The sequence below is a fragment of the Nocardia mexicana NBRC 108244 genome, from assembly GCF_001613165.1.
GTDB lineage: Bacteria > Actinomycetota > Actinomycetes > Mycobacteriales > Mycobacteriaceae > Nocardia > Nocardia mexicana.
Genome location: NZ_BDBV01000019.1, coordinates 1 through 198652 on the forward strand (window position 1 = coordinate 1; position 198652 = coordinate 198652).

Here is a 198652-nt window from a genome sequence, read left to right on the forward strand (position 1 = left end):
GTCGTCGCGGTGGCCGCGGGTGCCGTCGTCGCCGCCGGACAGGCCAGCATGCAGTCCGGCGGGCAGGGCCAGACCTCGACCGCCGACTACCAGGCCGACGGGCAGGTGCACGAGATCGCCGCACAGTCGGTGAGTCTCGCCGACCCGACCGCGGCGGGATCGCAGACCTCCTCACAACTGGTCAGCGTCGCGCCGGTGACCGATATCAGCCAGTTCAGCGACATCCTGCAGCACGGCCAGCAGTTCGCCGAGGATTTGGCCGCGCAGGAAGCCGCCAAGCTGCGGCCGCTGTTCACCAAGTTCGCCTACGGCAACTACACCTCCGGATACGGATTCCGCTGGGGCGCACCGCACAACGGTGTGGACGTCGCGGCGCCGATCGGCACCCCCATCTACGCCGTCGAGGACGGCACGGTGATCGACGCGGGCCCGGCCTCCGGTTTCGGCATGTGGGTGCGCCTGCGCCACGACGACGGCACCGTCACCGTCTACGGCCACGTCGACACCACGACGGTCAACGTCGGCGAGCGCGTCATGGCGGGCGACCAGATCGCCACCGTCGGCAACCGCGGCTTCTCCACCGGCCCGCACTGCCACTTCGAGGTCCACCTCAACGGCACCCAGCCCATCGACCCCCTCCCCTGGCTCGCCTCACGCGGCATCTCCCTGGGCGCCCAGCGCGACTGAGGTCCCGGCGAAAAGCGTGCCGCGCGCCGGGGCATTCGGGCGTGCCGTCCGCCCGTCATTTCCGGCATGCTTTTGGCCGGAATCAAGTATCTCTACGCGCGCGGACCATCATCATCCGGTCCGCGCTGAGACCTTCTACAGCTTGACCAGGGTGCGGCTGTATTGGGGGATGAGGCGGATTTTGCCTGCGGTGCCGAAGTCGATGGTTACCGTGGCCAGGGCGCCGAAGCCCTCGGCGGCTACGACGCGGCCCAGGCCGTATTTGTCGTCGCTGACTCGGTCGCCTACGGCGAGTACCAGGTTCGTGTTGTTGCGTTTGCCGGAGCCGCCGGGGGCGGGGCGGCGGGGGCCGCGGTCGCGCAGGCCGGGGCGCTGGTCGGACCAGCCGTCGCCGCGCGTCCAGTCGCGTTCCAGGCCCTCGTCGTCGCCGCGGCGGCGGAAGCCCCGGGTCGTCGCGGTGGCCGCGGGCTCGAGCCGCTGCCAATCGACCAGGTGCGGCGGAATCTCCTGCAGGAAGCGCGATTCCGGGTTCGACACCGGCTGCCCCCAGCCGGAACGCACCACCGCGCGGGTGAGATACAGGCGGCGGCGCGCGCGGGTGAGGCCGACGTAGGCGAGGCGCCGCTCCTCCGCCAGTTCGGTCGGATCGCCCAGCGCCCGCATGTGCGGGAATTGGCCGTCCTCCCATCCGGTCACGAAGACCACCGGGAATTCCAGGCCCTTCGCGGTGTGCAGGGTCATCATCGTGACCACGCCGGTGCCCTCGTCGGGGATCTGGTCGGTGTCGGCGACCAGCGATACCCGCTCCAGGAATGCCGCCAGCGAGCCCGGCTCCGGCTCGCCCTCCGCGGCCTCGGGCACCAGGCCCTCCTCCCGGGCGGCCTCCACGTTGTTGCGGGCCTCGGAGCTGAATTCGCGGGCGACGCTGACCAATTCGTTGAGATTGTCCAGGCGGGCACCGTCCTGGGGGTCGTCGGAGGCCTCCAGTTCGGCGCGGTAGCCGGTGCGGTCCAGCACCGCCTCGACGACATTGCCGACATCCGGGAAGTCCAGGTCCTCGACGGTGCCGGCGGCGCGGATCTCGTCCAGCAGATCCATGAAGCCCGAGATGGCCCGCTGCGCACGGGTATTCAGCAGCGCCACCTTGCCCGCGGCGGCATCGCGCAGCGCCGCGGCGAAACCGATGCCGCGCTGTTCGGCGTGCACGGCCACGCAGGCCTCGGCCCGGTCCCCGATGCCGCGACGCGGGGTGTTGAGGATGCGGCGCATACTCACCGCATCGTCCGGATTCTCCAGTACGCGCAGGTAGGCGACGATGTCGCGCACCTCCTTGCGCTCGTAGAACCGGACGCCGCCGACCACCTTGTAGGGCAGCCCCATCCGGATGAAGATCTCCTCCAGCGCACGGGAGTTGTTGTTGGTGCGGTAGAACACCGCGACGTCGCCGTAGTTGTAATCGCCCTGGTCGACCAGGCGGTCGATCTCGCGGGCCACGAACGAGGCCTCGTCGTGCTCGTTGTCGGCGACGTAGCCGACGATCAGGTCGCCGTCGCCCGAGTCGGTCCACAGCTTCTTCTCGCGGCGGCCCTCGTTCTTGGAGATCAGTGAGTTGGCCGCGGACAGGATGTGCTGGGTGGAGCGGTAGTTCTGTTCCAGCAGAATGGTTTCCGCGTCGGGGAAATCGCGCTCGAACTCCTCGATATTGCGGATGGTGGCGCCGCGGAAGGCGTAGATGGACTGATCGGCGTCGCCGACCACGCACAGTTCGCTGGGCGGGACGGCGTCTTCGCGCCGCACCGGGGTGAACTCGGGATCGGCCGCCGTGGCCCCGGCGTCGGCGTCGTCCAGTTCGGCCGCGGAATGATGCCCCACCAGCTCGCGCACCAGCACGTACTGCGCGTGGTTGGTGTCCTGGTACTCGTCGACCAGCACGTGCCGGAAGCGGCGACGGTAGTACTCGGCGACCTGCGGGTGATGCTGCAGCAACGCCACCGTCTCGCCGATCAGGTCGTCGAAGTCCAGGGCGTTGGCCGCGCGCAGCCGCCGCTGGTACTGGGTGTAGACATCGGCCACGATGCCGGGCAGCTCGCTCTCGTCGGATTCCGCGTCGGCCGAGGCGGTTTCGGGATCGGTGAGCTCGTTCTTGAGGTTCGAGATGGCGGTGGCCAGCAGGCGCGGCGAATACTTCTTGGGGTCCAGATTCAGGTCGCGGCCGATCATGGCCAGCAGGCGGCGTGAGTCGTCGGCGTCGTAGATGGAGAAGTTGGAGTTCAGGCCCGGCACCAGGGCGGCCTGGGTGCGCAGGATGCGCACGCAGCTGGCGTGGAAGGTGGAGACCCACATGGTGGTGGCGCGCGGGCCGACCAGGCCGATCACGCGCTCCCGCATCTCGGCCGCGGCCTTGTTGGTGAAGGTGATGGCCAGGATCTGGCCGGGTGTCGCGCCGCGAGCGCCCAGCAGATAGGCGATGCGGCGGGTGAGCACGGCCGTCTTGCCCGAGCCCGCGCCGGCGACGATCAGCAGCGGGGAGCCGGTGTGCACGACCGCCGCCCGCTGCTGCGGATTCAGCCCCTCCAGTAGGCGTTCGGCCCGCTCCGCCGACTGCTTGTCCCCCTGGGTCCGCTCCGAACCGGCTGGTCCCGAATCCGAGCGCGTCTCTTCCGCCACCGTCGTCTCCATCGTCCATCCACGCTACCGGCGGGCACCGACATCCTGTAGTCCGGCGGCGTTCTGACCCCTCCTGGGAACAAGAACCGTTTGGCTCACCTTCGGGCCCGTGGCAGACTGGCCACATGACCTGCGCGCTCGCGACCTCTGCTGCTCGGCTGATCACTGGCTATTGTGGTCACCGACCTCGCATCTGAGCGCGAATACTCGACGGGGGACAATGAAAGACCCACCGGGTCTGTTTCATGGTGAAAGAACCGACGGTAACGGGGTGGGGCCGCCTGCCGATCCTGGTTCTGACACGAGGAGAGAAAGTATGAGCACCTCTACGACCGAGACCGGGTCCGACGCTGCGCTGCCCAGCAGCGAGGCGGAGATCGACAAGCTCCGCAAGGAGATCGATCGGCTCGACGCCGAAATTCTCGCCGCGATCAAGCGCCGCACCGAGGTCTCGAGAATCATCGGTCGCACCCGGATGGCGAACGGCGGCCCGCGCCTGGTTCACTCCCGCGAGATGAAGGTGCTGGAGCGGTTCAGCGAACTGGGCCAGGAGGGTCATACCCTCGCCATGCTGCTGCTGCGCCTCGGCCGCGGCCGCCTCGGTCACTGACCGGGCCTCAGACCACGCGGCGTTCGATGAGCACCGCGCCCCCAGGCCGCCCCGGGTGACGTCACCCCGGGGCGGCTTTTCCTGTTCTACGGCAGCGCGATGTACTTGGTGGACAGGTATTCGTCGATGCCCTCGAACCCGCCCTCGCGGCCGAAGCCGGAGGCCTTGACGCCGCCGAAGGGGGCGGCGGGGTCGGAGATGACGCCGCGATTGATGCCGACCATGCCGGATTCCAGCCCCTCCGCGATGCGCAGCGCACGGTCCAGATTCTGCGTGTAGGCGTAGGCGACCAGGCCGAATTCGGTGTCGTTGGCCGCGGCCAGGCCCTCCTCCTCGGTATCGAAGCCGATGATCGGGGCGACCGGGCCGAACACCTCCTCGCGCAGGATGCGGGCATCGGCGGGGACGTCGGACAGGATCGTCGCCGGGTAGTAGTAGCCCGGGCCGCCGGGCGCCTTGCCGCCGATGCGGACCTGGGCGCCCTTGGCGACCGCGTCGTCGACGAGTTCGGTGACGGTGTCGAGCTGGTCCTGGTTGATCAGCGGACCCAGCGTGGTCGCCGGATCGCTGCCGGGGCCGAGCCGCACCTCGGCCATGGCCGCGGCGAACTTGTCGGTGAATTCCGCGCGCACGGAGTTGTGCACGTGGAAGCGGTTGGCGGCGGTGCAGGCCTCGCCGCCGTTGCGCAGCTTGGCCAGCATGGCGCCGGTGACCGCGGCGTCGACATCGGCGTCGTCGAACACCACGAACGGGGCGTTGCCGCCCAGCTCCATCGAGGTGCGCAGCAGTCCGTGCGCGGACTTCTCGACCAGGGTCTTGCCGACCTCGGTGGAGCCGGTGAAGGTGAGCTTGCGCAGGCGCGGATCGTTGAGCAGGGGTTCGGTGACCGCGCCGGAGCGGCGGCTGGTGATCACCGACAGCACCCCGTCGGGCAGGCCCGCATCGGCGCACAGCCGGGCCAGCAGCAGCATGGTCAGCGGGGTCGCCGACGCGGGTTTCACGATCATGGTGCAGCCCGCCGCCAGTGCCGGGCCGATCTTGCGGGTGCCCATGGCGAGGGGGAAGTTCCACGGCGTGATCGCCAGGCACGGGCCGACCGGCTGCTTGTGCACCACGATCCGGCCGGTGCCGGTCGGCGCGGTCTGATAGCGGCCGTGGATGCGGGCGGCCTCCTCGGAGAACCAGCGGAAGAATTCGGCGCCGTAGCGGACCTCGTTGCGGCTCTCCTGCAGCGCCTTGCCCATTTCCAGGGTCATCAGCAGCGCCAGGTCCTCGGTGCGTTCGACGATGCGGTCGTAGACCGCGCGCAGGATCTCCGCCCGGTCGCGCGCGGTGGTCGCGGCCCACTCGTCCTGCACCGCGGCCGCGGCGTCCAGCGCCCGCATCGCGTCGTCGGGGGTGGCGTCGGCGACGTGCGCGACGGGCTCGCCGGTGGCCGGGTTCTCCACCGGGAACGTCGCGCCGCCGGTGGCATCCACCGGCCCGCCGATCCAGAGCTGTGTGGGTACGGACTCGAGGAGTTCACGTTCGGACACCATGTGCCCAGCCTATGCCTGGTGCGGCGGTACAGTCCGCCGTGCCGGTGGTGCACACGTCCCCCGTCATACCGGCACGCTTTCGGCCGGGATCTGCGGTGGCACCCGGCCAAAAGCACGCCGGGGTGACGGATGACGGCGTCGAGGCAGGGACGTCAGCGACAGTTACCTGCACGTCGAGGGCGGGGTGGGTAATCTCGGCCCACCGATGCAGCCAGCGACATCACGAACAGTTACCTGCGCGCCGAGGGCGGGGTGGGTAATCTCGGCGGCGTGAGCAGCGACATCACCGCGACGGCGGCCTGGCGGAAACTGCACGATCATCACGCGGCGGTCGCGGGGCGGCACCTGCGGGAGTTCTTCGCCGACGATCCCGAGCGCGGGCGCGACCTGACGATCCAGGTCGCGGATCTGCGGATCGACTACAGCAAGCACCGCGTGACGCGCGAAACCCTGGATCTGCTGGTCGAATTGGCCGAGGCCGCCGGGGTTGCGCAGCACCGCGACGCCATGTTCCGCGGCGACCACATCAACACCTCCGAGGACCGCGCCGTCGGGCACGTCGCGCTGCGGCTCCCGAAGGGCGATTCGATGACCATCGACGGCGCCGACGCCGGGGCCGAGGTGCACGAGGTGCTGCGCCGCATGGGTGAGTTCACCGACGCGGTGCGTTCCGGACAGTGGCGCGGCGCCACGGGCGAGCGCATCGAAACGGTGGTGAACATCGGCATCGGCGGCTCCGATCTCGGGCCCGTCATGGTGCACCTGGCACTGCGGCATTACGCCGATGCCGGGATCTCGGCGCGGTTCGTCTCCAACATCGACCCGGCGGATCTGACCGCGAAACTCGCCGGGCTGAACCCGGCGACCACGCTGTTCGTCGTTGCGTCCAAGACGTTTTCGACGCTGGAGACGCTGACCAACGCCACCGCGGCGCGGCGCTGGCTGGTCGCGGCGCTGGGCGAGGACGCGGTCGCCAAGCATTTCGTGGCGGTGTCCACCAACGCCGAGCGGGTGGCGGCGTTCGGCATCGACACCGCGAACATGTTCGGTTTCTGGGACTGGGTCGGCGGGCGCTACTCGGTCGACTCAGCGATCGGGCTGTCGGTGATGGCGACGGTCGGCAAGGAGCGCTTCGCCGAGTTCCTGGCCGGGATGCACAGCGTGGACGAGCATTTCCGGTCCGCTCCCCTGGCGCGGAACGCGCCGGTGCTGCTGGGGCTGCTCGGGGTGTGGTACTCGAACTTCTTCGGCGCGGAATCGCGTGCGGTGCTGCCGTATTCGAACGACCTGGCTCGCTTCCCGGCCTATCTGCAGCAGCTGACGATGGAGTCCAACGGCAAGTCGGTGCGCGCGGACGGCAGTCCGGTCGGCGCGTCCACCGGGGAGATCTTCTGGGGCGAGCCGGGCACCAACGGACAGCACGCGTTCTACCAGCTGTTACATCAGGGCACCCGGTTGATTCCCGCCGATTTCATCGGGTTCGCCCAGCCCACCGACGATCTGCCGACCCGCGACGGCACCGGCAGCATGCACGACATTCTGATGAGCAATCTGTTCGCGCAGACCAAGGTGCTCGCCTTCGGCAAGTCCGCCGAGGAGATCGCCGCCGAGGGCACCGACCCGAAACTGGTGCCGCACAAGGTGATGCCGGGCAATCGGCCCAGTACGGCTATCCTCGCGCCGCGACTGACGCCGTCGGTGGTGGGGCAGCTGATCGCGCTGTACGAGCACCAGGTGTTCGTCGAGGGTGCGATCTGGGGCATCGACAGCTTCGACCAGTGGGGCGTGGAGCTGGGCAAGCAGCAGGCTCTGGAGCTGGAGCCGCTGCTGACCTCGACGGAAGATCCTGCGCCGCAATCGGATTCGTCGACCGACGCGCTGATCCGCTGGTACCGCGAGCGCCGGTAGTCCCGGAATTGGGGGCATGCCCGGGCGGCCGTTGAGCGGTACAACGGTGTCTGGGGGAGGAATTCGCATCGGGAGGGATCATGTCCATACTCTTTCGCGCTGCCCGGCCGGAACCCACGTCGCTCGCCGACCTCGGGCCGCTGCAGAATCTGCCCGGCACCTGGATGGGGACCGGCTTCAGCCTGGCCGAACTACCGGATCACGAGGGTGGTACGCCGTTTACGGTGAAGCTCAACGCGACTCACGAGACGCTGACCTTCACCGCGATCGGCGCGCCGATCCTGAACCGCGGAAATGTACAGGACGACATCGTCTTTCGCGGTGTGCACTACCTGCAGCAGATATCCGACGCGCGCACCAGCGAGTCGTTGCACGTGGAAACCGGCATGTGGCTGTTCGTGCCGCCCACGTCGGTTCCACCGGCGGGACCGACCGTCGTGCGGATGGGCAATATCCCGCACGGCGATTCGTTCATGGCGCAGGGCGCACCGGTCGCGGATGTGCCCGGCGCACCGGAGATTCCGCCACTGGATTCCACCCCCGGCGGCGCCACCTTCGGTGACGGGTACTTCCCGCCGCCCGGAACCCAGCTGCCGCCGGGTCTTCCCGACGAGGCGCTGCGCAACCCGGCCGTCCTGCTCCGCGAGGTACTCAAGGAACAGAACGTCCTGCACACCACGACGCTGGACGTGCAGACCGGCACCGACGACATCCGCAACATCGGCTTCGTCACCGCCAATGCGAACGCCACCACGCTGCGCGCCACCCTGTGGATCGAAACGCTGGCCCGGCCCGACGGCACCGAAACCATGCAGCTGCAGTACAGCCAGCACTCGATCCTGCGCTTCCCCGCGGGCCCGCAACCGGACCCGGCCAAGCCGATCGACTGGCCACACATCCAAGTCGCGACCCTGGTCAAGCAGTAGCGGGTCGAAGTCCCGCCGTTCACGCACCCCGTGCGTATTCCCGCACCGCGTACAAACGCTTGCAGGGGGTGCGTGAACATGCGCGGGGTGCGCGAACGGCGGGCCGGGGTTACAGGGAGGCGCGGGCGAGGATGGCGGTGGTGTCGGCGCCGACGGGGAGGGTTCCGAAGGCTATGCCCCAGTCGCCGCCGAATCTGGTGGCGCAGAAGGCATCCGCGACGGCCGCGTGGCCGTGGCGGACCAGCTGGGCGCCCTGCAGCACCAGGGCCATCAGTTCGACCACGCGGCGGGCGCGGTACTCGATATCGGACAGGTCGGTGAGTTCCTTGCCGATGCGGTCGATGGCGTCGTCGAGGTGGTGGTTGGCGCCGCGGGCCAGCGACACCTCGTTGAAGTAGGCCTCGACCGTCTCGGGCTGGCGGCCCATGGCGCGCAACGCGTCCAGCGCCGCCACATTGCCCGAACCCTCCCAGATCGACATCAGCGGCGCCTCGCGATACAGCCGCGGCATGCCGGAGTCTTCGACATAGCCGTTGCCGCCCAGGCATTCCAGCGCCTCGGCCGCGTGTACCGGCGCACGCTTGCAGACCCAGTACTTCGTGACCGCCAGGGCGATCCGGCGCAGCGCCGCCTCCGCCGGATCCGACGACGCACGGTCGGTCGCTCCCGCGAGGCGCATCATCACGGTGGTCGCGGCATCGGATTCGATCACCAGGTCGGCGAGCACGTTACGCATCGACGGCTGGTCGATCAGCTTGGCGCCGAAGACTTCTCGATGCCGGGCGTGGTGCACCGCATGGAGGAGGCCGATGCGCATACCCGTTGCCGAGCCGATCACGCAGTCCAGCCGGGTCATGTTCACCATCTCGATGATGGTCTTCACCCCGGCGCCCTCCGCGCCGACCAGCCAGCCGACCGCATCCTCGTACTCGATCTCCGAGGAGGCGTTGGACTTGTTGCCCAGCTTGTCCTTGAGCCGTTGCAGCCGTAGCGAATTGCGGGATCCGTCGGGCAGCACGCGCGGCAGCAGGAAGCACGACAGCCCTCCGGGCGCCTGCGCGAGGGTCAGGAACATATCCGACATGGGCGCCGAGGTGAACCACTTGTGGCCGACGATGCGGTAGGTGCCGTCGGATTGCGGTGTGGCCCGGGTGGTGTTCGCGCGCACGTCCGAGCCGCCCTGCTTCTCCGTCATCGACATGCCGGCGATCAGACCGGCCTTCGCCGACGGCTCGCGCAGGCCGAAATCGTAGGTGCGCGAACCGAGTAGCGGCTCGTACCGCGCGGCCAGCTCCGGGTTGTGGCGGAGCGCGGGAACCACCGCGTAGGTCATCGAGATCGGGCACATGTGCCCGGCGTCCGCCATGCCCCAGGTGTAGAACTTCGCGGCCCGCGCGGTGTGGGCGCCGGGCCGGTCGTCGAGCCACGGGGTGCCGTGCAGACCGTGCGCCACAGCGACTTTCATCAGCTCGTGCCAGTACGGGTGGAACTCCACCTCGTCGACCCGATGCCCGTAGCGGTCGTGCGTATGCAGCACCGGCGGGTACTCGTTGGCGACGCGGCCCCACTCCTGGGCCTCGGCACCGCCCGCGAGCGCGCCCAGTTCGCGCACTTCGGCCTCGGCCCAGCCCGCGCCTTCCCGGTGCAGCCCCTCGAGCAGGGCGGGGTTGTCGGAGAAGTCGAACGGGACGATGGGCGGAACCTGGTTGAACACCTCGTGGGTGGGCATGCGGGGCACTCCTGTCTCTGTGACGCCGATGGTTACGGACGTCCCCCGGGTTCGTGTAAACCCAAGGCGCGCAACGAAAATTCGATGAGTTCGGGCACCACCGATTCGCTCTGCAGCGCCTCGGCCAGAGGTCCGACCAGGACCTCGCCGATGGCGCCGACCAGGGCGGTGGCGCTGGTACGCGGATTCTGCGGGGGCAGTTGCCCGTTCGCGACGCCCTCGGCGATCGCCGAGGCGAACGTCTCGGCGAAGGCGCGGCGGAACCGCAGCCGCTCGGTGTCCACGGCCGCGTCCACCGGCTCGGCCAGCAGCACGTAGGCCAGCTTCGGGTTCTTCAGGGCGCGACCGGCGAAGGTCTCCACCGCGGCGGTGACCCGCTGCACGGCACTGCCCTCGGCACCGGCCGCCGCGACCGCGGAGACCTCCCGGGTGACGACATCCCGGAACACCGCGGTGACCAGCTCGGACTTACCGCTGAAGCTCTTGTAGACGGTGCCGGTGGCGACGCCCGCCTCGGCGGCGACCACCGCGATCGACATTCCCGCGAACCCGCGCTCGGAGAGCACCCTGGTCGCGGCGTGCACGATCGCGCCCGCCTGTGCGTCGAGGCGGGCCTGCACGGCGGGAGTACGGCGGTAGGCCACGCAAGAAGTGAATCACGAATTCATTTCTTGACGCAAGGGGCCGCGACTGTTCGAATCGGACGACGACCGGCGACAGCGAGGAGCAGCCGTGAACGTACGAATCGAGCGCAAGGGTCCGGTGTTCACCGTGATCCTCGATCGCCCCCAGGCCCGCAATGCGGTCGACGGACCGACCGCGCGGGAGCTGGCCGACGCGTTCCGGGAGTTCGATGCCGATCCCGACGCCGCCGCGGCGGTGCTGTGGGGCGCGGGCGGCACGTTCTGCGCCGGCGCGGACCTGAAATCCCTGGGCACCGAGCATTCCAACGCCGCGAGCACCGAGGGGGACGGCCCGATGGGCCCGACCCGGATGCGGTTGTCCAAGCCGGTGATCGCCGCGGTCTCCGGGTACGCGGTCGCGGGCGGGCTGGAGCTGGCGCTGTGGGCCGATCTCCGAATCGCGGAGCAGGACAGCACATTCGGTGTGTTCTGCCGCCGCTGGGGAGTGCCGCTCATCGACGGGGGCACGGTGCGGCTGCCGCGCATCGTCGGCGACGGGCGCGCCATGGACATGATTCTCACCGGTCGCGCGGTGGGCGCCGCCGAGGCGCTGCAGATGGGATTGGTGAACCGGGTCGTGCCGCCGGGTGAATCCCGCAGTGCCGCAGAGCAACTCGCCGCGGAGCTGGCCGCCCTGCCGCAGACGTGCCTGCGCACCGACCGCATGTCGGCGCTCGAGCAGTGGGGCCTGGACGAGGACGCCGCGATCGCCAACGAGTTCCGCCACGGACTGACCGCCCTGTCCGATGCCGACGGCGCCCTCGCCGGAGCACAACGGTTCGCCTCGGGCGCCGGACGCCACGGAGCCTCGGCCTGAGGGTCGCGCCACGGCATCGGCCGCCGGAGTGACGACGGCCGCCACGTCGGACATGCCCACGGTCCACCGGAGCGCAGCGGCGGCGTCGGGCGACGCGGGAGCCTCGGCCTGAATCTCGCACCACGGCACCGGACGACGCCGTGGTGGCACCATGGCCTCATGCCGCCGCCACTTCCGAGCTTGCCCGATCGGCCCCGCACCGAGCGGACAGATTCGCGGGTGAATCCGGTATGTGCTGCACGATGGCGCTGCACACGATCGCCCGTGCGCGCTCGGACGGCGGTCGGCGAATACCGAACGAGCGACTGCGGCGCGTCGGTCCCACTCGGGCGGCATGCGCGATGAGCAGGCTCAGCGTGGTCGACGAGATCTTCCTGCGGACGCATCGAGGGATGGGGACTCCGATTGCCCTGCAGGGGTTGTGGCGGACCGCCGATCGGGTGGAGCCGAAGCTGCTGGAGCAGGTGCATGCCGCGCTACGTAGCGGGCCACTGGGGCGGCGGGTCGTGCGGCCGCGGTTCCCCGGGGCGCGGCCGCACTGGCGGGCGAACGACCGGGCGCATCCGCTGCGGGTCGCGGAACGCCCGATCCCGGAGGCCGACCTGCTCGATTGGGCGGATGCGCAGGGATTCGACCTCGATCCGGAGTTCGGGCCGGGCTGGCGGCTGGCGGCGGCGCGGGTGGAAGGCGGTGGCTCGATCGTGTCGCTGACGTGTTCGCACGCGCTCGCCGACGGGCGCGGCCTGGTGACCGCCGTCGACCTCGCGCTGACCGGAAGCGCCGCATCGGAAGCCGGTGCGGCGCAGTCGGATTGGTCTGACGCCCGACACCAATGGTCGACCGTGCTGGGTGGCACGCTGAGAGCGCTGCGGCACGGCGTTCCGAAGCGCCCGGAGACGCCCGCTGCCCGGTCGTCCGACCGGGCCGATCGTGCGACACACGGTGCCGTGCTGCAGATTCCGGCGGCCGACTGGGATCTGGTCGGCGCCGCGCGCGGCGGCACCGCGAATACCCTGTTCGTCCATCTCGTCGCGAATATGCTGTGGGACAGTGGCTTTCCAGGGACTTCGATCACCGCCAGCCTGCCCGTGGACACCCGCGACGAACCGCGCGTGGACAACGACATGGCGATGACAGAGGTCGCTGTGACGCGCACCGACAACCCCGCCACCCTGCGCGAGAAGTGCCGTGCCGCATACGAACACCGCATGTCCAGCCCGGGCGGCCTCCCCGAGGAGCTACTGCAGGTGCTTCCCGAACGCGTGGCCTACACGCTGTCGCGGGGCGCGGGCGAACGTGACATCCTGTGCTCCAATATCGGCCCGCTCCCGGCCTCGCTGACCCACCTCGGACCGCATCGCTGCACGGGCGTCGCGACCCGCGCCATCCACCCGGGCCTGCTCTCCACCGAACTCCCCCGCACCCGCCTGTCGGCCTACCTGTCCCGCTCCGGCCACACCTACACCCTGGCGCTGGTCAGCCTCGATCCCGACCGCATCGGATCCGCCACCGCACTCGCGGATCTCGCCACCACCGCCCTGGAGAAGCTGGACCTCCCCCACACCCGGTGGTGACGCGCGGGAGTGGTCGTGCGATTACAGTGCCGCCGTGACGCCCGGTACCCGGGCGAGAACATGATCGGGCGTTTCGATGCCGGGGGCGAGATCCGGGGAGGGCACGGGAGCGTCGAAGACCTGGCGGATGGGGAGGACGCCCGCCCAGGTGTCGCTGGAGAGGTCGTCCGCGTCGTCGCGCGGGCCGCCGGTGCGCATCTTCACCGACGCCTCGGTGAGGTCGAGGGCCAGCACGGCGGTCGCGGCCAGTTCCTTCTTGGACGGCGAACGGACGGCGTCCCAGGCGCCGGGCGCCGCGCGCTCGACGATGACCCGCAGCGCGTGCAGGCGCTCGTCGCGGTCGGTGACCTCCACGGGGCGGCCGTGGATGACCGCCGAGCGGTAGTTCATCGAGAAGTGCATCGCCGAGCGGGCGTAGACGATGCCGTCGACATGCGTCACCGTGACCGAGACATCGCCGGTCATCGCCGCGCGCAGGTTACCGGCGCCGGTGGATCCGTGCAGATAGAGGGTGTCGCCGTCGCGGCCGTAGATGGTCGGCAGCACGACCGGGGCGCCGTGCAGCAGGACGCCGAGGTGGCAAACCATGCCGTCGTCGAGGACCGCGTCCAGCGCGTCGCGGTCGACCGCGCCACGCTCCCGGCTGCGGGTGAGCGTGCTGCGCGGCGTCGGCGAGAGCGGGGGCCGGGCGGAAGGTGACTCGGTCATGCCACCAGCATCCCGGCGGAAATGGCATTATGAAATGGCCAATTCACCGAAGAAATGGAAGACCACTTTGACCGCGCTCGACGAACTGCCGCTGACCGTGGACCGGGATGCCGCCACCCCGCTGGCCGTCCAGGTCGCCGACGGCCTGCGGGAGGCCGCCACCGCCGGCCGGTTGCGCGGCGGTGACCGGCTGCCGTCCTCGCGGGCACTCGCGACCCGGCTGGGCGTCAGCCGCACCGTGGTCACCGCGGCCTACGACCAACTGCACGCCGAGGGCTGGCTCACCGGCAGGCACGGGTCGGGCACCTTTCTCACCGCCTCCCCCGCCCCGGCGCCGAGCCGCATCGCCACCCCCGACGAGTCCGAATTCGACACCCTCCGTTACGATCTCGTGCCGGGCACGCCGTGCGTGGAGGCGATCGACCGCGCCGCATGGCGCCGCGCCTGGCGATCGGCCTCGGACCGAATCCCACTGGCGCGCAAGGACAGGCGGGGCGAACCGGACTATCGCGCGACGGTCGCCGAACAGCTGCTCCGGCACCGCGGCCTCGCGGCCGGAAGCGACACCGTGGTCCTGGCCACGGCGGGAACCGGCTCCGCCGTGGGCGAGCTGGCGGCGGCACTGCTACGCCCCGGCGATGCCGTGGCGATGGAGGATCCGGGCTATCAGCGTGCCGTGGGCGCCTTCTGGGCGGCGGGCGTGCGGGTATTGCCGGTGCCGGTCGACGCCGACGGACTGCGGGTCGACAAGATTCCGACCGGCGTCCGGGCCGTGTATTGCACTCCCGCCCACCAGTTCCCGCTCGGTGCGCGAATGCCCGCGGCCCGGAGGATAGAGCTGATCGAATTCGCCCGCCGCACAGAAACCTTCGTCATCGAGGACGACTACGACGGCGAACTGCGGTATGACACCGCCCCTTTGCCGATGCTGGCCACCCTCGCGCCGGATATCGTCGTCCACCTGGGGACCACGTCCAAGATCCTCAGCCCGACACTCGGTGTCGGCTGGCTGGTCGCGGCCCCGTCGATCACGAAAGCCGTGCTGGCACACCGGGAATCCACCGGCACCGGCCCGGCTCCCGCGGGACAGCAGGTCCTGGTCGAACTCGCCAGGCACGGCGACCTGATGCGCCATCTGCGGCGGCTCCGACGCGAAATGCCACCGCGCCGGGCGATCGTCGTCGACGAGTTGCGCAGTGGCGGCCTCGAGGTGGTCGGCGACGACGCGGGATCCCACCTGGTGGTGCCGCTACCGTCGGCAGCCGCCGAGGAACGTGCGATCGAGGCCGCCCGCCGCCGCGGCGTCCTCCTCGACAGTCTGGGCCGCTATTGCATCGGTCCGCAGCGCAGTTTCGGTGTCCCGCTCGGGTATTCGACCCTGCCGCGTACCGATCTGCGGGCGGCGGTGCGGATCGCATGCGAGTGCCTGGCCGACCGCAGCTCATAGTCAGCGCGGATTCGACCGGACCCGCGCACCGGCAGCACGCACGGCGTGACTAATTCGAGCCTCGGCCGACGAGACGAAGTACGCTGTCGCCCACCGCTTTCTCGGCCGCGCGAACGCTCATCCGCCCCGTCTTGACCTGCTCCCCCGCGGCGTGCCCCAGGGCAATGACCGCCGCGGCCAGCCAGGCGGGCTGTAGCGCGCGGTCGAATTCCCCGGTGCGTTGTCCACGGCGGATGATGCGTTGCAGGTAGTCGTCGATGGGCACGTGCCGGGCGCGGTCGTCTCCCGGCACGACCTCCAGGCGATGCAGCACCGAGTACTCCTCGAACGCCCGCCAGCTGATCTCGAGCATTCGCAGCAGGGCATCGGTTGCGGAGCCACCGTCCAGGTCGACGGCGTCGATCGCCGCCACCGTCCGGTCGGTGATGTGGTCCACGACGGCCGACAGCAGTTCGTCGCGAGAGGCGAAGTGGGCGTAGACGGTCTGGCGCGTCACCCCTGCCTCGGCGGCTATCGCGGCGAGCCCCGCGGTCGGACGGTCCGCGAGCAATCGTGCCGCGGCGGCGATGATCGCGGCCCGGCTGCGTTCGGCATCGGCCCGGCGCCGAGGTTCTCCTTCACCCGTCAAAATCTTACACCCTTGTCAAAGTTATCCCGGACGCATAACGTTTACAGCGTTGTCAGAATTCTACGGCTGGAGTGCCATGAGATCCGCACCACCCCACACCCCGGAACGGTTCATCGCCGATTTCTTCACCGCCTTCACGGATGCGGTGATGCACGACGACGGCAGTGACCCGGGCGCGACCGTCGACCGCTTCCACACGCCGGACATCGTCCAGATCAGCAACGGCATCCGGCTGGATCGCGAGCGTCTGGCCGCACACCTGCGGTCGGTGCGAAAGAACCTGCGGGAGTATCGGTTCGAGGTACACGAGGCATTCGCCGACGGCGACCGCATCGCCGCCCGCCTGACCATTCACGCACGAATGCGCAAGGAGGAGACGATCATCACCGAGGTCTACCTGTTCGGGGAGTTCACGCCCGACGGCCGCATGCGGCGATCGCATCAGCTCTCCCGAACCGTCACGGCCGAATAGCGCGGAGGACACCATGTACGTACGCCTCGTTCAAACCGCCGCCCTGCTCGCCACCGGATTGCTCACGGGCGCTTTCGGATACGGGCTGGCCAACCTCGCGCCGACATTTCATCGCGTGCCGCTGCAGATGCGCCTGGAGTTCCACTCCGAACTGATGAAGAACAACAGCATCAGCATGCAGATCACCATGGCCCTCGCCGCAGTGAGCTGCTTCGGGCTGGCCGCGCTGCACCGCGACCGGATCCGGGCGCTCGCGGCCGCGGCCGGACTGCTGGTCGTCGCCTCGTTCGTGATCACCCGATTCGGGAACGTGCCGATCAATCGGCAGATCCGGGCCTGGATCACCGACGGCACGCCGGACGACTACGCCGATATCCTCACCCGCTGGGATCTGTTTCACGGATTGCGCACCGGCACATCACTTCTCGCGTTCCTGCTGGTGATCGTGATCGCCACCTGGATGACGCGGACGCACCGGGCGGCCCCGGAATCCCAGGCACCGGCCATGGCCTGAGGCGGACCGGTCAGAGTTGACGCAGGGTGCGAGCCAGGCCGTCGGGTGAGTCGCTGCGCTCCACGACGGCGGTGAGCACCTCGCGCAGTGCGGCGACCGGCTCGGCGCCGAGTTCGGCGGCGAGGCCGCTCTCGAAGTCCCGGTGGAATTCGTGTCCGGCGGCCAGCAGGTCGCGGGCGCGATCGGTGAGGACGAGCAGCTTGACCCGGGCGTCGCCGGGATCGGCGACGCGCTCCACATACCCGGCCGCCACCATCTCCTCCACGGTCTTGGCCGCACCCTGCGGGGTGACCTGGAGCCTCGCCGCCAGCGCGCTGGTCGTCATGCTCTCCGCGGCAAGGACTTTGAACGCGTAGCCGAAGGCGGGCTTGAGCCGGGTGAAGCCCAGGCCCTCGAGGTGTTCGTGCAGTTCGTGCACGAACTGGTTGTAGGCGAGGCCGAGCAGTATCCCGAAGTGCACCACATCTCCCGTCGACAGCACTCTTGACGAATGCCAACCACAGTTGTACAACTATGGTTGTAAACCTTGGTTGTGCAATGAGAGGCTACACCCCGATGCCCGTTGTCCACGGATCCACCGCCCCCGTCTTCGACCTGCCCAATGCCACCTTCACCGGCCTGGCCTCCCCCAGCCGGGGCGCGAAGGAAACCTGCGTGTGGCGCACCCACGTCAAACCGGGCGCCGAACCCGACGAGCACTCCTTCGACCGCGAGGAGGTGGTCCTGGCGATCTCCGGCCGGGCCGTCGCCCTGCTCGACGGGGTCCGTCACGAGATCGCCGCGGGGGACGCCGTGGTGATACCCGCCGGCACCTCGTTCGGACTCGGAAACCCGTACGACGAGCCGTTCGAGGCCGTCGCCGTGCTGCCGGTCGGCGCGACCGCGCGGATGGCCGACGGCACCACCCTCGTCCCGGCCCCGGCCCGATGACCGTGCTGCGCGGGGCGACGGCACCCGCTTTCGAAACCGACCACGTCACCGCGTACGGCCTGGCCGCCCCTAGCCGCGGCGCGCAGGAGACGTGTGCGTGGCGCTTCCGGATGAATCCCGGCGCGCCCGCGGCCCCGCACCGGGTCGACCGGGAGGAGATCTTCGTCCTGACCTCCGGCCGCGCGGTGGCCGAGCTCGAGGGCGAGCGACACGAACTGTCGGCGGGCGACGCGCTGATCGTGCCGCCGGAAACCACCTTCAGCGTGAGCAATCCGCACGCCGAGCCGCTGGAGATGGTCGCGGTGCTGCCGGTGGGCGGGCGGGCCGTGATGCCGGGGATGGACCCCTTCGTTCCGCCGTGGGCGCGGTGAGCGGCAGGGGTTCACGCTCGGCCGGAACCCTTGACGCGGCGTGCGGCCGGGGCCCGGGGCGCGCATGCCCGCCGATAGCCCCGGGCGCCTCCCGGACGGCCGTAGCATGGAGCCCATGACCGAACAGGACATTCTCGCGCGCATCAAGGAACTGGTGGATCGTGAGCATCAGCTGCGGTCCAAGGCGGGTGACGGCGCGCTCGATCCGGAGCAGGAGCGCGCTCAGCTGGCCGAGCTCGAGGTGATGCTGGACCAGTGCTGGGATCTGCTGCGGCAGCGGCGCGCCCGTGTCGACCGCGGTGAGAACCCGGATCAGGCGGAGGCCGGTTCCGCCAAGCAGGTCGAGGGTTACCTGCAGTAACGGCTACCATCCGTAGATGGTGGCAACGACAGATATCACGACCGCCGACGGAGTAGTTCGCGGTCATCGTGGCCGCCGCGTACTGCGCTGGCGGTCGATTCCCTACGCCGCTCCCCCGGTCGGGGATCTGCGGTTCCGTGCGCCGCAGCCGATGCCGCCCTGGTCCGGCGTGCGCGAGGCCACCTCGTTCGGATTCGCGGCCATGCAGCATCGAGACGGGGCGCGGCTCGGTCCGCGCCACTCCCAGCCGACCGGCGAGGACTGCCTGACGCTGAACGTCGTCGCCCCGGCCGCGCCGTCGTCGGCGCCGCGGCCGGTGATGGTGTTCATCCACGGCGGCGGGTACGTACTCGGAACGTCCGCGCTCCGGCTGTATTCGGGCGCTCGCCTGGCGCTGCGGGGCGATGTGATCGTGGTGTCGCTGAACTATCGGCTCGGCGCCTTCGGTTATGTCGACTTCAGCGAATTCTCGACCGCTACAAGACCTTTCGAGTCGAATCTGGGACTGCGGGATCAGGTGGCGGCGCTGCGGTGGGTGCGGCGCAATATCGCGGCATTCGGCGGAGATCCCGGCAATGTCACCATCTTCGGCGAATCGGCCGGTGCGCACGCGGTGGTGAGCCTGCTGGCCACGCCCGCGGCGGCGGGGCTGTTCCACCGTGGCATCGCCCAGAGCGCGCCCGCGGACTGGGCGATGTCGGCGAAGGAGTCGCGGGCCTTCGCGCGACAGTGCCTGGCAGAGCTCGGCATCGATGAGAAGGATGCCGCGACCGCGCTGACAACGTTGAGCGCCAACGAGATTCGCAAAGGTGTCGACCGGGCCATCGGCAAGGTGCTGTGGGAGCAGCCCGGCAGCTTCCCCGCGGCGCCCGTCGTGGACGGCGACTATCTGCCGCGCGCACCGATCGACGCGTTCGCCGACGGCAGCGCGCACGCCGTCCCGCTGATCATCGGCACCAATCGCGACGAGGGGACGCTGTTCCAGCGCTTCGACCGGACGCTGCCCACCACCCCCGAGCAGCTGCACGCCGCCCTGGCGCGCTGCGGTGACGCCGACCTCGAAAAGCGGGTCGTCGCTGCCTATCCCGGCTATCCCGCCCGGAAGGTGGCGGTGCGCATGGGCGGCGACTTCGTGTTCTGGCGGCCGACCATCGCCGTGCTGGAGGGGCACAGCAGGCATGCCCCGACCTACGGCTACCGATTCGACTTCGCCCCGCGCGCAGTGCAATTGGCCGGATTCTCGGCCACCCACGCCCTGGACCTGATCCCGGTGTTCGGCGGCGTGGACACTCCCGTCGGACGGGCGCTCACCGCGGCAGGCGGATATCGGGGATTCCGCGCGGTGCAGGACGAATTCCAGGACAACTGGCTGTCGTTCGCCCGCACCGGAAAACCCCTCGATTCCTGGCCGGAGTACACCGAGCAGCGGCGCAGTACGCGGATCATCGACCATCCGGCGCGGGTCGAGGTGGACCCGGAGAAGGCCAAACGTCTTGCCTGGGAAGGCGTTCGAGTTCCCGCGCTGCAGTGACGGTCTACTTGAGCAGCCGGGACATGCGGCGATCGGCGAGGATCTTGCCGCCGGTCTGGCAGGTGGGGCAGTACTGGAACGACTTGTCCGCGTAGGCGACCTCGCGGACGGTGTCGCCGCAGACCGGGCACGGGAGGCCCGTGCGGGCGTGCACCCGCATGCCGGAACGCTTCTCGCCCTTGAGGCGCGCCGCATCCTGGCCCACCGAACGGTTCACCGCATCGGTGACGACGGCACGCATGGCCTCGTAGAGCCGCGCCGCCTTCTCCGGGGTGAGGGAACTCGCGGTGGCGAACGGGGAAAGCTTGGCGGTGTGCAGGATCTCGTCGGAGTAGGCGTTGCCGATACCGGCGAGCAACGTCTGGTCCGTGAGCGCGGTCTTGAGCCGCTGCGAGGTGCCGCGCAGAATCTCCGCGAACTGCTCCTCGGTGATCTCCAGCGCGTCGGGGCCCAGCCGTGCGATGCCCGGCACGGCCTTCGGATCCTCGACGACCCAGACCGCGAGCCGCTTCTTGGTGCCCGCCTCGGTGAGATCGAAGGCCGGGGTGGCGCCCTCGGGGGTGAAGAAGTGCACGCGCAGTGCCAGCGGGCCCTTGCCCGGCTTGGGCGGATTGGGGCTCGGCTCGTCCAGCCAGCGCAGCCAGCCGCCCCGGGAGAGGTGCGTGATCAGCCACAGCCCGTCGCAGTTCAGGCCCAGATGCTTGCCCCAGTGGCCGGCGCCCGTGACGTCATGACCGGATAGCGCGGTGATCGGCGGGTCGAATGTCTTCAGCACGCTCAGCGCCGCGACATCCACCCGCCCGACGACCGCGCCCACCGCGTGCTCGGCCAAGAACCGCTCGAGCGCCACGATCTCCGGTAACTCGGGCACCCCTGCAGACTACCGGCACCGACCGACAAGTCAGTCGCCCTCGTGCACGGTGATGACGTAGCCCTCCGGATCGGCGAATGCGAAATGCTGCCCGAAGGGGCTGTCCGCCATTTCCGTCACGATCGGGGTACCGGCGGCGGCGAGCGCATCGCGCAGCGCCGGTGCGTCGTCGACCTTCAACCACAGGGCGACGCCGAGCCCGGGCCGGGGTGTGGTGTCCAGATCCACCCCGGGCAGGGGGCCACGCACCGCGAACGGGATCGGGCTGGTGTCGAAGACGACGGCGCCGGGCGGGGACACGGGCGCACGGCGCAGGCCGAGCCGGTCCTCGTAGAACGACGCGGCGGCCGCCACGTCGCGCACCTGCAGGCCGATGAAGTCGGGTCCGGAAACTTTCATGATTCCTCCTATGTCAGAACTTTGACATAGACGAGACTATGCGCAGCTCCGCTCCTATGTCAAACTTTTGACATGGATCGCACGGACCTCGACGGCCTGGTGGGCTACGAACTCAAGCGCGTGCAGGCGACGCTGCACGGGGCGATGGACGCGCGGCTGCGACGGCACAAACTGACCGTCCCGCAGTACGTCTGCCTCGAGCTGCTCGACGGTGACGTCGCGCGCTCCAACGCCGATCTGGCGCGGAGCGCATTCGTCACCCGGCAGTCGATGAACGTGGTGCTGCGCAACCTGGAATCGGCGGACCTGGTCACCCGGCCCGCGCAGGCCCCGCACGGGCGCGCACTGCCGGTCCGGCTCACCCCGGCGGGCCGCAGGCGCCTGCACGCGGCACGCGCCGACATCCTGGCCATCGAGCAGCGGATGACCGCGAACCTCGGCGCCGATCGGCTCGCGAGCATGCTCGCCGACCTGAAGACGATGGCGGCCGCGCTGGACGAACTGGGCGAGGCGCCATCCGGCGCACCTGCGTAATCCATTACGTCCCAGGGTGTTCCGGCATGCCGGACGGATACCTCGAGTCCTGCCGCAACGGGGCGGGGAGTCTTCGTCGACCGGAATCGAGGCGATCCGGACCGCTCAGCACGGCTCATGTCGTCGCGGCACGCTTCTCGGCCGGGATCCTCACCGAGGAGGCGGCGAATTCCGGCCAAGAGCGTGCCGGAATGACCGGTGTGGCGCAGCGGGACTCCGGAATGACCGGAGTGCCGTAGCAGTGCTCCGACGTGACCGGAGTGCCGCAGTGGTGCTCCGACATGACCCGAAGCAGCGCTAAATCGCCGGTTGGTCTGCCGGGGCGGGTGGTTGCTCGGTCAGCGGCGCGAAGTACCCGCCGACAGCCCCGGCGGCGGCGCCAATGGCTGCACCGGCGGCGGCCGCGGGCACGGTGATCACCGCCGCGCCGATCTGTGCGCCGATCACCGGGCCGATCAGCAACCCGATCGGCAGGAACGGCACCCCGGCCACCAGCCCGGCGACGCTCCCGACGACCGCGCTGGTCGCCGCGAGCGGGGCGGATGCCACCGCGCCCACCGCGGCACCGGTGGCGGCGCCGCCGAGGGTGTCGGCGGCGACCCGGTCGGAACGCTCGGGTTCGACACCGGCCGCGTCGAGGCTCTGCGCCAGCCCGGCCTCCGCGCCGGCGGCGGCGTCATTGATCTGCGTGGAGGTCTGCGGGTCGATGAAATCGGGGCGCGGGACCACGACCGAGCCGATGCGAATGGTGTTGTCGGGTGCCGGAATCGACACCACCTGGCTCGCCGGATCGGGCAGTTGCCGGATGGCGGCCTCGACGGCGGCGAGGGGGTTGCCCGGGGCCGGTTGCAGCGCCGCCACGTCGCCGCCCGCGAGGGGGCCGTACGGAATCCCTTGCCGCGTATTCGCCTCGTCGCTGCCCACGACGGCCGAGGGATCGGCGGCATCCGCTGCGGCCGGAGTCGCGGACAGCACGAGCGCCAGCGGCACCGCGCCGACGACCAGCACGGAGCCGGTGCGTCTCAGCCATCTCTCCGCAATAGGACGATTCTGTGCTGCCATGGGCGACCTCCTCATCGAACACCCCGCCTTCGAAAGAGATTCGTTTCAACGCAGCATCCGGATTCGTCCGGGCGGATTCCGGCCATGTACCGAGATAGCGGAGTCAGGTGCGGCGGAGGAGGTACGTGTCCATGATCCAGCCCTTCTGTTCTCGGAGTTCCTTGCGGCGCTGGAGGATTTGATCTTCCACGGCGCGCAGCGGGCCCTCGATCAGGGTTTCGTCGGGCATGCCCAGGTAGGCGCCCCACCAGATGTGCAGATCGTCGCCGGGGACGGTGGTGAAAGAGCCCTCGCCGTCGAGCATGACCAGGGTGGATTCGCCGGGGGCGACGCCCTCCTCGCGCAGGCGGCGGCCGGTGGTGATGTGCACCGGCTCGCCGATGTCGTGCAGCACGATGCGGTGCCGGGCGGCCAGCGCCTGCGCGCTGGTGACGCCCGGGACGACCTCGTAGTCGAACCGCACGCGGCCGCGGTCGAGCACCCGCCGCACCATGCGCAGGGTGCTGTCGTACAGCGACGGATCGCCCCACACCAGAATGCCGCCGACCCCGTCGGTGCCCGCGAATGCCTCCTCCAGCAGCGCGGCCCGGCGCTCGTGCCAGTCTTCGACCACCCCACGGTAGTCCGGATCGGTGACGCTGCGGTCCCGCGGCGGGTCCGCGATCTCCACGGTCCGGTGCGGGCGGTCCAGATGCGCGGTGAGGATCGCGGTGCGCACCTCGACGAGCTCCCGCTTCGCGTCGCCCTTGCCGATCACGAAGAAGACGTCGACGCGGCGCATGGCCTCGATGGCCTGCACCGTCACCTGGGCCGGGTCCCCCGCGCCGATTCCGATCACATAGAGCTGCTGCACGATGCCCAAGCTTGCCAGTCGGTCCCATGCGTTAACTTGGCAGTCATGGACGGCGCCCGCTCCCACCCCGCTCGCGATACCCAGTACGAGGATCTGCTGCGGCATGTGCTGGATTCCGGGACACCGAAGTCCGACCGCACGGGCACCGGGACCCGCAGCGTCTTCGGTTATCAGCTGCGCTACGACCTGTCGGCCGGGTTTCCGCTGATCACGACGAAGCGCGTGCACCTGAAGTCGATCGTCTACGAGCTGCTCTGGTTCCTGCGCGGCGAGTCGAATATCGAATGGCTGCGCGAGCACGGGGTCACGATCTGGGACGAATGGGCCGACCCGAGCGGCGAATTGGGCCCGGTGTACGGCGTGCAGTGGCGGTCCTGGCCGACGCCGGACGGCGCGCACATCGACCAGATCGCGCAGATCCTGCAGACCCTGCGCACCGATCCGGATTCCCGCCGCATGCTCGTCTCGGCCTGGAACGTGTCCGAGCTGGACAAGATGGCGCTGGCGCCGTGCCACGCGCTGTTCCAGTTCTACGTCGCGGGCGGCAAGCTGTCGTGCCAGCTGTATCAGCGCAGCGCGGACCTGTTCCTCGGGGTGCCGTTCAATATCGCCAGCTACGCGCTGCTCACCCACATGGTCGCGCAGCAAGCCGGGCTGGAACCGGGGGATTTCATCTGGACCGGCGGCGACTGCCACATCTACGACAACCACGTCGAGCAGGTCCGCGAGCAGCTCGGGCGGGAGCCGTACCCGTTCCCCGAGCTCGAGCTGCGGCAGGCGCCGACGCTGTTCGACTACGCCTACGAGGATGTGAAAGTCGTGGGCTACCAGCATCATCCGGCCATCAAGGCGCCGGTCGCGGTATGAGCCCGCAGCGCATCGGGCTGATCTGGGCCCAGACGCCCGAGGGTGTCATCGGCGCCGACAACGCGATCCCGTGGCGGGTGCCCGAGGATATGGCGCATTTCAAGGACGTCACTGTCGGCCATCCGGTGGTGATGGGGCGGCGCACCTGGGATTCCCTGCCCGAGCGTTTCCGCCCGCTGTCCGACCGGCGCAATATCGTCGTCACCCGGCAACCCGACTGGTCGGCCGCAGGCGCCGAGCGGGCGGGATCGGTGCAGGAGGCCCTGAAGCTCGCCGACGCCGATCTCATCTGGGTCATGGGCGGCGGCGAAATCTACCGCGCGGCAATGGAATACGCGACCGATCTCGAGGTCACCACGGTGGACACCCGGGTCGAGGGCGACGCCTACGCACCGCCGATCGGATCCGGCTGGCGAATCGACGCGGACAGCGGCTGGCACGAGTCGAAGTCGGGGCTGCGCTACCGCTGGCTGCGCTACGTGCGCTGAATCCGGGGCCGAATCGCAACTGCGAAACGCCCGAGACCGTGGCACCCGTCCGGCATACTCACGACTATTCAGCCCGCGACCACAGCCCGCTCTCGGCTGATCCGTGAAAGGTTGTCCATGGACAAGAAATCGCTGACCGCGGTGGCCCGCCAGCAACTCAAACTGGCCGCGACCGCCACGAGCGGACGCAGTTCCCAGACGCTCTGCGGCGGCCACACCCACAGCCTCCGCCAAACCGTGATCGCGCTGTCCGCGGGACAGAGCCTGGCCGAGCACGAGAACCCGGGAGAGGCCACACTGCAGGTCCTGACCGGCACGTTGACCCTGATCTCCGGCACCAACGAGTGGAAGGGCTCACCGGGAGACCTGCTGGTCATCCCCGACGCCCGGCACAGTGTGAAGGCCCTCGACGACGTGGCGTTTCTGCTGACCGTCGCGAAATAGCCGCCCCACCGGCAACCCGCTCGAGATCACAGCAGACATCGGGCAATCCTCGGCCGCCCTGTCGGCCGCACCCCGTACGCTGAAGATCATGGGTGAGCCGCAGCCGATCCTCGATCCGCTCACACGGGCCGCGATCTTCCTCGTCGCCACCATCGACGAAGGGGGCGAACCGGCGGTACGTGACCTGCTGGCCGACCTGTCCGGGTTGACCCGATCGGTCGGGTTCCGGGTCCCCAGCGCGGACCTCAGCTGCTGTACCGGGATCGGCTCCGCGGCCTGGGACCGGCTGTTCGCCGGGCCGAAACCCGCGGAGCTGCACGAGTTTCCGGGCTACTTCGGCGAGCGTCACCAGGCCCCCGCCACACCCGGAGACCTGCTGTTCCACATCCGCGCCGAGGCCCCCGACGCCTGTTTCGAACTGGCGATGACGATCGGCGACCGGCTGCGCGGCGCGGCCACCATCGTCGACGAGACGATCGGCTTCCGCTACTTCGAGGTGCGCGACCTGCTCGGGTTCGTCGACGGCACGGAGAATCCGGAGGGGCGGCAGGCCTCGTCCGCGGCGCTCGTCGGCGACGAGGATCCCGATTTCGCGGGCGGCAGCTATGTGGTCGTGCAGAAGTACACCCATGACTTGGACTCGTGGAACGCCCTGTCGGTGGAGGAGCAGGAGCGCGTCATCGGGCGCACCAAGCTGGGCGACTACGAACTCTCCGACGAGGACAAGCCGCTGAACTCGCATGTGGCGGTCAATACCCTGTACGACGCGGACGGCACCCAGCGCCAGATCGTGCGCGCCAATATGCCGTTCGGCAGCGTCCGCGCGGGCGAGTTCGGCACCTACTACATCGCCTACGCCGCGACGCCCAGCGTCACCGAGCGGATGCTGGAGCGGATGTTCCTGGGCAGCGACGAGGCCACCTACGACCGGATCCTCGACTTCTCCACCGCGGTCACCGGCACCCTGTTCTTCACCCCGACCACCGAATTCCTGGACGATCCGCCGGGCCCGCCCGCGCGGGTGGAGACGGCCGACGATCACCCGCCCGCCGCCACCCCCGCGGGCAACGGTTCCCTCGAAATCGGCACCCTGAAAAGGAGCCGGGTATGAATGGCCGCGCTGTGGCGGGCGCGCCGGGTATGCATGGCCGCGCTGTGGCGGGCACACCGAGCATGAACAGTCAGACCGTAACGGGCACACCGAGCATGAACAGTCAGACCGTAACGGGCGCCCCGGACATGCACAGCCAGACCGTAACGGGCACGTCGGACATGCACAGCCACGCCGTAACGGGCACGCCGGACATGAACAGCCACGCTGTAACGGGCACACCGGACATGCACAGCCGCGCTGTGGCGGGCGCGCCGGGTATGCATGGCCCGGGCCGTAGCGGGCAGTGCGCAATCACGATGGGCTCCGCTCACACCGGAAAGGACGCAGCATGAACAACCTGCACCGCGAGCTCGCGCCGATCACCGACGAGGCCTGGTCGGCGATCGAGGAGGAGGCGACGCGCACGTTCAAGCGGCACATCGCCGGTCGCCGCGTCGTCGACCTGTCCGGGCCGCACGGCACCGACTATTCGGCGGTCGGGCTGGGGCGCACCACCGCCATCAGCGCGCCCGACGAGGGCGTGCAGGTGCGGCAGCGCGTGGTGGCGCCGCTGGTGGAGCTGCGGGTGCCGTTCACGCTGTCGCGCGAGGAACTCGACAACGTCGAACGCGGCGCCAAGGACACCGATCTGGACCCGGTGAAGGACGCGGCGCGCCGGATCGCCTTCGCCGAGGACCGGGGCATCTTCGAGGGCTATCCGGCCGCCGACATCACGGGCATCCGGGCGGCCGCCTCCAACACCCCGATCACGCTCCCGTCGGATCCGCGGCTGGTGCCGGAGGCGGTGGCGCAGGCACTGAGCGAGCTGCGGCTGGCCGGCGTGGACGGGCCGTACTCGGTGCTGCTGAGCGCCGACCTGTACACCCAGGTCAGCGAGACCTCCGACCACGGCCACCCGATCCGCACCCACATCGAGCGCCTCATCCCCGAGGGCGAGATCATCTGGGCCCCCGCCATCGACGGCGCCTTCGTCCTCACCACCCGAGGCGGCGACTTCGACCTCCAACTCGGCCAAGACCTCTCGATCGGCTACCAGTCCCACAACGCCGACACGGTCCAGCTGTACTTCCAGCAAAGCCTGACATTCCTGGTCTACACGGCCGAGGCAGCAGTGGCCCTCCGCGCCTGAGGTCACCCACCGGAATCGTTGCCACCCACAGGATTCCCCCGTCGGCCACTACGATGGTCGACCGACGGACCGTTGCTCTGTCCGGAGCAGCGATCGATGGTAAGGGGGAAGCGTGGAGCCTGAGCTATTGGCACACAAGGGAATACCGAACGTTATCCGGGGCGGCGAACCCGAATCGACTCGGACGGTGGACCTCTCGGAGTTGCTCGGTATCGACCGGAATGTCACCGACGAGCAGTGGCGACTCGGGCACAACCCCGCCAGGCTGAGGGTTCCGATCGGGGTGGACGGGCGCGGTACGCCGGTCGAGGTCGACCTCGAACACGCGATCAACGACGGCATGGGCCCGCACACCCTCATCGTCGGTGGCACACCGGCGGAACGGACCACCCTGATCGAAACGCTTCTGATAGGGATGGCGATCCGATACCTGCCGCCGTATCACCTGAACTTCGTCTACATCGACGTCGACCGCAGCGGTACGTTCGCGGGTGCCGCGACGCTCCCGTTCGAAGGGGTGGTCGTCGCCGGTGCCGAGCAGTTCCTGTCGGATGCCGCGCCGGGCAGTTTTCGGAGATTCGTGGACGAGGTCGAGTTCCGGCATCGCCGAGCGGCCGAGTACTTCGCCGAGATCCCCGAGTACAACAAGTCGCGAGCCGCCGGTCGACCGCTGACATGGAAGACGCGGCTCGTATTGGTCGTCGACGATTTCGTTCGCATGCTGGACCAGGTGCCCGAATTCGGCGAGTTACTGGGCCGGATCGTGCGTGCCAACGGCAGGTCCGGAATTCATCTCGTGCTGAGTGCTCAGGAGTTCGGCGCGGTGCGAATCGGCGCGCTCGAAGGTTTCCTGTCGACGCGGCTCGTGCTCCGCACATCTACCGCCGAGGAATCGCGCCTGGCGATGGGGCTGCCGGATGCGCACACACTGCCTGGAACGCCCGGACACGGGATTCTGAGGGCCCAGTCGACCGGCGAGCTCGTGCCGTTCCAGGCCCCGGATCCCGATTCTGTTCGCGCGCTCCTTCGCGATCTACCGGCACACCTGCGTGAGCACCGCTACGAATTCTCGCCTGAACAGTGGTGGCGGAGGGCAGCGACATAGGACCCGGCGAGGTCCAGCCGGCCCCGCCGCACGCGGTGGTCCGGTACGGTGTCGCCGTACGTAGGAGGGCCGATGAACATGGTGCGCGCGGGCGTGGTTTCGGGGCGGCGGGCGCTGGTTTACGGGTGCCTGGGGGTGGTGGCCACCGTGGTGGTGTGTGGGGTGGTTGTGGGGGTGTTCGGGGTGAATCGGGTGTTCACCGGGTTGCTGGCGGGGGCGGTGGTGGCTGTTGCGGTGTTGGTGCGGTTGTTCGGGCGGGATGCGGTGGTGCTTACCGAGCAGGCGATCTATCGGCGGACGCCGTTGGCGGAGGACAGCATCGAGTGGGAGCGGGTGGTCGCGGGGCGGTTCGCGCTCGACGAGCGGGAGCGGTGGTCGCTGGCGCTGGATCTGGCCGGCGGGGACGAGTTGCACAGTGAGTTGATCCTGCTGAGCATTCCGCCGGTGGTGCGGCCGGTCTCCAACGCCTACGAGCATCGTAAGCGGGAGCAGGTGGCCGAGGTGCGGAAGATGTTGCGGCACAAGCGGGTTCCGGTGACCGTGCTGCCGGAGATCGCGGCGGCCCTGCACGAGCACTGGAAACTGGCGCCACCCACCCGCTGACGGAACCACACGATGGCCGGCGCCGGGCAGCTCACCGCGAGACACCCCGTGCGGCTGTGACGTTCCGAGGCGAGGCACCCCGCACAGCGGCGAGTGTTTCCGGGCGGTAGCGTCCGGCGAGGGCATTCGCGACCGGGCGATGTCCATCGGGTGGCGTAGAGGAGCGGAGTCATGATTCGTACCGCGGCCGTGGCACATGTCCGCGATCGGCGGCTGCTGCAGGCGCGGTCGGCGGGGAAAGATGTGTTCTATATGGCGGGCGGGAAGATCGATCCCGGCGAGACGCCCGTGGAAGCGTTGCATCGCGAGGTGCGGGAGGAACTCGGCGTCGGCGTTGCCGCCTATCGCGAGCTGGGCGTCTTCGAGTGCCAGGCGTTCGGCCACGCGCCGGGCACCCCCTTGCACATGACCTGCTTCACCGCCGACCTGACCGGCGACCCGCGGCCCACCAGCGAGGTCGCCGAGCTGCGCTACTTCACCGGCGGTGAATACGCCGCCATGGAGCACGTCGCCCCGGGCTCGATGCTGGTGTTCCGGCGGCTGCACGAACTCGGCCTGATCGACTGGTAGACCACGCATCGACCGGCCCGATCGTGGATCGGAATCCGAAGACCGCCCGGCCAGGAGATACGAGGAAGGCCCCGGATTGCGCAGACCGGCCTCGGCACAACGCTACTTGCGCTCGGAACCCTCTGTGCCGCTGGGCGCTTCGGCGTCACTGTCCGGAATGCCCGAGGCGCGCATAGGGATTCGGGTCGCCGCGAGGAAGCCGAGAAGCAGGAACACCGCGGCGCCGAGCATGGTGAAGCGGGTGGCGTCGGCGAAACCGCGGGACAGGGCGTCGACCACCTCCTGGGTGCCGTGGTGGTCGCGCAGGGCGGTGATGGCGCCGCCGGCGGATTCGCGGGTCGCCGCGGCGGCCTCGTCGGCGGCGCGGTCCGGCAGGCCGGGCACCTCCCCCAGCCGGTCCGGCAGAAGGCGGCCCAGCGATACCGACAGCACCCCACCGAGTACCGCCGCTCCCAGGGCGGAGCCGACCTGGCGCACCGTGGACTGGGTTGCCGAGCCCTGCCCGGACGCCTCGGGCGGAACACCGGCGAGCACGGTGCCGGTGAGCTGCGCCGAGGCCAGCCCGAGCCCGACGCCGTAGCAGGCGAGCAGGACCGCCAGCAGCCACGCCGACACGTCCGGCGAGATGAACAGCGCGGTCACCACCACGGCCACCACCTCGATCGCGAGGCCGATCCGCACGATCCGCACCGGGCCGAACGACCGCGCCAGCCCCTCGGTCGCGGCACCGGCCAGGAAGGCGCCCAGCGCCATGGCGGCGAGCACGAGACCGCTTCGGAGCGTGGACATTCCGAGCACGTTCACCATGAACAGCGGCAGCACGAACAGCAGGCCGAACTCTCCCAGCGCGACGGCGAACGCGGCCGTGTTGCCCCACCGGAACCCCCGGATGCGGAACAGCGAAAGGTCCAGCAGCGCAGAGCGATTCACCTCGGCGCGGTGCCGTTCCCAGAACACGAACAGCACCAGCAGCGCCACCCCCAGCAGCAACAGCAGCGGAATCGGCGAACTCGCCGCCCGCGTGGACCAGGTCAGCCCGAACAGGTGGAACTCGCGCAGCGGTTTCCACCAGCCGTAGGTCTGTCCCTCGATGAGCGCGAACACCACGAGCGCGAAACCGGCCGCGCTGAGCAGGAATCCGTCGACGTCCAGACCGTGCGCGCGGGCGCGCATTCTGGTCTCCGGCACGAACAGCACGATCCCCGCCAGCACCACCAGCCCGAGCGGCAGATTCACCAGGAAGATCCACGGCCAGGTGAAACTGGTGGTCAGCCAGCCGCCGAGCAGCGGCCCGACGGCGGCCATCCCGGACATGACCGAACCCCAGACCGCGAAGGCGATGATCCGGTCGCGGCCGCGGAAGATCGCGTTGACCGTCGACAGGGTGCCCGGCAGCACGCCCGCACCGCCGATGCCCTGCACGATGCGGCCCCAGATCAGCGTCGACGGATCGTCCGCGGCGGCCGCGAGCAGGCTGCCCGCGACGAACAGCACCACACCCGCGGCGAAGATCTTGCGGCGGCCCAGCCGGTCGCCGAGGCGGCCGGCGGTGATCAGCAGCGCGGCGAAGACCACCGCGTAGACGCTGTTCACCCACTGCGCCTGGGTGAAGCCGAGGCCCAGGTCGCGGATGATCACCGGCAGCGAGACGCCGACGATGGTGCCGTCGAGGACCACCATGGACAGGCCCAGCGCGAGCACCGCCAGCGCGTACCAGCGCCTGCGGCCCTGCTGCAGGGGCGAATCGAGCTCCACGTCCGTCATGCACAACTCCCACCGTCGACTGGGAATGCCGTCGAAGAACCTCGTGCGCCACCAGTCTACGAGTTGTTTGCCCGATATTCGCCAGATGTCGGGTAGGCGAGCGGGTCAGGAATCGGCCAGGTGCTGCAGCAAACTGTCGGCGGCGGTGCGGATCGCTTCCTGGTCGCCGGACCAGCCCAGCATGTGCAGCGCGGCGTCGGGGATCAGCCGATCGGCGTATTCCGGCGACGACCCTTCGTCGGAACGGATGTTGATGACGCTCTCCACGAGCCGGAAGGGCAGCACCTGCGCCCCGCTCACATGGGGCCCGTCGGCGGCGCCGATCACCTCACCGGCCAGTTGCTCGTAGTGCCCGCGTAGCTCCTCGCGGCGTAGCCGGAAGGCGGCGAACCGCTCCGAGCGCAGCTCCGGCAGCAGGTACAGCGCACCGAGATTCCAGCGGGCAGCGCACAATTGGCGGACGTCGAACCAGGCCAGCGCATACAGCCGCACCTGCGGAGACTCCGGCCGATCACGCAGCCTGCCCGCCAATTCCAGTGGGCCGGTGACGGTTTCGTCCAGCAGCGCGTCGAGGATGTCGTCCTTGGCCGAGAAGTGATGGTAGAGCGAGGCCTGCCGGATACCGACGGCATCGGCGATACCGCGGGTGGAGGTGCTCGCATAACCCTTGGTGGTGAACAATTCCGCGGCGGCATCGAGGATCTCGGCGCGCGGCGTCTGCCCCTGGCGACGCCGCGGCTCGAGGCGCGGGCGGCCGGGTCCGAGTTGCGTCACGGCTCCATTCTTGCCTATCGCCGATCCCGAATTTCGGCGCGTCCGCGGCCGTGAGATTTCTGTCATTCGACAGAAACTTCGGCAACACAGAAGTTACCCGGCGGCACGGGACCGATACATCACCGTCACCACCACGCAGTTCGCGATTGCAAAACTTTCACCCGATAGATATTGGCCACGACGCCGAAGGACACCCGCCCATGGCCACCACCCTCGCCCCACCCGCGCACAGCGGCAGTACCGACAGCGCCGACCTCGAACGATTCGGCTACGAACCCGTACTGCACCGCAAGCTCGGCCGCTACGCCTCGTTCGCGGCCGGGTTCTCCTTCGTCTCCATCCTCACCACGATCTTCCAGTTCTTCGGCTTCGGTTACGGATTCGGCGGCGCCGCCTTCTTCTGGACCTGGCCGATCGTATTCGCCGGGCAGTTCCTGGTGGCGTTGAACTTCGCCGAACTGGCCGCGCGCTACCCGATTTCGGGATCGATCTACCAGTGGTCGCGGCGGCTGGCGGGCGAGACAGTCGGCTGGTTCGCGGGCTGGATGATGATCATCGCGCAGATTCTGACGGCCGCCGCGGCGGCGATCGCGCTGCAGGTGGTGCTGCCGTCGATCTGGAGCGGATTCCAGATCGTCGGCGACGACCCGGCGCTGACCTCGCGGTCGGGGGCGATGAACGCGGTACTGCTCGGCAGCGTGCTGCTCACGATCACGACCGCGGTCAATGCGGTGGGCATCGAATGGATGTCGCGGCTGAACACCATCGGTGTCACCGTCGAGATCGTCGGCGTGCTCGCCACCGTCGCGGTGCTGTTCAGCCACGCCGATCGCGGGCCGTCGGTGGTGCTGGAAACCGGTCACGCGGGACCCGGGCCGTACTGGGCCGCGTTCCTGGTATCCGGCCTGATGGCCGCCTACGTCATGGTCGGATTCGGTTCCGCCGGTGAGCTTTCCGAGGAGACCAAGAACCCGCGCCGGGTCGCGCCGCGGGCGATCCTCAGCGCCTTGACGGTATCCGGGATCGGCGGGGTGCTGATGCTGCTCGGTGCGCTGATGGCCGCGCCCAGCCTCGACGACGGCCGACTCGCGAGCGAGGGGCTGGCCTATGTGATCTCGGCCAAGCTGTCGACGCCCGCGGGCACGGTGCTGCTGGGTTGCGTCGCGGTCGCGATTCTGGTGTGCACGCTGGCCATTCAGACGGCCGCCTCGCGACTGCTGTTCTCGATGGCCCGCGACGGGAAGCTGCCGTTCGCGCAGCGGCTGGCGGTGGTACACCCGCGCTTCGGCACCCCGATTCTGCCGGCGGTGGTGGTCGGTGCGGCCGGGATCGCGCTGCTACTGGTCAATCTCGGCAATGCGGCCATCTTCGCCACCCTCGCCAGCGTCGGGATCGTGACGTTCTATCTGGCATACCTGCTCGTCACCGCTCCCCTGCTGATGCGCCGGTTGACCGGCCGGGCGATCGCCGATCCCGCGGTGCCCGAGCGGCTGTTCACGCTGGGGCGCTTCGGGATTCCGCTCAATGCGCTCGCGGTGGTGTGGGGCGTCGTCATGTCGGTGAACCTCGCCTGGCCGCGACAGGAGGTGTACGCACCCGACGGCGGTGGGTGGTGGATGCTCTGGGCCGCACCGCTTTTCGTCGCTTTGGCCGTCGTGGTCGGGATGGTGGTGTATCGGATCGCCGTGATCCGTCCGGCGCGCAGGTCGGTTCCCGCGATCCAGCCCGCGTGACAGTGCGACGGAGCTTGCCCATGAGCCAGCGGAGCGGCGCCGACCACGGAACGCCGGAAGGACGCACCGCGCGTGCGGTCTCGGCGATGCGGAGGATCTTCCGACGCAGCACCCTCGGTTCGGCCGGTACGTCGGGCGCGAACGAGTCCTCTGCGCCGGAATCGCCGCGGCCCACCATATTCGGGCGCCCCGCGCTCGCCCTGTTGATCGCCGCCGCGGTCGAACGCCGGTTGGGTCGGGCGGGCAGCGGTGACGATCCGCCCGACCCCCGCGATACCGCAACTCCCGACCCAGCGACCGCGAGGCGCTCACACACTTCTCGAGAAGGGAAATTCCGATGACAGGTACGGCATCGACCACCGCCGCGCGCGCACATGCGCGTGCGCAGGCGGACGCGGCGGCGATCGCCGGGCCGGAACTGCCCGGCGGTGTCGACGCGTCGAAAGTCACCTTCGCACAACGGGTTCCCGCCGACGGATACGTCAACGTGGTGCTGGGCCGTGGCACCCGGGTGCGGTTGCGGGATCCGGACGGGGCGGCGTGTGCGCACGTGCTGCTGGTGCGGCCCGAATCGCCCTGGGAACGGCTGAATGTCGCCGATACGGTGAAGGTGCCGTGGCAGGCGTATCTCGGCGTGGGACATCCGCTGCTGTCGGATCAGGGGCGCGTGCTGGCCACGATCGTCGCGGATTCGTCGGGACGGCACGATGCGCTGTGCGGGCCGAGTGCGGCGGCGCGGCAGGCGCTGCGGCTGGCCGGTGCCAAACACGGTCTGGCGCCGCGGGATATCGGTCCCACGGTGTCGTTCTTCCGGGGTGCGCGGGTCGAGTCCGACGGTGCCGTCGTGGCGACGGGCGGTGCGGGCTCCGGCGCCGCGGTCGATCTCTTGACGCATCTTCCGGTGACGCTGCTGGTCGCCAATGCCGCACATCCGCTCGACCCGACTCCCCCGACCGATCTCGAAATCGTCGCCTGGCATGCACCGGAAGCGCTTGCGCGGCAGCATAATACGGATCCGGAGTATCTGCGCGCGGCCGAGAACACCGAACAAGCCTGGCACGCCGCACGCACCCGGGAGGCGCACTCATGACACACGCTCAGCATGCTCATCGGAACCGGCTCGCGGGGCACGCGGATACCGCCGCGCGGACCCTCGTCCTCGACGAGACCGTTCCCGCCCGTGCGCCGTGGTCGGCGGTGGTGGCTGCCGGAGATCGGCTGGAGATCATCGACCTGCACGGCAATCAAGCCGTGGACTGTCTGCTGTACTCGGCCGCCGACCACACCGATCGCTACAGCGCCCAGGCCACCGTGGCCGCACAGCGCAATATCTTCCTCACCACCGGCAGTGTGCTGCGCACGGATTCGGGGGCGGCGCTCATGACGGTGATCGCCGACGAGGTGGGCAACCACGACACCGTCGCGGGCGCGTGTTCGCAGGAGTCGAATACGTTGCGCTACGGCCATCACACCCGCCACCAGCACGCCTGCGTGGAGAACTTCCTCACCGAGGCCCTGAAGTGGGGCCTGGGCAAGCGGGATCTGGTGTCGAACATCAACTGGTTCATGAACGTCCCGGTGGAGGCCGACGGCACCCTCGGCATCGTGGACGGGCTGTCGGCGCCCGGCAAGAAGGTCACGCTCCGGGCCGAGCAGGACACGCTGGTGCTGGTGTCGAACTGCCCGCAGATCAACAATCCCTGCAACGGATTCGATCCCACGCCGGTGCGGATGGTCGTCACGCGCTGACGTGGCGCCTTGCACCACAAGCAATCTCGCGCCCGGCCGCCGGTTGTCGCTCGCGTCGTTCCGAGTGCAGGCCACCCGTCCGCCGACCTCAGAGAGGCCCAGTCATGAACCCAAGCAATACGACCGGCACCGTCCTGCCCGCCGCTACGGATGGGGCACACCCGGACAACACCGCTCGGACCACGGCTGCCGGGGCTGCGCCGGGCGGGTCAGGGGCCGTCGCCTCGCACGGCGGTGTGCACGGTGCCCTATCCGGCGCGCCAGGCTCCGATCCGGTTCGGCATCCGGCCGACGCCGGGCACCGACTCGAGGTCGTTCGGCCCGGCATGATGACGACCGTGCAGGACTGGCCGGGGCGGATCGGGTATTGGCATGTGGGCGTGCCGCCGTCGGGGCCGATGGACGACCTGTCGTTCCGGCTCGGGAATCGCGCGGTCGGAAATGCCGAGGGCGCACCGGGTCTGGAGTGCACGCTGGGTGGGCCCGCACTGCGGTTCGCCGCGCGCACCTGGGTGTGCGTGACCGGAGCCGCGGCGGCGGTCACCGTCGACGGTGTGCCCGTGCCACAGTGGCGTCCCGTCGAGGTCCCGGCCGGTGGGTTGCTGGATATCGGTGCTGTGACCGGACCGGGGATGCGGTGCTATGTCTTGCTGGCCGGGGGCATCGATGTACCCGAATATCTCGGCAGTGCAGCGACATTCACACTGGGCAAGTTCGGCGGAGATACCGGGAACGCGCTGCGCGCGGGCGATGTGCTCCCGGTGGGCCGCAGCCACCGAGGTGTCGCCACCGCCGTTCCGACGGAGGACCAACCGGTGTTCACCCGCCGATGGGAGCTGGCCGTCACCGAGGGCCCGCACGGGGCGCCGGAGTTCTTCACCCGCAGCGACTTCGACACGATTCTCGGCACCGACTACGAGGTGCACTTCAACTCCGACCGCACCGGCGTGCGGCTGATCGGGCCGAAGCCGCAGTGGGCGCGCACCGACGGTGGCGAGGCCGGGCTGCATCCCTCCAATATCCACGACAACGCGTATTCCGTTGGTGCGCTGGACTTCACCGGCGACACCCCGATCCTGCTGGGACCCGACGGCCCGAGCCTGGGCGGATTCGTCTGCCCGGTCACCGTCGTCGCCGCCGACCGGTGGAAGCTCGGGCAGCTGACTCCCGGGGATACGGTGCGATTCGTCGCGGTGCGGGCCGATCGCGCGGCCTCGCCGCATGCACTCGGGCCCGCCCGGCGTGCGGGCTGGCCGTTCGTCTTGTCGACCGACGGGGACGGCGACGACGGCGTCCTGGCCCGCGGCGAGGCCGACGATGCCACCGCCGTCACCTATCGCCGCGCGGGCGACGACGGCGTGCTCGTCGAATACGGCGATATGACACTGGATCTCGGCCTGCGGGCGCGGGTGCACGCGTTGCACGAGCACCTGCTGCGGCGATGCGAACCCGGTATCACGGAGCTCACGCCCGGGGTGCGGTCGCTGCAGGTGCGCGCCGATCCGGAGCGGCTGTCCACGGCGAAACTGCTCCGCCTGCTGGCGGAGGCCGAATCGGTCCTGCCGTCGTCCGATGAACTCGTGGTGCCCAGCCGGACCGTGCAGCTGCCGCTGTCCTGGGACGATCCGGCGACCCGCGAGGCCATCACCCGGTATATGCACGGCGTGCGGGCAGATGCGCCGTGGTGCCCGTGGAATATCGAGTTCATCCGGCGGATGAACGGATTGCCTTCCGTGCAGGAGGTTTTCGACACCGTATTCGCCGCGGAATACCTCGTGCTCGGGCTCGGCGACGTGTACCTGGGCGCCCCGGTCGCCACCCCGACCGATCCGCGCCATCGCCTGGTCACCACCAAGTACAACCCCGCCCGCACCTGGACGCCGGAGAACGCGGTCGGCATCGGCGGGGCCTACCTGTGCATCTACGGGATGGAGGGACCCGGTGGGTACCAGTTCGTCGGCAGGACCACTCAGGTGTGGAATCATCGGTCCTTCAACGAATCCCGTCGTTCCGGCGACGGATGGGACGAGGATCCCTGGCTGCTGCGGTACTTCGACCGCATCCGCTGGTATCCGGTCTCGAACGACGAACTGCTGGACCTGCGCGCCGATTTCGCCGCCGGGCGAGGCGAATTGCGTGCCGAAGACGGTGAGTTCCGGCTGGCCGACCACAAGCGATTTCTCGACAGCAACGCGGACTCCATCGCCGAGTTCCGCGGCAGCCAGGCCGAAGCATTCGCCGCCGAGCGCAATTCCTGGCGGGCCGCGGGTGAGCTGACGGAGTCGAGGCGGTGACGGTCGTCGTGTGCTCGGTTGATCGCGGCCGAACGTACCGGGGATGACGAGGTACATCGGGACAACCGCAGCCGCAGACGCCGCGCGTGGTACTTGCATGGGTAGCGACGAACAGCACGAGGAGCAAAGCATGAGCGTGTGGATTCACCGACGGCCGGACGAAGAGGTGGCGGCCGACATCGCGCAGGCCCGCGGCCCGCTCGCCGGATTGCGGTTGGCAGTGAAGGACAACGTCGATGTGGCCGGAATACCCACGACCGCAGCGTGTCCCGAGTATGCGTATGTTCCGAGTCACGATGCGCCCGCGGTCGCGGCGCTGCGCGCGGCCGGGGCGGTGGTGGTCGGGAAGACCAATCTCGATCAGTTCGCGACCGGACTGGTCGGAACCCGATCCCCCTACGGCACGGTTCCCAACGCGCTGCGGCCCGAATTCGTCTCCGGCGGTTCGAGTTCGGGCTCGGCGGTGGCGGTGGCGCTGAGCGAGGCGGATATCGCGATCGGGACCGACACCGCGGGATCGGGCCGCGTCCCAGCCGCTTTCCAGGGGATCGTCGGCATCAAACCGACCGTCGGGGTGATCAGCACCGAAGGGGTGGTGCCCGCGTGCCGCTCCTACGACTGCGTCACGATCTTCGCCGCGGATTTGCGCTCGGCGGACCGGGCGATGGGTGCGCTCGCGGCCGCCACCGACCGTCCCTGGCCGACGGACACCCGGCTGGCCGCGCCGCCGAAACCCACAGTCGCGGTGTTCGATTCCCTCGATGCTCTGGATCCGCTGTGGCAGAAGGCGTTCGAGCGCACCGTCGACGCGTTGCGGGAACGGGGCGTGCAGATTGTCACCGTCGATCCGGAACCGTTCCTGGCGGCCGCGCGGCTGCTGTACGACGGTGCGCTGGTTGCCGAAAGATATTCCGCGGTCGGCGAATTCGTCGACACGCATCCGGAGTCGATCGATCCCACCGTCGGAGCGATCATCCGGTCGGCCCGCGATATTCCCGCCCATCGGCTGGTGTCGGATCTTGCCGAGCTGGAGCGGCTGCGCGCGCGGGCGATGGCCGGCCTGCTCGGCGCCGACGCCCTGCTCACTCCCACTGCCCCGCTGCATCCGACCATCGCGGAGGTGGAGGCCGACCCGGTCGGAGTGAACTCCCGGGTCGGGACGTATACGAACTTCTGCAATCTGTTCGATCTGTGCGCGGTCGCCGTCCCGGCCGGTACCGCCGGTGATGCCCAGTTCGGTGTCACAGTATTCGGCCGCGCCTTCGACGATGCCGTCGCACTGGATATCGCTGCTCTGATTCCCAACGGCGACAAAGGCTTTGTCGAACCCATCGATTCGGCGTGGCCGTCGCGGGTGGCGCCGGTGCAGGAGCTGATCGTCTTCGGCGCGCATCTGCGGGGGCAGCCGCTGGAACACCAGCTCACCGAGCTCGGCGCCCGGTGGGCCGGACCCGTCCGCACCGCGCCGCGCTACCGGCTGGGCGCACTCGACACCACTCCGCCCAAACCGGCCGTGACCCGACGCCCCGACGGCGAGCCCGGAGTCTCCGTCGCCGGCGAACGCTGGCTGCTGTCCCCCGCCGCCCTCGGCCGCTTCCTGAGCGCGCTCCCCGCACCGATGCAGCTTGGCGCCGTCGAACTCGACGACGGCACCTGGACCACCGGCTTCGGCTGCGACCCAGCCGCGACCGCCTCCGCCAAGAACATCAGCGAGTACGGCGGCTGGAAAGCCGCCCTCGCCGCCGGAGCCCTGTAGAGGGCGCGTTCACGCACCCCTTGCCGATTCCCGCACCCCCTACAGGGCCATGCAGTGGGTGCGGGAACACGCAGGGGGTGCGGCGAGCGCTGGTGCGCGCCACGGGTGTGCGCTGGGTTAGGGGCGTCGGCCCGCCGCAGAGGTTCCCAACGCACCCCTGTGTGCGTTGGCGCACCCTGCATGGCATGAGTGAGCGCGGGATGGGTGGTGGGCCCGAACGGGCTAGGGCCGGATTCGTCCTAGGTGTGGGGCAGGATGGTGGGCATGATCGAAACGTCGGCTCGGCTGTTGCGGCTGCTGTCGCTGCTGCAGACTCCTCGCGACTGGACCGGTGCGGATCTGGCCGAACGCCTCGAGGTCGACGTGCGGACGGTGCGGCGCGATATCGGCAAGCTGCGCACCCTCGGCTACCCCGTCCACGCGGTGGCCGGTGCGGCGGGTTATCGGCTCGGCGCCGGTGCGAAACTGCCTCCGCTGCTGCTCGACGACGATGAGGCGGTGGCCGTCGCGGTCGGGCTGCGCACCGCGGCGGGCGGCACCATCACCGGCATCGAGGAGAGTTCGCTGCGGGCGCTGGCCAAGGTCGAGCAGGTGCTGCCGTCGCGGCTGCGGCATCGGATCACCGCGCTGCAGGCGGCGACGGTGACGGTGCCCGCCGGAACCGCGCCCGTCGATCCGGATACGCTCACCGCCATCGCCGCGGCGATCCGCGACCGCGAGCAACTGCGGTTCGACTACCGCACCCACGGGGGCAGCGATATCCGCCGCACCGCGGAACCGCACCGGCTCGTGCACACCGGGCGGCACTGGTACCTGGTCGGCTGGGATACCGACCGCGAGGATTGGCGCACCTACCGGGTCGATCGGCTGCAGCCGCGAATCCCCAACGGCCCCCGCTTCACCCCGCGCGAGGCCCCCGATCTCGATGTGGCCGACCTCGTCTCGCGGGGAGTCAGCACCGCCGCCTACCGCTATCAGGCACGCATCACCCTCGAGGTGCCGGTGGCGGAGGCCGCCGAGCGCATCCCGCCGACCATCGGAGTCGTCGAGGCCGTCGACGAACGCACCTGCCTGCTGCACACGGGCTCCAACTCCCTGGACGAATTGGCCGTCTACACCGGTCTTTTCGGCTTCGGCTTCCGAGTCCACGAGCCACCCGAACTCATCGATCACCTCCGCGCCCTGGCCGAACGAGTAACCGCCGCAATCAATCACGACAACACCTGACACTTCAGGACCGGCGCGGGCCCGCGGCGTCCGCCTGCTTCAGCCCGTTCGCCCAGATGTCCCCGGCGACGTCCAAGCCGAGGCGGACTCCGCCTATGTTCTGCGCCAGGTCCATGCGGCCCGCGGCGTCGACGGCGAAGGCGTCGAAAATCCAGTGCACGCCGAGGAATACGCGGCTGCGCCCGTTCTCCTCGATCATCTGCCACAGGCCGCCGGGGAAGGTGCGCGCGTGCCGAGGGCGCTGTACGCCGTGCCGGTCGAGGGTCGTGCCGTTGAGTTCGTCGGAGACGAACACCGATCCGTCCGCGAGATCGTCGGGACCGTCGGTACCGGCGCCGAAGAAGCGACGCGCTATCTGCAGGGCGGCCGCACCGAGCGCGGCGTGGCCGGAAGGGTAGGACGGGAACGGCGGCGTGAACGGCGCGGCGCCGGGCTCGTTGGTGCGCGCCGCACCGAGCGGCAGCCAGAAGGGATCGCACTGCGGGTCCAGACCCTGCGCCACAACACTTTTCGGCCCGACCGACGGATCGTGCTCGCGGATGCCCAGCACCGGGCGCCACAGGTTGTGCCGGTATTTGTCGTCCCAGGCGAGGATGCCCGCATCCGCCATGGCGGCGTTGACGAGCGCGAACAGCCGGGCGTTCCGCGCGAGCCGCTGCGGCCGGGCGGCGGCGACCGTCCGCACGATCTGGTTGTACAGCCGCGGCGGGGTGCCGATGCCCTCGGCCGCGTCGTACCCCCAGAACAGACCGATCAGGGTCTCCTCCGGACTGCGCGGGGACACACCCTGCGGCAGGGTGCCGATCCGTTCGGTCGCGATGCCCTTGCCGCGCACCTCGCGCAGCGCCTCCTCGTAGGCAGGGTCGGTGCGCTTGGGCGGGGCGTCGAGGGTGTGGCGGGTGGTCACGGCGAAGCAGCGCGAGCGGGCACCGTACCGGGGCGCGTAGTAGCCCTGGCCCGGATTCGCCGGATCCGCACGGTGTTTCCGGGCGCCGGGCTCGGGGTGGTAGTCGGCATCGCCGAGGTCCGGGTCGGTGCTGCGGGCCGACAGCATCGCGTGCGCGACGGCCAGGCCGTAGGTACTTCCGGTGCCGATGCCCGGGCCGTGCAACCCGGCCCGCTGCAGGGCGGCGTCCAGCTGCGCGGTCTGCGCGGGGTACAGCGCGGTGAGGGTGGTGTGGGCGGCGACCGCGATCGCCGCGTCCGGCGACGCGCCGGGCGGGGCTGCGGGCGGAGTGGTCAGATAGGTCCCGTGCGGAGCGGGCACCAGGCCGAAGTAGGCGTCGTGCATGGCGAGGTGGGTGATCGCCAGTGCGCGGGAACTCCCGGCCGGGCCTCGCACACCGCGCTCTCCAGGACGAATTACGGTGTGCGCCAACCTATCCGATTCCAGCGCCACACTGTTCCAATACAGGATCTGATCCACTTGTCTTCCTAGTCACGGGGTCTGGTCACGACACCGGCCCGCAGGAGCTTGGCGACTCGACGAACTGCCCTCGGTTTCCGAGCATGCACCCCGGAAACGCGAAATTCGGCAGTAGTGGACTACCCGACTCCGGCGATGACTCGAGTACGCCATTCGAGTACCGATGGGTAGTAACGCTTCCCGCCGGCGACGGGTGCGGCAGGGTGGGTCAGCGGGGTTTGACCTCGGCCAGCAGCTCGGGGCCGCGGGCTTCCAGGCGTCGCTCGGCGATGCGCGCGGCCAGGACCGCGGCAGCGAATCCCAGCGCCGCGCCGACCGGCAGCGCGCACCACTGGACGAACCAATTCTGCAGGTAGACACCGACTCCCAGGATCGCGATCACCGGGAGGTTCACCAGCAACTGCCCGAAACCGACCGCGAGCTGCACCAATGCCCGGGCACAGCCGGGATTTCCGCCGCCGCCCGCGAACGGGTTGCCGCGCTGCGGCGGCAGCGGATAGGCGGCGTACACCGACAGGAATATCGCCGTGGCGACCCCGACGCCGACGAAGACCGGCAGGGTCGACACCGCCCACGGATACATTCCGGGCCGACCGAGCGCGCCGGGCAGGATCAGCGTGACCAGCAGTGCGGGCGGGGCGACCAGCAGCACCCAGGCGATCATGCGGCCACGCACGTCGGCCCGGACGGCGCCGGGTATCACCAACGTGTGCCACAGCGCGGTGCCGTCGAAGGCGTACATGTTGGCGCTGGCCATGGCCGCCATCCACACCACGAACGTGCCCACGAACGGCACCGTTCCGCCCGCACCCTGAACCGACAGGATGATCGGCAGCACAACGCCGATCAGCATGAGCGGCAGCAGCGCCGCCCGCCTGCGGCTGTCGCGCCACCAGGTGCGCAGCTCCTTGACCACCACGGCGCCCACGGGATTCGCCGGGGCCGCCCGGTCCAGCAGGCCGCCGCCCGCCTGCGCGCGGACCGGGCCCGCGGGCGCGGCGGTCGTGGTGAGCCTGCGGCGCAGCAGCACCGCCCACGCCTGCCACAGCACGGCCGACAGCATGCCCAGGCCCAGCAGGCACAGCAGCGCGAGCCACCACTGACCCCGCGCGGCCGCCTCCACCGCATACGGCGCCCACCCGGACGGCGGAATCCGCAGGGCCAGCTCCACCGGCCGCGACGCATGCTCCAGCTTCGGGCCCACGGTGGTCACCAGCAGCTGCATCGGGTAGTAGGCGAGACCCGCCAGCGCCGCCAGCAATACGCCGAGGTCACGGCCGCGCCGCGAACGCATCGCCGCGCCGATCCAGGCCAGCAGCACCCGCGACAGCACCACCACGAACACGAGCTGCAGCACGGCGCCGACAATCGCGAAAACCGTTGCCGCGATACCCAATTGGGCGGCGAGCAACACCAGTCCACCGAAGGCGAGCAGATTGACCACCGCCGCCGGCCCGGTGAAGGCCGCAGCCAGCAGACCGATCGCCAGCTGCCGATAACTCAGCGGCAGCAGCCGGAAGTGTTCCGGCTGCAGCGTTTCGTCGCTGCTGCCCGCGAGGATCGGACCGCACAGCCAGCCCAGCGTCCAGACGGCGTAGAGCGCGGCGGCGGCGTTGATCGCGGCCCGGGTGTCCCAGCCGTGCCCGGCCAGCGCCATCAGCAGCGCCGTGCCCGCGGCGGCGATCACCCCGAGGACCAGGCCGATCCAGAATGCGGCGGCGGTCTTGCCGCTGCTGAGCGAGCGGGCGGTGAGCCGCCAGCGCATCCGGATCAGGACGCCAACCACGACAGTCCCTCCTCGCCGCCGACCCGGCCGCCGACCAGCCGCACGAACGCCTCCTCGAGGGTGCCGTCGCCGCGCACCTCGGCGACCGTGCCCGCGCTCACCACCTGACCGCGGTGGATCACCGCGAGCCGGTCGCACAGGTTCTCCACCAGCGCCATCACGTGGCTGGACAGCACCACCGAACCACCGGCGGTGACGAATCGCTGCAGGATGGTGCGGATGGTGCCGGCCGATACCGGGTCCACGGCCTCGAACGGTTCGTCGAGCACCAGCAGCTTCGGCGCGTGCAGCAGGGCCGTCGCCAGGCCGATCTTCTTGCGCATACCCGCGGAATAGTCGACGACCAGGGTGTTTTCGGCTCCGGTAAGTTCCAGGACAGTGAGCAGTTCCTGCGCCCGCTCGGCCACCGTCGCTGCGGGCATTCCACGCAGAAGTCCTGTGTAAGTGAGCAATTCGCGCCCCGTCAGCCGCTCCGGCAGCGCCAGCCCGTCCGGCAGCACCCCCACGATCGTCTTGGCGCGCACCGGATCCGCCCACACATCGAACCCGTAGATGTGCGACTCCCCCGCATCCGGCCGCAGCAGCCCCACCGCCATCGACAGCGTCGTGGTCTTCCCGGCCCCGTTCGGCCCCACCAGCCCGAAGAACGACCCGGGCGGCACGGTCAACCCCACCCCGTCGACCACCCAAGGCCCACCGAACCTCTTGTACAAACCACTCAGCTGCAGTGCCGACGTCTCCGGCCGCATATCCCCTCCTCCACTAGAAGCACCCCTCACCTTAGGGATCGCCCGCCTGAACTACAGCGCAACGACACCCGCCCAGGCTGAGCCCCCATTTCCCGCACCCCTGGTTGGTTCCCGCACCTCTTGCAAGCGGTGCGGGAAGCGCTCGAGGTGCGAGAAGTCGACCTAGCGGAGCAACGTTGCCGGGTCGATCGTGAACTCGAACGGCGAACGCAGCGTCGCCGGTTCACCTGCCGCGATGCGGTGGGTCAGTTCGTACTCGCCGTTCTCACCCAGCTCGTGCGCGAACAGGACCGGAATGCTCTCACCGGGCAAGCGTCCATTGAACGAGTTGGTCTCGACGCGCCAATAGTTCGGGATGCCCGCGTCGGCATAGACAGCGGGCTTCACCAGACGGTCCTGTAACTCGGTTGACGGGGCAACGATCTCTATGGCCAGCACGACTTGTTCCGTGGGAATTCCGTGACCATCCATCGGAATATCACCTGTCCCGACGATCAGATCCGGTATCGGTTCATCTTGACCGCACAAAACACCGACACCAGGCAGTATCCAGAAACCGTCCGGCACTGCATCTGCCAACGCAAACAAAGCCGCGGCCAGAACGCCCTGATGCCATGGTGCCGGGGCTGCGGTCACGACGAGCTGGCCGTTGATCACCTCGTATCGGAGCCCGTTCTCCGGAAAGCGGTCGAGGTCGGCCGCGGTCCAGCGGTCACCAGCGGTTGGCGATGCGAACAGTGAAGCGGATGCGAATATCGCCACGTAGCCCCTTCGCTGGCTTTGCTCATACCATCGGTGTCACGGAAGTTCACTGCGCACAAGGCATATCAGGTGTCGAGCCACTGTTCGACCTCGTCGAGCGTGTGCATGCTGACGATGGGTGCGCCGTCGGCGACATCGTGCAGAATCCACCGATACGGCGGCAAGGGCTCTGACGCCATGTAGTAGCCGCCTCGCCGAGCCCGGGAAACGAGCCGTTCGTATCGCGATCCGGCCAGCTCTCCTGTCGCCATATCTGCCGGTTCGTTGTTCATCGCACCCGCCTACCGAACGCGTCGGTAGCGCCATCGACCTGACGACCGAAGGTGTTCCAGAAGTGGTTGTGCACCTCATCCCACAAGAGAGCCAGATGAGGGAAATCCTCCCTCACCTCCACCAGATCGGGCGCGCTGGCGAGTGGGAGCGAAACCAAGGCTTCGGCACTGGATTGCTTGCGCACCAACAGTATTCGAATATAACCGCCATGCAGAAGCCATTCGGCCACCCATCCGTCCGCCTCCGTGGTCCTAGATCCGTTCATAACCTGATCACCTGTCCGTCCATGCAGATCGGGGGCTACGGAATCAGCCCGGCAGCAAGTTGATTCGAGCTTACCGCGATGGTTACGACAATCGAAGGCACGCAACCACCACGGAGCATCTACGCTGGTAGTACGGGGTAATTGACGCGAAGGGGCAGGTGTTCGCAGCTGTGGTCATCGTGACGAAGTGGACGGGTGTCGAGGTGCGGGCGCTGCGTCTCGAGGCGCTGCGGTGGACCCAGCCGCAGCTGGCAGAACGAACCGGCTTCAGTGAAGGCGTGGTGCGCAAATGGGAAGCACGAGGCGCATCCATCACGCTCAGAGGTGAATTCGCGGAGGGAATGGACACGCTTCTGCGCGGGCTGGATCGAGAGCAGCGCGCCCGGTTCGAGTCGGCACTTTCCGACATTGGTCGATGCGCGGTCGCGGACGTCGGTCCTGCCATTCGGTCGGGTCTGGCAGCCGATCGGCCCCGGGCCGACTTGTGTGACATAGACACCGAACGGCTGGCATATGTCACGGCGCATCCGAGGCGCACTGATCGGAGGGTTCTCGACGAGTTGTCGGTCATGCTGGCTGCTTGGCGGAAGCTTGATGATTCCGTCGGTTCGGAGTCCGTGCTTCCGGCGGTCAGTGAAACCATGAGTGTCGTAGAGCGTCTGGTCCGGGAAGCGCACGGCGCGATTCGTCCCGCGGTGCTGAATGTCGGGGCGCAATGGTTGCAGTTGACGGGCTGGCTGAATACGACCACCAAGCGACATGCGATTGCCCGGGTCGCGCACGACAGGATGCTGGAATGGTCGGTGGAGCTGGGTGACCCCGACCTGATCTCGACGACGCTCGGCGCCAAGGGACACCGCGCGTGGACCGAAGACGAATTCGGCCCGATGATCGGCCTTTCGGAAGCCGCCGGTCGGTACAAACAGGCGTCCCCCGCAGTACTCGCGGTAGCGGCTCAGCAGGAGGCACGCGGCCATGCGCTCGTCGGCGAAGCAGCGAAGGCCGAGCGAAAACTGGACGAAGCCGACGATTACGCGATACGCGCTGCCGAGGAGCCGAACCGGATTCCGCCGTGGTTGTACTTTCACAGCACGGATTTGCTTGTGCTGCAACGCGGGCTGGCGTACAAGTTCCTCACGGAATCCGGTCGACCACAGTATCGACGCAAGGCAATCGACGTATTGAGCGCCGGGCTGGCCGGTCTCGACCAGGAAACCGGCGAATCCGAGTGGATGCGCTGGTACGTCGACCAACTCGCCGAGTTGACTCGCGCTTCCTGAGCCCGAACCAGCTCATCCGTCGAGTGGGGCAGCGACTCGGTGGAGTCGACACTTCCGGCTGGTGCGGGATGCTGTTCCACATCCCGCACCGGCCGGATCGCGCTTACTCCGGGGCGATGATGCGGACCTCGTTGTCGGCGGGGTCGGTGGGTTCGCCCGGGGTGGTGAACCAGTGGGTGACCTCGCCGTCTTCCAGGTCGGTCGCGACGTCGTCGCCCGGGAGGACGGATAGGGCGCCCGCGGTGGTCCAGGACAGGAACTCCGAGACCGCGGCGGGGCCCGCGGAGGCGGTGGTGAACGTGGTCGACTCGTAGTCGATGTCATTCGCCTCGCGGAGGGCGTCGGCGCGGTCGAGGGCCTGGTCCTGGGTCAGGGTGAGCCAGGTGCCGTCGGCGTCCGGGAGCACGAAGGCCGGGTGGTCCTCGTGCAGCGGGCGCACCCGGTCGGCGTAGGAGACCGGGTGGGTCTGCGCCGCGGCCAGTTCCGCCTGCACCTTCGGATCCGAGGGCACCAGCCAGCGCACCGAACTCGCCGCCGGTTCCAGGGTGATACCGAAACCGGCTCCGGCGGAGACGATCTCACCGAAGGAGAGACCCTCGGCGAGCAGCGCCGCGGCACCGGCCTTCTGCACCGCCCACACCGCGACCACCGCGTCGACCGAGCGCGGCAGAGTGACCGCGACGACGTCGCCGGGGCCCACGCCGCGGGTGATCAGCACCCGGGCCAGCTGCGACGAGCGCGAATCCACCACGTGGTACGGGATTTCCGCGCCGTCGGACAGCAGCGCCGGAGCCTGCGGATCCTCCTCCACGACCGCGCCGAGCGTCTTGGCCACCGTGCGCGCCCCGACCCGGGCCGGTTGGGCCCCGGAATCCGCTGCGGTGACACCGGATTCGGCGAGGATGCGGGCCCGCTCGGCGGCATCGACGATATCGATGTCACCGACCGGTGTGGCCGGATCGCGCACGAACGCCTCCAGCACCCAGCTCAACCGCTTCGCCAGGCGCTCCACCTCGTCGGCGGAGAACCGGTTGGTCAGATACTCCAGGTTCAGCCCGATCGCGGAACCCTCGGTCACCATGAGCGTCAGCGGGTAGTGCGTGCCGCCCTCGAAATCGACGCCGGTCACCGACATGCCGTCGATGGAACTGGCGGCCGCGATCGCGTCCCGGTCCACCGGATAGGACTCGAAGACCAGCAGCGAGTCGAACATCACCGCCGGCCCGGCCGTCCGCACGATATCGGTCAGGCCGACGTAGTGGTGGTCGAGCAGCGCGGCCTGCTCGCGCTGCAGGCCGGTCAGCAGCTCGCCGACCGTGCGCCGTCCGTCCACACGCACCCGCACGGGAAGCGTGTTGATGAACAGGCCCACCATCGACTCGATACCGGGCAGCTCCGGCGGGCGACCCGACACCGTCGCACCGAACACCACGTCGTCGCGGCCGGTGAGGCGGCCGAGCAGCACCGCCCACGCCGCCTGGACCAGGGTGTTCACCGTGATCCCGAGATCGGCGCAGAACTTGGTCAGCTGCTGCGTGCGCTCGGAGTCGAGTTCGGTTGCCAGCTTGGCGATCTCGTAACTCTCCACCGACTTCGGTTGCGCCGCAATCTGCGTCGGCTCGTCGACGCCGGACAGCGCCTCCGCCCACGCCTGCAGCGACGCCTCCCGATCCCGGGTCGACAACCAGGCCAGGAAGTCCCGGTAGGACCCGGCGTCGGGCAGCATCGACCGGTCGCCGCGAGTCGCGTACAACACCAGCAGATCCCGCATGAGCAGCGGCATCGACCAGCCGTCGAACAGGATGTGGTGCGCCGTGATCGCCAGCCGCCACCGGTCGCCTGTGCTGCGGAACAGCGCGAACCGCAGCAGCGGCGCGGTGGCCATATCGAAGCGGGCCGCCCGCTCCTGCGACAGCTCCCGCCGCAGCGCGGCCTCGGAGTCCTCCGCCGCCACATCGGTGAGATCGACCTCGCGCCACGGCAATTCGATGTCGTCGACCACGATCTGCACCGGCTGCCCGGCCGTGTCGGTGGTGAAGGCCACCCGCAGGTTCGGGTACCGGTCGAGCATGGCCTGCCCCGCCGCCCGCAGCCGCTCGACGTCCAGGTCACCGGCGAAATCGATCACCGCCTGCTGGGAGTACACGTCCACGCTCGACTGCGTCATCAGGGCGTGGAACAGCAGACCGGACTGCAGCGGCGACAGCGGCCACACCTCGGTCATCCCCGGGTAGGTCCGCTCCCACGCCACGGCGTCGGCCGGATCGACCTGCACCAGCGGTCCGGTCGGCAGCTCCAACTCCTCGCCGGTGCCCAGCCGCGCCACGGCCGCCAGCCCGGCGATCGTGCGGTGCTCGAACACCTCCCGGGCGCCGAACAGCACGCCGCGCGTCTTCGCCCGCGACACCAGCTGGATCGACAGGATGCTGTTGCCGCCCACGGCGAAGAAGTCGTCGTCGACGCCGATCTCCTCGCGGCCCAGCACGTCGGCGAACACCTCGGCCAGCGTCTGCTCCGTCGGTGTCGACGGTGCCCGGTAGGCCGTGGTCTCGAACTCCGGTTCCGGCAGCGCCTTGCGATCCAGCTTGCCGTTCACGTTGAGCGGCAACGCCTCCAGCACCACGAACGCGGCGGGAACCATGTACGACGGGAGGGCCGCGGCGAGCGCGGTCCGCACCCGGTCCGTATCGATCGCCACCATGTTCCCGGCGGAATCCAGCTCACCGGTCGCCGCCTCGGATCCGGCCGGGACCAGATAGGCGACCAGGCGATCACCCAGGCGCTCATCGGATTTCGCCAGCACCGCGGTCTGCGCGATCTCCGGCAGCGCCAGCAGCGCGGCCTCGATCTCGCCCAGTTCGATCCGGAAGCCGCGGATCTTCACCTGGAAGTCGGTGCGGCCGCGGTAATCCAGTTCGCCGTTCGCGGTCCAAGCGACCAGGTCACCGGTGCGGTACATCCGGGCGCCGCGGACTCCGTCGCTGCCCCCGGCCCCGAAGGGGTTGGCCACGAACCGATCCGCGCTCAGATCCGGGCGGCCGAAGTAGCCGCGCGCCAGCTGCGCACCGGCCAGGTACAGCTCGCCCGGCACGCCGACGGGCACCGGCCGCAGCCGGGCGTCGAGCACGTAGACCTGGCTGTTCCATTCCGGCGCACCGATGGACACCGAGACCGCATCGGCGTCGGTGACCTCGTGGCTGGTGATCGACACCGCCGCCTCGGTCGGGCCGTAGAGGTTGAACAGGCCCGCCGCCGAGTTGGCGCGGCGGAACCGCTGCGCGGTCGCGCCCGGCAGCGCCTCACCGATGGCCAGCACCCGCCGCAGCGAATCCGACAGCGTCCCACCGGATTCGGTGAGCAGCGCGTCCAGCATCGACGGCACGACGTGCAGGGTCGTGACCGACTCCCGGCGCATCAGCTCGTTCAGGTACTCCGGATCCTGGTGCCCGTCGGCAGTGGCGATCACCAGGCGGCCGCCGCACACGGCGGCCGTCCAGAACTCCCACACCGACAGGTCGAAGGTGGCCGCCGTCTTCAGCAGCACGGCGTCGTCCGCGGTCAGGCCGAATTCGGCCGTCTCCCAGAGCAACTGGTTGACGATCGCGCCGTGCGGCACCGCCACACCCTTCGGGCGGCCCGTCGAACCCGAAGTGAAGATCACGTAGGCCGTGTTCGCAGAACGCAGCGGGGCAACGCGATCCGTGTCGGACAGCGCGACCGCCGACACCGCCGATAGGTCCAGCTGGTCGACCAGCACGAGCCGCTCCGTCATTCCGGCGAAGACCGGTCCCGTCGCGCCGGTGGGATCCGCGGCATTGTCCGAGACGTCCGCAGCGACGACGGAGGACGTCGTCAGGACGCAGACCGGGTCGGCCGTCTCCAGGATGTAGCCGACGCGCTCGGCGGCCTGGTCCGGATCGACCGGCACGTACGCACCGCCCGCGATCGAGACCGCGTACATCGCGACGACCAGGTCCACCGAGCGGCGGAAGGCGAGCGCCACCCGCGACTCCGGACCCACACCCAGCGAAACCAGATGCCGGGCAAGGCGGTTCACCCGTTCGCCGAGTTCGGCGTAGGTGACCGAGCTGCCGTCCGGCCCGACCAGCGCCACCGCGTCCGGCGTCGACGACACCGTCCGCTCCAGCAGCGACACCAGCGTCAGCGACCGATCGACCTCGTGCCCGGTCGCATTCCAGCCCATGACCAGGTTCGCGCGCTCACCATCGGCGAGCAGCTCCAGATCACCCACGGAGGTGGTCGGCGCCGCGACGATCTGCCGCAGCAGGCGCACGAAGCGGTCGGCGAAGTGCTCGACCGTGGCGGCGTCGAACAGATCGGTGGCGTAGGTGAGGACGCCGCCGATACCGGCCGGAGCGCCGGACTCGTCGTAGCTGTCGGAGACGATCAGGTGCAGATCGAACTGCGACAGCTGGGTGTCGTAGTCCACGCCCGACAGGCTCAGGCCCGGCAGCTCCAGGCTGGTCCGGCCCAGGTTCTGGAACGACAGACCGACCTGGAACAGCGGGTGGTGCGCCGTCGAGCGCACCGGGTTCAGCACCTCGACCAGCCGCTCGAACGGCACGTCCGCGTGCGCGAAGGCCTGCAGGTCCGACTCGCGCTGCCGCGCCAGCAGCTGCTCGAACGACGCGCCCGCGTCCACCTGCGTGCGGAACACCAGGGTGTTGACGAACATGCCGATCAGATCGTCCAGCTCGCGCTCGCCGCGGCCCGCCATCGGCGTGCCGATCGCGATGTCCTCGGTCCCCGACAACCGCGACAGCAGCACCGCGAACGCCGTGTGCACGACCATGAACAGCGTCGCGCTCTCGCCGCGGGCCAACTCGTTCAGCGCCCGGTGCAGCTCGGCGTCGATCTCGACCCCGACCTTGGCACCGGCGAACGACTGCATCGCCGGGCGCGGGCGATCCGACGGCAGATCCAGCTGGTCCGGCAGGTCGGCCAGCGCCGTGCGCCAGTACGCGATCTGCTTGGCGGACAACGATTCCGGATCGTCCTCGCTGCCCAGCAGCTCGCGCTGCCAGATGCTGTAGTCCGCGTACTGCACGGCCAGCGGAGCCCAGCTCGGCGGCTCACCGGCGGCGCGGGCCGCGTAGGCGGTCATCACGTCGCGGGTCAGCGGCGCCATCGAGGAACCGTCGCCGGAGATGTGGTGCACCACCATCGCCAGCACGTATTCGCCCGCCGCACCGTCGATCTCGAACAGCGCGACCCGCAGCGGCACCTCGTTCGTGACGTCGAACGAGGTCGACACCACCGAGAGCACCGCGGATTCGATCGCATCGGGTGCGACCGTGCGGAGCTCCAGCTCCGGAACCGCCTGCGCCACCGGCAGAATCACCTGTACGGGTGCGCCGTCGGCCTCCGGGTACACCGTGCGCAGCACCTCGTGCCGGGCCACCACGTCGCCGATCGCCTCGCGCAGCGCGGCCACGTTCAGCTCACCGGTCAACCGCACCGCCATGGGCACGTTGTAGGCCGCCGACTCCTGATCGAAGCGGTTCAGGAACCACATCCGCTGCTGCGCCAGCGACAGCGGAATCCGTTCCGGCCGTTCGATACTGCCCAGCGCCGGGGCGCCGGAGTCGCGGGTCTGCGATTCGATCGCCGCCGCGAATCCGGTGACGGTCGACCGCTCGAACAGCGCCCGCACCGGCACCCGCGTGCCCACCGCGGCGCCGACGCGCGCGATGACCTGGGTGGCGATCAGCGAGTTGCCGCCGAGCGCGAAGAAGTCGTCGTCGGCGCCGATCCGCTCGACGCCGAGCACCTCGGCGAAGACGCCCGCGACGATCTCCTCGATCGGCGTGGACGGCGCGCGGAACTCCCGCTGCGTGAACGTCGGCTTCGGCAGGGCCTTGCGATCCAGCTTGCCGCTCGCGTTGAGCGGGAACGCATCCAGCGCGATGACCTGCGACGGCACCATATAGGCGGGCAGGCTCTGCATCGCCGCCTCCAGCAGCGGCGCCTGCTCGAGCCGGGCGCCCGGTGCGGGCACCGCGTAGACCACCAGCTGGTCGCCGAGCTCCGACGGCACGACCAGGGCGACCGCCTGGCTCACCGACGGATGCGCCAGCACCACGGATTCGATCTCGCCCAGTTCGATGCGCTGACCGCGGAACTTCACCTGGAAGTCGGCGCGGCCGATGTACTCCAGCACGCCACCGTCGCGCCACACCACGAGGTCGCCCGTGCGATACATGCGCTCGCCACCGGCTCCGCCGCCGAACATCCCGCCACCGGCTCCGCCGCCGAACATATCCCCGAAGGGGTCGGCCACGAAGCGATCCGAGGTCAGGTCCGGGCGCCGCATGTAGCCGCGCGCCAACTGGTCACCGGCCAGGTACAGCTCGCCGACGACCCCGGCGGGCACCGGCCGCAACCGCGAATCCAGCACGTACAGGCGGGAATTGACCTCCGGGCGGCCGATCGGCACGCTCGGGCTCTCGGTGCCCGTGGCGGTCCAGTGCGCCACAGTGATCGCGGCCTCGGTCGGCCCGTACAGGTTGTGCACGGCGGCATCCGAGATCGCGTGCACCGCGGTCACAGTCTCCGGCGGCAGCGCCTCACCGGCCGCGAACACCGTCCGCAGCGTCGGCATGGCGCCGGGCGCGGTGTGGGCGGCGAGCACGGTCAGCATCGAGGGCACGAAGTCGGTGAACGTCACGCCCTGCGCGGCAATGGTTTCCGCCAGGTACAGCGGATCGCGATGCCCGTCGGGGGTGGCCACGACCAGCTTCGCCCCGGCGCGCAGCGTCATGAAGTAGCCCCACAGCGAGACGTCGAACGTCGTCGGGGTCTTCTGCAGGTACACGTCCTCGGCGGTCATCGGGTAGGCCCGCAGCATGACGGTGATCTGGTTGTTGATCGCCGCGTGCGAGACCGACACACCCTTCGGGCGCCCCGTCGAACCGGACGTGAACAGCACGTACGCCGGATTCTCCGGATGCACGGGCTCGAGCAGTTCGTCGGCCTGCACCGGAGTGCCGTCGAATCCGTCCAGGTCCACGGTGTCGAGGTTCATGACCTCGACGCCATCGGGAACCTCGACCGCGTCGGCGGTCCGGGTCAGCACGCACACCGGCTGCGCCGTCTCCAGCACGTGCGCGATGCGCTCGGCCGGATGATCGGGATCCAGCGGCACGTACGCACCACCGGCCGTCACGATCGCGTACATGCCCACGACCAGATCCAGCGAACGCCGGATGGCCAGGCCGACAAGGGATTCCGGTCCGACGCCCTGGTAGATCAGGCGACGCGCCAGAATGTTGACCCGCTCGTCGAACTCGCGATAGGTCAGCTCGGCACCCTCGTAGGCCACCGCGACCCGATCCGGGTGCTCCGCCACCGCACGGCGATAGCCGTCGAGCAGCAGTTCCGGATCCACCGGCTCCCGAGTGTCGTTCCACTCCAGCAGGATTCGATCCCGCTCGGCCGCCTCGAGCACGTCGAGGTCGCGGACCCGGCGGCCCGCTCCGGCCAGCAGCTCGTCGATGATGCGCCGCAGCCGCACCGCCAGCGTCTCCACCTCGCCGGTGCTGAACCGGCTCAGCAGGTGTTCGAGCACGATCTCGATGGTCTGCTCGGCCTTGACCAGCAGGGTCAGCGGATAGTGCGTGCCGCCGGTCATTCCGGCGCCGACCACCGACACACCGTCGATCGCGCTCGCCGCGGTGATCGCGTCCTTGTCCACCGGATACGACTCGAACACCAGCAGCGAATCGAACTGCGCACCGATGCCCGCCGCCCGCTGGATATCGGGGAGGCCGACGTGATGGTGGTCCAGCAGATCCGCTTGCGCGCCTTGCAATCCGGTCAGCAGCTCGGCGACGCTCGCCTGCTCGTCGACGCGCACCCGCACGGGCAGCGTATTGATGAACAGGCCGACCATCGACTCGATACCCGACAGCTCCGGCGGGCGACCCGACACCGTGGCGCCGAACACCACGTCGTCGCGACCGGTCATGCGGCTCACCAGCACACCCCACGCGGCCTGCACCAGCGTGTTGACCGTGATGCCGAGCTGGGCACAGAAATCCGCCACCCGGCGGGTGTACTCGGCGTCGAGGTGGACGACCTGCTTGCCCGCCTCGTAGGTCTCCTCCGACTTCGGCTGCGGGGCGAGCACGGTGGGCCCGTCGACGCCGTCGAGCGCCTGCTGCCAGGCCCGCAGCGAGGCGTCCCGGTCCCGCCCGGCCAGCCAGGCCAGGAAGTTCCGGTACGACGGCACCCGCGGCAGCGCGGAGACATCGCCGCGCACCGCGTACAGCACCAGCAGATCCTGCATGAGCAGCGGCATCGACCAGCCGTCGAACAGGATGTGGTGCGCGGTGATCGACAGGTGCCACGCCGCGTCGCCGGTGCGGTACGCCGCGAAGCGCAGCAGCGGCGAGGTGGTCATATCGAAGTGGGTGAGGCGGTCCGCCTCGAGCAGCCGGTCCAGCTCCGGCCGCCGCTCCGCCTCGGGCAGATCGGTGAGATCGACCTCCCGCCAAGGCACTTCGACCTTGTCGAGCACGATCTGCACCGGCTCGCCCTGCGAGTCGGCGACGAAGACCGCGCGCAGGTTCGGGTAGCGCTCCAGCATGCCCTGCGCGGCGCTGTGCAACCGCTGCAGGTCGAGGGCGCCGTCGAAGTCGACGACCGCCTGCTGGGTGTACACGTCCACCGTCGCGGCGCTCAGCATCGCGTGGAACAGCAGACCCGACTGCAGGCTCGACAGCGGCCACACGTCGGTCAGGTCCGGGAACTGCCGCTCCCACACCTCGATATCCGACTGCGCGGCGCGCACCAGCGGCAGATCCGACGGGGTCAGGCCGCCGGATTCCGGGCGGCGGGCGTGCTCGGCGAGCGCCGTGAGCGCCTCGACCCAGAGGTCGGCCAGCTCCTGAGCCTGCTCCCGGGTCAGCAGTCCGCTCGGGAACGCGAACGACGCGCCCAGCTGCGGGCCCTCGTCGCCGTCGGTGACGATCGCGTTGATGTCGAGCGTCGCGTTGGCAGGCATCGCCGCATCCATCACCGCGGACAGCTCACCCAGGTCGTCCACCGGCACCCAGCCGATCTCGGCGAACTGCGCGGGGACGTCGGCGGTGGAGACGCGGCCCAGGTAGTTGAAGCTGATCTGGCCCGCATCGGCCAACCGCTCGGCGGTCTCCGGGTTCAGATGCCGCAGCAGGCCGTAGCCGATGCCCTTGCCGGGCACGCCCAGCAGCTGCTCTTTGACGGATTTGACGATGCGGCCCAGGGCATCTCCGCCCGCGAAGGCCTCGGACAGGTTCGCGCCGGCGAGATCCAGCCGCACCGGGTAGACGCTGGTGAACCAGCCCACCGTGCGCGACAGATCCGCGCCCGGAACCGCTTCTTCCTCGCGGCCGTGGCCTTCCAGGCGGACCAGCGCGGCCGAACCGGACTGTTCCCCACGCCATTTCGCGACGGCCATGGCCAGCGCCGACAGCAGACCGTCGTTCACGCCGCCGTGGTACAGGCCCGGAATCGCGGTCAGGACCGCGTCGGTGACCGCGGCGGGCACGCTCACCCGCACGGAGTCCACGGTCGCGTTGGTGTCGACCGCCGGATCGAATGCGCGCGATCCCAGCAGCGGATCCGGCGTCGCCGAAACCTGCTGCCAGAACGGCAGTTCCGGCTCGCGCTCCGCGGCGGAGTCGACGAGGGCGTGCGCCCAGCGTCGCATCGAGGTGCCGTTGGCGGGCAGCGCCACCTGCTGGCCCGCGGCCAGCTGCGACCACGCGACGGCGAAGTCGGGGATAAGGATTCGCCACGACACACCGTCGACCACGAAGTGGTGGGCCACGATCAGCAATACGCCGGGGCGGTCACCGTGCCCGCCGGTGCCCGCGGTCCCCTCCGCGTTCGCATCGGCCACGGTCGCGTCTGTCGCCCCGAAGGCGAACCACACGAACTGGACCATTGCCGCATTCGCGGGGTCCAGACGGTCCAGCGCCGCATCGTATTCCGCGTTCGCGATGCGCGACAGCTCCGCGTCGTCGATATCACCGGCGACGTCGACCCGCCGGACCAGCGCATCGATATCGATGGCCCCGCGGTCGAGAGCCTCGAAGGCCCAACCGTTCTCGGCGTCTCCGCCCAGTCGCGTACGCAGCACGTCGTGGTGGTCGAAGACCGCGCCGATCGTCGCGACCAGGGTCGCCCGGTCGATGCCGTCCGGCAGGCGCAGCGTCATCGACTGCGAGAACCGCTGGTACGACGAGGCATCCGACTTCGCCAGCACCGACGCCATGAACGGCAGCACCGGGATGTCGCCGACGCCGCCGCCGGGCAGTTCGGCCAGCCGCTGCCGCTCCGCGTCGGCGCCGGTGGTGGCGACCTCGGCCAGTCCGGCCACGGTGCGCCGCTCGAAGACGTCGCGCGGGGAGAACACCACGCCCCGGGCCTTGGCCCGCGACACCAGCTGGATGGACAGGATGCTGTCGCCGCCGAGCGCGAAGAACGAATCGTCCACGCCGACCCGCTCCAGGCCCAGCACCTCCGCGACCACCTCGGCGATGGTCGCCTCGATATCGCTGGTGGGGGCGCGGAATTCCTGCGAGCCCAGCTCCGGATCCGGCAGTGCGGCGCGGTCCAGCTTGCCGACCGCGGTCACCGGGATCTTGTCGAGCACCACGATGGCCGTCGGCACCATGTACTCGGGCAGTCGGCCGGACAGGAACTCCGTCACCTGTGCCACGTCGACGGTGTGCTCGGCCACGGCGCGGACGTACGACACCAGGATGTCGGTGCCCGCCTCGGTCTTGCGGCCGAGCGTGACGGCGAAGTCGATATCCGGGTGCGCGGTGAGCGCGGCGTCGATCTCGCCCAGTTCGATGCGGTAGCCGCGAACCTTCACCTGGAAGTCGGTGCGGCCCACGTATTCCAGGGCGCCGGCCCCACCGTCGATCTCGCGCCACACCACCAGGTCGCCGGTGCGGTACATGCGCTCGCTCGTGCCGAATGGATTGGCCACGAACCGATCTGCTGTCAGATCCGGGCGCGCCGCGTAGCCGCGCGCCAGCTGGTCACCCGCGAGATACAGCTCACCCGCGACACCCGCCGGAACCGGCCGCAGCCGCGAATCCAGCACGTACAGCTGGGTGTTCCACTGCGGCAGGCCGATCGGCACGGTGCGCCGCTCGGCGCCCGACACCGGCCAGTGGGTGACGGTGACCGCCGCCTCGGTCGGGCCGTAGACGTTGTGCACGGCCGCGTCCGACACCGCGTGCAGTGCCGCGACGGTCTCCGGCGGCAGCGCCTCGCCGGCCGCGAACACGGTCCGCAGCGTCGGCACGCTGCCGGAGGTGAGTTCGGAGGCGAACACCGCGAGCAGCGAGGGCACGAAGTCGGTGAACGTCACGCCCTGCGCGGCAATGGTTTCCGCCAGGTAGGCCGGGTCACGATGGCCGTCGGGGGTGGCCACGACCAGTTTCGCGCCGACGCGCAGCGGCATGAAGTAGCCCCACAGCGAGACGTCGAACACCGTGGCGGTCTTCTGCAGGTACACGTCATCGATGCCGAGCGAGTACTCGTCCAGCATCCAGGTGATCTGGTTCTGGATCGCGAAGTGCGACACCGCCACACCCTTCGGGCGGCCGGTCGAACCCGACGTGAAGATCACGTAGGCCGGGTTCTCCGCACGCACCGGGCGCAGCAGTTCCTCGGGCCGCACCGGGCTCGCGTCGATATCGCTCAGGTCCAGCGTGTCCAGGTGCAGGACCTCGATGCCCTCGGGCACCGGGACCTCGTCCACGGTCCGGGTGAGCACGCACACCGGCTGCGCCGTCTCCAGCACATAGGCGATGCGCTCGGCCGGGTGATCCGGATCCAGCGGCACGTACGCGCCACCGGCGGTGAGCACCGCGTACATCCCGACCACGAGGTCGAGCGAACGCCGGACGCCCAGGGCGACGAGCGATTCCGACCCGACGCCCTGCGAGATCAGGTGCCGCGCGAGACGGTTCACCCGCTCGTCGAACTCGCGATAGGTCAGCTCGGCGCCCTCGTAGACCACGGCGACCCGATCCGGATGCGCGGTGGCCGCGCGGCGGTAGCCGTCCAGCAGCAGTTCCGGAGCGACCTCGCGCCGAGTGTCGTTCCACTCCACCAGGATTCGATCGCGCTCGGCATTGCCGAGGACGTCGATGTCGGCGACCCGGCCCCGCGGATCGGCCAGCAGCTCGTCCACGATCCGCAGCAGCCGCGTGGCCAGCAACTCCACCTCGTCGGCGGTGAATCGGCTGAGCAGGTGCTTGAGCTGCAGCACCACGGTCGTGTCGGCGGTGACCATCACCGTGATCGGGTAGTGGGTGTCGTCCTTGATCCCGGCGTCGAGCACCGACATGCCGTCGATGGAGCTGGTCGCGGCGATCGCGTCCTTGTCCACCGGGTACGACTCGAACACCAGCAGCGAATCGAACTGGGCACCGATGCCCGCCGCCCGCTGGATCTCCGGCAGGCTCACGTAGTGGTGGTCGAGCAGATCCGCCTGTGCGCCTTGCAATCCGGTCAGCAGCTCGGCGACCGTCGCGTGGCCGTCGATGCGCACCCGCACGGGCAGCGTGTTGATGAACAGGCCGACCATCGACTCGATGCCGGGCAGCTCCGCCGGACGGCCGGAGACCGTGGCGCCGAACACGACGTCGTCGCGGCCGGTCATGCGGCCGACCAGCACGCCCCACGCGGCCTGCACCAGCGTGTTCATCGTGATCCCGAGTTCGGCGCACAGGCGCTTGAGGCGCTGCGTGCGGTCGGCGTCGATCTCGACGACCCGCTTGCCGATCTCGTAGGTCTCGTCGAGCGTGGTCTGCGGGGCCAGCTGGGTGGGTTCGTCCACGCCCGCGAGGGCCCGCCGCCAGGTGTCGAGCGACTCCTGCTTGTCCCGCCCGGCCAGCCAGCCGAGGTAGGTCCGGTAGGACGACGGCCGCGGCAGTGCCGAGCTGTCGCCGCGAACCGCGTACAGCACCAGCAGATCCCGCATCAGCAGCGGCATGGACCAGCCGTCGAGCAGGATGTGGTGGGTGGTGATCACCAGCTGCCACTCGTCCGGCGCGAGCCGGTACACGGTGTAGCGCAGCAGCGGCGGCGCGGACAGGTCGAAGTGCGTCGCCCGGTCCTCGGCGATCAGCCGCTCGAGCTCCGCCGGCCGCTGGTCGGCGGGCAGACCGGCGAGATCAACCTCGCGCCACGGCACCTCGACCCGGTCCAGCACCACCTGCACGGAGGCGCCCTCGAGGTCGGCGACGAACGCGGTCCGCAGGTTCGGGTAGCGCTGCAGGACGGCCTGCGCCGCCACCCGCAGCCGCGCGGTGTCGAGCGTGCCGCCCAGGTTCACGACGGCCTGGATGGTGTAGACGTCGAAGGTCGACTGGGTCAGCAGGGCGTGGAACAGCAGGCCCGACTGCAGCGTGGACAGCGGCCACACGTCGACCAGGTCCGGGAACTGCCGCTCCCAGCCCTCGACATCGGACTGCGTGGCCCGGACCAGCGCCAGGTCGGACGGGGTGAAGCCGCCCGCGCCGGGACGCCGCGCGTGACCGGCGAGCGCCGTGAGCGCCGCGACCCACAGGTCGGCGAACTCCTGCACCCGGTCGGCGGTCAGCAGCCCGGACGGGTAGGCGAAGGTGGCGTTCAGCTGCGGGCCCTCGTCGCCGTCTGTGACGATCGCGTTGATGTCGACGACGCCGTTGGCGGGCATGTCGGCATCCATCAGCCCGGATACCTCGCCCAGGTCGGCGACGGGCACCCAGCCCAGTTCGCCCAGCTGCTCCGGCACGTCTCCGGCGGAGACGCGGCCCAGGTAGTTGAAGCTGATCTGGCCGACGTTGTGCAGTTGCGCGCCGGTCTCCGGGTTCAGGTAGCGCAGCAGGCCGAATCCGAGGCCCTTGTCGGGCACCGCCAGCAGCTGCTCCTTGACCGATTTGACGATGCGCCCCACCGAGTTTCCGCCGTCGAAGGCGTCGTTCAGGTCGGCGCCCGCGAGATCCAGTCGCACCGGGTAGACGCTGGTGAACCAGCCAACCGTGCGCGACAGGTCCGCGCCCGGGACGACCTCTTCCTCGCGGCCGTGGCCCTCCAGCCGGATCAGTGCGGACGAACCCGACTTTTCCCCACGCCATTTCGCGATCGCCATGGCCAGGGCCGACAGCAGGCCGTCGTTCACGCCGCCGTGGTACTGGCCCGGGACGGCCGTGAGCACCGCGTCGGTGACATCGGCCGGGAGCGTGACCTGGATCCGTTCCACGGTCGCGTTGGTGTCGACCGCCGGATCGAAGGCCCGCGAACCCACCAGCGGATCCGGAGTCGTCGAAACCTCTTGCCAGAACGGCAGTTCCGCGACCCGATCCGCGGCCGAAGCCTCCTCGACGAGGGCGTGCGCCCAGCGCCGCATGGAGGTCCCGTTGGCGGGCAGCGCCACCGGCTGGCCCGCGACCAGCTGCGACCAGGCCACCGCGAAGTCCGGGATCAGGATGCGCCACGACACGCCGTCGACCACGAAGTGGTGTCCGGCGATCATCAGCACGTCCCGGCGCGCGGTGCCGTCGAAGGCGAACCACACGAACTGCACCATCGCCGCATTCGCGGGATCCAGACGGCCCAGCGCCGCATCGTATTCCGCGCTCGCCAGGCGGGTCAGCTCGTCGTCGGCGATATCCGCGGACACCTCGACCCGGTGCACGAGCGCGTCGACATCGACGGCGCCCCGCTCCAGAGCCTCGAACTCCCAGCCGTTTTCGACATCGCCACGCAGCCGCGACCGCAGCACGTCGTGGTGATCGAAGACCGCGCCGATCGTCGCGACCAGGGTCGCCCGGTCGATGCCGTCCGGCAGGCGCAGCGTCATCGACTGCGAGAACCGCTGGTAGGACGACCCGCTCGACAGGAAGTGCGTCATCACCGGCAGCACCGGGATCTCGCCCACGCCGCCGCCGGGCAGCTCGGTCAGCTGCGAGCGCTCGACGCCCGCGCCCAGCGCCGCCACCTCGGCCAGACCGGCCGCGGTGCGCTGCTCGAACACGTCGCGCGGGCTGAAGTTCAGCCCCCGGGCCTTCGCCCGCGACACCAGCTGGATGGACAGGATGCTGTCGCCGCCGAGCGCGAAGAACGAATCGTCCACGCCGACCCGGTCGACACCGAGCACATCGGCGAACACCTCGGCGATGAGCGCCTCGGTTTCGCTTGCGGGAGCACGGAATTCGCGTGCCGTGAAGACCGGCTCGGGCAGCGCCCGGCGATCCAGCTTGCCGACCGGGGTCAGCGGGATCTCGTCGAGCACCATGATCGAGGTCGGGACCATGTACTCCGGCAGCGTGACCGAGATGTGCTCGGTCAGCTGGGCCGCGTCGACGGTCTGTCCGGCCGCCGCGTGCACGTAGGAGACCAGGATGGTCGAGCTCACATCGGTCCTATGACCCACGGTGACCGCGAAATCGACGGTCTCGTGCGAGGTGAGGGCGCTGTCGATCTCGCCCAGCTCGATGCGGAAACCGCGCACCTTGACCTGGAAGTCGGAGCGGCCGACGTATTCCAGGCGGTGCTCGATCTCGCCGTCGCGCAGTTCGCGGGCCTTCCACCGGACCACGTCGCCCGTGCGGTACATCCGCTCGCCCGGGATGTACGGATTCGCCACGAACTTGTCGGAGGTCAGCCCGGCGCGCGCGTGGTAGCCGCGCGTCACCTGCGGACCCGACATGTACAGCTCGCCCGCGACACCGTCGGGCACCGGCTGCAACCGGCTGTCCAGCACCAGCGAACGGACGCCGCGGTTCGGGGCGCCGATCGTCAGGGCATCGCCCGGCAGCAGCGGCTCACCGATATTCACCACGACCGTGGTCTCGGTCGGGCCGTACACATTGTGGAACGCGCGAACGGGACCGTCCTCGCCGAGCGGGATGGCCCACTTCGCCAGCAGCTCGGGCGAATACGCCTCACCACCCACGGCCAGCACGCGCAGGCTGTCCAGGCCGGTCGGGTCGAACGTCGCCAAGGCCGCCGGGGTGATGAACAGATGGGTGACCTGTTCGCGGCGGATCAGCTCGTACAGCTCCTCGCCGCCGAACACACCCGTCGGAACGACCACGAGCGCACCGGCCGGACCGATCGCGAGCAGCAGCTCCATGATCGACGCGTCGAAGCTCGGCGACGAGAAATGCAGTGTGCGCGAATCGGAATCGAGATTGTACCGCTCGACCTGTTCCGCGCTGAGGTTCGCCAGGCCCGCGTGCGGGACGACGACGCCCTTGGGCACACCGGTCGAACCCGAGGTGTAGATGACGTACGCCAGGTTCTCCGGGCGCACCGGGCGCAGCCGGTCGTCGTCCGATACTGCCGCGTCGCTGTACTGCTCCAGCTCGAGCTCGTCGAGCACCAGCCATTCCACCGAATCCGGCAGATCGGCGCGCACCGACGACACGGTGAGGCCCACGGGCGCACCGGAATCGGTGAGCATGTGCTCGATGCGATCCGACGGATACGTCGGATCGATCGGCACGAACGCCGCACCCGACTTGGTCACACCCCACTCGGCGAAGTACGAATCACTCGACCGCGGAATCGCGATCGCCACGAAATCCTCAGTACCCAGACCACGCTCGATCAACAAGCGCGCCAAACGATTCGACCGCTGATCCAGCTCACCGTAGGTCAGCCGGACGTCGCGGAAGATGACCGCCGGGGCCTCGGGATCGCGAGAAACCGCCTCCGCCAACAACTCCGGCAGGGTCCGCGCCGGAACCGCCGGGCCGCCGGTGCGACTCACGACCTCGGCGCGCTCGGCCGCGTCCAGGATGTCGATCCCGCCGACCGCGGCCTCGGGATCGGCCGCGATCGCCCGCAGCAAGCGGGTGAAGCGACCGGCGAATCCCTCGACCGTGGCCTCGTCGAAAAGGTCACGGGCGAAGGAGAACTCGGCCAGCATCCGGGAGCCGTCGGCCGCCTCCCGCACGGTCAGCGACAGGTCGAACTTCTCGATACCGGCGTCGAACTCGACCGCGCCGACGCGCAGTCCGGGTAGTTCGAAGGCGGTCTCGGGCAGGTTCTCGAACGACAGCGCCACCTGGAACAGCGGGTGCCGCGCGGTGGAGCGCTCCGGCTGCAGCAGCTCCACCAGCCGCTCGAACGGGATGTCGGCGTGGGCGAAGGCCTGCAGATCGGTGTCGCGGGCCCGCGTGAGCAGGTCGCGGAAGCTCCGCTGTCCGCGCACCTCGGTGCGCAGCACCACGGTGTTGACGAACATGCCGATCATCTCGTCGAGCTCGGCCTCACCGCGGCCCGCGATCGGGCTGCCGACGGCGATGTCCTCGGTGCCCGACAGCCGCGCCAGGAACACCGCGAGGGCGGCGTGCACGACCATGAACAGGGTGGTGTTCTGCTCGGCCGCGATCTGCCGCAGCGCCGCGCGCAGCTCGGTGTCGATCGGGAACACCACGCGCCCACCGGCATACGACGGCACGGTCGGCCGCGGCCGGTCGGCGGGCAGGTTCAGCTCGTCGGGCAGGTCGGCCAGCGCGGTGCGCCAGTAGTCGGCCTGCGCGGAGATCAGGCTCTCCGGATCGTCCTCCGAGCCCAGTACGGTGCGCTGCCAGACGCTGAAGTCCGCGTACTGCACCGGCATCGGCGTCCAAGCCGGAGCCTCGCCGGTGGACCGAGCGCTGTAGGCGAGCATCACGTCACGGGTCAGCGGGCCCATCGACCAGCCGTCCGCGGCAATGTGGTGCGCCACGAACACCAGCACGTATTCGGTTGCGTCCGTGGATCCTTCGGCGCCCACGTCATCCCGGCGTGCATTCGACCGGGATCCCGTCGCGTCCGCAACGCGCAGCAGTCGCGCCCGCAGCGGCACCTCCGCAGTGACATCGAAGCCGGTGGAGATCAGCTCGGCGATGGTGTCCCGCAATGCTTCCGGGGCCACGTCGACCGGGGTGAGGTCCGGCACGGCGCGGTCGGCGGGCAGCACCACCTGGTGCGCGATGCCGTCGGCGTCCGGGTAGATGGTGCGCAGAATCTCGTGGCGCTCCACCAGATCTCGCACCGCGGCCTGCAGCGCGTCCACATCCAGATCGCCGGACAGCCGGACCGCGACCGGCACGTGGTATGCCGCCGACTGCTGGTCGAACCGGTTCAGGAACCACATGCGCTGCTGCGCCAGCGACAGCGGCACCCGATCCGGACGCTGCCCCGCGACCAGCGCCGGGCGGCCGCCGGACCCGGCGTGCTGCGCGACCCGGGCCGCCAGCGCGGCCACGGTGGAGTACTCGAACAGATCCCGCACCGGGACCCGTGCCTCGAGTGCCGCGCTCAGCCGCGCGACCACCTGTGTGGCGATCAGCGAGTTGCCGCCGAGGGTGAAGAAGTCGTCGTCGGCACCGATCCGCTCGACGCCGAGCACCTCGGCGAAGACGCCCGCGACCAACTCCTCGACCGGGGTCGAGGGCGCCCGGAACTCGCGCTGCGTGAACGTCGGCTCCGGCAGCGCCTTGCGGTCCAGCTTGCCGCTGGTGTTCAGCGGGAACGCGTCCAGCGCGACGATCGCGCCGGGCAGCATGTAGGCGGGCAGCGTCTCGGCGGCGGCCGCCAGCAGCTCGTCCTGATCGATCGCCGCACCCGGCGCCGGGACCACGTAGGCCACCAGCTGGTCGCCCAGCTCGGACGGCAGGACCAGCGCGACGGCCTGGCTCACCGACGGCTGCGCCAGCAGCGCCGATTCGATCTCGCCGAGTTCGATGCGCTGACCGCGGAACTTCACCTGGAAGTCGGTGCGGCCGATGTACTCCAGCACGCCGCCGTCACGCCACACCACCAGGTCGCCGGTGCGGTACATGCGCCCGCCACCGAGGGCACCTACATCCCCGAAGGGGTCGGCCACGAACCGATCCGAGGTCAGATCCGGACGCGCCACGTAGCCGCGCGCCAGCTGGTCACCGGCCAGGTAGAGCTCGCCGGGGACGCCCGCGGGCACCGGCCGCAGCCGCGAATCCAGCACGTACACGCGAGAGTTCCACTGCGGCAGGCCGATCGGCACGCTCGACCGCTCCTCGCCCGTGGCGGGCCAGTAGGTGATCGAGACCGCGGCCTCGGTCGGCCCGTACAGGTTGTGCACCGCGGCGTCCGACACCGACCGCAGGGCGGCAACGGTCTCGGGCGGCAGCGCCTCGCCGATCACGAACACGTCGCGCAGCGAAGGCAGGGAACCCGAGGGGGTCTGCGTGGCGAACACCGTGAGCATCGACGGCACGAAGTCGGTGACCGTAACACGCTGTGCGGCAATCGTTTCCGCAATGTACCGCGGGTCGCGATGGCCGTCGTGCGTGGCGACCACCAGCTTCGCCCCGGCGCGCAGCGGCATGAAGTAGCCCCACAGCGACACGTCGAAGGTGGTGGCGGTCTTCTGGAAGTAGACGTCGTCGGCACCCATCGGGTACTCGGCCAGCATCCAGGTGGTCTGGTTGTGGATGGCCGCGTGCGAGACCGCCACACCCTTCGGGCGGCCCGTCGAACCGGACGTGAAGATCACGTAGGCCGGGTTGTCCGGATGCACGGGTTCCAGCAGTTCGTCGGCCTGCACCGGGGTGCCGTCGAATCCGTCGAGATCCACGGTGTCCATGTGCAGCACCGGGATGTCGCCGGGCACGGGCACCGCGTCCGCCGTCGTGCTGAGCACGCACACCGGCTGCGCCGTCTCCAGCACGTGCGCGATGCGCTCGGCCGGATGATCCGGATCCAGCGGCACGTACGCACCGCCCGCCGTGATGATCGCGTACATGCCGACGACCAGGTCCAGCGAACGCCGCACGGCAAGGCCGACAAGCGATTCCGGTCCGACATCCTGGTAGATCAGGCGGCGGGCCAGAATGTTGACCCGCTCGTCGAACTCGCGATAGGTCAGCTCGTGGCCCTCGTAGGCCACCGCGACCCGATCCGGATGCTCCGCCACCGCACGGCGATAGCCGTCGAGCAGCAGCTCGGGCGCGACCTCGTGCCGAGTGTCGTTCCACTCCACCAGGATTCGATCGCGCTCGCCGCCGTCGAGCAGCTCGAGATCGCCGATCGGCGTCTGCGGCGCGGCGATGATCTCGCCGAACAGCCGCACCAGCCGATCCACGAAACCCTGCACGGTCGACTCGTCGAACAGGTCGCTCGCGTAGGTGAGGAAGCCGCCGATGCCGGCCGGGGCACCGGACTCGTCGTACCGGTCGGACACGATCAGGTGCAGGTCGAACTGCGACTGCTCGGTGTCGATGTCCATCCCGCCGACGGTCAGGCCGGGCAGTTCCAGCGTCGGCAGCGCGATGTTCTGGAACGACAGGCCCATCTGGAACAGCGGATGCCGCGCCGTGGAGCGAGCCGGATTCAGCACCTCCACCAGGCGCTCGAACGGCACGTCGGCGTTCGCGAACGCCTGGATGTCGGTCTCGCGCTGGCGGGCGAGCAGTTCGGTGAACGCCGCGCCCGCGTCGGCCCGGGTGCGGAACACCAGGGTGTTCATGAACATGCCGATGAGATCGTCGAGGGCGGCCTCGCCGCGGCCCGCCATCGGCGTGCCGATCGCGATGTCCTCGGTACCCGACAACCGCGACAGCAATACCGCGAACGCCGTGTGCACGACCATGAACAGCGTCGCGCCCTCGGCGCGCGCCAATTCCACCAGCGCCCGGTGCATGTCGGCATCGATGTGGATGTCGACCTTGCCGCCCGCGAACGACTGCGTGGCGGGGCGCGGGCGGTCCGAGGGCAGATCGAGCTGCTCCGGCAGATCCGCCAGCGCGGACTTCCAGTAGCCGATCTGCTTGGCCGCCAACGACTCCGCGTCGTCCTCGCTGCCCAGCACCGCACGCTGCCAGACGCTGTAGTCCGCGTACTGCACCGCCAGCGGCGCCCAGCCCGGCGCCTCGCCCGCGGCGCGCGCCGCGTAGGCGGTCACCAGGTCGCGGGTCAGCGGGCCCGCGGACGAGCCGTCACCGGCGATGTGGTGAATCACCATCGCGAGCACGTATTCCCGAGCGGCGCTGTCGGTCTCGAACAGCACGACCCGCAGCGGCACCTCGGTGGTGACGTCGAAGCCGGTCGAGAAGAACTCGATCACGGCCGCCTCGATGGCCTCCGGCGCGACCGTCCGCACCTCGAGCTCCGGCACGGCCTGTCCCGGCGGCAGGATCACCTGAACTGCCCCCGAGGCTCCGCCCGCGGATTCGGACAGGGGAACCTCCGGGTACACCGTGCGCAGCACCTCGTGCCGGGCGACCAGGTCGCCGATCGCCGCCCGCAGCGCCGGAACGTGAAGATCGCCGGTCAGGCGCACCGCGATCGGCACGTTGTAGGCGGCGGACTGCTGGTCGAAGCGGTTCAGGAACCACATGCGCTGCTGCGCCAGCGACAGCGGAATCCGCTCGGGCCGTTCGATACTGCCGAGTTCGGCGGTGCGCACGCCGTGGGCCTGCGACTCCACCGCCGCGGCCAGCGCGGCCACGGTGGGCGTCTCGAACAGCGCGCGCATCGGCACCCGGGTGCCGACTGCGGCGCCCAGGCGGGCGATCACCTGGGTGGCGATCAGCGAGTTGCCGCCGAGGGCGAAGAAGTCGTCGTCGGCGCCGACGCGGGCCACGCCGAGCACGTCGGCGAACACCCCGGCGACGATCTCCTCGATCGGCGTGGACGGGGCGCGGAACTCGCGCCGCGCGAACGTCGGCTGCGGCAGCGCCTTGCGATCCAGCTTGCCGCTGGTGTTCAGCGGGAACGCGTCCAGCGCCACGACCGCGGCCGGAATCATGTAGGCGGGCAACGTCTGTCCCGCCGTCGCCAGCAGCGGGCCCTGATCGATCGACGCGCCGGGCGCCGGGACCACGTAGGCCACCAGCTGATCGCCCAGATCCGACGGCACCACCAGCGCTACGGCCTGGCTCACCGACGGCTGCGCCAGCAGCGCCGATTCGATATCGCCCAGCTCGATGCGCTGACCGCGGAACTTCACCTGGAAGTCGGTGCGGCCGATGTATTCGAGCACGCCGCCGTCGCGCCACACCACCAGGTCGCCGGTGCGGTACATGCGCTCGCCGTTGGCTCCGCCGCCGTTCATGCCCCCGAAGGGGTTGGCCACGAACCGATCCGACGTCAGGTCGGGACGGGTGATATAGCCGCGCGCCAGCTGGTCACCGGCCAGATACAGCTCACCCGCGACACCCGCCGGAACCGGCCGCAGCCGCGAATCCAGCACGTACACCTGGGAATTCCACTGCGGCACACCGATCGGCACGCTGCCGCGCTCGTCCCCGGTCGCCGGGCGGTAGGTGATCGACACCGCCGCCTCGGTCGGCCCGTACAGGTTGTGCACGGTCGCCGGCGTCACGGCACGCATCGCCGCGACGGTCTCCGGCGGCAGCGCCTCGCCGATCGCGAAGACGTCGCGCAGCGTCGGCACCGAGCCCGCCGGAGTGTGGGCGGCGAACACGGTCAGCATCGACGGCACGAAGTCGGTAACCGTAACCCGCTGCGCCGCAATGGTTTCCGCCAGGTAGGCGGGATCCCGATGGCCGTCCGGTGTGGCCACCGCGAGGGTGGCCCCGGCGCGCAGCGGCATGAAGTAGCCCCACAGCGACACGTCGAACGTGGTCGCGGTCTTCTGCAGGTACACGTCCTCGACGCTCATCGGGTATTCCGACAGCATCCAGGTGGTCTGGTTGTGGATGGCCGCGTGCGAGACCGCCACACCCTTCGGGCGGCCCGTCGAACCGGACGTGAAGATCACGTAGGCCGGGTTGTCCGGGTGCACCGGGCCGCGGAGTTCCGCCGCCCGCACCGGCTCGCCGCCGAAGCCCGACAGGTCGACGGTGTCGATCTGCACGACCGGCGCCTCGCCCGGAGCGGCGAAATCGTCACGCGCGGCGGTCAGGACACACACCGGGCGGGCGGTGTCGAGGACGTACCCGATGCGCTCGGCCGGATGGTCCGGATCCAGCGGCACGTACGCGCCACCGGCGGTGATGATCGCGTACATGCCGACCACCAGGTCCAGCGAACGCCGGACCGCGAGGCCCACCAGCGATTCCGGACCGACGCCCTGCGAGATCAGGTGCCGCGCAAGGCGGTTCACCCGCTCGTCGAACTCGCGGTAGGTCAGCTCGGTGCCCTCGTAGACCACCGCGACCCGATCCGGATGCGCGGCGACCGTGCGGCGGTAGCCGTCGAGCAGCAGTTCCGGAGCGACCTCGTGCCGGGTGTCGTTCCAGTCCAGCAGCATTCGGTCCCGCTCGGCACCGGCGAGCAGTTCCAGATCGCCGACCGCGGTGCGCGGCGTGGCGACGATCTCGCCCAGCAGCCGCACGAAGCGATCGACGAAGCCCTGCACCGTCTCCCGCTCGAACAGATCGGTGGCATAGGTGAGGAAGCCGGACAGGCCCGCCGGTTCGCCCGCCTCACCGTAGTTGTCGGCGACGATCAGGTGCAGGTCGAACTGCGACAGCCCGGTATCCAGGTCGAGCCCGGAGACCCGCAGGCCGGGCAGTTCCAGGCTGGTCTGCGCCAGGTTCTGGAACGACAGGCCCACCTGGAACAGCGGATGCCGCGCCGTGGAACGAACCGGGTTCAGCACCTCGACCAGGCGCTCGAACGGCATGTCCGCGTTCGCGAACGCCTGGATGTCGGTCTCGCGCTGCCGCGCCAGCAGATCGGTGAACGAGGCGCCGGAATCGACCTGTGTGCGGAACACCAGGGTGTTGACGAACATGCCGATCAGGTCGTCCAGCACCGCCTCGCCGCGGCCGGACATCGGGGTACCGATCGCGATGTCCTCGGTACCCGACAGCCGCGACAGCAGCACCGCGAACGCCGTGTGCACGACCATGAACAGCGTCGCGCCCTCGGCGCGCGCCAATTCGCCCAGCGCGCGGTGGATTTCGGCGTCGATCTCGACCGCGACCTTGCTACCGGCGAAGGTCTGGGCCGCGGGCCGCGGATAGTCCGCCGGGAGATCCAGCTGCTCGGGGAGATCCGCCAGCGCGGTCTTCCAGTAGCCGATCTGCTTGGCCGCCAACGACTCCGGATCGTCCTCGCTGCCCAGCACCTCGCGCTGCCAGATGCTGTAGTCGGCGTAGTGCACCGACAGCGGGGCCCAGCCCGGCGCCTCGCCCGCGGCGCGCGCCGCGTAGGCGGTCATCAGGTCGCGGGTGAGCGGTCCGGCCGACGAGCCGTCGCCGGAGATGTGATGGATCACCAGCGCCACGACGTAGTCGCCGGTCGCCTCGGTGTCCTCGCGGTCGGTGAGATCGAACAGCGCGACCCGCAGCGGCACCTCGGTGGTGACGTCGAAGATCGTGGAGGTCAGCTCCAGAACGGCCGCCTCGATCTCGGACGACACGACGGGACGGACCTCGAGCTCCGGAAGCGCCTGCGCCACCGGCAGAATCACCTGCACGGGGACGCCGTCGACCTCCGGGTAGACCGTCCGGAGCACCTCGTGGCGGGCCACCAGGTCCTCGACGGCCGCCCGCAGCGCCTCGATATCCAGCGCGCCGGTAAGCCGCACGACCATCGGCACGTTGTACGCCGCGGACTGCTGATCGAACCGGTTCAGGAACCACATGCGCTGCTGCGCCAGCGACAGCGGGATGCGCTCGGGCCGCGGACCGGCCACCAGCTCGCGGCGGCCGGAGCCGACCTGGCCCTCCACGCGCACGGCCAGCGCGCCCACCGTGGACGCCTCGAACAGCAGGCGCACGGGAACCCGGGTGTTCAACGCGGCGCCCAGGCGGGCCACCACCTGCGTGGCGATCAGCGAGTTGCCGCCGAGTTCGAAGAAGTCGTCGTCGACGCCCACCGCCCGCGCGCCGGTGTCGAGTCCGAGCACATCGGCGAAGGTGTTCGCCACGATCTCCTCGATCGGCGTCGAGGGCGCCCGGAACTCCCGGACCTCGAAGGCCGGTTCGGGCAGCGCGCGGCGGTCGAGCTTGCCGTTCGCGCTCAGCGGCAGGGCGTCGAGCACCACGATCGCCGACGGAATCATGTACGACGGCAGCATGGTGGCCAGGTGCGCACGCAGCGTGGCATCGAAATCGGTTGCCTCGGAGGCGGATTCGGCGGGTACCACGTAGGCGACCAGCCGGTCGCCGGTCCGGTCGCCGGAGCGCACCAGGGCGACCGCCTGCGCCACCGAATCGTGCTCGCGCAGCGCGTATTCGATCTCGCCCGGCTCGATCCGCAGGCCGCGCAGCTTCACCTGGAAGTCGCTGCGTCCGCGGTAGACCAGCGCCCCGGCGGCGTCGCGCGCCACCAGGTCGCCGGTGCGGTACAGGCGAGAGCCGTTGTCTCCGAACGGGTTGGCGACGAATCGCTCCGCCGTCAGGGCCGCGCGATCCACGTAGCCGCGCGCCAGCTGCGCGCCCGCCAGATACAGCTCGCCCACGACGCCCGGCGGCACCGGGTGCAGCCGGGAGTCCAGCACGTAGGCCTGGGTGTTCCACACCGGCGCACCGATCGGGAGCGCGGGCAGCGCGGCATCGACGGTCTCCGGCGCCACCGAATAGGTGGAGTTCACGGTGAATTCGGTCGGCCCGTACAGGTTGACCAGCTCGACACCGGGCAGGCCGAGGCGCCGGAACGCCTTCACCGCCTCGCCGGTGAAGGCCTCGCCGCCGACCAGCAGCGCCCGCAGCGATCCCAGCGCACCGGGGTCGACGGTCGTCGCGAACACGGTCAGCAGCGACGGCACGAACGAGGCCAGCGTGACCCGCTCGGCGTCGATGACCTCGGCCAGGTAGCGGGTATCCCGATGCCCGTCCGGCGTCGCGACCACGACTCGGGCGCCGGTCAGCAAGGGCGCCAACGGTTCCCAGACCGAGGCGTCGAACGTCGCCGGGGTCTTGTACAGCACCACGTCCTCGGCGCCGATCCCGAATTCGGTGATCAGCCAGCGCATCTGGTGCTGCAGGGCCGCATGCGACACCCCGACGCCCTTGGGGCGGCCGGTGGAGCCCGAGGTGAAGATCACGTAGGCCAGGTGCTGCGGGCGCAGCGGCGCCACCCGGTCGGCGTCGGTGACCGGCGCATCGGAGTAGCCGGACAGCTCCGGGTCGTCGGTGACGAGCACCGGCAGGTCCTCGGGCGCGAACGCGTCGCGCGAGGTGGTCAGCACCGCGGCCGGGGCCGCGGTCTCGAGCACGTAGGCGATGCGGTCGGCGGGCTGGTCCAGATCCAGCGGCACGTACGCGCCACCGGCCTCCAGCACGGCGTGGATGGCGATCACCAGATCGAGCGAGCGGCGCATGCCGAGCGCGACCCGGACGTCGGGGCCGACGCCCGCCTCGATCAGCCTGCGCGCCAACCTGTGTATGCGCGAGGCCAGTTCCGCATAGGTCAGCGAGGCGGCGGGGCCCTCCTCGGCCGAGCGGTCCACGACGGCGATCGCATCCGGCGTCGTGCGCACCTGCGCGGCGAACAGCTCGACCAGCGGTGCGGGCGAACCGATCTCGACGGCGGTGGCGTTCCATCCGCGCAGTTGCTGCGCCGCCTCGCGCGCATCCAGCAGCGGGATGTCGCCGACCGGGCGATCCGGGGTGGCGGCCACGGCCTTCAGGATCCGGACGAACCGCCGTGCGAAACCGGCCACCGTCTCGTCGTCGAAAAGGTCGGTGGCATAGACGAACTTGGCCGTGATGCCCGCCGGGACCGAGGCGCCGTTGCCCGCCGCCTCGGCGGCGCGCAGCTGCTCGGTGAGCTCCAGCGCCAGATCGAATTTGGCCGTCTCCGTGGGCAGTTCGACTCCGCTGACCGTCAGCCCCGGCAGTTCCAGGGTGGTCGGGCGGTTGTTCTGCAGCGACAGCATCACCTGGAACAGCGGGTTGCGGGCCTGCGAGCGACGCGGGTTCAGGATCTCGACCAGCCGCTCGAACGGCAGGTCGGCGTGCCCGAAGGCGGCGATATCGCCGGTGCGCACCGACTGCAGCAGCTCACCGAAGGTGGTGCCGCCGTCGATCTCGGTCCGCAGCACCAGGGTGTTGACGAACATGCCGATCATGTCGTCGAGCGCCTTGTCGCCGCGCCCGGCGACGGGCGTGCCGATCGAGATGTCGGACTCGCTGCTCAACCGGGACAGCAGCACCGCGAGCGCCGCGTGCACGACCATGAACATCGTCGCGCCGCGGGCGCGCGCCAATTCCGCCAGCTTGGCCTGGGTTTCGGCGCTGATCTCGAAGTTGTGGATGCCGCCGCGGCCCGACGCCACGGCGGGGCGCGGCCGGTCGGAGGGCAGATCCAGCTGCTCGGGCGCACCGGCCAGGGATTCGGTCCAGTACGAGATCTGCTGGGCGATCACCGAATTCGGATCGTCCTCGGAGCCCAGCACCTGACGCTGCCAGATCGCGAAGTCGGCGTACTGCACGTCCAGCGGGCGCCAGGCGGGCTCGCCGCCGTCGACGCGGGCGCCGTAGGCGGTCATCACGTCGCGCGCGAACGGGCCCATCGAGAAGCCGTCGCCCGAGATGTGGTGCACCACCACGACCAGCACGTGCTCGGTGGGGCTGATCTCGAACAGCCCGGCCCGGAACGGCGGCTCGGCCGTCACGTCGAACCCGGTCAGGACCAGTTCCGAAAGCCGCAGCGGCAGTTCGGATTCGGTGACCTCGATCGGCGTCAGGTCCGGGATCACCCGGCTGGTCGGCACGATCTCCTGGTACGCGGCGCCGTTCACCTCGGGATAGCGGGTGCGCAGCGATTCGTGGCGGGCCAGCACGTCGGCGACCGCGATGTGCAGCGCCTGGCGGTCCAGCAGGCCGGACAGCCGCACGACCACCGGGATGTTGTCGACCGCGGATTCGGGGTCGAAGCGGTTGAGGAACCACATCCGCTGCTGCGCCAGCGACAGCGGGATCCGCTCCGGGCGCTCCTGCGGCACCAGCGGATTCCGCCCGCCCGCACCGGCTCCCGACTCGGCGCGCGCGGCCAGCGCGGCGACCGTGGACACCTCGAAGATCTCGCGCACGCCCAGCTGCGTGTTCAGCGCGGAGGACAGTCGCGCCGCCACCTGGGTGGCGATCAGCGAATTGCCGCCCAGGGCGAAGAAGTCGTCGTCCAGGCCGACCCGCTCCAGGCCCAGCACCTCCGCGAAGGTGCCCGCGACGATCTCCTCCACCGGCGTCGTGGGCGCGCGGAAGGTCGCCGCCTCGAACACCGGCGCGGGCAGCGCGCGGCGGTCCAGCTTGCCGGAGGCGTTGAGCGGCAGCGCCTCGAGATCCATCACCACCGACGGCACCATGTACGACGGCAGCCGCTGCCCCAGCTCCTCGCGGAGCGTTTCGGCATCGATCGAAAGACCCGACGCGGCAACGACATACGCCACCAGCTGATCGCCGGTGTGCTGGTCGCCGCGGACCACGACGACCGCTTGGGCGACCTCGTCCAGCGCGGTGAGCGCGGCCTCGATCTCGCCCAGCTCGAGGCGCTGGCCGCGCAGCTTCACCTGGAAGTCGGTGCGGCCCAGGTACTGCAGCTCCCCGTCGCCACTCCACATCACGAGGTCGCCGGTGCGGTACATCCGCTCCCCCGCGCCGCCGAACGGACTCGCCACGAAGCGGTCGGCCGTCAGGTCGGTCCGGGCGACGTAGCCGCGGGCGAGCTGGTCGCCCGCGAGATACAGCTCTCCCGCAACACCTTCCGGAACCGGCCGCAGCCGCGCGTCGAGCACGTACACGCGGGTGTTGAACACGGGACGGCCGATCGGCACCGAATCGACATCGGCGTCGACCACCTGGTGATAGGTGACGTCGACGGCCGCCTCGGTCGGCCCGTAGAGGTTGTGCAGCTCGGCACCGGTCAGCTCGCGCAGGCGATGCGCCGACTTGGTCGCCAGCGCCTCACCGGAGGCGAATACCATCCGCAGCGAACCGCATTGCGCAACAGCAGGTTCGGTTACGAAGACGGTCAGCATCGACGGCACGAAGTGCGTCACCGTCACGCCCTCGGCGGCGATCAGCTCCGCCAGGTAGGCCGGGTCGCGGTGGCCGTCGGGCCGGGCGACCACGAGCCGGGCGCCGATCTGCAACGGCCAGAAGAACTCCCACACCGACACGTCGAACGTCGCCGGGGTCTTCTGCAGCACCACGTCGTCGGCGGTGAGCCCGTACTGCGACTGCATCCACACCAGGCGGTTGACGATGGCGGCGTGCGAGACCGCGACGCCCTTCGGCCGCCCGGTGGAACCGGACGTGAAGATCACGTAGGCGGTGTTCTCGGGCCGCAGCGGCGCCCGCCGCTCGGCATCGGTCACCGGCTCGGCCGAATACGCCGACAGTTCCAGCAGATCGATGCGCACCTGCGCGGTGTCGGTGTCCAGATCCGCGCCGGAGGTGAGCACGCAGACCGGGTCCGCGGTCGCGAGGATGTACTGCGTGCGCTCGGCCGGATGCTCGGGATCCAGCGGCACGTACGCGCCACCGGCGACCGATACCGCGTACATGCCGACCACCAGGTCGATCGAGCGCCGCATCCCCAGGGCCACCAGGGTCTCGGAACCGACGCCGCGCTCGATCAGCCAGCGCGCCAACTTGTGTACGCGCGTGGTGAATTCGGCATAGGACAGACTTGTCCCCTCGAACGTCACCGCGGGCGCGTCGGGCGTGCGCGCCGCCTGCGCCTCGAACATCGCGACCAGGGTCGCGGACGGCACCGCCCGCTCGGTCAGCGCGGCCTCGACATCGAATTCGGTGGCGTTCCAGCCGGATACGATCAGCTCGCGTTCGGCGGGCTCCAGCAGTTCGATGCCGCCCACGGCCGCATCGGGCTCGCCGGTGATCGCGCCGAGCACCCGCACCAGCCGGTCGGCGATGCGGCGCACGGTGTCCTCGTCGAACAGGTCCCGCAGGTAGCCCGCGCGAATGCGCAGCCGGGAATCGAGCTGCACGATCAGGGTCAGCGGGTAGTGGGTCGCGTCGGTGGCGTCCAGACCGGTCACGCCCATGCCGTCGATATCGGCGGCCTGCTTCTGAATGCCCTCGGCGTCGACCGGATACGATTCGAAGACCACCAGGGTGTCGAACAGCCCGCCGACCCCGGCCGCGGCCTGGATCTCGGCGAGACCCACGTAGTGGTGGTCCAGCAGATCGGCCTGCTCGCCCTGGATGCGCACCAGCAGATCCCGCGCCGATTCCGATTCGGCGAAGCGCACCCGCACCGGCACGGTGTTGATGAACAGGCCCACCATCGATTCGACGCCGGACAGCTGCGGGGGCCGCCCGGACACGGTGGTGCCGAACAGCACATCGTCGCGGCCGGTCCAGCGGCCCAGCAGGATTCCCCAGGCCGCCTGCAGCACGGTGTTCGCGGTGACACCCAGTTCGCTCGCCAGCTCGGTGAGCCGCGCGGTGGCGGTCTCGTCGAGTTCGAAGACGTATTCGCCGGAGAGCGCGGTGATTTCGCGACCGGCGTCGGGCCGGGTCAGCAGGGTCGGCTCGGAGACACCGTGCAGCGCGGTGGTCCACGCGTTCACCGAGGCCGAGTGGTCCTGCTGCGCAACCCATTCCAGGAAGTGCCGGTAGGACCGCACCGGCGGCAGCGCGGCGGTGTCGGAGCGGGTGGCGTACAGCACCAGCAGATCCCGCATCAGCAGTGGCATCGACCAGCCGTCGAGCAGGATGTGGTGGTTGGACACGGCCAGCCGCCAGCTGTCGGCGGCGACGCGGATCAGGGTGAACCGGATCAACGGCGGCTCGGCGAGGTCGAACCGGTGCATCCGGTCGGCCTCGATGAGGTCGGCCGCGTCGCCGGTGGCCCGGCGGTCGAATTCGGCCCATGCCACGCGGACGTCGTCGAGCACCAGCTGCACCGGATTGCCCGCGGCGTCGGTGACGAACGCGGTCCGCAGGTTCTCGTAGCGATCGACGAGAGCCTGTGCGGCCGAACGCAACCGGGCGGCGTCGAGGCGGCCGGTGAGGGTGAGCACCGCCTGCGCGGTGTACACGTCCACCGAGGCCGCGGCCAGCTGCGCGTGGAACTGCAGGCCCGCCTGCAGCGCCGACAGCGGCCACACCTCGCTCAGCGACGGGAAGCGCTGCTCCCAGCCGTCGATATCGTGCTGGGTGACCCGCACCAGCGCGAAGTCCGACGGCGTATGGCCGCCGGCCGCGGCCGAATCCGCGTGCCGCGCCACGGCTTCCAGCGCCTCGACCCACAGCCGCCCGAACTCGGCGACCGCCTCGGAATCGAGCAGCGTTGTCGGATAACCGATATTGGCGGACAGCTGGTCGCCGACCACGATGGCGTTGATGTCCAGCGGCGCCATCACCGGCATATCGGCGTCGTAGCCGCCGCCCAGCGCCCCTAGTTCAGGTGCCGGGATCCACCCGAAGCCGCGCAGGGCGTCGGGCACCTGACCCTCGGAGACCCGGCCCAGGTAGTTGAAGCTCACCTGGCCGGGCAGCTGCTCGGGCAGTCGCGCGGCGGTCTCGGGGTTCAGGTAGCGCAGCAGGCCGTAGCCGAGTCCCTTGTCCGGGACCGCGAGCAGCTGCTCCTTGATCGCCTTGATGGCCGGGCCCAGCGCCGGGCCGCCGGTCAGCGCGGCATCGATGTCGATGCCGGACAGCTCGAACCGCACCGGGAAGATCGCGGTGAACCAGCCGACGGTGCGCGACAGATCCGCGCCGGGCACCACATCTTCCTCGCGCCCATGGCCTTCCAGCCGGACGAGCACGGAATCGTCCGCGGTCGCCTCGGCCGCGCGGTTCGCCCGCCACTTCGCCAGCGCCAGCACCAGCGCGGTCACCAGACCGTCGTTGACGCCGCCGTGGAACAGCTCCGGGACGGTGGTCAGCAGGGCCCTGGTGGCCTCGGCCGACACCTCGACGCGATGCCGCTCGAGCACGCCCGACACGTCTACGGCCGGGTCCAGCGGCCGCTCGGTGAGCAGCGGATCGGGGCCGTCGACCACCGCGCGCCACCGGTCGAACTCGCCCGTGCGCTCGGTCGCCAGCCGCTCCAGGGCGTGCGCCCAGGTGCGCATGCTGGTGCCCGTCGACGCCAATTCCGGTGTCTGCCCGGCCGACAGCTGTCCCCACGCGGCCACGAAGTCCGGCACCAGGATGCGCCAGGACACACCGTCGATGACCAGGTGGTGGGCGATGACGATCAGGCGGCCCGCGCGGCCACCGGAGGGGGATTCCCGGCCCGAACTCGTGGGCTCCAGCCACACGAACCGGATTACCACGCCCGCTTCGGGATCCAGCCGGTCCAGGGCGGAATCGAGTGCGTCCGAGGCGATCTCGAACAGCGCCTCGTCATCGGCGCCCGCGTCGAACTCGACCCGCTCGATCAGCGCGTCGATATCGACGGTGCCGGGTGCGGCGGTCTCGACGATCCACTCCGCGCCGCCGTGCCGGCGCAGCCGGGCCCGCAGCATGTCATGACGATCGATGACCGCGGCCGCGGTCGCCGCGATGCCCTCGCGGTCGATACCGACCGGAAGTTCCAGCGCCAGTGTCTGATTGAAGCGCCCGAACGAACCCGGCCGCTCAACCATGAACTTCACCACCGGCGTCAGCGGCATGGTGCCCACGCCGCCGCCGGGCAGCTCGGCCAGCACCGGCTTCGCATCTCCCGGCGCGCCACCGGCCTCCGCGACGGCGGCCAGACCGGCGACGGTGCGCTGCTCGAAAACATCGCGCGGAGTGAAGATCACACCCCGGGCCTTGGCCCGCGAGACCAGCTGGATGGAGACGATGGAGTCGCCGCCGAGCGCGAAGAACGAGTCGTCGACACCGACCCGCGCCACGCCGAGCACCTCGCCGAAGACCTCGGCGATGGTCTGCTCCAGCGGGTTGCGCGGGGCCCGGAACTCCGTATCGGTCTCGAAGACCGGCTCCGGCAGCGCGCGCCGGTCCAGCTTGCCGACCGGGGTCAGCGGGATGCTGTCGAGCACCATGATCGACGAGGGCACCATGTAGGTCGGCACCCGCTCCTCGAGGTGCGCCTTCACGGCCTGGATGTCGATCGAATGTCCGGGTGTCGCAACGACATACGACACCAGCACCACCGCACCCGCGGCATTGGTGTGGCCGATGGTGGCGGCGAAGTCGACGGTCTCGTGCGCGGTCAGCGCGGTGTCGATCTCGCCGAGTTCGATGCGGAAGCCGCGCACCTTCACCTGGAAGTCGGAGCGGCCGACGTATTCCAGGCGGTATTCGGTGCGGCCGCCCGGACGCGGGCGGGAGGTCCACCGGACCACGTCGCCCGTGCGGTACATCCGCTCGCCCGCGCCTGCGGTGCTGCCGGTCCCCTTGTCCCCGTAGGGGTTGGCCACGAACCGGTCCGCGGTCAGTCCGGCGCGCGCGTGGTAGCCGCGCGTCACCTGGAGGCCCGCGATATACAGCTCACCCGCGACACCGTCGGGCACCGGCTGCAACCGGCTGTCCAGCACCAGCGAGCGCATGCCGCGGTTCGGGCCACCCATCGTCAGGGCGTCGCCCGGCAGCAGCGGCTCACCGATATTCACCACGATCGTGGTCTCGGTCGGGCCGTAGATGTTGTGGAACCGGCGCACCGGGCGGTCCGCGAGCGACTCGTCGCCCAGCGGAATGGCCCACTTCGCCAGCAGTTCAGGCGAATACGCCTCACCACCTACGGCCAGCACACGCAGGCTGTCCAGCCCGGCCGGATCCAGCGTCGCCAACGCCGCCGGGGTGATGAACAGATGCGTGACCTGTTCGCGGCGGATCAGCTCGTACAGCTCCTCGCCGCCGAACACACCCGTCGGCACCACGACCAGCGCACCACCGGGACCGACCGCGAGCAACAGCTCCATGATCGACGCGTCGAAGCTCGGCGACGAGAAATGCAGTGTCCGCGAACCGGAATCGAGGTTGTACCGCGCCACCTGCTCCGCGCAGAAGTTCGCCAGGCCCGCGTGCGGAACGACGACGCCCTTCGGCACACCCGTCGAACCCGAGGTGTAGATGACGTACGCCAGGTTGTGCGGACGCAGCGGCCGGATGCGGTCGGCATCGGTGACCGCTTCCGCGCTGTACCCGTCCAGATCCAGGTCGTCCAGGACCAGCCATTCCACCGAATCCGGCAGATCCGCACGCACCGATGCGACGGTCAGACCGACGGGAGTGCCCGAATCGGTGAGCATGTGCTCGATGCGATCCGACGGATACGTCGGATCGATCGGCACGAACGCCGCACCTGACTTGGTCACACCCCACTCGGCGAAGTACGAATCGCTCGACCGCGGAATCGCGATCGCCACGAAATCCTCGGCACCCAGACCACGCTCGATCAACAAGCGGGCCAAGCGATTCGACCGCTGGTCGAGTTCGCCGTAGGTCAGCCTGGTGTCCTGGAACACCACGGCCAACGCCTCGGGATCGCGAGACACGGCCTCCGCCAACAGCTCCGGCAGCGTCCCCGCCGGAACCGCCGGACCACCGGTGCGGGTCACGACCTCGGCTCGCTCGGCCGCATCGAGAATCTCGATGGCCCCGACGGCGATCTCCGGATCGCCCGCGATGGCCTCGAGCACCCGCTGCCAGCGGGTCACGATCGAGGCGGCGGTCGACTCGTCGAACAGCTCCGTCGCATAGGTCAGCGCCAGCGCCATACCGCCGCTGGCCTGCGCCGAGGCCTGCTCCGACAGCGTGAACTGCAGGTCGAACCGGGCGATGTTCTCCTCGAGGTCCAGCGCGGACACGGTCAGCCCTGGCAGCTCCAGCGTCGCGCGCTCCATGTTCTGGAACGACAGCGCCACCTGGAACAGCGGGTTGCGAGCCTGCGACCGCTCCGGCGCCAGCAGCTCCACCAGCCGCTCGAACGGCACGTCGGCATTGCCGAAGGCCTCCAGGTCGGTGTGGCGGACGCGGTCGAGCAGCGCGGTGAACGGCTCGGCCGCCTCGATGCCCGCGCGCAGCACCAGCGTGTTGACGAACATGCCGACCACGTCGTCGAGCGCGGCCTCGCCGCGGCCCGCGATCGGCGTGCCGACGGCGATGTCGTCGCCGCCCGACAGCCGGGCCAGCAGCACGGCGAGTGCGCCGTGCATCACCATGAACAGCGACGAACCGCGCTGGCGGGCAATGTCTTCCAGCGCCGCGATCAGCTCGGGCGACAGTTCGCGGTGCAGCGTGGCACCGCGATGCGAGGCGACCGCGGGCCGCGGGCGGTCGGTCGGCAGCGTCAACTCGTCCGGGATGCCGTCGAGCGCGTGCCGCCAGTAGTCGACCTGCCCGGCGAGCAGCGACTGCGGATCCTCCTCGGAGCCCAGCACCTCCCGCTGCCACATCGCGAAGTCGGCGTACTGCACCGGCAGCGGCTCCCAGCCGGGAGCGGTGCCCTGCGTCCGAGCGGTGTAGGCGCTCATCACGTCCCGGGCCAGCGGGCCCATCGAGAAGCCGTCGGCCGCGATGTGATGCACGACGACGACCAGGACGTGCGTGGCGTCCGCGCCGGACGTCTCCACCTCGAACAGCCGCGCGCGCAGCGGCACCTCTTCGGCCACGTCGAAGCCGTCCGAGGCGAATTCGGCTGCCGCGGTGAGCAGCTGGGCCTCCGCGATCGGATAGGCGTGCAGGTCCAGCGCGATCTGCTCGGCCGGGACGGTCACCTGCGTCGCGGCGCCGTCGCGCTCGGGGTAGCGGGTGCGCAGCGACTCGTGCCGCCGCACCACGTCGAAGATCGCCAATTTCAGTGCGGCGATATCCAATTCGCCGGTCAACCGGATGGCCAGCGGCAGGTTGTAGGCCGCCGACGAGGTGTCGTACTGGTTGAGGAACCACATCCGCTGCTGCGCGAACGACAGCGGCACCGGGTCGGTGGCCGAGCGGGCCCGCGCCACCAGGCGCGGCCGCGATTCGCCGCCGGTGTGCGATTCCAGGCGCGCCGCAAGGGCTTCCACCGTCGGCGCCTCGAACAGCGCGCGCACCGGGACGGACGTGCCCAGCGCCGCACCGAGCCGCGACACCACGCGGGTGGCGATCAGGGAGTTGCCTCCGAGGTCGAAGAAGTCGTCGTCCAGGCCGACCCGGTACAGGTCCAGCACCTGCGCGAACACCGCGGCCACGGTCTCCTGCACCGGCGTCTCCGGCGCCCGGAAGCTGCGGGTCTGCACGGCCGGGGCGGGCAGGGCCCGGCGGTCGAGCTTTCCGTTGACCGTCAACGGGATTCGGTCGAGCACCACGAACGCCGAGGGCACCATGTACGACGGCAGATCCGCCGCGGCCCCGTCGCGAACCGCGTCGAGCGACGGCGCGGCCTCGGCCTCCGGCACCAGGTAGGCGACGATGCGCTGGTCGCCCGGCTGGTCCTCGCGCACGATCACCGCGGCCTGGGCCACGCCCGGCTGGGCCAGCACGGCCGCCTCGATCTCGCCGAGCTCGATGCGGAAGCCGCGGACCTTCACCTGATCGTCGGCGCGGCCGAGATATTCCAGTTCCCCGCGGCGGTTCCAGCGTGCGACGTCGCCGGTGCGGTAGAGCACCGACCCGGGCTCGCCGGTATCCCCGGACTCGCCCCCGAAGGGGTTGGCCACGAACCGGGTCGCGGTCAGATCGCCGCGGCCGAGGTAGCCGCGCGACAGCTGCGCACCCGCGACATACATTTCACCCGCGACACCGACCGGGACCGGGCGCAGCCGGTTGTCCAGCACGTAGACGCGCAGCCCGGCGATCGCCCGGCCGACCACGCTGCCGGTGGCGGCCGCGATGGTGGCGGCGTCCAGCGCACGGTAGGACACGTGCACCGTGGTCTCGGTGATGCCGTACATGTTGACCAGGCGTGGCACCGAATCACCGTGGCGGGCAACCCAATCGGCGAGTCGGCGCAGTTCCAGCGCCTCGCCGCCGAACACCACGTAACGCAGCGACAGCGGCCGCGCGTCCGAATCCGGGTGGTAGGACTGCTCTTCGGCGAGCTCCGCGGCCGCCAGCTGATAGAAGGCCGACGGCGTCTGGTTCAGCACCGTGACCCGTTCGCGGCGCAGCAGTTCCAGGAACTGCTCCGGCGAGCGGGAGGTGTAGTAGTCGACGACGACGAGGGTGCCGCCGAACAGCAGCGGCCCCCACAGCTCCCACACCGAGAAGTCGAAGGCGTAGGAGTGGAACATCGTCCACACGTCGCCGGGCCCGAAGCCGAAGTCGCGATCGGTATTCGCGAACAGCCGCACCACATTCCGGTGCTCGACCGCGACGCCCTTGGGGCGGCCGGTGGAGCCGGAGGTGTAGATGACGTAGGCGATGTTCTCCGGGGTCAGCGGCGCGCGGCGGTCGGCGTCGGTGATCGGGCCCTCGCCCGCATCGACGACGTCGGGCACATCCATGCCGAAGTCGTCCATCAGGATCTTCGGCAGCCCCGGAGGCAGTTCGGCCTCGATGGTGCTGTCGATGATCACGCTCGCGGGCGCGGCATCCGACAGCACGTAGGCGATGCGCTCGGCCGGGTTGTTCGGGTCGACCGGCACGTAGCCGGCACCGGACTTGATCACCGCCAGCAGCGCGACCACGAGGTCGGCCGACCGCGGCAGCATGACCGCGACCAACGTATCCGGGCCCGCGCCGTCCTCGATCAGCCTGCGCGCCAGCTGATTCGCCCGCTGGTCCAGCGAGGCGTAGGTCACCCGGTCGTTCTCGCCGAAGGTGACCGCGACCCGGTCGCCGTGCGCGGCCACCGCGGCGTCGAACAGATCCGACAGGGTGGCGGTGCGATCGGCGAAACGTCCCGTGGTGGCGTCGTTTCCGGAGGACACCCAGCGCTGCGAGACGTTGAGGCGCTCGGCCTCGCCCAGCAGATCGATATCGCCCACGATCGCGGCGGGATCCTCGGCGACGCTGCGCAGGATCCGCAGGAAGCGGTCGGTGAACGCGGCGATCGTCTCCGGATCGAACAGGTCGGTGGCGTAGTTCCAGGACAGCGCCAGTCCGCCGTCGGCGGCATCGCCGACGGTCAGCTGCACGTCGAATTTGGCCACGCCCGGGTCGAATTCGACGACCTCGAGCTCCAGGCCGGGCAGTGCCACCGTGGTGGCGTCGCGCTGTCCGGCGGCCTCGAAGGTGAGGGCCACCTGGAACAGCGGGTGGTGCGCCTGCGAGCGCACCGGGCTCAGCACGTCCACCAGCTGTTCGAACGGCACGTCGGCATGCGCGAACGCGGCCACGTCGGTGCGGCGGACCGCCTCGAGCAGGTCGGTGAACGCCGCGTCGGGCCGCACCTCGGTGCGCAGCACGAGCGTGTTGACGAACATGCCGATCAGGTCGTCGAGGGCACGCTCGCCGCGGCCCGCGATCGGGGTGCCGATGGCGATATCGGTGCTGCCCGCCTGTCGCGAGGCCCAGGTGGCCAGGGCCGCGTGCATCAGCATGAACAGCGTGACACCGCGGGAGCGCGCCAGCTCGACGAGCGCCGCGTGCAGGTCGGCGTCGATCGAGAACTCTTGCGTGGCACCGGCATTGGAGGCGATCTCCGGCCGCGGCCGATCGGCCGGGAGTTCCAGCTGATCGGGCAGGTCGCGCAGTTGCTCGGTCCAGTAGGCGATCTGGCGCGCGGCCTGCGACTGCGGATCGTCCTCGGCGCCGAGCACCTCGCGCTGCCACAGCGCGTAATCGGCGTACTGCACCGCGAGCGGCGTCCACTGCGGCACCTCGCCCTGCGCGCGGGCGGCGTAGGCCGCCACCACATCCCGCAGCAGCGGGCGCAGCGAGAAGCCGTCGGCGCTGATGTGATGGGCCACCAGCACCACGACGTGCTCGTCCGGCGCCAGCGAGAGCAGGGTGGCGCGGAACGGCAGGTCCCGCGTCACATCGAAGAACACACCCACGAGCTCGGCGACGCGCGAAGGCAACTCGTCGGCCGTGACGGTCGCGGTCGCGAGCTCGAACGCGGCCTCGCCGACCGGCAGCACCCGCTGATAACCGATGCCCTCGACCTCGGGGTAGACGGTGCGCAGGGCCTCGTGCCGCGCGAGCACGTCACCGACGGCGGCGGCGAACGCGTCCACGTCGAGCGCACCCGACAGCCGGACGGCCACCGGAATGTTGTTGACGGCGGTGCGGTTGTCGAACCGGTTGAGGAACCACATCCGCTGCTGCGCGGGCGACAGCGGCACCAGCCGCGCCGTCTCGCCGGTCGGCAGCGTGACCGGTTCGGGGCGGGTCCGCGGGGTGAGCGGCGTCCGGCCGCCCTGTCCCGCATGCGATTCCACCCGCGCGGCCAGTCCGGCCACGGTCGAGGCCTCGAACAGCATCCGCACCGGCACCTCGGTGTCGAGGGCCGCGCCGAGGCGGGCGGCGACCTGGGTCGCGATCAGCGAGTTGCCGCCCAGCTCGAAGAAGTCGTCGTCCAGGCCCACCCGATCCAGGCCGAGCAGCTCGGCGATGGTGTCGGCGACGGCCTGCTCCACCGAGGTGGCGGGGGCGCGGAAGACCTTCGCGGCGAACGTCGGTGCGGGCAGGGCGCGGCGGTCCAGCTTGCCGGAGGCATTGAGCGGGAACTCGTCGAGCACCATGAATGCCGTCGGCACCATGTACGCCGGAAGCTCCTGCGCCAGAGCTGATTTCACCGCATCGGGCGCGAATTCCACGGTGGGCGCGGGGATCACGTACGCGACCAGCTGATCGCCGGTGCGCTCGTCGGAGCGCACCACGACCACGGCCTGCGCGACCGCGTCCAGGCCGGTCAGCGCGGCCTCGATCTCACCCAGCTCGATGCGCTGGCCGCGCAGCTTCACCTGGAAGTCGGTGCGGCCCAGGTATTCCAGCTCACCCGCCGCGGTCCAGACCACCAGATCGCCGGTGCGATACAGGCGCTGGCCCTGTGGTTCCTCGCCGTGCCCGGCCCCGAAGGGGCTCGCGACGAATCGATCCGCGGTCAGGTCCGGCCGCGCGACGTATCCGCGGGCCAGCTGCGCACCCGACAGATACAGCTCACCCGCGACACCCACGGGAACCGGGCGCAGCCGGGAATCCAGCACGTACACCTGGGTGTTGAACACCGGCGCGCCGATCGGCACGGAGCCGGTGTCGGCGTCGGTCACCTCGTGGTAGGTGACGTCGACCGCCGCCTCGGTCGGGCCGTACAGGTTGTGCAGGCGGGCGCCGGTCAGCTCGCGCAGCTGCTGCGCGGTGGCGGCGGGCAGCGCCTCACCGGACGCGAAAACGTTACGGAGGCCGGTGCATTCGCCGATCCGATCGGCGGCCAGGAACACCGCCAGCATGGACGGCACGAAGTGGGTGACCGTCACGCCCTCGGCGGCGATCAGCTCCGCCAGATAGGCCGGGTCGCGATGCCCGTCCGGCTTCGCCACCACCAGCCGCGCACCGACCTGCAACGGCCAGAAGAACTCCCACACCGACACGTCGAACGTCGCCGGGGTCTTCTGCAGCACCACGTCGTCGGCGGCCAGGCCGTACTGCGCGTGCATCCACACCAGGCGGTTGACGATCGCCGCATGGCTGACCGCCACGCCCTTGGGACGGCCGGTCGAACCGGAGGTGAAGATGACGTACGCGGTATTCGACGGGTACAGCGGCGCAACGCGATCCGCGTCGGTCAGCGGGGTATCGGCGAGGTCGTCGAGCTCCAGCCGATCGATCTCGACCACGGTGTCCGAGCCGGGGAGGTCCACCCCGTCGCGCGAGGTCGTCAGCACGCACACCGGCCGCGCCGTATCGAGGATGTAGCGGGTGCGGTCGGCCGGATGATCCGGATCCAGCGGCACGTACGCGCCACCGGCCGCGGTCACGGCGTACATGCCGACCACCAGGTCGAGCGAGCGCCGCATACCCAGGGCGACAAGCGATTCCGGACCCACGCCCCGACCGATCAGCCAGCGCGCCAGGCGGTGCACCCGCGCGGCGAACTCGGCGTAGGACAGACTTGTCCCCTCGAACGTCACCGCATCCGCGGCGGGACCGCGCGAGACCTGCGCCTCGAACAGCGACACCAGGGTGGCCGCCGCATCGTCGGATACCCGCGGCAGGGCCGCGTCCAGCGGGAACTCGGTGTCGTTCCAGTACCGCAGCACCAGGGTGTGCTCGGTCGCGTCCAGCAGCTCCAGGTCGCCGACGCGCGTGGTCGGATCGGCGGCGACGCCACCGAGCACCCGCAGCAGTCGCTGCGTGAAGGTCTCGGCGAACTCCGCGTCGAAAAGGTCTGCGGCATAGACGAGTTCGGCCTCCATGGCGCCCTCGTCGCCCGTCCCCGGGGCCTGGTCGGACAGGGTCAGCTGCAGATCGAACTTCGCGGTCGGCGGGTCGACGCCGAGCTCCGACACGGTCAGGCCCGGCAGCTCCAGTGCGGTGTGACCCAGGTTCTGGAACGTCAGCATCACCTGGAACAGCGGGTGCCGTCCCGGCGCGCGGGTCGGCTCCAGCACCTCCACGATCCGCTCGAACGGCACCCCCGCGTGCGCGAAGGCGGCCAGGTCACGCTCACGCACCTGGGCCAGCAGATCGGTGAACGCGGCGCCTGGGTCGACGTCGGTGCGCAGCACCAGGGTGTTGACCACCATGCCGACCAGATCGTCGAGCGCCTGCTCGCCGCGACCGGCGACCGGGGTGCCGATCGCGATGTCGTCGGTACCGCTCAGCCGCGCCAGCAGCGCCGCGAACGCGCTGTGCACCACCATGAACAGGGTGGTGCCCTGCCGCCGCGCGACGGCGCCGAGCCCCTCCACGAGCGCGCCGGGCACCCGGAACCGATGCGTTCCGGCCGCATACGCGGCGACGGACGGGCGCGGGCGGGTGGACAGCCGCAACTCGTCGGGCAGTCCGGCCAGGGTGCCGCGCCAGTAGTCGAGCTGCTCGGACAGCACCGACCGCGGGTCGTCCTCGGAGCCGAGCGTATCCCGTTGCCACAGCGCGTAATCCACGTACTGAATCGGCAGCGGAGACCAGTCCGGCACCTGTCCGGCGGTGCGCGCCAGGTACGCGGTCATCAGGTCGCGTACCAGCGGGCGCATCGAGAACCCGTCGGCGGCAATGTGATGCGCCACCACCACGAGAACGTGGTTGTCGTCGCCGAGTTCGTAGATGCGCAGCCGCACCGGCGGTTCGGCGGTGACGTCGAAGCCGCGGCCGATGAATTCGCCCACGACCGACAGCAATTCGTGCGCGGCCGCCGGGACCACGTCGATCTCCGGGACCGCCTGCGCGGAGGGCAGCACCTGCTGATAGCCGATGCCGTCGGCGGACGGATAGACCGTGCGCAGCGATTCGTGCCGCGCCACCACATCGGCGACCGCACCGCGCAGCGCGTCGAGATCGAGCTCGCCGGTGAAGCGCACGGCCACGGGGATGTTGTTGGCGGCGGACCCGCTGTCGAAGCGGTTGAGGAACCACATCCGCTGCTGGGCCAGCGACAGCGGCGGGCGCTCGGGGCGGGCCTGGGCCGTCAGCGGGCGGCGCACACCGGTTCCGGCCCGCGCACCCACGCGGGCGGCCAGCCCGGCGACCGTCGGCGCCTCGAACAGCGCCCGCACCCCGACCTCCGCGTCGAGCGCGGCGCCCAGCCGGGCGGTGACCTGGGTGGCGATCAGCGAGTTGCCGCCCAGCTCGAAGAAGTCGTCGTCCGCGCCGACATGTTCGATGCCGAGCAGATCGGCGAAGATGCCCGCGACGATCTCCTCCAGCGGCGTTGCCGGGGCACGGAATTCGCGGGGAGCCAGCTCGGGCTCCGGCAGCGCCTTGCGGTCCAGCTTGCCCACCGGGGTCAGCGGAATCTCGTCGAGCACCATGATGACCGTCGGCACCATGTACGCCGGTAGCCGGTCGGAAACATGCGCCGACAGCGCGGTCACATCGATGCTCCGATCGGCCACCGCGCGCACGTACGACACCAGGAACGTCGATCCCGCGTCGTTGTTGCGCCCGATGGTCACCGCGAAGTCGACATCCGGATGACTGGTCAGCGCGGCGTCGATCTCGCCGAGTTCGATGCGGAAGCCGCGGATCTTCACCTGGAAGTCGTTGCGGCCCACGTACTCCACGACGGCCTCGCCCGCGGCGTCACGCCGCCAGCGCACCACGTCACCGGTGCGGTACAGCCGCGCGCCCGGCTCCCCGTAGGCGTCGGCCACGAAGCGGTCGGCGGTCAGCGCCGCCCGCGCGAGATAGCCTCGGGCCAGCTGGATTCCGCCGACGTAGAGTTCGCCGACCACGCCCTCCGGCACCGGCCGCAGCCGCGCGTCCAGCACCAGCGCCCGCATGCCGCGCACCGGGCCGCCGATGGACACCGGATCGCCCGGCAGCAGCCGACCGCTGATATTGGTGGCGATCGTCGCCTCGGTCGGGCCGTAGGCGTTGTGCAGGCTGCGCGCCTCGCGGTCGCCCGAATCACCGGGCACCACAGACCATTTAGCGACCAGGTCGGCCGTCAGCGCCTCACCGCCGGCGATGATGGACCGCATCCCGGCCAGCGCCGCCGGGTCCAGCGAGGCCAGCACGGACGGCGTGATCAGGCCGACGGTGACCCGCTCGCGCGAGATCAGCTCGCCGAGCTCGTCGCCGCCGTAGGTACCCGGCGGGACCACCACCAGCGCACCGGCGGAACCGACGGCCAGCAGCAGCTCCAGCACCGACGCGTCGAACGACGGCGAGGCGAAGGCCAGCGCCCGCGAATTCCGGTCCAGGCCATAGCGTTCCACCTGCACCGTGCTGAAGTTCGCCAGGCCCGCGTGGGTCACGACGACGCCCTTGGGCACACCGGTGGAACCGGAGGTGTAGATCACGTAGGCGGCGTGCTCGGGCCGCAGTTCGACATCGGTGATCGGCGCATCCGACTGCGCCGCGATCGCGGCCGCCACCTCGGAATCGTCGACCGACAGCCACTCCCCGCCGGCGATGGACGGCAGCCCGTCCACCTCCGTGGCGAGCGTGACGCCCAGCCGCGCACCGGAATCCGACATCATGTGCGCGATGCGCTCGGCCGGGTAGGCCGGGTCCACCGGCAGGAAGGCGGCACCGGCGCGGGCCACCGCCCACACCGCCTGCACGTAGTCGATCGACCGCGGAATGGCCACGGCCACCAGCACATCCGGACCGGCGCCGCGCTCGATCAGCGCCCGCGCCAGCCGCGCAGAGGCCGCATCGAGTTCGGCGTAGGTGAGCGAGCGGCCCTCGAAGACGACGGCCTGCCCCTCGGGGTTGTCGGCGGCGGCCGCCGCCATCAGCTCCGGCAGCGAACGCGTCGGGACGGCCGGTCCGCCGGTGCGGCCCAGCAGATCGGCGCGTTCGGACGGCGCCAGCAGCTCCAGCTCACCGACCGGCAGCTCGGGCCGTTCGGTGATCTCCTCGAGCAGCCGGATGAAGCGACCGGCGAGCTCCTGCACGGTGTCGTCGTCGAAAAGGTCACGGGCGAAGGAGAATTCGCCGAGCATGCCACCGTCGGAACCCTGACCGGCCTCTCGAAGCGTCAGCGAGAGGTCGAATTTCGCGGTGTCGACCTCGAAATCGACGGTGGAGACCCGCAATCCGGGCAGCTCGAAGGTGTTCTCGGGCAGGTTCTCGAACGACAGCGCCACCTGGAACAGCGGATGCCGGGCCTGCGAGCGCGCCGGATTGAGCACCTCCACCAGCCGCTCGAACGGCACGTCGGCGTGCGCGAACGCCTGCAGATCGGTATTGCGTGCCTGCCCCAGCAGCTGCGCGAAGGTCTTGGCGCCGTCGACATCCGTGCGCAGCACGAGCGTGTTGACGAACATGCCGATCAGGTCGTCGAGGGCGGCCTCGCCGCGGCCTGCCACCGGCGTGCCGATCGCGATGTCCGAGGTGCCCGACAGCCGGGCCAGCAGCACGGCCAGGGCGCTGTGCATCACCATGAACAGCGACGCGTTGTGCCTGCGGCCCAGTTCCACCAGGCGCACCTGGGTATCGGGTGCGATCACGAACGAGTGCACGCCGCCGCGGTAGGACGCCACCGCCGGGCGCGGGCGGTCCGAGGGCAGTACCAGTTCGTCGGGCAGCTCGGCGAGTTCGCGCTGCCAGTACCGGATCTGGTCGGAGATCAGCGAATTCGGGTCGTCCTCCGAACCCAGCATCTCGCGCTGCCACAGCGCGTAGTCGGCGTACTGCACCGGCAGCTGCACCCACGCCGGCTGCTCCCACATGGTGCGCGCGGCGTAGGCGATCATCACGTCGCGGGCCAGCGGGCCCATGGACCAGCCGTCGGCGGAGATGTGGTGCACCACCATGCCGAGCACGTACTCGGACTCGCTCACCTCGAACAGCCGGGCGTGCAGCGGCACCTCGTTGGTGACGTCGAACGCCATCGAGGCCAGCTCGATCAGGTGGGCGATCAGGTTGCCCTCGGTCACCGGGACCGGGGTCAGGTCCGGAACGATCTGCGCCGCATCGAGAACCACCTGGACCGGCGCGCTGCCGGTCTCCGGGAAGACGGTGCGCAGCGACTCGTGCCGATCGATCACATCGATGACCGCGACCTGCAGCGCCGCCACATCGAGCTCGCCGGACAGCCGGATCGCGACCGGAATGTTGTCGACGGCCGACGCGGTGTCGTACCGGTTGAGGAACCACATGCGCTGCTGCGCCAGCGACAGCGGCACCTGCTCCGGCCGCTCCCGCGCCACCAGCGCCTTGCGCGCGCCGTCACCCGCATGGGACTCCACACGCGCGGCCAGCGCCGCAACGGTGCTGGCCTCGAACAGCATTCGGACCGGAACCCGGGTGTCGAGCGCGATGCCGAGCCGCGACGCCACCTGGGTGGCGATCAGCGAGTTGCCGCCGAGATCGAAGAAGTCGTCGTCGACGCCGACGCGGGCGATCCCCAGCACCTCGCCGAAGATCTGCGCAACGATCTCCTCGATCGGCGTTGTCGGAGCGCGGAATTCGGAGACCGCGAACAGCGGCGCCGGCAGCGCCTTGCGATCCAGCTTGCCCGACGCGTTGAGCGGGAACTCGTCCAGCGCCACCACGGCCGAGGGCACCATGTACACCGGAAGCCGTTGCACCAGAGCGGCCTTCACGGCGTCGGTATCGACATCGGCACCGGGCGCGGGGACCACGTAGGCCACCAGCTGATCGCCGGTCACCGTATCGATGATGAGCACCACGGCCTGGTTGACGTCCGGGTGATCCAGCAGCGCGGCCTCGATCTCGCCGAGCTCGATGCGCTGACCGCGGAACTTCACCTGGAAGTCGGTGCGGCCGATGTACTCGAGCACGCCGTCCTGACCCGCGGCACTCCACCGCACCAGGTCACCGGTGCGGTACAGGCGACTGCCCGCACCATCCAGGCCACCGTCCCCGAAGGGGTTGGCCACGAACCGTTCCGCGGTCAAATCCGCGCGCCCGTGGTACCCGCGGGCGATCTGCACGCCGCCGAGGTACAGCTCACCGGGCACCCCGGCGGGCACCGGCCGCAGGCTCTCGTCGAGCACGTATGCCTGTGCGTTCCACACGGGGCGGCCGATCGGCACCGCGGCATGGCCGTTGGCGGGCGGCAGCGTCCACGCGGTCGCGTTGACCGTGAACTCGGTGGGGCCGTACAGGTTGTGCACGGTGGCGGTGCTGAACCGCCGGAAGGCCGTCACGGTGGCCGGTGGCAGCGCCTCACCACCGACGAAAATCGCACGCAGCGTGAGGCATTCGTCCGCCGACGCGCTGGAGGCGAACACCGGCAGCAGCGACGGCACGAACGAGGTCTGGGTGACCCGGTGCCGCGCGATGACCTCCGACAGGTACACCGGATCGCGATGGCCGTCCGGCGCTGCGATGATCACCTTCGCGCCGACGGCCAAGGTGGCGAACAGTTCCCACATCGACGCGTCGAAGGTGAACGGCGTCTTGTGCAGGGCGACGTTGGTCTCGTCCAGGCCGAATTCGGCGATCTTCCACGCGGTCTGGTTCACCATCGCGGCATGGCTCACCGCGACGCCCTTGGGGCGGCCGGTGGATCCGGAGGTGTACAGCACGTAGGCGATGTGCTCCGGCCGCACCGGGGCGCGGCGCTGCTCGGAAGTGACCGGCGCCGAATCGAATTCGCCGAGGTCGACGGTGTCGACCTCGATGACCCGGCAGTCGTCGGAGGTGACGCCGTCGCGGGTGGTGGTGAGCAACACCACCGGCTTCGAGCTGCCGAGCACGTAGTCGGTGCGCTCGGCCGGGTGATCCGGGTCGACCGGCACGTATCCGCCGCCGGCGGTGAGGGTCGCGTAGAGGGCGACGAACATGTCGATCGAGCGCCGCATGCCGATCGCGACCAGCGATTCGGGACCGACGCCCTCGTCGATCAGCTTGCGCGCCAACCGATTCACGCGCTCGGAGAACTCCGCGTAGCTCAGCTCTCCGGCCGGGCCGAACTCGTCCTCGCGATCGCCCGGGTCGAAGATCAGCGCGGTCGCCTGCGGGCGCACCCGCACCTGCTCGGCGAACATGTCCAGCACCGTGCCGGGTGCCGAGCCCGCGACCGCGGGCAGTTCGCGCGCGGTGCGGTTCCAGTCGGCCAGCACCGTCTGCCGCTCGGCGTCGTCAAGGATCTCGATATCGCGCACGCGGGCACCGGGATCCGCGACGGCGGCATCGAGCACGCGCAGGTAGCGGCGGCCGAACTCGGCCACGGTGGACGCGTCGAACAGGTCGGTGGCATAGGACACCACGGCCGACACACCGGCGGGTTCGCCTGCGGCGCCGCGCTGTTCGGTCAGCGTCCACACCAGGTCGAACTTGGCGATGTCGACGTCGAGCTCCTCGGCCGACACCGTCAGGCCGTCCATCTCCATGGTGGCGTGCGACAGCTCCTGGAACGACAGCATCACCTGGAACAGCGGATGCCGCGCCTGCGAGCGGGTCGGGTTGAGGACCTCGACCAGGCGCTCGAACGGCACGTTCGCGTTCGCGAAGGCGGCCAGGTCGGCATCGCGGGTGCGGTCGAGGAATTCGGTGAACCGCTCGGCGCCGTCCACCTCCGTGCGGAGCACGAGGGTGTTGACGAACATGCCGATCAGGTCGTCGAGGGCCTGCTCGCCGCGCCCGGCGACCGGGCTGCCGATGGCGATGTCGCCGGTGCCCGACAGCCGCGCCAGCAGCACCGCCAGCGCCGAGTGCAGCACCATGAACAGCGAAACACCCTGTGCCCGAGCGAGACTCGTCAGCCGGGCGTGCATCTCCGGATCGATGTCGAAGGTGACCCGGCTGCCGTGGAAGCTCTGCACCGGCGGGCGCGGGCGGTCGGTGGGCAGATCCAGCTGATCCGGCAGGCCCGCCAGGGCGCCGTGCCAGTACGAGATCTCGCGGGAGGCAATGGAATCCGGATCGGTCTCGGCGCCGAGCAGCTCGCGCTGCCACAGGCTGAAGTCGGCGTACTGCACCGGCAGCGGCGCCCACGCCGGGGCCTGCCCGGTCGCGCGGGCCAGGTAGGCGGCGGTGACGTCGCGCGCCAGCGGACCGAACGAGAAGCCGTCGCCCGCGATGTGATGCACGACGATGGCCACCGCGTAGTCGCCGTCGTGGCCCGGCCCGGTCACCTGGTGGACCTGGACCCGGATCGGCAGCTCCTGCGACACGTCGAAGCCGGTGGAGGCGAATTCGGCCAGCGCACCGGCCAGTTCGGCCTCGTCCGTCGGCCGCACCTCGATGCCGAGGTCGACCTCGTCGATCGGCACCACCCGCTGGTAGCCGCCGTCCTCGGACTCGGGGAAGATCGTGCGCAGCGACTCCTGGCGGGCGATCACGTCCAGCAGCGACGCCTGCAGTGCGTCCAGGTCGACCTCGCCGCGCAACCGCACCACGAACGGCAGGTTGTAGGTCGGCACGGTCGGATCGAACTGGTTGATGAACCACATCCGCTGCTGCGCCAGCGACAGCGGCACCCGCTCCGGGCGTGGCTGCGCTACCAGCGGCGGCCGCGAAATGCTTGCGGGCGTGGCGGATTCGACCCGCACCGCGAGGGCGGCCACGGTCGGCGTCTCGAACAGCGCGCGCACGCCCAGCTGAATCCCGAACGCCGCGGAGATCCGCGCGACCACCTGCGTGGCGACCAGCGAGTTGCCGCCCAGATCGAAGAAGTTGTCGTCGATGCCGACGCGCTCGTGTCCCAGCACATCGCCGAAGACACCGGCGACGATCTCCTCGACCTGGTTGCGGGGGGCGCGGTATCCGGCCGCGTCGGCGGCGAACACCGGCTCGGGCAGCGACTTGCGGTCCAGCTTGCCGGAGGTGTTGAGCGGCAACGCATCCAGCACCATGATCGACGCGGGCACCATGTAGCTCGGCAGCTGCTCGCCGACGAAGCGGGTGAGATCGGCCGGATCGACCGAAAGCCCCGGAGCCGCAACAACATACGCGGCCAACTGCTGGCCGGTAGCGGTGTCGGCCACCAGCACGACGGCCTGGCTGACCGCCGGATGGGCGAGCAGATCGGTCTCGATCTCACCGAGCTCGATCCGCTGACCACGGAACTTCACCTGAAAGTCGGTGCGGCCGATGTACTCCAGCGCACCGGCGTCGTTCCACCGCACCAGGTCGCCGGTCCGGTACATACGCTCGCCCCCGGCACCATCTCCGTCCCCGGCCCCGAAGGGGTTGGCGACGAACCGGTCGGAGGTCAGGTCGGCCCGGCCACGGTACTCCCGAGCCAGCTGCCGACCGGCCAGGTACAGCTCACCCGGAGCGCCGATCGCCGCCGGGCGCAGCCGCGAATCCAGCACGTAGACTTCGACATTCCACTCCGGCACACCGATCGGCACGATCGTGGTGTCGGATTCCGTTGCCTCCCAGTAGGTCGCCGAGACGGCGGCCTCGGTGGGGCCGTACAGGTTGTGCAGCCCCGCCGTGCTGATCGCGCGGAACCCGGCGGCGGTCTCCGGCGGCAGCGCCTCACCGATGACGAAAACGGCACGCAGCGAGGCACATTGGGCCCGGGTGGCGTGCGAGACGAACACGGTCAGCATCGACGGCACGAAGTCGGTCACCGTCACGCCGTGCCGCTCGATCGCATCGGCGACGTAGGCCGGATCGCGATGCCCGTCGGGGGTGGCGATGACGAGTTTCGCGCCGACCAGCAGCGGCAGGAAGTAGCCCCACAGCGACACATCGAAGGTGGTCGCGGTCTTCTGCAGGTAGACGTCGTCGCCGGTGAGACCGTACTGATCCAGCATCCACAGCTGCTGGTTCACGATGGCGTGGTGGGTGACCGCCACGCCCTTGGGCCGTCCGGTGGAGCCGGAGGTGTAGATGACGTAGGCGGTGTGGCCGGGCCGCAGCGGCGCCCGGCGGTCGGCGTCGGTGACCGGCGCGTCGGAGAACTCGGAGGTGTCCAGGGTGTCGATCGACACCCGCCGCACCGACTCCGGCAGCTCCATCTCGTCACCCGAAACGGTGAGAACGCAGACGGGAGCGGCGGATTCGAGGATGTAGGCGGTGCGCTCGGCCGGATGGTCCGGATCGATCGGCACATAGGCGCCACCGGCCCGCAGCACGGCGTGCATACCGATAACGAGCTCCAGCGAACGCCGCATGCCCAGGGCCACAAGCGATTCCGGGCCGACGCCGTCGGCGATCAGCGCCCGGGCCAGGCGGTTGACCCGCGCCCCGAACTCGGCGTAGGTCAGCGCCTCGCCCTCGAAGTCGAGCGCGATACTGTCCGGGCTCAGCGCGATCCGGTCGTCCAGCAGGGCCGGCAGGGTGGTGTCGGGCACCTCGTGGTCGGAGTCGTTCCACGCCGCCAGGGTGCGGTCGAGTTCGGATTCGGTGGTGATCGGCAGATCCCACAGCACCTGGTCCGCATCGGCCGCCAGGAATCGGTCGAAGAACTCCAGGAAGCGCGAATGATGCTGCCGCGCTTCGTCTTCGGTGTAGAGGTTCGGGTTGGTCTCGAAGTCGATGTGCGAGACCGTCCCGCCCATCGACTGGTAGAAATTGACACCGAGGTCCTCGATGGAGCCGGTCGACAGCACGTGCATGTGACCGACCACCGGGCCCAGGGACACTTCGTCCTGGAACAACATGATGTTGACCCACGGACCGAAGAATTCCTTGGTGACCGCCTCGCCACCGGCGCTGTCGCGGCGGATGTCCTCGTGCCGGTACCGCTGATGCCGCAGCGCGCCCGACACCTCGACGGTCACCGACTTCAGCAGGTCGGCGACGGTCGAGGAGTACCCGACCGGCAGCCGCAGCGGAACGATATTGGACGAGACGCCGCCCGAGCGCCGCATGATCGCGGTGGTACGCGCCGTCACCGGCAGGCTGAGGATGACCTCTTCGCTGCCGGTCCACTGCGCGAGATAGGTGGCGAAGCCCGCGAGCAGCAGGGCCGCCGGAGAGGAGTCGTGCCGCCGCACGGCCGCGTCCAGCAGTTCCGCCTGTTCCGGCGAGAGCGCCGCGCTCGCGACCCCGTTCAGCGGGGCGGGGGCCGCCGAGCGGCCGACCAGGCTCGTCCCGTCCTCGAGCCCCTCGACGCGCTGCGCCCAGTGCTCGCGATCGGACTGGAAGCGGGTGCTGTCGCGGTACTCGAACTCGGATCGGACCAGCTCACGAAGCTTGGTCGGCTTGTACGGCTTCGGCTCGACCTCATTCAGATAGGCCGTGTACAGCTCGCACGCGCGGTTCAGGTAGTTCATCGCGCTGAAGCCGTCGAGCACGATGTGGTGCGCGCGGAGGTACCAGAACCAGTGGTCGTCGGCCAGCTGCAGGACGGCGAGCCTGATCAGGCGATCGTTCAGCAGATCCAGCGGGCGGCTGTACTCGGCGCGCATCCACTCCTGCGCGGCCGCCTCGGGATCGTCGGCATCGCGCAGGTCGAGGTAGACGATCTCGTCCCGGTCCGGGATGGTCGGATCGATGTACTGCATCGGCTCGCCGTCGCGCTCGGCGAGGACCATGAAGCCCGAGTCGAGTTCGTCCGAGGAGTCGATGCACGCGCGGCGCAGGATCTCACGGTCCAGATCGCCCCGCAGATCGACGTACTGGGCGATATTGATCGGCACCAGCGGATCCAGATGCTGGGCATACCAGATACCGAGCTGCGCCGGAGACAGCGGGAAGAGATCCTCCCCCGAAACCGGCGTGGGCGTCACCTCGCTGCCAGCTTCGCCGTTTCCGCCGAAATCCAGCCGGTCCAACCCTAACCTCACTTCCGGAACACCGTGCAGCGCTCCCCGATGGCACACCGACGCGGACGCTCACCTGTTTCAGCGTGGCGTCCGGCGCTCGGGGCTCACTTCGAACTCAATCAGACAAAAATGTTCGTAGGATCTATCCGTCGGCCAGGCCGATCTTGTTACATGGAACCGACCACACCCGGCGGGCACGGATAATCCACTCGCTGAACCTCACTGCTGACCACCGGACCAATCTACCGCCCACTCCGGCCACCTGACCAAAAAGGGTCATAGCCGTTGAGCATCATGGGAGTTCGTTCATTTCGGACCTTGCGGACCGTTCGCGTCCTGCCTGACAGGGCAGGATGAAGGAACTTACCGTACCGGTTCGCGGGCCGTCTGACGAGGCGTATCGGGCTCCCCGCTCGGGGGGATTCGAGCGTTCCGGCCGTGCGCGATGGCGGAGATCACCCCCGCGCCGCCGAGGCTGCGCTGCTCACCTCGACGGGTGCGTCCCGGCGTCGACCGAAACACTCGTGATCTGCCTGTCCGGCGCGCTCGTGATCCGCCTGTCCGGCGCACTCGGTGAGCGGGCACGACCGTGCGCTCACTGTGGCGGGCGGTCGGCCGGATGGTCCGGAGTAGATTCGGACGCCCGCGGACTGCGATCACGCGCGGGGTCGTAGAGGTGCGACTGTGCACACCCTCCGGCTTGCTCCAGGGCGCGGCCGACCAGGATCACCGCGGCCTGCCGCAGCCCCGCGGCCTCGACTCGGTCCGCTATATCGGCGAGCGTGCCGCGCAGGACCAGCTCCTCGGGCTGGCTCGCGCGATAGACGACGGCTACCGGACAGTCCGCGCCGTACTCGGCCGACAGCTCGGCCGCGATCGGGCGGATGCGGGTGACAGCCAGGTGCAGCACCAGGGAGGCCCGGGTGCGGGCGAACTCGGCCAGCGCCTCGGTGTCGGGCATGGCGGTCGAGCGCGCCTGGGTGCGAGTCAGCACCACCGACTGCACCAGCTCCGGAACGGTCAGCTCGGTCCCCAGCAGCGCGGCCGCGGCGGCATAGGCCGGGACGCCGGGCGTGACATCCCAGGGAATCCCCCGCGCGTCCAGCCGCCGAGTCTGCTCCGTGAGCGCCGAATATATCGATGGATCCCCGGAACACAGCCGCGCCACATCCTTACCCTCCCCATGCGCCCGCACACAGTGCCCGACGATCTGATCGAGATCGAGATGCTGCGTATCGACCAACTCGGCCCCCGGCGCACAGTGCCCCAGCACCTCCGGATCCAGATAGGTCCCCGCATACAGGCAAACAGCCGACTCCCCCAGCAACTTCACCGCCCGCACCGTCAGCAGATCCGCAGCCCCGGGCCCCGCCCCGATGAAATGCACGGTCATGCGCGCGAGTGTATTCACCTGACTCCCCCGACCCGTGGTCAGCGCAGTCGATCGACCTGAATCGTGAGCGGGCACGGCGAAGCCGTCCGGAACGTCCCGCTGGTTTCACCTTCGTCGACGAAGCCGAGTTCATCGGTACGCCGGAACGCAAGCAAGCTCACAGGCGGGGTCGTGTCGACAATCCAGTAGTGCGGTATACCCGCCTCGGCATACTCGCTGGGCTTGGTGACCGTATCCGTCCGGCGCGATCCGGGGGAGATGATCTCCACGACCAGCACCGCACCCGAGGCGCGCAGAATGCCCCCGTCGGAATCGACGCGCTCGAACTCGGTCCGCCGCACCACGACCAGATCCGGTCGGCGCACCGTGGCGGGTTCACCGTCCGGGACCAACTCCAGATCGAGGTCTACGTCGGGAACAACGACCAAATCGGACGGCAACTGCGCATCCAACTGAGCGAAGAGCCTGCCGTCTGCGACGTTGTGACGCGGCGTCGGCGATGGCGACATGACCAGTACCCCCTCCTGCAACTCCCAGCGGTGCTGGTCGTCTTCGGGGAGCGCCACAAAGTCGGCGATCGTCAGTAGCCGCCGCGGATCCGGAAGTGCCGTCATTTCAGCTCCTCACCTCGCCTCCGTGGTCGCCCCAAGTGTCCCACGTCAGCGATTCGGAACAGCGCAGGCGGCGGATGGATTTCGCGCATTCCCGCACCCCGTACACGTTCCCGCACGCCTTTCTGGCCAGTGGTCATGGCGGGGTCCAGTGGTCACGACGGGAGCAGCGATCACGACGGGAGCAGCGGAACGTCAGCGGACTGTGCGCGGGAACCGGGGCATCGGGCATCGGGCAGGGATAGCGACGCCGAGGTCAGGGCCGGGAGCGGAGGTATTCGTCATGGGTGCGGTCTTCGCGGTAGTAGCGCTGAGTGAGGGCTGTCAGGTGGTGGATCTTGGTGGTGAGGCCGGGTGCGTCGATGGGCTCGGCGACTATCGGGTCGCCGGTTTCTACGTAGTAGCGGCCGTCCGCGTAGTCCATCCACCAGAAGGCTCGGCCGAAGGTGGGGCGGGCGTCGATGGCTGGGCCGGGGAAGACGGTGATTTCGCCGAGGGCGCGGCGTGGGCGTTTGAAGATCCGGTCGAGTCGGTCGGTGAGGCTGAGGTCGTGGGTGCGGCGGATACAGCGCTTACGATCTGTGGCGATATCGTTCCGGCTCAACGCCAGAGGAGGCTGCGCACCGGGACCGGTCTGCGGCAGCGCGACCACAGCCCGCTGCGCGAGTGTGGTTGCGGCGCAATAGTTCAGGGTTATGTCGCCGCCGATGTCCGGGGCGATGCCCGGCTCCTGAATCAACGCCACCCCCGCCTGTCCCGTAACGGCACCGTGAAATCGGTACACGCGCGACAGGTCTTGCCCACCAAAGCCTTTCGACTCGATGCGAGCTTCGGGTTCGACCAGCACCGAGAGCGCATACTCGATTTCTTCCGCATATTTGTCCAACAGGGTCCGTACGGCGGCCTCGCGCCCCCGTTTCAGCTCGTCGAAATCCGCGATGCCGGTGCGGTAAGACAGCGGATACGGCAAGCGGTCGCGACCGTATGCGGCCCAGAGGATTTCGAACTCCTGCCCGGTGAACCTAATCCCGCGCCCGGTCACAGTCCCCACCATCCGTCTCAGGGGCTACCTGCTCCGAGGAACGCAGGCCGGTCACCTCGTCGCCGTGTTCCCGAGTAATCAAATATTCGGGTGCGCCTATGCGCTTCTGGTCGTCGGCAGCGGCCCTATTTGCGAGCGCTCCCATACCTGCCGCACCTGCAACGCCGGGCCCTGGCGCACCTGCCACACCCGCCCGAACGGGCGCCGCGCCACCGGAACCGGCATCTCCCGCCGGAAGACCCCCAACCGGGACACCACCCTGGACGCAGCGCCCGGACCCACCTGCGCCGGTGCCACCCGCCCCGGTCGAGCCACCGAATCCACCGCCCCCTGCGCCGCTACCTCCGGATCCACTGGAGCCACCGAATCCACCGACGCCACCTGATCCACCGACACCACCCAATCCGCCTGCGCCACCGCGCCCGCCGACGCCACTCGACTCAATGCTGCCGCCTTGACTACTGGAACCGCCCGGACCGCCCGAGCCACCCGGCACACTGGAACCGCCCGGACCACCCAGCACACTGGAACCGTCCGAGCCGCCCGGCACACTGGAACCGCTCGGACCACCCGGCACACTGGAACCGTCCGGCCAACGCGCACCACCTGGCCATCGAGAACTATCCGGCCAGCTCGCGCCGCCTGTCCTTCCGGACCCAACCGGCCAGCCAAAACCGCCCGGCCCACTCGAGCCACCCAGCGAACCAGAACCACCCGGCCGACCCGAACCACCTAGCGAACCAGAACCACCCGGCGAACCTGAACCACCCGGCCCACTCGAAATGCTCGGCGCGCCTGAGGCCCCGGACCTGTCGGCACCATCAGAACGGCCGGAATCTCCTCCATTCCTACCGATAAGGGGATCGACAGCAGCCGCGCCCTCGAGGTCCGAGCCGAATCCGGCCGGGGTCGTCGCGACGGGCCCGGATGTCGCTGTTTGTCCGGCATTTCGGGAGGGGTTCGATGCCGGATCCGTCGGATCCGGTTGGGTAGCAACCCGATCTGTACCGACCGCGTCGGCACCGCAGTCCCGATCTTCCGCTACCTCCTGCTTGGCCGATACCGCATCCGATCCAGAAATAACGTGCGCCCCAACTGAATCCGCGCCATCGCTATCCGACACCCGGCTCGGGACCACCGGTCTACCCGTCCCGGCCCGATCTCCCAGTCCCGCGGCGATCTCGGAAGCGGCTGGCATATACGGCATTCCGGCATCGGTCTGACCCGCGACCTGCGCGTAGACCGTCCGGAGGATCCGCCGCGCCTCCTCCTCGGCCTCGGTCCGGTTGTACTCGCCCACCTTCATGACGCCGTCCTTCGGCAGCGCCGTGCCGGTGACATCGATCGCTCCGGGGACGCCCGGCATCAGCAGCCGGGTCTCCTCCAGCCCGGTCCGCATCTCCTGCAGCTTCAGGCCGATCACCTTCGCGGCCTCCGCCAGCGGCATCGACTCGTCGCGATAGCGCCTTACCGCGTCCACCGCCGCCGAGGCCGCCGCACCGGTCCAGCCACCGGAGCCGTTCGGACCGCCGACCATGCGCTCGAACTCGGCGGTGAAGTTCGAGAACGTCAGGGCCAATTCCTTCGAGATGCCGTCCCAAATCCGATTCGCGTCATCGACGACCCCGGGCCGCATGGCCGACACGGCGCTCGCCATCTGCTCGAGAGTCAGGTGGTCGTAATTGTCCGGCGAGACAATGTGAGGCGGCTGCAATTGCCCGGCGAAGCCGGGGGCAATCTCCCTCTGGCACGGGAAGATCCGCTCCCGCGCCGCATTCCACTGTTCCTGGGCATCGATGACGCGATTGCGGTAGTCCTCGTAGCTCATCTCGCCCGCTCCGACGCGGAGATCCGAGCGACGGCAGCCTGTTCCTGTGCGACGAAGTTCGAAATCGCCCTGGCAACAATCTCTTTCACGGCCACGACGACTTCTATGTGCCGACGCACCACGGCATCGAGCGCACGATCGCTCCCCGACGCCGTCAGGGAGAACTTCCGCTCCAGCACCCGCCCGGACTCGAAAGCCCCGAACCCCGTGATGTGACTGATATTCCGGACCTCGCTCAACACATCGCCGAGCCTGTCGATGTGGCGGTCGCAAACCTTGTCCAGGCCCGCACCGATCTCGGGATCCAACAGGAGCCGCCCAGCATCGGCCTGATCGAGCAGCCCCTTCCACCCACCGGGATCAACACCGAACGCCATACTCCCCCTCCTCAGTTCGGCAGATACAGGCCAGTCCCTCACCGTCGAATGCGAAGCGGAAACCCCCGAAACGTCGGGCCCGCAACGGTCCAGAGACTTCGACAACGCGGCACCGCACTCCCGGAGATGCCGATCTGGCACCCCCCGGTACCAGCGCAAACACTATCGCCAGGATCTCCCACCGGCAAGCAAAAGACGGTTCCCGCACCCCTTTTCGCCGACCCCGCGTATCCGTCGCCGAACCCCCAGGTCGGCGCAGTCCCGATCCAGTCGTAGCGCCGTTCAGTCAAGTTGCGCACCTCGGGCACGAAGCGCTTCGCGGATACGGTCGAGGATGAGATGAGGACGGCGATAGAGGTGGCTGGCACTCAACCGGATGATGCGCCAATCCAGCGCCCGGAGCGCCTCCAACCGGTCGATATCCCTGCGGCGCTGAGCAGCGTCGTCCCAGTGTTGTCTACCGTCGTACTCGACACCCACTCGCCACTCCTCCCAACCCATGTCGATGTAGATGCGGGAGCCGGTATACGGATCACGCACCAGCACTTGCGTTCTGGGCGGAGGGAGACCGTCGTCGATCAGTAGCAGGCGAGTCAGGGATTCCTGGATCGATTCCGCGCCCGGGTCGATCAATGGCACAAGTTGGGCGATCCGGCGCACCCCGCGGGCACCCGCATGTTCGGCAGCAAGCGCCGCGATCTCCCGTGGTAGTAGATTCGTCGCCCGGCATAGCGCGTCGATGATCGGGATCGCCTCGTCGCGCGGCAGTCTGCGCCCGATATCGAAGGCTGTGCGCGCGGGTGTCGTTACCCGAAAACCATCGATGTCACAGCACTCGTGCGGCTCGTATGTATCACGGTAGATTCGAATACCATTGGGCGGCTTGAGATGTCGGGCACTGCCGAGCTCGACCGCCTGTTGGGCATCGATCCACGGCGTTTCGTGCATCGCCGCTGCCGAGCGGCCGACCACAACGGCATCTCCCTTGGACCAATGCACTGCGGCCTGCGCCCGCCCCACGGCATTCAGCACAACACCCTTGCGCACGTGGACACCCGGAAACACCTGCTCGAAGTCCTTCCGGAGCTGCCACTCTGTGATGTACCCCGCCGCGACTGCCCACGCCCCCCGAAACGGCTCATCCAGCACCCCCATGGCCGCGCACTATGCCCCGCTCCACCGACAGATAGACAAAGTGGGAACTATCCGTGACCCCTTCCTGCGGCGATACCACGCAGAGTTCCCAGTGATCAACGGTCCAGCTTTTCAGCGGGCCCGCCGACTCACGGCGCCACCGTGAAGAGTTCGTAGCTGTGGCTGTCCGGGTCGCGGACGTAGACGCCACGGCCTCCCGCCAGGTGGTTGATCTTGCGGTCCCAGCCGGACTCCGGGCCCGATCCGTAGTCGACGGCCGGCCACCCCGCCAGCCTGTCCATGACGGCGTCGAAGGTGTCGTCGTCGACCAGGAAGGCGTAGTGCCCCGGGTCGACTCGGACGCGCTGGTCGTAGTCGAGAGTCAGGTCGTCGTTGACCGCCACCGGAACGAACGGTCCCGCCGGCGATGACACCGACAGACCCAGCAGTTCGGCGAAAAACGTTGCGGCCGCGTGCTTATCGGTAGCCGGGACAATCGTGTGGTTGAGAACGATGGACATGACAGCCTCCTGCACCGGGCCGCCGACGGTCTGCCACAACGCCCCGGCCGGGTTAGTTACATGCAATACGCACACAAATATACATGCGAACCGCATACACTTCCAGCGATGCAGGGACCGCGGCCGGTAAATTGAGCCCCGTGAACCGCCCCTCCGACACCCCGGACGGCGGGCCCGCCCTATTCCGGCTGGTCCGCTTCTGGTCCCGGCGCTGGGTGAACCGCGCCCTCGATCCGGGCGAGCCGGACGGCGATATGCGCCGGGTCCAGTACATCCAGGCCGTCGAGGCGGTGGCGGCGCGGGGCGCGGCCGAGGAGGCGACCGTCACGACCGTCGCCACCCAGCTCGGCCTCGACCATTCCGGCGCCAGCCGCATCGTCCGCGAGACGGTCGCGGCCGGTTACCTGCGCCGAGCCGACTCGGCACACGATCGCCGACGCGTGGTCCTCGAACTGACCGACCACGGCCGCGACCTGCTCGCCGCCTCCCGCGACTGGCAGCGGCGCAGTTTCGACGAGCTCACCGCCACCTGGGACGCGGACGATCGCCGCCGATTCGCCGCCTACCTGCAGCGGCTCGCCGACGAGACGACCTGACCTACCCCGTCATATCGAATCCGCCGAGGATCTTGGTGGGCCGGATGCGGACCACCAGCTCCCCCGGCACCCCGTTGCGCTTGCCGAACTCCTCGGCCCGGTCGGCGCCCATGTACCGGCCGCCGATGGCGGTGGCGGTGCGCACCAGCTCGTCGAGGTCCTCGGAGACGGTGGCGACGCCCTGCACCTGCAGATACGCGAACGGCGGCTCGTCCAGGTCGACGCACATTGCCAGGCGCGGATCGCGGGCGATCGCCTTGCCCTTCGCGGTGTCCCTACCGGTGTTGAACACCAATTCGTCGCCCTCCAGGACGAACCAGACCGGGTTGATGACCGGCCGCCCGTCGGTGGCCACGAACGCGAGCTTGCCGGTGCGCGTGCCGTAGGACAGGAATTCGCGCACCTGAGGATCGGTAATGGAGGCCATGGCGGTCAGCGTACGGCGAAGGCAGCGGATTCCGGCCACAAGCACGCCGGAATGACGAGACGGCCCCACCGGAACGACAGGACGGCCCACTGGAACGACGGAGCGGCCCCACCGGAACGACGGAGCAGCCCACCGGAACGACAGGGCAGCCCACCAGAACGACAGGGCAGCCCACCGGAACGACGGAACGGCCCCACCAGAACGACAGGGCAGCCCACTGGAACGACGGAACGGCCCCACCGGAACGACGGGGCAGCCCACCGGAACGACAGGGCAGCCTGCCGGAACGACAGGGCAGCCTGCCGGAATGACGAGACGGCCCCGCAGGAACGACGGAACCGCCGTGCCGGAACGACGGACGGTTGTGCCGGGGAGCTCCTAGATCGCCCCGCGTTCCCGTGCCCGGGCGACCGCCGACGTCCGCGACTTCACCCCCAGCTTCGAATAGATATGCACCAGATGGGATTTCACGGTCGTCTCGCTGAGGAACAGCCGCTTGCCGATCTCGCGATTGGAATGCCCGTCGGCCACCAGCCGCAACACCTCGACTTCCCGCGGGCTCAGGGTGGTGTCGGGCTTGCGGACCCGGGTCATGAGCCGGGACGCGACGGACGGCGAGAGCACGCTCTCCCCCGCCGCCGCACCGCGCACCGCCGCCAGCAGCTCGGCGGGCGGGGTGTCCTTCAAGATGTAGCCGCAGGCCCCGGCCTCGATGGCGCCGAGAATGTCGGCATCGGTGTCGTAGTTGGTGACCACCAGTACATTCGGCGGATTCGGCAAGGCGCGCAACGCCATCGTGGCGTCCACGCCCGACTTACCCGGGCCGAAGCGCAGATCCATCAGCACCAGGTCGACCTCGGTGGTGGTGCAGAAGGCGACGGCCTCCTCCGCGGTCGCGGCCTCGCCGAGCACGTCGATGTCCTCGCCGGAATCGAGCAGGGCGCGCAGCCCGGCGCGGACGATGGCGTGATCGTCGGCGAGCAGCAGGCCGATCATGGCGAATCCTCCAGCGGGAACGTGACGGTGACGGCGGTGTGGCCGGGCTCGGATTCCACGTTCATGCCGCCGCCCTGCTCCTCGACGCGACTGCGCATGGCCGCGAGCCCGAAGGTGCCGCGCGCGAAAACCGCTGGGTCGATGCCGATTCCGTCGTCGACCACATCGAGATGTACCGCGTCGTCGGCGTAGGTGAGGGTGATCCGCATCCGATCGGCCCCGGCGTGCCGGACCACGTTGGACACCGCGCCCTGCGCCACCCGCACCAGCGCGGCCTCGATCGGCATCGGCAGCCGTTCCGGCGCGCCCTCCACCAGCACCTGGGTCTGCAGCCCGGGTGCGTTGGCGCGCTCGGCGATTCGCTCCAGCGCCTCGGTCAGCGACTGGCCCTCCAGCACCGCCGGGGTGAGTTCGGCGATGAGCTGGCGGGTTTCGGCGAGACTGTCGGCGGCGGTGTCGCGGGCGAGCCGAATCTGTTCCAGCGCGGGATGGTCCGGACCGGAGCGCTCGGCGGCGTGCAGCAGCAGCTGGATGCTGGACAGGCCCTGGGCCACGGTGTCGTGGATCTCCTGCGCCAGCCGCTGCCGTTCGGCCAGCTTGCCCGCGGTGCGCTCCTGTTCGGCGAGAGTGGCACGGGCGGCCAGCAATTCGTCGATCAGCCGCTGCCGGTCGGCGGCCTCCTGGAACAACGCCCGATACCCGAGACCGATGGCGAGGGCGACGAGCGCACCCAGCACCGGCCCCACCACGCCGCCGATCGACCAGCCCTGGTGCAGCGCGAAGCCGACCACGGACACCACGGTGGCGACGGCGACCGCCACCGCACCCCAGATCCGCGGCAGCAGATGCAGATACAGGAAGAACAGCCCGAACACGAGATAGATCGCGTACGGCTCGACCGCCACCAGGCCCAGCCACAGCACGGTCAGCAGGCCCAGCCACACCCGGGCCGCGACGGGACGCCCGCGCAGCACGACACCGGCGAAGTAGGTGAGCAGGAAGAGCACCGCCAGCGTCATCACACCCCACCGGTGTTCACCCCCGGGCGCCAGCGCGCGGCCCACGACGACCGCGGTCAACGCCACCATCAGCGCATGCAGCCCGAGCTGCAGCGCGGCGAAGACAGGGGTCAGCGGCGAGCGGTGCACGCCTGCCAGCTTATGCGCGGTTACCTGCGTGGCATCCATCGAAAGGCGTATTCGCCGCCCACCGTCGGCATAGCCGGGTTCGGTCCGCTCTCGCGATGGCCCGCGCGGCGATCCGCGACAGGCTGGACTCATGTTCGTTGCGCTGCGAGATCTGCGGGCCGCCCGCGGTCGCTTTCTGCTCATCACGCTGGTCGTGATCATGGTTGCGCTGCTGGTGAGTTTCCTGAGCGGCCTCACGGCCGGATTGGCGCACCAGAACGTCTCCGCGATCGAGAAGATGACCGGCGACGCGGTGGTCTTCGCCGATACCGGCAACGACCCGTCCTACGATTCTTCGACGCTGTCGCCGGAACAGGTGCGGGCCTGGCAGCACGCCGGTGGTGCCGTCGATCCCGTCGGGATCAGCTACGGCCAGGCCACCCTCGGCGGCTCCCCGCCCAGCCGGGTGGCGCTGTTCGGGACCCAGGGTGACACCTTCGGCAATCAGACGGCAACCCCGCCCGGCACGGTGGTGCTCAGCAAGCCCGCCGCCCAGGAGCTGTCCGCCGCACCGGGCGACCGTGTCGCTATCGGCTCCGGCACATTCACCGTCGCCGCGGTCGGTACCGACGATTGGTACAGCCATACGCCGGTGGTGTGGATGTCGCTGCCGGACTGGCAGGCCCTCGACCCCCGCGGAGGTGCGGCGACCGTGCTGGTCGTCTCGGACGTGCCCGACGAGGCTGCCGTGAACGCCGCCGCGCACACCCGGACGACCGGCGTGCGGGACTCGCTGTCCGCGCTGAGTTCGTATCAGGCTGAGAACGGTTCGCTGACGCTGATGACCGTCATGCTGTTCGCCATCTCCGCGCTGGTGATCGGGGCGTTCTTCACGGTGTGGACGATTCAGCGCACGCCGGATGTCGCGACGTTGAAGGCGCTGGGGGCGACCACCGGGTCGCTGGCGCGAGATGCCTTGGGGCAGGCCCTGACCGTGCTCGCGATCGGTGTCGGTATCGGTGTCGGCGGCACCGCCGTCGCGGGCGCGCTGCTCGGCGACGCCCTCCCGTTCGTGCTCAGCGTCGGCACCACCCTCGTTCCCGCGGCCGCACTGGTCGGGCTGGGCCTGCTCGGTGCGGCCTTCGCGCTGCGCTTCCTCGTCACCACCGACCCGCTCGCGGCGCTAAACCAGTCGCGCTGAATCAGCCTGCCGTACAGGAGTTTCCGATGACCACCTCACTCACCGTCAGCGATGTCACCCTCACCTACCCGGACGGCACCGACCGCCTCACCGCATTGGACGCCGTGAATCTCCGGGTGGACGGCGGCCGGATCGCCGCCATCACCGGACCGTCCGGGTCCGGCAAATCCAGTCTGCTGGCGGTGGTTTCGACCCTGATCCGTCCCGACTCCGGGCGTGTGCTGCTGGAAACCGCCTCCCGCAGCGTCGATCTCGCCGCGCTGAACCGCCGGGATGCCGCCGCGGTGCGGCGAACGGATATCGGCATCGTCTTCCAGCAACCGAATCTGATTCCCGCGTTGACGGCCGTGGAACAGCTCGAGGCCATGTCGCATCTCGGCCAGCGTCTGTTCACCGCGTCCCGGATTCGTCGCGAAACCCACCGCAAGGCAAGGGATCTACTCGCGGCGGTCGGGCTCACCGGCCACGAACACAAGCGTCCCGCCCAACTGTCCGGCGGTCAGCGCCAGCGCGTGAACCTCGCCCGCGCCCTCATGAACGATCCGGCGCTGCTCGTCGTCGACGAACCCACCAGCGCCCTGGACACCGAGCGCGGCGCCGCGGTCATGGACCTCATCCTCCGGGTGGTCCGCGACCACGGCGCCGCCACCCTGCTGGTGACCCACGACCGCGCCCACCTCCATCGGATGGACGCGGTCTACCGCATGGTCGACGGCCACCTCACCTTGGACGAACCCGCCGAACTGCCCGTCTCGTAGCCTCGTCATTCCGGCACGCTCTCGGCCGGAATCTCGCAAGCCGACGTGGATCCCGGCCAAAAACACGCCGGGAACAACAAGGGAGGCGCGCTACGGCGGGAACAACAAGGGAGGCGTGCTACGGCGGGAACAACAAGGGAGGCGTGCTGCGGCGGGAACAACGAGGGAGGCGCGCTGCGGCGGGAACAACGAGGGAGGCGTGCTACGGCGGGAATAGCGAGGGGCCTACCGCGTCAGGGCTTTTCGCGCCCCTCGGCAGGGTGCACATCCGCATACCAATCCAGCAGGCCCGGGTTGTCCACAGCCGTACGCTCCACCACCCGGGACGGGTCGGCGCCCTGGAACAGCCGCTTGATCGGGACCTCGAGCTTCTTGCCGGTGCGGGTGTGCGGGACGCCCGGCGCGACGATGATGTCGTCGGGCACGTGGCGCGGCGAAACCTCGGTGCGAATCGTGTTCCTGATCCGCTCGGTCAGCTCGGAGGAGAGTTCGGCGCCCTCGGTGAGCACCACGAACAGCGGCATCCAGTAGCCGCCGTCGGGTTGTTCGGCGCCGATCACCAGCGCCTCGGCGATCTCCGGCAGCCGCTCCACCGCCTGGTAGATGTCCGCCGAGCCCATCCGTATGCCCTGCCGGTTCAGCGTGGAATCCGAACGACCGTGCACGACGATACTGCCGTGGTCGGTGATCGTGATCCAGTCACCGTGCCGCCATACACCCGGAAACATCTCGAAATAGGCGCTGCGATAACGGCTTCCGTCGGGGTCGTTCCAGAACTTCACCGGCATCGACGGCATCGGCTTCGTCAGGACCAGCTCGCCGACCTCTCCGCGCACCGGATTTCCGGTCTCGTCCCAGGAGTCCACGGCCGCACCCAGGTACGGCACCGACAGCTCGCCGGGCCACACCGGCACCGTGCGAGCGCCCCCGATGAACGCCGACACCACATCGGTTCCGCCGCTGAGCGAGGACACCTGCACCCGCTCACCGACATTGTCGCGCAACCACAGTGCCGACGACGGCGGCAGCGACGAACCGGTGATGCCGACCGTGCGCAACAGTGACAGATCGTGGTCGCGACCCGGTACGACTCCCGCCTTGAGGCAAGCCAGCACGTACCCGGGGCTGCTGCCGAGCGCAGTGGTCCGCGTCCGAGCGGCGATGTCCCACAGCGCATCCGGCGTGGGATACCCGGGACTGCCGTCGTAACACACGATGGTCGCCCCCACCAGCAACCCGGCGATCTGGAAATTCCACATCATCCAGCTCGGGCTGGTGTACCAGAAGAACGTGTCGTCGCGACCGATATCCGACTGCAGCGCAACGGCCTTCAGATGTTCGACGACCACCCCGCCGTGGCCGTGCACGATCCCCTTGGGCAGCCCGGTGGTCCCCGACGAATACAGCACCCACAGCGGGTGGTCGAAATCGACCTTCCCCGTGTCGACCTCGACGCCGATCGGTTCGGTGATCTGCTCCCAGTCCAGCGAATTGGGCACCTCGCCGCCCAGTCTCGACACCACCACGGCGGCCCGCACCGTCGGCAGACCGGCGCGCAGCGCGACGATATCGGCGGTCTTGTCGTGCGCCTTGCCGCCGTAGCGATATCCGTCGGCCGTCACCAGCACGACCGGCTCGAGCTGGCCCAGCCGGTCCAGCGCCGCCTTCGCCGAATAGTCCTGGCCGCAAGCGCTCCAGACCGCGCCGAGGCTCGCCGTCGCCAGAAAGGCGATGACGGCCTCCGGGATATTGGGCAGATAGCCGACGACACGGTCACCCGGCTCGACCCCCTGGGCACACAGCACACCGGCGAATGCCGCCGTCCGGCCCAGCAATTCGGCCCACGAGACCTCGGTCAGGGTGCCGTCCTCGCCCACGTACACGATTGCCGGGCGATCCGAGCGCGCGTGCCGCACCACCTGGTCGACATAGTTCAGCCGAACCCCTGGGAACCATTGCGCACCAGGCATTTCCGTACCGGAAAGCACCCGCCGCGGCGGCTCCCCCAACTCGAAGTATTCCCAGAGCGCACCCCAGAACCCGGGCAGATCGTCCACGGACCACTGCCACAGGGAGTGATAGTCCGGAAACTCCGCCCCGGTTCGCTCCGCCGCGAACCGCGCGAAATCCGTAACGCGCGCACCGGCGACATCCTGCTCACTCGGCACCCATTGCGGCTCCACCGCGAACCTCCCTACGCATTCGTCGCACCGGCACCGCGGCACACGCGATGGCTACCGGAAATTCTCACCGAGCCACCGCCTCATGTCAGTCCCCCGGCCCATTCGGCTCGGCGCGGCGCACGATGCGCTCGGCGTGCCGCACGATCGGGCCGTCGACCATGCGCCCCTCGAAGGCGAATACCCCGCGGTTGTTCGGCACCTCGGCGAGCAGCCTGCGCGCCCAGTCCACCTCGTCCGGCGAGGGCAGGTAGGCCGCGCGGATCACCGGCACCTGGCCGGGGTGAATGGCCACCTTGGCATCGAACCCCACCGCCACCGCATCGTCGGTCTCCGACCGCAGCCCGTCCAGGTCGCGAATGTCGAGATACACCGAGTCCAACGCGAACTTGCCGTACGCCTTGGCGGCCAGCAGCACCGACGAGCGCACGTGGCGCTCCACGTCGCGATAACTCCCGTCGGCGTGCCGACTCGAGTTGCCGCCCAGTGCCGCGACCAGATCCTCGGCGCCCCACATCGCGCCGACGACATTGGCGACCCGCATCACGTCATCCGCCCGCAGGGCGCCCAGCGGAGATTCGAACAGCGCGATCACCTCACACTCGGTGAGGCTCGAAACCTGTTCGACCGTCTCGCATTTGGGCAGCATGACGCGCCGGTACCGGGTGCCTACGAGCGCCTTCAGGTCCAGGGCATGGTCATCGGTCCCGGCCGCGTTCACCCGGACCACGGTGCGTTCGGGGTCGAGCGGCGTCGCGGTCAATGCCTGACGTGCGGCGGCCTTGTCGGCCGGTGCGACACCGTCTTCCAGGTCCAGGATCACCACATCGGCTGCGGCCGCGGCCTTTTCGTACCGTTCCGGCCGGTCGGCCGGGCAGAACAACCATGCGGGGCCGGGCATCTCCCAGGTCATGACGTCCACTTCCGCACCAACGTCCGCCGGATCGCCGTCGCCACCACATCGCCGTGCTGATTGCGCCCGGTGTGCGCGAACGTCACGATCCCCTCCCCGGGGCGGCTCTTGGATTCCCGCTTCTCGGTGACCACGGTCTCGGCATACAGCGTGTCGCCGTGGAACAGCGGCTTCGGGAAGCCGATGTCGGAAAAGCCCAGATTCGCCACGATGGTGCCCTGCGTCAGCTGCGCCACCGACAGGCCCACCAGCGTCGACAGCGTGAACATCGAATTCACGAGGCGCTGGTGAAAGGGCGGCAGCGCGTCCGCGAACGCCGCATCCAGATGCAATGCCTGGGTATTCATGGTCAGCGTCGTGAACAGGACATTGTCGGCCTCGGTAATGGTGCGGCCCGGCCGGTGCTCATACAGCACGTCGGTCTCGAATTCCTCGTACCACAGGCCGCGCTGCACCACGCGGCGCATCGGCTCACTCACAGACCCAGCTCCCGTCCGATCAGCATCAACTGCACCTCGGTGGTGCCCTCGCCGATTTCCAGAATCTTGCTGTCGCGGTAGTGCCGGGCGACAGCATATTCGTTCATGAACCCGTAGCCGCCGAAGATCTGGGTGGCGTCGCGGGAATTGTCCATGGCCGCCTCGCTGGCGACGAGTTTCGCGATCGACGCCTGCTTCTTGAACGGCTTTCCCGCCAGCATCAGCGCGGCCGCGTCGTAGTACGCCGTGCGCGCGGCGTGTGCCCGCGCCTCCATGCGCGCGATCTTGAACGCGACCGCCTGATTGCGGCCGATCGCCTGCCCGAATGCCTCGCGCTCCTGCGCGTACTGCACGCTCTCGTCCACGCAGCCCTGCGCGGCGCCCACCGACAGCGCGGCGATCGCGATGCGCCCCTCGTCGAGGATGCGCAGGAAGTTCGCATACCCGCGCCCGCGCTCCCCGAGCAGATTCTCCTGCGGCACACGGACATCGGTGAGGCTGAGCGGATGCGTATCGGAGGCGTTCCACCCGACCTTGTTGTAGGCCGGTTCGGCGACGAAGCCCGGCGTATCGGTCGGCACCAGAATGGTGGAGATCTCCTTCTTGCCGTCCGTCTGGCCGGTCACCGCGGTCACTGTCACCAGCCGGGTGATATCGGTGCCGGAATTGGTGATGAACTGCTTGCTGCCGTTGATGATCCAGTCGTCACCGTCGAGCACGGCCGTGGTGCGGGTGCCGCCGGCGTCGCTGCCCGCGCCCGGTTCGGTGAGGCCGAAGGCGGCCAGCGCCCGGCCGGATGTCAACTGCGGCAACCACTCCTGCCGCTGTTTGTCGTTGCCGAAGCGGTAGACCGGCATGGCGCCCAGCGAGACGCCCGCCTCCAGGGTGATCGCCACGCTCTGATCGACCTTGCCGAGTTCCTCGAGCGCCAGGCACAGCGCGAAGTAGTCGCCGCCCATGCCGCCGTACTCCTCCGGGAAGGGCAGCCCGAACAGCCCCATATCCGCCATCCCGGCGATCACCTCGTAGGGGAACGAATGCTCCGCATCGTGTTTCGCGGCGACCGGCGCCACCACCTGACGGGCGAAGTCCCGGACGGTCAGGGCGAGTTCGCGGTATTCGTCGGGAAGGGTGCCGGTGGACAGGAAGTCGGTCATGCGTGGGGTTCCTTCGAATCAGGGGTGTCGTCGGGAGCGATGCGGGCGAGTACCTGGTCGACCTGGACCTGGGTCCCCGAATCGACCAGTAGCTCAACGGTTCCCGCGATCGGCGCGGTGAGGGTGTGCTCCATCTTCATGGCCTCGACGACCACGATCGGCGCCCCGGCCGCCACCGCGGCACCGGGAGCGACCGCGACAGCGATCACCGAACCGGGCATGGGGCTGCGGATCTCGGCATCCCCGACCTGTTCCGCGCCCGCGCGCACATTCACCTCGGCGACTTCCCGGACGGCGGCGACGCCGATCGCATCGGCGACCCACAGCTGACCGTCGTGCTCCGCCACGCGGAACCGACCGCGCACGCCGTCGAGGGTGATCGTGACCTCGGTATCGCCGAATTCGGCTGTCAGCGAGCGCTTGTCGGATTCGTCGAGCCAGACCTCGGCATCGCGCGGATTGCCCGTGAGATACACGTGGGTGGTGCGGTCGCCTCCGGACAGCCGTAGCACCGTGGGCGCCGGAGCGCCCAGCCGCCAGCCGCTCGGCGTCCCCCACACGTCCTGCGCGCTCGATTGCCACAGTCGCAGCCAGCGGTATACCGCGGCCGCCACGAACTGTTCGTCGGATACCGGTGCGGGACGGAAGTCCCCGGCCCGCCGATCCAGCAGGCCCGTGTCCAGCCGGCCCGCCAGCACATCGCCGTCGGCCAGCAGGAACCGCAGGAAGTCGATATTCGTCCGGACTCCCAGCACCAGGGTATCGGCCAGCGCACGGTCGAGCTTGGCGATGGCGTCGGCGCGGGTGGACGAGTAGGCGATCACCTTGGACAGCATCGGATCGTAGTCACTGCCGACCACGGATCCGGTCCGCAGGCCCGAATCCACCCGCACCCCAGCGCCGTTCGGCTCCGACAGCGCCAGCACGGTGCCACCGGTCGGCAGGAAGTCGCGTCCCGGATCCTCGGCGTAGACACGGGCCTCCATCGCGTGGCCCGTCATCCGGATGTCCTCCTGCGCGACCCCCAGCTTCTGCCCGGCCGCCACCCGCACCTGGCATTCCACCAGGTCCACGCCGGTGATCAGCTCGGTCACCGGGTGCTCGACCTGCAGGCGGGTGTTCATCTCCATGAAGAAGAACTCGTCGGGCCGGTCGGCCGACACGATGAACTCCACCGTCCCGGCGCCGACATAGTCGACACTGCGGGCGGTATTGCAGGCCGCGGCGCCGATTCGGGCCCGCGTATCGGCGTCCAGCAGCGGCGACGGCGCCTCCTCGATCACCTTCTGGTGGCGGCGCTGCAGGCTGCACTCGCGCTCGCCCAGATGCAGCACCTGACCGAACTTGTCGGCGAGTACCTGCACCTCGATATGCCGGGGCCGGGTGACGAACCGCTCCAGGAACAGGGTGTCGTCGCCGAAGGCGGCCGCCGCCTCGCGCCGCGCACTCGCCAGCGCATCGGGCAGCTGCTCGGGCGCGTGCACCAGCCGCATCCCCTTGCCGCCACCGCCCGCTGACGGCTTCACCAGCACCGGATATCCGATATCGCCTGCGGCATCGAGCAATTCGGCATCGGTCAATCCGGGCCGCGCGATCCCCGGCACGACGGGCACGCCGAAATCGGCGACCGCGTTCTTCGCGGCGATCTTGTCACCCATGATCTCGATCGCGCGGGCGGGCGGCCCCAGGAATACGATGCCCGCCTCGGCGAGAGCCGCGGCGAACCCCGGATTCTCCGACAGGAAGCCGTATCCCGGATGCACCGCCTGCGCGCCGGTCCGCACCGCGGCATCGACGACCTTGCCGATATCGAGGTAGCTCTCCCGGGCCGCGGCCGGTCCGAGGCGCACCGCGGTATCGGCCTCGTGCACGTGCCGGGCGTCGACATCGGCATCGCTGTACACCGCGACCGATCGAATCCCCATGGCGCGCAGCGTCCGGATGACCCGGACCGCGATCTCGCCGCGGTTGGCGACCAGCACGGTGTCGAACGGAACGGGCGAATTCTGCAGCATCGTCATCACATCCGGAAAACGCCGTAGGACACGGGCTCGAGCGGGGCCTGCGCGCAGACCGACAGCGCCAGCCCCAGCACGGTTCTGGTGTCGGCGGGATCGATCACGCCGTCGTCCCACAGCCGCGCGGTCGAATAGTACGGATTACCTTGTCGCTCATATTGTTCCCGGATCGGCGCCTTGAACTCCTCCTGCTCCTCGGCGCTCCAGGTATCGCCGAGCTGATCGCCGCGCACGGTCGCCAGCACCGACGCGGCCTGCTCGCCGCCCATCACCGAGATCCGCGCATTGGGCCACATCCACAGGAACCGAGGCGAATACGCGCGCCCGCACATCGAGTAGTTGCCCGCGCCGTAGGAGCCGCCGATGATCACGGTCAGCTTGGGCACCCGGGCGCACGCCACCGCCGTCACCATCTTCGCGCCGTTCTTGGCGATACCCCCGGCCTCGTAGTCGCGGCCGACCATGAACCCGGTGATGTTCTGCAGGAACACCAGCGGGATCGACCGCTTGTCGCACAGCTCGATGAAATGCGCTCCCTTGACCGCGGATTCGCTGAACAGCACGCCGTTGTTGGCGACGATGCCGACCGGATGGCCGTGGATGCGGGCGAACCCGGTGACCAGCGTGCGCCCGTACTCCTGTTTGAACTCGGAGAACTCGCCGCCGTCGACGACCCGGCCGATGACCTCGCGCACGTCGTAGGGCGTGCGCGAATCCACCGGCACCACGTCGTAGAGCTCCGACTGCGGCGCAACGGGATCCACCGGCGGCGCCACCTCCCACGGGCTCGACGACCGCGGCCCCAGCGTGCTCACGATGCGGCGCACGATGCGCAGCGCGTCCTGATCGCTGTCGGCCAGATGGTCCGTGACACCGGAAGTGCGCGAATGCAATTCGCCGCCGCCGAGCTCCTCGGCGGTGACCACCTCGCCGGTGGCCGCCTTCACCAGCGGCGGCCCGCCCAGGAAGATGGTGCCCTGGTCGCGCACGATGACGGCCTCGTCGCTCATCGCCGGGACGTACGCGCCGCCCGCCGTGCACGAGCCCATGACCGCGGCGATCTGCGCGATGCCCTGGGCGCTCATGGTCGCCTGGTTGTAGAAGATGCGGCCGAAGTGCTCCCGATCCGGGAACACCTCGTCCTGATGCGGCAGGTACGCGCCACCCGAATCGACGAGATAGAGACAGGGCAGGCGGTTCTGCAGCGCCACCTCCTGCGCGCGCAGATGCTTCTTGACCGAGACCGGGTAATAGGTGCCGCCCTTGACGGTGGCGTCGTTGGCGACGATCACGCACTCGCGGCCGGACACCCGGCCGATCCCGCTGATGATGCCCGCCCCCGGACAATCGTCCCCGTACATGCCGGTCGCGGCCAGGGGGGACAGCTCCAGGAACGGGCTGCCGGTGTCGAGCAGTTGATCGACCCGCTGACGCGGCAGCAGTTTCCCGCGGGCCACGTGACGATCGCGCGCCTTGGCCGGGCCACCGAGCGCATTCGCCGCCAGCCGCGACCGAAGGTCCTCCACCAGCGCCAGGTGAGCCGCCCGGTTGGCGCCCTCCACCCGCGTGTCCTGCGTAACCGCCATCACGCCATCCTGCCCGATCGGTTAATCGCCAATAACTGGAATTTAAGATAGTCTCCATTAACTGAGTTGTCCACACCCGGCGAGAGGAAGCGCGGTGACCAGCAGCGATTCGGTCGCACCCACGCGCCGCGAGCAGCTCAAGGCGCAGCGCCGGGAGCAGCTGTTGGAGGCAGGGGCACGGCTCATCGCCGACCGCGGCTTCCCCGGTGTGCGGCTCGACGACCTGGGCGCGGCCGTCGGGATCAGCGGCCCGGCGGTCTACCGGCACTTCCCCAGCAAGGAGGCGCTGCTCGTCGAACTGCTGGTCGGGGTCAGCCAGCGCCTACTCGAGGGCGGCAGAGCCGTTGTCGCGCAATCCGATTCGGCGGCCGCCGCGCTGTCGCGGCTGATCGAATTCCACCTCGACTTCGCCCTCGGCGAGCCGGAACTCATCCGCATCCAGGACCGGGACCTGGAAAATCTTCCCGAGGCCGCGAGGCGCCAGGTACGCCGCACGCAGCGGCAGTACGTCGAGGTGTGGGTGTCCGCGCTGTGCCGGTTGCACCCCGACCTCCCCGAGGCCACCGCCCGCGTCCAGGCGCACGCGACGTTCGGCCTGATCAACTCCACGCCGCACAGTGCGTCCGCCGCGCTCGCCAGCCGCGCCCGCCCGATCCTGCGGCGCATGGCGCTGGCCGCGCTGGAGTGACCCCCAGCTGGGCCTTATTCCCACGAGAGGCGAATTCGGCTGTCGCGCACTACCGTCGGTCAACGGTGCTCGGGGGTGATTGTGGGCCTGCTCGCCCTGCGGGGCGGCAGAAGGCCGTCGCAGCACGTGTTGGACCCTCGCAAGTGGCGAGGGCTGGAAAGGTTATGGAGAGAATGGTACGTAAAACCCTGGTCAAGGCACTCGCTGTCACCGCTGCGCCGCTCGCTGCCGCGGTCGTGTTCGCCGGAGGCGCCGGCGCCGACGCCGGGCAGGCTGCCGCACCGCAGGCCGCGCCCGTGGCGGGTGTCCCGCTGGAGTCCGAGGACATCACCACCAACCCCAACTCCCAGTACCCGGACCCGGTGCTGAACGGCGCCGCCCTCGGCGCCGGAATCGGTTCCGCCGTGGGCTTCTGGACCGGCTCCGGCGGCCCGATCCTCGGCGGCCTGATCGGCGCCCTGGTCGGCGCCACCAACCCCGATGTGGTCCCGCAGGTCCTGCCCTGACCCTGCGGTAGATCGCGCACCCGAGGCCGGTGCCGGGCCGTTACGCCCGGCACCGGCCTCGAGCCTTTCCGCCGCCCCGCACCGGCCCGAAAATGCGCACGTCACAACGCATGCGGGAACGGGTGTTCATTCCGTCCGAATGCGGTAGCATCACGCAAGCATTCGGGGCGGACTCGGCGGCTCGTCCGGACCACCGAATTCCCGCCGCTCGCATGCGATCTACGGATAGATGAGGAAGACGGGGGACTTCGCATGGCGAAGCATCGAAGACAGACCAGATCCCAGCGCATCGTCCTGCGCGCCGCGGTCAGCGTGGTACCGATGACCGCCATCGCCACCGGCAGCACCATCGCATACGCGGCACCGGCCCAATTCATCGCGCCACAGCCCGGCGTCACCACCCCCAACCAGCCGAACCCCGCTGCCCCGCAACAGAGCCCGGGCGCCGTCCAGCCGGGCGTCACCACCCCCGCCCAACCGAAGACGCCGCCGCCCATGGCATATGTTGCGCCGCAGGACGACCGACGCGGCGTCGCCCCGGAAACCGACTTCGCCCAGTACCGCTCGGTACCGGAACGCAATTACGTGGCCCCGGCCGAACCGCAGAAGCTGCACGCGCCCGAACCGTCGCCGCCGGTCGCTCAGATCGTTCCGCCCCCTCGGATCCTGCGCGCAGGCGATCTGTCCACCCCCGCACCGGATTTCCTCAGCCCCGAGCAGATCGACGGGATCAATTCGGTCCCGGCGGGCCCGGAGGCGCAGCTATCGCAGACCGTTCGTTCCGTCGGAATACCGCCGAGCCGGGCGGACAGAGTCGCCTCGTCGGCCGTTGCGGGAGCGGCGGTCGGCGCCGCGGTCGGGTGTGCCGTCGGAGCAGTTGCCGGAGTTGTCATCATGTCGGTCCCGGCGTGCCTCATACTGGGTGCGTTGAACGGTGCGGCCGGCGGCATGATCGGCGCGAGCGCCGGTCTCGTGCGGTGATCACAACAGTTTTCGATTCGAGGCGACGATGAAGAAGCTCGCGGCGACCCTGTGCCTCACGGTAGCTGCCACGGGTTTGTGGCCCGGCGTGGCGCTGGCCTCCCCGGACACCGGTCCGGCTGCCCCGGTTCCCGACTCGGCAACCTCGATCGCGGCGAATCCCGAGACCGAGCAACGCTGGAACGCCGAACTGCAGCGGGCGCTTCCCGGCGCCATCGTCGGCGGCATCATCGGAGGCGTTATCGCGTTTCCGCTCGGCGGGATCATCTTGTCGCCGGTCACGGTGGTGCCCGGCGCGATCATCGGCGCGGGGATCGGCCTGCTCGCGGTGGGCGGTCAGCCGTTGATCGACGCATACACGGCGCGGTTCTCCGAGGAGCCGGACGCTCCCGCGGATGGGTCCGTGGCGGTGCCGCTCGCCGAATGATCTCCCGATGATCGGAAACTGATGCTCGGGTGGGGGCGAATTCGCCTGTCTCCCAGTATTGTCAGCGCTTGTGCTCGGGGAGTGATCGTGGGCGCGGCCCGTCTGTTCTTTCGGGTCGCCGAACGCGGTTCCAGCACATGTGTAGTGCCCTCGAATTCGCCGAGGGCTTGGAAGGTAAAGGAAGAGAATGATTCGCAACACCCTGGTCAAGGCGTTCACCGTGACCGCCCTGCCGCTGGCCGCCGTGGCCGTATTCGCCGGTGGCGCCTCCGCCGAGGCCCCGCAGGCCACGCCGGTCGCGGGCATCCCGCTGACCGAGGACATCACCACCAACCCCAACGCCCAGTACCCGGACCCGGTGCTGAACGGTGCCGCCGCGGGTGCGGCGATCGGTTCGGCGGTGGGCTTCTTCACCGGTTCCGGCGGCCCGATCCTCGGCGGCCTGATCGGCGCGCTGGTCGGCGCCACCAACCCGGACGTGGTCCCGCAGGTTCTCCCCTGATCGACCCGGCATCCCACATCGGGGCCGACGTCGGGCGCATCGCCCGGCCTCGGCCCCGATGTCTGTCCTCCCCCGACCTGTCGCCCCACCGTGGTTTACTCGGGGAGTCGGCCGATCTTGGGGAGGGCGCATGGCAGGGCGGGTTACGAGGGTTGCACGGTGGGCCGCACCGGTATTGACCGCGGTTCTCCTGACCGCGTGCGGTAGTGGTTCCACCACCCCGGGGGACGAGTTCCAGTGGCTGGAGGAGGTCGAGAGCCCCCGGTCCGCCGCCTGGGTCGAATCCGAGAACGCGAAGACCCTCGGCGCGCTGCAGCAGGATCCGCGGTATTCGGCGAATCTGGAGGGCGCCCAGCAGGTGGGCAAGTCCCCGGACCGCCTGCCGGAGCCGACGATCATCGACGGCGAGGTCTACAACTTCTGGCAGGACGGCGAGCACGGCCGCGGCATCTGGCGCAAGACCTCGATTTCCGATTACGAGGCGGCCCAGCCGAATTGGGTTACCGTACTGGATCTCGACGCACTCGCGAAGTCCGAGGGCAAGGACTGGGTGTGGCAGGGCGTCGGCTGCTCACCCGTCACCGAGTCGCACTGCCTGATCTCGCTGTCCGAGGGCGGCGAGGACGCCTCGACGTTCCGCGAATTCGACACGCGCACCGGGCAATTCGTCTCCGGCGGGTTCGTGCTGCCGCGCGGCAAGCAGCTGGTGAACTGGGCCGACGACGACACCGTGCTGGTGTCGCGGGAATGGCAGCCGGGCGAGCTGACGGCCTCGGGCTATCCGTACATCGTCAAGAGCTGGCAGCGCGGTCGGCCCCTCGCGGAGGCCACCGAGATCGCCCGCGGCGACAAGGCCGATATGCGGGCGATGCCGATGGTGCTCGCCGACGGCGACGGCCACCGCCTGGCGCTGGTGGCCCGTGCCCGATCGTTCTTCGACCACGAGTACACCCTCGCCACCGGCGCGAACCGGCCGCTCGCCCTGCCCGTGAAATCCGAACCGGTCGGCCTGGTCGGCAATCGCCTGCTGGTCCGGCTGGATCAGCCGTGGGAGACCGGCGGCGCGAATTTCCCCGCGGGATCGCTGGTCTCGCTGGATGCCGAGGCGGTAGCGAGAGATCCGGAACGGCTGCGGGCCACGGCGGTCTACATCCCGGGGCCGCAGGACAGCCTGCAGGACGTGTCCACCACCAGGAACGGCGTCGTCGTCACCTCGCTGCACGATGTGCGCGCGCAGGTCGCGGTGTACAGCCCACAACCGGACGGCGGCTGGCGGTCCGCCCCGGTGGCGCTGCCGGACAACGCGTCGATCAGCACCGCGGCGACCGATACCCACGGCGCCCTCGCCTACCTGAAGGTGGAGTCCTTCCTGACCCCACCGGCGCTGTGGCGCCTGGATACCACCACCGCCCTGGCCACCGCCGCGAAAAGCTCACCACCGCAATTCGATCCGTCCCCATACGTTGTCGAACAGCAGCACGCCACCTCCCCCGACGGCACGAGCGTCCCGTACTTCGTCGTCCACCGCGCCGATATGAGGCTCGACGGGGCGAACCCCACCGCCCTGACCGCGTACGGCGGCTTCGGCGTTCCGCAGACCCCGCACTACGACGGCACCCTGGGCAAGCTGTGGCTCGATCGCGGCGGTGTGCTCGCGATGGCCAATATCCGCGGCGGCGGCGAATTCGGCCCGGCCTGGCACGAGGCCGCGCTGAAGACCCATCGCCAGCGCGCGTTCGACGACTTCGCCGCCGTGGGAACCGATCTCGTCGATCGCAAGATCACCACGCCGCAGCGCCTGGGCATCACGGGCCGCTCGAACGGCGGCCTGCTCATGGGCGTCGAGTTCACCCAGCACCCGGAGCTGTGGAATGCCGTGGACATCGGCGTGCCGCTGCTGGACATGCTGCGGTACGAGCAGATCGCCGCCGGCGCCTCGTGGGTGGGCGAATACGGCAGCGTCGCCAACCCCGACGAGCGCGCCTTCCTCGAGTCCGTCTCGCCCTATCAGCAGCTGAAGCAGGGTGTGCGGTACCCGGAACCGTTCGTCTGGACCACCACCAAGGACGACCGCGTCGGCCCCCAGCACGCGCGCAAGTTCGCGGCGAAACTGGCCTCGCTCGGTGCTCCGTACCTGTTCTACGAGCCGTCCGTCGGTGGGCACCGCGGCAGCACCAATATCGACGAGCAGGCCACGATCACCGCGCTGCGATACACCTACTTCGCGCGAAAGCTCATGTAGCCCAGTAACTTCGAGCTAGCGGCGCAGCTCACGATCGGCCGTCGAGAGCACGGAGCGGATGCCGAGTACCACCAGCGGAGCGAGGCTGAGTGTGTAGAGATCCGCGAACATCGGTGCGGCAACCTCGAATTGCGCATGCCACCGCACCCGGGTCCCGCCGGCGGCCTCCTCGAAGACGATGACTCCGTCCTGAGACCGCATCGGCGGAAAGGTCGTCAGCGCTCGGTAGCGCAGCAGCCGCGGCGGGTCGTATTCGACGATCTCCTCGGTGACGCGCAGCAGCGGGGTGACCAGCAGCCGCACCGCCCCGGTCCCGTGCTCGGCGACATTGCCCGGACGCACGAGGGTGACCCGCCGAACCATGCGCGCTCGCTGGAAGTTGGTGGCATCGGTGAGCCAGTCGAAGACGTCGGCGACGGGCGCCTGGATGGTGCGTTCCAGGTCCACCGTGCGCATCGGGACTCCGTTCGGGGCTGTGTGTAAGGCTCGCAGCGCAGCCTACGGCGCGGATCCTGCACCGAACCAGGCAATCGCCCCGAACCGATGCGATTTCGATACCGCGACCCCGTTCGGGCACCTCCGAAATCAGATGAGCGCCTTCTGTTTACGCATCCGGCGCTGCACGTCCCGCATCATCGCCCTGGTACCGGCGAACCGGATGAACTTGGGGATGAACCGGTTGACGAAACCCACGAACAGGAACAGATGCTCGAACCGGCGCTGATCGGCAGCGGACCACTCGACACCCATCTGCTCGCGGAAGTGCGGCGGCAGGAATCCGGCCGTCAGGAACTGCAGCAGACCCCCGAAGACCAACCGCATCGGCCAGTTGATCATCCGCAGGTGCAGCAGATCGCCGACGTAGGCGCGGAAATCGTCATCGACCACCACCTGCCTGCAGGCCTCGAGCCAGTACTCGTCGAAGTCGGCCGCGGTCTCGGGCCACATGTCCGGATGCACCTGCAGCGTGGTCCCGAACGTGTCGGCGCCCTGATAGAAGGCCTCGCGCTCCTCCGGGCTCATCTTGCCGTGCAACAGCTGATGCGAGTCCTCGAAGCCGATGTAGATGGCCGCGGCGACGTACAGCTGCAGGTTCCGGTCGAAGGCGTTGTACTTGACCTTGGAGTCCGGGCGCGACCGCACCTGCCGATGCGCGACATTGACGGCCTCGCGGAATTCCTCCCGCTCCTGCGGGGTCCCGAGGATGGCGACCGCCAGATACGACGCCGTGGTGCGCAGCCGCTTCCACGGATGCACCATCAGCGCACCGGATTCCACGGTGCTCTCCATGACGCCGGCGGCCACCCCGGGATGGGCGAACTGCATGGCCACATTGGCCGCGGCCCCGGAGAACATCCAGAAGTCGAGCGCGTCCGGCAGCTGCGCCGGGCGCTTGCGCGGCGAACGATGGATATCCGGGATGTGGATACGAGCCTGTTCGAGGGTCAGCGGGGGCAGAGTCGGCTGCGTTGCCGTGGCCATGGGAGTCCTCTCTCGATCTAGACACCGGCCGCTATGTTACTAACGATTCTCGCCGCCCGGGTCGTATTCGATGAAGAAATCTTCCGTAACTTACTGAGCCGCGCCGATGAGGTGAGCGACCCGACCCACTTCCCCAGATCCCCCCACGAGCACGCTTGGCAAGTTTCCCAAAAGTGATTCCAGATTCCAGAATCGTGAGTAACATACTCAGCCGCGGCCACCGCTGTCCCGCGGGGGAACGGTGGCGCAGGTACGCGAAAGGACCGAGCCACCATGCTCAAACGGTTGGACCGACTACTCAGCTACGAGATGAAGTTCTCCGAGTTCCTCGGGACGCTGATCATCCTCGGCATCCCCTACGGCATCGTCGGGGTCGTCTGGACCCTCACGCACACGTCGCATCTGAAGAACCTGCACGGCATCGACGTCGTGATCTCGTTCCTCGGATCCATCGTGTGCTGGCCGGTGCTCACCTTCTCGAATGTGTGCATGACCTGATGCTGGCGCTGGTGTGGCTCATCGACATCCTGGTGATTCTCGTCAAGATCCTCGGTGGGCGAATGGAAGTGAATCCCGTACTGCGCCTGGGCCTTTGGCTCGCGTTCCTCAGCCTGCTCGCCGCGGGTTTCGCGATCCTCGGGCTCCTGCTGGTCCTGCTGGACCACTGGCTGACCACCCTGGCCTGACCGGTCCGGACACGAAGAAAGGATCGGTGGCCGGTGACATCGACTCGAACCTCCGACCAAGCCCCACGCCCGGCACCCTGGAAGACCTACGACGAGGGTGAGCTGCAACGGCTGACCGAGGTCGCCACGGGTCTGTGGCGGCGGCACCCGCAGCGTTCCCTGGAGACCCTGGGGCGGCAGGTCACCCTCGGCCGCGAGGCGTTCATACAGCTGTTCGTCTCCCTGGTGCGGCGACGCTTTCCGTATCGGGAGTTCATCAAGCAGAGCGCGTTCATGGCGAATGTGTCTGCGGCACCGACGGTTTTCGTCGCCATACCCATCGCGGTGGTGGTCTCCATCCAGGTGGGTGCGCTCGTGAACCAGGTGGGCGCAACGACATTCATCGGCGCGGTGGCCGGACTGGGCATCATCCGCCAGGGCGCGCCGCTGGTGTCGGCACTCATGATCGCCGGTGCGGTCGGCTCGGCGATCACCGCCGATCTGGGCTCGCGCACCATCCGCGAGGAGATCGACGCCATGCGGGTGATGAGCGTCGATCCGGTGCGCCGGCTGGTCGCGCCGCGCCTGGCGGCGGCGGTGCTGGTGAGCATGCTGCTGTGCGGCTTCATCGTCTTCGTCGGCTTCGCGACCGCCTACATGTTCAACGTCTACGCCCAGTCCGGCACGCCGGGCTCGTTCATCGGGTCGTTCGCCTCCTTCGCGGTCGCCACCGATCTGCTGATAGCGCTGGCCAAGGCCGCGATCTTCGGCGTGCTGACGGCGATCATCGCCTGCGATATCGGCCTGCACACCCACGGCGGCCCGGCCGGAGTGGCCAATTCGGTCAACTCCGCGGTCGTCAGCTCGGCGCTGATGCTGTTCGCCACCAACATCATCCTCACCCAGCTGTCCAATACGTTCTTCCCGACGAAGGTGGTGTGAGGTGGCCAGTACCTACACGCCTCCGGCCGCCCGGCCGCTGCGCGCGGCGGGCAACGCCGCGCTGGTTCCGGTGCATCTCAACCAGCGGCTCGGGCACCAGGCCATCACGTTCTTCCAGGCGTTGATCGCAATTCCCTTCGCGCTCAAGCACTATCGGCGCGAGGTGGCCCGGCTCGTCGCGGATGTGAGCTGGGGCAACGGCTCGCTGATCGTCGGCGGCGGCACCGTCGGCGTGGTGTTCGTGCTGTGCAGCTTCGGCGGAATCATCGTGGGGATGGAGTCGTTCACCGCGCTGAACCTGCTCACCATGGGCCCGCTCACCGGTGCCATCTCCGGATTCGCCACCACCCGGGAACTCGGTCCGATCCTCGCGACCTTGGCGTTCGCGATCCAGGCGGGGTGCCGATTCACCGCGCAGCTGGGCTCGATGCGGATCTCGGAGGAGATCGACGCCCTCGAATCCTGCGCGATCCGGCCGCTGCCCTACCTGGTCAGCACCCGGATGTTCGCCGCCACCCTGACGATCGTCCCGCTCTACACCGTCGGCCTGGCCTCGGCGTATCTGATGACCAAGGTCACGGTGCTGTTCCTCGGGGGCACCAGCACGGGCACCTACGACCACTACTTCTTCCAGTTCCTGCTCGGGCCGGACGTCTTCTATTCGCTACTGAAGGTCGTGGTGTTCACGCTGTTGGCGACCTTCATCCAGTGCTACTACGGCTATATCGCCACCGGCGGCCCGGAGGGCGTCGGGATGGCGGCGGGCCGGGCCATCAAGATGGTCATCGTCGTCATGGTCTTCGCCAATCTGTTTCTGACACTTGCCATCTGGGGTATCGACCCCGGCTTCCGGATCTCGGGTTAGGGGGACGGGTGATACTCGATCCCAGCGGCCGCGGCGCGACCGCCCGCCAGCTCACCCTGGCGGGCATCGCCATGCTGCTCGTCATCGCCGCACTGCTGTACCTGCTGTTGCTGCGCTATACCGGCCATTTCACCGACAAGGTCCCGGTCACGGCCACGCTGACCAGTACCGGCGACGGCCTGCCCGCACGTGCCGACGTCAAGTTCCGCGGAATGGTCGTGGGCACAGTCGATTCGGTCGCGGTGGTGGCCAAGGGGGAACGGCAGCGGGCCGATATCGCGTTGAAACCCGGTATCGCGGAGACGATTCCGGCGAACGTCACCGCCCGCATCATCCCCAACAACCTGTTCGGGGTCACCGCGATCGAGCTGGTCGACAACGGCGCGGCGACCGCGACGCTGCGCTCCGGATCGACGATCGCGGAGGACACCGGCGCCGCGACGATTCAGCTGCAGACCACCCTGAACGTACTTCGCAACGTGCTCAACAATATTCAGCCCGAGAAGCTGGGCCGCGTGCTCGCCACGCTGTCGGCGGCGCTCGACCCCGGCGCCCGGGTACCCGGCTCCACCATCGAACGGCTCGACAACTGGCTCACCCAGGTGCACGAGATACCCGAGATCGGTGACCTGCTGGGCAATCTGGGCCGCGCGGCCACGGCACTGAGCGAGTCCGCACCCGAACTGGTGGGCGTGCTGTCGGATTCGGTCACGACGGCCCGCACCCTCACCGAGCGGCGCGCGAACCTGGTCGAACTGCTGACCAATGCCGGTGGTGCGGTCGACGTCGTGAACGGCCTGTTCGCCCGCAATCCCGACTCCGGCAAATTCCTCGTCGGCGGCCTGGACGATCTGTTCGGCGGGCTCGCGCGCGATCCGCAGGCCCTCCCGTTCGCCGCCGCCAACCTCAACACCGCGCTGCAGCGGTTGCGCACGACATTCCGCTGGGGGCCCAAGCAGCAGATGGTGTGGGCGATGGATGCGTCGTTCACCCCGTTCCAGCAGTACACGGCCGAGGACTGCCCGCGCTACGGCGAGCTGGCCGGGCCGCGCTGCGGCGGGCCCAGCGTGCCGACAGTCGCTCCGCCGCAGCAGATTCCACCCCAGATGGTGCCCGGCTGGCTCGATACGGCGGGCCCACGGCCCACACCTCCACCGGCCGCCGCCCCCGGACCGCAGCTGCTGCCGTCCATCCCCGGGCTGCCACAGATTCCGGGTATCACCGCCCCGGCGTCGCACCGGGATCCGGCACCCGGAACCCGCCCGGCGGCACTGCGCGGGCCGGACGCCGTCGCCGCGATCGTCGGCGGCCGACCGAACATGGCCCAGTTGCTGCTGCTGAGCCCAGCTCTCGCCGGAGGTTCGGTGACTGTATCGGAAGGAGGTGCGGCACAGTGAAATCCGGAAAGGCGCTGATCGGTTTCAGTCTCTTCGCCGTCGTCGCGATCGCACTGACCTACACCATCTACTCCACCCTGCAGCGCTCGGTTGCCGGTGACACACAACGCTATTCGGCCGTGTTCTCGGATGTCCTCGGGTTGCGCGTCGGCGACGACGTCCGGGCCGCCGGGGTGCGGGTCGGCCGCGTCGACAAGATCGACTTCGCCGACGGCTACCGCGCCCGGGTGGACTTCCGCATCGAGGCCGACCAGCGTCTGACCACGACCACGAAGGCGATGGTGCGCTACCAGAATCTGATCGGCCAGCGCTACATCGCGCTCGGCCCCGGCAAGGATCCCGGCGCCCCGCTGCCCGGCGGCGGGGAAATACCGCTCGACCGCACCGAGGGGTCCTTCGACGTCTCCGCGCTGCTGTCCGGCTTCGAACCACTGTTCTCGGTCCTCCAGCCGGATCAGGTGAATTCCCTGTCCGAGACGCTAGTCCAGGCCCTGCAGGGCAACCAGGTGTCGCTGGCCCAGCTGATCACCCAGGCGGCGCAGCTTGCCACCACCTTCGGCCAGCGCGACCGGATCCTCGGCGACGTGGTGTCCAATCTCAGCAGCGTGATCTCCGGTCTGGGCAATCGCAGCAGCGAGCTGGAAACCCTGATCACCCAGACACATTCGCTGATGGACGGACTGTATTCGCAGGGCGAGGTGCTGAAGTCGTCGGTCGACCAGGTCGCCACCTCCACCGATGCCCTGGTCGAACTGATCGGGCAGGTGAAACCTGGTGTCGCACAGGCGCAGGACAAGGCCACCACCGGCATCCGGCTGCTGCTGGGCAACGGCGCCTCGCTGGATCAGGCGGCGGTGGAGCTGCCCGACATGCTCAATCGCATTGCCTGGTTCTCCAGCTACGGCACCTACGGCAACGCCTACTTCTGCAGCCTGGACGTATCGCTGTGGGGTGTGCTCCTGCCGCCGGGGCTGTTCTCCCAGGTCGGCGGCAACTCGCATACGGAGGTGTGCCGGTGATGGCCGCCGTGAAGTTACCGAGATTCCTCGGCTTTCTGCGCAACCGGTACCTCCGCCTGGGCCTGATCACCTCGGCGGCGGTGCTGGCCCTGCTCATCGGTTCGAGCGTGGCGACCCAGGCTCGCTTGGGCGACAAGACGATTCAGGCCGAGTTCGCTCAAGCGGCCGGACTGCGCGCCGGGGCGACCGTCGACGTGTCCGGCATCGAGGTGGGCGCCGTCCGCGCCGTCCGGCTCGAGGGCACCAAGGTGATCGCGGACCTGAAGGTGCGCCGGGACCTGAAGCTGGGGCCTGACGCCCGCGCCGCGATCAAGATCTCCACTATCCTGGGCCGCCTGCACGTCGACCTGGTGCCCGGCAGCGGACAGGGCCTGCCCGGCGACCGGATTCGGATCGACCACACCAGCGTGCCCTACAACCTGGGCAAGGTCGTCCAGGATCCGCAGTACAAGCAGTCCTTCGAGCGGATCGAACGCATCGACCCGCAGAAACTGCGCGGCGCCCTGGACACCGTGAACGAGCAGATGGGCGGTTCCCCGCAGCTGGCGGTGCAGGCCCTCGACAGCGTCGGCGCGCTGGCCAAGGTCATCAACGACCGCCGCGACGAGGTCGACACGCTGCTGAAGAGCATGGACCAGGTATCGCAGCTGGTTTCGGACAACCAGAACAGCGTGCTGATGCTGCTGACCCGCGGCGAGGCCATCGGCACCGCGGTGCAGCAGCGCCAGGAACTGCTGCGGCAGCTGCTCGACAATGTGGCCGGGCTGTCGAAACTGCTGCAGGACATGGGTTTGGAGAACAACGAGCAGCTCGGCCCGATGATCGGCGACCTGAACACCATGTCGGAGGGCCTGGAGAAGAACAAGGCGAACCTCGACCGGCTCTACGAGATCATGCCGGTGACGCTGCGGCAGTTCAACAACGTGGTGGGCAACGGACCCTACGGCGAGGTCTACGTGCCGTGGGGCCTGTTCCCGGACAACTGGATCTGTTTCGCGCAGGTCGTACAGGGGTGTAAGTGATGAGATTCCGCATACTCGCGAAACTGGCAGTGGTCTGCGCGGTCGCGTCCGTGGGGTCGGGCTGCTCGCTGCTGCCCGGCAGCCTCGGCACGACGGCGAATCAGTATCTCGGCGAAAACACCCGCATCAGTGCCGATTTCGAGAACGTGGCCGGACTGTACGCGGGCAACGAGGTGGACGTGCTGGGCGTTCCGGTCGGCCGGGTCGAATCGATCGAGGCCAAGGGCAGCTACGTCCAGGTGACGATGCTGCTGGACAAGGGCGTCAAGATTCCCGCGGATGCCGTTGCCGCGCTGGTGAATCCGCAGTTGATCACCAACCGGCACATCGAACTGGCACCCGCCTACTCCGGCGAGGGTCCGGCGATGCCCGCCGGTGCGCACATTCCGCTGCCGCGCACCAGGACTCCGGTGGAGCTCGATCGCATCCTGCAGACCTTCGACCAGATAGGCGCGACGCTGAAGGGCGACAGCGACACCGGCCCGATGGCCAGCCGGGTGTTGTTCCCGCTGCTGGACGGCAACGGCGACAAGCTGCGCGAAACCCTCGACGCTCTCTCGGCCGCCTTCGAGACTACCTTCGCCAACAAGGACCAGATCTCCAACACCATCATCAAACTCAACGAAATCACCCAGGTCATCGCCCAGAACGACCAGACAGTCCGGGATTTCAGCGGCCGCCTGACCGAGCTGGTGAGCCTGATGGGGGAGCAGGCGCCGGGGCTGCAGGCGGTGCTGACCCAGCTCAACGACTTCGTCACCAACACCTCCACGGTCGTCGGGCAGAACCGGGACCAGCTGGCCGGGGCGCTGAACCGCTTCGTCACGATCAGCGACCAGATGCGCTCCAACGCACGCAATCTCACCGAGATCGTGGACGTCGCCCCGCTGATGTTCCAGAACCTGGCCAATGCCACCAGCTACGAGCACCAGGCGCTGCGCCTGCACGGCCTGCTCGACAAGTCGGTGCTCGACGGCGAGGCGCTGTCGACATTCTGCGAACGCGTCATGATGCGCCTCGACGGCTGCCGCACCGGCAGGATCGCCGATCTGGGGCCCGATTTCGGACTCACCGCCGCACTCCTGGGGATCAGCCAGAAATGAAACACTCCTATCGCAGAACGGGTTTCGCCGTAGTGTGCGCCGTCGTCACGGCCGGATCCACCGGTTGCGCGGTGACGGTGGAGAACCTGCCGATGCCCAAGCCCGGCATCGGCGCCCCCGGCTACACCATCCACGCCTCCTTCCGCGACGCACTCAACCTGCCCGACCACGCGCACGTCCGCATCGGCGGCACCGATATCGGCACCGTCACCGGCATCACGTCGACGAACTTCATCGCCGATGTGGAAATGCTGATCCGACAGGATATTTCGTTGCCGCGCGGCACCACCGCCGAACTGCGCCAGGCGACGCCGCTGGGCGATATGTCCGTCGCCATGACGCTGCCCGCGGCGCCGGAGGCGGGTCCGCCGCTGCGCGAGGGCGACACCATCGGCACCGACCGCACCGGTACCGCCGCCTCGGTCGAGCAGCTGATGATGTCGGTCTCGATGCTGATCAACGGCGGCGGTATCAATCAGGCCGCGCAGATCAGCGCGCAGATGGATTCGATGTTCGCCGGGCGCGGACCGCAGCTGTCGCATCTGCTGAGCGAGATGACCTCGGTCATCGATGCCCTCAATCGGCGCACCGGCGATATCGACGCCACCTTGCAGGGGTTGAACACGCTGTCCGGCGAGCTGGCGCGCCGCAAGGCCGAATTGGGTTCCGCGGCAGACACTTTCCCGCAGCTGCTCGGGCTGGTCAACGAGAACAACCAGCGCATCGTGGATCTGACCGCCAAGGTGTCTACGACCATGGCGGCACTGGGCGATTTCACCGACACCAGCGGCCCGCAGTTCCTCAGCCTGTTCGACAGCATCCAGCAGCTGATGTCGGGCTTCACCGATATGGGCGACAATCTCACGCAGGCGCTCGACAACCTGCACGAGCTGTATCCGCCGATGATGGCCTCGCTGCGGGGTCCCGTCCTGGCCGTCGCGGCCGTGGTCTCCTACATCAGCGTCGGCGCCCTCTCGGACCCGAAGGGCAGCCGGTGGCCCGAGATCGGCGACGTCCCGGCCTTCATCGGCAGCCTCGCCCAGGTCTTCGAGAAGGTCTTCGGGCGAGTCATCAGCCCGCCGCGGCCGGTGCCCGCCACCCCGCCGGCAACGATCCCGGGTCTCACGCCCGCGCCGCAGGCCCCTCAGACCCTCGGCGACCCAGAGACCGCGCCCGAGGCTCCGGCGGACGGTCCGCAGCAAGACAACTCCGGATCGACTCCCGACCAGGAGGGTGAACGGTGAACATCCCCCTCTGGAACTGGGTGGTCAGCCGCCGCGTCGCCCTCGCCAATCTCGGTCTGGTCATCGTGCTCGTGCTCGGCACGGGCTACCTGGCGCAGTATGTGCTGCGGTTCAACCCGATACCGCACACCTTCCGCGTCACCGTGGAACTGCCCAGTTCGGGCGGGCTGCTGCCGGACAACGACGTCACCTTCCGCGGCACGCGGGTCGGCAAGGTCACCGATGTCAGGGTCTCCGGGGACGGTATCGCCGCGGTCGCCGAAATCGAGTATGCCGCAAAGATTCCCGTCGGCGGCAAGGTTCATGTCGGCAGGCTGTCGGCCGCGGGCGAGCAGTACCTGGATTTCCGGCCCGACTCCGATACCGGTCCGTACCTGTCCGAGGGCGCGATCGTCGAGCGGTCGCGCACCACGGTGCCCATCCCGGTGCAGAACGTGCTCGCCGACCTCACCGGATTCATCGGAGGCATGAATCCGGATCGGCTCAATGTGATCATCGACGAACTCGACAAGGCCCTGGCCGGTGGCCCGGATCGGTTGCGCAACATGATCTCCGGCATCAGCCGGGCCATGGGCGGGCTCACCGACCTGCTGCCGCAGACCCGGCAACTGATCGAGAACCTCGAGGTGATCGCGGAGACGACCTCGCACGCCCAGCCGGACCTGAGCACCGTCACCGCCGCCGGGAGCACGCTGTTCCAGCAGGCCACCGCCGCCGACCAGGAGGTGCGCGAGTTCCTCGACCAGGGTCCCGGCCAGCTGGCCACGCTCGGCGGCATCGTCGCCGAGAACCAGGATCCGATGACCCACCTGGTCACCAACTTCGTCGCCATCACCCGGGCCGCGAAGCTGCGCCAGCCCGCGATCGAGGCGCTGTTCCCCTCGCTGCGTCAGGGCATCCAAGCGCTCGGCGTACCCGCTCACGACGGCGCGTACCACACCCTCGCCGACTTCTACCCGCGCCCGACCTGCGAGTACGACACCATCCCGCTGGCACCCGGAAATGTGGTCACCGATACCCGCACCCGGCTCTACAACTACTGCGTCACAAGGGATCCGGCGCTGCAGGTCCGCGGTTCGGCCAATGCGCCACGCCCCGATGTCCCCGACAACGGATCCACCGCCCCGCCGGGCGTCACCGGCAACGAACTGTCCCAGCCGATTCCGGGCACCACCGGCAACTAGGAGCGAAAACTCATGAGCGACAAGGAAATCGACAACCAGGACTCCCTGCCCGACTCTGCCCCAGCCGAATCGGGCGATGAGCCGTCCGCCGGGCGACTCCCCAAGCTCCGCCTCCCCGCCCTCGGCCGCACCGGGCGGATCGCCGCCCGTTCCGCCGCCGCCCTCGTGCTCGGCGCCGCCGTCGGCTCGAGCATCTTCTTCTATCTGCAGAATGCGGACAAACAGGACCTCCTCGACGCCCAGCGGCAGGCCCGCGAGGCCGCCTGCGGCTACGGCCCGATGCTGTCCACCTACGACGCGAAGAACCTGGACCAGTACGTCAAGGGTGTGCAGGCGGGCGCCACGGGTGAGTGGAAGAAGCAGTTCGAGACCACCAGCAAGGACCTCGCCGACGTGCTGGTCAAGGGCGAGGTCGTCGCGAAGACGGACGACGTCCAGTGCGCGCTGCGCAGCGCGGACAAGACCTCGGCGGAGGCCATCGTCGTGATGGGCCAGACGATCACCAGCCTCGGCACGAAGGGGCAGCCGGAGAAGGGGCAGCTGTCGGTCGTGATGCGCCTGGAGAAGGACGGCGACCGCTGGCTGGTGAACAAGATCGACACACCCCTGGCGCCGCCGCAGTCGTAATACCATACGTGTCACCCGAAACCGCCGGTAACACAGACCGGTGGCAAATCGCCTGGTAGCTACCATGGCGTCCATGAATGTCGAGGAACGCCGCGGCGTGCCGACCGCACGCGACGGCCTCCTGCAGCCCGAGCGTGTCTCCCGGAACCCGGTCCGACGCGCTGCCTCAGAGAGACAGGCCGATACCGTGAGCCGAGGACAGCGCGGCACCGCGCACCAGGCAGAACAGCCGACAACAAAATCCGCGGAGCGGGTGATCCGCCGCCGCCCGAAGAACCGGCGCGCGCAGATCGCGGCGACCTCGGCCGCCGCGTTCGGTTCGCTCGGCTACCACGGCGTCAGCATGGAGGACATCGCCTCCCGCCTCGGCATTTCCTCCGCCGCCCTGTACCGGCACTACCCGAGCAAATACGCGCTGTTCCGGGAGGAACTGCTGCGTCTGGGCGCGGCCACCGTCGCCGCGGTCACGCTCCCCGCCGAGGCGGCCGGCTGGACTCCCGAGCAGCGCCTCGGGCACGTCTTCGACACGGTGATCGCCGATATCATCGCCAACCGTCCGACGGTGGCGCTCGTCCGCTGGGAGGGCCGCTACCTCGACGAGACCGATCACGCGACGCTCGACGACCAGTTCGGCTCCGCGATCACCATCCTGCGCGATCTGATCGGCGACCTGCGCCCCGAACTGTCCCGCCGGGACCGCCTGGTCCGCGCGGTGGCGGTGTTCAGCGTGACCAGCAGCATCGGCGACCACCACGCCACGCTGCCCGCGAAATCCATGACGGCCGTGTTGAATTCGGCGGCGTGGTCGGTGATCCGGGCCGACCTTCCCGCCGCGGAGGCACCCTCGCGCTCACCACGCGCGGTGGAGATCCCGCAGTCGTTCAAGCACGAGGTGCTGCTGAAGAAGGCCATCGAACTGTTCCACGCGCGCGGCTATCCCAATGTCAGCGTCGAGGACATCGCCATGGCCGCGGAGCTGTCGGCGGCCTCGGCGGTGTACCGGTACTACCGCAGCAAGAGCGATCTGCTCGCCGCGGCGTTCCGGCGGGCGGCCGATCGGATGTCCGGGGCGATCGGACCGGCGGTGACCTCCTCGGAGACCGCCGCCGAGGCGCTGTCCAAGCTGATCGACCTCTACGTCGCGGGCTCGTTCGCCGAGCGCGAGCTGACCTTCGTGTACTACGCCGAATTCGGCCATGTGGCGGCCGAGGAGCGCACCATGCTGCGCAACATCCAGCGGCTCATCGTCGCCGAATGGGTGAAGCTGCTGATCGAGGTCAGGCCGGAGCTGTCCGAGGCGCAGGCGCGCGTGCTCGTGCAGGCGGCCTTCGGACTGGTCGTCGACCTGGGCCGGGTGTTCGGCAACGACGAGCACATCTGCCCGCAGGACAGGGTCAGCAACCTGATGGAAACGATCCTTTTCGGGCGTCCGCAACCGCGGTGACGGGGTTCAGTTGGGCCGCAGCATCGGCGGGTGCAGCACCCGCGCCGGACCGGCCCGGAAGAGCTGGGCCGGACGGCCGCCGCCGACCGTCGTCCGCCCGGTCGGCTCCACGAAACCCGGTGTGCTGGTGACCTTTCGATGAAAGTTCCGCGGATCGATACTGGTCCCCCACACCACCTCGTACACCCGGCGCAGTTCGGCGACGGTGAACTCGGACGCGCAGAAGGCCGTCGCCAGCGGCGTGTACTCGATCTTGGCACGGGCCCGCTCCACGCCGTCGGCGAGAATCCGGCGATGGTCGAAGGCCACCCGCCCCCGATCCACCAGCAATTGCTCCACCGACCAGATCGCGGCCGCGGACGCCTCGGGCCCGGCGTGCGGGGCGGGTAGGTTGGGCACCAGCGCCAGATAGGCGGTGCTGATCACCCGCCCGCGCGGATCCCGGCCCGGCTCACCGTAGGTCGCCAGCTGTTCGAGGTGCAGCCGGTCGGCGCGAATCCCGGTCTCCTCCCGCAACACTCGCACCGCGGCCGCCGAGAGGCTCTCGTCCTGCTGTACGAATCCCCCGGGCAGGGCCCACCTTCCGCGATAGGGGGCAAACAACCGCTGCACCAGCAACGCACAGAGCGTGTCGTTGGTTGCCCGGCGCGCGCCGAGGGTCAGTACAACCAACTCCACCGCAACCGCGGCGTTGAGGCGAAAAGCGTTGCCCATGATCGCGATTGTAATCGTCAGTATGACGATAACCAGCCCGGTGGAATCCGGCTACTCGGTCCAGCGGCAGGATCCGGCCGGCGTCACCGACAGGAAGGGCCCGTAGTCGCGCACGTGTCCCTCGGTCCAGTCCCACACCGACACCGGGTCGACGGCGACGCCGCGCTGCAGGATCAGCCGCCAGCCCGATTCCTCCTTCTCCCAGATATCACCGTCGCGGTCCAGATAGAAGCCGCGCGCTTCCGGTTCGCCCGGACCCGAAGTCATCGCCCCGGGCGACGTCACGCGCGGTCGAATGCTGTTCTGACTCATGGTTACTCCTTGTCCGGATGTCTCAGCGAAAGCCGCCGGCGATCTCGTGCAGCTGCTCCTGAGCCTTGACGGGGTCGTTCACCCAGGTGCGGTAGAAGTCGAACGGGCAGTCGGCCGTCCCGCGATGGCCGTCTCCGACGGCGGCGAAGGCGGCCGCGCCGCGATGCAGGAGCGTGTAGAGCGGGGACCGGTCGACGTTGCGCGGCTCCCGCGCCCACAGGCGCGCCACCTGCACGCCGTCCGGCTCGCTGCCGCACTCGGCGATCGTCCGGCCGTCGCAGCCGATGACGGCCGAGTGCCCGAAATACGAACGCACCCCGTCGAATCCGGTCGCGCTCGCCACCGCGACATAGACGTTGTTCGCCCACGCCATGGTGCGAGCCATAGCGACCTGCTGATCCCGGTCCCCGCCCGCCAGCCCCTGGCATCGGACCACGAGTTCGGCGCCCTTCATCGCGCAGTCGCGCCACACCTCCGGGTAGTTGCCGTCCTCGCCGAGAATGATCGACAGCTGAATCCCCTTGGGCCCGTCGCACACGTAGGTCGCGTCGCCGGGCCAGGCCAGCTCGCCGTCGGGACCCGGGGCGATCTTGCGATACCGCTGCACGATCTCGCCGCGGTCGTTGATCAGGATCGCGGTGTTGTAGGGCGGTCGCCGCGGGTGATCCTCGTGGCACTCACCGGCCAGCGAGAACACGCCCCACACCCGATTCCGGCGGCAGGCCTGCGCGAACACCTCCGTTTCGTCGCCGGGGACGACCGTCGCCGTCGAATACAGTTCGGCCTCGTCGTACATCACGCCCATCGCCGAGTACTCCGGGAAAACGACCAGGTCGAGATCCGGATTTCCGCGCACCAGGCCGTCGATCGTGCGAGCCATGCGATAGCAATTCGCCAGCACCTCGCCCCGGGTGTGCAACCGCGGCATCGGGTAGTTCACCACCGCAACGGCGAGACAATACGCATCGGGCAGCGCTTCCTCATTGTCGAATGAATGTTCGAGAAACTGCGGGCCGGTGAGTTCCGGAGCTTTCCGGGACCGACCCGTTTCCGCTGGTGACACCATTGAAGAATCTCCCCTTCCTCAGGTTTCACCCGGAAGTATTCGGCACGGCACTTCTGGTCGACTTCCGGCCGAATTAATGCACACCTTCCGGTCGGATTAATCCACGGATCCGCCTTGACACCACGGGTACGCATTTGTAAACAAGACACCACACCAGTCACAGCTGTACCAGCCCGAGGAGAACGCCATGCATTGGCGACGCAATGCCGCTTGCCGAAACGTTCCGCCAGGCTTGTTCTATCCGCCACCGGCACCGAAAGGTGACCCAGGACCTGCGCTTTCCTATTGCCGGGACTGTCCGGTCATCACGGAATGCGCCCACCACACGGTCCAAATCGGAGAGCAGCACGGCATCTTCGCGGGCGTCTGGCTGAGCGGACAGGGAAATGGGGCCGCTGCCGCACTGCGCGCAATAGCGGGCGGGTTCATCGATCAACCTCGATGCCGCGAGTGCTGGCGACTCGTGCGACCCCGGCACGCACCCGCCACCGAACACCCGGGCACCGACACCGCATCCGAGGGCGATCCACAACTGTGTCGCACGTGCGGCGCAATCGAATCGCCGACGATACGAGAAGTAGCCGGGCACAACAGGAGTTGACGACCGCCCAGCGTCACCCGAGGCCACCGTCCGGCCGAATCGACCGTTCGGTTACATCCCCGAGCGGGCTACGGCACCAGCCATCGACAGTGGCGCCGACGCAGCCGATTCTTCCCGGGTCACCCTGTGCCGCTGAGGTTCTCGGCCGCAGACCCTGCCCGCATGTGATCGAGACCCGACCATGTGCAGAATACGCGCAATCCGCTCGTTTCGGACACCGGCGGCCGATCATCCGCCGCGTCGTACACCGCCGACGACACACCCTCCAGTCCAGCATGACACGCACCAACCGGTCGGCAGAGCCTCAACTCCCGCACCCCGTACCGGTTCTCGCACCCCCTACAAACGCTTGTACGTGGTGCGTGAGCATGCACGGGGTGCGGGAATGTGCGCTCTGCCGACCGGTAGGCGGCACCCCTGGCGAACGCATCGCTCTCGTCGGGCGTGTAGATCAGTGCTGCATCGATCACCACGGCTCGTCAGTGAGCGACACCGGATGTCTGGGTACGAGGGGGCGCGCCGTACCTTCCCCGGTGATTCCGGTCTCCTCCTGTCGGCCATACAGGACCAACCAGTACCCCGTAAGGAGTGCCACAGCCGCTAATACCAGCAGAGGCAGCATCTTGAATCCGCCGTACGCGCCGAACAGCACAACCGTGAGAACGAATAGTGACCAGCCGACGGCCTCACAGACCCTACGGCGTGTCGCGCGGCGAAGCGCCTCCGCGTTGCTGAAGACGGTGTAGGTCAGGCTCTTTCCACACTCGGGACACCGAAGCGACCGCCGGACCGCGGGACGACCATCGGCAGGCCGGTAGACAACCCACGAAATTCTCGTGCAATACCAGGACCGCATGCCCGGCGACGACCGGATCCCCCGCCGATTCTTCATGTGGAAGACATAGACCTGCTGGCGTCGCACACGCGGCAATGACATGTCGACCCGCTCCCGAACAGTCTGCACCGACAATCCTCAGCGGGCACAGTAGCGCCCGATCGCCGGACCGGTCCGCTTCAACTCCCGCGCCCCTACAAGCCATGCGCCGGGTGCGGGCCGTAGCGCGTGTGGACGCCGCGTTCAGTGGCGGACCTGCCATGTCACCGCCGAACATTCCGAGACTCCGCCACAGACTTCGAGACTCTACGGTGGCCACGAAAAGGACTCAGCGGCGGTCGTACCGGGCAGGACATGACCTCGCAAAGCTCTCAGCCGTCTCACCAAGGTCTACATCGCGGCTGTGCCGTACCGCAGTGAGTTGCCGTAACACGGGCCGTGGCCGCGCAATCCGAGAGCTTCGTCGGTGCTGGACCTTCCCCGGGACCAGCACCGACGATGCCTAGGACGGCCGCACTTGAAGATCCAACTCGGCCACTCCGGTGTTCACCCTACCCGCCCATGCCGACAAAACAGGCAGTTAGCCGATCGGAAGCTGTCAGTGCCCGAAGTGCCGCGCCCCGATGGGATCCGCGGCCGCCCGCCGGTCCAGCAGCCGGATCTTGGCCTCGATCTGCGTGTACAGCTCCGAGTCCCGGTCCACGACGGCGCGATAGGCCAGCCATGCCGCGGCATCGTCGCGTCCGTCGGGGCCGCTGGTCCAGCGGCCCAGCACGGCCGGATCGCTCGACCCCAGCACGGCGGCGCGCAGCCGCACCCGCAACTCCTCGCGAATGTCCATCACTCCCGGTGCGCCGGAACGCGGCAGCACCGGCCCGGCGTAGGACCGCACCGCGGCCTCCACGTCCCCGGCATCCAGGGCCGTCCGCAGCGCGGCGACATCCGTGCCGACGGTCACCCGCAGCCGATACGGGCGCGAACCGAAGGCCTCGGGCCCGACCACCCCGCGCAGCCGCGACATCGCCGCGCGAATGGTGGCGCTGTCGAGGTCGGTGTCGTCGAGCAGCAGCGCCAGATGATCGGACGACAGGCCCGCGGGATGTTCGGACAGCAGCAGCAGGATCTCGGCGTGCCGCTGCGACAGCACAATTCGGCCACCGGGCGTGCTCAGTTGCGGCTGCCCCAGTCCGAGCAGTTCCAGCCGCAATCGGCCCGGACGCCGCTCCCCGGACGAACCCGCCACGGCCGCAGCGCGATCCGACTCCCGTTCGGCACGCATCGACACGAGCAGCAGCTCGAGTTCCGCCGCCGTGGCCGTGGCCTTCACCAGCGCCAGGATCTCCGGCCGAGCCACGCGAATCCCGCCCGCGACCATCAGCACGCCGATCAGACGGCCGTGCGGATCGTGCACGGGCGCCGCCGCTCCCGTGATCCGATGCATCCGGTGCAGCACGTGTTCGGGACCGTGGATCCAGGTCGCCCGGCCGGTGCGGACCACCAGCCCCACCGCGTTGGCGCCGATGCGGCGCTCGCTGAGATCGTCGCCCTCGCGCAGCCCCGAGTCGGCCACCGCCGCAATCCGATTCGGGTTGCCGAGCACCCACAGCGCCCGGCCGTACTGATCGGCGACCACGACGGTCATGCCGGTGCTGGCGGCGTCCTGCAGCAGCAGCTTGTGCACCAGCGGGAGCACCGCCGCCATCGCATGCCCGTCGCGGTAGCGCCGCAGATCGGCGTCGCGCAGGCCGCGGCCGTCGACAGCGGCGGCGGGGTCGACGCCGTCGCGCACGCTGCGCAGCCAGGAGTCCAGGATCAGCGGCCGCAGCAGGCCCGGCAGCCGATGCAGTTGTTCGCCACCGGCCTCGAGATATCGATGTGCCTGGGCAGCATGGGTTTCCAATGCGCCGAGCCGAGCCTCGGGCTGCGCGTCCTGCTGCGTGGCAGCGCCACCGGCGAGATTGCTGACCATGCACCTTTCTTTCCGGTACCGGACTGTACCGGGTGCGGGGTCAGTGCGGCGGCACCGCGGGCCGCAGGGCGGCGACATTGCGGGCCCTGGCGGCGCCCCACCACAGGCCGGTGCCGTAGGCGAGATCGTCGAGCCGCTTGCAGATCAGATACCGCACCGGGTCCAGCCCGCCCGCGTCGCGGTGGGTGAACCAGTCGGCCAGCCCGTCGGCGACAGCCATGGTGAGCGCCAGGCGCCGGATGCGCGGCGAGGCCACCATCGCCAGCACCGTGACGGGCCAATAGTGGCGGCACATCGCCGAGACGATCCGCCACACCCCGCCGGAGAAGCCGCGCGCCAACTGGATCGCGGCCACCCGGGTCGGGTTGTCGAGCTCGGCGAAGACCCGACGCAGCCGCACCAGCGCCGCGACCAGCGTGGCCACGCCGCCCAGCACACCCCAGCGGGAGGCGGTCGACAGCAGCGCCGTGGCCACCACCGACCAGAACGGCACCGACAGCGGCGCCACCATCCCGGCGTGCCGGCGGGCCAGCGGCGCCGCGCCCGCGCCGTGGGAAACCTTGCCCCCGAACCATTTTCCGAACGACACCGGATGGTCGCAGGCGACATGCGCGGCCGGTTCGTAGCGCAGCCGCCAGCCGGCCTGCTCCAGCCGCCAGCACAGATCGATATCGGCCGCGGAACGCATCTCCTCGTCGAACCCGCCCTCCGCCAGCAGCGCCCGACGCCGCACCAGCAGCGCCGCACCCGGCACGTGCGAGACCGCGCCGCGCGAGGTCACCGCCGCCTCGCGACGGCCGTGGTCGAGCGTCGAACGGGTCTGTTCGTAACGGCTCAGCACGGTGGAGTCCGGATCGCGCGTGACGATGCGGGGCGCCACCAGCGCCACCTCGGGATCGCTGAAATGTCCCAGCATCACCTCGAGCCAGCCCGCCTTCGGCACCACGTCGGAGTCCAGGAAGGCCACGAATTCGGTTGTGGCCGCGCGCAGTCCCGCGTTGCGCGCGGCGGCCGGTCCGTGGCGGCGGTCGTGGCGCAGCACCGTCACCCGGCAGCGGCCGCGGGTGCGCGGAATCGGCACCGGGCGATCCGAGCCGTCGTCGACCACCACCACGCTGTGCCCGCGCAACGTACCCAGCAGCCGCTCCAGCCCGGCCGCGTCGTTGCAGTGCGGGATCACCACGGTGACATCCTCGGGCGAGGGCAGCAGCCGCGGACGCGGGTTGGCCACACCGGAATCGAGCAGCCGTCTGGCAACCCCCGCCGAGGCCGGATCCGTCACCTCGAGAAACCCGTCACCGATCAGGGCGGCAGCCTCCGGCGCAAGTCGCAGCAACCTCGTCGGCGAACCACCGACGAGGAACCGCCCACCGGAGTAGGTGCGCACCCGCGGATCGATACGTACCCCGAACCCGTCGGGCAGTCGATCATGGCGCATTCCAGGGATGCTATGCGCTGATCGGCATTCGGTCATCCCGTGTCGAAAAAAACGGACCGAATTCGATGCGAATACCGCGGCCGCCGACGGATCCTCCCGCAGACGACCGGGCAGCAATTCTCCGAAGTTGCTGGCAATCCATCGGCAATCGACACTCCGGCCGTGACGCAGAACACCTTCGGCCCGTATGCAGTTCACCATTGGCTAATGCAGTCTTGCGACCGCAGCGATGCGCCGCGCGGTGCCGTCGCACACACACCGGCCAGCGCTTCCGCACGCGTTCTAGACTGCGGGGGTATCGGCAGGTTGAACGAACAGCAGATGACGGATGGCCGTCGTCATGAAACACCGAGGCGGGAGCTTGCGTAACCACGGAGGGCCTGAGAATGCCGCGGGCCGGATACGGCGCTGCGAGCGCCGGGCCTGGAGGCGGCGGCTTGCGTAACCACGGCGGGCCGGGGAACGGGCCCAATCAAACACTCTCGGAATCCGAGATCGTCGAGGCCGCGCTGCGCGTGGTGCGCGAGGACGGCGTGGAAAAGTTGTCCATGCGCCGGCTGTCCCGCGAACTCGGCGTCTCGCCGATGGCCCCGTACTACTACGTCGCCGACAAACGCGAACTACTCGATCTGGTCGCCTCCGCGGCCCTGACCGGAGTCCGGAAACCGCCGCCGGAGGCCGGGCCCTGGCAACATCGGCTGCGCGATCTCATCGATCAGATCGACGAAAAACTGCGCAAGCATCCGGGTCTCGGTGACGTACTCATCGAGCAGATGCTCGGCAAACAGCTCGATCTGATCGCCGCGGTAATGGAGATCCTGTTCGACGCGGGCTTCGACGACCGCAATGTGCTGGCCGCCTACGCCACCATTCACACCTATCTGTTCGGGCGCGCGCGCGTGAATCCGCGCGACCGTACGGCGCTCACCGATGCGCAGTTGCCGGATGCCGTGGCACGTGCCGTACACCACATCGGCGATCTGCGCGGCAAGTACACCTACGACTTCGGCATGGAGGTGCTGGTCGCCGGGCTGGAGGCCCAGCTTGTCCGGCAGCGGGATGGCCACGTACTATGAAACTAGAACACGTTCTAGTTTCGGTGGCTCCGGCTGCCAGGCGCGAGAGGACACCATGACCACTGTCGAAGTACCGCACAGCTCACGATCGGCCGTGCTGCGGGTCTCCGCGGTCATCGCCGAAACGGGCGATGCCTGCTCGCTGGTCTTCGATGTGCCCGAGGATTTGCGCGAACGGTTCACCTACCAGCCGGGCCAGTTCCTCACCCTGCGCATCCCCAGCGACCGGACCGGTTCGGTGGCGCGCTGCTACTCGCTGGCGAGTTCGCCGCACACCGACGACCGGCCGAAGGTGACGGTCAAGCGCACCGTCGACGGATACGCCTCGAACTGGGTGTGCGACAACGTGAAGGCGGGCGACGAGCTCGAAGTGCTGCCACCCTCGGGGGTTTTCACGCCCAAGGACCTCGACGAGGACCTGCAGCTGTTCGCCGCAGGCAGCGGCATCACGCCGGTGATGTCGATCCTGAAGTCCGCGCTGGCGCGGGGCAGCGGCCGCATCGTGCTCGTCTACGCCAACCGCGACCCCGAATCGGTCATCTTCGCGAGCGAACTGCGGGAGCTGGCCGACAAGCATCCGCAGCGGCTGGTCGTCGTGCACTGGCTGGAGACGCTGCAGGGGCTCCCGAGCGTCGAGGGGCTCGCGGCCGTGGTGGCGCCCTACGCCGAGCGCCGCGCCTTCATGTGCGGTCCGAAGCCCTTCATGGATCGCGTCCACGACGCGCTGGCCCAGGTCGGAGTGCCGCGCAACCGGACGCACGCCGAGATCTTCAACTCCCTCGCCGGTGATCCCTTCGCCGATGCGGCGCCGGTCGAGGTGAGCGAGGAAGAGCAGGCCGACGCCGCCACCGTCGAGGTGGAACTCGACGGCGAGACCCACAACCTCAGCTGGCCGCGCAAGCAGACCCTGGTGGACATCATGCTGTCCAAGGGCCTCGACGTGCCGTACTCCTGCCAGGAGGGCGAGTGCGGATCCTGCGCCTGCACCGTCCTCGAGGGCAAGGTGGAGATGGACAACGCCGAAATCCTCGACCCCGAGGACATCGAGGCGGGCTACATCCTCGGCTGCCAGGCCCACCCGGTCACCGACCACCTCAAGATCCAGTTCTGAGGGGCTACCGCAGCTCTCGATAGTGCTGCCGTGCTTCGGGTTTCAGGTGTTCGGTGGCGTAACTCAGTGCGGTGCGGCCCATTTCGGGGGCGTGGTGGTCGAGGAAGGTGGTCAGCTGGGGGCGGGCGATGCGCTTGCCTACCTCGCGCAGCATCCAGCCGACTGCCTTCTGGATCAGGTCGCGGCGGTCGGTGAGCAGTCGTTCGCAGAGGTCGAAGGTGGTCGAGGCGTCCCCGGCCTTGATGAAGGCGAAGGTGGACAGCAGCGCCACCCGCCGCTCCCACAGCGAATCCTGCTGTGCCAGCTGGAAAAGGAGATCCCGGGGGCGGTCCAGCAGCCAGGGGCCGAGCACGTTCTCCGCGGAGACGTCGACCAGATCCCAGTTGTTCACCCGCCCTCGACGCACCGCCGCCAGATACAGGTCGACGATCTTCTCCTGCGCCGCAACGTCATAGGTGCGGGGCTTCATGGCCCGTGCCATGGCGGCATTCAGCACGACCAGGCCCGCCAGGCGATGTTCGTGGACCGCACTGTCGAGCAGCACGTCGATCTCCGAAAGCGGCAGCGCCGCAAACCGCTTCGCCACCGACCGGGTCTGCGGCACCCGCACGCCGATGAACACGTCCCCCTCGCCGTACTCCCCCGGCCCGGTCTTGAAGAACCGCTGCAGGTGCACCGCATCGCCCGCGTCCGCCACTTCGGCCAGCGCGGCCTGCACGGCCGCCGCGGTCATCGGAGTACCGTCGACCGCACTACCCGTCGGATCCTTGCCGCCCACAACACCTCCCGCTCGGAGTGGAAGATCATCCACCGCCAGTATTGCCGGTGTGCCCCCCCAAGCCGTCTTCAGCCGTTCATTTCCGGCGTGTGGATGTCCCACTTCGAGATCAACCGGCCTACGCGGTCACTTTCCCGATCGAGACGGCATTTTCTGCCTCGACAGACCGAACAGCGCCCGTCCAGGCCGTTCAGGGGGCGGCCGCAGCGGCTCCGTGTTCAACCGGCAGCGTCGGCAGCTTGGAAGGCCGTCGCGCCCAGGACCCGGCCCGACTCGTAGGCGGCGGCAGCGGACGGCAGCACGCCCGGGCGGCCGCTGTTCAGCACCGTGACAGCGCCCGCACCGCCGCTCGGGCGACCCAGCGCGTCGATGCGCCGAAGCGTCTGGGCGGCAACGGCTTCGGCGCTGTCGAACAGGCGCATCTCGTTCGGCAACGCGGCCAGAATCGCATCCAGCACCAGCGGGTAGTGGGTGCAGCCGAGTACCACGCCCTCGGTGCCCGGCGGGGTGCGCTCGGCGGCCCGCACGATCGCCTCCTCGATCGCGGGCAGGTCGCCCCGGTCGATGGCGTCGGCCAGTCCGTGGCACGCCACGCCGGTCACCTCGGCGTCGCCGCCGAACCGCGCGATCAGATCGGCCTGGTACCGGCTGGCGGTGGTCGCGGCGGTCGCCCAGACCGCCACCTTCCGGCAGGCCGCGGCCGCGGGCTTGATGGCCGGGACCGTCCCGATCACCGGAATCTCGGGACCCACCTCGACCCGCACCTGCTCCAGCGCGGTCACACTGGCGGTATTGCACGGCAGCACGATCACCTCCGCGCCCAACTCCAGCGCACGCCGCGCGGCCCCCAGCACTCTGTCCACGACCCACTGCTCCGGCTTCGGCCCCCACGGGGCGCCGTCCGGGTCGGTCTGCAGCAGCAGATCCAGATCGGGCCGCAGCTTCCGCAGCCACGCCCCGGTGGGCAGCATCCCCAGTCCGGAATCGATGAGCGCGACGATCACCCCGCCAACTCTAATTAGCGCCCTCCCCACCCCACGCCGCACCCACCCCACCCGGAGGAAACAGCCACCCATTCCCTCACCCCTACCCGTTCCCGCACCACCTCCACTGCCCACAAGGCGTGCGTCGGCGTGCGAGAAGCACCACGCACCCTCGCAGCTCGGACGACGCTTGCCGCACGCCTTGCGTGTTCCCGCACCGGTTTCAGAGCCCTGCACGGCGTGCGTCGGCGCGCGAGAAACACCACACACCCTCGCAGCTGGCACGACTCTCGTCGCACGCCTTGCGTGTTCCCGCACCGCCTCCAGAGCGCTGCAAGGCGTGCGTCGGCACACAAAGCGTGCGAGAAGCACCACACACCCTCGCAGCTGGCACGACGTTCGTCGCACGCCTTGCGTGTTCCCGCACCGGTTCCGGAGCTCTGCAGGGGGTGCGGGAGCACGCGAGGGGGGCGGGAAGTGTGCTGGTGGTCAGCGGGCGGGGGCGGCTGCTCCGGCGAGTTGGGCGCGCATTTTCATGACGGCGCCTACCTTGCCCGCGCCGACTACGGCGGTGAGGGTGCCGTCGGCGAAGTAGTGGGCGAGGAATTTGCGGCCGTCGTCGTCCAGGATGCGGACCTCGTCGGCGGCGCCGGGGGTGCCGAGGACCTGGATCTTGAGGTTGTACTGGTCGCTCCACACGTAGGGGACGCGGGCGGCGGAGGGCGGTTCGGTACCCAGCAACGCGCACGCCAGCAACTGGGCCTGTTCGCCCGCATTGGTCCAGTGTTCGACGCGGCGGTGACCGCCGGTCTCGTGCCGCCAGGCCGCGACATCTCCGACGGCCCAGACGCCGTCGACCGCGGTCCGGCCCACATTGTCGGCGAGCACACCGCCACCCGCGCTCGGCTCGGCCAGCGGAATGCCGGACGCGGCGAGCCAATCGGTCACCGGCACCGAGCCGACACCGATCACCGCCAGCTCGGCCGCTACCTCGCTCCCGTCCGACAACCGCGCGCCACGCACCGAATCACCCTCGACGACAAGCGAATCCAGCCCGACCCCGCATCGCACGTCGACACCCTCCGCCCGGTGCAGGCGCGCGACGAGCCCGCCGACCTGCTCACCGAGCGCGGCGGCCAGCGGCGTCGGCTGCGGCTCCACCAGCACCACCTCCATGCCGCACGCCCGCAGGCTCGCCGCCACCTCGCAGCCGATGAAACCGGCGCCCACCACCAATGCCCTTGTCGCACCGGCCAATGCGCCGCGCAGCGCGGCCGCGTCCTCGTGCCGGCGCAGCACGTGCACGCCGGAGGCCTCCGGGAGACCCGGAATCCGCCTGGGCCGCAGCCCGGTTGCGATGATCAGGTGCCCGTAGGGGAGTTCCGAGCCGTCGGCGAGCAGCACCCGCCGCGCGGCGGTGTCCACGCCCGCGGCGCCGGTGCCCAGCCGCAGCTCGATGTCCTTCTCGGCGAAGAACTCGGCGGGCCGCAGCGTGGTGTCGTCGGTCTCGCCGCGCACGAACTGCTTCGACAGCGGCGGCCGATCGTAGGGCAGCCGCGTCTCGTCGCCGACCAGGATCAGCTCCCCGTAGTACCCGGCCCGGCGCAGTTCCTCCGCGGTGCGCAGCCCGGCCAGGCCCGCACCGACGATCACGATCGGCCCGGTCATCGCGCCACTCCCGAGCCGGAGGCCACGGACGGTTCAACGGTCACTGAAACGCATAGCTGCACGACAACCCACGCTATTCTAGAACTTGTTCTAATTTCTACCCCCACCCGGGCGGCGCACGAACTTCGGTACGAAATCTTGCTCCGCCAGGTATTGATCGGGCGGTCAATCAGAGTTATACCGAAAGGGAACATATTCCCAGCCCTCGAGGAGGCAACCATGTTCAGCGAGAGTCGCGCGCAAGACTTCGTAGCCGTCGTGCTCGGCGTCTTCACCGCGCTGTCACCCATCTGGGTCGACACCAGTACCCGGGCGATGTGGACGTTGATCGTCCTCGGTGCGCTCATCGCACTCAGCGGCCTGGCACAGTTGGCCCGGCCCGCGATGTCCAACCTGGACTATGCGATGGGCGTGTTCGGCGTGCTGCTGTTCATCTCCCCCTGGGTGATGAACTTCGACGAACTCAGCGGCGCCTCCTGGACCGCATGGATCGTCGGCGTCCTGACCGTGGTGGTCGCGGTGGCGGCGCTTCCGCAAGTAACGGCACGGCTGCATACTGCTCACTGATGCACATGCCGAAACCCCATCGAGCGGGGCGTCGCCGGAGCAAGAAGGTCGACGGCGACGCCCGTCAGCTCATCCTGGATGCCGCTGAGAATCTCTTCGCGACACATGGATTCGACGCGACCGCGACGGCGTCCATCGCCGCCGCGGCCGGCGTCCCGAAGGGCCTGGTCTTCTACTACTTCCCCACCAAGGATTCGATTCTGTCGGCGCTGATGGCCGAGCGGGTACCCGCCAACCCGCTCGACGACATCAATACCGTTGTGGCACCCGGCGATCCGGCCACGAGCCTGGTGAACCTGGATGCCGCGCTGAACCTGCGCGACCATCACTCCTCGGTGCTGCGCGTGATCATGTGGCGCGAGGCCGACACCCATCCGGATGTCCGCAAACAGCTGCGCCGCATGCGCGATCAACTGCTCGACGTCACCGCCCGGGTGCTCCAGGCCAGCGCGTCCGGACCGGTGCAACCCGGCACGCTGCGCGCCTGCGCGACCGCCTGGGTCTCGGCCGTGCTGGCCATCACCACCACCGACCGCCTGCACGCGCTCGACGGGCTCACCCTCCCCAGCGCCGACGAGATCCTCAACCTCTCCCAGGTCATCGCGGCAGGTATGACCCAACTCGGCTGAACCCGCGCCGATTCTCGTTCACCTGCCGTTTCCGATGCGTTCTCCCAGGAAAAACCGCATCCCGCGGTCGGCGTGTCGCACCGCCTACCGGACATTTCGCAATTTGAATACAAAACTGACCGGTCTTTCCGATGTTGCGAGATATCCGTGGAGGTCGTGTGTTTCGTCTGCCCCCTGCCAGCATCCCCGCCGAGGCCCGCCGTGGACTCCGACGCGTGCTGAGCGCACTGGGCGCAGTGGCCTTAGGGCTCGCACTCGCCGCACCGTCGGCCGCCCAGCCGATCTATCCGCGCCCGGACCCGGACCCCTTCTTCGCGGCCCCCGCGGACCTCGCCGACCATCCGCTCGGCGCGGTGCTCGCTACCCGGCCGATGCCGCCGCTGCCGATCTTCCCCGGCAGCACGGTCACGTCGATCAAGTTCCGCTCCAACAACTCTCACGGCGAACCGATCGCCGCGATCACCACCGTGCTGACACCGGCCAACCACGCGCCGGACGGACCGCTGCTCTCCTACCAGCACATCATCAACGGGCTCGGCGCCGACTGCGCCGTCTCGCACGTGCTGTACACACCCGATCCGAACCTGCAGGTGCGCGAGGCGCCCGCGTTGAACGCCCTGCTCGCACGCGGTTGGAGCATCGCGCTGCCCGACCACCTCGGACCGCAATTCGCTTACGGCGCGGCACGTCTGGGCGGCCAGATCACACTGGACGGCATCCGCGCGGTGCGGCAGGTACCCGAACTGCAGGTCGGCAAGAGCCGCGTCGCCATGGCCGGTTATTCCGGCGGCGGGATGGCGACGGGCTGGGCCGCGGCGCTACAGCCGGAATACGCACCCGAACTCGATATCGCCGGTGCCGCCACCGGCGGTGTGCCGATGAACATGGTGACCATGGTGAAGGCGCTGGGCGCCAACTCGCACCCGGCATTCGGGCTGGCGATGGCGGCCGCGATCGGACTCGAACGCGAATATCCGAACCGGCTGCCGATCAGCGACTATATGAACGCCAAGGGCATCGCCGCGCGCAACGCGATGGCCAACGGATGCACGAATGAAATCCTCGCCGCCGGGGCGGGGCGCAGTGCGCTCGAATATGCCAAGAACACCGAGCTGATCGACAGTCCGGACGCCTGGGCCGTGGTCGAGGAAAACAGCCTCGAGCTGTTCGACGGAATTCCGAAAACTCCCGTGTTCGAGTGGCATTCGCCGACGGATCCGCTGATCCCGATCGACGCGATCGTCAATACCAACCGCCGATACTGCGCGGCGGGCGTGCGCCTGCAGGCCGAACTGACCTCCTCACCGGAGCATCTGTCGGCCGCGGTACTGGGCGCGCCGGCCATGGTCGACTGGCTCGACGCCCGATTCCGCGGCGAGGCGGCCCCGTCGAACTGCTGAGGTGAGCGGGGGCACACGGCCTGAAGCCGCCGTGCGGCGGGGATAGCATGGCGGCTATGACGGATGCTTTCGCCAGTTTCGGGGAACCCAATCGCACACGACCGGAAGGGGCTCGCCTCACCCATCCGGTCAACAACTCGGGTCCGTCATCGGCGAATTCCCTGACCGGCATCGACACCTCCGCGGACAGTCCGTTCGGCCCCGAGATGCAGTGGAATCAGCTGGATTTCGCCACGCAGTGGGCCAATGCGGCGACACAATCCCCCGCGCCGTCGCCCGAACCGACCGTCAGCCGTTCCGAATCCCTGATGTCGGCCCCCGATTCGGTGGCGATCAGGCCGGAGTCGACCACACCGACGGACCCCGGCATGCGCCGGGGTGAATCGGCGCCGAATCCACCCGATTCGATCACCCCGCGACGGGATTCGATCAACCCGCGAAACGGTTTTCCTGCGCCACCGAACGACTCGATCACCCCACACAGCGAGTTCTCCACCTCGCCGAACGGTTTCGCGTCCGCGACGAGCGGAACCATAACTCCGCACAGCGACTTTTCCACCCCGGCAAACGATTCCGCTGCCCGACGCAACGACTTCACCACCCCGGCGAACGACTTCACCACCCCGACAAACCAATCCGCCACCCCACGCAACGACTTCTCCAGCGCGTCGAACAACTTCACCTCCACTGCGCGCGAATCCGGGACCCCACGCAACGACTTCTCCACCTCGGCAAACAACTTCACCGCACCGGCGAACGAATCCGGGACGCCGAACAACAATTTCACGGCCCCGCTCAACGACTTCGCCGCCCCGGCAAACGACTTCGCCGCGCGCACCGACTTCGCCGCGTCGCGCAGCGACCTCACCACGCAGAGCGAATCGGTCGCGCCGCACACGGACTCCGTCGCGTCTCGGTCCGAACCGGTCGTCCCGCAGCGGCCCGAGGCGGGCGCCGCGGAACCCGACCCTCGCACGCGTGCCGAGGTCGGACTGCCCCAGCGCGGCTCCGGCGGCCCCACGGCCGGAACCGGCATTCCTCGACGCGGTTCCGCCGCCAGTCCGGAGTCCGATCCCGCCCGGCCTCCGCTGCGTACCCGTCAGCACCCCGAGCACCCGACGGCCGCGGAGACCACATCGCTCGCCGAGACCTCACAGCGCGCAGCGGCCTCACCGCGGGGCGAGACCACACGGCACGCCGAGCCCGCGCCGCCCGCCGAAGCCATGCCGCGCAACGACAGCGCCCCCGCCCGCCGCACCCTGGAGCCGTCACCGGCCCGCCGCGCCGCCAACCACCGCCAGGCCACGGCCCGCGACGATTCCCCCACCACGGTCGACGTCCAGCTGGTGATGCAACTGCTGCTGGCCAGCCACAACCTGGAGAACATCGCCAAGAAGGCCGAGGCGGGCGAAATCTCCCTCGACGATTTCATCCGCGCCGCCTACCGCACCCGCACCGCCGCGGTGGACCTGGTCTCCGCCTGGTTCGGCGGCGCCGACCAGATGCGCCAGTTCGCCGAGGCCCTATTAGCCGCAACCGAACCAACCTGACAACCGGGCCCGCTGCCCGCCCCGAAATACGAAAAAGGCCGCTCCCCGAGGGGAACGGCCCTTTCGGTAAGAACGTGTCTTACTTGATGATCTTCGTGACGCGACCGGCGCCGACGGTGCGGCCACCCTCACGAATCGCGAAGCGCAGGCCCTCTTCCATGGCGATCGGCTGGATCAGCTTGACGCTCATCTCGGTGTTGTCGCCCGGCATGACCATCTCGGTGCCCTCGGGGAGGGTGACGACACCGGTCACGTCGGTGGTGCGGAAGTAGAACTGCGGGCGGTAGTTGTTGAAGAACGGCGTGTGCCGGCCGCCCTCGTCCTTGGCCAGGATGTAGGCCTGGCCCTCGAACTCGGTGTGCGGGGTGGTGGTGCCCGGCTTGATGACGACCTGGCCGCGCTCCACGTCCTCGCGCTTGATGCCACGGATCAGCAGACCCGCGTTGTCGCCGGCCTCGGCCGAGTCCAGCAGCTTCCGGAACATCTCGATGCCGGTGATGGTGGTCTTGGTCTTCTCCGGACGGATGCCGACGATCTCGACTTCCTCGTTCAGCTTGACCTGACCACGCTCGACACGACCGGTGACGACGGTGCCACGACCGGTGATCGTGAAGACGTCCTCGATCGGCATCAGGAACGGCTTGTCGGTCTCGCGGACCGGGTCCGGGATCGACTCGTCGACGGCGTTCATCAGCTCGACGATGGACTCCGACCACTTCTCGTCGCCCTCGAGCGCCTTCAGGCCGGAGACGCGCACGACCGGCGCGTCCTCGTCGAACTCCTGCGAGGCCAGCAGCTCGCGGACCTCCATCTCGACGAGCTCCAGGATCTCCTCGTCGTCGACCATGTCCGACTTGTTCAGCGCGACCAGGATGTAGGGCACGCCGACCTGACGGGCGAGCAGCACGTGCTCACGGGTCTGCGGCATCGGGCCGTCGGTGGCGGCGACCACGAGGATGGCGCCGTCCATCTGGGCCGCACCGGTGATCATGTTCTTGATGTAGTCGGCGTGGCCCGGAGCGTCGACGTGGGCGTAGTGCCGCTTGTCGGTCTGGTACTCGACGTGGGAGATGTTGATCGTGATACCACGAGCCTTCTCCTCCGGAGCCTTGTCGATCTGGTCGAACGCAAAGCTCTGGTTCAACTCGGGGTACTTGTCGTGCAGAACCTTGGTGATAGCCGCCGTCAGCGTGGTCTTGCCGTGGTCGACGTGACCGATGGTGCCGATGTTGACGTGGGGCTTCGTCCGCTCGAACTTCGCCTTCGCCACTTGATGTCCTCCTGGACTTGTTGGTGCTTGCTATGCAGCAGTGCGGTTTGTAAGGGTCACCCCCGCCTGCGCGGGGATTGGGTCGTGCGTGACCGACTATTCGCCGGTCGCCTTGGCGATGATCTCCTTCGACACGTTGGCCGGAACCTCCGCGTACGAATCGAACACCATGGAGAAGTTCGCCCGGCCCTGGGTCTTCGACCGCAGATCACCGATGTATCCGAACATCTCCGAGAGCGGAACCAGCGCCTTGACGACACGGGCACCACTGCGCTCCTCCATGGCCTGGATCTGACCACGGCGGGAGTTCAGGTCGCCGATCACGTCGCCCATGTACTCCTCGGGCGTGGTGACCTCGACGGCCATGAGCGGCTCGAGGATCACCGGACCGGCCTTGCGGGCCGCTTCCTTGAGGGCCTGCGCACCCGCGATCTTGAACGCCATTTCCGAGGAGTCGACCTCGTGGTAGGCGCCGTCGAGCAGCTTGGCCTTCAGGTTGACCAGCGGGTAACCAGCGAGAACACCGTATTGCATGGCGTCCTGGATGCCGGCGTCCACCGAAGGGATGTACTCGCGCGGCACGCGGCCACCGGTGACCTTGTTCTCGAACTCGTAGGTCGCGCCATCCTCGCCGGTGAACGGCTCGAGGGCGACGATCACGCGCGCGAACTGGCCGGAGCCACCCGTCTGCTTCTTGTGGGTGTACTCGTGCTTCTCGACGACCTTGGTGATGGTCTCGCGGTAGGCCACCTGCGGCTTGCCGATGTTGGCCTCGACCTTGAACTCGCGCTTCATGCGGTCGACGTAGATGTCGAGCTGCAGCTCGCCCATGCCGCCGATGACGGTCTGGCCGGTCTCGGCGTCCAGCTTCACGTTGAAGGTGGGGTCCTCCTCCGCGAACTTCTGGATGGCGGTGCCCAGCTTCTCCTGGTCGGCCTTCGTCTTCGGCTCGATGGCCACCTCGATGACCGGGTCCGGGAAGGACATGGACTCCAGCACGATCTGGTTCTGCGGATCGCACAGAGTGTCACCGGTGGTGGTGTCCTTCAGGCCGATGACCGCGTAGATGTGGCCCGCCTGGGCCTCATCGATCGGCTGCTCCTTGTTGGAGTGCATCTGGAACAGCTTGCCCAGACGCTCCTTCTTGCCCTTGGTCGAGTTGATGACCTGGGCGCCGGAGGCGACCTTGCCCGAGTACACGCGCACGTAGGTCAGCTTGCCGAAGAACGGGTGCGTCGAAACCTTGAACGCCAGCGCCGCGAACGGCTCCGTGGTGTCGGGGTTCCGGTGGATGATCTCGTCCTCTTTGTTGGGGACGTGACCGTCGGTGCCACCGTCGTCCAGTGGCGTCGGCAGGTAGTCGATGACGGCGTCGAGCATGGGCTGCACGCCCTTGTTCTTGAACGCCGAACCGCACAGCACCGGGTAGAGCTCGGAGTTGACGGTCAGCTTGCGGATGGCGCCCTTGATCTCCTCGATCGTGAGCTCCTCGCCGCCGAAGAACTTCTCCAGCAGCGCCTCGTCCGACTCCGCGACGGTCTCCAGCAGCTCCTGGCGGTACTGCTCGGCCTTCTCGGCCAGATCCGCCGGGATCTCGATGGTCTCGTAGGACTCGCCGAGCTTGGTCTCGCCCTTCCAGACCTTGGCGTTCATCTCGACGAGGTCGACGATGCCCTCGAACTCGCTCTCCGCGCCGATCGGCAGCTGGATGACCAGCGGCTTGGCGCCGAGGCGGTCCTTGATGGTCTGCACCGTGAAGTAGAAGTCGGCGCCCAGCTTGTCCATCTTGTTGACGAAGCAGATGCGCGGGACGTCGTACTTGTCGGCCTGCCGCCAGACCTGCTCGGACTGCGGCTCAACGCCCTCTTTGCCGTCGAAAACGGCGACCGCACCGTCGAGCACGCGCAGCGATCGCTCCACCTCGACCGTGAAGTCGACGTGGCCCGGCGTGTCGATGATGTTGATCTGGTTGTCTTTCCAGAAGCAGGTCGTCGCGGCCGACGTGATCGTGATGCCGCGCTCCTGCTCCTGGGCCATCCAGTCCATCGTGGCGGCGCCGTCGTGAACCTCACCGATCTTGTAGGTGATACCGGTGTAGAAGAGGATGCGTTCGGTTGTCGTGGTCTTGCCGGCATCGATGTGGGCCATGATGCCGATGTTGCGGACCTTGTTGAGGTCGGTGAGCACGTCCTGTGCCACGGAAATCTTCCCCGCTCGTAGCTAGTTGGGATTTTCGGGAACGACCCTGGCTCCGTTTCGGAGGCCCAGAGGCCATCACTTTTTCAACGTCGGGCGCGGCCTGCGAGTGCCACGCCCGACTGTGACTCGCCTTCCGGGGACGGAGCCCGGGAGTCGAATCACCAGCGGTAGTGCGCGAAGGCCCGGTTGGACTCGGCCATCTTGTGGGTGTCCTCGCGGCGCTTCACCGAGGCGCCCAGACCGTTGCTGGCATCCAGCAGCTCGTTGGCCAGACGCTCGACCATGGTCTTCTCGCGACGGGCGCGGGAGAAGTTGACCAGCCAGCGCAGCGCCAGGGTGTTGGCGCGGCCCGGACGGACCTCGACCGGAACCTGGTAGGTGGCGCCACCGACGCGGCGGGGCTTCACCTCGAGGGACGGCTTGACGTTGTCCAGCGCGCGCTTGAGGGTGACGACCGGATCGGTGCCGGTCTTCTCGCGCGCCTGCTCCATGGCGCCGTAGACGATGCGCTCGGCGGTGGACTTCTTGCCGTCCAGCAGGATCTTGTTGACCAGCTGAGTAACCAGCGGCGAACCGTAGACCGGGTCGTTGATCAGCGGACGCTTGGGTGCGGGGCCCTTGCGTGGCATATCAGCTCTTCTCCTTCTTGGCGCCGTAACGGCTGCGAGCCTGCTTGCGGTTCTTCACACCCTGGGTGTCGAGCGAACCGCGGATGATCTTGTAGCGCACACCCGGGAGGTCCTTCACACGACCGCCGCGCACGAGCACCATCGAGTGCTCCTGCAGGTTGTGGCCCTCACCGGGGATGTAGGCCGTGACCTCGACCGCGCTGGTCAGGCGAACACGCGCGACCTTACGCAGCGCGGAGTTCGGCTTCTTCGGGGTCGTGGTGTACACGCGAGTGCACACGCCACGACGCTGCGGGCTCCCCTTCAGGGCCGCGGTCTTCTGCTTCGCGACCTTGTCGCGACGACCCTTGCGGACCAGCTGGTTGATGGTTGGCATATACCGGCTTTCTTTATTCAGTAACCAGGTGTCTGGAGTTCTTCACGTCTGTACTTGTCGGCGGTGTTCACTCGGGCCCTGCGTGGTTACGCAAGCTTCCGCCTTCGGGCCTGTCCGTTCACACCGCGGTCATCGAGCTTTCACCCGTCCGCCCGGACCGCGTTCCTCGCGTCCCGAGGTCGGGCGTGTCGCGCGCAGTTCATGCCTACTTTTCCGGGCACGCTGAAACGGTCGGCCGCTCTCGCTGGCTTACGTCCTGCACACGAACCTGCCCGCAGCTTCCGGGCACAGCGATCCACGATACCCGTCGGCGCGGCGAGGGGCAAAAGCGGGTACCCCGTGGTAGGCCGGGGTACGACGCCAGCGTGGCGGTATCGGGTTATCTGGCTAGGTTCAACGTCAACTCTGCCAGTTTCTTGGCGCCTTCGCACGGATCCGGATGACCCGATCCGGGGCGATAGTTCACCCACCAGCCGATGACTCCGGCGTCGGCGGCCGGGGCCATCACGCCGCAGGAGTCCGAATCGTTGGGCCGATGCACCTGCAGCGCCCGGCGACCCTGGACGTTGATATCGACGGTGGTGTATCCGAGCCTGTCGTTGTTCTGCTTCTCGTTGGGCAGCGAACCCATCTCGTACCAGTTCAGGGTGGCCATGCCGTCGCCGCCGGGGGCCCCGATCAGATCCCACATGCACACCGCGCCGTTGAACGAGGACGAAACGTCCTGGGCGCCGGTGGCCTTGGCGATCTCGTCGGCCTGGACCACCTCGCACTCGCGCAGCAGCTTGTCGAAGTTCATGTTGACTCCGGTGCCGCCGCCCGCCGGCTCCGCGGAACCGGACACGGTGCGCCCGCATCCGCCGACCGTCACCGCGACCGCCAGCGCCGCGACCGAGGCCGCCGCCGCCTTCGCCACTCGCCTGCCCTGGCCGCTCATACCGCCCCTCACTTCAGTCGCTGCACGGTCAGCTCGGCCATCTTGCGATTCTTCACGCACGGATCGCCGCCCGGCTGCCCGAAGAATCCCGCGGAGGTCGACCATTCGAAGAAGTCGTCACCGAGCCGCACGGCCAGGTCGCAGATGCTGCCGTCGACGGTGGCGTCCTGGAAGCCGGGATGCCCAGCGACCTCGATGCTCTCCGGGTTGCGGCCCTGCGCGGTAACCCACGCCCGTTCTCGCTCGATCGGGCTGCCCCGGTACGAGGCGAAGGTGACGCTCGGTGAGCCGACGCCGGCGGCCAGCCAGTTGCAGCCCACCGAATTCTTGTACGACCGCGAGATCTGCCCCAGCTCACCGAGATCGCGCACCTCGTCGTCGGTGAGGTTGCCGCACTCCCCCACGAACGGGCCCAGTGTCGCGACCTTCATCGGTGGTCGCACGGACGGCGACTCGGTATCGGAGTTGTCGCCCGACCCGCACGCCGTCAGCAGCGCTGCGATGGCCGTCCCCATGACGATCGCCGACATGATCCGCATGCCGCCGACTCTACTGGGCGGGGCGGCGGCACACAGTTCACCGCGCGCCCGCCCGCCGAGGCTACAGATTCCCCCGCGCCTCCTGTTCGCGCTCGATGGCCTGGAACAGGGCCTTGAAATTGCCCTTTCCGAAGCCGAGTGAGCCGTGGCGTTCGATGAGTTCGAAGAAGACCGTGGGGCGGTCGGTGAGCGGGCGGCAGAAGATCTGCAGCAGATAGCCGTCCTCGTCGCGGTCGACCAGAATGCCGCGGGACTGCAACTGCTCGACCGGAACCCGGACGTGGCCGATGCGGGCGCGCAGTTCCGGATCCTCGTAATAGGTGTCGGGGGTGTCCAGGAATTCGACGCCCTCGCGGCGCAGCGTGTCCACGGTGGTGAGGATGTCGCCGGTGGCCAGCGCGATGTGCTGCACGCCCGGGCCGCGGTAGAACTCGAGGTACTCGTCGATCTGAGACTTCTTGCGGCCCACCGCGGGCTCGTTGAGCGGGAACTTCACCCGGTGATTGCCATTGGCCACGACCTTGCTCATCAGCGCCGAATAGTCGGTGGCGATGTCGTCGCCGACGAACTCGGCCATGTTCTCGAAACCCATGACGCGGCGGTAGAACTCGACCCACCGGTCCATCTGCCCGAGTTCCACATTGCCGACGACGTGGTCGATCGCCTGGAACAGCCGTCGCGGCGCACCGTCGCGCGGGACGAAACCCGATTGCCTGGCGATGTACCCCGGCAGATAGGGGCCGTCGTAGCGGGAGCGGTCGACCAGCGTGTGCCGGGTCTCGCCGTAGGTGGCCAGCGCGGCGGTGCGGACCGTGCCGAATTCGTCCGTGTCGTCGTGCGGTTCGGCGAGTACGGTCGCGCCGTGCGTACGCGCCCACTCGACGCACCGGTCGACATCGGGGACCTCGAGCGCGATGTCCACGACCCCGTCGCCGTGCCGATCATGATGTGCGACAAGCGGACTGGCCGGATCCACGGCACCGGTGACCACGAATCGCGCACTGCCGCTGCGCAATACGAAGGCCTTGTGGTCGCGGTTGCCGGTCTCGGGTCCCGAATAGGCTTCCAGCCGCATCCCGAAGGCCGACTGCATATAGTGCGCGAACTGGGTGGCGTTGCCGACCACCCACACCAGCGCGTCCCAGCCGATCACCGGGAACGGATCGCTGTCGGCGTCGTGGTCGACCAGTCCGATCAGCCGCCGCAGCTCGGCATCCGACGGTGCGGTGTCGAGCGGCGCGGTGTCCGGCAACTCCGTGGTCCGGCTAGCCCTGGGCAGATGCTCGGTAGTCATGTACCCAGGTAATCGCCGGAGCGTGGCACTGAGCAATATCGGCAAAATTCGATAGACATCATGGTGAATTGCGCCACCAAGTAGCCGTTCATGCTGGACAATTTGAATAGATCACGAGCATGGAGTGGAGATGACGATGGCACGCACCGCCGCCAGGCTGGACGAGTTGGATCTGGCGATCCTCACCGCGATGCACGAATACCAGAAGGCGGGCATCCTCGAGCTGTCGCGGCGCACCCGCGTCGCCCGTGCGACCGTACAGTCGCGCATCGCCCGCATGGAGGAGTCCGGGGTGATCTCCTCCTACGATCCGCAGATCGACGTCACCGCCGCCGGTTTCGACGTGCAGGCGTTCGTCACGCTGGAGATCGCGCAGGGCGCGCTGGACGCGGTCGCCGCCGACCTGGAGACCATTCCCGGCGTGCTGGAGGCCTACGCCACCACGGGTTCCGGCGATGTGCTGTGCCGCATCGGCGCCGACTCCCACGCGGGCCTGCAATCGGTGCTGCTGAGCATCGATCGCAGCGCCGCGGTGGTCCGCTCGCACAGCGTCATCGTCCTGTCCACGGTGGTCACCCACCGCACCCTCCCCCTCCTCCGCACCCTCACCCCCGCCGGCACCAGCAAGGCTCCCGCCTACCGCAACCACGCCTGATCCCGGCCAAAAGCACGCCGGGAAATAAGAATGGATGCTCGCGCCGGGAGATGAGACGGGCGCACGGACGGGGGCGATGCGAGTAAGGCTCGAGCCGGACGGGCGGGACGGGTTATTGCCTGCGTAGGCGGGTGATCAGGCCTAAGACGTGGGCCTCGGCGGCGGTGCGGGCGTCGTCGGGATGTCCCGACTCCAGGGACTCGACGATGCGGCGGTGTTCGCGCAGGGCGATGCGGCGGTTGGCCTCGCTGCGCCACAGGTCGCCGCGGTACAGGTGGGCCTGGGCCTCCAGGCGGGCGAGTTCGTCTGCGAGCGTGCGGTTTCCGGACCGGTCCCGGACGAAGGCGTGGAATTCCAGATCCAGTTCGGTATCGCGCGCGGTGTCGGTGTTGTCGCGCAGGTTCTTCTCCTGCGCGGCCAGCATCGCGTTCAGCTTGGCCAGGTCGAACGCGGTGACGCGGGTGGCGGCCGCGGCGGCGGCCAGGCCGTCGAGCACGGCCCGCACCGCGAGCACGTCACACACCTGTTCGTCGTCGATCGTGGCCACGCGCGCACCGGCGTGCGGCACGGCGACCGCCAGGCCCTCGTAGATGAGCTGCTGCACCGCTTCCCGCACCGGGCTCCGGCTGACGCCGAGCCGATTCGACAGCCCGGGCACGCTCAGCGGTGTCCCCGGTTCCAGCTCACCGGACAGCACCAGCTGCCGCAGTTGCCGGTGCACGGACTCGCCCAGCAGCGCACCGGCGGTCGGATCGGCGGCGGTCATCGCGCATCCCTCCTGATCATCACCCCTACGCTACTGCTGCGGACGATAATTGGCCCGGACCCGCTCGGCCAGGAATTCCGCCGCCGTCACGGGCGGGTAGGTGCCCCGCGGCCCCTGGATCACCGCGTCCCGATCCGCCTGCGCGAAGTAGGCGATGCTGTACCGGTCACCCTGGTATTCGCCGGGCCCCGGGCCGCGGACCCGATGGAAATTGGACGGCAGCAGGTCATCGCTCCAGCGGGTGAGCATGTCACCGATATTGCAGGTGATCAGCGACGACGACGGGGTGATCGAGGTCCACTGCTGATCCTGCATCTCCCTACCCGGGCACACCTGCAGGCCGCCCTGCCCGTCGCGCTGGAAAAGCAGTGTCAGACAGTCGAAGTCGGTGTGCGCACCGGCCCGCCACCGGCCGGGAACATCGCGCAGCTCAGGGGGAACGGCGAAGTAGTGCAGCAGCCGCAGCGTGCTCTGATACTGCTCGGATCCGGGGTCGTGGGCCGCGGTGAAGTGGTCGCGGGGCAGGCCGAGCCGATCGGCGAAGCAGGACAGCACCCGCATCGCGACGATCCAGCACCGATGCTCGAAATCGTCGACGGCCGAGACGAATCCGGGCAACTCGTCCTCGGTGGGCCACATCCCGTCCATATGCGGCCGGGTGATCTGATAGGACTCCTTCTGGTCCGGTACGCCGATCGACGGGCGCACCTGACTCAAGCTCTCCCATCCCGCATTGTTCGCCTTGACCAGTGGATAGCGGCCCTTCACGGACTCCGGGAGCGCGAAAAACCCTGCGGTGTGCTCGAATACACCGTCGATCAGCTCCTGCGGGATGCCGTGGCCGGAGAGCTGGAAGAAGCCGATCTCGGTCGCGGCGGTCCACAGCTGATCGGTGATCTCCCCACGGCGAGCGTCGAAGTCGCTCAGGTCGATCACGCGGATCTCGCGGTCGTCGGTTTCGCTGCCGAGCCCGCCCATCTGCTGTTCGCGGGCCACTTCGGACAGGTCGTAACTGGCGGTCATAGCTGCCTTTCTCGTCTGCGGATGTCAGCTGCCGACGCTGACGGTCGGGTCGAGGAATTCGGTGGTCACCAGGTCGCGGGCGGTCAGCCCGTCCGGCACGTGCGCGCCGCCGCGGCGCAGGATGGGGGTGAACTCGTCGATCACCCGCTGCACCCGCGCCGGGTCGAAACTGCCCAGCACGCCGTCGATTTCGTTGCCGATCAGGCCGCCGTCGACGAGCGACTTCGATGCGTAGGCGGCCAGCTCGGGGCTGTAGGGCGTGAAATTGGGGCTCTCCGCCACCACATCGGCGACGATCTCGTTCGTCCGGCTCGGATCGGCACGGAACTGCGCGGTGGAACGCTGGATCATCGGCACCAGCCGCTGCAGGCACGGGCGCAGCTCGTTCAACCGGTCGGCGCGGACGTTGACGGTGCGTGCGTATCCCTCGTACCCGACGTCCCGAAGCATCTGGTAGGCAACGGGTTTGCGCCAGGCGCGCAGTTCGTTCTGGTAGATGTACGGCTCGGAGCTGACGAAACCCTGCTGTGCGAAGGACGGATCGGAGACGAAACGGGACGGGGAGTTGTCGTAGGACGCGTCGATCTGCCCGGCCGTCAGTAGCCCACGCGCCACCAGCCAGTCCGGATACAGCTGTCCCTGCGAAACCACCACCGGTGCACCGGATTTACCGATGTCCGCGATCCCGTGCCAGTCGGGATGGGTCTTCGGGTCCCACATCAGCAGCTGCGGGCTGTAGCGGAGCAGCGTGCCCACCGCGACGATCGGCTGCTGCCCGGCCGCCGCGATCGACTGCTCGGAGTGGGCCAGGCCCAGCGTGATGCTCGGATCGACGTACATCTGCGAGGGCACGGTCTGGAACCCGATGGCCGCACCGCCCGCGCGGATCTCCAGCTTCACCCCGGTGTCCTTGCCGTCGACGACCAGTGGGCCCGTGACCCTGCCCTGCTCGGGATCGACCCGATAGCCGGGACCCAGCAGCCCGAAGATCGGGCCCGAGTCGGTTTCCGGCTCCCACTGCAGTTGCACCGCAACGGTTTCCGGGCAGGACCCGGCCAGTTGTTGCTCCGGTGGTGCGGGCGGCAGGCTGACCGGCGCGCTCTCGGAACCGGATCCGCTGCACGAGGTCGCCGCTACCGCCGCCAGCGCGGCGAGCGCGGCTGTGCCGAATCGACGCAGCACGAATGTCATGAGATTTCTCCGAGGGGTATCAGCGGCCCGACGCATGCCAGCGGCCGACGGTGAGGCGTTGCGCCACAGTGAAGATCGCGAAGACCGCGACGCCGAACAGCGCGGCCAGCAGCAGCGCGGCCAGCAGGTCCTCCGACTGCAGCCGGGCCCGGTAGGTGTTGAGCAGGGTGCCGATGCCCGGCTGCCCCTGCGCGCAGAACATGTCGCCGACGATCGCGCCGGTCACCGAGAGGCCCGCCGCCGTGCGCAGGCTCGTCATGATCGACGGCAGCGCGGCGGGCAACTCCAGCGACATCAGGCGCCGCAGCCGGCCGGCGCGGCCGAGGGTGAACAGTTCCCGCAGGTTCGGGTCGACGGAACGGATGCCGAACAGCGTCATGGCGATGATCGGGTGCACGGCGATGAGCACGCAGACGATGGTGCGCGCGGTGATCCCGTAGCCGAACCAGAGACCGATCAGGGGCACCACCGCGAGCACCGGAATTGCTTGCAGCACAACGGTTTGCGGATAAACGATGCGTTCGAGCATGCGGGCCTGACTCATCAGCACGCCGATGCCGACGCCGAACAGTACCGACAGTGCCAGGCCGGTCACCGCGACCCGGGCGGTCACCGTCAACGCCTCCAGCATCACCTCGAGCTTCGCCGGTTTCAGCAACGACTCGGTGAGGACGACATGCGGCGGCGGCAACAGGAATCGCCGGTCCGGGACCAGCAGCACCAGCGACACCAGATACCACAGCCCCAGCACGATCCCGAAGGAGAGCACGGGCGCGCCGATCCGGGTCAGCATCGCGCGCAGTCGAGGGCCGCGGAGGACCGGGCGAGCCAGCCCGGCCCGCGCGGGTACGACGAGGCCGACCATCAGCACGCCTCCTTCAGCGACTCCGATACTCGCGAAACCTGTTGCGTGAACTCCGGATCGAAGCGCACCTCGCGGTCGCGCGGATAGGGCAGGCCGATATCGATCACCTCGTACACCCGGCCCGGCCGGGCCGACATGACCACCACCCGCGAGCCGAGGAACACCGCCTCGGAGACCGAGTGGGTGATGAACAGCGCGGTGAACGCGTTGTCGCGGTACAGGCGCAGCAGTTCCTCCTGCATCACCAGCCGGGTCATCTCGTCCAGCGCGCCGAACGGCTCGTCGAGCAGCATCAACTCCGGTTCCAGCGACAGCGCACGGGCCAGCGAGACCCGCATGCGCATGCCACCGGAGAGCTGGTTGGGCAGCCGGCCCGCGAAGTCGGCGAGGCCGACCGCCGCGAGCGCCCGCTCGGCGCGGGCCCGCCGGGTGGCCCGGTCGATGCCCCGCAGTTCGGCCGACAGCTCCACATTGCGCCGCACCTTCCGCCACGGCAGCAGGGTGGCCTCCTGGAATATGAATCCGATCGAATCGGACTGCACCGCAACGCTTCCCGAACTCGGCCGATCGATCCCGGCGGCGAGCCGGAGCAGTGTGGACTTGCCACACCCCGACGGGCCGACGACGGTGACGAATTCGCCCGGCCCGATCTCGAGGTCGATACCGGCGAGCGCGACGATGTCGCCTTCGCCGCGCCCCGCAAAGCGCCTGTGGACTCCGTCGAAGCGGACGGCGGCCGTGGGAACACGGTCCAGACGGAGGGCGGGCATGGGTTCCTGCAGCAGCATCTCTCACCTACTTTCGGGCCGATTTACGTGCATCATTCGGCCTGCGTCCAGAATCTCGCAGATTGATTACATGCAATCGCTGGAGTGTTTCCGTGTGATTAATGGTTATTGCATGTTCGATAGCCGTTTGACGAGATCCGCCTCCGAGACCCGGGTGCTGTGCCCGTCGCGAATCACCGCCTCGCCGTCCACCCACACGGTGTCGACCACGCGGGGCGAGGCGGCGGTCAGCAGGGTCGCGCCGGGATCGCGCACGGGCAGGCACGCGAAGTCCCGATCGAATCGGATCAGCGTCAGGTCGCCGCTGTCGCCGACGGCCACGCCGGTCGCCCCCTCCGACCGGCCCAGCGCGCGGGCGGCGCCGCGGGTCGCCATGCGCAGCATGGCGTCGAAACCCAGCACATCCGCGCGGGCGTGCGCGACCCGCTGCAGGTACGCACCCATGCGCAAGGCGAGCAGCATGTCCTGGGTGTCGTTGCTGGCCGCGCCGTCGACCCCCAGCCCCACCTCGACACCGGCCCGCAGCAACTGCGGAATCGGCGCGATACCGCTGCCAAGCCGCATATTGCTCAGCGGATTGTAGGAGACCGCGACCTCGCGTTCGGACAGCATGCGGCGGGCGTACTCGTCGAGGTGGCAGCAGTGGACCGCGAGTGTGCGGGGACCGAGCAGGCCGCCCGCATCCAGATAATCGACGGCCGAATATCCGGCGTGCAATCGGCACATCTCGTCGTCGGTCCCGGTCTCCGACAGGTGAATCGAGATGGTCTTGTCGTGCCGCCGGGCGTACTCCCCGACCGCCGCCATGCCGTCGGCGGTCAGGCAGCGCGGGTTCGGGACGGCGAGCGCCGTCGTGATCCGGGATCCCGCCAGGCGGCCGTCGAGTTCGTCGATGTGGTCGAAAACCGTTGGCAGCGGCTGCATCAGGCGCGGATCGAGCCCCCAGCGCCGGGAGGCGTCGGCGCGGTCGGCGACGCCGCGTCCGAAGACGACCCGGATTCCCAGTTCCGCGAGCGCGCGCAACGCCGCGTCGTGCACCTCCCCCGAGGGATTCGGCCACATGTGCTCGACGACCGTGGTCACTCCGCCGCGCAACAGCTCCAGGCCGCCCGCGAGCGCGGACAGATAGGTCTGCTCGGCCGTGGCGGCCACGGTGTGCTCGCCGACGCAGCGCAGCCATTCCAGCAGCGGCAGGCCCTCCCCCGCCCCGCGCAGCACCGCCTGCTGCAGGTGGGTGTGGGTGTTGACGAAGCCGGGCAGCAGATGACCGCCGCAGCCGTCGGCGACGGGGAGTTTCGATCCGGAACCGGCGCCCGGACCGATCGCGGTGACCACCCCGGCTTCGACGACGACATCGCAGCCGGACAGCCAGCGCGGCCCGGTGTCGGTGGCGGCGTAGACGGTGACATCGGCGATGACGACGGACTGCGGACTGTGCACCATGCGGCATTCCTCCCGGAAATGCGGCTGGTTCGCCCGCCGGCTACGGCGGTGCACCTCGCCCGTTGCAGCCATGAGCGACGTGCCGCAGAGCCTAACGCGGCCGTATTTCGGACCGGTTAATCCTTTCCGGGCACGGTGTCAGGGTTTGAGATCGGCCCCGGGCGGCAGGATTTCGACATCGGCGGTTCGGTCCGGCTCCAGGAAGGCCAGCAGCGCGGTGCCTTCCGATTCGACCGCGGACCGCTCGGCGGCCGACCACTTGTCGTTGGGAACGATGCGCAGCCGGGCCCGCTCGCGGTCGGTGAACACCTTGTAGGTTCCCGCGAGGTATCCGTCGACCAGTACCGGCGCGACCTGAAGTGCCATGCGCCGCAACGGTGGTGCGGCACCCTCCGGGACGACGCGGCCGCGGTCCTGGTGGGAGAGATAGAGGTTGTCGTACCAGCCGAGGAAGCGGACCGGCGCCGGAAGGTCCGGATCGGCGAGTTCGGCATCCGCGGCGTCGTACAGGGTTCGGCCGCGCTCGTCGGTATAGGTGCGCAGCCGATCGCCCAGCCGGTCGACGGCCTCCTTGATGCCCAGCAGTTTCGACCAGGTCTGCACATCCATCGTCGAGGCCGGGCCGAACGCGCGCAGATAGCGAATGACCAGCTCCTCCAACGGATAATCGGGAACCAGCGGACTGCCGAGCCAGGGCTCGATCCGTGACCACACCGGGCGGCTGCTGTTCTTCCACAGCCCGCGGGGTGGCGTCTGCAGCACGGGCAGCTGATACAGCCAGGTCTGCACCACGGCGCCCGGATCCCGGTCGGGGAACTCCTCGGCGGCACGCAGGCGCAGATCGGCCGCCGACATGGGCTCCTGCCCGAGCGCCTTCTCACCGACGGCCCGCACCACATCCGGATCGAGACCGACCATGGCGCCGTAGTTGAAACCCTTACGGAAGGGGATCTTTTCGAGTTCGGGCTGGATATGCGGGGCGATCCGCACGGCATCCTCGGCGGTGGCCAAGTGAATCGTGCCACGCATCAATGTGATTCGCACCAGCGACCGGTCCCGCAGTCCGGACGACACCGCATCCGGGTCGAAATCGGCTATCCGGCTCCACAATCCGACGAACGGGGGCGGCACATCCTGCGCCTGCAGGCCGACCAGGTACTCACACATCCGCGGCACCGTCAGCGTCGAACGCTCCAGCAGATGCTGCCGGGCCAGCAGGGTGCGGTTCAGTACCCGATTCGAAACGGAATCCGATTTCATGACGGCCTCTCTCAGTGCGCGGTGCCGGGAGCGTCGAGACGGAAGACGAGCTCCTGCAACCCTTTCCACGATTCGATGTCGTCCTCGGTGCCGGTGTGCGGGCGGCGGAATCGGTGGACGTATTCGGCGGCGTCGGCGAGATCCCAGCGCCTGCGGTACAACTCGAGCAGCTCCGGATGCGGAGTGAACCCGGTGCGCTCGGCGTAGGCCTCCAGCAGCGAACCGTCGCCCGGATCGAGATCCCACAGATCGCGTTCGGGCGGCGCGAGCAGCGCTGTGTCCCAATCGATCAACCGCCAGCCCCGCGCGGTGTGCATCGTGTTGGCCGCGTGCGGTTCACCGTGGGTCACCACCGACCGGACCTCCAGTGACCGCGACGTCGTCACCAGCGCGTCGTAGCGCGCCCACTCGTCCCGCAGCGCCGCGGCGTTGTCCCGCAACAGATCCGACATCGGCGCCGAATAGGGACCGCGGTCCGGGATGTCCCCGGCCAGGGCCAGCTCGACCTCGTCGCGGTTCGCGACGGCGAAATCCTCGGTCCGCGCCGGGACGTCCGTGGGCGACCGATGCAACCGGACGATCATGTCGAGCACGGCCTGCCGATGATCTTCGTCGCGGAACTCGCCCCAGTCGAACCGCCTGCCCTCGAGCAGCGGATAGACGGCTACGGCGAACGCGCCCAACCGGACACATACCGAGCCGTCGCTGCCCGGCACCGGCGCCACGACGAAATCCAGCCCGGCGTCGCGCGATGCCTGCGATGTCCCGAGCGCGGCGCGCAACCGGTCGAAGGCCGCCGCCACCGAATCATCGGGCGAACGCCGCCGCAACTCGAGCTCGTCCACGGTCACGAACCAGGCATCGCCGCCGGTATCGGTGACCCGCCAGTGATGACTCCCGAACCCGACCGCCGCATACTCCATCGCCACCACGCCGATCGCCCAGTGCTCCGCGAGCACGGCGATCAAGGTGTCATCCGTCAGTCCCGGCGGCGGAGTCAGCATGAGTCGCAGCATAGGACGGCAAACACCACACCACCGAGCCCTTTTCTCCGCCGCCCCCTCGCCGACCCCACCATTCCCGGCACGCCCACCACCTCACTCCCGAGCACGCGCCCCACCGCATTCCCGGCATGCTCCCCACCTCATCCCCGGCGTGCTCCCACCTCGTTCCCGGCACGCCTGCCACCTCGTTCCCGGCACGCCTGCCACCTCATTCCCGGCACGCCCGCCACCTCATTCCCGGCACGCCTCCGACACCATTCCCGGCATGCTCTTCGCCGGGATCAGCGCAGCGAAACCACGACCTTGCCGGTGGCGGTGCGGTTGTCCAGCGAGGCCACGGCGGCGGCGGACTGCTCGAGGGGGTACAGCACCGGCTGGGGCGGGGCGATCTTGCCCGCGGCCAGCAGCGGCTCCACCTCCGCCCACTGTTCCTGCAGGTAGCCCGGGTGCGTCAGCACCCACTCGCCCCAGGCCGCGCCGATCACCTCGACGTTCTTCAGCAGCAGGCGGTTCACCTTCACCGTCGGGATCTCGCCCGCGGTGAAGCCGACCACCAGCAGCCGGCCCGCGGGCGCCAGCGAGCGAATACTGTCGGTGAAGCGGTCGCCGCCCACCGGATCGAGCACGATGTCGACCCCGCGCCCGCCGGTCAGTTCCTTCACCGCCGCCAGCCAGCCGTCGGTGAGCACCACGTCGGTCGCGCCGTTGGCCCGCGCCACCTGCGCCTTCTCCTCGGTGCTGACCACCGCGACCACCCGGCCCGCGCCCAGCGCCGCCGCCATCCGCAGCGTCGAGGTGCCGATGCCGCCCGCCGCGCCGTGCACCAGCACCGTCTCGCCCGGCGCCAGCCGACCCCGGTTGCGCAGGCAGAAGTGCACGGTCAGATCGTTGAAGAGAATTCCTGCCCCGGCCTCCAGCGAGACGTTGTCCGGCAGCCGGAACACCATCTGGGGCGGCGTCACCGCCACCTCGGCGATGGCATTGCCCAGCATCGTCAACGCGACCACCCGATCGCCCGCGGCCACGTGTGCGCCCTCGGGGGCGGACCGCACCACCCCGGCGACCTCCCCGCCGACGACGAAGGGCAGTTCGGGCTTCATCTGATACAGCCCGCGCGTCATCAACACGTCCGGGAACGCCACCCCGGCCGCGTGCACATCGATCACCACGCCGTCCGGATAGGACGCGGGTTCGGGGATGTCGACCACCTCGATGGACTCCGGTCCGTCGAGCTTGCTCACCTGGGCTGCACGCATGAATTGGGCCTCTCTGTCGCGGCTGCTCGCCAACAAGTTAACCGGTCTTCGCATGCGGCTGTCCACGGCACCGCCGTTTGTTAAGCTCAGGGCCGCTGAGCTGAGCTGATGAGGGGGACTCATGGCCGGGCCGAACGAACCGCCTCTGGGCGTCGACACCGAGGCGTTGAATACTTTCGCGAACACATTGCGTGGCGAATCGCAGACCATCGGCGGCCTGCAGTCCGGCCTCGCCGACGCCGCCGGGGCTCTCCCCGGCACGCAGTGGAGCCAATCCTGCATCCAGGCAAGGGATTCCGTCGATCAGGCGCTGCAACGCATCGGCGCGCGGCTGACCACGATCGCCGACGGCGTGCAGCAGGCGGGCAAGGCCGTAGAGCTCACCGATCAGCAGTTCGGCGACAAGCTCACCAGCATCGGACTGCGCACATGACCCTCACCATCCCCGATGTCGAGAGCTGGAATCCGGACCAGCTGACCACGGCCTCCGTATCGGTCGGCAAGCTCAGCGCCGATCTCGACCAGGCGGTGCTCGACGGCGTCACCCGCACCCGGCAACTCGGCGACGAACAGCAGTGGAGCGGCGCGGCGGCCCAAGCCGCGAGCACGCGGATGGATACCGAGAAGGTGCGCGCATCGGCCGTCAGCCAGGCGGTACTGCAACTCCAGACGGCACTCAGCCAGCAGGTGGAGAACCTGAACAACGCCAAGCAGGCCGTCCGCGCCACCCGCGACCGAGCGCTGCATCCCGCCGAGAACCCACCGCCCGACGCCTTCGAGGTCTCCGACACCGGCGTGGTCACCGCGAACGCCCGCAAGACGTACTGGGACAACCAATCCGGCCTGACTCCGACGGAGATCCAGGACCGCAAGGTGGCCGAGGACCACCGGGCGGCAACCCTGCAGACCGAGATCACCAACGCCCTGAAGCAGGCGGAGCTGGTCTCCGAGGCCGCGGTCGCGGCGATCAACGCCGCCAAGGCGAAGGTCGACGAGGCGTACGCGGGCTTGGGCGACCCGGCCACCGGCGCGGGCGCGGCGCCACCCGCGGCGACCGCACCTGCGGCGACCGCACCCGCGGCGGTCTCCGACACCCCGGCCACCGGACATACGAACTCGCACTCGGGCAGTTCGTCGTCGACCGGAGGGACCTCGCACAGCGGCGGTTCGAGCTATCTCACCAGCGGCACCGGCGGCCTCTCGTCGGGCTCGTCGGGCGGCCCGGTCGGGCCCATGCCCACCGGCACCCAGGCGGAATGGATCAAGGAGGCCATCCGGGTCCTGCGCGAACAGGGTTACGACATCAAGGATTCCGACGCCGCGATCATCGCCGCCATCATCGAGAAGGAGTCCGGCGGCAATCCGCACGCGATCAACAACTGGGACAGCAACGCCGCAGCCGGGACCCCGTCCAAGGGCCTCATGCAGACCATCGACAGCACGTTCAACAGCTACGCGCTCCCCGGTCACGGCGATATCTGGAACCCCGTCGACAACATCATCGCCGCCTCCCGATACTCCCTCGATCGGTACGGTTCCCTGGACAATGTGCCCGGTATCGCGGCCATGCGCGGGGGCGGATCGTATGTCGGCTACTGATTTGCTACGTGTGAGTAGAGCCATCTCGACGTAACGGTGTGACACGCGCCCCGTAAAGTCATGTCACAGACAGCACCGCACGAGAACGCGGCACACCGTGCAGCGCGAGGAGCACCAGTGTCACTCGATCAGCCACTCGCCCCGCTTCCCCAGGAGGGCTTGGGCTTCGCCTCGGCGTGGCCCGTGCGGGCTGGTGATGTGGATCCGTACAACCGGTTGCGGTCGGATGCCGTAGCCCGCTACCTGCAGGACATCGCCTGGGAGGAGCTGCACGGCAGTTCCCTGCACCGCACCGATCCGAGCTGGATCGTGCGCCGCACCGTGATCGATGTGGTGCGCCCGATCCTGTGGCCGGACCGGGTGCATCTGCTGCGCTGGTGTTCGGCGATGTCGTCGCGCTGGACGAATATGCGGGTGCGGATCACCAGCGAAAACGGCGGGCTGATCGAGACCGAGGGTTTCTGGATCAACATCAACGAGTCGACCAACATGCCCACCCGCATCAGCGACGAGGGCATGACATACCTGTCCCGCACCACCGCCGAGCACCGCCTGCGCTGGCGGCCGTGGCTGACCGACGCCACCCCGCCGGAGTCGGATACGGATCTGCCGTTTCCGGTGCGCGCCACCGATATCGACCAGTTCAACCACGTCAACAACGCGGTCTACTGGCAAGCGGTGGAGCACTACCTGGTCGATTTCCCGAAGCTGGTCGCCGGACCGCACCGCGCCGTCATCGAATACATCGCGCCGGTGCTGTCGCGTCAGCACATCAGCGTGCGCAGCCGCTACGAGCCGGGCGACCGCACCGGCCATCCGGTGCTGCGCCTGTGGTTCGTGGTCGGCGGCACCACGACGACGGCCGTGCGCCTCGGGCCGCTGTCGACCTGACCGCGTTCACCGGTTGATAGCTGACGTCCGCGGCCGCCCGAATCCCGGGCGGCCGCGGCCGTCGGCCGTTCAGCTCCGCGCCGCCTTCAGGAGGTCGTCCCGGGTGGTGAACTTGACCCGCGGTCGCCCGCCGGACTTGCCGGCGCTGCGCTCGGCGGTATCGATGGCCTTCCAACCCTCGCGGTCCACCAGGTCGGGCTGGCGCTGCCCGAGCAGGGCCTTCAGCGCGGCCCGATCGCCCTGCGGCGCGGCCAGCTTGCCCGCGGTGAAGTCGTCGATCAGCCGCTCGACGGTTTCCTGGGCGTCGACCCGGTTGGAGCCGATGACACCGCGCGGACCGCGCTTGATCCAGCCGGAGACGTACACGCCCGGCAGGTGGGCACCCTCGGCCACGACCCGCCCGTGCTCGTTCGGGACGGTGCCCGCGCGATCGTCGAACGGCAGCTCCGCCACCGGTTCACCGCGGTAGCCGATGGACCGCAGCACCAGCGAGGCGGGCAGCGTCTCGGTGCGATCGGTGGCGCGGGCGATCAGGCGGCCGTCCTCGGAGACCAGCTCGTTGTGCGCGAATTCCACGCCCTCGGCCTTGTCGGTGCCGGTGACGGCCGTCGGCGAGGCCAGGTAGCGGAACACGATGCGCTTGTTCGAGGGATTCGGCTCCTTGGCCGCATACTCCTGCGCCAGTTGGTATTTCAACTGCAACGAGGGCTCGACCTCAGGATCATCGAGCAGCGCCCGGCTTTCCGGATCCAGCTCCAGGTCGGCCGGGTCGACGATCACGTCGATCCCCTTCAGGTACCCCAGCGCGAGGAATTCCGGCGAGGTGTAGGCCGCCTGCAGCGGACCCCGCCGTCCCAGCACCACGACCTCGCGGATATTGCTGTTGCGCAACGCATCCAGGGCGTAGTCGGCGATATCGGTCTTGGCCAGCTCGTCCGGATCCAGCGTCAGCACCCGGGCCACGTCCAGGGCGACATTGCCGTTGCCGACGACGACCGCGCGCTCCCCGGACAGGTCGAAGCTGCGGTTCGCGTAGTCGGGATGCCCGTTGTACCAGGCCACGAACTCGGTGGCGGAGTGGCTGCCGGGCAGGTCCTCGCCGGGCACGCCCAGCTGCCGGTCGGTGGACGCGCCGACGGCGTAGATCACCGCGTGGTGGTGCGACAGCAGTTCGTCGTGCGAAATGTGGTTCCCCACCTCGACATTGAGGTGGTACTGCAGGGTTTCGCGGCGGAACGCGCTCTCGAACATGCTCGACACGGTCTTGGTGCCGGGGTGGTCCGGCGCCACTCCGGCGCGGACCAGGCCCCAGGGCGTCGGCAGCCGGTCGAACATCTCCACCTCGACATCCGCGCGCCGCAGCAGCTCGTCGGCCGCGTAGCAGGCCGCGGGACCGGCGCCGACGATCGCGACGCGCAGCGTGCCCAGTTCCTTCGGCGGGCGCGCGGGCGTCACCAGCGGATCGAAATTCGACTCCAGCGGGTGGCGCTCGAAGTACGTGGCGTTGATATCGCGGAATCGCGCCAGGGAGGCCGTCAGATCGTCCTCGGAGAAGATGGCCTCCACCGGACAGGCATCCACGCAGGCGCCGCAGTCGATGCAGGTGTCGGGGTCGATGTAGAGCTGCTCGGTCGTCGCGAACTCGGGTTGCTCCGGAGTGGGACGAATGCAATCGACCGGGCACTCGGGTACGCAGCTGGCGTCGTTGCAACAACGCTGCGTGATCACATAGGCCATATCTCGCAGATCCTCGAAAACATCATCGGCTGTACTCCGCCCCTGGGTTGGGACGGGCATGCGTCACGGCTGTTGGCGGTCGGCCAAGGTTGTGACGCCACCATCAGTGTGCCTCGAGAGTGAGCTGCCTCTCCGCTCAGGATGGTGTCGTGCGACACACGGCGACGTCGGGCGGACCCGGTTTCCGGCGGCTTACGGTATGCGTATGGCGCGGACCCTGATCCTCATGCGGCACGGTAAGTCCAGCTATCCCCCGGGCGTGACCGACCACGAGCGGCCGCTGGCGCCGCGCGGTCGTCGTGAGGCGGCACTCGCGGGCGACTGGCTCCGCGAGACCCAGGCGCCGATCGATGCGGTGCGCTGTTCGGACGCGGTGCGCACGCGCGAGACGCTGGCGGCCACGGGGATCACGGCGCCGGTGCGGTTCGAGCCGTCGATCTACGAGGCGTCGCCGCGTGCGCTGATCGAGCTCGTCCAGCTCGCCGACGACGATTTGCAGACGCTGCTGCTGATCGGGCACGCCCCCGGAATGCCGTGGACGGCCTGGGAACTGGCGGCCAACCGCGACTCCGAACCGGCCGCGGAACTCAGCCGGAAGTTCCCGACCTCGGCGCTGGCCGTGCTGGAGTTCGACCGGCCGTGGGCGGACGTGGACCCGGGCACCGGCGATCTGGTGCGGTTCCACGTGCCCCGCTGACCACCGTCAGCGGACCAGCTTCCCCCGCACCACCACGACGGCGCCGAACAGGACGAGCACCAGCAGCGCGACGAACCAGTTCGTGAGCGCCCAGACGACGCCCAGCACGATGAGCACCGGCACCGCCGCGATCGCGGCGATCACCGGATTTTCCTTGACCGTCTCCAGGGCCGAGCGGGCCCTGAGCCGGTCGATCTCTTTGGCCATGGCTCCCAGGGTAGGCCGATTCGCCCGGTTCGGCGGCACGTATTTCCACCCGGGCCGGTTGCCGCCGTCATCGATCGCGAAAATGCGCTGTAACTCCGCATTTCGCGATTTCTGTCGGTGGCTGGTGGGAGTCTTCTCGCATGGATTGGAAAATCGAACTCGTCGCGCTCCCCGTGACCGACGTGGACCGCGCCAAGGACTTCTACACCAAGATCGGTTTCAATGCCGATCACGACGCCAGCCCCACCGAGGACATCCGTTTCGTGCAGCTCACGCCGCCCGGATCCGGCTGTTCGATCTGCATCGGCAAGAACATCACCCAGGCCGCCCCGGGCAGCGTCGAGGGCATGCAGATGGTGGTCGCCAGCGCCGAGCAGGCCTACCAGCAGCTCGTCGCCGCCGGGGTGGAGGCCACCCCGGTCAAGGACGAGGGCTGGGGCCTGTTCACCTACTTCGCCGACCCGGACGGCAACAAGTGGGCGGTACAGGAGCTGCCCGAGCACTTCTGACACGGCCCGGCGGGCGGGTCGTCACGGTGCGGTGCGACCGCCCGCCGATACGGTCCGCCGACCGTTTCGGCTTGCTTGGAGTGCACTCCAGGTCGGTACCGTCTTAGGGGGACTACAGGAGGCGAACCGATGGGTGCTCCCGCGCAACAGGACATCGACGAGACCGAGTACGAGCGGCCGCGGTATTCGATCGGCGAGGCGGCCGAGCGATCCGGGCTGAGCCGGGACACGCTGCGCTGGTACGAGCGGATCGGCCTGATGGACTACATCGGCCGCGACTCCGGGGGTAAGCGCCGATTCAGCGACCGCGACCTGGCCTGGCTCCATCTGATCAGCTGCCTGCGGCTCACCGGCATGTCGGTCGCCGACATGCTGCACTACGCCGAACTGGTGCGCGCCGGTGACGCGACCACACCGCAGCGCCTGCAGATGTTCCGCAAGACCCGAGCCGAGGTCCTGGACCGCATCGACGAACTGCAGCAGACCCTGTCGGTCCTGGACCGCAAGATCACGATGTACGAGGACCGCACCGCCGCACTGCAGAGCATGTCCGAGCCCGCCGCACAGGGCGTCTGACCCGGCCTCGAGTCCCCGGCACCGCCCGACTTGTGCCACAGCCGAAACACACGCCCGACCGGGCGGTGAACGGGCACACGACGGACGCGGGCCGTGCAAGGCACGGTTACGATGCCCTCGATATGCAAATCTCACGCCGCGATGAGCAGACGTTCGAGCGTGGGTATGCTCTTGCGCGGCAACACATGTCGGACGACCAGGTTTCCGTCGTCATCCCGGCAGCGACGACGACGGGCGCATTCGACCGCGTATCGATCGCGAGCGGGCATCGGGGGCGGACGCGGAAGGAGAACTCGAGACAATGACCGAGCAGGCGCTGACCACCGCGGTCGTCCGCAACGAGGCACAGCACCGCTACGAGGTGTGGTACGGCGACAAGCTGGCCGGTTTCGCCGAGTACCGGGAGCAGGGCGAGGACACCGCCTTCATCCACACCGAGATCGACAGCGAGTTCGGCGGCAAGGGGCTGGGCGGCACCCTCGCCCGCGAGGCGATCACCGATGTCATCGCCCGCGGCCACGTCATCGTGCCGCGCTGCGCGTTCATCAAGAGCTGGCTGGACAAGCATCCCGAGTACGATTCACACGTGGTCGGCAAAGGTATCCAGAGGTGAGGACGCCGGGGCGGCGTCCGTCGTGAGTGAGCTTGCGAACGAACCGATGACACAGCGCGCGTCGCGCACGACGGAGCCGAGCGTCGGCGAGGTGGAGTCGTGAGTGAGCTTGCGAACGAACCGATAGCACAGCGCGCGTCGCGCACGACGGAGCCGAGCGCCAGCGAGGTGGAGTCGTGAGCGACCTCGAGGCACGCCCCGACGAGGCGGTGTGCGAGGCATCGCCCGCACCGGGCCAGCGCGCCGATTTCTACCCCGCGCGGGTGGTTCCGCTGGGCGGCGTGCGCGGCGTCACCGTGGAGCGCGTGCTGCCGCAGCGCGACCTGCCGACCGTCGGGGCCTGGTGCTTCCTGGACCACTTCGGCTCCCCCGCCACGAGCGCGGAACTGCCGCCGGACATCGATCCGCATCCACATATCGGGCTGCAGACGGTCACCTGGCCGTTCGAGGGCCGGATCCGGCACCGCGACAGCCTCGGCTCCGACGTGCTGATCGAGCCCGGCCAACTGAACCTGATGACGTCGGGCCGCGGCATCGCACACTCGGAATACACCGTGCCGGGCGCGCCCGCCGGGCACGGCCTGCAGTTCTGGATCGCGTTGCCCGGCAACAGAACCGGCATCGCCCCGCATTTCGAACAGCATCGCGAACTGCCCGTGCTCACGCTGCCGGGATTGCGCGCAACCGTCCTGATCGGGTCGCTGGAGTCGGCCGACCGCCAGGACGCCGCGACCTCACCGGCCGTCGCCTACACCCCGATCGTCGGCGCCGACCTGCGCATCGACCCCGGCGCCGACGCCCGCCTGTCGCTGCGGCCCGATTTCGAGCATGCCCTGCTGGTGCTCGAGGGCACGCTGACCGCGTCGGATATCGCCGCCGCGCCGGGCCCGCTGCTCTACCTGGGCAGCGACCGCCGCGAGCTGCGCCTCACCAGCGAGACCGGCGCCCACGCGATCCTGATCGGCGGCACGCCCCTCGGCGAGGACCTCGTCATGTGGTGGAACTTCGTGGCGCGCAGCCACGACGAGATCCTCACCGCCCGAAACGACTGGGAGAACCGCGATCTCGATCGCTTCCCCGATATCGCGGGCCACCCGCCGGATCAGCGGATCCCCGCGCCACCGCTGCCGAACCTGCGCCTGAAGCCGCGCAGGCGACGCATCGCGGCCGACCATCGCGACTGAACCGGGCCGGATCAGGTCCGGTCCAAGGCCGTACTGCCCGAATCCGTTTCCCGGCCCATCGTCTGCGTCCCGATGACCCGCAGCAGGTCCAGCTTCTCCTGGGCGTCGGTCCCGGGACGCGGGTAGAAGACCAGCAGATACTGCGAGGCGTTCGGGGTCACCAGCGTTTCGCACACCAGATCCAGCAGGCCTACCTGTGGGTGCTCGACCCGTTTGGCGTCGCTGATCCGCACGGCCACTTCGTGTTCGGTCCACAACCGCTCGAAATCGGGACTGGCGGAACGCAATCGAGACACCAGTTCCCGGACATCGGCATCGCCCGCCCGGCGCGCCGCAGTGGCTCGGAGATCGGCAACGTGCTTGCGGGTCAGGCGATTCCAGTCCTCGTCGGGAAACTTCCTGCGCTCCTGCGGGTTGGTGAACCACCGCCACAGCAGATAGCGGTCCATACCGGTTCGCCCCGAGCCGTCACCCATGAGGTTGATGTGCATGCGGTTCTGCACCAGGATCTCGCCGAGATCGGACACCACGCAGGCCGGGGTGTCCTCCAGCTTGTTCAGCAGATACAGCAGGCCCGGCCCGACATGCCCGTCGCTGCCGCCGCGGTCCGGCGCCGGGTGGTCGCACAGGTGGAACAGATGATCGCGCTCGTCGTCGGTGAGCCGCAGGGCGCGCGCGAGCGAGCCGAGCACCTGCACCGACGGACGCGGGCCGCGGGACTGCTCGAGCCGCGTGTAGTAGTCGGTCGACATCCCCGCGAGCAGCGCCACCTCGTCGCGGCGCAGTCCGGGCGTGCGCCGGCGCAGCCCGGGCAGCAGCCCCACATCCGCCGGTTGCAGCTGCTCCCGGCGGCGCCGCAGGAAGTCGGCAAGATCGTCGCGGTCCATGTCTCTACTGTCCTCCCCGGCAGGGCCGGAAACCAGGGATCGCCGATCCCCCGATATCCGATCTCTGCCGGATCCCCGGATCGCCGCGCACGATCTCAGGCATGACCAACATCGACACCGTCCAGCTCGGCAAGTCCGGCCCCGCCGTCGGCCGCATCGGCCTCGGCGCCATGGGCATGTCCGGCGTGTACGGCGCCTCCGACGAGGCGCAATCCCTCGCCACCATCCACGCCGCCCTGGATTCGGGCGCCAATCTCGTCGACACCGGCGATTTCTACGGCATGGGCCATAACGAGGCGCTCATCGGTCGCGCGCTCGCCGATCGGCCGCGCGAGGACTACCTGCTCAGCGTCAAGTTCGGCGCACTGCGCGGCCCGGACAACAGCTGGGGCGGGGTGGACACCCGGCCCGAGGCGATCCGCAACTTCCTCGCATACTCCCTGCAACGGCTCGGCGTCGACCACATCGATATCTACCGCCCGGCCCGGTTGGATCCGAATGTCCCGATCGAGGACACCGTCGGCGCGATCGCGGAAATGGTCGACGCCGGATACGTGCGGCACATCGGCCTGTCCGAGGTCGGCGCCGAGACGCTGCGCCGGGCCGCGGCCGTGCACCCGATCGCGGACCTGCAGATCGAGTATTCGCTGATCTCGCGCGGTATCGAACAGGAGATCCTGCCGACCGCACGGGAACTCGGGACCGGGATCACCGCCTACGGGGTGCTGTCGCGCGGGCTGCTCAGCGATTCGCTGCGCGCCGGAAAGGCATTCGAGGCCACCGATTTCCGGGCCCACAGCCCGCGCTTCCAGGGCGAGAACCTCACCGCCAACCTGCGGCTGGTGGAGGCGCTGGCGAAGATCGGCGAGCGGCACGGGGTGAGCGTCGCACAGCTCGCCATCGCCTGGGTGCTGTCGAGGGGTATGGACATCGTCCCGGTCATCGGTGCGCGACGCCCCGAACGCTGGGCCGAAGCGGTTGCGGCCCTGGATATTCGGCTGTCGGATGCCGATCTCGCGGAGATCGAGGCCGCGGCCCCGGCCGACCGGGTCGCGGGTGATCGCTACGCCGCCCCGCAGATGGCGATGCTCGACAGCGAGCGCTGATCGCCCGATGCCCATTTACGCCTGGCGGTAACCCTTCAGATCCCGGGTCCGTGCCGGTAATTTCATCCTCGAGATTCGGGGCGCAGCACCCGCCGATCGAAGAGGGTATCGATGAGGATCACGAAAACCATTGCGACGGCCTTGATCTGTCTCACGGCCACCACGGTGGCCGCGGGGGCGGCCGGCGCCGAACCGCCGGCCGCCGAGGATCGGCCGGGGCTCGAGGTGCGCGGGACCGACCACGGCGTCGGCTACGACACGCGGCTGAGCACCGACCGGCGCGCCGCGGTGACCACCCTGCAGACCGGCCGGTTCCTGGCGACCTGGGATGCGCAAACCATTGCCGTGACCGACGATTCGGGCATGATCGTGGCCAGCGTGCCGCTGCGCCACGACATCGCCGGGCACCGGCTCGATCTCACCCCGATGATCGACGAGGGCGGCCGCAGGCTCACCCTGACACCGACCGGACAGGCGCCGGTCCCGTTGCGCGACATCACCGCTCAGCAGCGGTTCCTCGACGTGATGCAGGCCCACCAACCGGCCGTCACCCAGGGCGCCGCGATGGGGGCGGCGATCGGGTTCGTGCTCGGCTTCCCCGCCGGGCTGTTCATGTTCGACATCTTCTCCGTGCCGATCGCGACGGTCGTGGGCGCACTGGTCGGCGCGGGCGTCGGGCTGCACAACAGCGGCGGTCAGGCGGCGGTCGACGAGGCGCGCGACGCGCTCGAGGACATGGTCACCGGCGGGGGCGAATCACCGCGGTAAACGACGCCGCCGCAACGGATTTGCCGGTCCCGTCGGTGATGTCCACCGGCACGGCCAGTTCGATCGGGGTGCGCGCCGCGATATCGGCGCGCGTCCGCTCGATGGTCTGCGCGGACAGTTCGGCGGTGGCCCGAATCGGCCCGGCCTCGCCCTTGGCCCGGGCCAGGTATTCGATCTTGCCGTCGCGGGCGACGATGAAGGTCTCGCCCATCAGGTCCACGATCCCGGAGATCGAGGCGCCCATCGCCGCGGTCTCCGCCAGGCCGAACAGGATCGCGGCGTGCAGATCGCCGTTGTGATTGAGATGCTCGGGCTTCGGGTCCATCGCCACGACATTGCGCCCGGGCAGGTATTCCACCCCGTCGATCCCGGCGTACTGCAGAAATCCGAGCTTCTTGAACCCGGCCATCACCAGTTCGCCCATCGCCGCGTTGTCCATCACCACTCCATCCGAGTTGAAACACGTTCTAGTTTTCATACCCGGACGGAGGGGTCGTTGTCCATGGGACCGGCTACGCGCCGCCCTCCAGGGTCACCTCGATACCCGCCAGCAGGGCGGTGAGGCCGAATTCGAAACCTGCCCCGGCCTCGGGATCCTCGGCATCCAGGACGCGGCGGTTGAAATGCGGGAAGCGACCCGAATCGACGACCTGCCGCACGTACTCCCCGACGGACGCGCGCCATTCGTCCTCGGTCATGCCGGTGCTGCGCCGCGCCTCCAGCTCCGCCAGTTCCCTGGCCACCGAGCCGATCACATAGATATGCACGGCCTCGACCACCAATACCGTCCGGGTGGGGTCACCGGTCGCCGCATCGACCAGGCCGAGCGCATGATCCGAGTAGCGAATGACATTGGGCCCCAACGCCGGACGCCGCGATGCCTGCTGCCCCAGCCAGGGGTGACGCAGCAGCAGGGCGCGGAAGTTGCGGGCATGGTCGGCCAGCCCCGCGCGCCAGCCGTCCCCGGGATCGGACAGGGGTAGCTCCGCGTACACCGCATCGACCATCAGCTCGATCAGCTCGTCCTTGTTGGCGACGTGGCGGTAGAGCGAGGTGGTCCCCGATCCCATCTCCGCGGCGATGCGCCGCATGGACAGCGCGTCGAGACCCTCCGCGTCCGCGAGGGCTATCGCCGCACTCACGATCCCCTCCTCGGTGATGACCGGACGGCCACCCCGCGAACGGTCGCGCATCCACACGAGTGTCGCGGGCTGTGACGAAGGCGTCATGGGCACAGTGTACTCATTGGGTACAGTGTTCCCATATCGGGTACATCGTTCCCAGGAGAGTTCTCATGTCACGGATTCCGGTTGTCATCGCCGGCGGCGGCAGCGTCGGGCTGGCCGCGGCCGTCTTTCTCGGCCACCACGGGGTGCCGTCGCTGGTGATCGAGCGGCGGGAGGCGCCGTCGAATCATCCACGCGCGCTGGGGATCAGCCCGCGCACGCTGGAATTCTTCCGCGAGGTGGGGCTGCGCGATGCGGTGGACCGGGCCGCGGTGCGGTCCGCACAGCCGTGGCGCGCGGAGGCCCGCACGGTCGTCGAGATCGATCGCGGCCAGGCGGCCCGGCCGCATCTGCCGAAGGGGATCGAGCTGTCGCCGGAGTCGCCGCGCGGGCACTATCCCCAGGATCGGCTCGACTCGGCATTGCTACCGGCCGCGCGGGAGCGGGGTGCGACCGTCGAGTTCGGTATCGGTGTCGCCGGAGTCGAGCAGGACGCCGACGAGGTCGTGGTGACGCTGTCCGACGGGCGGGTGGTCCGCGCCGCCTACCTCATCGGTGCGGACGGCGTGAACAGCACGGTGCGAAGGGAATTGGGCGTCTCCACCACCGGACCCGGCGAGATCGGCGACGTCAACATGAACATCCTGTTCGACGCCGACCTGGTCGGACACTTCGGTTCGATGCCGGTCATGACGCAGATCAGCCATCCGGACGCGACGGGCATCCTGCTGGCCGTCGGGGAGCGGCGGTGGGTGCTGCACGTCCTGCTGCCGCCGGAGGGAACGATGTCCGAGGAGAAGTGTGCCGAGGCGGTTCGCACCGCCATCGGCGCGGACGTGCCGGTGCGGATCCTCGGCGCCATCCCGTGGCGCGCGAACGTCCGGATGGCCGACGAGTTCCGGTGCGGGCGAGCGTTTCTCGTCGGAGATGCGGCGCGAGCCATCACACCGCTCGGCGCGTTCGGCCTGAATACCGGCGTGGCGGACGCACACAATCTGGCCTGGAAGCTGGCGTTCGTGCTCGGCGGGCGAGCCGGTGACGGCCTGCTGGACACCTATCACACCGAGCGCCACGCCATTGCCGAACTGGTCACTCGGCAGGCCCTGCTGCGCTGGGAAAACCCACGCCTGCACTGGGATCCGACGGCGGTGGCCGAGCGCGCGGCGGCGGGGGCGTGGAATGCGGTCATGGTGACCATGGGCTACCGGTACGACTCCGCCGCGGTGATCGATCCGGTGGTCGAGGTTCCGTCCACGGAGGACCTTGCCGCGAGTCTGGACGGCGCGCCCGGCTCACGAGTTCCGCATCGCTGGGTGGCTCCCGGTGTATCGACCCTGGATCTTCACGAATCCGGTTTCGCGCTGTTGGCCGGGCCGCGCGGGGAGGAGTGGCATGATGCAGCCGAAAAGGCCTCGACCGCTACGGAACTCGATCTGCGTGTCGCATTCTTGGATGAGGACTCCGCGGCAGCTGTGCGGATCGGTGATCGCGGTGCGATCCTCGTCCGGCCGGACGGATTCATAGCCTGGCGCACCGATGACGTGGCGGCTCCGGAGGTACTGCGCAAGGTCGTAGATACCGTGACGGCTCGACACCTATGAGCCGGTCGCCCGGCAGTCGACACCCTGCCTCCGTCGTCCCAGCGGCTTCGCCGAGTGCCGCGGTGGATTCCGGCCACGAGCATGCCGGAATCGGCCGAACCGCCCGCTTCGAACAGTGCTGCCGCCCAAGCGGTCACGGTCGCGGATACGGAGGTGGAAGTTGGTATCCGTTTTCGGCCAACACATTTCGCAGTAGATCCGGGCGGTTGGTGATGATCCCATCCACTCCGAGGCCCAGCAGCGCGGTCATGGTCGCCGGATCGTCGACCGTCCAGGGCACCACTCGCATTCCGTGCCGGTGTGCCGATCGCACCAGTGCGGCGGTGGTGAACGGCTCGTAGCCCGGGTCGTTCACCGTGCCGTCCTGCGGGTCGCCGTGCACGGGCGACACCGCATCCGCGCCGAAAGAAGCTGCCGCGGCGACGAATTTGTCCTGCAGGCCGCCCTGGTAGTCGTCGATATCGATGCCGCCCAGCCATGGCGAGGCACCGGGCTCCCCGGCCTGCAGGAACTGCTGCCCGCTGGTCAGCGCCACGATCGGCAGCTCGGGCGACACCTCGCGCATCCGCATCAGCGCGCCCCAGTCGAAACTCTGGATGGTGACCTGCGGACCGATCCCCGCGCGGCGGATCTCGTCGGCGACAACCTGCACGAATTGCTCTCGCGGCGCGGTCTGTTCCGGTGCGGCGGCCTCGACCTTGGTTTCGATGTTCAGCATGACCCCTTCGGCCCGATACCTACGCACCAGGTCGAAAACCTCTGAAAGCAAAGGCATTCGGGCTCCCGGGGCCGTTCGCTGCTCGGGGTGGTCGGGCAGTTGTCTCGAACCGCAGTCGATCGTGCGGACCTGGGCCAGAGTCAGGTCACGGATGAATGTGTTTCCGGGGACGTACGGGAACTTCGGGTCGCCGGGGAACGCCGGGACCGTATCCACACACTTCGCCGGGCTCGGATCCCGGTCGTGGGTGACCACGGCCTGGCCGTCCGCGGTGATCTGCACATCCAGTTCCAGCGTGCGCACGCCGAGCTCCAGCGCATTCGCGAACGCGGGCAACGTGTTCTCCACAACCAGCCCCAACCCGCCCCGGTGCGCCTGCAGATCGAAGGGCGGCGGAGGGTCGGCCGCGGCGAGCCCGGCGGTGACGGTCCCCGTGGACAACACAGCGGCGGCGTAGAGAGCCCGGATTCGTCGCATGCCCTCATCGTGCTGGGTGGCGTTCAACGCCCCGGTGAAACGCGCCTGAATACCGCGCGAACTCCGGTCCGAATCGGACCGCCGCAGCGGGTCGGCGATCAGTGGAACCACGCCGAGGCGGCAGGGGTGAGCAGCAGGACGATGGTCGCGAGCGATCCGACCGAGGCGAGCGCGAAGCGAGTCAGGACCAGTGGGCGCAGCCACGACGGGAACTCGGAGCCCGCCGCCTCGACGACCGCACGAGCATCGATGGCCCGCACCGCCGGATCACCGGACCTGCGGAACGCCGCCTGCGTGTACCGGACGGCGAAGACCTGCGACATGGTGACGGAGCCGACGACCAGCAGCAGAAGCGGTTCGGCGACCAGCGACACCACTCGCGCGGTGCCGGTGAGATTCAGGGCCGCCAGGGTGATCAGGATCGCGGCGATACCGAGCGCGAGGGCGAATTCCCAAACCTTTTCTTCCAGCCGAATACCGTGCTCCGCCAACACTTTCGGCGTATGGCCCTGACGAATGATTTCCTGCTCCGCGGCGAGCTGGGCGCGTCGGCCGCGAATCCAGGCGACGACGGGAATGACGATCATGGTCACCGCCAGCAGTAGCTGCAGAACGACGGTGATGGCGATGGACGCGGGCACGATTGACCTCCGGGCATTCGGGTAAGTAAGACTGAATTCGAGATACGGTGCGGTACAACGGTTCAGGCGACGGCCAGCACCACCAGCCCGAGAATCGCACCGCCGAAGACCACCGCGTTCCGGATGTTCTGCAACGTCCAGGTCCAGGCCGGAAAGCCGGATTCCGCAGCCTTGATAAGCGCGGGCACATCGATGCTCGCCAGCTCCGGATCGTTCTTCCGCCGGAATGCCGCCCGCACCGATTTCACCGCGGTCAGATTGCTGTAGACGATGACGCAGTTAGCCAGGAACAGCACCGACAGCACGACCCAGTTCACCGGCCGCATCCACTCGAACCCACCCAGGGTCAACCCGGCCATGACCACGAGCAACGCAGCGATCCCACCCGGCGCCCACCACTCGTGCCCACTGGCATCGAACCGCATCCCGTTCTCCCGCAACGCCGTAGCCCGCACCCCCTGCCGCACCAACTCCCCCTCCGCAACCGCCATCGCCCCCGCCCCATACCGATGACGCACCACCGGCATGCCCACAAAAGCAGCAGCAGCAACAAGCTCGACAGCAGCAACAGAGGCATTCATGTCGTTCTCCTCAATCAAGGCCACCCCCAACCGGCAACCTTCTTGAACTAAGTACAAGAAGTACCTTACGCGCCACTTGAACTAAGTGCAAGACTTCTCGAACTCCGCCGAAGCCCCCGGTAGGCGGCAGGCAACCGTCGTATCTATCTCCGTCGCAGTTCGGGCAACTCGCCCGTCGCCCACCTGGCATACGTGTGCTCGGGAGACACGGTGATCACATCGACGATCCCCACCAGCTCGGCCGGGACCTCATCACTCTCGAAATGATCAATGCTGGGCACGAGCACAGCATCGACCTCGAGGAACCTGACGATCCCCCGCAGCCGATACACAGGCCGGTCCGTTCTGAGGCCGAATACGACCGTCTTTCGCAGGTCGTACCCGAACCTCTTTGCGAGACTCCGCATCTGGATCTCGTCCCACGATTGTCTCGACAGCGATACGTCCTGCCGCAGGAAGCCGATAGCACTCGGTGGCCTGACGGCGGCGAGCAGGGTCGCAACTCTATGACTCATCAATCCTCCTGTGGAATACGGCTCGAGTAAGACGCAGATACAGCGCACGATGCGGCGCGTGCGGCACCGCGAATCGACCAGAATCACTGCAGCTTTCGAACGACCGAACCCGAAGGTACGGGCCACAGCGGGACACCTGAACGTCGTAGAAGACACATCTGAAGACATTTCAAATGCCCCTGAATGTCCCTCAAATGTCCGCTAGCGTTGTTGCTATGAGCCAGCGCCTCAGATCGGCGATGCTACGAGCGCAGCTCGACTCCGCAGCGCTCGCGAGTGCCGTTGCGGTGGATGTGAAGACCGTCAATCGATGGCTCGCAGGACGTATTCCTCATCGGCGCACCCGCTTGGCCGTAGCAGCAGTTCTGAAAGAGTCCGAAGCCGATCTCTGGCCGCAGAGCCGACCCGATCTCAGGGCTGGCTCTCCCGCGACCGCTGAGGTGATCGGCGCATACGCACACCGGGCCGACGTCCCACGCGACCTTTGGGCCAGTTTGTTACTCGGCGCAACCGAGCAGATCGACCTTGTCGGATATGCCTATCCGTTCATCCTCGAGCTGTTGCCCGACGCGACGCGCCAGCTCGCCGACAAATGTCGCCGGGGAGCACGAGTCCGCATGGCGTTCGCCGATCCGGACTGTTCACATGTCGCCGAGCGAGACAACCTCGAGCAGATGGGTGGCACGCTCGCCGGGCGAATCCGCAACGCGCTCAACATGCTTGGCCCGCTTGCGTACGTCGACGGCTTCTCCATCGGCCTACATGCGGTTCACCTCTACAACGCCACATTCAGGTTCGACAATCAGATGGTTGTCACTCCATATCTCGTACGCGCCCGCGGCTACCAACATCCCGCACTCCATCTCAGGCAACTGTCATCGCACGGGATCTTTGCTTCGTTTGCCGATCAGACCGAGCAGATTTGGGAGACCGTGACTCCGTACACCCCAGGGAGCAACCAGTGAGTCATCGTCGTGACTATTACCGAGATCCGAAGGCGCCCAAGGCAAACAGCCTCGTTCCCGGTGGCTCCGCGTTGGTCGTGGACGATCGCGGATCGATCCTCATGCAACGCCGTAGCGATTCGGGCAACTGGGCGCTGCCCGGCGGTGTCATGGATATCGGTGAAACGTTGGAGCAGTGCGTGATTCGCGAGACCAAAGAAGAGACCGGCCTCGATATCGAGATCACGGGCCTGCTAGGCATTTACACCGATCCCGGACACGTCATCGCCTACGCCGACGGCGAGGTCCGGCAGGAGTTCAACATCACCTTCCGTGCTCGCGCCATCGGCGGCCGACTGGCCGTAAGCAGTGAGTCGACCGAGGTTCGCTTCATCGCCCCGGAAGAACTTGCACACCTGCCGGTACATCCCACAGTGCGACTCCGGCTCCAGCACTACGCAGATCATCGTTCAGAGCCGCACCTCGGCTGAGCGGCACACTCTTAGCTATCGACAGCACTCAACGAACCGGTTGGCCATGGCATCGACTGCCGGTGCATCCAGGAGACGCTCTTATACTCAGTTTGGGCGAAACTGAGTATAAGGGCGGTTCTTATACTCAGTTTCGACGCTCCGCTGGGTTTCAACCTGCACGTCGGTCGGCTTCACTTCCTGCGGGCGCGGTAGGCGGCTACGGCGTTGCGGTTGCCGCAGGTGGTGCTGCAGTAGCGGCGGGAGCGGTTGCGGGAGGTGTCGAAAACTATTCCCGCGCAGGAAGAGTCGGCGCAGATGGAGAAGCGGGTCAGTTCGTCGGTGCGGATGAAATCGATCATGGCCATGGCGGTTTCCACGGCGATTCGGACGTCCAGCGGGGCGTCGGGCTGTACGGCGTGGATGTGGTAGTCGATGTCGCCGTGACGGACCAGCTGCGGGACCGCGCGGTGTTCGGCGAGGATCTCGTTCACCAGGCGAACCGCCTCGTCGCGATCGCTGGTGAGTAGCCGCCGTAGCCGCGGACGCAGTGCGCGAACGGCTCCCAGTTCGCCGGCATCGCGGGCGTGCGCGCCGGTGTAGACGTGTCTGACGAAAAACTCGTCCAGCTGGGCGATTTCGGTCATCGTGTCCGGCTCCTCCGCGGAGTTCACCAGCTCCACCGCCGCCACCATCGACGCCACGGTGTCATGAGCAAAATCCATGTTGACATATTACCAACCCGTCCTTAGCGTCATTAGTCATGACGACGTTGACTCATGACAGGCCCGTCCGGACCCGGGCTGGACTCGGCCTGCTCATCGCGGCGGCGTCGGCCACGTCGTTCGGGTTGTCGGGACCGCTGGCGCGCGGACTGATGGATGCGGGCTGGAGCGCGGCGACGGTGGTCGCGGTGCGCGTCCTGCTGGGCGCTCTGGTGCTGAGTCCGATCGCCGCGTACCAGCTACGCGGCGAGTGGAAGCTGCTGCGGCGCAACGCCTCGCTGATCTTCGGGTACGGCCTGCTGGCGGTCGCCGGAACCCAGCTGGGCTACTTCAACGCCGTCGCTCACATGCAGGTCGGGGTGGCGTTGCTGATCGAATACACCGCGCCGATCGCCGTGGTGGGCTGGCTGTGGCTGCGGCACCGCCAGCGCCCCGGGATGCTGACGATCTGCGGCGCGGCCCTCGGCATCCTGGGATTGTTCCTCGTACTCGACCTGCGGTCGGGCCTGTCGGCCAGCTGGATCGGCATCGCCTGGGCGCTGGGCGCCATGGTGGGCGCGGCGGGCTATTTCATCATGTCGGCACACGGCGACGGTTCGATCCCGGGCACCGTCCTCGCCACCGGCGGACTCCTCATCGGCGGCCTCGGCCTGCTCGCCGCGGGTGCCGTCGGCATCCTTCCGATGTCCGTGACCACGAATCAGGTTGTGTTCCAAGGCTTCACAACCCAGTGGTGGATCCCGATACTGGCCCTCGGCGTGGTGACCGCCGCCATCGCCTACGTCACCGGCATCGCCGCGACCCGCCTGCTCGGCTCCCGCCTCGCCTCCTTCGTCGCCCTCTCCGAGGTCCTGGCCGCCCTGATCTTCGCCTGGATCCTCCTCGGCGAATCCCCCCGCCCCATCCAGTTCCTCGGCGGAGTTCTGATTCTCACGGGTGTCGTCGCCGTGCGGCGCGGGGAACGCGCGTGACGCCTGCTAGCGTCGATCCGCATCGTCCCGGTCAGGCCGACCGAGACTCCGAGTCGGACAACGACAGGAGATCGTATGGCGAAGATCCTGAGAACCGTTGTGGTATCGGCAGTGGTGGGTGTGGCGGTCATCGGCGGCAGCGGTCTCGGTGCCGCTCAGAACAGTCATGTCACCGCGGAGCAATGCAAGAAGGACGGCGGCAGGGTGTCGATCGAATCAGGGAAGTACGGCAGTTTCAAAGTGTGCCGAGACGGTAAGCACGACACCAAGCGCGTCGAGTAGCAGGCTCAGGGCAAGAACCTCGCCGAGGTGACGGTGACATCGGTCCAGCCCTGATACCAGCCGTTCCAGGTGTTGGTGACCAGGATCTGGATCCCGTGACCGCTGGCCGGGCCGCCGGTGATCAGCCACAGACCGTTTCCGTACCCGTTCGCCGTGCTGACGCTGCCGTCGGACCACGCCACCCTGGCCGTACTCGGCGCACCGGTATTGAACGGAATGTCCGCGGTGAACTGCCCCGCGACGATGCCCGGCAGCAGCGGGCTGTCGCATTCCCGCAGCGTGACCTCACGCCGAATGTTCTGCCCGACGCTCCCCGAGCCGGGAATGAACCGCCCGGTCATCACACCACCCTGCCGACAACCGCCGAGGTCCCCGCCCGGCGACTCCGCCTGCCCGACCGGCGCACCCAGCATCGATAGGGCACACAGCACCGCGGCCACCAGCCCCCGTCGACGAACAGCCACGCCATCACCTCTCTGTGCCGAACCCGCCCGGTTGGCTGCCGAGGCTACCCCAGCACCCCACCCTCCCAGCCGTAGTTGATCGAACTCGTCCGAGAACGCACACCGGCCCCTGTCGGTGCGGGCCGCTACGGCGAGCGAACTGCGACTATGGCCTTACTCAGCCTCTGGTGGGCCCGATGTTCGTGAAGGACCCGTGAGGGCGAATCACCAAGTGACTTCTGGAAGCTCGATATCGATCGAGAAAGGGCGTTCGATCTGAAGCCGCTTGCGGAAGACACCGCTCGGTGTGTAGCAGCCGCCCTCCGGCAGCAACTCGAACGTGTAGACGACCATCTCGTCGTTCTCGTTCTCGACCCGCCAGAAGTACTTGATCCCGGCCTCGGCGTACTGGACCGGCCGCAGCTTGCGGTCCTTCGTCTTGGTGCGAGGCGAGACCACTTCGATGGCCAGGTGTACATCTTCGGGCTCGAAGAGCAGGCTCTCGGATTGCACGGCGTCACGCGATACCGCCAGCACGTCGGGCTCGGGCACGCTGCCACCCAGATTCACGCCCTTCTCCGTCGCAATCACCAAGGAGCGAGGAGCAATTCGGCGCAGGGCGAATTTGAGTATGTCGATAACCTCGTCGTGCCAATGCGTGGCGGGCGCCATCATCACGACGTCGCCGTCCAGCAACTCGAAGCGGCCATCGACAACTTCTATCAGACGAGGAAGGTCCTCGGCGGTGAATCCGTCGGACGGCGGCGTCGGTAACAGCACCATCCGGCCACGGATGGGCTCGTCGGAATCGTGCTGTGCAACGGTCATAACTGCAGCCTACCGACTTGTAGCTTGGACTCTACAGAGTTCACTCGATACTACAACGCGTCCGCCCAACGACTGATGACTCGGCACCGAGTACGTAGGGATTGCGGTCTGCTCAGATCAACCGACGAGAGATACGCATTCGGCCCCCGCTACCAGTTGGGAGCGGGGGCCGAATGTTGGTGGCGCTTACCGGATTACCGGTAGTCGCTGAAACCGTAGTCGTCCAGCGGGACCGCTGCACCCGTGGTCTGGCCGAAGCCGTCCGGGGTGTAGTAGGTGTCGTCGTAGGACGGCACCGCGTAGGCGGCCGCGCGGGCCTCCTCGGTCGGCTGCACCTGGATGTTGCGGTAGCGGTTGATGCCGGTACCGGCCGGGATCAGCTTGCCGATGATCACGTTCTCCTTCAGGCCGATCAGCTTGTCGGAGCGGCAGTTGATCGCCGCGTCCGTCAAGACACGAGTCGTCTCCTGGAAGGAGGCCGCCGACAGCCACGAATCGGTGGCCAGCGACGCCTTGGTGATACCCATCAGCACCGGGCGACCCGCCGCGGGCTCGGTGCCCTCGGCAACGACGCGGCGGTTCGAGCCCTCGAACTCGGCACGCTCGACCAGCGAACCGGGCAGGAACTCCGTCGCGCCCGAGTCGATGATCGTGACGCGCCGCAGCATCTGCCGGACGATGACCTCGATGTGCTTGTCGTGGATGGACACACCCTGCGACCGATACACCTCCTGGACCTCCTGGACCAGGTGGATTTGCACCTGACGAGGACCCATGATGCGCAGCACCTCGTGCGGATCCGCCGAACCCTCCAGCAACTGCTGACCGACCTCGACATGATCGCCGTCGGCGAGCAGACGCTCGGAACCGTCGTCGTGCTTGAACACCCGCAACCGCTGACGCTTCGACAACTTGTCGTAGACCACCTCGTCCGAACCGTCGTCCGGAATGATGGTGATCTTGTAGAAGCGGTCGTCGTCCTCCAGCCGCACGCGACCCGACACCTCGGCGATGGGAGCCTTGCCCTTCGGCACACGGGCCTCGAACAGCTCCTGCACGCGGGGCAGACCGCCGGTGATGTCGTCACCCGCGACACCACCCTGGTGGAAGGTGCGCATGGTCAGCTGGGTACCGGGCTCACCGATGGACTGGGCGGCCACGATACCGACGGCCTCACCCACGTCGACCAGCTTGCCGGTCGCCATCGAGCGGCCGTAGCACATCGCGCAGACACCGGTGCCCGAGGTGCAGGTCAGCACGGACCGCACCTTGACCTCGGTGACGCCCGCCTCGAGCAGTGCGTCGATCGCCGGATCGCCGATGTCGTGGCCCTTCTCGACCACCACATTGCCCTTGGCATCGACGATGTCGATGGCCGCGGTGCGGGCATAGGTGCTGGTCTCCACGTGCGGGTCGCGAATCAGAGTGCCGTCGGCCATCTTCTCCGCGATGCGCACGTTGATGCCGCGCTCGGTGCCGCAGTCCTCCTCGCGGACGATGACGTCCTGCGACACGTCCACCAGACGACGGGTCAGGTAACCCGAGTCGGCGGTGCGAAGCGCGGTGTCGGCCAGACCCTTTCGCGCACCGTGGGTGTTGATGAAGTACTCCAGCACCGTCAGGCCCTCGCGGAACGAGGACTTGATCGGCCGCGGGATGAACTCACCCTTCGGGTTGGTCACCAGACCCTTCATGCCCGCGAGGGTACGAGTCTGGGTGAAGTTACCCGTGGCGCCCGAATCGACGATCGTGATGATCGGGTTGTCGGCCGGGTAGTGCGCGCGCAGCGCCTTACCGACCTCTTCGGTGGCCTCCTGCCAGATCTTGACCAGGGCGTTGTTGCGCTCCTGGTGGTCGAGAGCACCGCGCTGGTACTTCTTCTCGATCTGGTCGGACTGCTGCTCGTAGCGCTCCATGATGTCGGCCTTCTCCGGCGGAACGAGCACGTCCGACATGGAGACGGTGACACCCGAACGCGTGGCCCAGTAGAAGCCGGCGTCCTTGAGCTTGTCGACGGTCTGCGCGACCACGATCATCGGGTAGCGCTCGGCGAGATCGTTGATGATCGCCGCCTGCCGCTTCTTCGGCATGATCTCGTCGATGAACGCGTAGTCCGCCGGGAGCAGGTCGTTGAAGATCACCCGGCCCAGCGTGGTCTTGGTGGTCCACGCGTCGCCGGGCTGCCAGCCCTCGGGGAACAGCTCGGCCTCGACATCCTTCGGCGGGCGCTGGTCGGTCAGCCGGAGCTTGATCAGCGACCGCACGGTCAGCTCGCCGCGATCCACCGCCATCTGCGCCTCGGCGGGCGAGGAGTACACGCCGAATTCCGACTCGTTCTTGGTGGCCGCCCGGTACTCACCGATCGCACCCTCCTCATGGAAGGTCAGGTAGTACAGGCCGGTCACCATGTCCAGGCGCGGCATGGCCAGCGGGCGGCCGGACGCCGGGGACAGGATGTTGTTCGACGACAGCATCAGGATGCGGGCCTCGGCCTGCGCCTCCGCCGACAGCGGCAGGTGCACGGCCATCTGGTCACCGTCGAAGTCGGCGTTGAACGCCTCACAGACCAGCGGGTGCAGCTGGATGGCCTTACCCTCCACCAGCAGCGGCTCGAAGGCCTGAATACCCAGGCGGTGCAGGGTGGGCGCGCGGTTCAGCAGCACCGGGTGCTCGGCGATGACCTCTTCGAGGACGTCCCACACCTGGGCCCGCTGCCGCTCGACCATCCGCTTGGCGGACTTGATGTTCTGCGCGTGGTTGAGATCCACCAGGCGCTTCATCACGAACGGCTTGAACAGCTCCAGCGCCATCAGCTTCGGCAGACCGCACTGGTGCAGCTTCAGCTGCGGGCCGACGACGATGACCGAACGGCCGGAGTAGTCGACGCGCTTACCGAGCAGGTTCTGACGGAAACGACCCTGCTTACCCTTGAGCAGATCCGACAGCGACTTCAGCGGGCGGTTGCCCGGTCCGGTGACCGGACGGCCGCGGCGGCCGTTGTCGAAGAGGGCGTCCACCGACTCCTGCAGCATCCGCTTCTCGTTGTTCACGATGATCTCGGGCGCACCCAGGTCGATCAGTCGCTTGAGGCGGTTGTTGCGGTTGATGACGCGGCGGTACAGGTCGTTCAGGTCGGAGGTCGCGAAGCGGCCACCGTCCAGCTGCACCATCGGGCGCAGCTCCGGCGGGATCACCGGCACGGCGTCGAGGACCATGCCCATCGGCGAGTTGCCGTTGGTCTGGAACGCGGCGACGACCTTCAGGCGCTTGAGGGCACGAAGCTTCTTCTGGCCCTTGCCCGTGCGAATGGTCTCGCGCAGGTTCTCGGCCTCGGCCTCGATGTCGAAGTTCTCCATCAGCTTCTGGATGGCTTCGGCACCCATGGCACCGGTGAAGTACTCGCCGTAGCGGTCCTGCAGCTCGCGGTAGAGCACCTCGTCCACGATCAGCTGCTTGGGAGCCAGCTTGGTGAAGGTGGTCCAGATCTCGTCGAGCCGGTCCAGCTCGCGCTGGGCACGGTCGCGCAGCTGGCGCATCTCGCGCTCGCCGCCGTCCTTCACCTTGCGGCGGACGTCGGACTTGGCGCCCTCGGCCTCCAGCTCGGCGATATCGGCCTCGAGCTTCTGCGCGCGGGCCTCGAGATCGGCGTCGCGCTGATCGGCGACGGCCTTCTTCTCGACCTCCATCTCCGCCTCGAGCGTGGAGAGCTCGTTGTGCCGCAGCTCCTCGTCGACGGTGGTGATGACGTAGGCGGCGAAGTAGATGATCTTCTCGAGATCCTTCGGCGCCAGGTCCAGCAGGTAGCCCAGACGCGAGGGCACACCCTTGAAGTACCAGATGTGGGTGACCGGCGCGGCCAGCTCGATATGACCCATCCGCTCACGGCGCACCTTGGCACGCGTCACCTCGACACCACAGCGCTCGCAGATGATGCCCTTGAAGCGCACGCGCTTGTACTTGCCGCAGTAGCACTCCCAGTCCCGGGTGGGACCGAAGATCTTCTCGCAGAACAAGCCGTCCTTCTCCGGCTTGAGCGTGCGGTAGTTGATGGTCTCCGGCTTCTTCACCTCGCCATAGGACCACTGGCGGATGTCCTCGGCGGTGGCCAGGCCGATCCGGAGTTCATCGAAGAAGTTGACGTCTAGCACGTAACTTCCTTTCCCCTGGTGGGATTGATTTCGAGCAAGTTCTCAATCGTCGTAATCAGATGCCCCCACCCATCCCCGTCTCCCGGCGGAGAAGCATGCCGGGAGAACCGGGCACGCGTGCCGAGCGACGGGAACGGGGGACCAAATCACTGCGCTAGGTCGTCAACCGTTGCGGCTTCGTTCCGGGACAGGTTGATGCCCAGGTTCGCCGCGGCGCGCTCCAGATCCTCGTCCTCGCCTTCGCGCAGTTCGATCGCGGCGCCGTCGGACGACAGCACCTCGACGTTCAGGCACAGCGACTGGAGCTCCTTGAGCAACACCTTGAACGACTCGGGAATACCCGGCTCGGGGATGTTCTCGCCCTTGACGATCGCCTCGTACACCTTCACACGGCCCACCACGT

149 protein-coding genes are annotated in these 198652 nt (G+C 68.8%); 74 read left to right on the forward strand and 75 right to left on the reverse strand.

Features of this window, described 5'->3' with window-relative positions:
- Nucleotides 1–687 (forward strand): M23 family metallopeptidase (locus NM1_RS06385; protein WP_157123852.1); only part of this gene is annotated, 687 nt, incomplete at its 5' end.
- 135 nt (nucleotides 688–822) lie between these two features.
- Here NM1_RS06385 and pcrA read toward each other — a convergent pair.
- Nucleotides 823–3264: a DNA helicase PcrA gene (pcrA, locus tag NM1_RS06390; RefSeq protein WP_373864028.1), complete on the reverse strand. Its 2442-nt coding sequence runs from the start codon at nucleotides 3262–3264 to the stop codon at nucleotides 823–825.
- 406 nt (nucleotides 3265–3670) lie between these two features.
- Between pcrA and NM1_RS06395 the strand changes: the two genes are divergently transcribed.
- A complete protein-coding gene (locus NM1_RS06395; RefSeq protein ID WP_068014966.1) occupies nucleotides 3671–3964 on the forward strand; it encodes a chorismate mutase in 294 nt (97 codons plus the stop codon).
- Between the two features lie 86 nt (nucleotides 3965–4050).
- On the opposite strand, the gene NM1_RS06400 is transcribed toward NM1_RS06395, so the two are convergent.
- Nucleotides 4051–5502, reverse strand: coding sequence for an NAD-dependent succinate-semialdehyde dehydrogenase (locus NM1_RS06400; RefSeq protein WP_068014969.1), 1452 nt, complete (start codon nucleotides 5500–5502; stop codon nucleotides 4051–4053).
- A 270-nt stretch (nucleotides 5503–5772) separates the two neighbouring features.
- Between NM1_RS06400 and pgi the strand changes: the two genes are divergently transcribed.
- Both pgi and NM1_RS06410 read left to right on the forward strand, forming a co-directional pair.
- Nucleotides 5773–7410 (forward strand): glucose-6-phosphate isomerase, encoded by a 1638-nt coding sequence (gene pgi, locus NM1_RS06405; RefSeq protein WP_068015300.1) that lies wholly within the window; start codon nucleotides 5773–5775, stop codon nucleotides 7408–7410.
- 80 nt (nucleotides 7411–7490) lie between these two features.
- Nucleotides 7491–8336: a heme-binding protein gene (locus NM1_RS06410; protein ID WP_068014971.1), complete on the forward strand. Its 846-nt coding sequence runs from the start codon at nucleotides 7491–7493 to the stop codon at nucleotides 8334–8336.
- A 109-nt stretch (nucleotides 8337–8445) separates the two neighbouring features.
- Here NM1_RS06410 and NM1_RS06415 read toward each other — a convergent pair whose 3' ends face one another.
- Both NM1_RS06415 and NM1_RS06420 read right to left on the reverse strand, forming a co-directional pair.
- On the reverse strand, nucleotides 8446–10065 hold the full coding sequence (locus NM1_RS06415) for an acyl-CoA dehydrogenase family protein (RefSeq protein ID WP_068014973.1): 1620 nt from the start codon (nucleotides 10063–10065) through the stop codon (nucleotides 8446–8448).
- 32 nt (nucleotides 10066–10097) lie between these two features.
- A complete protein-coding gene (locus tag NM1_RS06420) occupies nucleotides 10098–10709 on the reverse strand; it encodes a TetR/AcrR family transcriptional regulator (RefSeq protein WP_068014976.1) in 612 nt (203 codons plus the stop codon).
- An 88-nt stretch (nucleotides 10710–10797) separates the two neighbouring features.
- Here NM1_RS06420 and NM1_RS06425 point away from each other — a divergent pair, with 88 nt between their 5' ends.
- Nucleotides 10798–11565: a crotonase/enoyl-CoA hydratase family protein gene (locus NM1_RS06425; RefSeq protein ID WP_068014979.1), complete on the forward strand. Its 768-nt coding sequence runs from the start codon at nucleotides 10798–10800 to the stop codon at nucleotides 11563–11565.
- Between the two features lie 341 nt (nucleotides 11566–11906).
- Nucleotides 11907–13139 (forward strand): hypothetical protein, encoded by a 1233-nt coding sequence (locus NM1_RS06430; protein WP_068015303.1) that lies wholly within the window; start codon nucleotides 11907–11909, stop codon nucleotides 13137–13139.
- A 21-nt stretch (nucleotides 13140–13160) separates the two neighbouring features.
- Here NM1_RS06430 and NM1_RS06435 read toward each other — a convergent pair whose 3' ends face one another.
- Nucleotides 13161–13847: a pyridoxamine 5'-phosphate oxidase family protein gene (locus tag NM1_RS06435; protein ID WP_068014982.1), complete on the reverse strand. Its 687-nt coding sequence runs from the start codon at nucleotides 13845–13847 to the stop codon at nucleotides 13161–13163.
- Between the two features lie 34 nt (nucleotides 13848–13881).
- Here NM1_RS06435 and pdxR point away from each other — a divergent pair, with 34 nt between their 5' ends.
- Entirely contained in the window at nucleotides 13882–15294 is a 1413-nt protein-coding gene (gene pdxR / locus NM1_RS06440) for a MocR-like pyridoxine biosynthesis transcription factor PdxR (protein WP_068014985.1), read from the forward strand.
- A 49-nt stretch (nucleotides 15295–15343) separates the two neighbouring features.
- Here pdxR and NM1_RS06445 read toward each other — a convergent pair whose 3' ends face one another.
- On the reverse strand, nucleotides 15344–15922 hold the full coding sequence (locus NM1_RS06445; protein WP_068014988.1) for a TetR/AcrR family transcriptional regulator: 579 nt from the start codon (nucleotides 15920–15922) through the stop codon (nucleotides 15344–15346).
- A 76-nt stretch (nucleotides 15923–15998) separates the two neighbouring features.
- On the opposite strand from NM1_RS06445, the gene NM1_RS06450 reads away from it, so the two are divergent.
- A complete protein-coding gene (locus tag NM1_RS06450) occupies nucleotides 15999–16394 on the forward strand; it encodes a nuclear transport factor 2 family protein (protein ID WP_068014991.1) in 396 nt (131 codons plus the stop codon).
- A gap of 13 nt (nucleotides 16395–16407) precedes the next feature.
- Entirely contained in the window at nucleotides 16408–16908 is a 501-nt protein-coding gene (locus tag NM1_RS06455) for an anthrone oxygenase family protein (protein ID WP_068014993.1), read from the forward strand.
- A gap of 10 nt (nucleotides 16909–16918) precedes the next feature.
- Here NM1_RS06455 and NM1_RS06460 read toward each other — a convergent pair whose 3' ends face one another.
- Nucleotides 16919–17368 carry a MarR family winged helix-turn-helix transcriptional regulator gene (locus NM1_RS06460; protein WP_068015307.1) on the reverse strand — a complete coding sequence of 150 codons (450 nt, stop codon included), beginning with the start codon at nucleotides 17366–17368 and terminating at the stop codon, nucleotides 16919–16921.
- Nucleotides 17369–17445: 77 nt separating this feature from the next.
- Between NM1_RS06460 and NM1_RS06465 the strand changes: the two genes are divergently transcribed.
- From NM1_RS06465 to NM1_RS06480, 4 genes are all read left to right on the forward strand, one after another.
- Complete coding sequence (locus tag NM1_RS06465; RefSeq protein WP_246011150.1) at nucleotides 17446–17838, forward strand: cupin domain-containing protein; 393 nt, start codon at nucleotides 17446–17448, stop codon at nucleotides 17836–17838.
- On the forward strand, nucleotides 17835–18209 hold the full coding sequence (locus NM1_RS06470) for a cupin domain-containing protein (protein ID WP_068014999.1): 375 nt from the start codon (nucleotides 17835–17837) through the stop codon (nucleotides 18207–18209). The genes NM1_RS06465 and NM1_RS06470 overlap by 4 nt, the downstream gene beginning before the upstream one ends.
- Nucleotides 18210–18324: 115 nt before the next feature.
- The gene (locus NM1_RS06475; RefSeq protein ID WP_068015310.1) at nucleotides 18325–18570 is read left to right on the forward strand and encodes a DUF2630 family protein; all 246 of its coding nucleotides are present in this window, start codon (nucleotides 18325–18327) and stop codon (nucleotides 18568–18570) included.
- Between the two features lie 16 nt (nucleotides 18571–18586).
- Nucleotides 18587–20101, forward strand: a complete 1515-nt coding sequence (locus NM1_RS06480; RefSeq protein WP_068015002.1) for a carboxylesterase/lipase family protein — start codon at nucleotides 18587–18589, stop codon at nucleotides 20099–20101.
- 4 nt (nucleotides 20102–20105) lie between these two features.
- On the opposite strand, the gene NM1_RS06485 is transcribed toward NM1_RS06480, so the two are convergent.
- Both NM1_RS06485 and NM1_RS06490 read right to left on the reverse strand, forming a co-directional pair.
- Entirely contained in the window at nucleotides 20106–20972 is an 867-nt protein-coding gene (locus tag NM1_RS06485; protein WP_068015005.1) for an Fpg/Nei family DNA glycosylase, read from the reverse strand.
- Nucleotides 20973–21002: 30 nt separating this feature from the next.
- Complete coding sequence (locus NM1_RS06490) at nucleotides 21003–21371, reverse strand: VOC family protein (protein WP_068015008.1); 369 nt, start codon at nucleotides 21369–21371, stop codon at nucleotides 21003–21005.
- 72 nt (nucleotides 21372–21443) lie between these two features.
- On the opposite strand from NM1_RS06490, the gene NM1_RS06495 reads away from it, so the two are divergent.
- Together NM1_RS06495 and NM1_RS41980 are read left to right on the forward strand one after the other, a co-directional pair.
- Nucleotides 21444–21905 carry a MarR family winged helix-turn-helix transcriptional regulator gene (locus NM1_RS06495; protein ID WP_068015011.1) on the forward strand — a complete coding sequence of 154 codons (462 nt, stop codon included), beginning with the start codon at nucleotides 21444–21446 and terminating at the stop codon, nucleotides 21903–21905.
- Nucleotides 21906–21931: 26 nt separating this feature from the next.
- Complete coding sequence (locus NM1_RS41980; protein WP_147288950.1) at nucleotides 21932–22144, forward strand: hypothetical protein; 213 nt, start codon at nucleotides 21932–21934, stop codon at nucleotides 22142–22144.
- Between the two features lie 58 nt (nucleotides 22145–22202).
- Here NM1_RS41980 and NM1_RS41985 read toward each other — a convergent pair whose 3' ends face one another.
- Together NM1_RS41985 and cobF are read right to left on the reverse strand one after the other, a co-directional pair.
- Nucleotides 22203–22967, reverse strand: a complete 765-nt coding sequence (locus NM1_RS41985; protein ID WP_147288951.1) for a hypothetical protein — start codon at nucleotides 22965–22967, stop codon at nucleotides 22203–22205.
- 103 nt (nucleotides 22968–23070) lie between these two features.
- A complete protein-coding gene (gene cobF / locus NM1_RS06505) occupies nucleotides 23071–23820 on the reverse strand; it encodes a precorrin-6A synthase (deacetylating) (protein WP_068015313.1) in 750 nt (249 codons plus the stop codon).
- Nucleotides 23821–23865: 45 nt separating this feature from the next.
- Between cobF and NM1_RS06510 the strand changes: the two genes are divergently transcribed.
- From NM1_RS06510 to NM1_RS06545, 8 genes are all read left to right on the forward strand, one after another.
- A complete protein-coding gene (locus tag NM1_RS06510) occupies nucleotides 23866–24687 on the forward strand; it encodes a thymidylate synthase (protein WP_068015019.1) in 822 nt (273 codons plus the stop codon).
- Complete coding sequence (locus NM1_RS06515; protein WP_068015022.1) at nucleotides 24684–25175, forward strand: dihydrofolate reductase; 492 nt, start codon at nucleotides 24684–24686, stop codon at nucleotides 25173–25175. The genes NM1_RS06510 and NM1_RS06515 overlap by 4 nt, the downstream gene beginning before the upstream one ends.
- A 117-nt stretch (nucleotides 25176–25292) precedes the next feature.
- Entirely contained in the window at nucleotides 25293–25619 is a 327-nt protein-coding gene (locus tag NM1_RS06520) for a cupin domain-containing protein (RefSeq protein ID WP_068015025.1), read from the forward strand.
- A gap of 88 nt (nucleotides 25620–25707) precedes the next feature.
- Nucleotides 25708–26730 (forward strand): Dyp-type peroxidase, encoded by a 1023-nt coding sequence (locus NM1_RS06525; protein ID WP_068015028.1) that lies wholly within the window; start codon nucleotides 25708–25710, stop codon nucleotides 26728–26730.
- A gap of 331 nt (nucleotides 26731–27061) precedes the next feature.
- A complete protein-coding gene (locus NM1_RS06530) occupies nucleotides 27062–27862 on the forward strand; it encodes a family 1 encapsulin nanocompartment shell protein (protein ID WP_068015030.1) in 801 nt (266 codons plus the stop codon).
- Between the two features lie 187 nt (nucleotides 27863–28049).
- Nucleotides 28050–28967: an FtsK/SpoIIIE domain-containing protein gene (locus NM1_RS06535; protein WP_169814207.1), complete on the forward strand. Its 918-nt coding sequence runs from the start codon at nucleotides 28050–28052 to the stop codon at nucleotides 28965–28967.
- Between the two features lie 72 nt (nucleotides 28968–29039).
- Complete coding sequence (locus NM1_RS06540; protein WP_068015036.1) at nucleotides 29040–29570, forward strand: hypothetical protein; 531 nt, start codon at nucleotides 29040–29042, stop codon at nucleotides 29568–29570.
- 171 nt (nucleotides 29571–29741) lie between these two features.
- Nucleotides 29742–30140 (forward strand): NUDIX hydrolase, encoded by a 399-nt coding sequence (locus NM1_RS06545; protein WP_068015039.1) that lies wholly within the window; start codon nucleotides 29742–29744, stop codon nucleotides 30138–30140.
- A gap of 102 nt (nucleotides 30141–30242) precedes the next feature.
- Here NM1_RS06545 and NM1_RS06550 read toward each other — a convergent pair whose 3' ends face one another.
- Nucleotides 30243–31904, reverse strand: coding sequence for an MFS transporter (locus NM1_RS06550; protein ID WP_068015042.1), 1662 nt, complete (start codon nucleotides 31902–31904; stop codon nucleotides 30243–30245).
- 105 nt (nucleotides 31905–32009) lie between these two features.
- Entirely contained in the window at nucleotides 32010–32678 is a 669-nt protein-coding gene (locus tag NM1_RS06555) for a TetR/AcrR family transcriptional regulator (protein ID WP_114699518.1), read from the reverse strand.
- A 200-nt stretch (nucleotides 32679–32878) separates the two neighbouring features.
- Here NM1_RS06555 and NM1_RS06560 point away from each other — a divergent pair, with 200 nt between their 5' ends.
- The 6 genes from NM1_RS06560 to NM1_RS06585 all read left to right on the forward strand — a co-directional run bounded on the left by NM1_RS06560 (nucleotide 32879) and on the right by NM1_RS06585 (nucleotide 41437).
- Nucleotides 32879–34411 carry an amino acid permease gene (locus tag NM1_RS06560; protein WP_068015044.1) on the forward strand — a complete coding sequence of 511 codons (1533 nt, stop codon included), beginning with the start codon at nucleotides 32879–32881 and terminating at the stop codon, nucleotides 34409–34411.
- Between the two features lie 337 nt (nucleotides 34412–34748).
- Nucleotides 34749–35501 carry a DUF1989 domain-containing protein gene (locus NM1_RS06565; RefSeq protein WP_068015048.1) on the forward strand — a complete coding sequence of 251 codons (753 nt, stop codon included), beginning with the start codon at nucleotides 34749–34751 and terminating at the stop codon, nucleotides 35499–35501.
- Nucleotides 35498–36160, forward strand: a complete 663-nt coding sequence (locus NM1_RS06570; RefSeq protein WP_068015050.1) for an urea amidolyase associated protein UAAP2 — start codon at nucleotides 35498–35500, stop codon at nucleotides 36158–36160. Before NM1_RS06565 ends, NM1_RS06570 begins: the two co-directional genes overlap by 4 nt.
- 236 nt (nucleotides 36161–36396) lie before the next feature.
- Entirely contained in the window at nucleotides 36397–38454 is a 2058-nt protein-coding gene (locus NM1_RS06575; RefSeq protein ID WP_444980085.1) for a 5-oxoprolinase/urea amidolyase family protein, read from the forward strand.
- Nucleotides 38455–38584: 130 nt separating this feature from the next.
- Nucleotides 38585–40210, forward strand: a complete 1626-nt coding sequence (gene atzF, locus NM1_RS06580) for an allophanate hydrolase (RefSeq protein ID WP_068015320.1) — start codon at nucleotides 38585–38587, stop codon at nucleotides 40208–40210.
- Nucleotides 40211–40474: 264 nt separating this feature from the next.
- Nucleotides 40475–41437, forward strand: coding sequence for a helix-turn-helix transcriptional regulator (locus NM1_RS06585; protein ID WP_068015322.1), 963 nt, complete (start codon nucleotides 40475–40477; stop codon nucleotides 41435–41437).
- 4 nt (nucleotides 41438–41441) lie between these two features.
- Here the strand turns inward: NM1_RS06585 and NM1_RS06590 are convergent, their stop codons facing one another.
- The 5 genes from NM1_RS06590 to NM1_RS06615 form a co-directional block, all read right to left on the reverse strand.
- Nucleotides 41442–42863 (reverse strand): vanadium-dependent haloperoxidase, encoded by a 1422-nt coding sequence (locus NM1_RS06590; RefSeq protein ID WP_169814208.1) that lies wholly within the window; start codon nucleotides 42861–42863, stop codon nucleotides 41442–41444.
- A 208-nt stretch (nucleotides 42864–43071) separates the two neighbouring features.
- Complete coding sequence (locus NM1_RS06595) at nucleotides 43072–44649, reverse strand: hypothetical protein (protein ID WP_068015059.1); 1578 nt, start codon at nucleotides 44647–44649, stop codon at nucleotides 43072–43074.
- Nucleotides 44634–45398 (reverse strand): ABC transporter ATP-binding protein, encoded by a 765-nt coding sequence (locus NM1_RS06600; RefSeq protein ID WP_068015062.1) that lies wholly within the window; start codon nucleotides 45396–45398, stop codon nucleotides 44634–44636. The genes NM1_RS06595 and NM1_RS06600 overlap by 16 nt, the downstream gene beginning before the upstream one ends.
- A gap of 162 nt (nucleotides 45399–45560) precedes the next feature.
- Entirely contained in the window at nucleotides 45561–46160 is a 600-nt protein-coding gene (locus NM1_RS06605; protein WP_246011153.1) for a Uma2 family endonuclease, read from the reverse strand.
- Nucleotides 46161–46428: 268 nt separating this feature from the next.
- Nucleotides 46429–46662, reverse strand: a complete 234-nt coding sequence (locus NM1_RS06615) for a hypothetical protein (protein ID WP_147288953.1) — start codon at nucleotides 46660–46662, stop codon at nucleotides 46429–46431.
- Nucleotides 46663–46868: 206 nt separating this feature from the next.
- Here NM1_RS06615 and NM1_RS06620 point away from each other — a divergent pair, with 206 nt between their 5' ends.
- On the forward strand, nucleotides 46869–47978 hold the full coding sequence (locus tag NM1_RS06620; protein ID WP_068015071.1) for a helix-turn-helix domain-containing protein: 1110 nt from the start codon (nucleotides 46869–46871) through the stop codon (nucleotides 47976–47978).
- A gap of 103 nt (nucleotides 47979–48081) precedes the next feature.
- On the opposite strand, the gene NM1_RS06625 is transcribed toward NM1_RS06620, so the two are convergent.
- From NM1_RS06625 to NM1_RS06660, 8 genes are all read right to left on the reverse strand, one after another.
- Nucleotides 48082–100050, reverse strand: coding sequence for a non-ribosomal peptide synthase/polyketide synthase (locus NM1_RS06625; protein ID WP_157123862.1), 51969 nt, complete (start codon nucleotides 100048–100050; stop codon nucleotides 48082–48084).
- Nucleotides 100051–100624: 574 nt separating this feature from the next.
- Complete coding sequence (cobM, locus tag NM1_RS06630) at nucleotides 100625–101422, reverse strand: precorrin-4 C(11)-methyltransferase (protein ID WP_068015329.1); 798 nt, start codon at nucleotides 101420–101422, stop codon at nucleotides 100625–100627.
- 38 nt (nucleotides 101423–101460) lie between these two features.
- Nucleotides 101461–102036, reverse strand: a complete 576-nt coding sequence (locus NM1_RS06635) for a Uma2 family endonuclease (protein ID WP_068015076.1) — start codon at nucleotides 102034–102036, stop codon at nucleotides 101461–101463.
- 253 nt (nucleotides 102037–102289) lie between these two features.
- Complete coding sequence (locus NM1_RS06640) at nucleotides 102290–103075, reverse strand: ESX secretion-associated protein EspG (protein WP_246011157.1); 786 nt, start codon at nucleotides 103073–103075, stop codon at nucleotides 102290–102292.
- 96 nt (nucleotides 103076–103171) lie between these two features.
- Nucleotides 103172–103519, reverse strand: coding sequence for a hypothetical protein (locus NM1_RS06645; protein WP_147288954.1), 348 nt, complete (start codon nucleotides 103517–103519; stop codon nucleotides 103172–103174).
- Nucleotides 103520–104899: 1380 nt separating this feature from the next.
- Nucleotides 104900–105322 (reverse strand): hypothetical protein, encoded by a 423-nt coding sequence (locus NM1_RS06650; protein ID WP_246011159.1) that lies wholly within the window; start codon nucleotides 105320–105322, stop codon nucleotides 104900–104902.
- Nucleotides 105323–105562: 240 nt separating this feature from the next.
- On the reverse strand, nucleotides 105563–106435 hold the full coding sequence (locus NM1_RS06655; protein WP_068015090.1) for an endonuclease domain-containing protein: 873 nt from the start codon (nucleotides 106433–106435) through the stop codon (nucleotides 105563–105565).
- A 128-nt stretch (nucleotides 106436–106563) separates the two neighbouring features.
- Nucleotides 106564–106935, reverse strand: coding sequence for a VOC family protein (locus NM1_RS06660; protein ID WP_068015332.1), 372 nt, complete (start codon nucleotides 106933–106935; stop codon nucleotides 106564–106566).
- Nucleotides 106936–107075: 140 nt separating this feature from the next.
- On the opposite strand from NM1_RS06660, the gene NM1_RS06665 reads away from it, so the two are divergent.
- Complete coding sequence (locus NM1_RS06665) at nucleotides 107076–107531, forward strand: MarR family winged helix-turn-helix transcriptional regulator (protein ID WP_068015093.1); 456 nt, start codon at nucleotides 107076–107078, stop codon at nucleotides 107529–107531.
- 1 nt (nucleotide 107532) lies between these two features.
- Here NM1_RS06665 and NM1_RS06670 read toward each other — a convergent pair whose 3' ends face one another.
- The 3 genes from NM1_RS06670 to NM1_RS06680 form a co-directional block, all read right to left on the reverse strand.
- Nucleotides 107533–107958 (reverse strand): PPOX class F420-dependent oxidoreductase, encoded by a 426-nt coding sequence (locus NM1_RS06670; protein ID WP_068015335.1) that lies wholly within the window; start codon nucleotides 107956–107958, stop codon nucleotides 107533–107535.
- Between the two features lie 378 nt (nucleotides 107959–108336).
- Nucleotides 108337–108954 (reverse strand): response regulator, encoded by a 618-nt coding sequence (locus tag NM1_RS06675; RefSeq protein WP_068015096.1) that lies wholly within the window; start codon nucleotides 108952–108954, stop codon nucleotides 108337–108339.
- Nucleotides 108951–110102 carry a sensor histidine kinase gene (locus NM1_RS06680; RefSeq protein ID WP_174556848.1) on the reverse strand — a complete coding sequence of 384 codons (1152 nt, stop codon included), beginning with the start codon at nucleotides 110100–110102 and terminating at the stop codon, nucleotides 108951–108953. Before NM1_RS06680 ends, NM1_RS06675 begins: the two co-directional genes overlap by 4 nt.
- 130 nt (nucleotides 110103–110232) lie before the next feature.
- On the opposite strand from NM1_RS06680, the gene NM1_RS06685 reads away from it, so the two are divergent.
- Entirely contained in the window at nucleotides 110233–111282 is a 1050-nt protein-coding gene (locus NM1_RS06685) for an ABC transporter permease (RefSeq protein ID WP_068015101.1), read from the forward strand.
- A 26-nt stretch (nucleotides 111283–111308) separates the two neighbouring features.
- Entirely contained in the window at nucleotides 111309–112040 is a 732-nt protein-coding gene (locus NM1_RS06690; protein WP_068015105.1) for an ABC transporter ATP-binding protein, read from the forward strand.
- 233 nt (nucleotides 112041–112273) lie between these two features.
- Here the strand turns inward: NM1_RS06690 and NM1_RS06695 are convergent, their stop codons facing one another.
- The 6 genes from NM1_RS06695 to NM1_RS06720 form a co-directional block, all read right to left on the reverse strand.
- Entirely contained in the window at nucleotides 112274–114208 is a 1935-nt protein-coding gene (locus tag NM1_RS06695; protein ID WP_373864025.1) for an acetoacetate--CoA ligase, read from the reverse strand.
- 100 nt (nucleotides 114209–114308) lie between these two features.
- A complete protein-coding gene (locus NM1_RS06700; protein ID WP_068015338.1) occupies nucleotides 114309–115133 on the reverse strand; it encodes an HpcH/HpaI aldolase/citrate lyase family protein in 825 nt (274 codons plus the stop codon).
- Entirely contained in the window at nucleotides 115130–115600 is a 471-nt protein-coding gene (locus NM1_RS06705; protein WP_084519221.1) for a MaoC family dehydratase, read from the reverse strand. The genes NM1_RS06700 and NM1_RS06705 overlap by 4 nt, the downstream gene beginning before the upstream one ends.
- Before the next feature lie 8 nt (nucleotides 115601–115608).
- A complete protein-coding gene (locus tag NM1_RS06710; RefSeq protein ID WP_068015113.1) occupies nucleotides 115609–116769 on the reverse strand; it encodes an acyl-CoA dehydrogenase family protein in 1161 nt (386 codons plus the stop codon).
- A complete protein-coding gene (locus tag NM1_RS06715) occupies nucleotides 116766–118784 on the reverse strand; it encodes an acetyl/propionyl/methylcrotonyl-CoA carboxylase subunit alpha (protein WP_068015340.1) in 2019 nt (672 codons plus the stop codon). Before NM1_RS06715 ends, NM1_RS06710 begins: the two co-directional genes overlap by 4 nt.
- Before the next feature lie 5 nt (nucleotides 118785–118789).
- On the reverse strand, nucleotides 118790–120373 hold the full coding sequence (locus NM1_RS06720; RefSeq protein WP_068015116.1) for a carboxyl transferase domain-containing protein: 1584 nt from the start codon (nucleotides 120371–120373) through the stop codon (nucleotides 118790–118792).
- A gap of 94 nt (nucleotides 120374–120467) precedes the next feature.
- Between NM1_RS06720 and NM1_RS06725 the strand changes: the two genes are divergently transcribed.
- The 6 genes from NM1_RS06725 to NM1_RS06750 all read left to right on the forward strand — a co-directional run bounded on the left by NM1_RS06725 (nucleotide 120468) and on the right by NM1_RS06750 (nucleotide 125719).
- Nucleotides 120468–121061 (forward strand): SACE_7040 family transcriptional regulator, encoded by a 594-nt coding sequence (locus tag NM1_RS06725; protein ID WP_068015118.1) that lies wholly within the window; start codon nucleotides 120468–120470, stop codon nucleotides 121059–121061.
- A 173-nt stretch (nucleotides 121062–121234) separates the two neighbouring features.
- Nucleotides 121235–121567: a hypothetical protein gene (locus tag NM1_RS06730; protein WP_068015121.1), complete on the forward strand. Its 333-nt coding sequence runs from the start codon at nucleotides 121235–121237 to the stop codon at nucleotides 121565–121567.
- Between the two features lie 252 nt (nucleotides 121568–121819).
- Complete coding sequence (locus NM1_RS06735; protein ID WP_068015124.1) at nucleotides 121820–122548, forward strand: hypothetical protein; 729 nt, start codon at nucleotides 121820–121822, stop codon at nucleotides 122546–122548.
- Nucleotides 122549–122576: 28 nt separating this feature from the next.
- Nucleotides 122577–122975: a hypothetical protein gene (locus NM1_RS06740; RefSeq protein WP_068015127.1), complete on the forward strand. Its 399-nt coding sequence runs from the start codon at nucleotides 122577–122579 to the stop codon at nucleotides 122973–122975.
- A gap of 187 nt (nucleotides 122976–123162) precedes the next feature.
- Nucleotides 123163–123477 carry a glycine zipper domain-containing protein gene (locus NM1_RS06745; RefSeq protein ID WP_068015131.1) on the forward strand — a complete coding sequence of 105 codons (315 nt, stop codon included), beginning with the start codon at nucleotides 123163–123165 and terminating at the stop codon, nucleotides 123475–123477.
- Between the two features lie 175 nt (nucleotides 123478–123652).
- Nucleotides 123653–125719: a prolyl oligopeptidase family serine peptidase gene (locus tag NM1_RS06750; RefSeq protein ID WP_246011160.1), complete on the forward strand. Its 2067-nt coding sequence runs from the start codon at nucleotides 123653–123655 to the stop codon at nucleotides 125717–125719.
- Between the two features lie 15 nt (nucleotides 125720–125734).
- Here NM1_RS06750 and NM1_RS06755 read toward each other — a convergent pair whose 3' ends face one another.
- Nucleotides 125735–126175 carry an SRPBCC family protein gene (locus NM1_RS06755; RefSeq protein WP_068015138.1) on the reverse strand — a complete coding sequence of 147 codons (441 nt, stop codon included), beginning with the start codon at nucleotides 126173–126175 and terminating at the stop codon, nucleotides 125735–125737.
- Nucleotides 126176–126304: 129 nt separating this feature from the next.
- The gene (locus NM1_RS06760) at nucleotides 126305–127201 is read right to left on the reverse strand and encodes an oxygenase MpaB family protein (RefSeq protein WP_068015141.1); all 897 of its coding nucleotides are present in this window, start codon (nucleotides 127199–127201) and stop codon (nucleotides 126305–126307) included.
- 273 nt (nucleotides 127202–127474) lie between these two features.
- Between NM1_RS06760 and NM1_RS06765 the strand changes: the two genes are divergently transcribed.
- From NM1_RS06765 to NM1_RS06820, 12 genes are all read left to right on the forward strand, one after another.
- On the forward strand, nucleotides 127475–127699 hold the full coding sequence (locus tag NM1_RS06765; protein WP_068015142.1) for a hypothetical protein: 225 nt from the start codon (nucleotides 127475–127477) through the stop codon (nucleotides 127697–127699).
- Nucleotides 127687–127887: a hypothetical protein gene (locus tag NM1_RS06770; RefSeq protein WP_373864026.1), complete on the forward strand. Its 201-nt coding sequence runs from the start codon at nucleotides 127687–127689 to the stop codon at nucleotides 127885–127887. The genes NM1_RS06765 and NM1_RS06770 overlap by 13 nt, the downstream gene beginning before the upstream one ends.
- Before the next feature lie 102 nt (nucleotides 127888–127989).
- Nucleotides 127990–128808, forward strand: a complete 819-nt coding sequence (locus NM1_RS06775) for an MlaE family ABC transporter permease (RefSeq protein ID WP_068015344.1) — start codon at nucleotides 127990–127992, stop codon at nucleotides 128806–128808.
- A 1-nt stretch (nucleotide 128809) separates the two neighbouring features.
- Entirely contained in the window at nucleotides 128810–129673 is an 864-nt protein-coding gene (locus NM1_RS06780) for an ABC transporter permease (protein ID WP_068015147.1), read from the forward strand.
- Nucleotides 129674–129681: 8 nt separating this feature from the next.
- Entirely contained in the window at nucleotides 129682–131070 is a 1389-nt protein-coding gene (locus tag NM1_RS06785) for an MlaD family protein (protein WP_068015150.1), read from the forward strand.
- Entirely contained in the window at nucleotides 131067–132089 is a 1023-nt protein-coding gene (locus NM1_RS06790; RefSeq protein ID WP_068015154.1) for an MlaD family protein, read from the forward strand. Before NM1_RS06785 ends, NM1_RS06790 begins: the two co-directional genes overlap by 4 nt.
- A complete protein-coding gene (locus tag NM1_RS06795; RefSeq protein WP_068015345.1) occupies nucleotides 132089–133111 on the forward strand; it encodes an MCE family protein in 1023 nt (340 codons plus the stop codon). The genes NM1_RS06790 and NM1_RS06795 overlap by 1 nt, the downstream gene beginning before the upstream one ends.
- Nucleotides 133111–134214: an MCE family protein gene (locus tag NM1_RS06800; protein ID WP_068015158.1), complete on the forward strand. Its 1104-nt coding sequence runs from the start codon at nucleotides 133111–133113 to the stop codon at nucleotides 134212–134214. Before NM1_RS06795 ends, NM1_RS06800 begins: the two co-directional genes overlap by 1 nt.
- Nucleotides 134211–135458, forward strand: a complete 1248-nt coding sequence (locus tag NM1_RS06805; protein WP_084519223.1) for an MCE family protein — start codon at nucleotides 134211–134213, stop codon at nucleotides 135456–135458. The genes NM1_RS06800 and NM1_RS06805 overlap by 4 nt, the downstream gene beginning before the upstream one ends.
- Nucleotides 135455–136642: an MCE family protein gene (locus NM1_RS06810; RefSeq protein ID WP_068015161.1), complete on the forward strand. Its 1188-nt coding sequence runs from the start codon at nucleotides 135455–135457 to the stop codon at nucleotides 136640–136642. The genes NM1_RS06805 and NM1_RS06810 overlap by 4 nt, the downstream gene beginning before the upstream one ends.
- A gap of 12 nt (nucleotides 136643–136654) precedes the next feature.
- Nucleotides 136655–137269, forward strand: coding sequence for an Rv1363c family protein (locus NM1_RS06815; RefSeq protein WP_068015164.1), 615 nt, complete (start codon nucleotides 136655–136657; stop codon nucleotides 137267–137269).
- Between the two features lie 187 nt (nucleotides 137270–137456).
- On the forward strand, nucleotides 137457–138713 hold the full coding sequence (locus tag NM1_RS06820; RefSeq protein WP_068015348.1) for a TetR/AcrR family transcriptional regulator: 1257 nt from the start codon (nucleotides 137457–137459) through the stop codon (nucleotides 138711–138713).
- A gap of 6 nt (nucleotides 138714–138719) precedes the next feature.
- Here NM1_RS06820 and NM1_RS06825 read toward each other — a convergent pair whose 3' ends face one another.
- From NM1_RS06825 to NM1_RS06835, 3 genes are read right to left on the reverse strand one after another with little or no spacing between them, the layout of a single operon-like run.
- Complete coding sequence (locus tag NM1_RS06825; RefSeq protein WP_068015167.1) at nucleotides 138720–139427, reverse strand: NUDIX hydrolase; 708 nt, start codon at nucleotides 139425–139427, stop codon at nucleotides 138720–138722.
- A 51-nt stretch (nucleotides 139428–139478) separates the two neighbouring features.
- Nucleotides 139479–139739 (reverse strand): hypothetical protein, encoded by a 261-nt coding sequence (locus NM1_RS06830; protein ID WP_147288955.1) that lies wholly within the window; start codon nucleotides 139737–139739, stop codon nucleotides 139479–139481.
- A 22-nt stretch (nucleotides 139740–139761) separates the two neighbouring features.
- The gene (locus NM1_RS06835) at nucleotides 139762–140712 is read right to left on the reverse strand and encodes an aliphatic amidase (protein WP_068015350.1); all 951 of its coding nucleotides are present in this window, start codon (nucleotides 140710–140712) and stop codon (nucleotides 139762–139764) included.
- A 280-nt stretch (nucleotides 140713–140992) separates the two neighbouring features.
- On the opposite strand from NM1_RS06835, the gene NM1_RS44590 reads away from it, so the two are divergent.
- Nucleotides 140993–141406 (forward strand): WhiB family transcriptional regulator, encoded by a 414-nt coding sequence (locus NM1_RS44590; RefSeq protein WP_084519225.1) that lies wholly within the window; start codon nucleotides 140993–140995, stop codon nucleotides 141404–141406.
- Between the two features lie 1433 nt (nucleotides 141407–142839).
- Here the strand turns inward: NM1_RS44590 and NM1_RS06845 are convergent.
- Both NM1_RS06845 and mftF read right to left on the reverse strand, forming a co-directional pair.
- Nucleotides 142840–144210, reverse strand: a complete 1371-nt coding sequence (locus NM1_RS06845; RefSeq protein ID WP_068015177.1) for a GAF domain-containing protein — start codon at nucleotides 144208–144210, stop codon at nucleotides 142840–142842.
- Between the two features lie 40 nt (nucleotides 144211–144250).
- Nucleotides 144251–145648: a mycofactocin biosynthesis glycosyltransferase MftF gene (mftF, locus tag NM1_RS06850; protein ID WP_068015180.1), complete on the reverse strand. Its 1398-nt coding sequence runs from the start codon at nucleotides 145646–145648 to the stop codon at nucleotides 144251–144253.
- Nucleotides 145649–146085: 437 nt separating this feature from the next.
- Between mftF and mftR2 the strand changes: the two genes are divergently transcribed.
- Together mftR2 and NM1_RS06860 are read left to right on the forward strand one after the other, a co-directional pair.
- Nucleotides 146086–146724, forward strand: a complete 639-nt coding sequence (gene mftR2 / locus NM1_RS06855; RefSeq protein WP_246011161.1) for a mycofactocin system transcriptional regulator MftR2 — start codon at nucleotides 146086–146088, stop codon at nucleotides 146722–146724.
- Nucleotides 146725–146779: 55 nt separating this feature from the next.
- Nucleotides 146780–147835: a ferredoxin--NADP reductase gene (locus NM1_RS06860; RefSeq protein ID WP_068015183.1), complete on the forward strand. Its 1056-nt coding sequence runs from the start codon at nucleotides 146780–146782 to the stop codon at nucleotides 147833–147835.
- Between the two features lie 4 nt (nucleotides 147836–147839).
- Here NM1_RS06860 and NM1_RS06865 read toward each other — a convergent pair whose 3' ends face one another.
- The 3 genes from NM1_RS06865 to NM1_RS06875 form a co-directional block, all read right to left on the reverse strand.
- Nucleotides 147840–148568, reverse strand: a complete 729-nt coding sequence (locus tag NM1_RS06865; RefSeq protein WP_068015355.1) for a DNA alkylation repair protein — start codon at nucleotides 148566–148568, stop codon at nucleotides 147840–147842.
- 263 nt (nucleotides 148569–148831) lie between these two features.
- Entirely contained in the window at nucleotides 148832–149617 is a 786-nt protein-coding gene (locus NM1_RS06870; protein WP_068015186.1) for a glutamate racemase, read from the reverse strand.
- A 468-nt stretch (nucleotides 149618–150085) separates the two neighbouring features.
- Nucleotides 150086–151264, reverse strand: coding sequence for an NAD(P)/FAD-dependent oxidoreductase (locus NM1_RS06875; RefSeq protein WP_068015189.1), 1179 nt, complete (start codon nucleotides 151262–151264; stop codon nucleotides 150086–150088).
- Nucleotides 151265–151483: 219 nt separating this feature from the next.
- Here NM1_RS06875 and NM1_RS06880 point away from each other — a divergent pair, with 219 nt between their 5' ends.
- The 4 genes from NM1_RS06880 to NM1_RS41990 all read left to right on the forward strand — a co-directional run bounded on the left by NM1_RS06880 (nucleotide 151484) and on the right by NM1_RS41990 (nucleotide 155410).
- A complete protein-coding gene (locus NM1_RS06880; protein WP_068015193.1) occupies nucleotides 151484–151831 on the forward strand; it encodes an SPW repeat domain-containing protein in 348 nt (115 codons plus the stop codon).
- Entirely contained in the window at nucleotides 151831–152460 is a 630-nt protein-coding gene (locus tag NM1_RS06885) for a TetR/AcrR family transcriptional regulator (RefSeq protein WP_114699523.1), read from the forward strand. Before NM1_RS06880 ends, NM1_RS06885 begins: the two co-directional genes overlap by 1 nt.
- A 131-nt stretch (nucleotides 152461–152591) precedes the next feature.
- On the forward strand, nucleotides 152592–153860 hold the full coding sequence (locus NM1_RS06890; RefSeq protein WP_084519227.1) for a lipase family protein: 1269 nt from the start codon (nucleotides 152592–152594) through the stop codon (nucleotides 153858–153860).
- A gap of 56 nt (nucleotides 153861–153916) precedes the next feature.
- Nucleotides 153917–155410, forward strand: a complete 1494-nt coding sequence (locus tag NM1_RS41990) for a hypothetical protein (protein ID WP_068015198.1) — start codon at nucleotides 153917–153919, stop codon at nucleotides 155408–155410.
- 79 nt (nucleotides 155411–155489) lie between these two features.
- On the opposite strand, the gene tuf is transcribed toward NM1_RS41990, so the two are convergent.
- The 7 genes from tuf to hppD form a co-directional block, all read right to left on the reverse strand.
- On the reverse strand, nucleotides 155490–156680 hold the full coding sequence (tuf, locus tag NM1_RS06900) for an elongation factor Tu (protein WP_068015202.1): 1191 nt from the start codon (nucleotides 156678–156680) through the stop codon (nucleotides 155490–155492).
- A 96-nt stretch (nucleotides 156681–156776) separates the two neighbouring features.
- The gene (gene fusA, locus NM1_RS06905; RefSeq protein WP_068015205.1) at nucleotides 156777–158879 is read right to left on the reverse strand and encodes an elongation factor G; all 2103 of its coding nucleotides are present in this window, start codon (nucleotides 158877–158879) and stop codon (nucleotides 156777–156779) included.
- Nucleotides 158880–159037: 158 nt separating this feature from the next.
- Nucleotides 159038–159508 (reverse strand): 30S ribosomal protein S7, encoded by a 471-nt coding sequence (gene rpsG / locus NM1_RS06910; RefSeq protein WP_062978101.1) that lies wholly within the window; start codon nucleotides 159506–159508, stop codon nucleotides 159038–159040.
- A 1-nt stretch (nucleotide 159509) separates the two neighbouring features.
- Nucleotides 159510–159884 carry a 30S ribosomal protein S12 gene (rpsL, locus tag NM1_RS06915; protein ID WP_024802068.1) on the reverse strand — a complete coding sequence of 125 codons (375 nt, stop codon included), beginning with the start codon at nucleotides 159882–159884 and terminating at the stop codon, nucleotides 159510–159512.
- A 379-nt stretch (nucleotides 159885–160263) separates the two neighbouring features.
- Entirely contained in the window at nucleotides 160264–160821 is a 558-nt protein-coding gene (locus NM1_RS06920; RefSeq protein ID WP_068015207.1) for a DUF3558 domain-containing protein, read from the reverse strand.
- A gap of 8 nt (nucleotides 160822–160829) precedes the next feature.
- Complete coding sequence (locus tag NM1_RS06925; RefSeq protein WP_068015210.1) at nucleotides 160830–161360, reverse strand: DUF3558 domain-containing protein; 531 nt, start codon at nucleotides 161358–161360, stop codon at nucleotides 160830–160832.
- A 61-nt stretch (nucleotides 161361–161421) separates the two neighbouring features.
- The gene (gene hppD, locus NM1_RS06930) at nucleotides 161422–162654 is read right to left on the reverse strand and encodes a 4-hydroxyphenylpyruvate dioxygenase (RefSeq protein WP_084519231.1); all 1233 of its coding nucleotides are present in this window, start codon (nucleotides 162652–162654) and stop codon (nucleotides 161422–161424) included.
- 136 nt (nucleotides 162655–162790) lie between these two features.
- Between hppD and NM1_RS06935 the strand changes: the two genes are divergently transcribed.
- The gene (locus NM1_RS06935) at nucleotides 162791–163309 is read left to right on the forward strand and encodes an Lrp/AsnC family transcriptional regulator (RefSeq protein ID WP_068015361.1); all 519 of its coding nucleotides are present in this window, start codon (nucleotides 162791–162793) and stop codon (nucleotides 163307–163309) included.
- 112 nt (nucleotides 163310–163421) lie between these two features.
- On the opposite strand, the gene NM1_RS06940 is transcribed toward NM1_RS06935, so the two are convergent.
- The 9 genes from NM1_RS06940 to NM1_RS06980 form a co-directional block, all read right to left on the reverse strand.
- Nucleotides 163422–164075: a GntR family transcriptional regulator gene (locus tag NM1_RS06940; protein ID WP_068015216.1), complete on the reverse strand. Its 654-nt coding sequence runs from the start codon at nucleotides 164073–164075 to the stop codon at nucleotides 163422–163424.
- 30 nt (nucleotides 164076–164105) lie between these two features.
- Entirely contained in the window at nucleotides 164106–165098 is a 993-nt protein-coding gene (locus tag NM1_RS06945; RefSeq protein WP_068015219.1) for an isopenicillin N synthase family dioxygenase, read from the reverse strand.
- Nucleotides 165099–165122: 24 nt separating this feature from the next.
- On the reverse strand, nucleotides 165123–166289 hold the full coding sequence (locus NM1_RS06950; protein ID WP_068015222.1) for a substrate-binding domain-containing protein: 1167 nt from the start codon (nucleotides 166287–166289) through the stop codon (nucleotides 165123–165125).
- A gap of 19 nt (nucleotides 166290–166308) precedes the next feature.
- Nucleotides 166309–167154: an ABC transporter permease gene (locus tag NM1_RS06955; RefSeq protein WP_373864027.1), complete on the reverse strand. Its 846-nt coding sequence runs from the start codon at nucleotides 167152–167154 to the stop codon at nucleotides 166309–166311.
- Nucleotides 167154–167924, reverse strand: a complete 771-nt coding sequence (locus NM1_RS06960; protein ID WP_114699540.1) for an ABC transporter ATP-binding protein — start codon at nucleotides 167922–167924, stop codon at nucleotides 167154–167156. Before NM1_RS06960 ends, NM1_RS06955 begins: the two co-directional genes overlap by 1 nt.
- A 123-nt stretch (nucleotides 167925–168047) precedes the next feature.
- Nucleotides 168048–169385: an amidohydrolase family protein gene (locus NM1_RS06965; protein WP_068015368.1), complete on the reverse strand. Its 1338-nt coding sequence runs from the start codon at nucleotides 169383–169385 to the stop codon at nucleotides 168048–168050.
- 138 nt (nucleotides 169386–169523) lie between these two features.
- The gene (locus NM1_RS06970) at nucleotides 169524–170645 is read right to left on the reverse strand and encodes a winged helix DNA-binding domain-containing protein (RefSeq protein WP_068015228.1); all 1122 of its coding nucleotides are present in this window, start codon (nucleotides 170643–170645) and stop codon (nucleotides 169524–169526) included.
- A gap of 11 nt (nucleotides 170646–170656) precedes the next feature.
- The gene (locus NM1_RS06975) at nucleotides 170657–171649 is read right to left on the reverse strand and encodes a phosphotransferase (RefSeq protein ID WP_169814209.1); all 993 of its coding nucleotides are present in this window, start codon (nucleotides 171647–171649) and stop codon (nucleotides 170657–170659) included.
- Nucleotides 171650–171930: 281 nt separating this feature from the next.
- Nucleotides 171931–172905 (reverse strand): NADPH:quinone oxidoreductase family protein, encoded by a 975-nt coding sequence (locus NM1_RS06980; protein WP_068015375.1) that lies wholly within the window; start codon nucleotides 172903–172905, stop codon nucleotides 171931–171933.
- A 121-nt stretch (nucleotides 172906–173026) separates the two neighbouring features.
- On the opposite strand from NM1_RS06980, the gene NM1_RS06985 reads away from it, so the two are divergent.
- From NM1_RS06985 to NM1_RS06995, 3 genes are all read left to right on the forward strand, one after another.
- Complete coding sequence (locus tag NM1_RS06985; RefSeq protein WP_068015231.1) at nucleotides 173027–173338, forward strand: WXG100 family type VII secretion target; 312 nt, start codon at nucleotides 173027–173029, stop codon at nucleotides 173336–173338.
- Nucleotides 173335–174504 carry a lytic transglycosylase domain-containing protein gene (locus NM1_RS06990; protein ID WP_068015233.1) on the forward strand — a complete coding sequence of 390 codons (1170 nt, stop codon included), beginning with the start codon at nucleotides 173335–173337 and terminating at the stop codon, nucleotides 174502–174504. The genes NM1_RS06985 and NM1_RS06990 overlap by 4 nt, the downstream gene beginning before the upstream one ends.
- A gap of 117 nt (nucleotides 174505–174621) precedes the next feature.
- The gene (locus NM1_RS06995) at nucleotides 174622–175395 is read left to right on the forward strand and encodes an acyl-[acyl-carrier-protein] thioesterase (RefSeq protein WP_246011165.1); all 774 of its coding nucleotides are present in this window, start codon (nucleotides 174622–174624) and stop codon (nucleotides 175393–175395) included.
- A 69-nt stretch (nucleotides 175396–175464) separates the two neighbouring features.
- Here the strand turns inward: NM1_RS06995 and NM1_RS07000 are convergent, their stop codons facing one another.
- A complete protein-coding gene (locus NM1_RS07000; protein WP_068015239.1) occupies nucleotides 175465–177132 on the reverse strand; it encodes an FAD-dependent oxidoreductase in 1668 nt (555 codons plus the stop codon).
- A gap of 205 nt (nucleotides 177133–177337) precedes the next feature.
- Here NM1_RS07000 and NM1_RS07005 point away from each other — a divergent pair, with 205 nt between their 5' ends.
- Nucleotides 177338–177829: a SixA phosphatase family protein gene (locus tag NM1_RS07005; protein WP_068015241.1), complete on the forward strand. Its 492-nt coding sequence runs from the start codon at nucleotides 177338–177340 to the stop codon at nucleotides 177827–177829.
- Nucleotides 177830–177835: 6 nt separating this feature from the next.
- Here NM1_RS07005 and NM1_RS07010 read toward each other — a convergent pair whose 3' ends face one another.
- Nucleotides 177836–178036, reverse strand: a complete 201-nt coding sequence (locus NM1_RS07010; RefSeq protein ID WP_068015244.1) for a hypothetical protein — start codon at nucleotides 178034–178036, stop codon at nucleotides 177836–177838.
- A gap of 140 nt (nucleotides 178037–178176) precedes the next feature.
- Here NM1_RS07010 and NM1_RS07015 point away from each other — a divergent pair, with 140 nt between their 5' ends.
- The 4 genes from NM1_RS07015 (at nucleotide 178177) to NM1_RS07035 (ending at nucleotide 180918) form a co-directional block, all read left to right on the forward strand.
- A complete protein-coding gene (locus NM1_RS07015) occupies nucleotides 178177–178545 on the forward strand; it encodes a VOC family protein (RefSeq protein ID WP_068015246.1) in 369 nt (122 codons plus the stop codon).
- Nucleotides 178546–178674: 129 nt separating this feature from the next.
- Nucleotides 178675–179121 carry a MerR family transcriptional regulator gene (locus NM1_RS07020; protein WP_068015250.1) on the forward strand — a complete coding sequence of 149 codons (447 nt, stop codon included), beginning with the start codon at nucleotides 178675–178677 and terminating at the stop codon, nucleotides 179119–179121.
- A gap of 301 nt (nucleotides 179122–179422) precedes the next feature.
- A complete protein-coding gene (locus NM1_RS07030; protein WP_068015257.1) occupies nucleotides 179423–179734 on the forward strand; it encodes a GNAT family N-acetyltransferase in 312 nt (103 codons plus the stop codon).
- Between the two features lie 176 nt (nucleotides 179735–179910).
- Nucleotides 179911–180918 (forward strand): pirin family protein, encoded by a 1008-nt coding sequence (locus tag NM1_RS07035; RefSeq protein ID WP_068015259.1) that lies wholly within the window; start codon nucleotides 179911–179913, stop codon nucleotides 180916–180918.
- Between the two features lie 11 nt (nucleotides 180919–180929).
- Here the strand turns inward: NM1_RS07035 and NM1_RS07040 are convergent, their stop codons facing one another.
- Entirely contained in the window at nucleotides 180930–181805 is an 876-nt protein-coding gene (locus NM1_RS07040; protein ID WP_068015262.1) for a helix-turn-helix transcriptional regulator, read from the reverse strand.
- A 101-nt stretch (nucleotides 181806–181906) separates the two neighbouring features.
- On the opposite strand from NM1_RS07040, the gene NM1_RS07045 reads away from it, so the two are divergent.
- Entirely contained in the window at nucleotides 181907–182911 is a 1005-nt protein-coding gene (locus NM1_RS07045) for an aldo/keto reductase (RefSeq protein ID WP_068015264.1), read from the forward strand.
- Nucleotides 182912–183022: 111 nt separating this feature from the next.
- Entirely contained in the window at nucleotides 183023–183679 is a 657-nt protein-coding gene (locus NM1_RS07050; protein WP_068015267.1) for a DUF8020 domain-containing protein, read from the forward strand.
- Here the strand turns inward: NM1_RS07050 and NM1_RS07055 are convergent.
- Together NM1_RS07055 and NM1_RS07060 are read right to left on the reverse strand one after the other, a co-directional pair.
- Nucleotides 183651–184118: a PaaI family thioesterase gene (locus NM1_RS07055; protein ID WP_068015271.1), complete on the reverse strand. Its 468-nt coding sequence runs from the start codon at nucleotides 184116–184118 to the stop codon at nucleotides 183651–183653. The two genes, NM1_RS07050 and NM1_RS07055, sit on opposite strands and share 29 nt — an antisense overlap.
- 73 nt (nucleotides 184119–184191) lie before the next feature.
- Nucleotides 184192–184908 carry a TetR/AcrR family transcriptional regulator gene (locus NM1_RS07060; protein WP_068015378.1) on the reverse strand — a complete coding sequence of 239 codons (717 nt, stop codon included), beginning with the start codon at nucleotides 184906–184908 and terminating at the stop codon, nucleotides 184192–184194.
- Between the two features lie 65 nt (nucleotides 184909–184973).
- Between NM1_RS07060 and NM1_RS07065 the strand changes: the two genes are divergently transcribed.
- Nucleotides 184974–186506 carry an FAD-dependent monooxygenase gene (locus NM1_RS07065; protein WP_068015273.1) on the forward strand — a complete coding sequence of 511 codons (1533 nt, stop codon included), beginning with the start codon at nucleotides 184974–184976 and terminating at the stop codon, nucleotides 186504–186506.
- Between the two features lie 133 nt (nucleotides 186507–186639).
- On the opposite strand, the gene NM1_RS07070 is transcribed toward NM1_RS07065, so the two are convergent.
- The 4 genes from NM1_RS07070 to NM1_RS07085 form a co-directional block, all read right to left on the reverse strand.
- The gene (locus tag NM1_RS07070; RefSeq protein WP_068015381.1) at nucleotides 186640–187701 is read right to left on the reverse strand and encodes a glycerophosphodiester phosphodiesterase family protein; all 1062 of its coding nucleotides are present in this window, start codon (nucleotides 187699–187701) and stop codon (nucleotides 186640–186642) included.
- A 98-nt stretch (nucleotides 187702–187799) separates the two neighbouring features.
- Nucleotides 187800–188342 (reverse strand): hypothetical protein, encoded by a 543-nt coding sequence (locus NM1_RS07075; RefSeq protein ID WP_084519233.1) that lies wholly within the window; start codon nucleotides 188340–188342, stop codon nucleotides 187800–187802.
- Between the two features lie 62 nt (nucleotides 188343–188404).
- Nucleotides 188405–188947, reverse strand: coding sequence for a hypothetical protein (locus NM1_RS07080; RefSeq protein WP_246011211.1), 543 nt, complete (start codon nucleotides 188945–188947; stop codon nucleotides 188405–188407).
- Between the two features lie 119 nt (nucleotides 188948–189066).
- Nucleotides 189067–189564: a hypothetical protein gene (locus NM1_RS07085; RefSeq protein ID WP_246011167.1), complete on the reverse strand. Its 498-nt coding sequence runs from the start codon at nucleotides 189562–189564 to the stop codon at nucleotides 189067–189069.
- 89 nt (nucleotides 189565–189653) lie between these two features.
- Between NM1_RS07085 and NM1_RS07090 the strand changes: the two genes are divergently transcribed.
- Both NM1_RS07090 and NM1_RS07095 read left to right on the forward strand, forming a co-directional pair.
- Entirely contained in the window at nucleotides 189654–190403 is a 750-nt protein-coding gene (locus NM1_RS07090; protein WP_068015277.1) for a DUF5919 domain-containing protein, read from the forward strand.
- On the forward strand, nucleotides 190400–190873 hold the full coding sequence (locus tag NM1_RS07095; RefSeq protein WP_068015280.1) for an NUDIX domain-containing protein: 474 nt from the start codon (nucleotides 190400–190402) through the stop codon (nucleotides 190871–190873). The genes NM1_RS07090 and NM1_RS07095 overlap by 4 nt, the downstream gene beginning before the upstream one ends.
- Nucleotides 190874–191046: 173 nt before the next feature.
- Here NM1_RS07095 and NM1_RS07100 read toward each other — a convergent pair whose 3' ends face one another.
- Entirely contained in the window at nucleotides 191047–191577 is a 531-nt protein-coding gene (locus tag NM1_RS07100) for a CGNR zinc finger domain-containing protein (RefSeq protein WP_068015283.1), read from the reverse strand.
- 38 nt (nucleotides 191578–191615) lie between these two features.
- On the opposite strand from NM1_RS07100, the gene NM1_RS07105 reads away from it, so the two are divergent.
- Both NM1_RS07105 and NM1_RS07110 read left to right on the forward strand, forming a co-directional pair.
- Complete coding sequence (locus NM1_RS07105; RefSeq protein WP_068015286.1) at nucleotides 191616–192548, forward strand: EamA family transporter; 933 nt, start codon at nucleotides 191616–191618, stop codon at nucleotides 192546–192548.
- 75 nt (nucleotides 192549–192623) lie between these two features.
- Nucleotides 192624–192830, forward strand: a complete 207-nt coding sequence (locus NM1_RS07110; protein ID WP_068015288.1) for a hypothetical protein — start codon at nucleotides 192624–192626, stop codon at nucleotides 192828–192830.
- A 5-nt stretch (nucleotides 192831–192835) separates the two neighbouring features.
- On the opposite strand, the gene NM1_RS07115 is transcribed toward NM1_RS07110, so the two are convergent.
- The 4 genes from NM1_RS07115 to NM1_RS07130 form a co-directional block, all read right to left on the reverse strand.
- Nucleotides 192836–193294, reverse strand: a complete 459-nt coding sequence (locus NM1_RS07115; protein ID WP_147288956.1) for a hypothetical protein — start codon at nucleotides 193292–193294, stop codon at nucleotides 192836–192838.
- 204 nt (nucleotides 193295–193498) lie between these two features.
- Nucleotides 193499–194101 carry a Uma2 family endonuclease gene (locus NM1_RS07120; protein ID WP_084519234.1) on the reverse strand — a complete coding sequence of 201 codons (603 nt, stop codon included), beginning with the start codon at nucleotides 194099–194101 and terminating at the stop codon, nucleotides 193499–193501.
- A gap of 194 nt (nucleotides 194102–194295) precedes the next feature.
- Entirely contained in the window at nucleotides 194296–198249 is a 3954-nt protein-coding gene (locus NM1_RS07125) for a DNA-directed RNA polymerase subunit beta' (protein ID WP_068015294.1), read from the reverse strand.
- A 146-nt stretch (nucleotides 198250–198395) separates the two neighbouring features.
- Nucleotides 198396–198652: DNA-directed RNA polymerase subunit beta (locus tag NM1_RS07130; RefSeq protein WP_157123864.1), on the reverse strand; the 257-nt coding region annotated here is incomplete at its 5' end.

Excerpts from the sequence above, each read along its gene's own strand:
- NM1_RS06395 (WP_068014966.1), top strand. The coding sequence starts at position 3,671 with ATGAGCACCTCTACGACCGAGACCGGGTCCGACGCTGCGCTGCCCAGC.
- NM1_RS06400 (WP_068014969.1), bottom strand. The coding sequence starts at position 5,502 with ATGGTGTCCGAACGTGAACTCCTCGAGTCCGTACCCACACAGCTCTGG.
- NM1_RS06410 (WP_068014971.1), top strand. The coding sequence starts at position 7,491 with ATGTCCATACTCTTTCGCGCTGCCCGGCCGGAACCCACGTCGCTCGCC.
- NM1_RS06415 (WP_068014973.1), bottom strand. The coding sequence starts at position 10,065 with ATGCCCACCCACGAGGTGTTCAACCAGGTTCCGCCCATCGTCCCGTTC.
- NM1_RS06430 (WP_068015303.1), top strand. The coding sequence starts at position 11,907 with ATGAGCAGGCTCAGCGTGGTCGACGAGATCTTCCTGCGGACGCATCGA.
- NM1_RS06435 (WP_068014982.1), bottom strand. The coding sequence starts at position 13,847 with ATGACCGAGTCACCTTCCGCCCGGCCCCCGCTCTCGCCGACGCCGCGC.
- pdxR (WP_068014985.1), top strand. The coding sequence starts at position 13,882 with ATGGCCAATTCACCGAAGAAATGGAAGACCACTTTGACCGCGCTCGAC.
- NM1_RS06450 (WP_068014991.1), top strand. The coding sequence starts at position 15,999 with ATGAGATCCGCACCACCCCACACCCCGGAACGGTTCATCGCCGATTTC.
- NM1_RS06455 (WP_068014993.1), top strand. The coding sequence starts at position 16,408 with ATGTACGTACGCCTCGTTCAAACCGCCGCCCTGCTCGCCACCGGATTG.
- NM1_RS06465 (WP_246011150.1), top strand. The coding sequence starts at position 17,446 with ATGAGAGGCTACACCCCGATGCCCGTTGTCCACGGATCCACCGCCCCC.
- NM1_RS06470 (WP_068014999.1), top strand. The coding sequence starts at position 17,835 with ATGACCGTGCTGCGCGGGGCGACGGCACCCGCTTTCGAAACCGACCAC.
- NM1_RS06475 (WP_068015310.1), top strand. The coding sequence starts at position 18,325 with ATGACCGAACAGGACATTCTCGCGCGCATCAAGGAACTGGTGGATCGT.
- NM1_RS06480 (WP_068015002.1), top strand. The coding sequence starts at position 18,587 with ATGGTGGCAACGACAGATATCACGACCGCCGACGGAGTAGTTCGCGGT.
- NM1_RS06490 (WP_068015008.1), bottom strand. The coding sequence starts at position 21,371 with ATGAAAGTTTCCGGACCCGACTTCATCGGCCTGCAGGTGCGCGACGTG.
- NM1_RS06495 (WP_068015011.1), top strand. The coding sequence starts at position 21,444 with ATGGATCGCACGGACCTCGACGGCCTGGTGGGCTACGAACTCAAGCGC.
- NM1_RS41980 (WP_147288950.1), top strand. The coding sequence starts at position 21,932 with ATGCCGGACGGATACCTCGAGTCCTGCCGCAACGGGGCGGGGAGTCTT.
- NM1_RS41985 (WP_147288951.1), bottom strand. The coding sequence starts at position 22,967 with ATGGCAGCACAGAATCGTCCTATTGCGGAGAGATGGCTGAGACGCACC.
- NM1_RS06510 (WP_068015019.1), top strand. The coding sequence starts at position 23,866 with ATGGACGGCGCCCGCTCCCACCCCGCTCGCGATACCCAGTACGAGGAT.
- NM1_RS06515 (WP_068015022.1), top strand. The coding sequence starts at position 24,684 with ATGAGCCCGCAGCGCATCGGGCTGATCTGGGCCCAGACGCCCGAGGGT.
- NM1_RS06520 (WP_068015025.1), top strand. The coding sequence starts at position 25,293 with ATGGACAAGAAATCGCTGACCGCGGTGGCCCGCCAGCAACTCAAACTG.
- NM1_RS06525 (WP_068015028.1), top strand. The coding sequence starts at position 25,708 with ATGGGTGAGCCGCAGCCGATCCTCGATCCGCTCACACGGGCCGCGATC.
- NM1_RS06530 (WP_068015030.1), top strand. The coding sequence starts at position 27,062 with ATGAACAACCTGCACCGCGAGCTCGCGCCGATCACCGACGAGGCCTGG.
- NM1_RS06540 (WP_068015036.1), top strand. The coding sequence starts at position 29,040 with ATGAACATGGTGCGCGCGGGCGTGGTTTCGGGGCGGCGGGCGCTGGTT.
- NM1_RS06545 (WP_068015039.1), top strand. The coding sequence starts at position 29,742 with ATGATTCGTACCGCGGCCGTGGCACATGTCCGCGATCGGCGGCTGCTG.
- NM1_RS06550 (WP_068015042.1), bottom strand. The coding sequence starts at position 31,904 with ATGACGGACGTGGAGCTCGATTCGCCCCTGCAGCAGGGCCGCAGGCGC.
- NM1_RS06560 (WP_068015044.1), top strand. The coding sequence starts at position 32,879 with ATGGCCACCACCCTCGCCCCACCCGCGCACAGCGGCAGTACCGACAGC.
- NM1_RS06565 (WP_068015048.1), top strand. The coding sequence starts at position 34,749 with ATGACAGGTACGGCATCGACCACCGCCGCGCGCGCACATGCGCGTGCG.
- NM1_RS06570 (WP_068015050.1), top strand. The coding sequence starts at position 35,498 with ATGACACACGCTCAGCATGCTCATCGGAACCGGCTCGCGGGGCACGCG.
- atzF (WP_068015320.1), top strand. The coding sequence starts at position 38,585 with ATGAGCGTGTGGATTCACCGACGGCCGGACGAAGAGGTGGCGGCCGAC.
- NM1_RS06585 (WP_068015322.1), top strand. The coding sequence starts at position 40,475 with ATGATCGAAACGTCGGCTCGGCTGTTGCGGCTGCTGTCGCTGCTGCAG.
- NM1_RS06600 (WP_068015062.1), bottom strand. The coding sequence starts at position 45,398 with ATGCGGCCGGAGACGTCGGCACTGCAGCTGAGTGGTTTGTACAAGAGG.
- cobM (WP_068015329.1), bottom strand. The coding sequence starts at position 101,422 with ATGACCGTGCATTTCATCGGGGCGGGGCCCGGGGCTGCGGATCTGCTG.
- NM1_RS06635 (WP_068015076.1), bottom strand. The coding sequence starts at position 102,036 with ATGACGGCACTTCCGGATCCGCGGCGGCTACTGACGATCGCCGACTTT.
- NM1_RS06655 (WP_068015090.1), bottom strand. The coding sequence starts at position 106,435 with ATGGGGGTGCTGGATGAGCCGTTTCGGGGGGCGTGGGCAGTCGCGGCG.
- NM1_RS06660 (WP_068015332.1), bottom strand. The coding sequence starts at position 106,935 with ATGTCCATCGTTCTCAACCACACGATTGTCCCGGCTACCGATAAGCAC.
- NM1_RS06670 (WP_068015335.1), bottom strand. The coding sequence starts at position 107,958 with ATGGCCTCCATTACCGATCCTCAGGTGCGCGAATTCCTGTCCTACGGC.
- NM1_RS06675 (WP_068015096.1), bottom strand. The coding sequence starts at position 108,954 with ATGATCGGCCTGCTGCTCGCCGACGATCACGCCATCGTCCGCGCCGGG.
- NM1_RS06685 (WP_068015101.1), top strand. The coding sequence starts at position 110,233 with ATGTTCGTTGCGCTGCGAGATCTGCGGGCCGCCCGCGGTCGCTTTCTG.
- NM1_RS06690 (WP_068015105.1), top strand. The coding sequence starts at position 111,309 with ATGACCACCTCACTCACCGTCAGCGATGTCACCCTCACCTACCCGGAC.
- NM1_RS06700 (WP_068015338.1), bottom strand. The coding sequence starts at position 115,133 with ATGACCTGGGAGATGCCCGGCCCCGCATGGTTGTTCTGCCCGGCCGAC.
- NM1_RS06705 (WP_084519221.1), bottom strand. The coding sequence starts at position 115,600 with ATGCGCCGCGTGGTGCAGCGCGGCCTGTGGTACGAGGAATTCGAGACC.
- NM1_RS06710 (WP_068015113.1), bottom strand. The coding sequence starts at position 116,769 with ATGACCGACTTCCTGTCCACCGGCACCCTTCCCGACGAATACCGCGAA.
- NM1_RS06715 (WP_068015340.1), bottom strand. The coding sequence starts at position 118,784 with ATGCTGCAGAATTCGCCCGTTCCGTTCGACACCGTGCTGGTCGCCAAC.
- NM1_RS06720 (WP_068015116.1), bottom strand. The coding sequence starts at position 120,373 with ATGGCGGTTACGCAGGACACGCGGGTGGAGGGCGCCAACCGGGCGGCT.
- NM1_RS06730 (WP_068015121.1), top strand. The coding sequence starts at position 121,235 with ATGGTACGTAAAACCCTGGTCAAGGCACTCGCTGTCACCGCTGCGCCG.
- NM1_RS06735 (WP_068015124.1), top strand. The coding sequence starts at position 121,820 with ATGGCGAAGCATCGAAGACAGACCAGATCCCAGCGCATCGTCCTGCGC.
- NM1_RS06740 (WP_068015127.1), top strand. The coding sequence starts at position 122,577 with ATGAAGAAGCTCGCGGCGACCCTGTGCCTCACGGTAGCTGCCACGGGT.
- NM1_RS06745 (WP_068015131.1), top strand. The coding sequence starts at position 123,163 with ATGATTCGCAACACCCTGGTCAAGGCGTTCACCGTGACCGCCCTGCCG.
- NM1_RS06755 (WP_068015138.1), bottom strand. The coding sequence starts at position 126,175 with ATGCGCACGGTGGACCTGGAACGCACCATCCAGGCGCCCGTCGCCGAC.
- NM1_RS06760 (WP_068015141.1), bottom strand. The coding sequence starts at position 127,201 with ATGGCCACGGCAACGCAGCCGACTCTGCCCCCGCTGACCCTCGAACAG.
- NM1_RS06765 (WP_068015142.1), top strand. The coding sequence starts at position 127,475 with ATGCTCAAACGGTTGGACCGACTACTCAGCTACGAGATGAAGTTCTCC.
- NM1_RS06795 (WP_068015345.1), top strand. The coding sequence starts at position 132,089 with ATGGCCGCCGTGAAGTTACCGAGATTCCTCGGCTTTCTGCGCAACCGG.
- NM1_RS06800 (WP_068015158.1), top strand. The coding sequence starts at position 133,111 with ATGAGATTCCGCATACTCGCGAAACTGGCAGTGGTCTGCGCGGTCGCG.
- NM1_RS06805 (WP_084519223.1), top strand. The coding sequence starts at position 134,211 with ATGAAACACTCCTATCGCAGAACGGGTTTCGCCGTAGTGTGCGCCGTC.
- NM1_RS06815 (WP_068015164.1), top strand. The coding sequence starts at position 136,655 with ATGAGCGACAAGGAAATCGACAACCAGGACTCCCTGCCCGACTCTGCC.
- NM1_RS06825 (WP_068015167.1), bottom strand. The coding sequence starts at position 139,427 with ATGGGCAACGCTTTTCGCCTCAACGCCGCGGTTGCGGTGGAGTTGGTT.
- NM1_RS06830 (WP_147288955.1), bottom strand. The coding sequence starts at position 139,739 with ATGAGTCAGAACAGCATTCGACCGCGCGTGACGTCGCCCGGGGCGATG.
- NM1_RS44590 (WP_084519225.1), top strand. The coding sequence starts at position 140,993 with ATGCATTGGCGACGCAATGCCGCTTGCCGAAACGTTCCGCCAGGCTTG.
- NM1_RS06845 (WP_068015177.1), bottom strand. The coding sequence starts at position 144,210 with ATGGTCAGCAATCTCGCCGGTGGCGCTGCCACGCAGCAGGACGCGCAG.
- mftF (WP_068015180.1), bottom strand. The coding sequence starts at position 145,648 with ATGCGCCATGATCGACTGCCCGACGGGTTCGGGGTACGTATCGATCCG.
- NM1_RS06860 (WP_068015183.1), top strand. The coding sequence starts at position 146,780 with ATGACCACTGTCGAAGTACCGCACAGCTCACGATCGGCCGTGCTGCGG.
- NM1_RS06865 (WP_068015355.1), bottom strand. The coding sequence starts at position 148,568 with ATGACCGCGGCGGCCGTGCAGGCCGCGCTGGCCGAAGTGGCGGACGCG.
- NM1_RS06875 (WP_068015189.1), bottom strand. The coding sequence starts at position 151,264 with ATGACCGGGCCGATCGTGATCGTCGGTGCGGGCCTGGCCGGGCTGCGC.
- NM1_RS06880 (WP_068015193.1), top strand. The coding sequence starts at position 151,484 with ATGTTCAGCGAGAGTCGCGCGCAAGACTTCGTAGCCGTCGTGCTCGGC.
- NM1_RS06885 (WP_114699523.1), top strand. The coding sequence starts at position 151,831 with ATGCACATGCCGAAACCCCATCGAGCGGGGCGTCGCCGGAGCAAGAAG.
- NM1_RS06890 (WP_084519227.1), top strand. The coding sequence starts at position 152,592 with ATGTTGCGAGATATCCGTGGAGGTCGTGTGTTTCGTCTGCCCCCTGCC.
- NM1_RS41990 (WP_068015198.1), top strand. The coding sequence starts at position 153,917 with ATGACGGATGCTTTCGCCAGTTTCGGGGAACCCAATCGCACACGACCG.
- rpsG (WP_062978101.1), bottom strand. The coding sequence starts at position 159,508 with ATGCCACGCAAGGGCCCCGCACCCAAGCGTCCGCTGATCAACGACCCG.
- rpsL (WP_024802068.1), bottom strand. The coding sequence starts at position 159,884 with ATGCCAACCATCAACCAGCTGGTCCGCAAGGGTCGTCGCGACAAGGTC.
- NM1_RS06920 (WP_068015207.1), bottom strand. The coding sequence starts at position 160,821 with ATGAGCGGCCAGGGCAGGCGAGTGGCGAAGGCGGCGGCGGCCTCGGTC.
- NM1_RS06925 (WP_068015210.1), bottom strand. The coding sequence starts at position 161,360 with ATGCGGATCATGTCGGCGATCGTCATGGGGACGGCCATCGCAGCGCTG.
- hppD (WP_084519231.1), bottom strand. The coding sequence starts at position 162,654 with ATGACTACCGAGCATCTGCCCAGGGCTAGCCGGACCACGGAGTTGCCG.
- NM1_RS06935 (WP_068015361.1), top strand. The coding sequence starts at position 162,791 with ATGGCACGCACCGCCGCCAGGCTGGACGAGTTGGATCTGGCGATCCTC.
- NM1_RS06940 (WP_068015216.1), bottom strand. The coding sequence starts at position 164,075 with ATGACCGCCGCCGATCCGACCGCCGGTGCGCTGCTGGGCGAGTCCGTG.
- NM1_RS06945 (WP_068015219.1), bottom strand. The coding sequence starts at position 165,098 with ATGACCGCCAGTTACGACCTGTCCGAAGTGGCCCGCGAACAGCAGATG.
- NM1_RS06950 (WP_068015222.1), bottom strand. The coding sequence starts at position 166,289 with ATGACATTCGTGCTGCGTCGATTCGGCACAGCCGCGCTCGCCGCGCTG.
- NM1_RS06955 (WP_373864027.1), bottom strand. The coding sequence starts at position 167,154 with ATGGTCGGCCTCGTCGTACCCGCGCGGGCCGGGCTGGCTCGCCCGGTC.
- NM1_RS06960 (WP_114699540.1), bottom strand. The coding sequence starts at position 167,924 with ATGCCCGCCCTCCGTCTGGACCGTGTTCCCACGGCCGCCGTCCGCTTC.
- NM1_RS06965 (WP_068015368.1), bottom strand. The coding sequence starts at position 169,385 with ATGGTGCACAGTCCGCAGTCCGTCGTCATCGCCGATGTCACCGTCTAC.
- NM1_RS06970 (WP_068015228.1), bottom strand. The coding sequence starts at position 170,645 with ATGAAATCGGATTCCGTTTCGAATCGGGTACTGAACCGCACCCTGCTG.
- NM1_RS06975 (WP_169814209.1), bottom strand. The coding sequence starts at position 171,649 with ATGCTGACTCCGCCGCCGGGACTGACGGATGACACCTTGATCGCCGTG.
- NM1_RS06980 (WP_068015375.1), bottom strand. The coding sequence starts at position 172,905 with ATGCGTGCAGCCCAGGTGAGCAAGCTCGACGGACCGGAGTCCATCGAG.
- NM1_RS06985 (WP_068015231.1), top strand. The coding sequence starts at position 173,027 with ATGGCCGGGCCGAACGAACCGCCTCTGGGCGTCGACACCGAGGCGTTG.
- NM1_RS06990 (WP_068015233.1), top strand. The coding sequence starts at position 173,335 with ATGACCCTCACCATCCCCGATGTCGAGAGCTGGAATCCGGACCAGCTG.
- NM1_RS07000 (WP_068015239.1), bottom strand. The coding sequence starts at position 177,132 with ATGGCCTATGTGATCACGCAGCGTTGTTGCAACGACGCCAGCTGCGTA.
- NM1_RS07005 (WP_068015241.1), top strand. The coding sequence starts at position 177,338 with ATGGCGCGGACCCTGATCCTCATGCGGCACGGTAAGTCCAGCTATCCC.
- NM1_RS07010 (WP_068015244.1), bottom strand. The coding sequence starts at position 178,036 with ATGGCCAAAGAGATCGACCGGCTCAGGGCCCGCTCGGCCCTGGAGACG.
- NM1_RS07015 (WP_068015246.1), top strand. The coding sequence starts at position 178,177 with ATGGATTGGAAAATCGAACTCGTCGCGCTCCCCGTGACCGACGTGGAC.
- NM1_RS07020 (WP_068015250.1), top strand. The coding sequence starts at position 178,675 with ATGGGTGCTCCCGCGCAACAGGACATCGACGAGACCGAGTACGAGCGG.
- NM1_RS07030 (WP_068015257.1), top strand. The coding sequence starts at position 179,423 with ATGACCGAGCAGGCGCTGACCACCGCGGTCGTCCGCAACGAGGCACAG.
- NM1_RS07040 (WP_068015262.1), bottom strand. The coding sequence starts at position 181,805 with ATGGACCGCGACGATCTTGCCGACTTCCTGCGGCGCCGCCGGGAGCAG.
- NM1_RS07045 (WP_068015264.1), top strand. The coding sequence starts at position 181,907 with ATGACCAACATCGACACCGTCCAGCTCGGCAAGTCCGGCCCCGCCGTC.
- NM1_RS07050 (WP_068015267.1), top strand. The coding sequence starts at position 183,023 with ATGAGGATCACGAAAACCATTGCGACGGCCTTGATCTGTCTCACGGCC.
- NM1_RS07055 (WP_068015271.1), bottom strand. The coding sequence starts at position 184,118 with ATGGACAACGCGGCGATGGGCGAACTGGTGATGGCCGGGTTCAAGAAG.
- NM1_RS07060 (WP_068015378.1), bottom strand. The coding sequence starts at position 184,908 with ATGACGCCTTCGTCACAGCCCGCGACACTCGTGTGGATGCGCGACCGT.
- NM1_RS07065 (WP_068015273.1), top strand. The coding sequence starts at position 184,974 with ATGTCACGGATTCCGGTTGTCATCGCCGGCGGCGGCAGCGTCGGGCTG.
- NM1_RS07070 (WP_068015381.1), bottom strand. The coding sequence starts at position 187,701 with ATGCGACGAATCCGGGCTCTCTACGCCGCCGCTGTGTTGTCCACGGGG.
- NM1_RS07090 (WP_068015277.1), top strand. The coding sequence starts at position 189,654 with ATGAGCCAGCGCCTCAGATCGGCGATGCTACGAGCGCAGCTCGACTCC.
- NM1_RS07100 (WP_068015283.1), bottom strand. The coding sequence starts at position 191,577 with ATGGATTTTGCTCATGACACCGTGGCGTCGATGGTGGCGGCGGTGGAG.
- NM1_RS07105 (WP_068015286.1), top strand. The coding sequence starts at position 191,616 with ATGACGACGTTGACTCATGACAGGCCCGTCCGGACCCGGGCTGGACTC.
- NM1_RS07110 (WP_068015288.1), top strand. The coding sequence starts at position 192,624 with ATGGCGAAGATCCTGAGAACCGTTGTGGTATCGGCAGTGGTGGGTGTG.
- NM1_RS07120 (WP_084519234.1), bottom strand. The coding sequence starts at position 194,101 with ATGACCGTTGCACAGCACGATTCCGACGAGCCCATCCGTGGCCGGATG.